General features: G+C 68.6%; 200 protein-coding genes, 1 tRNA gene and 1 pseudogene (2 of these 202 running past the window's edge). 83 read left to right on the forward strand and 119 right to left on the reverse strand.

The window, feature by feature from the left end:
* Positions 1-313, forward strand: the 3' portion of a protein-coding gene (locus AAN986_RS25115; protein WP_047218473.1) for a MarR family transcriptional regulator. It extends 158 nt beyond the left edge of the window; the window shows 313 of its 471 coding nt (coding positions 159-471); its start codon lies off the left edge, out of view; the stop codon is at positions 311-313.
* Positions 314-380: 67 nt separating this feature from the next.
* Entirely contained in the window at positions 381-797 is a 417-nt protein-coding gene (locus tag AAN986_RS25120) for an organic hydroperoxide resistance protein (RefSeq protein ID WP_016451896.1), read from the forward strand.
* Here the strand turns inward: AAN986_RS25120 and AAN986_RS25125 are convergent, their stop codons facing one another.
* Positions 798-1,550 (reverse strand): 2'-5' RNA ligase family protein, encoded by a 753-nt coding sequence (locus tag AAN986_RS25125; protein ID WP_047218474.1) that lies wholly within the window; start codon positions 1,548-1,550, stop codon positions 798-800. It lies immediately after the preceding gene.
* A 30-nt stretch (positions 1,551-1,580) separates the two neighbouring features.
* Here AAN986_RS25125 and AAN986_RS25130 point away from each other — a divergent pair, with 30 nt between their 5' ends.
* Both AAN986_RS25130 and AAN986_RS25135 read left to right on the forward strand, forming a co-directional pair.
* Entirely contained in the window at positions 1,581-2,645 is a 1,065-nt protein-coding gene (locus AAN986_RS25130; RefSeq protein ID WP_016446558.1) for a serine/threonine protein kinase, read from the forward strand.
* A 116-nt stretch (positions 2,646-2,761) separates the two neighbouring features.
* Positions 2,762-3,712 (forward strand): diguanylate cyclase, encoded by a 951-nt coding sequence (locus AAN986_RS25135; RefSeq protein WP_016446559.1) that lies wholly within the window; start codon positions 2,762-2,764, stop codon positions 3,710-3,712.
* Between the two features lie 74 nt (positions 3,713-3,786).
* Here AAN986_RS25135 and AAN986_RS25140 read toward each other — a convergent pair whose 3' ends face one another.
* Entirely contained in the window at positions 3,787-4,254 is a 468-nt protein-coding gene (locus tag AAN986_RS25140) for a hypothetical protein (protein ID WP_047218475.1), read from the reverse strand.
* Positions 4,255-4,567: 313 nt separating this feature from the next.
* On the opposite strand from AAN986_RS25140, the gene AAN986_RS25145 reads away from it, so the two are divergent.
* Positions 4,568-5,737 carry an MFS transporter gene (locus tag AAN986_RS25145; protein ID WP_047218476.1) on the forward strand — a complete coding sequence of 390 codons (1,170 nt, stop codon included), beginning with the start codon at positions 4,568-4,570 and terminating at the stop codon, positions 5,735-5,737.
* A 28-nt stretch (positions 5,738-5,765) separates the two neighbouring features.
* Here AAN986_RS25145 and soxR read toward each other — a convergent pair whose 3' ends face one another.
* The gene (gene soxR, locus AAN986_RS25150; protein WP_034400108.1) at positions 5,766-6,236 is read right to left on the reverse strand and encodes a redox-sensitive transcriptional activator SoxR; all 471 of its coding nucleotides are present in this window, start codon (positions 6,234-6,236) and stop codon (positions 5,766-5,768) included.
* A gap of 128 nt (positions 6,237-6,364) precedes the next feature.
* Here soxR and AAN986_RS25155 point away from each other — a divergent pair, with 128 nt between their 5' ends.
* The 10 genes from AAN986_RS25155 to ureG all read left to right on the forward strand — a co-directional run bounded on the left by AAN986_RS25155 (position 6,365) and on the right by ureG (position 14,467).
* On the forward strand, positions 6,365-6,892 hold the full coding sequence (locus AAN986_RS25155) for a RidA family protein (protein WP_047218477.1): 528 nt from the start codon (positions 6,365-6,367) through the stop codon (positions 6,890-6,892).
* 46 nt (positions 6,893-6,938) lie between these two features.
* The gene (locus tag AAN986_RS25160; protein WP_047218478.1) at positions 6,939-8,177 is read left to right on the forward strand and encodes an MFS transporter; all 1,239 of its coding nucleotides are present in this window, start codon (positions 6,939-6,941) and stop codon (positions 8,175-8,177) included.
* 201 nt (positions 8,178-8,378) lie between these two features.
* A complete protein-coding gene (locus tag AAN986_RS25165) occupies positions 8,379-9,287 on the forward strand; it encodes an urease accessory protein UreD (protein ID WP_047218479.1) in 909 nt (302 codons plus the stop codon).
* A gap of 17 nt (positions 9,288-9,304) precedes the next feature.
* Positions 9,305-9,607, forward strand: a complete 303-nt coding sequence (locus AAN986_RS25170; RefSeq protein ID WP_012203116.1) for an urease subunit gamma — start codon at positions 9,305-9,307, stop codon at positions 9,605-9,607.
* Between the two features lie 158 nt (positions 9,608-9,765).
* Complete coding sequence (locus AAN986_RS25175; protein WP_047218480.1) at positions 9,766-10,389, forward strand: HupE/UreJ family protein; 624 nt, start codon at positions 9,766-9,768, stop codon at positions 10,387-10,389.
* Positions 10,390-10,416: 27 nt separating this feature from the next.
* Positions 10,417-10,722, forward strand: coding sequence for an urease subunit beta (locus AAN986_RS25180; RefSeq protein WP_191625523.1), 306 nt, complete (start codon positions 10,417-10,419; stop codon positions 10,720-10,722).
* Positions 10,723-10,734: 12 nt separating this feature from the next.
* Positions 10,735-12,438, forward strand: coding sequence for an urease subunit alpha (gene ureC / locus AAN986_RS25185; RefSeq protein WP_047218481.1), 1,704 nt, complete (start codon positions 10,735-10,737; stop codon positions 12,436-12,438).
* A 7-nt stretch (positions 12,439-12,445) separates the two neighbouring features.
* Positions 12,446-13,096: an urease accessory protein UreE gene (ureE, locus tag AAN986_RS25190; RefSeq protein ID WP_047218482.1), complete on the forward strand. Its 651-nt coding sequence runs from the start codon at positions 12,446-12,448 to the stop codon at positions 13,094-13,096.
* Positions 13,089-13,805, forward strand: a complete 717-nt coding sequence (locus AAN986_RS25195) for an urease accessory UreF family protein (RefSeq protein ID WP_047218525.1) — start codon at positions 13,089-13,091, stop codon at positions 13,803-13,805. The genes ureE and AAN986_RS25195 overlap by 8 nt, the downstream gene beginning before the upstream one ends.
* Before the next feature lie 20 nt (positions 13,806-13,825).
* A complete protein-coding gene (gene ureG, locus AAN986_RS25200) occupies positions 13,826-14,467 on the forward strand; it encodes an urease accessory protein UreG (protein WP_016446573.1) in 642 nt (213 codons plus the stop codon).
* A gap of 19 nt (positions 14,468-14,486) precedes the next feature.
* Here ureG and AAN986_RS25205 read toward each other — a convergent pair whose 3' ends face one another.
* The 4 genes from AAN986_RS25205 to htpG all read right to left on the reverse strand — a co-directional run bounded on the left by AAN986_RS25205 (position 14,487) and on the right by htpG (position 21,874).
* Entirely contained in the window at positions 14,487-15,242 is a 756-nt protein-coding gene (locus AAN986_RS25205; protein ID WP_012203109.1) for an exosortase H-associated membrane protein, read from the reverse strand.
* A 10-nt stretch (positions 15,243-15,252) separates the two neighbouring features.
* Positions 15,253-15,804 (reverse strand): exosortase H, encoded by a 552-nt coding sequence (gene xrtH, locus AAN986_RS25210; RefSeq protein ID WP_034366861.1) that lies wholly within the window; start codon positions 15,802-15,804, stop codon positions 15,253-15,255.
* Between the two features lie 149 nt (positions 15,805-15,953).
* The gene (locus AAN986_RS25215) at positions 15,954-19,562 is read right to left on the reverse strand and encodes an IPTL-CTERM sorting domain-containing protein (protein WP_047218483.1); all 3,609 of its coding nucleotides are present in this window, start codon (positions 19,560-19,562) and stop codon (positions 15,954-15,956) included.
* A 365-nt stretch (positions 19,563-19,927) separates the two neighbouring features.
* On the reverse strand, positions 19,928-21,874 hold the full coding sequence (gene htpG, locus AAN986_RS25220; protein WP_017407192.1) for a molecular chaperone HtpG: 1,947 nt from the start codon (positions 21,872-21,874) through the stop codon (positions 19,928-19,930).
* A 243-nt stretch (positions 21,875-22,117) separates the two neighbouring features.
* Here htpG and aqpZ point away from each other — a divergent pair, with 243 nt between their 5' ends.
* The 3 genes from aqpZ (at position 22,118) to AAN986_RS25235 (ending at position 26,100) form a co-directional block, all read left to right on the forward strand.
* Complete coding sequence (aqpZ, locus tag AAN986_RS25225; RefSeq protein ID WP_016446578.1) at positions 22,118-22,822, forward strand: aquaporin Z; 705 nt, start codon at positions 22,118-22,120, stop codon at positions 22,820-22,822.
* A gap of 238 nt (positions 22,823-23,060) precedes the next feature.
* Positions 23,061-25,286 (forward strand): TonB-dependent siderophore receptor, encoded by a 2,226-nt coding sequence (locus tag AAN986_RS25230; protein WP_046239192.1) that lies wholly within the window; start codon positions 23,061-23,063, stop codon positions 25,284-25,286.
* A gap of 133 nt (positions 25,287-25,419) precedes the next feature.
* Positions 25,420-26,100 carry a Fe2+-dependent dioxygenase gene (locus AAN986_RS25235; protein ID WP_046986753.1) on the forward strand — a complete coding sequence of 227 codons (681 nt, stop codon included), beginning with the start codon at positions 25,420-25,422 and terminating at the stop codon, positions 26,098-26,100.
* Between the two features lie 24 nt (positions 26,101-26,124).
* Here the strand turns inward: AAN986_RS25235 and AAN986_RS25240 are convergent, their stop codons facing one another.
* The 7 genes from AAN986_RS25240 to AAN986_RS25270 form a co-directional block, all read right to left on the reverse strand.
* Positions 26,125-28,488 (reverse strand): TonB-dependent siderophore receptor, encoded by a 2,364-nt coding sequence (locus AAN986_RS25240; RefSeq protein ID WP_047218526.1) that lies wholly within the window; start codon positions 28,486-28,488, stop codon positions 26,125-26,127.
* 274 nt (positions 28,489-28,762) lie between these two features.
* On the reverse strand, positions 28,763-29,752 hold the full coding sequence (locus AAN986_RS25245; RefSeq protein WP_047218484.1) for a FecR domain-containing protein: 990 nt from the start codon (positions 29,750-29,752) through the stop codon (positions 28,763-28,765).
* Positions 29,749-30,261: a sigma-70 family RNA polymerase sigma factor gene (locus tag AAN986_RS25250; RefSeq protein ID WP_047218485.1), complete on the reverse strand. Its 513-nt coding sequence runs from the start codon at positions 30,259-30,261 to the stop codon at positions 29,749-29,751. Before AAN986_RS25250 ends, AAN986_RS25245 begins: the two co-directional genes overlap by 4 nt.
* 92 nt (positions 30,262-30,353) lie before the next feature.
* Entirely contained in the window at positions 30,354-32,768 is a 2,415-nt protein-coding gene (locus AAN986_RS25255; RefSeq protein WP_206424531.1) for a TonB-dependent siderophore receptor, read from the reverse strand.
* 119 nt (positions 32,769-32,887) lie between these two features.
* Positions 32,888-33,958: a FecR domain-containing protein gene (locus tag AAN986_RS25260; RefSeq protein ID WP_047218487.1), complete on the reverse strand. Its 1,071-nt coding sequence runs from the start codon at positions 33,956-33,958 to the stop codon at positions 32,888-32,890.
* Entirely contained in the window at positions 33,958-34,455 is a 498-nt protein-coding gene (locus AAN986_RS25265; RefSeq protein WP_047218488.1) for a sigma-70 family RNA polymerase sigma factor, read from the reverse strand. The genes AAN986_RS25260 and AAN986_RS25265 overlap by 1 nt, the downstream gene beginning before the upstream one ends.
* A 195-nt stretch (positions 34,456-34,650) precedes the next feature.
* Positions 34,651-36,573, reverse strand: a complete 1,923-nt coding sequence (locus tag AAN986_RS25270) for a pseudouridine synthase (RefSeq protein WP_206424532.1) — start codon at positions 36,571-36,573, stop codon at positions 34,651-34,653.
* Positions 36,574-36,749: 176 nt separating this feature from the next.
* On the opposite strand from AAN986_RS25270, the gene AAN986_RS25275 reads away from it, so the two are divergent.
* Positions 36,750-37,289 (forward strand): hypothetical protein, encoded by a 540-nt coding sequence (locus AAN986_RS25275; RefSeq protein WP_047218489.1) that lies wholly within the window; start codon positions 36,750-36,752, stop codon positions 37,287-37,289.
* Between the two features lie 17 nt (positions 37,290-37,306).
* On the opposite strand, the gene AAN986_RS25280 is transcribed toward AAN986_RS25275, so the two are convergent.
* A complete protein-coding gene (locus tag AAN986_RS25280; RefSeq protein WP_016446586.1) occupies positions 37,307-38,173 on the reverse strand; it encodes a helix-turn-helix domain-containing protein in 867 nt (288 codons plus the stop codon).
* A 57-nt stretch (positions 38,174-38,230) separates the two neighbouring features.
* On the opposite strand from AAN986_RS25280, the gene AAN986_RS25285 reads away from it, so the two are divergent.
* From AAN986_RS25285 to AAN986_RS25295, 3 genes are read left to right on the forward strand one after another with little or no spacing between them, the layout of a single operon-like run.
* Positions 38,231-39,400 (forward strand): acyl-CoA dehydrogenase family protein, encoded by a 1,170-nt coding sequence (locus AAN986_RS25285; RefSeq protein ID WP_047218490.1) that lies wholly within the window; start codon positions 38,231-38,233, stop codon positions 39,398-39,400.
* Positions 39,401-39,414: 14 nt separating this feature from the next.
* On the forward strand, positions 39,415-40,422 hold the full coding sequence (locus AAN986_RS25290; protein WP_047218491.1) for a tripartite tricarboxylate transporter substrate binding protein: 1,008 nt from the start codon (positions 39,415-39,417) through the stop codon (positions 40,420-40,422).
* Positions 40,422-41,630: a CoA transferase gene (locus tag AAN986_RS25295; RefSeq protein ID WP_016451920.1), complete on the forward strand. Its 1,209-nt coding sequence runs from the start codon at positions 40,422-40,424 to the stop codon at positions 41,628-41,630. Before AAN986_RS25290 ends, AAN986_RS25295 begins: the two co-directional genes overlap by 1 nt.
* Positions 41,631-41,648: 18 nt before the next feature.
* Here AAN986_RS25295 and AAN986_RS25300 read toward each other — a convergent pair whose 3' ends face one another.
* The 3 genes from AAN986_RS25300 to AAN986_RS25310 form a co-directional block, all read right to left on the reverse strand.
* Positions 41,649-42,563, reverse strand: a complete 915-nt coding sequence (locus AAN986_RS25300) for a nucleotidyl transferase AbiEii/AbiGii toxin family protein (RefSeq protein ID WP_047218492.1) — start codon at positions 42,561-42,563, stop codon at positions 41,649-41,651.
* Positions 42,560-43,297 (reverse strand): type IV toxin-antitoxin system AbiEi family antitoxin, encoded by a 738-nt coding sequence (locus tag AAN986_RS25305; protein WP_047218493.1) that lies wholly within the window; start codon positions 43,295-43,297, stop codon positions 42,560-42,562. The genes AAN986_RS25300 and AAN986_RS25305 overlap by 4 nt, the downstream gene beginning before the upstream one ends.
* Before the next feature lie 160 nt (positions 43,298-43,457).
* Entirely contained in the window at positions 43,458-44,186 is a 729-nt protein-coding gene (locus AAN986_RS25310) for a Crp/Fnr family transcriptional regulator (protein ID WP_016446592.1), read from the reverse strand.
* 320 nt (positions 44,187-44,506) lie between these two features.
* Between AAN986_RS25310 and AAN986_RS25315 the strand changes: the two genes are divergently transcribed.
* The 8 genes from AAN986_RS25315 to AAN986_RS25350 all read left to right on the forward strand — a co-directional run bounded on the left by AAN986_RS25315 (position 44,507) and on the right by AAN986_RS25350 (position 54,504).
* Complete coding sequence (locus AAN986_RS25315) at positions 44,507-46,444, forward strand: AMP-binding protein (RefSeq protein WP_047218494.1); 1,938 nt, start codon at positions 44,507-44,509, stop codon at positions 46,442-46,444.
* 14 nt (positions 46,445-46,458) lie between these two features.
* Complete coding sequence (locus AAN986_RS25320) at positions 46,459-47,244, forward strand: ABC transporter ATP-binding protein (RefSeq protein WP_012203089.1); 786 nt, start codon at positions 46,459-46,461, stop codon at positions 47,242-47,244.
* A 10-nt stretch (positions 47,245-47,254) separates the two neighbouring features.
* A complete protein-coding gene (locus AAN986_RS25325; protein WP_016446594.1) occupies positions 47,255-48,184 on the forward strand; it encodes a branched-chain amino acid ABC transporter permease in 930 nt (309 codons plus the stop codon).
* A 24-nt stretch (positions 48,185-48,208) separates the two neighbouring features.
* Positions 48,209-49,273: a branched-chain amino acid ABC transporter permease gene (locus AAN986_RS25330; protein WP_016446595.1), complete on the forward strand. Its 1,065-nt coding sequence runs from the start codon at positions 48,209-48,211 to the stop codon at positions 49,271-49,273.
* A gap of 230 nt (positions 49,274-49,503) precedes the next feature.
* A complete protein-coding gene (locus AAN986_RS25335; protein ID WP_047218495.1) occupies positions 49,504-50,820 on the forward strand; it encodes an ABC transporter substrate-binding protein in 1,317 nt (438 codons plus the stop codon).
* Between the two features lie 173 nt (positions 50,821-50,993).
* Positions 50,994-51,827 (forward strand): ABC transporter ATP-binding protein, encoded by an 834-nt coding sequence (locus tag AAN986_RS25340; protein ID WP_013804352.1) that lies wholly within the window; start codon positions 50,994-50,996, stop codon positions 51,825-51,827.
* Between the two features lie 198 nt (positions 51,828-52,025).
* Positions 52,026-53,273, forward strand: coding sequence for an AMP-binding protein (locus AAN986_RS25345; RefSeq protein ID WP_047218496.1), 1,248 nt, complete (start codon positions 52,026-52,028; stop codon positions 53,271-53,273).
* A 241-nt stretch (positions 53,274-53,514) separates the two neighbouring features.
* Positions 53,515-54,504 (forward strand): tripartite tricarboxylate transporter substrate-binding protein, encoded by a 990-nt coding sequence (locus AAN986_RS25350; RefSeq protein WP_016446599.1) that lies wholly within the window; start codon positions 53,515-53,517, stop codon positions 54,502-54,504.
* 109 nt (positions 54,505-54,613) lie between these two features.
* Here the strand turns inward: AAN986_RS25350 and AAN986_RS25355 are convergent, their stop codons facing one another.
* Both AAN986_RS25355 and AAN986_RS25360 read right to left on the reverse strand, forming a co-directional pair.
* Positions 54,614-55,129 (reverse strand): hypothetical protein, encoded by a 516-nt coding sequence (locus AAN986_RS25355; protein ID WP_016446600.1) that lies wholly within the window; start codon positions 55,127-55,129, stop codon positions 54,614-54,616.
* Between the two features lie 64 nt (positions 55,130-55,193).
* Complete coding sequence (locus AAN986_RS25360) at positions 55,194-56,078, reverse strand: LysR family transcriptional regulator (protein ID WP_047218497.1); 885 nt, start codon at positions 56,076-56,078, stop codon at positions 55,194-55,196.
* A gap of 151 nt (positions 56,079-56,229) precedes the next feature.
* On the opposite strand from AAN986_RS25360, the gene AAN986_RS25365 reads away from it, so the two are divergent.
* Positions 56,230-57,213 carry an aldo/keto reductase gene (locus AAN986_RS25365; protein WP_047218498.1) on the forward strand — a complete coding sequence of 328 codons (984 nt, stop codon included), beginning with the start codon at positions 56,230-56,232 and terminating at the stop codon, positions 57,211-57,213.
* A 22-nt stretch (positions 57,214-57,235) separates the two neighbouring features.
* Here AAN986_RS25365 and AAN986_RS25370 read toward each other — a convergent pair whose 3' ends face one another.
* Genes AAN986_RS25370 through AAN986_RS25380 form a run of 3 tightly spaced genes read right to left on the reverse strand, consistent with a single transcriptional unit; the run spans position 57,236 to position 59,560 of the window.
* A complete protein-coding gene (locus AAN986_RS25370; protein WP_016446603.1) occupies positions 57,236-57,565 on the reverse strand; it encodes a DUF1840 domain-containing protein in 330 nt (109 codons plus the stop codon).
* Between the two features lie 33 nt (positions 57,566-57,598).
* Entirely contained in the window at positions 57,599-58,927 is a 1,329-nt protein-coding gene (locus AAN986_RS25375) for a class I SAM-dependent methyltransferase (RefSeq protein ID WP_047218499.1), read from the reverse strand.
* Positions 58,928-58,951: 24 nt separating this feature from the next.
* Positions 58,952-59,560 carry a hypothetical protein gene (locus tag AAN986_RS25380; RefSeq protein ID WP_016446605.1) on the reverse strand — a complete coding sequence of 203 codons (609 nt, stop codon included), beginning with the start codon at positions 59,558-59,560 and terminating at the stop codon, positions 58,952-58,954.
* A gap of 22 nt (positions 59,561-59,582) precedes the next feature.
* Between AAN986_RS25380 and AAN986_RS25385 the strand changes: the two genes are divergently transcribed.
* Positions 59,583-60,872, forward strand: coding sequence for an aminopeptidase (locus tag AAN986_RS25385; RefSeq protein ID WP_047218500.1), 1,290 nt, complete (start codon positions 59,583-59,585; stop codon positions 60,870-60,872).
* Here the strand turns inward: AAN986_RS25385 and AAN986_RS25390 are convergent.
* Positions 60,824-62,251 carry an ATP-binding protein gene (locus tag AAN986_RS25390; protein WP_043789275.1) on the reverse strand — a complete coding sequence of 476 codons (1,428 nt, stop codon included), beginning with the start codon at positions 62,249-62,251 and terminating at the stop codon, positions 60,824-60,826. The genes AAN986_RS25385 and AAN986_RS25390 overlap by 49 nt on opposite strands.
* Positions 62,244-62,918, reverse strand: coding sequence for a response regulator transcription factor (locus tag AAN986_RS25395; protein ID WP_047218501.1), 675 nt, complete (start codon positions 62,916-62,918; stop codon positions 62,244-62,246). The genes AAN986_RS25390 and AAN986_RS25395 overlap by 8 nt, the downstream gene beginning before the upstream one ends.
* A gap of 150 nt (positions 62,919-63,068) precedes the next feature.
* Between AAN986_RS25395 and AAN986_RS25400 the strand changes: the two genes are divergently transcribed.
* Positions 63,069-64,835, forward strand: coding sequence for a phosphoethanolamine--lipid A transferase (locus AAN986_RS25400; RefSeq protein WP_047218502.1), 1,767 nt, complete (start codon positions 63,069-63,071; stop codon positions 64,833-64,835).
* A gap of 18 nt (positions 64,836-64,853) precedes the next feature.
* Here AAN986_RS25400 and AAN986_RS25405 read toward each other — a convergent pair whose 3' ends face one another.
* The 6 genes from AAN986_RS25405 to AAN986_RS25430 form a co-directional block, all read right to left on the reverse strand.
* Positions 64,854-65,378, reverse strand: coding sequence for a nucleoside deaminase (locus AAN986_RS25405; protein WP_082138095.1), 525 nt, complete (start codon positions 65,376-65,378; stop codon positions 64,854-64,856).
* A gap of 10 nt (positions 65,379-65,388) precedes the next feature.
* Positions 65,389-66,156: an ABC transporter permease gene (locus AAN986_RS25410; protein ID WP_012203071.1), complete on the reverse strand. Its 768-nt coding sequence runs from the start codon at positions 66,154-66,156 to the stop codon at positions 65,389-65,391.
* 16 nt (positions 66,157-66,172) lie between these two features.
* Positions 66,173-67,015 carry an ABC transporter ATP-binding protein gene (locus AAN986_RS25415; protein WP_017406667.1) on the reverse strand — a complete coding sequence of 281 codons (843 nt, stop codon included), beginning with the start codon at positions 67,013-67,015 and terminating at the stop codon, positions 66,173-66,175.
* Between the two features lie 68 nt (positions 67,016-67,083).
* Entirely contained in the window at positions 67,084-68,121 is a 1,038-nt protein-coding gene (locus tag AAN986_RS25420; RefSeq protein WP_047218503.1) for an ABC transporter substrate-binding protein, read from the reverse strand.
* Between the two features lie 55 nt (positions 68,122-68,176).
* Positions 68,177-68,692 carry a nucleoside deaminase gene (locus AAN986_RS25425; protein WP_012203068.1) on the reverse strand — a complete coding sequence of 172 codons (516 nt, stop codon included), beginning with the start codon at positions 68,690-68,692 and terminating at the stop codon, positions 68,177-68,179.
* A gap of 10 nt (positions 68,693-68,702) precedes the next feature.
* A complete protein-coding gene (locus tag AAN986_RS25430) occupies positions 68,703-69,731 on the reverse strand; it encodes an ABC transporter substrate-binding protein (protein WP_043780730.1) in 1,029 nt (342 codons plus the stop codon).
* A 597-nt stretch (positions 69,732-70,328) separates the two neighbouring features.
* Between AAN986_RS25430 and AAN986_RS25435 the strand changes: the two genes are divergently transcribed.
* Positions 70,329-71,351 (forward strand): 2OG-Fe(II) oxygenase family protein, encoded by a 1,023-nt coding sequence (locus AAN986_RS25435; RefSeq protein WP_016451933.1) that lies wholly within the window; start codon positions 70,329-70,331, stop codon positions 71,349-71,351.
* A gap of 201 nt (positions 71,352-71,552) precedes the next feature.
* Here the strand turns inward: AAN986_RS25435 and AAN986_RS25440 are convergent, their stop codons facing one another.
* From AAN986_RS25440 to AAN986_RS25455, 4 genes are all read right to left on the reverse strand, one after another.
* A complete protein-coding gene (locus tag AAN986_RS25440; protein ID WP_012203065.1) occupies positions 71,553-71,807 on the reverse strand; it encodes an acyl-CoA-binding protein in 255 nt (84 codons plus the stop codon).
* 115 nt (positions 71,808-71,922) lie between these two features.
* Positions 71,923-72,702 carry an ABC transporter ATP-binding protein gene (locus AAN986_RS25445; RefSeq protein WP_047218504.1) on the reverse strand — a complete coding sequence of 260 codons (780 nt, stop codon included), beginning with the start codon at positions 72,700-72,702 and terminating at the stop codon, positions 71,923-71,925.
* A gap of 61 nt (positions 72,703-72,763) precedes the next feature.
* Positions 72,764-73,972, reverse strand: coding sequence for a M20 aminoacylase family protein (locus AAN986_RS25450; RefSeq protein ID WP_046988835.1), 1,209 nt, complete (start codon positions 73,970-73,972; stop codon positions 72,764-72,766).
* A 194-nt stretch (positions 73,973-74,166) separates the two neighbouring features.
* A complete protein-coding gene (locus tag AAN986_RS25455) occupies positions 74,167-75,324 on the reverse strand; it encodes an ABC transporter substrate-binding protein (protein ID WP_016446617.1) in 1,158 nt (385 codons plus the stop codon).
* A 197-nt stretch (positions 75,325-75,521) separates the two neighbouring features.
* Between AAN986_RS25455 and AAN986_RS25460 the strand changes: the two genes are divergently transcribed.
* Complete coding sequence (locus AAN986_RS25460; protein ID WP_047218505.1) at positions 75,522-77,600, forward strand: molybdopterin oxidoreductase family protein; 2,079 nt, start codon at positions 75,522-75,524, stop codon at positions 77,598-77,600.
* 90 nt (positions 77,601-77,690) lie between these two features.
* The gene (locus tag AAN986_RS25465) at positions 77,691-79,439 is read left to right on the forward strand and encodes an AarF/UbiB family protein (RefSeq protein ID WP_349335524.1); all 1,749 of its coding nucleotides are present in this window, start codon (positions 77,691-77,693) and stop codon (positions 79,437-79,439) included.
* 268 nt (positions 79,440-79,707) lie between these two features.
* On the opposite strand, the gene AAN986_RS25470 is transcribed toward AAN986_RS25465, so the two are convergent.
* From AAN986_RS25470 to AAN986_RS25480, 3 genes are all read right to left on the reverse strand, one after another.
* Positions 79,708-80,682, reverse strand: coding sequence for a tripartite tricarboxylate transporter substrate binding protein (locus tag AAN986_RS25470; protein ID WP_016446620.1), 975 nt, complete (start codon positions 80,680-80,682; stop codon positions 79,708-79,710).
* Between the two features lie 81 nt (positions 80,683-80,763).
* On the reverse strand, positions 80,764-81,777 hold the full coding sequence (locus tag AAN986_RS25475; RefSeq protein ID WP_047218506.1) for a TraB/GumN family protein: 1,014 nt from the start codon (positions 81,775-81,777) through the stop codon (positions 80,764-80,766).
* On the reverse strand, positions 81,774-82,796 hold the full coding sequence (locus AAN986_RS25480; protein ID WP_026062874.1) for a fumarylacetoacetate hydrolase family protein: 1,023 nt from the start codon (positions 82,794-82,796) through the stop codon (positions 81,774-81,776). Before AAN986_RS25480 ends, AAN986_RS25475 begins: the two co-directional genes overlap by 4 nt.
* 126 nt (positions 82,797-82,922) lie before the next feature.
* Here AAN986_RS25480 and AAN986_RS25485 point away from each other — a divergent pair, with 126 nt between their 5' ends.
* The 3 genes from AAN986_RS25485 (at position 82,923) to AAN986_RS25495 (ending at position 85,550) form a co-directional block, all read left to right on the forward strand.
* Positions 82,923-83,702 carry an IclR family transcriptional regulator gene (locus AAN986_RS25485; protein WP_047218507.1) on the forward strand — a complete coding sequence of 260 codons (780 nt, stop codon included), beginning with the start codon at positions 82,923-82,925 and terminating at the stop codon, positions 83,700-83,702.
* A 167-nt stretch (positions 83,703-83,869) separates the two neighbouring features.
* Complete coding sequence (locus AAN986_RS25490; RefSeq protein ID WP_349335525.1) at positions 83,870-85,021, forward strand: DUF3108 domain-containing protein; 1,152 nt, start codon at positions 83,870-83,872, stop codon at positions 85,019-85,021.
* 235 nt (positions 85,022-85,256) lie between these two features.
* A complete protein-coding gene (locus AAN986_RS25495; RefSeq protein ID WP_034363542.1) occupies positions 85,257-85,550 on the forward strand; it encodes a DUF3567 domain-containing protein in 294 nt (97 codons plus the stop codon).
* Positions 85,551-85,659: 109 nt separating this feature from the next.
* Here AAN986_RS25495 and AAN986_RS25500 read toward each other — a convergent pair whose 3' ends face one another.
* Entirely contained in the window at positions 85,660-87,885 is a 2,226-nt protein-coding gene (locus AAN986_RS25500; RefSeq protein ID WP_162233975.1) for an IPTL-CTERM sorting domain-containing protein, read from the reverse strand.
* Positions 87,886-88,293: 408 nt separating this feature from the next.
* On the opposite strand from AAN986_RS25500, the gene AAN986_RS25505 reads away from it, so the two are divergent.
* Genes AAN986_RS25505 through AAN986_RS25525 form a run of 5 tightly spaced genes read left to right on the forward strand, consistent with a single transcriptional unit; the run spans position 88,294 to position 95,097 of the window.
* Positions 88,294-89,751, forward strand: a complete 1,458-nt coding sequence (locus AAN986_RS25505; protein WP_016451943.1) for an MFS transporter — start codon at positions 88,294-88,296, stop codon at positions 89,749-89,751.
* 13 nt (positions 89,752-89,764) lie between these two features.
* A complete protein-coding gene (locus tag AAN986_RS25510) occupies positions 89,765-91,306 on the forward strand; it encodes an FGGY family carbohydrate kinase (RefSeq protein WP_047218509.1) in 1,542 nt (513 codons plus the stop codon).
* Complete coding sequence (locus AAN986_RS25515) at positions 91,303-92,985, forward strand: glycerol-3-phosphate dehydrogenase/oxidase (protein ID WP_047218510.1); 1,683 nt, start codon at positions 91,303-91,305, stop codon at positions 92,983-92,985. Before AAN986_RS25510 ends, AAN986_RS25515 begins: the two co-directional genes overlap by 4 nt.
* Positions 92,979-94,529 (forward strand): FAD-binding oxidoreductase, encoded by a 1,551-nt coding sequence (locus AAN986_RS25520; protein ID WP_047218511.1) that lies wholly within the window; start codon positions 92,979-92,981, stop codon positions 94,527-94,529. Before AAN986_RS25515 ends, AAN986_RS25520 begins: the two co-directional genes overlap by 7 nt.
* 1 nt (position 94,530) lies before the next feature.
* Positions 94,531-95,097, forward strand: a complete 567-nt coding sequence (locus AAN986_RS25525) for a glycerol-3-phosphate responsive antiterminator (protein ID WP_012203049.1) — start codon at positions 94,531-94,533, stop codon at positions 95,095-95,097.
* A gap of 8 nt (positions 95,098-95,105) precedes the next feature.
* Here the strand turns inward: AAN986_RS25525 and AAN986_RS25530 are convergent, their stop codons facing one another.
* The 14 genes from AAN986_RS25530 to AAN986_RS25595 all read right to left on the reverse strand — a co-directional run bounded on the left by AAN986_RS25530 (position 95,106) and on the right by AAN986_RS25595 (position 115,099).
* Positions 95,106-96,200: an AbrB family transcriptional regulator gene (locus AAN986_RS25530; RefSeq protein WP_047218512.1), complete on the reverse strand. Its 1,095-nt coding sequence runs from the start codon at positions 96,198-96,200 to the stop codon at positions 95,106-95,108.
* Between the two features lie 72 nt (positions 96,201-96,272).
* Positions 96,273-96,848: a hemerythrin domain-containing protein gene (locus tag AAN986_RS25535; RefSeq protein ID WP_082138097.1), complete on the reverse strand. Its 576-nt coding sequence runs from the start codon at positions 96,846-96,848 to the stop codon at positions 96,273-96,275.
* 92 nt (positions 96,849-96,940) lie between these two features.
* A complete protein-coding gene (locus tag AAN986_RS25540) occupies positions 96,941-97,804 on the reverse strand; it encodes a nucleotidyl transferase AbiEii/AbiGii toxin family protein (protein ID WP_047218513.1) in 864 nt (287 codons plus the stop codon).
* Complete coding sequence (locus AAN986_RS25545; protein WP_047218514.1) at positions 97,792-98,877, reverse strand: type IV toxin-antitoxin system AbiEi family antitoxin; 1,086 nt, start codon at positions 98,875-98,877, stop codon at positions 97,792-97,794. The genes AAN986_RS25540 and AAN986_RS25545 overlap by 13 nt, the downstream gene beginning before the upstream one ends.
* A gap of 125 nt (positions 98,878-99,002) precedes the next feature.
* Entirely contained in the window at positions 99,003-102,596 is a 3,594-nt protein-coding gene (locus AAN986_RS25550) for an LAGLIDADG family homing endonuclease (protein ID WP_047218515.1), read from the reverse strand.
* Positions 102,597-102,651: 55 nt separating this feature from the next.
* Entirely contained in the window at positions 102,652-103,329 is a 678-nt protein-coding gene (locus tag AAN986_RS25555; RefSeq protein ID WP_047218516.1) for a carbonic anhydrase, read from the reverse strand.
* A 14-nt stretch (positions 103,330-103,343) separates the two neighbouring features.
* Entirely contained in the window at positions 103,344-104,165 is an 822-nt protein-coding gene (locus tag AAN986_RS25560) for a peptidylprolyl isomerase (protein ID WP_043780720.1), read from the reverse strand.
* Positions 104,166-104,259: 94 nt separating this feature from the next.
* Complete coding sequence (gene narI / locus AAN986_RS25565) at positions 104,260-104,997, reverse strand: respiratory nitrate reductase subunit gamma (protein WP_047218517.1); 738 nt, start codon at positions 104,995-104,997, stop codon at positions 104,260-104,262.
* A complete protein-coding gene (gene narJ / locus AAN986_RS25570; RefSeq protein ID WP_016446634.1) occupies positions 104,994-105,707 on the reverse strand; it encodes a nitrate reductase molybdenum cofactor assembly chaperone in 714 nt (237 codons plus the stop codon). The genes narI and narJ overlap by 4 nt, the downstream gene beginning before the upstream one ends.
* An 11-nt stretch (positions 105,708-105,718) precedes the next feature.
* The gene (narH, locus tag AAN986_RS25575; protein WP_047218518.1) at positions 105,719-107,260 is read right to left on the reverse strand and encodes a nitrate reductase subunit beta; all 1,542 of its coding nucleotides are present in this window, start codon (positions 107,258-107,260) and stop codon (positions 105,719-105,721) included.
* A gap of 18 nt (positions 107,261-107,278) precedes the next feature.
* Positions 107,279-111,133 (reverse strand): nitrate reductase subunit alpha, encoded by a 3,855-nt coding sequence (locus AAN986_RS25580; protein ID WP_047218519.1) that lies wholly within the window; start codon positions 111,131-111,133, stop codon positions 107,279-107,281.
* Positions 111,134-111,180: 47 nt separating this feature from the next.
* Complete coding sequence (locus AAN986_RS25585) at positions 111,181-112,641, reverse strand: MFS transporter (protein ID WP_047218530.1); 1,461 nt, start codon at positions 112,639-112,641, stop codon at positions 111,181-111,183.
* Between the two features lie 16 nt (positions 112,642-112,657).
* Entirely contained in the window at positions 112,658-113,980 is a 1,323-nt protein-coding gene (locus tag AAN986_RS25590; RefSeq protein ID WP_047218520.1) for a nitrate/nitrite transporter, read from the reverse strand.
* Positions 113,981-114,136: 156 nt separating this feature from the next.
* Positions 114,137-115,099 (reverse strand): AraC family transcriptional regulator, encoded by a 963-nt coding sequence (locus AAN986_RS25595; protein WP_047218521.1) that lies wholly within the window; start codon positions 115,097-115,099, stop codon positions 114,137-114,139.
* Between the two features lie 130 nt (positions 115,100-115,229).
* On the opposite strand from AAN986_RS25595, the gene AAN986_RS25600 reads away from it, so the two are divergent.
* From AAN986_RS25600 to AAN986_RS25610, 3 genes are read left to right on the forward strand one after another with little or no spacing between them, the layout of a single operon-like run.
* Positions 115,230-117,224, forward strand: a complete 1,995-nt coding sequence (locus tag AAN986_RS25600) for a TonB-dependent receptor (RefSeq protein WP_047218522.1) — start codon at positions 115,230-115,232, stop codon at positions 117,222-117,224.
* 26 nt (positions 117,225-117,250) lie between these two features.
* Complete coding sequence (locus AAN986_RS25605; protein WP_047218523.1) at positions 117,251-118,318, forward strand: methyltransferase; 1,068 nt, start codon at positions 117,251-117,253, stop codon at positions 118,316-118,318.
* On the forward strand, positions 118,315-119,556 hold the full coding sequence (locus tag AAN986_RS25610) for an MFS transporter (RefSeq protein WP_349335526.1): 1,242 nt from the start codon (positions 118,315-118,317) through the stop codon (positions 119,554-119,556). The genes AAN986_RS25605 and AAN986_RS25610 overlap by 4 nt, the downstream gene beginning before the upstream one ends.
* 4 nt (positions 119,557-119,560) lie before the next feature.
* Here AAN986_RS25610 and AAN986_RS25615 read toward each other — a convergent pair whose 3' ends face one another.
* Together AAN986_RS25615 and AAN986_RS25620 are read right to left on the reverse strand one after the other, a co-directional pair.
* Complete coding sequence (locus AAN986_RS25615; protein ID WP_012203037.1) at positions 119,561-120,232, reverse strand: response regulator; 672 nt, start codon at positions 120,230-120,232, stop codon at positions 119,561-119,563.
* A gap of 28 nt (positions 120,233-120,260) precedes the next feature.
* Positions 120,261-122,159 (reverse strand): type IV pili methyl-accepting chemotaxis transducer N-terminal domain-containing protein, encoded by a 1,899-nt coding sequence (locus tag AAN986_RS25620; RefSeq protein ID WP_047219784.1) that lies wholly within the window; start codon positions 122,157-122,159, stop codon positions 120,261-120,263.
* 162 nt (positions 122,160-122,321) lie between these two features.
* Here AAN986_RS25620 and AAN986_RS25625 point away from each other — a divergent pair, with 162 nt between their 5' ends.
* Positions 122,322-123,206, forward strand: coding sequence for a ChaN family lipoprotein (locus AAN986_RS25625; RefSeq protein WP_047219785.1), 885 nt, complete (start codon positions 122,322-122,324; stop codon positions 123,204-123,206).
* Between the two features lie 3 nt (positions 123,207-123,209).
* Here AAN986_RS25625 and AAN986_RS25630 read toward each other — a convergent pair whose 3' ends face one another.
* Positions 123,210-125,165: an EAL domain-containing protein gene (locus AAN986_RS25630; protein WP_016451962.1), complete on the reverse strand. Its 1,956-nt coding sequence runs from the start codon at positions 125,163-125,165 to the stop codon at positions 123,210-123,212.
* Between the two features lie 73 nt (positions 125,166-125,238).
* Here AAN986_RS25630 and purU point away from each other — a divergent pair, with 73 nt between their 5' ends.
* The 3 genes from purU (at position 125,239) to AAN986_RS25645 (ending at position 128,693) form a co-directional block, all read left to right on the forward strand.
* The gene (gene purU / locus AAN986_RS25635) at positions 125,239-126,087 is read left to right on the forward strand and encodes a formyltetrahydrofolate deformylase (RefSeq protein WP_013804418.1); all 849 of its coding nucleotides are present in this window, start codon (positions 125,239-125,241) and stop codon (positions 126,085-126,087) included.
* A gap of 19 nt (positions 126,088-126,106) precedes the next feature.
* Positions 126,107-127,030 carry a LysR substrate-binding domain-containing protein gene (locus tag AAN986_RS25640; RefSeq protein ID WP_017405258.1) on the forward strand — a complete coding sequence of 308 codons (924 nt, stop codon included), beginning with the start codon at positions 126,107-126,109 and terminating at the stop codon, positions 127,028-127,030.
* Positions 127,031-127,181: 151 nt separating this feature from the next.
* Positions 127,182-128,693, forward strand: a complete 1,512-nt coding sequence (locus tag AAN986_RS25645) for an FAD-linked oxidase C-terminal domain-containing protein (protein WP_016446647.1) — start codon at positions 127,182-127,184, stop codon at positions 128,691-128,693.
* A gap of 73 nt (positions 128,694-128,766) precedes the next feature.
* Here the strand turns inward: AAN986_RS25645 and AAN986_RS25650 are convergent, their stop codons facing one another.
* A complete protein-coding gene (locus AAN986_RS25650) occupies positions 128,767-129,789 on the reverse strand; it encodes a hypothetical protein (protein ID WP_047219786.1) in 1,023 nt (340 codons plus the stop codon).
* Positions 129,790-129,908: 119 nt separating this feature from the next.
* On the opposite strand from AAN986_RS25650, the gene AAN986_RS25655 reads away from it, so the two are divergent.
* Entirely contained in the window at positions 129,909-130,331 is a 423-nt protein-coding gene (locus AAN986_RS25655; protein WP_016446649.1) for a hypothetical protein, read from the forward strand.
* A 69-nt stretch (positions 130,332-130,400) separates the two neighbouring features.
* Here the strand turns inward: AAN986_RS25655 and AAN986_RS25660 are convergent, their stop codons facing one another.
* The 7 genes from AAN986_RS25660 to AAN986_RS25690 all read right to left on the reverse strand — a co-directional run bounded on the left by AAN986_RS25660 (position 130,401) and on the right by AAN986_RS25690 (position 139,861).
* Entirely contained in the window at positions 130,401-130,751 is a 351-nt protein-coding gene (locus AAN986_RS25660; RefSeq protein ID WP_016446650.1) for a DUF4148 domain-containing protein, read from the reverse strand.
* A gap of 186 nt (positions 130,752-130,937) precedes the next feature.
* Positions 130,938-131,690 (reverse strand): carbon-nitrogen hydrolase family protein, encoded by a 753-nt coding sequence (locus AAN986_RS25665; protein ID WP_016451966.1) that lies wholly within the window; start codon positions 131,688-131,690, stop codon positions 130,938-130,940.
* Positions 131,687-133,174, reverse strand: a complete 1,488-nt coding sequence (locus tag AAN986_RS25670; RefSeq protein WP_047219787.1) for a cytosine permease — start codon at positions 133,172-133,174, stop codon at positions 131,687-131,689. Before AAN986_RS25670 ends, AAN986_RS25665 begins: the two co-directional genes overlap by 4 nt.
* 200 nt (positions 133,175-133,374) lie before the next feature.
* Positions 133,375-136,548 (reverse strand): CusA/CzcA family heavy metal efflux RND transporter, encoded by a 3,174-nt coding sequence (locus AAN986_RS25675; RefSeq protein ID WP_047219788.1) that lies wholly within the window; start codon positions 136,546-136,548, stop codon positions 133,375-133,377.
* A 23-nt stretch (positions 136,549-136,571) separates the two neighbouring features.
* On the reverse strand, positions 136,572-137,942 hold the full coding sequence (locus AAN986_RS25680) for an efflux RND transporter periplasmic adaptor subunit (RefSeq protein WP_047219789.1): 1,371 nt from the start codon (positions 137,940-137,942) through the stop codon (positions 136,572-136,574).
* Positions 137,943-137,972: 30 nt separating this feature from the next.
* Positions 137,973-139,274, reverse strand: coding sequence for a TolC family protein (locus tag AAN986_RS25685; RefSeq protein ID WP_154835959.1), 1,302 nt, complete (start codon positions 139,272-139,274; stop codon positions 137,973-137,975).
* Positions 139,275-139,450: 176 nt separating this feature from the next.
* Positions 139,451-139,861: a hypothetical protein gene (locus tag AAN986_RS25690; RefSeq protein WP_223275155.1), complete on the reverse strand. Its 411-nt coding sequence runs from the start codon at positions 139,859-139,861 to the stop codon at positions 139,451-139,453.
* A 153-nt stretch (positions 139,862-140,014) separates the two neighbouring features.
* On the opposite strand from AAN986_RS25690, the gene AAN986_RS25695 reads away from it, so the two are divergent.
* From AAN986_RS25695 to AAN986_RS25705, 3 genes are read left to right on the forward strand one after another with little or no spacing between them, the layout of a single operon-like run.
* Positions 140,015-140,704 (forward strand): heavy metal response regulator transcription factor, encoded by a 690-nt coding sequence (locus AAN986_RS25695; protein WP_070081018.1) that lies wholly within the window; start codon positions 140,015-140,017, stop codon positions 140,702-140,704.
* Complete coding sequence (locus AAN986_RS25700) at positions 140,701-142,080, forward strand: heavy metal sensor histidine kinase (RefSeq protein ID WP_047219575.1); 1,380 nt, start codon at positions 140,701-140,703, stop codon at positions 142,078-142,080. The genes AAN986_RS25695 and AAN986_RS25700 overlap by 4 nt, the downstream gene beginning before the upstream one ends.
* Positions 142,081-142,115: 35 nt before the next feature.
* Positions 142,116-142,544: a hypothetical protein gene (locus tag AAN986_RS25705; protein ID WP_013804407.1), complete on the forward strand. Its 429-nt coding sequence runs from the start codon at positions 142,116-142,118 to the stop codon at positions 142,542-142,544.
* 7 nt (positions 142,545-142,551) lie between these two features.
* On the opposite strand, the gene AAN986_RS25710 is transcribed toward AAN986_RS25705, so the two are convergent.
* Genes AAN986_RS25710 through AAN986_RS25735 form a run of 6 tightly spaced genes read right to left on the reverse strand, consistent with a single transcriptional unit; the run spans position 142,552 to position 149,304 of the window.
* Complete coding sequence (locus AAN986_RS25710; protein WP_016451973.1) at positions 142,552-142,989, reverse strand: PaaI family thioesterase; 438 nt, start codon at positions 142,987-142,989, stop codon at positions 142,552-142,554.
* Positions 142,986-143,210 carry an acetyl-CoA carboxylase biotin carboxyl carrier protein subunit gene (locus tag AAN986_RS25715; protein ID WP_047219577.1) on the reverse strand — a complete coding sequence of 75 codons (225 nt, stop codon included), beginning with the start codon at positions 143,208-143,210 and terminating at the stop codon, positions 142,986-142,988. The genes AAN986_RS25710 and AAN986_RS25715 overlap by 4 nt, the downstream gene beginning before the upstream one ends.
* 11 nt (positions 143,211-143,221) lie before the next feature.
* On the reverse strand, positions 143,222-144,583 hold the full coding sequence (locus AAN986_RS25720; RefSeq protein ID WP_047219578.1) for a biotin carboxylase N-terminal domain-containing protein: 1,362 nt from the start codon (positions 144,581-144,583) through the stop codon (positions 143,222-143,224).
* Positions 144,580-146,697, reverse strand: a complete 2,118-nt coding sequence (locus AAN986_RS25725) for an acetate--CoA ligase family protein (RefSeq protein WP_047219579.1) — start codon at positions 146,695-146,697, stop codon at positions 144,580-144,582. The genes AAN986_RS25720 and AAN986_RS25725 overlap by 4 nt, the downstream gene beginning before the upstream one ends.
* 10 nt (positions 146,698-146,707) lie before the next feature.
* Positions 146,708-147,727 carry a tripartite tricarboxylate transporter substrate binding protein gene (locus AAN986_RS25730; protein ID WP_016451976.1) on the reverse strand — a complete coding sequence of 340 codons (1,020 nt, stop codon included), beginning with the start codon at positions 147,725-147,727 and terminating at the stop codon, positions 146,708-146,710.
* A 29-nt stretch (positions 147,728-147,756) separates the two neighbouring features.
* Complete coding sequence (locus AAN986_RS25735) at positions 147,757-149,304, reverse strand: carboxyl transferase domain-containing protein (protein WP_016451977.1); 1,548 nt, start codon at positions 149,302-149,304, stop codon at positions 147,757-147,759.
* Between the two features lie 223 nt (positions 149,305-149,527).
* Here AAN986_RS25735 and AAN986_RS25740 point away from each other — a divergent pair, with 223 nt between their 5' ends.
* Positions 149,528-151,210: a sigma-54-dependent Fis family transcriptional regulator gene (locus tag AAN986_RS25740; RefSeq protein WP_047219591.1), complete on the forward strand. Its 1,683-nt coding sequence runs from the start codon at positions 149,528-149,530 to the stop codon at positions 151,208-151,210.
* A 123-nt stretch (positions 151,211-151,333) separates the two neighbouring features.
* Complete coding sequence (locus AAN986_RS25745) at positions 151,334-152,341, forward strand: arsenic resistance protein (protein ID WP_349335527.1); 1,008 nt, start codon at positions 151,334-151,336, stop codon at positions 152,339-152,341.
* On the opposite strand, the gene AAN986_RS25750 is transcribed toward AAN986_RS25745, so the two are convergent.
* Positions 152,317-153,261 (reverse strand): ABC transporter substrate-binding protein, encoded by a 945-nt coding sequence (locus AAN986_RS25750; protein WP_047219581.1) that lies wholly within the window; start codon positions 153,259-153,261, stop codon positions 152,317-152,319. The genes AAN986_RS25745 and AAN986_RS25750 overlap by 25 nt on opposite strands.
* Positions 153,262-153,382: 121 nt before the next feature.
* Positions 153,383-155,410: a ligand-gated channel protein gene (locus tag AAN986_RS25755; RefSeq protein ID WP_047219582.1), complete on the reverse strand. Its 2,028-nt coding sequence runs from the start codon at positions 155,408-155,410 to the stop codon at positions 153,383-153,385.
* Between AAN986_RS25755 and AAN986_RS25760 the strand changes: the two genes are divergently transcribed.
* On the forward strand, positions 155,409-155,576 hold the full coding sequence (locus AAN986_RS25760) for a hypothetical protein (protein ID WP_156180070.1): 168 nt from the start codon (positions 155,409-155,411) through the stop codon (positions 155,574-155,576). The genes AAN986_RS25755 and AAN986_RS25760 overlap by 2 nt on opposite strands.
* 166 nt (positions 155,577-155,742) lie before the next feature.
* Here AAN986_RS25760 and AAN986_RS25765 read toward each other — a convergent pair whose 3' ends face one another.
* A complete protein-coding gene (locus AAN986_RS25765) occupies positions 155,743-157,047 on the reverse strand; it encodes a DUF445 domain-containing protein (RefSeq protein ID WP_080736788.1) in 1,305 nt (434 codons plus the stop codon).
* Between the two features lie 121 nt (positions 157,048-157,168).
* Here AAN986_RS25765 and AAN986_RS25770 point away from each other — a divergent pair, with 121 nt between their 5' ends.
* Positions 157,169-157,426 (forward strand): DUF3297 family protein, encoded by a 258-nt coding sequence (locus tag AAN986_RS25770; protein ID WP_047219583.1) that lies wholly within the window; start codon positions 157,169-157,171, stop codon positions 157,424-157,426.
* A 123-nt stretch (positions 157,427-157,549) separates the two neighbouring features.
* Here the strand turns inward: AAN986_RS25770 and hmpA are convergent, their stop codons facing one another.
* Positions 157,550-158,776, reverse strand: a complete 1,227-nt coding sequence (gene hmpA, locus AAN986_RS25775) for an NO-inducible flavohemoprotein (RefSeq protein WP_017407870.1) — start codon at positions 158,774-158,776, stop codon at positions 157,550-157,552.
* Positions 158,777-158,896: 120 nt separating this feature from the next.
* Between hmpA and norR the strand changes: the two genes are divergently transcribed.
* Both norR and AAN986_RS25785 read left to right on the forward strand, forming a co-directional pair.
* Positions 158,897-160,468, forward strand: a complete 1,572-nt coding sequence (gene norR / locus AAN986_RS25780) for a nitric oxide reductase transcriptional regulator NorR (RefSeq protein WP_047219584.1) — start codon at positions 158,897-158,899, stop codon at positions 160,466-160,468.
* Between the two features lie 124 nt (positions 160,469-160,592).
* Complete coding sequence (locus tag AAN986_RS25785; RefSeq protein ID WP_016446673.1) at positions 160,593-161,774, forward strand: Fic family protein; 1,182 nt, start codon at positions 160,593-160,595, stop codon at positions 161,772-161,774.
* Positions 161,775-161,783: 9 nt separating this feature from the next.
* On the opposite strand, the gene AAN986_RS25790 is transcribed toward AAN986_RS25785, so the two are convergent.
* From AAN986_RS25790 to AAN986_RS25810, 5 genes are all read right to left on the reverse strand, one after another.
* The gene (locus AAN986_RS25790) at positions 161,784-162,698 is read right to left on the reverse strand and encodes a DMT family transporter (protein ID WP_047219585.1); all 915 of its coding nucleotides are present in this window, start codon (positions 162,696-162,698) and stop codon (positions 161,784-161,786) included.
* Positions 162,699-162,786: 88 nt separating this feature from the next.
* A complete protein-coding gene (locus AAN986_RS25795) occupies positions 162,787-163,206 on the reverse strand; it encodes an FKBP-type peptidyl-prolyl cis-trans isomerase (protein ID WP_047219586.1) in 420 nt (139 codons plus the stop codon).
* A gap of 145 nt (positions 163,207-163,351) precedes the next feature.
* Complete coding sequence (locus AAN986_RS25800) at positions 163,352-164,494, reverse strand: aminotransferase class V-fold PLP-dependent enzyme (RefSeq protein WP_016451985.1); 1,143 nt, start codon at positions 164,492-164,494, stop codon at positions 163,352-163,354.
* 102 nt (positions 164,495-164,596) lie between these two features.
* Positions 164,597-167,890 (reverse strand): carboxyl transferase domain-containing protein, encoded by a 3,294-nt coding sequence (locus tag AAN986_RS25805; RefSeq protein ID WP_047219587.1) that lies wholly within the window; start codon positions 167,888-167,890, stop codon positions 164,597-164,599.
* Between the two features lie 16 nt (positions 167,891-167,906).
* The gene (locus AAN986_RS25810) at positions 167,907-169,502 is read right to left on the reverse strand and encodes an AMP-binding protein (RefSeq protein WP_047219588.1); all 1,596 of its coding nucleotides are present in this window, start codon (positions 169,500-169,502) and stop codon (positions 167,907-167,909) included.
* Positions 169,503-169,661: 159 nt separating this feature from the next.
* Between AAN986_RS25810 and AAN986_RS25815 the strand changes: the two genes are divergently transcribed.
* Both AAN986_RS25815 and AAN986_RS25820 read left to right on the forward strand, forming a co-directional pair.
* Entirely contained in the window at positions 169,662-170,384 is a 723-nt protein-coding gene (locus AAN986_RS25815) for a TetR/AcrR family transcriptional regulator (RefSeq protein WP_016446678.1), read from the forward strand.
* A gap of 71 nt (positions 170,385-170,455) precedes the next feature.
* On the forward strand, positions 170,456-171,694 hold the full coding sequence (locus AAN986_RS25820; RefSeq protein WP_349335528.1) for a branched-chain amino acid ABC transporter substrate-binding protein: 1,239 nt from the start codon (positions 170,456-170,458) through the stop codon (positions 171,692-171,694).
* 38 nt (positions 171,695-171,732) lie between these two features.
* On the opposite strand, the gene AAN986_RS25825 is transcribed toward AAN986_RS25820, so the two are convergent.
* Complete coding sequence (locus AAN986_RS25825; protein WP_047217926.1) at positions 171,733-172,458, reverse strand: YggS family pyridoxal phosphate-dependent enzyme; 726 nt, start codon at positions 172,456-172,458, stop codon at positions 171,733-171,735.
* A gap of 37 nt (positions 172,459-172,495) precedes the next feature.
* On the opposite strand from AAN986_RS25825, the gene AAN986_RS25830 reads away from it, so the two are divergent.
* From AAN986_RS25830 to AAN986_RS25845, 4 genes are all read left to right on the forward strand, one after another.
* Positions 172,496-173,539: a type IV pilus twitching motility protein PilT gene (locus AAN986_RS25830; RefSeq protein ID WP_016450723.1), complete on the forward strand. Its 1,044-nt coding sequence runs from the start codon at positions 172,496-172,498 to the stop codon at positions 173,537-173,539.
* 31 nt (positions 173,540-173,570) lie between these two features.
* On the forward strand, positions 173,571-174,203 hold the full coding sequence (locus AAN986_RS25835; RefSeq protein WP_016450724.1) for a cyclic nucleotide-binding domain-containing protein: 633 nt from the start codon (positions 173,571-173,573) through the stop codon (positions 174,201-174,203).
* Between the two features lie 129 nt (positions 174,204-174,332).
* The gene (locus tag AAN986_RS25840) at positions 174,333-175,469 is read left to right on the forward strand and encodes a PilT/PilU family type 4a pilus ATPase (RefSeq protein WP_016450725.1); all 1,137 of its coding nucleotides are present in this window, start codon (positions 174,333-174,335) and stop codon (positions 175,467-175,469) included.
* A gap of 100 nt (positions 175,470-175,569) precedes the next feature.
* Positions 175,570-176,481 carry an NAD(P)-dependent oxidoreductase gene (locus AAN986_RS25845; protein WP_047217925.1) on the forward strand — a complete coding sequence of 304 codons (912 nt, stop codon included), beginning with the start codon at positions 175,570-175,572 and terminating at the stop codon, positions 176,479-176,481.
* Between the two features lie 199 nt (positions 176,482-176,680).
* Here AAN986_RS25845 and AAN986_RS25850 read toward each other — a convergent pair whose 3' ends face one another.
* The 3 genes from AAN986_RS25850 to AAN986_RS25860 form a co-directional block, all read right to left on the reverse strand.
* The gene (locus AAN986_RS25850; RefSeq protein WP_047217924.1) at positions 176,681-177,412 is read right to left on the reverse strand and encodes a BON domain-containing protein; all 732 of its coding nucleotides are present in this window, start codon (positions 177,410-177,412) and stop codon (positions 176,681-176,683) included.
* Entirely contained in the window at positions 177,409-178,017 is a 609-nt protein-coding gene (locus tag AAN986_RS25855) for an SIS domain-containing protein (RefSeq protein WP_016451992.1), read from the reverse strand. Before AAN986_RS25855 ends, AAN986_RS25850 begins: the two co-directional genes overlap by 4 nt.
* 73 nt (positions 178,018-178,090) lie before the next feature.
* Positions 178,091-178,507 carry a YraN family protein gene (locus tag AAN986_RS25860; protein ID WP_017406037.1) on the reverse strand — a complete coding sequence of 139 codons (417 nt, stop codon included), beginning with the start codon at positions 178,505-178,507 and terminating at the stop codon, positions 178,091-178,093.
* Here AAN986_RS25860 and rsmI point away from each other — a divergent pair.
* A complete protein-coding gene (gene rsmI, locus AAN986_RS25865; protein WP_012202992.1) occupies positions 178,507-179,448 on the forward strand; it encodes a 16S rRNA (cytidine(1402)-2'-O)-methyltransferase in 942 nt (313 codons plus the stop codon). The two genes, AAN986_RS25860 and rsmI, sit on opposite strands and share 1 nt — an antisense overlap.
* Positions 179,449-179,574: 126 nt before the next feature.
* Here rsmI and AAN986_RS25870 read toward each other — a convergent pair whose 3' ends face one another.
* The 3 genes from AAN986_RS25870 to AAN986_RS25880 form a co-directional block, all read right to left on the reverse strand.
* On the reverse strand, positions 179,575-180,831 hold the full coding sequence (locus tag AAN986_RS25870) for an Hsp70 family protein (protein ID WP_016450731.1): 1,257 nt from the start codon (positions 180,829-180,831) through the stop codon (positions 179,575-179,577).
* Positions 180,832-180,947: 116 nt separating this feature from the next.
* Positions 180,948-181,787, reverse strand: coding sequence for a VOC family protein (locus tag AAN986_RS25875; protein WP_047217923.1), 840 nt, complete (start codon positions 181,785-181,787; stop codon positions 180,948-180,950).
* Positions 181,788-181,810: 23 nt separating this feature from the next.
* Positions 181,811-182,362, reverse strand: a complete 552-nt coding sequence (locus AAN986_RS25880; RefSeq protein WP_034400151.1) for an OsmC family protein — start codon at positions 182,360-182,362, stop codon at positions 181,811-181,813.
* Between the two features lie 251 nt (positions 182,363-182,613).
* Between AAN986_RS25880 and AAN986_RS25885 the strand changes: the two genes are divergently transcribed.
* The 7 genes and pseudogenes from AAN986_RS25885 (at position 182,614) to AAN986_RS25915 (ending at position 190,257) form a co-directional block, all read left to right on the forward strand.
* Complete coding sequence (locus tag AAN986_RS25885; protein ID WP_047217922.1) at positions 182,614-184,287, forward strand: TIGR04028 family ABC transporter substrate-binding protein; 1,674 nt, start codon at positions 182,614-182,616, stop codon at positions 184,285-184,287.
* A 28-nt stretch (positions 184,288-184,315) separates the two neighbouring features.
* Complete coding sequence (locus AAN986_RS25890) at positions 184,316-185,263, forward strand: ABC transporter permease (protein WP_047217921.1); 948 nt, start codon at positions 184,316-184,318, stop codon at positions 185,261-185,263.
* Entirely contained in the window at positions 185,260-186,216 is a 957-nt protein-coding gene (locus tag AAN986_RS25895) for an ABC transporter permease (RefSeq protein ID WP_047217920.1), read from the forward strand. The genes AAN986_RS25890 and AAN986_RS25895 overlap by 4 nt, the downstream gene beginning before the upstream one ends.
* Positions 186,213-187,904 carry an ABC transporter ATP-binding protein gene (locus tag AAN986_RS25900; RefSeq protein ID WP_047217919.1) on the forward strand — a complete coding sequence of 564 codons (1,692 nt, stop codon included), beginning with the start codon at positions 186,213-186,215 and terminating at the stop codon, positions 187,902-187,904. The genes AAN986_RS25895 and AAN986_RS25900 overlap by 4 nt, the downstream gene beginning before the upstream one ends.
* Entirely contained in the window at positions 187,885-188,997 is a 1,113-nt protein-coding gene (locus AAN986_RS25905; RefSeq protein ID WP_047217918.1) for a putative FMN-dependent luciferase-like monooxygenase, read from the forward strand. The genes AAN986_RS25900 and AAN986_RS25905 overlap by 20 nt, the downstream gene beginning before the upstream one ends.
* Complete coding sequence (locus AAN986_RS25910) at positions 188,994-189,689, forward strand: CMD domain protein (protein ID WP_016452001.1); 696 nt, start codon at positions 188,994-188,996, stop codon at positions 189,687-189,689. The genes AAN986_RS25905 and AAN986_RS25910 overlap by 4 nt, the downstream gene beginning before the upstream one ends.
* A pseudogene (locus AAN986_RS25915) lies at positions 189,686-190,257 on the forward strand (alkylhydroperoxidase domain protein). Before AAN986_RS25910 ends, AAN986_RS25915 begins: the two are co-directional and overlap by 4 nt.
* 12 nt (positions 190,258-190,269) lie before the next feature.
* Here the strand turns inward: AAN986_RS25915 and AAN986_RS25920 are convergent.
* Entirely contained in the window at positions 190,270-191,775 is a 1,506-nt protein-coding gene (locus AAN986_RS25920) for a DASS family sodium-coupled anion symporter (protein WP_017407734.1), read from the reverse strand.
* A 294-nt stretch (positions 191,776-192,069) separates the two neighbouring features.
* On the opposite strand from AAN986_RS25920, the gene AAN986_RS25925 reads away from it, so the two are divergent.
* Positions 192,070-192,387, forward strand: coding sequence for a hypothetical protein (locus AAN986_RS25925; RefSeq protein WP_016449180.1), 318 nt, complete (start codon positions 192,070-192,072; stop codon positions 192,385-192,387).
* 82 nt (positions 192,388-192,469) lie between these two features.
* Here the strand turns inward: AAN986_RS25925 and AAN986_RS25930 are convergent.
* The 25 genes from AAN986_RS25930 to AAN986_RS26050 all read right to left on the reverse strand — a co-directional run bounded on the left by AAN986_RS25930 (position 192,470) and on the right by AAN986_RS26050 (position 210,354).
* Positions 192,470-192,546, reverse strand: a tRNA-Met gene (locus AAN986_RS25930).
* A 21-nt stretch (positions 192,547-192,567) separates the two neighbouring features.
* Positions 192,568-192,960, reverse strand: a complete 393-nt coding sequence (gene rplQ / locus AAN986_RS25935) for a 50S ribosomal protein L17 (RefSeq protein WP_012202979.1) — start codon at positions 192,958-192,960, stop codon at positions 192,568-192,570.
* 186 nt (positions 192,961-193,146) lie between these two features.
* Positions 193,147-194,145 (reverse strand): DNA-directed RNA polymerase subunit alpha, encoded by a 999-nt coding sequence (gene rpoA / locus AAN986_RS25940; protein ID WP_012202978.1) that lies wholly within the window; start codon positions 194,143-194,145, stop codon positions 193,147-193,149.
* 112 nt (positions 194,146-194,257) lie between these two features.
* The gene (rpsD, locus tag AAN986_RS25945; protein ID WP_012202977.1) at positions 194,258-194,881 is read right to left on the reverse strand and encodes a 30S ribosomal protein S4; all 624 of its coding nucleotides are present in this window, start codon (positions 194,879-194,881) and stop codon (positions 194,258-194,260) included.
* Between the two features lie 90 nt (positions 194,882-194,971).
* Positions 194,972-195,376, reverse strand: a complete 405-nt coding sequence (gene rpsK / locus AAN986_RS25950; RefSeq protein WP_012202976.1) for a 30S ribosomal protein S11 — start codon at positions 195,374-195,376, stop codon at positions 194,972-194,974.
* Positions 195,377-195,394: 18 nt separating this feature from the next.
* Positions 195,395-195,760, reverse strand: coding sequence for a 30S ribosomal protein S13 (rpsM, locus tag AAN986_RS25955; protein ID WP_012202975.1), 366 nt, complete (start codon positions 195,758-195,760; stop codon positions 195,395-195,397).
* A 22-nt stretch (positions 195,761-195,782) separates the two neighbouring features.
* Positions 195,783-195,896: a 50S ribosomal protein L36 gene (rpmJ, locus tag AAN986_RS25960; RefSeq protein WP_003050535.1), complete on the reverse strand. Its 114-nt coding sequence runs from the start codon at positions 195,894-195,896 to the stop codon at positions 195,783-195,785.
* A gap of 132 nt (positions 195,897-196,028) precedes the next feature.
* On the reverse strand, positions 196,029-197,348 hold the full coding sequence (gene secY / locus AAN986_RS25965; protein ID WP_012202974.1) for a preprotein translocase subunit SecY: 1,320 nt from the start codon (positions 197,346-197,348) through the stop codon (positions 196,029-196,031).
* Positions 197,349-197,372: 24 nt separating this feature from the next.
* Positions 197,373-197,804 carry a 50S ribosomal protein L15 gene (rplO, locus tag AAN986_RS25970; protein WP_016449179.1) on the reverse strand — a complete coding sequence of 144 codons (432 nt, stop codon included), beginning with the start codon at positions 197,802-197,804 and terminating at the stop codon, positions 197,373-197,375.
* Positions 197,805-197,815: 11 nt separating this feature from the next.
* Positions 197,816-197,998 carry a 50S ribosomal protein L30 gene (gene rpmD, locus AAN986_RS25975; protein WP_012202972.1) on the reverse strand — a complete coding sequence of 61 codons (183 nt, stop codon included), beginning with the start codon at positions 197,996-197,998 and terminating at the stop codon, positions 197,816-197,818.
* Between the two features lie 14 nt (positions 197,999-198,012).
* On the reverse strand, positions 198,013-198,534 hold the full coding sequence (gene rpsE, locus AAN986_RS25980; RefSeq protein WP_016449178.1) for a 30S ribosomal protein S5: 522 nt from the start codon (positions 198,532-198,534) through the stop codon (positions 198,013-198,015).
* Positions 198,535-198,549: 15 nt separating this feature from the next.
* The gene (gene rplR, locus AAN986_RS25985) at positions 198,550-198,915 is read right to left on the reverse strand and encodes a 50S ribosomal protein L18 (protein ID WP_012202970.1); all 366 of its coding nucleotides are present in this window, start codon (positions 198,913-198,915) and stop codon (positions 198,550-198,552) included.
* An 11-nt stretch (positions 198,916-198,926) separates the two neighbouring features.
* Positions 198,927-199,460 (reverse strand): 50S ribosomal protein L6, encoded by a 534-nt coding sequence (gene rplF, locus AAN986_RS25990; RefSeq protein WP_016449177.1) that lies wholly within the window; start codon positions 199,458-199,460, stop codon positions 198,927-198,929.
* Positions 199,461-199,484: 24 nt separating this feature from the next.
* Positions 199,485-199,880, reverse strand: a complete 396-nt coding sequence (gene rpsH / locus AAN986_RS25995) for a 30S ribosomal protein S8 (RefSeq protein ID WP_016449176.1) — start codon at positions 199,878-199,880, stop codon at positions 199,485-199,487.
* A 20-nt stretch (positions 199,881-199,900) separates the two neighbouring features.
* The gene (gene rpsN, locus AAN986_RS26000; RefSeq protein WP_012202967.1) at positions 199,901-200,206 is read right to left on the reverse strand and encodes a 30S ribosomal protein S14; all 306 of its coding nucleotides are present in this window, start codon (positions 200,204-200,206) and stop codon (positions 199,901-199,903) included.
* A gap of 8 nt (positions 200,207-200,214) precedes the next feature.
* Positions 200,215-200,754: a 50S ribosomal protein L5 gene (gene rplE, locus AAN986_RS26005; protein ID WP_016449175.1), complete on the reverse strand. Its 540-nt coding sequence runs from the start codon at positions 200,752-200,754 to the stop codon at positions 200,215-200,217.
* A 10-nt stretch (positions 200,755-200,764) separates the two neighbouring features.
* Positions 200,765-201,085 (reverse strand): 50S ribosomal protein L24, encoded by a 321-nt coding sequence (rplX, locus tag AAN986_RS26010; protein WP_016449174.1) that lies wholly within the window; start codon positions 201,083-201,085, stop codon positions 200,765-200,767.
* Positions 201,086-201,095: 10 nt separating this feature from the next.
* Entirely contained in the window at positions 201,096-201,464 is a 369-nt protein-coding gene (gene rplN / locus AAN986_RS26015; RefSeq protein WP_016449173.1) for a 50S ribosomal protein L14, read from the reverse strand.
* Positions 201,465-202,142: 678 nt separating this feature from the next.
* The gene (locus tag AAN986_RS26020; RefSeq protein WP_047217917.1) at positions 202,143-203,732 is read right to left on the reverse strand and encodes a glycerol-3-phosphate dehydrogenase/oxidase; all 1,590 of its coding nucleotides are present in this window, start codon (positions 203,730-203,732) and stop codon (positions 202,143-202,145) included.
* Positions 203,733-204,092: 360 nt separating this feature from the next.
* On the reverse strand, positions 204,093-205,826 hold the full coding sequence (locus AAN986_RS26025) for an ABC transporter substrate-binding protein (RefSeq protein WP_012202962.1): 1,734 nt from the start codon (positions 205,824-205,826) through the stop codon (positions 204,093-204,095).
* A 100-nt stretch (positions 205,827-205,926) separates the two neighbouring features.
* Positions 205,927-206,235: a DUF2160 domain-containing protein gene (locus AAN986_RS26030; protein ID WP_043820414.1), complete on the reverse strand. Its 309-nt coding sequence runs from the start codon at positions 206,233-206,235 to the stop codon at positions 205,927-205,929.
* A gap of 174 nt (positions 206,236-206,409) precedes the next feature.
* Positions 206,410-207,225, reverse strand: coding sequence for a carbohydrate ABC transporter permease (locus AAN986_RS26035; RefSeq protein WP_013804448.1), 816 nt, complete (start codon positions 207,223-207,225; stop codon positions 206,410-206,412).
* Positions 207,226-207,300: 75 nt separating this feature from the next.
* Positions 207,301-208,194: a sugar ABC transporter permease gene (locus tag AAN986_RS26040; protein ID WP_047217916.1), complete on the reverse strand. Its 894-nt coding sequence runs from the start codon at positions 208,192-208,194 to the stop codon at positions 207,301-207,303.
* On the reverse strand, positions 208,191-209,273 hold the full coding sequence (locus tag AAN986_RS26045) for an ABC transporter ATP-binding protein (RefSeq protein ID WP_349335529.1): 1,083 nt from the start codon (positions 209,271-209,273) through the stop codon (positions 208,191-208,193). The genes AAN986_RS26040 and AAN986_RS26045 overlap by 4 nt, the downstream gene beginning before the upstream one ends.
* A gap of 1 nt (position 209,274) precedes the next feature.
* On the reverse strand, positions 209,275-210,354 hold the full coding sequence (locus AAN986_RS26050; RefSeq protein WP_047217914.1) for an ABC transporter ATP-binding protein: 1,080 nt from the start codon (positions 210,352-210,354) through the stop codon (positions 209,275-209,277).
* Positions 210,355-210,624: 270 nt separating this feature from the next.
* On the opposite strand from AAN986_RS26050, the gene AAN986_RS26055 reads away from it, so the two are divergent.
* From AAN986_RS26055 to AAN986_RS26065, 3 genes are all read left to right on the forward strand, one after another.
* A complete protein-coding gene (locus AAN986_RS26055) occupies positions 210,625-211,389 on the forward strand; it encodes a DeoR/GlpR family DNA-binding transcription regulator (RefSeq protein ID WP_047217913.1) in 765 nt (254 codons plus the stop codon).
* A gap of 73 nt (positions 211,390-211,462) precedes the next feature.
* The gene (glpK, locus tag AAN986_RS26060; protein WP_047217912.1) at positions 211,463-212,959 is read left to right on the forward strand and encodes a glycerol kinase GlpK; all 1,497 of its coding nucleotides are present in this window, start codon (positions 211,463-211,465) and stop codon (positions 212,957-212,959) included.
* Positions 212,928-214,124 carry an esterase-like activity of phytase family protein gene (locus AAN986_RS26065; RefSeq protein WP_047217911.1) on the forward strand — a complete coding sequence of 399 codons (1,197 nt, stop codon included), beginning with the start codon at positions 212,928-212,930 and terminating at the stop codon, positions 214,122-214,124. Before glpK ends, AAN986_RS26065 begins: the two co-directional genes overlap by 32 nt.
* 7 nt (positions 214,125-214,131) lie before the next feature.
* Here the strand turns inward: AAN986_RS26065 and AAN986_RS26070 are convergent, their stop codons facing one another.
* Positions 214,132-214,827: a GntR family transcriptional regulator gene (locus AAN986_RS26070; RefSeq protein ID WP_047217936.1), complete on the reverse strand. Its 696-nt coding sequence runs from the start codon at positions 214,825-214,827 to the stop codon at positions 214,132-214,134.
* A gap of 96 nt (positions 214,828-214,923) precedes the next feature.
* On the opposite strand from AAN986_RS26070, the gene AAN986_RS26075 reads away from it, so the two are divergent.
* The 4 genes from AAN986_RS26075 (at position 214,924) to proC (ending at position 219,370) form a co-directional block, all read left to right on the forward strand.
* Complete coding sequence (locus AAN986_RS26075) at positions 214,924-216,621, forward strand: thiamine pyrophosphate-binding protein (protein WP_047217910.1); 1,698 nt, start codon at positions 214,924-214,926, stop codon at positions 216,619-216,621.
* Positions 216,622-216,685: 64 nt separating this feature from the next.
* Positions 216,686-217,666: a tripartite tricarboxylate transporter substrate binding protein gene (locus AAN986_RS26080; protein WP_206424519.1), complete on the forward strand. Its 981-nt coding sequence runs from the start codon at positions 216,686-216,688 to the stop codon at positions 217,664-217,666.
* A 40-nt stretch (positions 217,667-217,706) separates the two neighbouring features.
* On the forward strand, positions 217,707-218,498 hold the full coding sequence (locus tag AAN986_RS26085) for a VOC family protein (protein WP_047217908.1): 792 nt from the start codon (positions 217,707-217,709) through the stop codon (positions 218,496-218,498).
* A 32-nt stretch (positions 218,499-218,530) separates the two neighbouring features.
* A complete protein-coding gene (gene proC / locus AAN986_RS26090) occupies positions 218,531-219,370 on the forward strand; it encodes a pyrroline-5-carboxylate reductase (RefSeq protein ID WP_016449158.1) in 840 nt (279 codons plus the stop codon).
* Positions 219,371-219,444: 74 nt separating this feature from the next.
* On the opposite strand, the gene ubiA is transcribed toward proC, so the two are convergent.
* The 6 genes from ubiA to recG form a co-directional block, all read right to left on the reverse strand.
* Positions 219,445-220,314 (reverse strand): 4-hydroxybenzoate octaprenyltransferase, encoded by an 870-nt coding sequence (ubiA, locus tag AAN986_RS26095; RefSeq protein WP_016449157.1) that lies wholly within the window; start codon positions 220,312-220,314, stop codon positions 219,445-219,447.
* A 126-nt stretch (positions 220,315-220,440) separates the two neighbouring features.
* Positions 220,441-221,238 carry a phosphatase PAP2 family protein gene (locus AAN986_RS26100; protein ID WP_016449156.1) on the reverse strand — a complete coding sequence of 266 codons (798 nt, stop codon included), beginning with the start codon at positions 221,236-221,238 and terminating at the stop codon, positions 220,441-220,443.
* Between the two features lie 50 nt (positions 221,239-221,288).
* Positions 221,289-221,876 carry a Dps family protein gene (locus tag AAN986_RS26105; RefSeq protein ID WP_016449155.1) on the reverse strand — a complete coding sequence of 196 codons (588 nt, stop codon included), beginning with the start codon at positions 221,874-221,876 and terminating at the stop codon, positions 221,289-221,291.
* Between the two features lie 120 nt (positions 221,877-221,996).
* On the reverse strand, positions 221,997-222,962 hold the full coding sequence (locus tag AAN986_RS26110; protein ID WP_016449154.1) for a LysR substrate-binding domain-containing protein: 966 nt from the start codon (positions 222,960-222,962) through the stop codon (positions 221,997-221,999).
* Positions 222,963-223,188: 226 nt separating this feature from the next.
* Positions 223,189-223,962, reverse strand: a complete 774-nt coding sequence (locus tag AAN986_RS26115) for an MHYT domain-containing protein (RefSeq protein ID WP_047217907.1) — start codon at positions 223,960-223,962, stop codon at positions 223,189-223,191.
* Between the two features lie 343 nt (positions 223,963-224,305).
* On the reverse strand, positions 224,306-226,212 hold the 3' portion of the coding sequence (recG, locus tag AAN986_RS26120) for an ATP-dependent DNA helicase RecG (protein WP_047217906.1). 358 nt of this gene lie beyond the right edge of the window; the window shows 1,907 of its 2,265 coding nt (coding positions 359-2,265); its start codon lies beyond the right edge, outside the window; the stop codon is at positions 224,306-224,308.

The raw sequence follows: 226,212 nt of genomic DNA on the forward strand, positions 1-226,212 counted from the left end.
GCTGGTGCTGTGGGAGCGCGACGGCCTGACCGTGTCCGAGATCGGCGAACAGCTGTATCTGGATTCGGGCACGCTGACCCCGTTGCTCAAGCGCCTGGAAGGCGCGGGCCTGCTGGAGCGGGTGCGCGATGCGCAGGACGAGAGGCGCGTGCGCATCACGCTCACCCCGCAAGGCCGGGCACTGCGCGATGCGGCTGAAAAGATTCCCGCCTGCGTGCTGCAGAGCACGCAGTGCACGCTGCCCGAGTTGCAGGCGCTGACGCAGCAACTGGGCGCACTGCGCCAGCGGCTGGTGCCGCGCCGCAGCGATTGACGACCACCCACAGACGATTTCCTCCACCCGTCCGCACCGCCGGACAACTTTGCAAAAGGAAGACACCATGGCCCAGCTCGAAAAAGTCCTCTACACCGCACGTGCCCACACCACCGGCGGCCGCGACGGCGCCTCGCGCACCGATGACGGACGCCTGGATGTGACCCTGTCCTCGCCGGGCACCAGCGGCACGGGCACCAACCCCGAGCAACTGTTCGCCGCCGGCTACTCGGCCTGCTTCATCGGCGCCATCAAGGCCGTGGCCGGCAAGCAGAAGATCAGCCTGCCCCAGGACCTGGCCATCGACGCCGAAGTGGACCTGGGCACCATCCCCAACGCCTACGGCATCGCCGCGCGCCTGAAGGTCAGCCTGCCCGGCATGGACAGGGCCGCCGCCCAGGCCCTGGTGGACGCGGCCCACCAGGTCTGCCCCTACTCCAACGCCACGCGCGGCAACATCGACGTGCAGATCACCCTGGCCTGATCAGGCCCAGTCCGGCCTCTGCAGCCAGTGCAACCTGCGGCCCAGGAGGTCGTAGCGGGCGTGACAGGTCAACGGCCCGTGCAGCACATCGGCTGCATAGCTGACCAGCGCGATCTCGCCCACGGCGGCCTGCCAGTGCTCCTGCATTGGCAGGCCGCTCATCCATTGCAGCACCTGGTCACGGGGCCAGGCAGCGCTCCAGGCGCCCAGCGTCACATGGGGCACGTAGGGGCGCATCGCCTCGGTCAGCGCCAGCCCTGGCCCTGTCTGCGCGAGCACGCCATGCAGTCCGTGCAGCGTGCAGCCTTCCGGCCTGCCGTCGCGCACCTGAAGGTAGGGCGCCATCTCGAAACTTCCCCAGCCACCGAACTCCAGCTGCAGCGGCGCGGCCGGCAGGTGCTGCAGCGCGAGCAGGTCGCGCGACAGTTGCGCCGCGCCGTAGGCCTGAGGCAGTTGCGCACCGCCATCCAGAAAGCCCGCGGTGGCCAGGGTCACGTGCAGTTGCCGCTGGCAGTGCGGGACCAGCGCCGCGCCCAGCCAGCGGCGTGCCTGCGCACAGGCGGCTTGCACTGCGTCGCGCACAGGCGGGGCCAGCGCCTGCATCGTCACCACCCAGACCGCATAGCGGCCACGGCCGAGGTGCCAGGCGCTCCAGTCGTCGGATGGCCCGGCCGCACTGGCGATGGCATGGGATTGCAGGAAGTGGGGCAGCAGCGGCACGGCGGACGGATCGGCGTTGTCGGGCGGACGCAAAGCTTAAGCCAGCCCGGCGACAATCTCCCCATGTCTGCCACACCATACGATCCTGATCTGAGTGCCGTCCCCGATGCCGGTTCGCACGCCTATGCCCGGCTCACGCCCGACGCCGTGCTCGACGCACTGGCCTCGGTCGGCCTGTGGGGCGATGGCCGGCTCACGGCCCTGGCCTCCTACGAAAACCGCGTCTACCAGGCCGTGCTGGAGGACGGCGAACGCGTGGTGCTGAAGTTCTACCGCCCGGGCCGCTGGAGCCGCGATCAGATCCTGGAGGAGCACGCCTTCAGCGCCGAGCTGACGGCCGCCGAAGTGCCTGCCGTGCCCCCGCTGGTGCTGGCAGGTGCCACGCTGCACAGCTACGCGGGCTTTGATTTCTCGGTCAGCCCCTGGCGCGGTGGCCGCCCGCCCGAGCTGGACGATTTCGAGGTGCTGGAGTGGACCGGGCGCTTCCTGGCCCGCATCCACACCGTGGGCGAAGCGCGCCCGTTTGTGCACCGGCCCGCGCTGGACCTGGCCACCTTCGGCCACGACTCCATGCAATGGCTGCTGGACCGGAAAATGATTCCGCTGGAGGTGGAGTCCACCTGGAAAGCCGCCTGCCAGCGCGCCCTTGAGCTGATGGCACCCGCTGCCGACGGCCTGAGCGCAGCCGGCCACTTCGGCCTGCACAGCGCGCGCACGCTGCGCCTGCACGGCGACTGCCATCCCGGCAACGTGCTGTGGACGCCGCTGGACGACGAAGGCCATGGCGGCCCGCATTTCGTGGACCTGGACGATGCGCGCACGGGCCCGGCCGTGCAGGACCTGTGGATGCTGCTGTCGGGCGACCGAAGCCAGCGCACGCGCCAGCTGGGGGCCCTGCTGGATGGCTATGAGCAGTTCCGCCCCTTCGACCGCCGCGAGCTGGCCCTGATCGAGCCGCTGCGCACGCTGCGCCTCATCCACTACAGCGCCTGGCTGGCGCGGCGCCAGGACGACCCGATCTTTGCCATCAACTTCCCGTGGTTCGGCACACCCGACTACTGGCGCGGACAGGTGGACATGCTCAACGAGCAGATCGAGGCGATGCAGGAAGAGCCTCTATACGCCTGAGGCCACCGGGCCGCCTGCCTGCCGAAGACAGAGATCTTTACAAATTGTCCAGACCCCCTGCGCCCTATCCAGGGCTGCGGGTTCCGGGGTATTCTCGGCCCGAAATCCCACCGGCCATGCCCTACTCCGCCTTCCCCCCTACGCTGCCCAACCCGCTACAGCCCTTGCCTGCCGGGCAGAAGGTGCTTGTGGTGGACGACGTCCCGGACAACGCCGCCATCATCTGCCAGGTGATCAAGGATCTGTGCAGCGTGCTCATGGCCCACACGGGCGAGGACGCGCTGACCCTGGCCCGCCAGTACCTGCCCGACCTCATCCTGCTGGACATCCGCATGCCCGAGATGGACGGCTTCGAGGTCTGCCGGCGCCTGAAGGCGGACCTGGAAACCGCCCACATCCCCGTCATCTTTCTCACGGCGCTGACCGAGCCCCATTGCGAGGAACTGGGACTGAACCTGGGCGCGGTGGATTTCGTGACCAAGCCCTTTCGCCCGCCCGTGCTCAAGGCGCGTGTGCGCACGCATCTGGAGATTGCACAGCAGCGCAAGATGCTGCAGCTGCTCTCGCACAGCGACGGGCTGACGGGCACGGCCAACCGGCGCTTTTTCGGCGCCCAGCTGGAGCGCGAGTTCATGCGCCTGCAGCGGCTGGGCGAGCCGCTGTCGCTGGTGATGATCGATGTGGACCACTTCAAGGCCTACAACGACCACTACGGCCATCTGGTCGGCGATGAATGCCTGAGCCAGCTGTCCCAGGCCATACAGGGCGCGCTGCACCGGCCTGGCGACCTGCTGGCGCGCTATGGCGGCGAGGAATTCGTCTGCCTGCTGCCCCATACGGCGCTGGACGGCGCGGTGCTGGTTGCGCAGGGCATCGTCGATGCGCTCAGGGCGCTGGACCTGCCCCACGCCGCCTCGCCCCTGGGCCATGCGCTGACCGTCAGCCTGGGTGTGGCCAGCATGGCGCCTTCGCCCGACAACAGCGCCGACCAATTGCTGGCCGATGCCGACCGGCGCCTGTACCTCGCCAAGAACGCGGGCCGGGACCGTATCGTCTGGGCGGGGTGAACCGAAGTACCCCCTTAGCGGCTGCGCTAGGCTGGGCCAGGCGCACCTTCCAGGGCGACGCATACCCTTAAGCGTTAGCAACGCCCGTCGACGCGGCAGGCCGGTACGACCTGACCGCTGGCGTCGCGCCATTGCAACTGGCTGGCGGGTGTCTGGGAGGGCGCTGCAGGTGCGGGCTCCTGCGGTGTTTGGGTGGCGGAGCGCTGCGGGTCGTGCAGCACGGTGGACGAGCCCACGCCCACACCCACCCGCGCGCCGCCCACGCCCGTGGAGGCGCCCACGCCGGCGCTGCCCAGGACCTGGCCACTCTGGTTGACGCCCACGCCAACGCCCAGCGGCCCCACGCCCGTGCCGACACCGGCGCTCAGCCCGCCGCTGCCCAGCCCGACGCCTACCGATACCGGGCCGACGGGAATGCCTATGCCCACGCCGCCGCCTACCGAGCCGCAACCGGCCAGCAGCAGCGCGCAGGCGGCAAGCGCGGCACCAGCCGCCTTGCGCGATGGCGGGCAGGTGATGAAGGCGGTGGGTGGAACTGGCATGCCGGACTCTCTGGACAAGGGAAAACACAGGGACGGCCACAGGGTACACCCGCCCGCCTAGCGCACGATGCCAGCGGTATGCCCGGGTGCATGCCAGGGGCTCGGAGGCGGCGAAACACCCAGGACACGCGGGTTTCTTAGAATTCACCCATTGGCCTGCGGGTCATTCCAGATTCCATGCGCTCCCGGACAGTGCCGCGGCGCCTCGGGGCGCAAGGCCTGCGCGGCGCCTCTTTCCCTCGCTTTCGTCTTCTTCGCGTTCCCTTTTTCTATGCAAACCCGTTGGCCGCCCTATGCGTGGGTGTGTTTTTCCATGTGCGTGGGTGTCATGGGCACGGCCCTGGCCAGCCCGCTGTACCCGCTGTACCAGCAGGCCTGGGGGCTGCAGCCCAGCCACATCACGCAGATCTTCGTGGCGTACATGTTCGGCGCGCTGGCCAGCCTGCTGTTCCTGGGCCGGCTGACCGACCGCTTCGGCTTTGTCGCCGTGCTGCGCGCAGGCCTGATCCTGATGACGCTGGGCGTGCTGGCCTCCACCGTGGCCTGGAACGTGCCCAGCTTTGCGCTGGGGCGCGTGGTGATCGGCGTGGCTTCGGGGCTGATCACCACCTCGGCCTCGGTGGGCATGACCCGGCTCAACAACCGGGGCGACCTGCAGCGCGCCGCGGCCACGACCAGCCTGACCATTGCCTTCGGCTTCGGGCTGGGCCCCGTGGTGGGCGGGCTGATCGCGCAGTGGCTGCCCTGGCCGCTGGTCACGGCCTATATCCCCTCGCTGGGGCTGGGCCTGCTGGCCATCTATGCGCTGTACCAGGTGCGCATTGCCGAGCCGGCGGAGCTGGCCTCCACCCAGGCACGCGCGCTGCACTGGCGTGATTTCATGCCCACCATCACCCTGCCCGAGCGCCGCTTTGCGCGCCACTACGCGCTGGGCGGCATGTGTGCGTTCTGCGCCTTCGGCATGTTCAGCCTGTTCGCATCGCTGGCGCCCAGCTTCATGCAGCGCATGGTGCCCTGGCATGGGCCGGCCGTTTCTGGCCTGTCCATCGGCGTGATCCTGTTCCTCTCGGCGGGCTTCCAGTACCTGGCGCGCCCGCGCCCGACCAAGGGCTCGGCCATTCTGGGCTTTGCCTGCCTGGTGGCCTGCAACCTCCTGCTGCTGGTCAACAGCTTTGCGGGCTCGGCCCTGCTGTTCGCGCTCAGCGTGATCGCCACGGCGGCGGGCCACGGCCTGTGCAATCTGGCGGGCATGTCCATCGTCAACAAGGTCTCGACACCGGCCACGCGCACGGGCCTGCTGTCCACCTACCTGGTGGTCGGCTACCTGGGCACCATCGTGCCCATCCTGGGCCTGGGCTGGCTTTCGGACCACATCGGCATCACCGAGGCCCTGGTCGCCTACTGCATCGTCATGGGCGCGCTGGCCGGCTGGCTGTGCTGGATGTGCACGCGCACGCCCACGCTGCCCATGCCCAAGCACTAGGGCCTGTTCGCGCCCACGCGCATGCTATTCAGCGAAAGTGCGGCCCCGGCCCGTCCTTGGCCAGGCAATCGCCGTCATTGCGCAGCGGGCAGACCTTGAGGGACAGGCAGCCGCAGCCAATGCAGCCGTCGATCTGGTCGCGCAGCTGGGTCAGCCCCTGGATGCGCGCATCCAGCGCATGGCGCCAGCGCGCGGACAGCGCGCTCCAGTCGGCCTGCGTGGGCGTGCGGCCGCTGGGCAGCTCCTGCAGCGCCTCGGCAATCTCGGCCAGCGGCACGCCCATGCGCTGGGCCACCCTGATGACGGCCACGCGCCGCAGCACGGCACGCGCATAGCGGCGCTGGTTGCCGGGCGTGCGCAGGCTCTCGATCAGCCCCTGGCGCTCGTAGAAATGCAGGGCCGAGACGGTGATGCCACTGCGCCGGGCCACTTCGCCCACGGAGAGGATGGCCGGCCCGTCATGGTCGGACGCGGTGACACCGGCAGAAGACAGATTCATGGCAGCAGAAAATAGGCGCAGGAAAAATAGGTCCAAGCAGGCCTGCATTTGACCTCAACTTTGGTTGAGGTTTCACACTGGCAAGCCTCGCCGGTCCAGCCGGCGCACTTTCGGACTCCAGGCCCACCATGCAACACGACGCACTTCCAGCCGCCTCGGCACAGCCCGCCGCTTCCACGGCCCCGCAACTGCACCATCTGCAGCCCGCCGGTCTCTACGACGCCACGCCCAACGGCTACACCCATGTGGTCACCGTGCACGGGCCGGCGCAATGGGCCTTCGTCTCGGGCCAGGGCGGCGAGAACCAGGCGGGCGACTTGCCCGACAGCTTCGCGGCCCAGGCGCAGCAGGCCCTGTCCAACCTCAAGCTGGCGCTGCAGGCGGCGGGCGCGGACATGGGCCAGGTGGTCAAGCTGACCCTGCTCCTCGTGGACCACTCGGAGGCCCGCTTCAACGACTGGCAGGCCGCCGTGCGCCTGCATTGGAGCGACGGTGCCCCCGGCGATGGCGCCCCCAGCAATACCCTGCCGCGCTTTCCGGCCTGCACCCTGATCCCCGTGCCCCGGCTGGCCCTGCCCGGAATGCTGATCGAGGTCGATGCCGTGGCCGCACTGCCCGCCACCGCCCAGCCGGCGCGGCCGCCGCTGTGGGTCTGAGCCATCCGCTTGCCACCCATCAGCAGATACCACAGGCATTCGTCCGATGAACAGATCCTCCCCGGCCCCCGCCCTGCCCTCGCCGCCCATGCAGGCCACCGCCGCGCCCGTGCTGCCCCAGAGCACCCTGCTGCTCATGGCCACGGCCTGCGGCCTGTGCGCGGGCGCCAACTACTTCAACCAGCCGCTGCTGCACTCCATCGCCATGGACCTGGGCATCAGCGAGGCGCGTGCCTCGCTGACGGTGACCATGGCCCAGGTCTCCTATGCGCTGGGACTGCTGCTGCTCGTGCCCCTGGGCGACATGCTGGAACGCCGCCGCCTGGTGCTGGGCCTGATGCTGCTGGCCGCGCTGGGCATGCTGGCCAGCGGCATGGCGCACAGCTTTGCGCTGCTGGCGGCGGGCACGCTGATGACGGGGCTGTTCTCGGTCGCGGCCCAGGTGCTGGTGCCCATGGCGGCCAGCTTTGCGGCGCCCGGCGCCAGCGGGCGCGCCGTGGGCCTGGTCATGAGCGGGCTGCTGATCGGCATCCTGGCCTCGCGCAGCGTGGCCGGCGTGCTCTCGGACCTGGGCGGCTGGAATGCCGTGTACTGGGTCGGTGCCCTGGCCACGGCCGGCGTGGCCCTGCTGCTGCGGCGCGCGCTGCCGCTGGCGCAGCCGGCCCAGCGCATGGGCTATGGCGCGGTGATGCGCTCCCTGCTCACGCTGGCGCGCGAGCAGCCGCGCCTGCGCAGCCGGGCGCTGATCGGCGGCATGGGCTTTGCCACGGTGAGCGTGCTGTTCTCGACCATGGCACTGCTGCTGGCCGGGCCGGGCTACGGGTTCGGCGATGCGCAGATCGGCCTCATCGGCCTGGTCGGCGTGGCCGGCGCCCTCATGGCCAACATGGCCGGCCGGCTGGCCGACCGGGGGCTGGAGCAGCGCACCACGCTGGCCGGCGGCCTGCTCATGCTGGCGGGCTGGGGGGCGCTGTGGCTGGGCGGCACCAGCCTGTGGTGGTTCCTGGCGGGGCTGCTCATCGTCGATGCTGCGCTGCAGGCCCTGCACATCAGCAACCAAAACGTGATCTACGCGCTGGCGCCTTCGGCGCGATCGCGCATCAATGCGGTCTACATGACGGGGTACTTCATCGGCGCCTCGCTGGGCTCGGCCGTGGGCTCGACGGTGTGGCTGCACTGGGGATGGACGGGTGCTAGCGTTGCAGGCCTGGCCCTGAGCCTGTGCACGCTGGCCGTGGTCGCCTGGGACAGAAGCCTGGCGCGCCAGGCCAAGGCACGGGCGTAGGGCATCGCACCAACCTGCGGCACGGCGGCGCAGGAATGCACCGCAAGCGTGCCGCATTCCGCCCCACGCATGGCAGCGCACGCACCAATCCGATGCGCCAGCGCACCAGCAGGGCGCAGCCGCCACTGCACCGGATTGGCACGCTAAATGCATGACGGAAGGCCGTTACCACCCACACGCCCTGTACCGTCCGCCCCGCCCATGTCCGCAGCGCTACCGATCACCGCCGTGCCCACGTCCGCCTCGGGCTGGCAGGCCATGCTGGAGCTGCGCTTCGGGCACCGCGCCGGCCAGGGCAGCGTGCTTTCCCACGCACGCCACAGCGGCCCGCTGCGCGTGCAAAAACCGCTGCACCCCGAAGGCCCCGGCATCTGCCATGCCGTGCTGCTGCACCCGCCCGGCGGCGTGGCTGGCGGCGACCAGTTGCAGATCGATGTGACCGTGGAGCCCGGCGCCCACGCCCTGCTGACCACGCCAGGCGCCACGCGCTGGTACAAGTCCCAGGGCCGCCCGGCCGCGCAGCGCGTGCGGCTGCGCGTGGAAGAAGGCGCCATCCTGGAATGGCTGCCGCAGGAAAACATGCTGTTTGCCGGTGCCGACGCCACCATGGCGCTGGACCTGGAGCTTGCGCCGGGCGCGCGCGCCATCGGCTGGGACGCCACGGTGCTGGGCCGCTATGGCGCAGGCGAGCACTGGAACCATGCCGACGCACCGCCTGCGCGGCTGCAGCTTCACAACCGGCTGACCCATGCGGGCCTGCCACTGTGGCTGGAACAGGGCGAGCTGCACTGCGGCCATGCCCTGCTGTCCAGCCCGGTTGCCTGGGCAGGCTTGCCCATACAGGCCAGCCTCTGGGCCGTGGCCCCGGAACCCCTGGCGGCCATGGAGCCATTGAGCGAGCAACTGGCCGCCAGCCTGCCCTGGAGCGACGAAGTGCGCGCCGGCGCCAGCCTGCTGGCCGGCCAGGGCGGCGCGCCCTCGGTGCTGCTGCTGCGCGTGCTGGCCCGCCGCATGGAGGCGGCACGGGCCGTGCTGCATGAAGGCTGGCGCCTGCTGCGCCCCGCACTGCTGGACATGCCTGCCCGCCCTCCCCGCCTCTGGGCCACCTGATCAACGGAGACTCATCCATGGAACTCACCCCGCGTGAAAAAGACAAGCTGCTGTTGTTCACCGCAGCCCTGGTGGCCGAGCGGCGCAAGGCGCGCGGCCTGAAGCTCAACTACCCCGAGGCCGTGGCGCTGATCAGCGCTGCCGTGCTGGAGTGGGCGCGCGACGGCAGGACCGTGGCCGAGCTCATGCACCTGGGCACCACGGTGCTGACGCGCGCCGATGTGATGGAGGGCATTCCAGAAATGATCCCGGACATCCAGGTCGAAGCCACTTTCCCGGACGGCACCAAGCTGGTCACCGTTCATCACCCAATAGTTTGACCCCCTGAGCGGCTACGCCGCTTCCCCCAAGGGGGACGGCGCCATCGCTGCGGGGCGGCGCGGCCAGCTTAGGCCCTTGCTGGGCACCCCCAACCAGCCCGCTGCATCCGCTTGTGCCGTGGGCAGATCCAGTCTCGATAGCGATCAAGGAGATCTCCATGTTCAGATTCCGCAACACTTTCAACTACCTGCTCGCCCCGGCCCTGCTGGCCGCCGCCACGGCTGCCAGCGCCCATACGGGGGCCGGCGCCCACCTGCATGCCGGCGACGGCGCCATGCAGGCCCTGATGGCCGGGCTGTCCCATCCCATCGCGGGCCTGGACCATCTGCTGGCCATGGTGGCGCTGGGCCTGTGGTGCGGGCTGATGCTCAAGCGCCAGTGGCTGCCGCCCGTGGCCTTTGCCGCATGCATGGCGCTGGGCCTGGCGCTGACGCAGACCCCGCTGGAACTGCCGGCCGTGGAGCCCATGGTGGCCGCCTCGCTGCTGGCCTTCGGCCTGCTGCTGGTGGCCCAGCGCCGCCTGCCCGTGGCCCTGGCCATGGTGCTGGCCGGCGCCTTCGCGCTGTTCCACGGATACGCGCATGGCGAGGTCTTCCCCCACGCGCTGACCGCAGCCGTGTTCTGGGCCTACATGGCGGGCATGGTCGCCACCACGCTGGTGCTGCATGCCCTGGGCGTGGCCTTTGGCCGGGCCATGCGCGGCGGCACGGCTTCGGCCTGGGCCGCACGCCTGGCAGGTGTGGCCGCCATGGGCTACGGTGCCGTGGCGCTGGCAGGCTGAGCGCGGGAGCCGCACATGACCGAGCGCATCACCCCCGGCGAGCTGCTGGCCGAGCCCGGCGAGATCCTGCTGAACGCAGGCCGGCCCGTGCAGACCCTCACGGTCACCAACACCGGCGACCGGCCCGTGCAGGTGGGCTCGCACTTTCACTTCTTCGAGGTCAACGAGGCCCTGCACTTCGACCGCGCCGCCGCACGCGGCTGGCGGCTGAACATCGCGGCCGGCACGGCCGTGCGCTTCGAGCCCGGGCAGGAGCGCACCGTGGAACTCGTGGAAATCTCCGGCGACCGCATCATCTTCGGCTTCAACGCCAAGGTGATGGGGCCTCTCTGAAAGGGAACATTCATGGCAAGCATCACGCGCCAGGCCTATGCCGAGATGTTCGGCCCCACCGTGGGCGACCGCCTGCGGCTGGCCGACACGGCCCTGGTCATCGAGATCGAGAAGGACCACACGATCTACGGCGAAGAGGTCAAGTTCGGCGGCGGCAAGGTCATCCGCGACGGCATGGGCCAGAGCCAGCGCATGGCCGCCGACTGCGCCGACACCGTCATCACCAATGCCGTGATCATCGACCACTGGGGCATCGTCAAGGCCGACATCGCCATCAAGAACGGGCTGATCGCAGGCATAGGCAAGGCCGGCAACCCGGACATGCAGCCGGGCGTGACCATCGTCATCGGCCCCGGCACGGAAATCATTGCGGGCGAGGGCTTGATCGTCACGGCCGGCGGCATCGACACGCACATCCACTTCATCTGCCCGCAGCAGATCGACGAGGCGCTGACCAGCGGCGTGACCACCATGATCGGCGGCGGCACGGGCCCGGCCACAGGCACCTTCGCCACCACGGTCACGCCCGGCCCCTGGCACATGGAGCGCATGCTGCAGGCCGTGGACGGCTACCCCATGAACATCGGACTGCTGGGCAAGGGCAACGCCAGCCAGGCCGCGCCGCTGCGCGAGCAGATCGCGGCAGGCGCCATCGGCCTGAAGCTGCATGAGGACTGGGGATCGACGCCCGCCGCCATCGACTGCTGCCTGGGCGTGGCCGACGAGACCGACACCCAGGTCGCCATCCACACCGACACGCTCAACGAGGGCGGCTTCGTCGAGGCCACGGTGGCCGCCTTCAAGGGCCGCACCATCCACACCTACCACACCGAAGGCGCGGGCGGCGGCCACGCGCCCGACATCATCAAGGTCTGCGGCGAGGCCAACGTGCTGCCCTCGTCCACCAACCCCACGCGGCCCTACACGGTGAACACGCTGGACGAGCACCTGGACATGCTCATGGTCTGCCACCACCTGGACGCCTCCATTGCCGAGGACATCGCCTTCGCCGAAAGCCGCATCCGCCGCGAAACCATCGCGGCCGAGGACGTGCTGCACGACCTGGGCGCCTTCTCCATGATCTCCAGCGACAGCCAGGCCATGGGCCGCGTGGGCGAGGTCGTGCTGCGCACCTGGCAGACCGCGCACAAGATGAAGGTCCAGCGCGGCAGCCTGCCGGGCGACAACGCGCGCCACGATAACTTCCGCGTCAAGCGCTACGTGGCCAAGTACACCATCAACCCCGCACGCACGCATGGCATCGCCCATGTCGTGGGCTCGGTCGAGGTCGGCAAGCTGGCCGACCTGGTGCTGTGGCGGCCTGCGTTCTTCGGCGTCAAGCCCAGCCTCATCCTCAAGGGCGGCAGCATCGCCAGCGCCGCCATGGGCGACCCCAACGCCAGCATCCCCACGCCCCAGCCCGTGCACTACCGCCCCATGTTCGCGGGCCAGGGCAGCGGCGTGGCGGCGGCCAGCCTCACCTTCGTCTCGCAGGCCGCCCAGCAGGCCGGCGTGGCCGACCGCTACGGCCTGCGCAAGCGCACCGTGGCCGTGGAAAACTGCCGCAGCGTCAGCAAGCGCGACATGGTGCACAACGACTGGCAGCCCGACATCAGCGTCGATCCCGAGACCTACCAGGTCGTGGCCGACGGCCAGCTGCTGACCTGCGAGCCCGCCACCGAGCTGCCGATGGCGCAGAGGTATTTTCTATTCTGATCACCCCATGCTCACCGTCAACAAACACATGCCCCAGGGCGGCGGCCTTGCCGCCGTGCTGGTCAGGCGCGCCGCCACGCTGGAACTGAACTGGGACATGCGCCAGAAGAGCCGCTTTGCGGTAACGGACTCCACGGGACGCGAGCTGGCCGTGGTGCTGGCGCGCGGCAGCGTGCTGCGCGGCGGCGATGTGCTGGTGGCCGAGGATGGCAGCCTGGTCGCCGTGCGCGCCGCGCCCCAGGCGGTGTTGCGCGTGACGGCGGCCACGCCGCTGGGCCTGCTGCGTGCGGCCTACCACCTGGGCAACCGGCATATCCCGGTGGAGGTCACGCCCACGCACCTGCACCTGGAACACGACCCCGTGCTGCACGACATGCTGCTGCGCCTGGGCGCGCAGGTGGCCCTGGTGGATGCGCCCTTCGAGCCCGAGGCCGGCGCCTATGGCGGCGGCCACCGCCACGGCCATGACGCCAGCTTTGCCGAAGACCAGGCGCTGGCGCAGAGCGTGTATGCGCTGCATGACCATGGGCACGCACACGGCCATTCCCACGACCATTCACACGATCATTCCCACGGGCATGAACATGGCCACGACCACAGCCATGACCATGATCACAAAGGCTGCTGCGGACACGGGCACGGCCATCCGCATGGCTGACCTGTCGATACAGGGGCTGTGCGCCCTGCTGCACCTGGCATCGCCCCAGCTGCCCGTGGGCGGCTTCAGCTATTCGCAGGGGCTGGAGGCCGCCATCGAGCACGGCCTGGTCACGGACGCTGGCACGGCGCGCACCTGGATTGCCGATGCGCTGGCCCACGGCTTTGCACGCTGCGAGGCGCCGCTGTGGCTGCTGCTGCGCCGGGCCTGGAGCGCAGGCGACGAGGGGGCGGTGCGCGAATGGAACCAGTGGTTCATCGCCAGCCGCGACAGCCGCGAGGCCCGTGCCGAGACGCTGCAGATGGGCTGGTCGCTGCACAGCCTGCTGCGCTCCGTGCCCTGGGGCGGCGAGGCCTTTGCGCCCCGCATCGCACAACTGGGCGCCCTTGTGGAGGGACCGGGCCTGGCCTATCCCACGGCCTTTGCCTGTGCCTGCGCCGCCGTGGATGCCGACGAGGACCATGCCCTGCTGGCCTATGGCTTTGCCTGGCTGGAGAACCAGGTGGCCGCCGCCATCAAGGCCGTGCCGCTGGGCCAGGTGGCGGGCCAGAGCCTGCTGCTGGCCCTGCATCCGCTGCTGGAGGAGGCCGTGGGCGAGGCACGCCGCCGCGCCAGCGAGGCGTCGCCCCGGCTGGACACCATGCTGCCCCAATGGAGCGTGCTGCAGGCGCGGCACGAACACCAGTACTCCCGGCTCTTCCGGTCCTGATCACTCACCCCAAGTCCACCATGAACACCCGCACCAAGAAACTCCCCCCGCTGCGCGTCGGCATCGGCGGCCCGGTCGGCTCCGGCAAGACCACGCTGCTGGAGATGCTGTGCAAGGCCATGCGCGCCCACTACGACCTGGTGGTCATCACCAACGACATCTACACCAAGGAAGACCAGCGCCTGCTGACGGTGGCCGAGGCCCTGCCGCCCGAGCGCATCATGGGCGTGGAGACCGGCGGCTGCCCGCACACGGCCATCCGCGAGGACGCCTCCATCAACCTCGAGGCCGTGGACCGCATGCTGCGCCAGTTCCCCGAGGCGGACATCGTCTTCATCGAAAGCGGGGGCGACAACCTGGCCGCCACCTTCAGCCCCGAGCTGTCGGACCTGACCATCTACGTGATCGACGTGGCCGGCGGCGAGAAAATTCCGCGCAAGGGCGGCCCCGGCATCACCAAGAGCGATCTGCTGGTGGTCAACAAGACCGACCTGGCGCCCTACGTGGGCGCCAACCTGTCCATCATGGAAGCCGACACGCAGCGCATGCGCGCCCACAAGCCCTATGTGATGGGCAGCGTGAAAAGCGGCAAGGGCCTGCGCGAGGTGATCGACTTCATCACCGAGCGCGGCCTGCTGCCGCCCATGCCCGCTCAGGCCTGAAGTCGGCCGCGCATAACCTTCAGCGCTGCGGCGTGCCGCTGGTGGCCTTGGCCTTGGGCAGGGTGGCCGCGCTGCTGGAGGACACCAGCGGGTGGCCGGTGGAGGTGGCGGCGCCATCGGTCTGGCGCCAGGCCGAGGGCTTGGGCGCCACCATGGGCTGGGGCGCGGCGGCAGGCGCCCGGCTGCGGTTCCAGGCCGGCAGCAGCACGCGGCGCACAAACCCCATGTCCAGCGCCAGCCACAGCAGCACCGGGCACAGCGTGGGCACCATCAGCCCGCCCATCTGGTAGGCGTAGACGATGGCCTCCAGCTGCCATGTCTGTATGCCCAGCACGTTGAGGTCAAGCCGCGCCGCAAGGCACAGCTGCATCAGCACCTGCGAGACCACGCTGAAGGTCTGCAAGGGCAGCAGCGCCACATAGCCCACCAGGATGCGCCACCACCGGCCCGGCCCCCAGGCCGCCAGCAGCATGGCCACCAGCACGGGCAGGCCGTAGCCGTAGCGGGCGGGATCGACCTCGACGATGGCCTCGGCGCGGCGCCAGCCGGTCTGCTCGTTGGAGACCTGGACCGAGGAATTGACGACCAGGTTGCGGGGCGTCTCCAGGTCCACGCGCTGCACCCAGCCGTTGGCCGCGTTCTCCAGCACCCACTTGCTCATGCCGGACACCGGCACGGCCAGCCAGCCGGCCGCCAGCGTCCAGGCCAGGGTCAGCACCACGATGCCGCCCATGGCCAGGGCCGCGAAGCGCGAGATGGGATTGCGTCCGATCATGGCCTGCTCCTCAGGCGGCCACGGCGGCGGAAGCTGCAGCGGCAGGCGGCAGCGGCGGCTGGCCGCCGTCATCGTGCGACGGCGCCTTGCGCCCGCTCCAGCGCACCCACAGCAGCCAGAACACCAGCACGTCCAGCATGATCAGCGCCTGCCAGAGGTACTCATGCGCGAAGTTGAAGGCCGTGGTGCTCCACTGGCCCAGGTAGAACAGGCTGATGACGCGCAGCACGTTGATGGCCTGCACGGCCACGAAGCCGGCCAGCAGGCCCACCAGCTTCTGGCGCCATGAAGAGGGGAAGGCCATCACGGCGGCAAACAACACGATGTAGGCCTCCAGGCCGTTGCAGCCGGCCTCGATGGAGACGCCGAAGCCCGTGGCCGTGTTCCACAGCACCTTGCCCGTGGCCGAGGCCGTGCTGTCGAACCAGGTCACCAGCGAGGCGCAGATGTGCGCCAGGAAGGCCGTCCAGGGCAGCACGATGTGCTGCTGCACCCAACTGAGCAGGTTCAGCCCGAACATCGTCAGCTGGATGGCCAGAAAGATCAGAAAGAAACGCAGCATGGCAGGTCTTGGAGTGTTGGTTGCCGGGCTTGCGACCTGGCGGTTGCGAAACAGTGTCCCTCTATAGGCTCGCATTATCTTCGGACCGCTCAAAGACGACAAAGGCCGGTGCGTGAATCACGCCACCGGCCCTTGCCGTCACGGGCGCATCACCGACGCTCGCGCCTGCGCATGGTCCCCAGCGCCATCAGCGCCAGCAGGGACGACATCAGCATCAGGCCCCACTGCGACAGCGTGGGAATGCTGGCCGTGCCGCCCGGCCCCGGCTTGAGCGGCGTGGTGGTCGTGCTCTTGTCGTTGTCGGGATTGCCGTCACCGGGCACCGAGACCGTTGCCGAGTTGACCAGCGGGCGGGCGCCCTTGTAGGGCTTGTCCAGCTTGGTCTCCAGCGTGAAGACGGCCGTGCCGCCCTGGGCCAGCTGCGGCACGCTGCAGGTCACGGTGCGCGTGCCGCTGGCATAGCTGCAGCCTGCCGAGGCCGAGACGAACTCCAGCCCTGCGGGCAGCACGTCGGTCACCGAGCCGCCCGCGGGCGACTGCGGATCGCGGCCGTAGTTGGTGACGGTCAGCGTGTAGCTGGCCGTGTCGCCATCGTCCAGCGGGCCGGCGGGGCCCTGCTTGCCGATCCCCAGGTCCACGGCATTGCCCTGGCGGCTGGTGGAGGTCCGGTCGGTGGTGGTGTTGTTGACGATCACATCGCCGCCATTGCTCAGCCATTCCGTCTCGAAGGGCTTGACCGAGGCCTCGTGGTAGATGGTGCCGCCCGAAGCCTTGTCGGGCAGGGTCTGTGCACGCATCTTGAACTTGATGGTCATGCTCTGGCCCGGCGCCAGCGAGGGGATGGTGCACTGCAGAGGCCCGCTGGTCGCGTTCAGCGCCGGCTGCACGCCGCACCAGGATGCGGAGGCGCCGGGAATGCCGGCCAGCGCCAGGCCGTTCTGGTAGCTGAAGGTGGCCGTGGAGCCCGATGCGGGGAACTTGTCGGTCACGACCACCTGGGTGGCGTAGGAGGGGCCGGAGTTGGTCACCGTGATGGTGTATTCGGTGTCCTCACCCAGCACCAGGCCGTCCGCCGTGTGGCGCATGCTGATGTTCACATCCAGCTCGGCACGCTTGAGCCGGGCCTTGGCCTCGGCCTGGTTGTTGGCCTTGGTCAGTTCCTCGGTGGTGGTGTCGACGGCGACCGTGTTGAGGATCTCCGTGTCAGCCGCCAGATCGCCGCGCGAGCGCATCTTGTAGGTCACGGTGTACTGCGCGCCTGTGGGCAGCGGATTGGCCCAGGCGCACTCCAGCGTTCCGCCCTGCACGCCATCGGTGGCAGCCGGAGTGCAGGTGCCGCCGCCGGAGACCGTGGGCGTGCCGATGAAGATGGCGTCTGCAGGCAGCACGTCCTTGAGCGTGACATTGGTGGCCGACGAGGGGCCGTAGTTGGGCACCGTGACCGTATAGGTCAGCGGCTCGCCCGCAGCCGCCACCTTGGGCGAGACCTGCTTTTGCGCCGCAATTTCCGCGATGGCCTGCACGGTGATGCTGGCCGTCGAGGAATCGTTGCCGGGATCGGCGTCATGGATGTCCAGGGACTGGGCCGAGGCCGCGTTGGCATAGGTGCCGGTGGTGGCGCGCTTGGGGCGGATCTTGACCTCGATCACCACCTCGGCCTCCGGGGCCATGGAGGTGATGTCGCAGGTCAGATCGCGCGTCTCGCTGTTGACGCCGCCCGAAGGAGTGCCGCAGCTGGCGTTGGCCCCGGAGACGATGCGGCTGGAGACAAAGCCGCCGCCCGGGTAGGTGTACGGCACGGGATTGCCGGCCTCGTCCACCGGGTTGCCGCCCACGATGCGCACGCCGTCGGTCTGCTTGACCAGGGACTGCAGCGCGTCGCGCACGCGGACATTCGTCACCGTCGTGCTGGCCGAGTGGTTCTTCACCACCAGCTGGTAGGTGACCTCCTCACCGCTCTTGATGGCAGCCGGCGGCACGGGGCTGACCACGCTCTTGACGATGCCCACATCCACCTTGTCGGCAGACACGGTGACGGTCGCGGAGGTGGTGGCCGATGCATTGTCCCGGCCGATCACGCCAGCGGAGGCGTTGTTGGTGAAGTCCAGATGGCCCGAAGCCAGCGTGACCTTGGCCCTGACCTTGATCTGGCGGCTGGCGCCCACGGCCAGGCCCGCGGTCGAGGTGCAGCTCGGGGTGGTGCAGGTCCATTCCCCCGCGCCGGTGCCCGCACCGGACATGCTGACGATGGCCATGCGGCCGTCTGCGGGGTTGTCGGTCACGGTGATCTGCTGATTCGGCAGCACGGGCATGGGGCCGGTGTTGGTCACCGTGATCGTGTACTCGAACTCCTGGCCTGCCAGCACCGGGCGGCCAGGGCCGGCCTTGGCCAGCCTCAGCCGCGCATCGTTGCTGAAGTCCACGGCCGCGCTGGCCGTGTTGTTGGTCGTATTGGGCTCGTTGAGGCCGGGTGCCACACCGATCACGCCCTGGTTCACCAGCTGCGTGCCGGGTGTCCCGCCCGCAGCCACGCTGGCCTTGAAGCGGATGGCCTGCATGTTGGCGTAGCCGGCCACCGGGTACTCGCCCGCGTGGGTGCAGGTGATGGTGCCGCTGTTGTGGCCGCAGAGCCAGGGCGCCGTGCTGCCGTCGAAGCCCGTGAAGGTCACGCCGGCCGGCAGGGTGTCGGTGACGGTGAGATCGCGCGGCACGAGGGAGCCGCCTTCGCGGCGCGGCTGCAGCGTGTAGGTCACCTCGGTCGCCTGCAGCGCATCCAGCACCGTGGGCGCCACCTGCTTGCGCAGCGAGACATCCACGAACTCGCTGCCGCTGGAGACCACGGCGGCGCTGGCGGTGTTGTTGCCGGACTGGCCGTCGGGCATCTCCGTGCTGGCGTCCTTGTAGCCCTTGACGCTGGCAGCGCCGGCAATGGTGCCGCTCATGTTGGCGATGGCCGGCACGGTGATGGCTGGCAGCACGGCGCCTGGCAGCACCGGGCCGCCGCGCGTGCAGCTGAGCTCGCCCGAGATCAGCGGATTGCCCGAGGCCGGCGTGCAGCTCCAGCCGCTGCCTGAGGGCACGCCCGTGACCACGGCGCCGTTGGGCACGGGGAAACGCACCACGGTACGGCCACCGGCGGGGACCTCGGACGGGCCCTTGTTCTGCACGTCGATGACGTACTGGAAGGCGCCGCCGTTGGCGACGCTGGCGGGAGCCGCCATCGCGATGGCCAGATCGGCGGCCTCGGTGGTGGTGAAGTTGCGGTCCAGCTGCGTGTTGTTCTGGTCGTTGTCGTAGTCGGGCGATGCCATGCGCGCGCTGGCCACGGCGCGCCAGTTGGTGCCGACGGTCGGCAGGATGACCTCGAAGCCCACGGACTTGAAGCCATCGGCGGGCGCAAGGTTGCCGATGTTGCAGACCAGCGTGTTGTTGCCTGCGGTGAGCACCGTGCCGGCAGCCGGTGCCGTGCAGGTGATGCCGCCCGGGCTGCTGCTGTAGCCCTGGAACACGGCGCCCACGGGCAGCACCTCGGTCAGGGTGACGCCTACGGCGTCGGGACCGATGTTGTTGTGCCTGACCTTGGCCACATAGGTGAAGGTGCCGCCGGCAGGCCCTGCCGATGCGTCCTGTCCGTCATAGAGACCATCCTGGTTGACCAGGATGTCGGTATCGGCCGGCGCCGCCACGGCAGCCGCTGTTGCCAGCAAGCCGCCGGACAGCAGCGCACGCGCCAGCCAGCCCTTTCTCGTGAAAGCCATACAAACCTCTCTTTTGCTTCGTTGACAGCGCCGAATGCCGCAGGCACGGACGCACGGGGTGCCCGGCTGAAACAGCTCTGTCAAAAAGCCGACAACCGGACGCACCAAAGGGAGGCATGATGGTTCTTTATTACCAAAAGTAAATATGATCTGGAATTTTTGACAAAAGTGAGTATTTAGAAGAATTTGTGAGTTTTCCGTGAGTCCACCGACGACTACCGGTTTTCCTCACGGATTGCAGACGTGAAAAAGCCGGTGGCAGCTTGGCTGGCACCGGCTTGGAAGGCTTGTCTGCCGTGCGCTGGCACGACAGTGAGCAGGCACTGAGGCCTATGGAATGCGCCTGGGCGATCCTTGTGAGGAACTCACGCGAGAAGAGCGTTCACGCGCTTGACGTAGGCGGCCGGGTCCTCGGGCATGCCGCCTTCGGCCAGCACGGCCTGGTCGAAAAGGATGTTGGCCAGGTCATGGAAATGCACCGATCCGTCCAGCTTCTTGACCAGCGGATGCTCGGGGTTGACCTCCAGCACGGGGCGGGCGTCCGGCGCCTGCTGGCCGGCCTGCTTGAGCAGGCGCGCCAGCTGCAGGCTCATGCCGCCGTCCTGCACCACCAGGCAGGCCGGCGAGTCGACCAGACGCGTGGACACGCGCACGTCCTCGGCCTTGTCCTTGAGCGCCTCCTTGAGCTTGGCCAGCAGGGGCTTGAAGGCTTCGGCCGCTTCCTCGGCGGCCTTCTTTTCCTCTTCGTCCTGCAGCTTGCCCAGGTCCACGGCGCCCTTGGCCACGGACTGCAGCGGCGTGCCGTCGAAGTCGGTCAGGTAGCCCATGGCCCATTCGTCCACGCGGTCGGCCATCAGCAGCACTTCGATGCCCTTCTTGCGGAAGACTTCGAGCTGCGGGCTGTTGCGCGCTGCCGTCAGGGAGTCGGCCGTGATGTAGTAGATCGCGTCCTGGCCTTCCTTCATGCGGGCCTTGTAGTCGGCCAGCGAGACCATGGCGTCTTCCTGGCTGGTGGAGGCAAAGCGCAGCAGCTTGGCGATGCGTTCCTTGTTGGCGAAGTCCTCGCCCAGGCCTTCCTTGAGCACGGCGCCGAACTCGGCGTAGAACTGGCTGTACTTGCCTTCCTTGGCCTTGTCCTCTTCGCTGACCACGTCGGTGACGCCGTCCGTGCCTTCGCCGGCCTCGTGGCGATCGTGCTTGGCCAGGTCTTCCAGCATGGACAGCACGCGCTTGGTGGAGCCGTCGCGGATCAGGCGCACGTCGCGACTTTCCTGCAGCAGCTCGCGGCTGACGTTCAGCGGCAGGTCGGCCGAGTCGATCACGCCCTTGACGAAGCGCAGGTAGCCGGGCATCAGCGCCTCGGCGTCATCCATGATGAAGACGCGCTTGACGTAGAGCTTGACGCCGGCCTTCTTGTCGCGGTTGTAGAGATCGAACGGTGCCTTGGCCGGAATGAACAGCAGCTGCGTGTACTCGGTGTTGCCCTCCACGCGGTTGTGGCTCCAGGTCAGCGGGTTCTCGAAGTCGTGGCTGATGGCCTTGTAGAAGTCCTGGTACTGCTCGGCCGTGATGTCCTTCTTGGGACGCGTCCACAGCGCGCTGGCCTTGTTGATGGTCTCCCACTCGCCGGTCTTGACCATGGCGCCGGGCTGGTCGTTCTCGCCGTCCTTCCATTCCTCCTTTTCCATGAGGATGGGCAGGCTGATGTGGTCGGAGTACTTGCCGATGACCTGCTTGATCTTCCAGGCATTGAGGAACTCCTCGGCCTCGGGGCGCAGGTGCAGCGTGATGCTGGTGCCGCGCTGGGGGCGCTCGATCTGCTCGACCTCGAACTCGCCCGTGCCGCCGCTGGTCCAGCGCACGCCTTCGGCGGCCGGCAGGCCCGCGCGGCGTGTCTCCACGGTGATCTTGTCGGCCACGATGTAGCCCGAGTAAAAGCCCACGCCGAACTGGCCGATCAGTTGCGAGTCCGACTTCTGGTCGCCCGACAGCTTTTCCATGAAGGCCTTGGTGCCGCTCTTGGCGATGGTGCCCAGGTTGTCGATGGCTTCCTGCTCGCTCATGCCGATGCCGGTGTCGGCAATGGTCAGCGTCTTGGCGGCGGCGTCGAAGGACACGCGCACTTCCAGGTTGGGCTGGTCTTCATACAGCGCGGCATTGTTCAGCGCCTCGAAGCGCAGCTTGTCGCAGGCGTCCGATGCGTTGGAGACCAGCTCGCGCAGGAAGATCTCGGGGTTGGAATACAGCGAATGCGTGACCAGGTGCAGCAGCTGTGCAACTTCGGCCTGAAAAGAATGGGTTTGCTTGCTCATGCAGACAGTGTCCTATGTCCTATGGGTTCACAACAGGGAAAAAATCAGCCCTCATCTCGGGTCGGCGGATGCAATTTCAAGAGCCCGCCGCCCCTGTGGCAACGCAGGCTCTGGACGATTGTTCACTTTCTTGCCCTCTCGGCAGGCCAGGCGCAGCGCTATAACTGCGCCACTTTCCGCCATTCGGCGGGCAGTGCGCGCAGGGCCCGGGCGCAGCGGCGGGCCTGTTTCAGGAGATTTCCCATGCACAGCTCTGTTCAAAAATGGTCCGCAGAATTCCTCGGAACCCTGTGGCTGACCCTGGGCGGCTGCGGTGCGGCCGTGCTGGCCGCTGCCTTCCCGCAGGTGGGCATCGGCCTGGTCGGCGTCTCGCTGGCCTTCGGCCTGACGGTGGTCACCGGCGCTTATGCCTTCGGTCCCATCTCGGGCGGGCACTTCAACCCTGCCGTCTCCGTGGGCCTGGCCATGGGCGGGCGCTTTGCCTGGAGCGAGCTGCCGGGCTACGTCGTGTCCCAGGTGCTGGGCGCCATCACGGGCGCAGGCATTCTCTACGTGATCGCCACGGGCAAGGCCGGTGCCGACATCGGCGGCTTTGCCACCAACGGCTTCGGCACGCATTCGCCGGGCGGCTACGGCATGACGGCTGCCCTGGTCACCGAGGTGGTGATGACGGCCTTCTTCATCCTGGTCATCCTGGGCGCCACGGCCAAGCGCGCGGCAGCCGGCTTTGGCGGGCTGGCCATCGGCCTGTGCCTGACGCTGATCCACCTGATCTCGATTCCCGTGACCAACACCTCGGTCAATCCCGCGCGCAGCACGGGCCCGGCCCTGTTCGGTCCCGAGATCGCCGTCTCGCAACTGTGGCTGTTCTGGGTGGCCCCCATCGTGGGCGCGCTGATCGGCGCCGTGATCTACAAGGCCCTGCTGTCCAATCCGGCCGACGAGTAAGGCCAGGCACAGGCGCAGCAGGCGCCCCGCAGCAAACCGCGGCGGCTGGCGACAGCCGCTTTTTTTCGTCCGGCAGCAGCCGCGTTTTCATTGGACCTGTGGTGAAACACGGTTTTCGTTTGTTGCATGGCGGCAACGCGAAGGACTTTTACCCAGGGCAAACAGGCCAACTTTACGAAGCAGAAACCGAACACTAGTGATTCGCAATAACAATCCGCGGGCTTTCATCGGAGTGAACATGAGCAAAATCCAACAAATCCTCCCCCCCGCGAACCTCACCCAGCTGGCCCTTGCCGCTGCCCTGTGCCTTGCTGGCACCCCGGCCTTTGCGCAGGCCAGCACCACGCTGGGCACCGTGAACGTGACGTCTTCGACCGAAGCGCCCGTGAAGACCGACAACGCCTCCTCGGCCAAGTTCACGGCCCCGCTGGTGGACACGCCCAAGACGGTGCAGGTCATCAACGAGGAAATCATCAAGCAGACCGGCGCGACCAGCCTGCAGGAAGCCCTGCGGTCCACGCCCGGCATCACCTTCGGCAACGGCGAAGGCGGCAACCCCTCGGGTGACCAGCCCTTCATCCGCGGCATGGATGCCCAGGCCAGCACCTTCGTGGACGGCATGCGCGACATCGCGGCCGGTACGCGCGAAGTGTTCAACCTGGAATCGGTGGAGGTCATCAAGGGTGCCGATTCGGCCTATGCCGGCCGCGGCGGCGCTGGCGGCTCCATCAACCTGGTGACCAAGAAGGCCAGGAACGAGAACTTCATCAGCGGCGACGTGGGCCTGGGCACGGACAGCTACCGGCGCGCCACCATCGACGCCAACCGCGTGCTGGGCGAAGGCGTGGGCCTGCGCCTGAACGCCATGGTGCACGACGCCGACGTTCCCGGCCGCAGCGGCCCCGAGAACAAGCGCTGGGGCATCGCCCCCACGGTGACCTTCGGCATGGGCACGCCCACCGAGGTATCGCTGTCCTGGCAGCACCTGCAGACCGACAACATTCCCGATGGCGGCGTGCCCTACCTGTACACCAGCACGGCGGCCGCCGGCCTGCCCGGCGGCAGCGTGGTGCGTCCCACCTACGGCAGCAACCGCGACAACTGGTACGGCCTGACCAGCCGCGACTACGAAAAGGAAAAGAGCGACCTGTTCACGGCCACCGTCGAGCACAAGTTCACCGACACGAACAAGTTCCGCAACAGCCTGCGCTACAGCAAGTCCGAACAGGACTACCTGTGGACCCAGCCCGACGACAGCAAGGGCAATGTCGTCAATGGCTATGTGTTCCGCCGCGGCAATGCGCGCGTGGCCGACATCAAGACGCTGCAGAACCTGTCGGAATTCACGGGCAAGGCACAGACCGGCAGCGTGGGCCACAGCTACGCCTTCGGCCTGGAGCTGTCCAAGGAAAAGGCCGAGTCCCGCACCGCCGCGCTGCAGACCACCAACACCACCTGCACGGCCGCCAGCCTGTGGTGCGCCTCGCTGAACAACCCGGACAGCAGCCCGCTGTGGAACCTGCCCGTGACCCTGGGCGACCCCAGCCACAACAAGATCGACACCGTGGCGCTGTACGGTTTCGACACGCTCAAGTTCAACGACCGGTGGCTGCTCAACGCCGGCCTGCGCCTGGACCACTACAAGCTCAGCGCCTCCGGCCCCGCCGGCCGCAACACGCCGGCCTATGACCTGAGCCGTTCGGACACGCTTTTCAACTACCAGCTGGGCCTGGTCTACAAGCCGGCCACCAACGGCAGCATCTACGCCAGCCTCGGCACCTCCTCGCGCCCCGGCGGCTCCATGCTGGGCAACGGCAACGAGGACCTAGGCATCTCCACCGACCAGCTGGCCAACCTCGCGCCCGAGAAGACCCGCTCGCTCGAGCTGGGCACCAAGTGGGACCTGATGGAAAAGCGCCTGGCGCTGACCGCCGCGCTGTTCCGCAACGACGTGACCAATGCGCGCATCACCGAAAACGGCGTCACCTACATGGGCGGCAACAAGGTGGTCAACGGCGTGGAGCTGGGCTTCACGGGCAGCGTGCTGCCGGGCCTGAGCGTCTTCGGCGGCTACACCTACATGGACAGCGAGCAGAAGAACGCAGGCGCAGGCAACGTGGCCAACGGCCAGCCCTTCCCCAACACGCCCAAGCACAGCTTCAGCCTGTGGACCAGCTACAAGCCCATGGCCAAGCTGACCGTGGGCCTGGGCATCTACGCCCAGAGCAGCGTGAACCAGAGCTACATCCGCTCCACCGTGGATGGCGGCATCGTCACCAAGGGCGCCAGCGGCTATGCACGCTACGACGCCATGGTGGCCTACCAGATCGACCGCAACCTGACCGTGCAGCTGAACCTGTACAACCTGGGCGACAAGGTCTACTACAGCGGCGTGCGTTCGCCCCACTACGCGACCATGGCGGCAGGCCGCTCGGCCGTGGCATCGCTCAAGTGGACGTACTGATCTGCTGATCGCCCCGGGCGAACGCGCAGCGGCTTGACGCTGCGCAGATCACCGCAAAGCCCCGCAGGCCATCGCCGCCTGCGGGGCTTTTTTGCGGGACACTCATTGATTCCGCCCTTGAGGACCGCCTGCCATGATGCTCCGCATACCCGCCCTGCTCAGCCCCGACGAAGTGCGCCAGTGCCGCCAGGCGCTGGAGCAGGCCCCCTGGCAGGACGGCCGCGCCACGGCCGGCCCCCTGGCGGCCCAGGTCAAGGCCAACCTGCAGCTGCCGCTGGACAGCCAGGCCGGCCAGGCGATAGGCAACCTCATCCTCGACAGGCTGGGGGCCAGCGCGCTGTTCATGTCGGCCACGCTGCCGCTGAAGGTGCTGCCGCCGCGCTTCAACCGCTACGAAGGCGGCGGCACCTACGGCAACCACATAGACAATGCCATCTTCACCATCCCCGGCACGGCCATCAAGGTGCGCAGCGATGTCTCCACCACCGTATTCCTCAGCGAGCCCGATGAATACGAAGGCGGCGAGCTGGTCGTGGAAGACACCTTCGGCCACCAGAGCGTGAAGCTGGCCGCAGGCGACGCCATCGTCTACCCCGGCACCAGCCTGCACCGCGTCAACCCCGTCACGCGCGGCACGCGCTACGCCAGCTTCTTCTGGACCCACAGCCTCGTGGCCTCGGACGAGAAGCGCCGCCTCCTGTTCGACCTGGACCAGCAGATCCAGCAGTTGACGCTGCGCCACCCGGGCGACCCCGCCCTATCCGCGCTGTCCGGCACGTACCACAACCTGTTGCGGATGTGGTCGCAGGCCTAGTGGAACAGCCGCCAGACAGCCGCATCAGAACCTGTAGCGGGCCGTGACCAGCACATTGCGCGGATCGCCATACACGCCCGTGCCATAGGAGCCCAGGCCCGGCATATAGATCTTGTCGAACAGGTTGTTGACGTTCAGCGTCACCGACCACTGGCGGTCCACGTCGTAGCGCGCCATCAGGCCCACCAGCGCATAGGCGCGCTGGTCGGCGCGCGCGTAGGGGGCGGCGGACTGCTGGTAGTAGGTCAGGCTCTGCCAGGCCAGCGAGCCGCCCACGGTCCACTGCGGGTTGAGACGGTAGCTGGTGCTGAGCTTGAACAGGTGGCGCGGCTGGTTGGTGTTGACCGCGCTGAGGATCACGTCGGGCTGGGCCGGCGCACGCGAAGTGCGGTAGGTGTAGCCGCCGTAGATGTTCCAGGCCGGCGTGATACTGCCCGACACCTCCATCTCCACGCCCTTGCTGGCCACGCCGTCGATGGCCGCATAGACCTCTTCCCCGGATTGCGGGTTGGCGCTGACGTACTGCGCGGCATTGCGCTGCTGGATGTGGAACAGCGCCAGCGAGGCGTTGAGCCGGCCGTCCAGGAACTCGCCCTTGACGCCCACTTCGCGGCTGCGGCCCGTGAGCGGCGGCAGCGGGCTGCCGGCAGCGTCCTTGTAGTAGGTCTGCGGATTGAAGATATCGGTCTGGCTGGCGTACAGCGACAGCTGGCGGTTCAGGTCATACACCACGCCCGCATAGGGCACGGTCTTGTGCGCCACGCGCAGCGCGTTGTTCACGACGTAGCTGCCGTTCAGGCCCGTGGTGTCGTCCAGCATGTCGTACCAGCTCACGCGCGCACCCAGGATCACCGACAGATCGTCCGTGGGCCGCAGGCGCGCGGCGCCGAAGACACCCTTTTCCACGATGCGCGTCATGCGGTGGTTGCGCAGCTGGAAATCGGGCCGGGGCACCTGGCCGTCCCACTCGAAGTAGTTGCCCACGGGGCCGTAGGCATTGCTGTAGCCGGGCGCATGGCGGCGCTGGCGCGACCAGCTGGCGCCGAACGACAGCTCATGCTCGCGCCCGAACAGCTGCAACGGCCCGGACAGCGCCGCATTCACGGCCTGCGTGGTGGCATCGGTGGGAATCTTGTTGGACAGCATGTTGATGCCCAGGCCGCTGACCGGGTCCACCATGCCGTGGGCTGCCACGCCGACCTCCACGTCGCGCGACTGGCGCAGCCGGCTGGCAGACAGGTCCATCTTCCAGCCATTGCCGAAGCTGTGCTTGAGTTCGGCAAACACGTTGGTGCTGTCGTTGTCCCAGTACGACCAGCGCGCCGCAGGGTTGAGCGAGGTGGGGAAGTGCGTGCGGCTGCCATCCTTGAAGAACAGCGGGATGTGGCCGAAGCTGGCCCCGTCGGCGCGCGTCTGCATGTGGTCAATGCCCAGGCTGGCCACGGTGCCCGGGCCCAGGTCGGCCTCGATGATGCCGTACAGGCTGCGCACGTTGCGGCTGTAGTCGTCCACATGGGACCTGGCGTTCTGCGCCACGGCCACCACGCGGGCGCGCACGCGGCCGTCTTCGGTCAACGGCGCGGAGATGTCGCCCACGCCGCGCAACCGGTCATGGCTGCCGATGGCCGCCTCGGCCGAGGCCTGGAAGGTCTTGGTGGGCCGCTTGCGCACCAGATTGACCACGGCCGACGGATAGCCCGCGCCCGTGAGCAGGCCTGTGGCGCCCTTGACCACTTCCACGCGGTCATAGATGGCGCTGTCGGCCAGCGAGGTCGTGTACTGGTTGGCCGAATCCATGGTGTTGGGCACGCCGTCGAACTGGAAATTCTCGATGGCATAGCCGCGCGAGTAGAAGGTGGTGCGCTCGCTGTCGTTGCGGCCCACGGTGATGCCGGGCGTCTTCTCCAGCACCTCCGGCAGGCTGGTCAGGCCCTGGTCGTCCATGAGCTGGCGCGTGACCACGCTGACCGACTGCGGCGTCTCGCGCTGCGACAGGCCCAGCCGTGTGGCCGTGCTGGACTGGCGCGTGGCGTAGGAGCCCGTGCCTTCGGAGACCGCGCTGCGCTCGGCAGCGGCCGTCACGTTGACCGTGGCCAGCGCCGTGCCCTCGGCAGCGGAGACCGGCGCCGTCGGCACCGCCGCGCGCCGCAGCGCGTAGCCCCCGCCCTGCCCCGCCTGGGGCACGGCTTCCAGGCCGCTGCCCGCCAGCAGGGCGGCCAGGCCCTCGCGCACCGAATAGCTGCCATGCAGGGCCGCGCCGGTCTTGCCTGCCGTCAGGCTGCCATCGGCGGTCAGCAGAATACCGGCCTGGGTGGCAAAAGCGTTAAGGGCACGGTCCAGCGGCGCGGCAGGCAGATCGAAGCGCTGGGCGGCAGCCGGCGCGGCCATGGTTTGCGCGTGGGCGGCAGTGGCGCTCAGGCCACCGACAGCGCAGGCCTGCAGGGCCATGGCGAGCACGGTTCTGGCGAAGGCAGGCGCCAGCGCGGGAGCCTGTGCAGGAGGTCGGAAGCGGACAAGAGCGCCGGGCACGGGGTGCGGCATGGAGGATTCCTTTCGATGGATGGCGGACATAGCCATTCACTGCAGAAAATGGCTGTTGTCTCTATCCCGAACGAGATCCGGAAAGCGGCACGCCCTGCCGCAAATATTTTTTTGCCGGATCTCAGGCCGGTCCCACCGTGACCCAGAAACGCGTGGTCCGGCGCACGCGCACCGGCAGCGCGCCCTGCAGCGCGGCCAGCGTGGCATCGCTGTCGTCCAGCGAGAACACGCCCGAGACGATCTGCCCGGCCACGGCCGGGTCGCAGCGCAGCACGCCACGGCGGTAGCGCGACAGCTCGGCCAGAAAGTCTTCGAGGCGCATGCGCTCGGCCACCAGCAGGCCGCGTGTCCAGGCGGCATCGCCCTGCGGCGGCAAGACGCCGGCCTGCACCGTCTCGGCGCCGAAGTCTGCCCACTCGCCGGCCTCCACGCGGCGCGACGGCCCCTGCAGCGGAGCGACGGCCACCGCCCCCTCGAATACTTCGACCCGGTCCCGCCCCGCTGCGCCGCCACCGTCCAGACGCACGGAAAACCGTGTCCCCAGCGCCTGCAGCGTGCCCCGGGGAGTCTCCACTATGAAGGGGAGATGCGCGCCGGCCGGATCCGACGCCGTGCGCACATGGATGGCACCCGCTCGCAGCAGCAGGCGGCGTTCCGTGGCCGTGTAGCGCAGGTCCAGCGCGCTGCCTGTGTCCAGCGTGACCACGGAGCCGTCGGCCAGTCGGTGCTCGCGCCGCTCGCCCGTGCCCGTGTGCAGCGCGGCCAGCTGACCGCTGCGCTCCAGTGCGCCATGACCGGCATAGAGCGCCACGCCCGTGCCCGCGCCCCAGGCCAGCACGCGCAGCGCCTTGCGCCTCCCGGCCGCGGGCGCACGCGCCGTGCGCAGCGTGCGCGAGGCCAGCTGCGGCGGCACGGCCTGCAAGCGCTGCTGCATTTGCATCAGCTGCTGCCAGGCCTCCTCGTGACGGGCATCGGCCGCGCGCCACGCGGCCAGGGCCTGGTGTTCGGCCTCGGTGGCGCTGCCCGACAGCAGCACGGCCATCCAGTCGAAGGCCTGGTCCAGGGCCTCGGTCGGATCGGCGGCAAGGAGTCCGGTGGCGGTGTGCGTCATTCCATCAGCGCCTGGAAACATGCCTGCAGCGCATCGCGCATGTGCTTGCGCACCGTGCGCTCGGCCGTGCCCACGCGCGGGGCGATCTCGGCATAGGTCAGGCCCTCGAACTGCGAGAGCATGAACACCTCGCGCACGCGCGGCGGCAGCGCATCCAGCATGGCGTCCACGCGCACCAGGGTCTGCAGCGCAATCGCCCGCTCTTGGGGCGAAGGCGCAAACGATTCGGGCAGCAGCGCCAGCGCCTCCAGATAGGCGGCCTCCAGCCTGCGCCGGCGCAGCAGGTCCACCACCAGTCCCTTGGCGATCTGCACCAGGTAGGCGCGCGGCTCCTCTTCCTGCCGGGGCAGGCGGCGCGAGACGATCAGGCGCACCCAGGTGTCCTGCGACAGGTCCGCAGCGTCGCAGGCGTTGCCCATGCGGCGCCGCAGCCAGCCCAGCAGCCAGGGCTGGTGGGCGACATAGAGCGATTGGATGGGGTCGGGAGCGGAGGGTGATGAGTGAGGCATCGGGGCAAGGCGCCATGGAGTGCCACGGCGCCAAAGACGAATGGTTCTTATTATCCATTCATCCCGGCGCCCTCCGCCCGCGCCGCAGTCGCCTACCAGCGATAGGTCACGCCTGCGGACACGGTGCGCGCCCTGCCGTAGTAGCAGCCAAAGGCGTAGTTGCAGCTGGAGACATAGTTCTTGTCGAACAGGTTCTGGACGTTGATGGTGCCCTCCAGCCCGCGCAGGCTGGCGTCGATCAGGCCTAGGTCATAGCGCAGCGCGGCATCGAAGACCAGGTAGGCCGGCGTGCGGAAGCTGTTGGCGGAGTCGCCGAAGGCGCTGCCCGACCAGCGCGCGCCTGCTCCCACGCTCAGGCCCGCATGCAGGTGGTGGTTGACCCACAGCGAGGCACGCCAGCGCGGCGTCGAGGCCCATTGCTTGCCGATTTCTTCGGCATCGTTGGACCGCAGGGTGCGCATGTCGGCGTAGCTGAAGCCGCCGGCAATGTCCCAGGCCGCGCCCAGGCTGGCCTTGATCTCCATTTCCGCGCCCCGGGACTGCACCTCCCCGGTTTGCACCGAGTAGCCGGGGTGCTCGCGGTCCGTGGTGGTGAGATTGCGCTGGCGTATGTCGAACATCGCCAGGCTCAGCAACAGGTTCTTGCCGGGTGGCTGGTACTTCACGCCCGCCTCGATCTGCTTGCCCGTGGTGGGATCGAAAGGCCGGCCATGGAAGTCCGTGCCCACGATGGGCACGAAGGACTCGGAATAGCTCAGGTAGGGCGCCACGCCGTTGCCGGCCAGCCAGGTCACCCCCGCACGGCCCGTGAAGGCCTTGTGGTCCTGGCGGGTGCGCGTGGCCTCCATGAGGTCCTTGTTGTCGATGCCGGCCCAGTCATGGCGTCCGCCCACGGTCAGCACCAGATCGCGCCAGCGCATCTGGTCCTGCAGGTAGACCCCGGTCTGATCCACGGTGTTGTCCCAGCGTGTGGTCAGTGTGGGCGCAGCCGTGGGCAGGCCGTAGCCGGGCGCATACAGGTCGATGGGGGCAGAGGCGTAGTCGTTGTAGCCCTCGTACTTGCGCGAGAAGCGGCGGTAATCCACCCCGCCCAGCAGCGTGTGGCTCACGGGGCCGGTGCTGGCCTTGACCTCCAGGTGGTTGTCCAGGCTCAGCACGCTGTTGTGCTGCGCCCAGTCCAGCTTGGTGCGGGTGGCGCGGCCGTAGTCGATGGCTCCCCCGGCGTCGCGCGCAAAGGCGCGCAGGTAAAAGCCCTTCCAGCGGTCCCGCACGTCGGTGAAAAGCAGCTTTTGCCGCCAAAGCACACTGTCGTTGAAGCGGTGCGCGAAGTCGGCGCCCAGCACGGCCTGGTTGCGCCAGAAGTCGTTGTAGCCAGGCTGGCCGTTGAAGAAGCTGCGGCTGATCCTTTTGCCGTCAGGTCCCTCGAACAGGCTGCCCACGGCCGGCATGGCCTGGTAATCCCACACGCCCTGGTCGCGCTGCAGTTGCGCATACAGGGTCAGCGAGGTGCGAGCATCGGGCCGCCAGGTCAGGCTGGGGGCCACGAACAGGCGGCTGCTGCGCGTGTGGTCGGCCTGCTGGCCGCCGCCATTGGCCACAGCCACCAGGCGGTAGAGCAGACCGCGCTCGGCATCCAGGGTGCCGGAGAGGTCCAGCGCCGCATCAGCGCGCCCGTGGCTGCCCACGCCCAGCCGCACCTCGCGCAAGGGTTCGGCCATGGGCCGCTTGCTGACCAGATTGATCACGCCGCCGGGCTGGTTCTGCCCGTAGAGCACCGAGGCCGGGCCCTTGAACACCTCGATGCGCTCCAGGCTGTAGGGCTCGATCTGGGCGGCACCTCCCAGGCTGCCCGCATACGGCAGGTAGGCGCCATCGAGGTACAGCGATGCCGGAGAGAAGCCGCGCGAGGCGGTTTCGTCGGCCTGCATGTAGTTCTCGGTATAGCCCGAGGAATCCACGCCCGGCGTATAGCGCAGCGCCTGGGAAACGCTGATGGCGCCCCGCGCGGCGATCTCGTCGGCGGTGACCACGTTGATGGTCTGGGGCACCTCGACGATGGCCGTATCGGTCTTGGAGCCTGCCGTGCTGCGCCGCGCCACGTAACCGGCCACCGGGCCTTCGCCGCCCACCTCCTCGGCGCGCGCGGTGACGATGACGGGCGCCAGCTCCATCCCGCTGCCGGCCGGCAGCTGCCGGACCTGCTCCACGCGCCGCAGCGCATAGCCGCCGCCGGCCTGGCGCACGGCCTGCCAGGCGGTGCCGGCCAGCAGGGCCTCGAAGGCAGCCTCCACCGTGTAGCTGCCGCGCAGGCCCGCGCTGCGCTGTCCGGCCGTCTGATCGGCCGTGAAGATCAGAGCCACGCCGGCCTGGGCGGCCGTGCTGCGCAAGGCGGCATCCAGCGGGCCGGCAGCGACGTCATAGCTGCGCTGGGCCTGGGCCAGCACGGCGGCGGGCATGAGCGCGATGGCCAGCGCCAGCGCGGGGCGGGGCATGAAAAGGGGTTGCATGGTCCTGGGTTCTCCCTGTGTTCCGATATCGAAAATCAAAGCTCTCGGAAACAAGGAAGCGCGGCTCGGGAAATCGGGTCACCCCCGGCGCAAAAAAAGCGAAAAGGAAGAAAAAAGCCTCAGCCGCGCACCTGCGCAGGCTCCACCACCACCCACCAGCGCGTGCGCCAGCGCAGCTGCACGGGCAGCGCACCGGGCAGCATGGCCAGCACGGCGTCCGTGCCATCGATGCCGCCTTCGTCCAGCGGGAACACGCCAGAGAACCGCAGCCCGGCCACGGCCGGATCGGCGTGCAGCCAGCCGGGGCGGTAGCGGTTGAGCTCGGCCAGGAAGTCGTCCAGGCGCTGGTTGTCCACCCACAATTGGCCCCGGCTCCAGGCGTCGTCCGCGGGGCCTGCCGGCTGCACCGTGCCCCAGCCCGTGCGCGTGAAGTCCATGGCCTCGCCCGCCTGCAGGCGCCGTGCGGATGCGCCTGTGCCGGCCGGGCGCAGCTCCACGGCGCCCTCGAACACCGCCACGCGCGCACCTGCCTGGCTGCTGCGCACCATGAAGCGCGTGCCCAGGGCGCGCACGCGGCCGTGGGCGGTCTCCACCACAAAGGGCAGATCGCCCAGCGCACCTGCGGGATGACCGGTGGTGAACAGCGCCTCGCCGGCCAGCAGGCGCAGCCGGCGCTCGCTGCCGTCGAACTGCAAGGCCACGGCGCTGCCGGGGCCCAGCAGCATGTCCGTGCCGTCGGGCAGGCTCCAGCGGCGGCGCTGCGTGCCGGTGGAGTAGTCGGCCGCCATCTGCTGCCACTGCGGCGTGCGGCTGGCCAGCCAGCCCGCGCCCGCCGCCGTGCCCAGGCCCGCGAACAGGCCCAGCAGGCGCCGCCGCGCAGCCCGGGGAGCAGCGGACAGGCCGCGATAGCCCGCGCCACCGGCGTTGAGCCCCGTCAGCGCGCCCGTGACGGCCTGCAGATGGGCCCAGGCGCGGCCATGGTCGGCGTCTTCATCGAGCCAGCGCTGCCAGCGCGCCCGGTCGGCGGCCGAGGCCTGGCCCGATTGCAGCAGCGCAAACCAGCCGGCAGCCGCCCGCGCCACGCCGGCCGGCAAGGGCCGGCCCAGCGCCTGGGGCGCCTGGATACTGCTGCCGGGTAGCGGCGTGGCGCTGGACAGGCGCCGAGGATCGGAAGGAGGCACCGGCGCCATCAGGACAGCGCCAGCACGAAGCAGCGCTCGTAGCCCTGGGCCAGGTAGCGCTTGACGCTGGTCATGGACACGCCCAGGCGCTCGGCGATCTGCGCATAACTCAGGCCTTCAAGATGGGCCAGCAAAAAGGCATCGCGCACCTTGGGCGCCAGCGCGTCCAGCGCCTGGTCCACGGCCTGCAGTGATTCGAGCGCGATCAGCCGCTCCTCGGGCGAGGGAGCCAGCTCGGCCGGCAGCAGGGCCAGGGTGTCGAGATAGGCGCGCTCCAGCAGCCGGCGCCGGTGCTGGCGAATCACAAGATGGCGGGCCACGGTGGCCAGGAAGGGGCGCGGCTGCTCGATGCGGCCGGCCATGCCCGAGGTGATCACGTTGACGAAAGTGTCGTGCGCGATATCGGAAGCCTCGAACACATTGCCCAGCTTGCGGCGCAGCCAGCCTTGCAGCCAGCCGTGGTGTTCGACATAGAGGGTGTGTACAGGATCGGCCGGTGCGCGCATGAAAAGACGGACGCGCCCCGGACTGGCGTGCCGCAGCGCTGAAGCTCGTTTGAGAATGGTTCGCATTCTAAACACGAGCTCAAAACCGTCGCTGCCCAAATCAGGGGCACCGAGGAAGGGCCGTCCCGCACCGAGGGTGCCGTCCCCCTCCCGCGAAGCGAGAGAGGGGGAAGCGGCGCAGCCGCTCAGGGGGTGCTAAAAATTCTCGTGTGCACCCAAATAGCGCCACTGGCCCACAGGCAGGTTGCCCAGCGTCACGCGGCCGATGCGGATGCGCTTGAGGCCCACCACGCGCAGGCCCACCAGTTCGCACATGCGGCGGATCTGGCGCTTCTTGCCTTCGGTCAGCACGAAGCGCAGCTGCTCGGGGTTCTGCCAGTCCACCTTGGCGGGCTTGAGTTCCTCGCCGTCCAGCGACAGGCCATGGCACAGGCGTGCCAGCTGCTCGGCCGGGAACACGGATTGCACGTCGATGTCGCGGTCGCCGTAGGTCACGCGTACCAGGTACTCCTTGTCCATCTCAGAGTCTTCGCCAATGATCTGGCGCGCCACGCGGCCATCCTGGGTCATGACCAGCAGGCCCACGGAGTCGATGTCCAGCCGGCCGCAGGGCGCCAGGCCCTTGAGCTGCGCGAAGTTGAAGCGCGTGCGGCTGGTGTCCTGGTTCCAGTGGTTCTGGGGAGTGACCAGGACCACGGCGGGCTCGTGGCCATCCTCGGCCTGTCCGCTGACGTAGCCCATGGGCTTGTGGATCAGGATGGTGACCTGCTGGTCCTGGCGGTCACGTGCCTCGCGCTCGACCGTGATGCGGTCGGCGGCCACCACGTTCTGGCCCATGACGGCGAGTTCGCCGTTGACGCGGACCCAGCCCTTGTCCACCCACTCGTCGGCCTCGCGGCGCGAGCACAGGCCCATGTCGGCCAGGCGCTTGTTGATGCGCACGGCGCCCGGAACCTGCTCCTGCACGGGCGCGGGGGCACGCTTGACGGGAATCTCGCGGCTGGCGCCACCATCAGCGGGACGGTAGGTGCGGATGCCGCTGAGCGGACGGTAGGCGGGTTCGGCCTGGGCCGGCGCATCGCGGCGCGGGCCGCGGGCGTCATCACGGCGGGGACCGCGCGCATCGTCGCGGCGGGGGCCCCGGGCGTCGTCACGGGGGCGATCACGGAAGCCGCCTTCCCGGGGGCCGTCACGGGGGCCGTCACGTTGCCCATCACGCGGACGCTCGTCGCGCTGGCCATAGGGCCGGTCGCGGCGATCATCCGGACGGGGCGGACGCGGGGGACGGGAGTCGCGCATGTCGCCCGCATGGCGCGTGTCACGCGCATCACGGGGATCGCGCTGCTCGCGCGGGGCACGGTTTTCGCCGCCGCCCTGGCCACGCCAGTCGCCACGCGGCTGGGAACGGTCCAGGTCCTCGGCACGGCCGAAACCGCTGCTGCGCGGGCGCTGATCACGGGCGTCGCCGCGGGGTGCCGCATCACGGGCATCGCCGCGAGGGCCTGCGTCACGGCGGTCGGAGCGCTCGTAGCGTTCATTGCGCCCGCCGCGGTCATTGCGGTCGTTGCGGTCATTGCGCGGGCCGCGTGCGCCCGCAGATCTGCCTGCGCCACCAGAGGGGCGGCGGGCATCGCCAGCCGGCTCGGCCTGTGGCTTTTCGGGGCGGCGCAGCACAGGGCGCGCGGAGGGCGCTGCCGCCTCGTCGGCGCCGGGCCGGGACGGTTTGGAAGAAGTAGGGGATGACATTAGGCCGCCATTGTCGCGCGGCACGGCCTGCAGCGGCAGCGCCCTGCGGCCAATACGGGCATTGCGCTCGGCTATCGGCCCCGCGCTGCCCCGGCCCGCCGGGACCCCTGCGCGGTCCCGCAGCGAAGCGCCTGCACGAAGGACGGCACACCCGTTGTGCGAGCCCGATTCCCGTCCATGGCAATGCACCTGGCCCCCAGGCCCATCCCATTCGCTGTATCCGTCGCGATATGCATATTCATATGAATCCCCTATGAAAGATGGATCAGGATGAATCAACTCGCCACGAAAATTCGCCATCCGGCCAATGAGGGAATAACAGTCCATGGCATTTGATATGTAAAAAACTGTATTTCTCACGAGCGCATTCATTCATTTTCCATTGCAAACCAATCCATTGGGCTTGCCATTTCCCATGTATCTCCCCATAGAATGGCGCCCGTCCAGAGACAGGGGCCCTCTTTCGAGACAACAGCCCTGCGCGCAGCGCCCGCTGCGGCATCCAGACCATCACGCCCGGAATCCCGCCTCATTCAACAAGGAAAACCATGAGCGATACACCCAACCTATTGAATTCCATGCCCTTGAAAGAACAATTCAAGGCGCTGCTCATCACCAAAATGGACTTGACGGGAATCGAGTGGTCCGATATGGAGACCGCCATCGGCCCGAATGCCGACAAATACCGTCCGCTGTGGGAGCGCATGGTCGGCGGGAAAAAGGGATTCTTCGCCGCACTCAGTCCCTGCTGGACGGCCATTCCCTTCATGGGCGTGTCCTGGGCCATTGCCCGCCGCGTCTACGCCTATGCCGTGGTGGCCTTCATCACCCTGTTGATCATCAACCTGCTGATGCCCGGCACGGGCGGCGCGGGCCGCGTGCTCGGCATCGCGGTGGCGATTTCCTTCACTGTCAAGCGCACCTACCTGCAGTGGCTGGTCACGCGCGTACAGCAGATCAACCAGATGGGCCTGGCGGGCGCTGCGCGTGAAGAGGCGCTGCGCCAGATCGGCGGCCTGGACCAGAAGAACGGCTGGATCTCCTTCGGCGTGCTGCTGGCCATCGGCATCGTGCTGGCCGCCTTCTGAAGCGCCAGGCCCGCAGATCAGCGGTCCACGGGCAGCCGGTCGCACAGGGCCACCAACTGCGCCAACTGGGGGCCCACATCCCGGATCAGCGTGCGGGCCGGCATGCGCAGGCCCGGCACGGCGCAGTTGAACAGCAGCCGGCGCGACCCGTAGCGGATGCGCGAGGCCGCACCCACGGCGCACACGCCCAGGCCGGAGTCGCCCATGTTGACCGCGAAGCCCCGGGCGGCATAGTGCGCCAGGCTTTCGCTGGCGTTGTCCCTGCAGCGCGCATATTCCTCGGGCCGCTGGCTGCGTACGCGGTCCAGGAAGCGCTGAAGTTCCCCGGCATCGAGCTGGGCCAGCCCTGCCCGGCCCATGGCCGTTTCCAGCACGCCGCGCACGGCGCCCACGCCGGGTCGCTTGAGCGTGCCGCCCTCCCAGGCGCAGGTATCCAGATAGACCACATCCAGGTCCATGACCACGCCCACCGACACCGCCCCCTTCACACGGTCGGCCAGCGCCTGCATGGGCAGGCGCAGCGGGCCGAGCAAGGGCGTATTGATCACATAGGGGTAGCCCAGGGCGACGGCGGCCGGGCCGACGAAGTAGCGGTCCAGCCGCTCGTCATGGTCCAGGTAGCCCATGGTCTGCAGGCTGCGGCACAGCCTGGACACGGTGGGGCGCGGCAGGCCCAGGCGGCGGGCCAGCTCGCTGTTGGCATGCGGACGCGGGTCGCTGACGAAGCACTGCAGGATCATCAGCCCCTTGGCCAGCGTGCCCGCGAAATACGGGTCCTGCTCGCGGATGCGGCAGACATCCTGCGAGTCCCTGGGTTGGTGGGCAATGGGGGTGTGGGGCACGTGGCGATTGTGCGGACCACCGCCGCAAAGCCGCAACTGCATTTCAATATTTGAAACTGCATTGCAGCCCTGGTGCCCGCGCTTCCTACAGTGCGGCCCATGAGCCAAGCCCCCACCCCCCATCCCGCCGACGCCCGCCTGCAGGCGTTGATTGCAGACATCCGCCATTTCGTGCGCCACCGCTGGCATCCGCTCGAAGAGCAGATCGAGCGCGACGACAGCATTCCGCCCGCCGTGGTCCAGGAGCTGCGCGACAAGGGCTATTTCGGCTGGAGCATTCCCCAGGCCTACGGCGGCCTGGGCCTGAGCACCGAGGAGCTGGTGCGCTGCGCCTTCGAGCTGTCCCAGGCCTCGGTGGCGCTGCGGGCCCGCGTGGGCACCAACACCGGCATTGGCTCCGAAGCCCTCGTGGCCGACGGCACCGAGGCGCAAAAGCAGCGCTGGCTGCCGCGCATGGCGCGCGGCGAGCTCACGGGTTGCCTGGCGCTGACCGAGCCGGACGCGGGCTCGGAGGCGAGCAACATCCAGACCACGGCGCGCCGCGAGGGCGACCACTATGTGCTCAACGGCAGCAAGCGCTTCATCACCAATGCGCCGCTGGCCGATGTGTTCACCGTCATCGCCCGCACCGGCGAAGGCAGCACGGGCAGCGAGGGGCTGACGGCCTTCTTCGTGGAGCGCTCGCCGGGCCTGGTGACAGGCCGGCCCTATCGCAAGATGGGCCAGGCGGGCTCGCCCGTGTCGGACGTGCATTTCCAGGACTGCCGCGTGCCGGCGGACCAGATCATCGGCGGGCGCGAGGGCCAGGGCTTCAAGACCGTGATGAAGGTGCTCAACAAGCAGCGCCTGCACCTGGCCGCGCTGTGCACGGGGCCGGCGATCCGCATGCTGGACCTGGCGCTGGCCCATGTGCGCCAGCGCGAGCAGTTCGGCCAGCCGGTGGCGAACTTCCAGCTGGTGCAGGCCATGCTGGCCGACAGCCGCACCGAGATCTTCGCGGCGCAATCCATGATCCTGGAGGCCGCCCGCGCCCGCGACCGGGGCGAGGACGTGGCGCTGTCCGCCTCCATGTGCAAGTACTTCGCCTCCGAGATGTGCGGCCGCGTGGCCGACCGCGCCGTGCAGATGTTCGGCGGCGCGGGCTATGTGGCCGACTTCAGCCCCATCGAGCGCTACTTCCGCGACGTGCGCCTGTTCCGCCTCTACGAAGGCACCAGCCAGATCCACCAGCTCAACATCGCCAAGCTCATGCTGCGCGAGAGCGCCTGACACCGGAGGCCCCCATGACACGCCCCCTCACCTCGAAGCACCTGGCCACCCTGGGCCTGCTGGCCGCGCTGTGTGCCTGCGCGCAGGCTACCCAGGCGGCCCAAGCGGCACAGACGGCCCAAGCGGCTTTTCCCGATCGGCCCGTGCGCGTGATCGTTCCCTTTCCCGCAGGCGGCAGCACCGACCTCGTGGCCCGTGCCCTTTCGGTGGAACTGGGCAAGGCCCTGGGACAGCCCGTGGTGGTGGAGAACAAGCCGGGCGCGGGCAGCCTGGTCGGCTCGGAACTCGTGGCCCGCGCCGCGCCCGACGGCTACACCCTGCTCATGGCAGGCCTGAGCAATGTCTTCCTGCCCCATGTGCACGCCAACCTCAAGTGGAATCCGCTGACCGACTACGAGTACATCGGCCTGGTGGCCGACCTGCCCAACGTCATCGCCGTCAACGCCAAGACCCCCTACCGCACGCTGGCCGAACTGGTGGCGGCCGACAAGGCCAGGCCCGGCACGCTGTCCTTCGGCTCGGCCGGCACGGCCACGCCCTCGCACCTGGTCTGCGAGATGGTCAACCACCGGCTCGGCACCAAGATGCAGCACCTGCCCTACAAGGGCAACGCCCCGGCCGTCAACGACCTCATGGCCGGCCACATCCCGGTGATGTGCAACAACCTGGGCGGCACCCTGCCCTACATGCAGGGCGGGCAGATCCGCATCCTGGCGCAGACCGGCAAGAGCCGCTCGCCCGCCGCGCCCGACATTCCCACCTTTGCCGAGCTGGGCGTGGCCGGGCTGGACACCGGCCTGTGGGTGGGCCTGGCCGCGCCCAAGGGCACGCCGCAGCAGATCGTGGCCACGCTCAACCAGGCGCTGGCCAAGGCCATGGCCTTGCCCGAGACACGCGACAAGCTGGCGCGCCTGGGCGCCACGCCGCTGCCCACGCAGGCGGCGGACTTCCACCAGCGCGTGGCCGAAGACCGCCGCGCCTGGGAGCCCGTGCTGAAGAACGTGGACCTGAAAGGCAACTGATGCAGCGCCAAGGCTATCCGCTGGAGGGTGTGCGCATCCTCGACATGGCCACGGTGCTGGCCGCCCCCTTCTCGGCCACCCTGTGCGGCGACCTGGGCGCCGACGTCGTCAAGCTGGAGCTGCCCGGCGGCGGCGACACGCTGCGCAGCCTGGCCCCCGTGCACGACGGCCACGCCGTGTTCTGGAAAACCGCCAACCGGGGCAAGCAGGGCATCTCGCTGGACGTGCGCAAGGCCGAGGGCCGCATGCTGTTCCTGCGGCTGATCGAGGATTTCGACGTGCTCGTGGAAAACTTCCGCACCGGCACGCTGGACCGCTGGGGGCTGGACCTGGCCACCTTGCATGCCCGCAACCCGCGCCTCATCGTGCTGCGCCTGACGGGCTTCGGCCAGACCGGCCCCTATGCGCGCCGGCCGGGCTTTGCGCGCATCTTCGAGGCCATGAGCGGCTTCGCCCACCTCACGGGCGAGGCGGGCGGCCCGCCCCAGCACATGAACTACCCGCTGGGCGATGCCGTGGCCGGGCTGTTCGGCGCCTTCTCCATCGCGGCCGCACTGGCCGAGCGCAATGCACAGCCTCCAGGCGAACGGCGCGGCCTGGAGATCGACCTGTCGGCCACCGAAGCCATGCTGCGCCTGCTGGACCCGCTGGCGGCCGAGTACCAGCTGGGCGGACAGGCACGCAGCCGCACGGGATCGTGCGCGGGCTACACGGCGCCCTCCAACGTCTACCGCACGCGCGACGGCGCCTGGCTCACCGTGGTCGCCACGGGCGATGCCATCTTCGCGCGCCTGTGCCAGGCCATGGACCGCGCCGACCTGGCCGCCGACCCGCGCTTTGCGGACAACGCCGCGCGCATCCGCCACCTGCAGGCACTGGATGCGCTGATCGTTCAATGGTGCGCAGGCCTGGACTGCGCCCAGGCCACGGCCGCGCTGGCCGCGCACGACATCCCGTTCAGCAAGGTCTGTTCGGCCGAGGACGTGCTGCAGGACCCGCATTTCGCGGAACGCGGCAGCTTCATCGCGCTGCCCGACCCCGACCTGGGCCCCCTCGCCGCCCCCGCCCCCGTGCCACGCTTCACGGGCCGCCAGGCCCCTTCGCCCCGCAGCGGCCCGGCCACAGGCCAGGACAATGCATGCATCTATGCGGCGTTGGGGCTGGATGCGCAGCAGCAGGAGAGGCTGCGGCGCGAGGGCGTGATCTGAAAATGTGCAGTGCTGGCGTCAGATGGCCAGCCGTGCGGCCAGCAGGTCCGCCTGCTCGGCGAACTTGCGGGGATGGGACGTGCGCAGCTGCGCCAGGTTCTGCACCTTCCATCGCACGCCGGGCAGGTGTTCGAGATGGGCGATGTCCAGCGCCGGCCAATCGGGGACTCCTGCGGCCAGCGACAGCAAAAAGCGCCGCTCACCGGCATCCAGCCCTTGCTGAAGCTCCCGCAGCAACCGCTCGCGTGCTGCGAGCAGAGATTCCAGCGACACAGGCTCGGCCGTCATGCCCCGGAAGTTGTTCTCGAAATCGTGCCGGACATCACGCAAGGGAGGAAACAGCACTTCGTGCAACGGCCGGTTGCTACAGGCCAGATAGACCACGAACGCGCGCCGGATGCCAGGAGTGATGCCGCCGTGCGCGAACAGCTGCATCACATCGAACAGATCGCGCGGATGCTGCCGGTCCAGCGCGGCCACGAGCTTGCCGCCGTACACGTCCTCTGCCGAGACCACGGGAATCTCCAGGTCGGCCATCAGCACATCGCGCGCAGCGGGCGTAAGCGATGCCCGCCGTACCGGCAGCACCGTGCCCCGCATGACATAGTTCACTTCGATCTTGACCTGCACGGAACCACGGCGCACCAGCAGCTTGGTCTGGCCCGCTGCAGCCACCGGCGCATGGGTCTGGAAGCCCCGCTTCGTCAGACGTTCTGCCGCTTGCCGGATGGCCTCATTGATCCGTTGCAGCGCCTCGTCGCGCGACGGCCTGTGGTCGGGAAACACCAAGTCCAGATCAACGGACAGGCGCGGCATATCGCGCACGAACAGGTTGATCGCGGTTCCGCCCTTCAGCGCGAACGTGTCATCCACAAACACCAGCGGCGCGACCTGTGTCAACAGGCGCGCGGTATCGAGATAGGTCTGGTTCATGCCTTGAGCACCAACAGACCATCGGCTGATCGGGACACCCAGGGCCGGCCGCTGCCCGTGGGCAGCATGGCCGGATCGAGCCTTGCAGCCCAGGGCAGCGCCCCCTCGCGCCCGAGTTGAAGGCACAGGCGCACGGTCTTGACGCTGGTGCAGCACTGCAGAAGTTCACGCAGCACCTCGGCGCGCAGGCTGTACGCGCTTTCCACCAGCTCCCTGGCTTCCTGCAGCGGCTGGCGCACGCCCACATCGCTCAGAAGCTCCAGCAGCGCACGCTCCGGCGCCGACACCTGTGCGGCCCCGCTGCGTTGCTCGAAGGGCCCGACATGCAGCAAGGCACCGGGTTGCTCGTCGAACAGCCTCTTGCGGTGGTATTCAGCGGGAAAACGCTCGGTGAACCATGGCGGCAGTTGCCCGGCGGCCCAGCCATACAGCTGCAGCACCGGCTGCTGCGCCACATACTGGCGCATGCCGTACCAGTCCAGCGCCGACTTGCCCCCCACATGCAGGCCCTCCAGGCGGCGCTGCAGCACGCCCAGGCTCGGATGCAGGGCCAGGCTGTCGTTGGGCCGGCAGAAGACCCCCCGCATCAGGCGCTTCAGCCAGCCCGCGCGCACGTAATGGACAGCCAGGTCTGCGGAGATGCCCAGCCCTGCCAGATCCTGCGAGGTGATGGGTGTGCCCGCAGGCAGCTGCGTGTAGAGCGCGTTTAATTTGCTTGCCCCGGTCGTAGTCATGCTGCGATTCAAGCACTTATTCCAAACACGGGCAACTTTGATATTTCCTTCCAATCGTAGTTCTACTACGATTTTCAATACTTTTCAAAACTTCATGGTGACAGGCATCGGTGCTGGTCCATGCCGATGGGTACGGCGCCAAAGCGGACGCCGCGCATGCTCAGGCCGCCCGCCGCGCCGTCGCAAACAGCCCGCTGCGCAGCGCTTCCAGGTCGAGCACGCGCAGGCCGCCGTACTCCACGACGATGGCGTTTTCGCGCTGCAGCACGGACAGCGCCTCGTTGACGCGCTGGCGTGACAGGCCCACCAGGTAGGCCAGCTCCTGCTGGGTGATGCGCAGCACCTCGCCGACGCCGGGATACAGCAGCGGATGAAAGAGCGCCGCCAGGCTGCGGGCCACGCGCAGGTCGGGGTTGGTGAGGCGGTCGATTTCGCGGGCCGAGATGAACTGGCCCAGGCGCTCGTTGAGCTGGCTCATGACGAAGCGGTTGAAGCCGATGGAGTGGTCCAGCAGCCAGTGGAAGGTGTCGATGGGCAGGCCGGCGACCACGCTTTTGCGGATGGCCTGCACGTTGTAGCGGTAGGGCTCGCGCTTGACGGCCGTGCCCTCGCCGAACCAGCCGCCCGGAGGCAGGCCGGCCAGCGTCATGCTGGCGCCATCGGCGCCATCGGTGTTCATCTTGAGCAGGCCTTCGACCACGCCGAACCAGTAGGTGGGCGCGCGGCCGGTGCGGCAGACGTAGTCGCCGGACTGTGCGTCGCCGACGACCAGCGCCTTGTGCGCGCGCTCGCGCTCGGCGGGCTGGAGCAGGGCCAGCCAGGGAATGCCATCGAGTTCCTCGGGTCGGGGCGCACGGCGGCGCTGGTGCAGTGACAGTTCTTGGCTCATGGAGTCGCGGCGAGGGTGCGCGGATGAATCAACAAAACCACCCAAGCATTGCCCGAGGCCAGTGGCTGGCGTGAGCGGGATTTCCAGAAGGACGGCGACCCGCTGCGAACGGGCTGGAGCGCAAGCCCCCCAACGGGCAATGAGACCGTTTTGGCACCATTTGTTACGGCGCGTTTTCCCGATGATGAGTTTCCCGAAGATTGTCGTCAAACAGACACCACGGCGTCAAAGCCAGTCCTACGATGCAGTCCAAGCCGGTGGGTCTCAGCCTGGGCATTTGCACCACGCGGCCACCATCCACGAACAACCAAGGACATGGAATGACGACCACGTTCCCGCACCTGCTGCTCCAGCATGCTGCCCAGCGCCCACAGGCACCGGCGCTGCGCGAGAAGGAATACGGCATCTGGCAGACCTGGAGCTGGAGCGAGGCCGCGCAGACCGTGCGCCACATGGCCTGCGGCCTGGCGGCGCTGGGCCTGGCACGCGGCCAGAATCTGGCCTTCATCAGCGACAACCGGCCCCATGTCTACATGGGCTTCCTGGCCGTGCAGGCGCTGGGCGCCGTGCCGATCCCGCTGTACCAGGACGCGGTGGCGGCCGAGATGCGCTTCGTCATCGAGGATGCCGAGATCGACTTCGCCTTCGCCGAGAACCAGGAGCAGGTGGACAAGCTGCTGGAGGTGCGCGAGAGCGTCCGCGGCCTGGGCCACATCATCTATGACGACCCGCGCGGCCTGCGCCACTACGACCAGCCGGGGCTGATCAGCACCGAGGCGCTGCTGCAAAAGGGCAAGGAATGGGAGGCCGCCCACCCGGGCGCCTGGGATGCCATGCTGGCGGCGCTGTCGCCCGACGACGTGTCCGTCATCCTCTACACCTCGGGCACGACGGGCAAGCCCAAGGGCGTGTGCCAGACCCACCGCAGCTTTGGCGAGTCGGCACGCGGCGGTGTGCAGGTGGACCGCCTGGGCCCTGGCGACAACGTGATCTCCTACCTGCCTCCGGCCTGGGTGGGCGACCACCTGTTTTCCTTCGCGCAGTGGCTGGTGGCGGGCTTCACCATCAACTGCCCGGAGTCGGCCTCGACCGTGTCCATCGACCTGCGCGAGATCGGCCCCAGCTACTACTTCGCGCCGCCGCGCATCTTCGAGGGCATGCTGACCTCGGTGTCCATCCGCATGGAGGATGCCGCGCCGTTCAAGCAGTGGATGTACGGCCGCGCCATGGCCGTGGCGCGGCGCGTGGGATCGGACATCCTGGACGGCAAGACGGTGGGCACGCTGGACCGCCTGAAGTACGCGCTGGGCGACCTGTGCATCTACGGGCCGCTGCGCAATGCCATGGGCCTGTCGCGCATCCGCGTGGCGTATACGGCGGGTGCGGCCATCGGGCCCGAGCTGTTCCGCTTCTTCCGCTCCATCGGCATCAATCTCAAGCAGCTCTACGGCCAGACCGAGACCTGCGCCTATGTGTGCATACAGCGCGACGGGCAGGTGGAACTGAGCAGCGTGGGCCAGGCCGCACCGGGCATCGAGCTGAAGATCGCCGACAACGGCGAGGTGCTGCTCAAGGGCGTGTCCGTGCTCAAGGAGTACTACAAGCGCCCCGACGCCACGGCCGAGGTGGTGGATGCCGACGGCTGGTTCCACACGGGCGATGCCGGCGTGATCGACGCCAGCGGGCAGCTGCGCATCATCGACCGCGCCAAGGACGTGGGCAAGACCAGCCGGGGCGCCATGTTCGCGCCCAACTACATCGAGAACAAGCTCAAGTTCTTCCCCCAGATCAAGGAGGCCGTGTGCTTCGGCCACGGTCGCGACCAGGTCTGCGCCTTCATCAACATCGACTACGAGGCCGTGGGCAACTGGGCCGAGCGCCAGGGCCTGCCCTACGGCGGCTATGTGGACCTGGCATCGAAGGCCAAGGTGCTGGAGATGGTGGCCGACTGCGTGGCCCAGGTGAACGCCGACCTGGCCGCCGAAGCCGGCATGGCCGACACGCAGGTGGCGCGCTTCCTGGTGCTGCACAAGGAGCTGGACCCCGACGACGACGAGCTGACCCGCACGCGCAAGGTGCGCCGAGGCTTCATTGCCGACAAGTACGGCGTGCTGGTCGATGCGCTGTACACGGGCAAGCGCGAGCAGTTCATCGAGACCCAGGTCAAGTTCGAGGACGGCCGCACCGGCAGCGTCAGCGCCACGCTGTCCATCATCGATGCCAAAACCCATTCGGTGGCTGCCACCGCCAGGGCCTGACCGGAGCCGCTGACATGACCCACAAGAAGATCGGCGATGTCATCCTCGACATCAAGAACATCAGCCTGCGCTTCGGCGGGGTGAAGGCGCTGACGGACATCTCGTTCGATGTGCGCGAGCACGAGATCCGCTCCATCATCGGCCCCAACGGCGCGGGCAAGAGCTCCATGCTCAACTGCATCAACGGCGTGTACACCCCGTCCGAGGGATCGATCACCTTCCGGGGCAAGACCTTCAGCCACATGAACAGCCGCCAGGTGGCCGAGATGGGCGTGGCGCGCACGTTCCAGAACCTGGCGCTGTTCAAGGGCATGAGCGTGATCGACAACATCATGACCGGCCGCAACCTGCAGATCAAAAGCGGCATCCTGATGCAGGCCCTGCGCCTGGGCCCGGCCCAGCGCGAGGAGATCCGCCACCGCGAGTTCGTCGAGCACATCATCGACTTCCTGGAGATCCAGGCCTACCGCAAGACCCCCGTGGGCCAGCTGCCCTACGGCCTGCAAAAGCGCGTGGACCTGGGCCGCGCCCTGGCCATGCAGCCGCAGGTGCTGCTGCTGGACGAGCCCATGGCCGGCATGAACGTGGAGGAAAAGCAGGACATGTGCCGCTTCATCCTCGATGTCAACGACGAGTTCGGCTCCACCATCGTGCTGATCGAGCACGACATGGGCGTGGTCATGGACATCAGCGACCGCGTCGTGGTGCTGGACTACGGCAAGAAGATCGGCGACGGCGCACCCGACGAGGTGCGCCAGAACGAAGACGTGATCCGCGCTTACCTTGGCACAGGCCATTGAGGGGACTGACATGGGATTTTTTCTGGAAACCTTGTTCGGCGGCCTCATGGTGGGCACGCTGTACGCGCTGATCGCCATCGGCTTCGTGCTGATCTTCAAGGCCTCGGGCGTGTTCAACTTCGCCCAGGGCGCGATGGTGCTGTTCTCGGCCCTGGCCATGGCGCGCTTTTCCGAGTGGATCCCGAAGTGGATCGGCATGGAGCCGGGCTGGTTCACCAACCTGCTGGCCATCTGCGTGTCGCTGGCCATCATGGTGGTCGTGGCCTGGGTGATCGAGCGGCTGGCGCTGCGCCACCTGGTCAACCAGGAGCCCATCACGCTCTTGATGGCCACGCTGGGCATCGCCTACCTGCTCGACGGCCTGGGCCCGATGATCTTCGGCAGCGCCGTCTACAGCATCAACGTGGGCATGCCCAAGGACCCCATGTTCATCCTCGACGGCCTGTTCGAGGGCGGCGTGCTGCTGAGCCAGGAAGACCTGTATGCGGCCTGCATCGCCGCGCTGCTGGTGGCCGCGCTCAGCGTGTTCTTCCAGAAGACCAAGACCGGCCGCGCGCTGCGCGCCGTGGCCGACGACCACCAGGCGGCGCAGTCCATCGGCATCCCGCTGTCGCGCATCTGGGTCATCGTCTGGTCGGTGGCCGGCGGCGTGGCCCTGGTGGTGGGCATCATCTGGGGCTCCAAGCTGGGCGTGCAGTACTCGCTGTCGCTGGTGGCCCTGAAGGCCCTGCCCGTGGTGATCCTGGGCGGCCTGACCTCGCTGCCCGGCGCCATCATCGGCGGCCTGATCATCGGCGTGGGCGAGAAGCTCTCCGAGGTCTACCTGGGCCCCATGGTCGGCGGCGGCATCGAGACCTGGTTCGCCTACGGCCTGGCCCTGTGCTTCCTGCTCGTGCGGCCCCAGGGGCTGTTCGGCGACAAGATCATCGACCGCGTCTGAGACCGTATACGGAGAACTTGCACCATGTTTTATCGTGAGAACGGTCAATTCAAGACGACCTACGCATCCGACCAGCAGATCTTCGGCGTCGCCCAGGACCGCTGGGCCATCGTGGCGCTGCTGGCCGTCGCCTTCCTGGTGATTCCCTTCAGCGTCAGCGACTACACCTTCCAGGCCGTGCTGATCCCCTTCCTGATCATGTCGCTGGCGGCGCTGGGGCTGAACATCCTGGTCGGCTACTGCGGCCAGATCTCTCTGGGAACGGGCGCCTTCATGGCCGTGGGCGCCTACGCGGCCTACAACCTGCAGGTGCGCTTCGAGGGCATGCCGCTGCTGGTGGCCCTGATCGGCGGCGGCGTGCTGGCCATGGTCTTCGGCGTGATCTTCGGCCTGCCCAGCCTGCGCATCCGCGGCCTGTACCTGGCCGTGGCCACGCTGGCCGCCCAGTTCTTCGTGGACTGGCTGACCAGCCGCGCCGCCTGGGTGACGAACAACTCCTCCTCGGGCTCGGTGAGCGCAGGTCCGCTGTCCATCATGGGCTGGAAGATCGACACGCCCATGGAGAAGTACCTGCTGTGCCTGGGCATCCTGTGCCTGCTGGGCCTGGCCGCCAAGAACCTGGTGCGCGGCGCCATCGGCCGCGAATGGATGGCCATGCGCGACATGGACGTGGCCGCCAGCGTGATCGGCATCCGCCCGACCTACGCCAAGCTCAGCGCCTTTGCCGTGAGCAGCTTCATCGTCGGCGTGGCCGGCGCGCTGTGGGGCTTCGTACACCTGGGTGCCTGGGAGCCTGCGGCCTTCAGCCTGGACCGCTCGCTGCAGCTGCTGTTCATGATCATCATCGGCGGCCTGGGTTCGGTGGTCGGCAGCATCTTCGGCGCGGCCTTCTTCGTGCTGCTGCCGCTGCTGCTCACCCAGGTGCCTCACTGGCTGGGCCTGCCGCTGTCCACGGCCACGGCGACCTACCTGGAGCACATGATCTTCGGTGCGCTGATCGTGTTCTTCCTGATCGTGGAGCCGCACGGACTCGCGAAGCTGTGGGCAACGGCAAGGCAAAAGCTTCGCGTCTGGCCCTTCCCGCATTGATATGACACCCCCTGAGTCGCTTCGCGCCTTCCCCCTCTCTACTCGCTACGCGAGGGAGGGGGACGACACCCTCGGTGCGGGGCGGCCCTTCCTCGGTGTCCCTGACCTGGGGCTCGCCAGTTCCACAGATGGCGCCAGGAAACATGGAATGTTTGATTCTGATCGAGACAGGGCGCCACAGAGTGCCGGATAACCGGGGAATCTTCCCCAGCCAACTAGGAGACAACGTCATGATGTTCAAGAAAGTCGCCATCGCCGCCGCCACCGTCGCAGCCGGAATCGGCGGCCTCGTGGCCGCCCCCGCCGTCCAGGCCCAGGACCAGTTCGTGCCGCTGCTGGTCTACCGCACGGGCCAGTTCGCTCCGCTGGGCATTCCATGGGCCGATGGCAAGCAGGACTACATCAAGCTGGTCAACGCCAAGGGCGGCATCAATGGCGTGAAGATCGCCTACGAGGAGTGCGAGACGGCCTACGACACGGCCAAGGGCGTGGAGTGCTATGAGCGCCTGAAGGGCAAGGGCGGCGGCGCGGCGGGCTTCGATCCGCAGTCCACCGGCATCACGTTCGCCGTGACGGACAAGGCGCCCGGCGACAAGATGCCCATCATCACCACGGGCTACGGCCTGTCGCAGTCGGCCGACGGCAAGGTCTTCGAGTGGAACTTCCCGCTGCTGGGCAACTACTGGACGGCGGCCGACTCCATCATCCAGGACATCCTCAAGAAGGAAAAGGGCAGCCTCAAGGGCAAGAAGATCGCCCTGGTCTACCACGACTCGCCCTATGGCAAGGAACCCATTCCGCTGCTGCAAAAGCGCGCCGCCAAGGAAGGCTTCGACCTGACGCTGCTGCCCGTGACGGCGCCCGGCGTGGAGCAGAAGTCCACCTGGCTGCAGATCCGCCAGCAGCGCCCCGACTACGTGCTGCTGTGGTCGGCCGGCGTGATGACGCCCACGGCCGTGCGCGAGGCGCAGGCCACCGGCTACCCGCGCGAGAAGATGTACGCCATCTGGTGGGCCGGCTCGGACCATGACGTGAAGGACATCGGCGCCGGCGCCAAGGGCTACAACACCGTGACCATCCACAACACGGCCGAGCACGACAAGGTGCACGACGAGGTCAAGGCCATGGTCTACGACAAGGGCCAGGGCTCGGCCACCGACGCCAAGGAACTGGGCGCCATGGCCCACACGCGCGGCATGGTGATCTCCATGCTGCAGGTGGAGGCCATCCGCACGGCACAGGAAAAGTACGGCAAGGGCAAGGTCATGACCTCCGAGCAGGTGCGCTGGGGCCTGGAGAACCTGAACCTCACGCAGGAGCGCCTCAACGAGCTGGGCTTCGGCAAGATCATCCGCCCCGTCAAGACCAGCTGCGACAACCACCTGGGCACCGACTGGTCGCGCATTGCCCAGTGGGATGGCGCCAAGTGGAAGGTGGTCTCCGACTGGTACCAGGCCGACAAGTCCATGGTCGAACCGCTGGTCAAGGAGTACGCGGACAAGTACGCCAAGGAAAAGAACGTAAAAGCTAGAACTTGCACCCCCTGAGGCGCTTGCGCGCCTTCCCCCTCTCTACCCGCTTCGCGGGGGAGGGGGACGACACCCTCGGTGCGGGGCGGCCCTTCCTCGGTGTCCCTGAGTTGGGGCATGCCCCGCGCAGAGATGCTTCGAGAGTTGCGGCCCCGCACTCCGCTTTCGTATCAACGCCCATGGACGACGCCATGACCACCGCACCCACCTCCGCCCCGGCCCCCAGCGATCCGCTGCTCGTGGTCAATGGCATCGAAGTCATCTACAACCATGTGATCCTGGTGCTCAAGGGCGTTTCGCTCCAGGTGCCGCGCGAGAGCATCGTGGCCATTCTGGGCGGCAACGGCGCGGGCAAGACCACGACGCTGCGCGCCATCTCCAACCTGCTCAAGGGCGAGCGTGGCGAGGTGACCAAGGGCACGATCGAGCTGGAGGGCGAGCGCATCGAAAGCCTCACGCCCTCCGAGCTGGTGCAGCGCGGCGTGGTCCAGGTCATGGAGGGGCGGCACTGCTTCGCCCACCTGACCATCGAGGAAAACCTCATGACCGGCAGCTACACGCGCACTGACAAGGGCGAGATAGCAGCCAACCTCGAGAAGGTCTACAACTACTTTCCGCGCCTGAAGACGCGCCGCACCTCGCAGGCGGCCTACACCTCGGGCGGCGAGCAGCAGATGTGCGCCATCGGCCGCGCGCTGATGGCCAATCCGCGCATGGTGCTCCTGGACGAACCCTCGATGGGCCTGGCCCCGCAGATCGTCGAGGAGGTGTTCAACATCGTCCGCGACCTCAACAGCAAGGAGAAGGTCACCTTCCTGCTGGCCGAGCAGAACACCAACATGGCGCTCAAATATTCGGACTACGGCTACATCATGGAAAGCGGCCGCATCGTCATGGACGGCGCGGCCTCGGACCTGGCCAGCAACGAGGACGTCAAGGAGTTCTACCTGGGCGTGGGCGGCGGCGAGCGCAAGAGCTTCAAGGACGTCAAGAGCTACAAGCGCAGAAAACGTTGGCTTGCATGAATACCCCCTGAGTCGCTTCGCGCCTTCCCCCTCTCGCGTCGCGGGGGGGACGACACCCTCGGTGCGGGGCGGCCCTTCCTCGGTGTCTCTCGCCTGGGGCCGCGCCGGTTTCGCAGGCAACGGCGTTGCTGAATTTCTGGAATAAACCACTATCACTGGCCGGACTCCATCTGCCCTTTTCCACATACAGGACTAGCCATGAGTGCCTTCTACGACGCGCTGGAGACGCGCACCCCTGACGAACGCGAAGCGGCGCTGCTGTCCGCCCTGCCCCGGCAGATCGCCCATGCGCAGCAACAGTCGGCTGCCTTCGCCCGGATCCTGGCCGGCGTCGATGCCGCGCAGATCACCAGCCGCGAGGCCCTGGCCCGCCTGCCGGTGACGCGCAAATACGAGCTGCTGCAGCGCCAGGCCGAGCAGCGGCCCGCGCAGATCTTCGGCGGCTTCAACGCCATCGGCCTGGGCCAGCCCATGCCGCGCCTGTTCTGCAGCCCCGGCCCCATCTACGAGCCCGAAAGCCGCCGCCCCGACTACTGGCGCATGGCGCGCGCGCTGCATGCCTCGGGCTTTCGGCCCGGCGAACTGGTGCACAACTGCTTCAGCTACCACTTCGTGCCCGCGGGCTCGATGATGGAAAGCGGCGCCCATGCGCTGGGCTGCACGGTGTTCGCAGGCGGCACGGGCCAGACCGAGCAGCAGGTGCAGGCCATGGCCGACCTGCGGCCCGCCGGCTACGTGGGCACGCCCAGCTTCCTCAAGATCATTGTGGAAAAGTCCCTGGAGATGGGCCTGCCCATCCCCTCCGTGACCAAGGCCATGGTCTCGGGCGAGGCCTTCCCGCCCTCGCTGCGCGACTGGCTGGCCGAGCGCGGCATCGCGGGCTACCAGTGCTATGCCACGGCCGACCTGGGCCTGATCGCCTACGAGACCGAAGCGCGCGAAGGCCTGGTGCTGGACGAGCAGGTCATCGTCGAGATCGTGCGCCCCGGCACGGGCGACCCCGTGGCGCCCGGCGAGGTGGGCGAACTGGTGATCACCACCTTCAACCCCGACTACCCGCTGATCCGCTTCGGCACGGGCGACCTCTCTGCCGTGCTGCCCGGCCAGTGCCCCACGGGCCGCACCAATGCGCGCATCAAGGGCTGGATGGGACGCGCCGACCAGACCACCAAGGTGCGCGGCATGTTCGTGCACCCGGGCCAGATTGCCGACGTCGTGCGCCGCTTTCCGCAGGTGGGGCGCGCAAGGCTGGTGGTCACGGGCGAGATGGCCAATGACCAGATGCAGTTGCTGGTCGAAACCCGCGAGACCTCGCCGGGCCTGGCCCAGCAGCTGTCCGACGCGGTGCGCGAAGTGACCAAGCTGCGCGGCGACGTGCAGATGGTGCTGCCGGGCACGCTGCCCAATGACGGCAAGGTGATCGAAGACGCGAGGTCTTACAAGTAGCCACCGAGGCGCGGGGACGGTGGCCGCGCAGCCGCGCAGCCGGTGCAATCCCTGAAAACATGACGCCTGTCAAGCCTCCAAGGGTTTGCACTAGATCAATGGCAAGGGAATCTGCTGCGGCGCAATAGAAACAATTCTTAAAATTCGTCTCCTCGTGCATTCGGTTTCTTTTGCGTGTTTGCCCTTTAGGGCGAAAACGCATCGCCCCCTATCATTTGCACGCCATTCACCTGGAGACACTATGAAAGCATTGTTCAAGATCGCAGCCATCGCCCTGGCAGCCGGCGCAGCCATTGGCGCTCATGCGCAGGACTATCCTGCCGCAGGCAAGACGATCACCCTCATCGTGCCGTTCACCGCAGGCGGCCCGACCGACAAGGTGGCCCGCGATCTGGCCGAGTCCATGCGCAAGCATCTGAACAATGCCACCATCGTGGTGGACAACGCCGACGGCGCCGGCAGCACCATCGGCACGGCCAAGGCTGCACGTGCCCGCCCTGACGGCTACACGCTGCTGATCAACCACATCGGCATGTCCACGATCCCGTCGCTGTACCGCAAGCTGTCGTTCAACGTGCTCAACGACTTCGAGTACGCCGGCATCATCAACGACGTGCCCATGACCCTGATCGGCCGCCCCAGCCTGCCGGCCAAGAACTTCGCCGAGGTCAAGGACTGGATCGGCAAGAACCAGGGCAAGGTCAACCTGGCCAATGCCGGCATCGGTTCCGCCTCCCACCTGTGCGGCCTGATGCTGCAGGCGGCCATGAAGACCGAAATGACGCCCGTGCCCTACAAGGGCGCCGCGCCGGCCATCGCCGACCTGATCGGCAACCAGGTCGACCTGCTGTGCGACCAGACCACCAACACCACGGGCCAGATCACGGCCAAGAAGGTCCAGGCCTATGCCGTGACCACGCCCAAGCGCCTGGTCATGCCCGCACTGAAGGACCTGCCGACGCTGGCCGAAGTGGGCGTGCCCGACTTCCAGGTCACCATCTGGCACGGCCTGTACGCGCCCAAGGGCACGCCGGCCGACGTCGTCAAGAAGGTCAACGAGGCCATGAAGGCCGCCCTCAAGGACCCCGAGTTCATCAAGCGCCAGGAAGCCCTGGGCGCCGTGATCGCCAGCGACGGCCGCATCGAACCCGAAGGCCACAAGAAGTTCGTCCAGGCCGAGATCGAGAAGTGGGGCAAGGTCATCAAGGCAGCCGGCACCTACGCCGACTGATCCCGAGGACCACCACCGCGACGGATCGCCCAGTTGCAACCACGATCAAGCCCGGCTTCGGCCGGGCTTTTTCGTTGACGGGGACGGCGCGACAGCGGCGATGCAGGGTTCAGGGCGCCGGCCCGCGCAGCGCCATCACGGCCTGCCAGCTGCCGCCGCGCTGGCTTGCGTTGTAGAGGTTGCTCTGCGTGTTGCCGGGACCTTCGTAGTAGCTGCCGCGCATCAGGCATTGCGATCCCGAGGCCGTGCAGTGCACCAGTTCGACGCCGAACATCAGCGCCGGCCGGCCGCTGGCCCGGTCCAGCACCTGCTCGCCGCCCTTGCCCACGTCGCAGGCCGAAGCCGGCCGCACCTGGCTCTGGCCGCTGAGCAGGGCCAGCGTGCCGGCATCGGGGTCCAGCAGCGCCCATCCCCGGCCGTTGCCTATGCAGTAGGCCGCCGCCTTGGGGCCGAGGTTGGAGGCGTTGTCCAGAAACAGCAGCGAATACACGGCCGCCGCCGCTCCCGGGGGCGCCTGCGGGCCGGTGGGCGCCTTGGGCCTGTCGGCGCAGGCGGCCAGCGCCAGCGTGGCGGCCAGCGCGCCCAGCCAGGGCAGGAATCGGGAGGAATGACGGAGGCGGTGCATGGAAGTCCTTTCTTTCTCGCAATCTGCGTGCGTGTTTAACACGGCGCGCGGCCCCTGCTGCGGCTCAGGCCGGGCCTTCGAGTTCGGCATGCCGCCGCTCGAACAGTTCAATGAGGTGGTCCGCCACGGCCCGCACCCGCCGCGAATGGGCAAGGTCGGCATGCATGGCAAGCCAGATCGGCTGGTCGGCGCCCAGCTGCGGCTCCACGCAGACCAGCCCCGCCTGCCGCGCCAGGAAATGCGGCAGCACGGCCAGGCCCAGGCCCGCCTGGGCCGCGGCCAGCTGCGCGGACAGGGTGTTGGTCTCCAGCCGGCAGGGACGCCCGCGCAGGGCGCGCGCCATCCAGCGTGCGGCGGGCAGGTGGGCATGGCTGTCGTCCCAGCCGATGAAGGCGTCGCCTTCGAAGGGGTCCGAGCCGCTCCGGCCAGCGCGGCCAGCAACATGGCCGGCCGATCCGTACAAGCCGAAACCCAGCGTTCCCAGGCGCCGGATCGTGACGTGGCCGGCCTCGGGCTGGGTCATGCGCACGGCCAGGTCGGCATCGCGCCGGTGCAGGTTCAGCGTCTGCACGCCGCTGACCAGTTGCACGCGCAGCCCCGGATGGCGCGCGAACAACTGCGCCAGCGAGGGCACGATCAGCGGGTTGGCCAGGTTCTCCGCCGTGGCCAGCCGCACCACGCCCGCGACCTGCGCCTGGCTGTGCGCGGCATCGCCCAGGGCCTGGGCCGCCTGCTCCAGCGTCTCGGCCGGGGCCAGCAGCGCCTGGCCGTCGGCCGTGAGCCGATAGCCGCTCTGGTGGCGGCTGAACAGCGGCATGGCCAGCGCGGACTCCAGCCGGTCCAGCCGGCGCGAGACCGTGGCCACGCCCAGCCCCAGCGCGGCCGAGGCGCCGCTCAGGCTGCCGGCGCGGGCAATGGCCAGGAAGATGCGGGCGTCGTCCCACTGCAATGAAGTGCTCCTTGGTTTTCCTGGAAAGCCCTTGCGGAGAGCCTTTGCGGAAATGTTTTCCGGAAATGGAAGATCGAAGCGCGATTTTCTCAGTAGGCAAGCCCACCCCGGAAAACCATACTGGCCCCTTGTTTCAGCAAGAGGATATGCAATGCAACAACGCACACTTGGCCACGATCTGCAGGTATCCGCCCTGGGCCTGGGCTGCATGGGCATGAGCGAGTTCTATGGCCCGCGCGACGACGCCCTGGCGCTGCAGGCACTGGACCATGCCGTGGAGGCCGGCATCGACTTCCTGGACACGGCCGATGTCTACGGGCCGCACCACAACGAGGAGCTGATCGGCCGCTTCCTGGCCACGCGCCGCCCGCGCGTGAAGATCGCCACCAAGTTCGGCATCGTGCGCAAGGCCGGGGAGTACCGGCGCAGCATCGACAACAGCGCACAGTACGCACGGCAAAGCTGCGAGGATTCGCTGCGCCGCCTGGGCGTGGAGCGCATCGACCTGTACTACGTGCACCGCGTCGATGCCACGCGCCCCATCGAAGAGACCATGCAAGGCCTGGCGCAGCTGGTGCAGGAGGGCAAGATCGCCCGCATCGGTCTGTGCGAAGTCAGCGCGGCCACGCTGCGCCGCGCCCATGCCGTGCACCCGGTGGCGGCGGTGCAGACCGAGTATTCGCTGTGGACGCGCGAGGTGGAGGACGAGGTGCTGCCCGCCTGCCGCGAGCTGGGCGTGGGGCTGGTGGCCTATTCGCCGCTGGGGCGCGGCTTTCTCACGGGACGCTTTCATGGCGGCACGGCCTTCGAGCAGGGCGATTTCCGCGCCAGCCTGCCGCGCTTTCAGCCCGGCAACATCGACACCAACCAGGCCCTGGTGGGTGCCGTATCGGCCCTGGCGCAGCGCAAGGGCAGCACGCCTGCGCAGATCGCCCTGGCCTGGCTGCTGGCCCAGGGGCCGGACGTGGTGCCCATTCCGGGCACCCGGCGCATCGCCCATCTGCAGGACAACCTGGGCGCGCTGTCTGTGGCACTGACGCCCGGCGAGCTGGACGAGCTGCGGCGCGCCAGCGACGAACTGCCCGTGGCCGGGCAGCGCTATACGGAGGAAGGCATGAAGGGCATCAACGCCTGACGGGCCAGCGAGGGCCTCCGGCTTACCAGGTGACGTCGCTGTTCTCGGCGGCGCTGCGGCGCAGCATGTCGATCATGGGCGCAGCACGCTGGCGCAGGCTGACGGCATCGCGTGCGCCCGGTGCGGCATTGTCCTGGTCGCCATCCTGCGCATCCTCTTCCTGGTTGGCCTTGCGGCGGGCATCGTCATCGGCCACGGCGGCTTCCAGCGCATCGATGGCGGCCGGGATCTGCTGGACGGTGATGATGCCGCTGGCGCCGGGCGTCTTGCCGACGATCTCCAGGACCTGGCGGCCGTTGGATTCGAGCATGATGACGTCGGCCGTGGCACGGGACTTGAACTTGTAGAGCATGGCTATCCTTTTTCTGTGTGGCGTGTCATGCACTCAGCGGTACATGTACTCGCGGTTGAAAGCATAGTCCGATTGGGCTCCCACCATGGACCCCGACTGCAGCCGTCCGTCGGGATGCGTGCACAGCATCTGGTGCAGGGCGATCCAGCCGCGCTCGAAGCCCATGGCGCAACCCGCCAGATAGAGCCGGTAGGCGCGCAGCACCTTGGCGGCACCTTCGGCATCGGCATGCTGCTCAAGGATACGCTGCGCCTGCGGCAGCTGGGCTTCCAGTGCGTCGGACCAGTTCCACAGCGTGCGTGCGTAGTGGGGCCGCAGGTTCTCCGTGTCCACCATTTCCAGCCCGCTGTGGCCCATGTCGTGCAGCACGCGGCTCACATGCATCAGCTCGCCGCCGGGGAAGATGTAGCGGTCGATGAACTCGCCCATGCCCGCGCCCAGCTGGGTGTTGTCCACGCCGCCTGCGGTGATGCCGTGGATCAGCGCCATGCCGCCCGGGCGCAGCAGGCGGTGCACGGTCTGGAAGTACTCGGGCAGCTGGGCCTGGCCCACATGCTCGAACATGCCCACCGAGCCTATCTTGTCGAAGGGCTGGCCGGGCGCCAGCGCGCGGTAGTCCAGCAGTTGCATGTCCACCCTGCCCTGCAGGCCGCGCTCGGCAATCAGCTGCTGCACATGGCGGTGCTGGTTGTGCGAGAGCGTGATGCCCGTGGCCGTGACGCCGTAATGCTCGGCCGCCCACAGCAGCAGCGCGCCCCAGCCCGCGCCGATGTCCAGGAAACGCTCGCCGGGCCGCAGGTTCAGCTTGCGGCAGATGTGGTCGAGCTTGGCCTCCTGGGCCTGGGCCAGCGTCATCTGCGGATCGCGGAAGTAGGCGCAGGAATAGACGCGGCGCGGGTCCAGCCACAGGCCGTAGAAGTCGTCGGAGATGTCGTAGTGGAACTGGATCTGCTGGGCGTCGCGCGCCAGCGTGTGCGCGGCCATGGAGCGCATGCGGGCCATGGCATGCACCCACCAGTGCGATGTGCCGCGCACCGGATCGGATTGCAGCAGGCTGGCGGCCACCGCCATCACGTCGCGCATGCGGCCATCGATGCGTACCAGCCCCTCCACGATGGCACTGCCCAGTGTCCCTATCTGCCCGGCCGCCAGGCTGGCCATGGCCGCCATGGACTGGAAATGCAGCACCACCTGCGCATCCGCAGGACCGGCGCGCTGGCCGGACGGCAGGATCACGGCCACGGGAACAGGGAGAGACGCCAGCCGCGCCTCGATGGAGCTCAGCACTTGTGTCATGGCGTTCATTTTTGACAGCAAGCCGCACTGCGTCAATCGCAGCCTGGGCTGTGCATGGCGGGGCATGGCGCCCCGCCACAGAAGGGGCGATCAGGCGATCAGCTGCCTGTAGTCGCGCCGTGTCTGGTCACTCACCGAAGCAAGCACTTGCTCGAAGGGCGTCTTGTGCCGTGCGACCAGCCGCAGGGATGCCACGGCGCGCGATTTGCAAAACCAATGACAGGTGTACTGCATGAGCAACAGCTCGGCCGTCATCATGAAGGCGCGCGCACGGCGTTCTTCCTCGGTGGCGCTGTCGGCCACGCGCACGGAGGCAATGCCGCGCGCATGCAGCTGCATGGCTTCGCGCAGATCGAAGCCGGACGACGGGAACAGCCGGTCCAGATAGGGCAGCGCCACGGGCAGCGTGCTCACGCGCGTGAGCTGCGGATCGGCCGAGGCCATTTCCTTGGCAAAGCGCTGGAACTGCTCGACCAGGCTGGTTTCGGTGTTGTCCAGCACGGTCCAGATCTGGGCGCGGCGCTGCTCGTCGTTCTCGCCCAGGGCGCGCAGATAGCCTTCGATCAGGCCTCCCATCAGCTTCTCTATCTGGAAACGCCCCAGATACTGGGCCAGCAGCAGGGTATGCCGGCGCTGCTCCTGCGTCTTGAGAAGGTAGATTGCGATGAAGACAATGATCGCCAGCGTGAAGAAGTCCATGAAAGCAGCAAGGGGGCCAAGGGTGCGTGAAGGCTTGAGTGTAGTCAGGCGCGGCCTGCCCGCGATTTTGGCGGGCATAGGCCTGCTGCTGGGCGGCTGTGCCAGCACGGGGGCCGGCGGCGACGGCCTGGGCTATTACTGGCAGAGCCTGCGCGGCCAGATACACCTGCTGCAGGCCAGCCGCCCCATTGACGACTGGCTGCAGGACGACAACCTGGCACCCGCGCTGCGCGAGCGCCTGCTTGCGGCCCAGCGCATGCGCAGCTTCGCCGTGCAACGGCTGGGCCTGCCCGACAACGCCAGCTACCGCCGCTACGCCGATCTGCAGCGGCCCTTTGCCGTGTGGAACGTGGTGGCCGCGCCGCCCGACAGCCTGGAGCTGCACCGCTGGTGCTTTCCCGTGGCCGGCTGCGTGGGCTACCGGGGCTACTTTTCCGAGGCAGACGCCGTGGCCCAGGCCCGGCTGCTGGCCGACCAGGGCCTGGAGTCCGGCAGCTACGGCGTGCCCGCCTATTCCACGCTGGGCTACCTGAACTGGCTGGGGGGCGATCCGCTGCTCAACACCTTCGTGGGCTGGGGCGAGGGCGAGTTCGCCGGCCTGCTGTTCCATGAGCTGGCCCACCAGGTGGTCTACGTGGCCGGCGATACCGCCTTCAACGAATCCTTTGCCACCACCGTGGAGCGCCTGGGCGCAACGCTGTGGCTGGCCACCGAGGCCGGCCCAGCCGCCCGCGCGCGCTGGGAGTCCAGCCAGCTGCGGCGTACGCAGTGGCGGGCACTGACCGGGCGCACGCGCCAGGCGCTGCAGCAGCTGTACCAGGACCCGCAGCAGCGCGGCCCCGCCATGCAGCAGGCCAAGGCGCAGATCTACCAGCAGCTGCGCAGCGACTACGCTGCGCTGCGTGCGCAATGGCGCAGCGCCGATGCAGCCTTGCTGACCACCGACGCGCAGCGCCAGTTCTACGAACGCCACCAGGCCCGGCTGGACCAATGGGTGGCCGATGCCAACAACGCCAGCTTCGGCGCGCTGGCCGCCTATGACGACTGGGTGCCGGCCTTCACCGCGCTGTGGCACCAGGCCCAGGCCCAAGCAAAGACCCAAGCTCCGGCCCAGGCCCAGCCCGGCAACGAGGCAATCCAGGGCTGGCAGCGTTTCTATGCCGAGGTGCGGCAGCTGGCCGCCCTGCCCGCAGCGCAGCGCAACGCCAGGCTGTGCAGGCACATGCCGGCCGATGCGCCCCTGCCGTCTGCCTGCGACCCGGCTCAGGCCGGGGCGTCGGGATCCGCGGACGGATCGCGCCCCGGCAACTGAATGCGTGCCAGCAGGCCGCTGGAGCTGCCAGGCGGTGGCGACTGCAGCTGCAGGCTGCCGCCGTGCTGGGCCACGATCATGGACACGATGGACAGGCCCAGGCCATAGCCCGGCGATGCCAGTTCGCGCACGGCGCCCTGGGGCAGGCGCAGATCGTCCACATGGCGCACATGGCGCTCGCGCGCGGTGCCCAGCGCCACGGCGTCCATGCCCGGCCCCTCGTCGCGCACCTGGACGGTATGGCTGTCGCAGACTTCGAGCAGCACCTCCGAGCCATCGCTGTAGCGCAGCGCGTTCTCCACCAGGTTGCGCAAGGCAATGGCCAGCGTGTCCACGTCGCCCGCCACCGGACCGCAGGGCTGCTCGGGCAGCACCACATCCAGCCGCAGCTGGGTGGATTCGTCCTGCTGCCAGAACTCGGAGGCCACCATGCTGGCCAGCGTATCCAGCCGCACATCGTCCTGCGCCAGCGCCGAGCCCGAGGCCGCGCGCGACAGCTGCAGCAGCTTTTCCGTGCGCTGGCTCAGCCGCTCCAGCGCCTCGTGCGCGGCCCGCACGTCGGCGTTGTCCACGCCACGGTCCAGGGCCGTCTGCAGGCGCAGCGTGGCCACGGCCAGCGGCGTGCGCAGCTCGTGGGCCGCATTGGCGGCCATGGAGCGCTCCACCTGCAGCGCATGCGACAGGCGCTGCATCAGGTGGTTGATGCCCCGGCCCAGCCGCCACAGCTCGCGCGGCATGGCGTCCAGGTCCAGCGGCTCCAGGTTGGAGCCGCCGCGCTCGCTCAGCTGCAGCTGCATGTCGCGCAGCACGCGCAGGCGCCGCCGCGCGGTCACGCGCAGCGCCCAGCCCATGAGGGCGAGCATGACCAGCATCACCGAGCCCAGCGCCAGCAGCGCCCGCTGCAGCGCCTCGCTGCGCTCGACCATGGGATCGGCCAGCATCAGGAACAGCGGCTGCCGGGGATGGGCCACCACATAGATGCGCCAGCCCTCGCGCTCGTAGAAGCCCTCGCGCATGGGCACGGCAAAGGCCGCCACGGGGGCGGCCTGGGTGCGCAGCAGCACGTTGCCGCGGCCGTCCTGCAGCTGGTAGACCAGATCCTCGGCCTCGTCGCCCGGCTGCGAGGCCACATGCGGGCGCTGCACGCCCTCGCGCGAGTGGTCTTCCTGTTCCAGCTGGTGCACGGCCACCTCCAGCAGGCGGTGGCCGCTGTCGATCATTTCCTGGTCGAAGTTGTGGTGCACGATGTGGCTGACATACCAGGCCAGCGCCAGCACGCAGGCCAGCCAGACGGCGGCCAGGGCCAGTGTCAGCTCGCGGGCCAGCTGGTCGGCCAGACGGGGCGGCAGCGCCAGGCTGTAGCGCTGCGGCTCATCCATGCTCGATGGCCAGGCGGTAGCCGGTGCCGCGCACGGTCAGGATGCGGTCGCGCCCGAGCTTGCGGCGCAGCCGGCTGATGAACACTTCCAGCGTGTTGCTGTCGGCCTCGGCATCGAAGCCGTAGAGCGCATCGAGCAGATGCTCGCGCGCGTGCACACGCTGCGGCTGGGCCGTGAGCACGCGCAGCAGCGCCCATTCCTTGGGCGTGAGCAGCAGGGTGCGGCCGGCATCGCGCACCATTTCGCGGGCCAGGTCGATCTCCAGCGTGCCCATGCGCAGCACGGCGTCCTGCCCGGCCTGCATGCCGCCGCCGCGCCGGCTCACGGCGCGCAGGCGGGCCAGCAGTTCCTCGGGGTCGTAGGGCTTGACCAGATAGTCGTCGGCCCCCGCATCCAGCCCGCGGATGCGATCGCTGACCTGGTCGCGGGCCGTCAGCACGATGGTGACGGGAGGCTGCGCCAGCCGGCGCAGCGTGGGCATGAGCGCCAGGCCGTCACCGTCGGCCAGGTGCAGGTCCAGCAGCACGGCCGCGTAGCTGGCACCGGCCAGGCAGGCGCGCGCCTGGGCCAGCGAGGGCACGCTGTCGATCAGAAAGGCCTTGGAGCGCAGATAGCTGCCCACCGCCTGGGCCAGGGCCTCATCGTCTTCGACCAGCAGGATTCGCATGGGAGGTTGGGCCTTCGCACATCAGGATGCGCACCGGATACGGACTGAACAAGCGTGGCGCAAGGGGGGGGGGCGGCAGGGGTTCAAGCTGAACGGAGTCTGAACGCGGGGTTCAGATGTTCTTAAGCTGCGAATTCTACGCTCGCGGCCATGTCAGAACGCCTGCTCGCCCGCCCCCCCTTTGCCGGCTCCTCCGGCACCGGCCAAGCCCCGGCCCCATCTTCTGCCCAGCCTGCCCAGGCGGCCCCCGCCAGCCTCGCGGCACGGCTGCGCATGGCCTGGACCGCACCGCGCTCGCCCCAGGCCGTGGCCCTGGTGCTGGCGCTGTGGCTGCTGGCCACCGCCAACTGGGCGCTGTGGCGGCGCCTGCCCCACCTGGAAGGCTATGACGGCAGCCTGGCCGCCCTGGTGCTGCGGCTGCTGCCCCTGGGCCTGGGCGGCCTGCTGCTGCTGCTGTCGCTGACGGCCTGGCCGCGCGGCATGAAGCCGCTGTGGATTGCCCTGCCCTGGATTGCCGGCGCGGCCCAGTACTTCATGACCGCCTACGGCACGGTGATGGACGGCGGCATGATCAACAACATCCTGCAGACCGACCTGCGCGAGAGCAGCGACCTGTTCAACCCCCAGCTGCTGCTGCAGCTGCTGCTGGTGGCCGGACTGCCCACGGCCTGGCTGCTGCGGCTGCGCGTCATCCGCCCGCGCCGCAGCATGCAGACCGTGCTGCGCACGCTGGCGCTGCTGGCCGCCTCGGTGCTGCTGCTGGCGGCCTCGGTCTTTGTCTCGTACCGCGAGCTGGCGCCCGTGGTCCGCAACAACCTGTGGATGCGCCACATGCTCAATCCGGTCAGCCCGGTGCTGGCCTCGCTGGACGCGGTGCTCAAGCCCATCCTGCGGCCCAAGCGCCCGTTCGCCAGCATCGCGGCCGGCGCCACGCTGGGGGCCACCTATGCGGCCGAGCGCAAGCCGCCGCTGTTCGTCATCGTCGTGGGCGAGACGGCGCGCGCCGCCAACTGGGGACTGAACGGCTATGCCCGCGACACCACGCCCGAGCTGGCCAGGCGCAAGGTGCTCAACTGGAGCAACGTGACGTCCTGCGGCACCAGCACGCGCGAATCCGTGCCCTGCATGTTCTCGCACCTGGGCCGCACCGGCTTCTACAAGAGCAAGGTGGACTACGACAACCTCGTGGACGTGCTGTACAGCGCCGGCCTGGCCGTGCTGTGGCTGGACAACCAGGCCGGCTGCAAGGGCGTGTGCGACCGCATTCCCAACGCCAGCACCGCCGACCGCCTGGACACGCCCGACGGCAAGGCGCTGTGTTCCAGCGATGGAGAATGCCTGGACGGCATCCTGCTCAGCGGCATCGACGAACGCATCGCCGCGCTGCCGCGCGAGCGCCGCGAGCGCGGCGTGGTGCTGGTCATGCACCAGATGGGCAGCCACGGGCCGGCCTACTACAAGCGCTCCACGCCGGAGACCAAGGTCTTCCAGCCCGAATGCCTGACCAATGCGCTGTCCAGCTGCACGCGCGAGCAGGTGGTCAATGTCTACGACAACTCCATCCGCTACAACGACCATTTCCTGTCGCAGACCATCGACTGGCTGACGCGCCAGCAATCGCGCTACCAGACCGGCATGGTCTACATGTCCGACCACGGCGAGTCGCTGGGCGAGATGGGCATCTACCTGCACGGCATGCCCTACGCCATGGCGCCCGACGAGCAAAAGCACATTCCCATGATCGCCTGGCTGGGCAACCTGGGCCAGCGCACCGGCGTGTCCGAACGCTGCGTGCGCGGCCAGCTGGACGCGCCGCTGTCGCACGACAACCTCTACCACACCACCCTGGGCCTGCTGGACGTGACCAGCCCCACCTACCAGAAGCCCCTGGACGCGCTGGCCGGCTGCCGCAGTTGAGCCGCCCGCGCAGGCGGCTCAGCCCTGTTGCCAGAAGCCCCGGTGCGGCGCCAGCATCTCCTCCTGCAGCGCAGGCACGGGCCCCACGACCTGCACGCTGCGCTGCCCGCGCGCGAAGACCTCGCGGCAAGGCAGGGACAGCGTGGGATTTTCGGGATGGTCGCCCGTCAGCGCCAGCAGCGCCGTTTCCTCGGCGCCGTAGAGCACGCGGCCTATGCCGGCCCAGTAGATGGTTCCGGCGCACATGGCGCAGGGCTCGAAGGTGGTGACCAGGGTGCACTGCGCCAGGTAGGCGCCCGGATAGTTGGCGGCCGCCGTGCGCGCCAGCGTGGACTCGGCATGGTTCACCGTGTCGATGTTGCCCTGCTCGGCCAGCACGGTCTCGCCGTCGGGCGCCAGCAGCAGCGCGCCAAAGGGATGGCGGCCCATGGCCATGGCCCGCCCGGCCACGGCGCCTGCGCGGCGCAGCTGGCGGGCCGCCTGTTCGTCGGTCAGGGGCGTCATGGGCGTCATGTGCGGGGTCGTCGTGGGTGCGGGCATCATGGCCGGATTCTCACTCACCCTGCGAGCCGCGCCGGGCCCAGCCCGTGGTGCGCTTTTCGATGGCGCTGAACAACTCGTACATCACCATGGCCATGGCGCCCACCACGATCAGGCCGGCAAAGGCCAGGCCCATCTGCATGGACGAGCCGGCCGACACCAGCAGGTAGCCGATGCCTTCGTTGGCCGCCGTCATCTCGCTGACCGTGGTGCCCACGAAGGCCAGGGTGATCGCCACCTTCAGCGAGCCGTAGAAGTAGGGCATGGAGCGCGGCAGGCCGACCTTGATCAGTACGTCCCAGCGCCGGGCGCCCAGCACGCGCAGCACATCCTCCAGCTCGGGCTCCAGCGTGGCCAGGCCCGTGGCGATGTTGACCATGATGGGAAAGAAGCTGATCAGGAAGGCCGTGAGGATGGCCGGCCCCGCGCCGATGCCGAACCAGACCACCAGGATGGGCACGAAGGCCGCCTTGGGCAGCGCGTTGAAGGCCGTCATCAGCGGATAGAACGCCGCATAGGCCAGGCGCGAGGAGCCGATCAGAAAGCCCAGCAGCACGCCCACCACGATGGCGATGCCAAAGCCCGCCATGGTCACCCAGTAGGTGCGCCAGGCGTGGGCGGCGATGATGCCGCTGAACTCGGCCAGCTGCCGGCCGATGGCCCAGGGGCTGGGGAAGATGAATTCCGAGACCTCGAAGGCCGAGCAGATGACCTGCCACAGCAGGATGACCGCCAGCAGCAGCACCCAGGGCGCCCAGCGTTCCGCGTATTTCTTGTGCATGTGAATCTCCCCCGTTCTATTGTTGGATGGCCGCGCCGGTCTTGCGCATGGCGCCGATGTGGCCGCGCAGCTCGTGCACGATGTCGGTGAATTCGCGCGTGTAGGTCAGCTCCAGCTCGCGCGGGCGCGGCAGCTCGATGTCGCGGCGCACCACGAAGCGGCCCGGGCTCTTGCTCATCACGTACACGGTGTCGGCCAGAAAGACGCTTTCGCGCAGGTCGTGCGTGACCAGGATGACGTTGAAGCGCTGCTCGGCCTGCAGGTCGCGCAGCACGCACCACAGCTCCTCGCGCGTGAAGGCGTCCAGCGCGCCGAAGGGTTCGTCCAGCAGCAGCATCTGGGGCTCGTGGATCAGCGCGCGGCAGATGCTGGCGCGCTGCTGCATGCCGCCCGACAGCTGCCAGGGGTACTTGTCCTCGTAGCCGCCCAGGCCCACCTTCTGCAGCAGGGCGCGCGCACGCGCCTCGTACTCCTTGCGCTTTTGGCGGAACTGCGAGCGGTGCGGCTCCACGATCTCCAGCGGCAGCAGCACGTTGTCCACCGTGGTGCGCCAAGGCAGCAGCGACGGCGCCTGGAAGGCCATGCCCGAGATCTTCAGCGGCCCGGTCACGCGCTCGCCGTTGACCATGACGCGGCCCATGGAGGGCATCTTCAGCCCCGTGGTCAGCTTCATGAAGGTGGACTTGCCGCAGCCCGATGGGCCGACGATGGCGATGAACTCGCCGCGCCGCACCTGCAGGTCGATGGCCTCGACCGCGAAGTGGTTGGCGCGCAGCAGCTCCTCGTTGTAGGCAAGCCAGACGTCGCGGAACTCGACGAAGAAGGCGTCGTCATCGCCGTGGGATGTGGAGGAATTCATGTCAGGCAGCAGGCAAGGGCCGGCGCGTCGCCCGCTGGCGCACGCGCACGGTGTCAATCACTTTGTCGTTACTTCTTGGGCAGGATGTTCAGCTCGGCCGCAGACGGCAGGAAGCTGCCGTTCCAGACCTCGGCCGGGTTCACGCGCGTCTTGGTGGCGTAGACATCGGAGACCTGCGACGCCATCAGCGACAGCCGCGTGGGCACGACCTGGCCAAAGCCCTCGGCACGCGCGTCGGCGCTGTTGACCACGGTGTCGATGGCCAGTTGCAGGCGGCGCGTCTCCAGCTGGGTGTTGACGATGCCGTCGCGCTCCTTCACGTAGGCAATGGCCGCGCCCGGGTTGGCGATGACTTCCTTGGCCCCCTTGGCGAAGGCCTGCAGGAAGGCCCTGATGGCGGCCGGGTTCTCCTTGATCAGCTTCGGGCTGGCGATGATGGCGTTGCCGTACAGCTTCACGCCGAAGTCCGCATACGGCATGACCACCACGTCGGCGGCCTTGATGCCGCGCGCCTCCAGGTTCAGCAGCGAGGTGAAGGTGAAGCCCGTGATGGCATCCACGTCGCCGCGCACCAGCATGGTCTCGCGCAGCGGCGGGTCCATGGCCGTCCACTGCACGGTGCCGACCTGGTTGGCCTTGGCGAACAGCGGGAAGGCGCGGCGGCCCGCATCGAACACGGGCGCGCCCAGCTTCTTGCCGGTGAGGTCGGCCGTCTTGGCGATGCCGCTTTTCTTGAGCGCCATCACCGAGGCCGGCGTGTTGTTGTAGACCATCATCACGGCCACGGGCTTGTTGGGCATGTCCGGGTTGTTGGCCTGGAACTCCATCAGCGCCGCGATGTCGGCAAAGCCCAGGTCATAGGCGCCCGAGGCCACGCGCTGCACCACGCCGCCCGAGCCGCTGCCGGCATCGACCGTGACATCCAGGCCCGCGTCCTTGAAGTAGCCCTTGGCCACCGGCTGCAGGAAGAAGGCAGCCGGCCCCTCGAAGCGCCAGTCCAGCTGGAACTTCAGCGGCGTGGCCGCGTGGGCCTGTGTATGGGCCGTTGCCAGGCCCGCGCTGGCGGACAGGGCCAGGACGGTGTGCAGGAACAGTCGTTTTTGCATGGTGGGCTTCCTCTCTGGTGGTCAAAAGAAACGGTGGGGACGGAACGGGGCCGGGTCAGCTTTTCCAGGCGCCCTGGTGCGAAGCGGCGGCCTCGCCGATCAGCGCCGGGCCTATGCATTCGATGGCGTGGGACGAGGCGGCGAACACATCGCGGCAGGACAGCTCGGCATCCTTCTGGTCCAGGCGCTCGCCGCGGAATTCGCGCAGGCGCACGGCGTCTATGCCGTAGACCACGCGGCCTATGGCCGACCAGAAGATGGCGCCCGCGCACATCACGCAGGGCTCGGCCGATGAATACAAGGTGGCTGCGGACAGCGCCTCGCGGTCATGCAGGGGGCTAGCCAGGCGGATGGCCGACAGCTCGGCATGGGCCGTGCAGTCGCCGCTCTCGCCATTGGCGTTGGAGGCCTCGGCCAGCACGCGGCCATCGGCGGCCACGATGAGTGCGCCGAAAGGGCGGTTGCCGCGCTGGCGCGCGCGGTCGGCCATGGCGATGGCGCGGCGCAGGTACAGGCCGTCGCGCTCGTCGAGCGAGGCCTCAAGGGGCAGTGAAACGGTGGCGTGGTCCATGTGCACTCCCTCAGGCCTTGGCCATGCGCGCGGCCAGCGGCGGCAGCAGGCTGCGGTTGAACAGCGCATCGGCCGACACGGGTGCCTTCAGGCCGAAGGCCTGGCTGACCTGCTCGGCCTGGCGGGCCAGCAGCTGCGGGTCGATGTCGCCCAGGCCGTGGCGCTGCGTATCGGGCGCGGCCAGGTACTGCGAGGTGATGGCCCAGCGCGCAAGTTCCAGCTTTTCATCCAGGATGGGCTCGCGCTGGCGCACGGCGGCCACGGCCAGTGCGGGCTGGGCCAGGCATTCGATGAGGGCACGGTTGCTGGCGCGCAGGAATCCCGCCACCAGCGCCGGCTGCTCGGCCACCAGCGCGCTGGAAGCCAGGATGGCATTGCCGTACAGCTGCACGCCCGCATCGGTGTAGCGCAGCACCGACAGCTCCTCGGGCTTGATGCGTGCGAACAGCGACACGGCCGAGTCATGGAAATAGGTGGCCGCATCCACATCGCCGCGCACCACCACGTTGTCGCGCGCCGAGAACTCCGTCGTGGTCCAGGCGAACAGGTCGGCCGGCAGGTTCTGGCGCTGCGCGACCAGGGGCCAGACGCGGCGCGTGGACTCCACGGCGGCGGCGGCCACCTTCTTGCCCTTGAGGCTGGCGAACTCGCCCGTGATGCCCCGGTCCTTGCGGCCGATGATGGCGAACGGCGCGCGGTTGTAGTACTGGTAGACGGCCTGCACGCGCGCCGCGCCCGCGTTCTGCGCCTGGAACTCGATCAGCGAGCTGATGTCGCCCAGGCCCAGCTGGTAGGCGCCGCTGGCCACCCGCGTGATGGATGCCACCGAGCCCGAGCCCACGTCGATGCTCACGTCCAGCCCCTCGTCGCGGTAGTAGCCCTTTTGCAGCGCCACGAAAAAGGGCGCGGTCTGCGAGGTCACGCGAAAGTCCAGCGTGAACTTCAGCGGTGTCAGCGCCTTGCCCTGGGCGAAGGCACCGGGCATCACGGCACTGGCAGCGGGAAGGGCGGCGGCGGCAAGGAAATGGCGGCGTTGCATGGTGGAACTCTCAGTCGCTATCAACATGGGGACCGGCCGCTGGCATGGGGCCGGGCGGCTGGCGTGACATGAGCAATTTCCGGGCAACGCGCACTGGGCGCGTGCTGAACGCTTCTACTCGTTCGTCCTTGTATGCAAAGTGCGTACCACCCCCTGAGTCGCTTCGCGCCTTCCCCCTCTCTCGCTGCGCGGGAGGGGGACGACACCCTCGGTGCGGGGCGGCCCTTCCTCGGCGTCACTGGGCTGGGCCGCGCCGGTTTTCGACGCGGCGGGCATGCATCAGATTGGTGCCAGACGGTTCCGATGCGGCGCGTGCACCAAGCTGCCCGGCCCTCTTGCACCACGATGGAACGCAGGCGGCCATGAACCGGCCTTCGCGGGCTGGCGCGCTGTTTGCTTGGGTGGTTGGCAAGAGTAGAAGCGTTCAGCTTGCCGGTCTGTGCCGGCGCGGGTCATTGCTCTTGAAGCGGGTGCGGGAGCGGCGTGGCTGCGACCTGTGCCCTGTCAGCCACTTCAAGAGCGACGGGCGGGATCGGTGTCTTTTTGCGCCGGCCGCCGCGTGCCTTGCCACTGCCTTTGCGGCAAAGGAAACAGACCATGAACATGCTTGCCAACCCCACCCTGCCTTCGGCACCGGCGTCAGATTACGCGCTGGGTGAACTCGCCAAGGAGGCCCGCATGGGCGGCCAGGGGCAGGAGACGCGCGCACGGGAGGTGCGGGTGATCGACATCTCCGACTTCGACCGCCGCAAGGCCGAGATCGCCGATGCGATCTGGCAGGCCTCGGTGGAGATCGGCTTCTTCCAGGTGTCGGGCCACGGCATTCCCCAGCCCGATATCGATGCGGCCTTCGGGCGTGCCGAGCAGTTGTTCGCGCTGCCGCGCGAGGTGAAGGCGCAGTGGCCGCTGTCGCGCAATGCGGGCTGGGAGCACAAGGCGCAGATCCGGCCTTCCACGCGCACGCCCGACCAGAAGGAGTCCTACCAGGTGACGCGCCCGCGCATGGCCGGCCTGTGGCCCACGCAGCAGGAGCTGCCGGGCTTTCAGCAGGCCACGCTGGACTTTGAGCGCCAGTGCTGGCAGGTGGGCATGCAGCTGCTGTCGTGCTTTGCGCACAAGCTGGGCTTCGATGCGGACTTCTTCACGCGCGCCCACGACCCTTCGGTGCCCGCCTACCAGAGCACGCTGCGCATGCTGCATTACTTCGCGGTCGATCCCGCGCTCAAGGATGAGCTGGGCCTGTGGCGCGCAGGCGCCCACACCGACTTCGACTGCCTGACCCTGCTGTTCCAGCGCGCGGGCCAGGGCGGCCTGCAGGTGCTGCCGGGCAAGGAGATGGAGGGCCAGCAATGGACGCCCGTGGACCCCGTGGAGGGCGTGATCACCTGCAACATCGGCGACATGCTCACGCGCTGGAGCGACGACCAGCTGCCCAGCAACTTCCACCGCGTGCGCAATCCCCTGCCCCATGAATACCAGGGCGCGCGCTACAGCCTGGCCTTCTTCTGCCAGGCCAACGAGGACGCGGTGATCGAGGGCCCGCAAAAGAAGTACCCGCCCATCACGGGCGCGGAGTACCTGCGCCAGCGCATCAGCGCGAACTTTTCCAACAAATATTGATCCCCCTGAGCGGCTGCGCCGCTTCCCCCTGAGGGGGACGACACCCTCGGTGCGGGGCTGCCCTTCCTCGGTGTCCCTGGGGTGGGCCGCGCCAGTTTCCAGCGCTCCACTCTTTGACATAGTGTGGTGTGGCCTGGCCGGAAACGACAAGGCCCCGGAGTCCGGGGCCTTGCCTGTGTCTGCGATCGGTGGTGGTGTTGATCAGCGCAGCGATTCGATCAGGTCGATGTACTGCTGCTTGGCATCGTCGGCCGAGGTGTCCTTGAGCTTTTCCCAGGCGTCCCACTTGGCGCGGCCGACCATGTCGGTGAAGCTGGGCTTCTTGGCCTCGTTGTCGCCTTCGGTGGCCTGCTTGTACAGCGCGTAGAGCTTGAGCAGCGTGGCGTTGTCGGGGCGCTCGCTGATCGAGGTGGAGTTCTTGACGGCGGCCTCGAAGGCGGCGTTCAGATCGGACATGGCGGGTCTCCTGGTGGGCGGTTCGTGTAGCGGCACAGTGTAGCCAAAAAAGCAGGAATTTAGAACGACCGTGCTTTTTTCACCGTCATCCGAACCGAGACCGGCCATGCCCCTCCTATGCTGCGCTGCACAGGTGCCCGGCCATGGGCCATAGGTCTGCCTCGCAAGGCACGGGGGCCGGCGCCTGGCCCCGGGCGCTGCCCGGTTGCAGGATGCGGCCGTGCTCCATCACGACCACGCGGTCGGCGACGGCGAAGGCCTGCTGGCGGTCTTGCGTCGCATAGACGGCCGTACAACCCAGGCTGCGCAGCAGCCGGGGAATTTCCTCGCACAGGCGCTCGCGCAGGTTGCCGTCGAGGCCGGACAGGGGTTCGTCCAGCAGCACCAGGCGCGGGCGCTCCACCACGGCGCAGGCCAGCGCCGCACGCTGCTGCTGGCCGCCCGACAGGCTGCCGGGAAGGCGCTCGCCCATGCCCTGCAGCCCGACCAGGCCCAGGGTCTGCTGCACCCGCTCGTGGATCTGCGCGCGAGGCAGGCCGCGCATTTCCAGCGCGAAGGCCACGTTGGCCTGCAGGCTCATACGGGGCCTGAGCGCATGGTCCTGGAGCACCAGGCCCAGCTCGCGCCGCTCGGGCGGCAGGGACTGCGAGGCGCTGGCCGCGCACTGCCCGCCCATCCAGACTTCGCCGCGGCTGGGCTGCTCCAGCCCGGCCAGGATCTTGAGCAGGGTGGTCTTGCCGCAGCCCGAAGGACCCAGCAGGGCCAGCACCTCGCCGGGCACGATCTGCAGGCTGATGTCCTGGAGCACGGCGCGCTCGCCGTGGATGCGCTTGAGCTGCCGGGCTTGGACGGCCACGCCCTGCGCGGCGGCCGTGGAGGATTCGATGGAGGTCACAGGGACCGCATGCTAGGTGCGGTGTGTGACATGCCGGTGTCGGCCGGACCCCGCAAGGGCCTCAGCGCGTGGGCTCGCTCAGCCAGCGCTGGGCCAGCTTCACCCAGAACGTGGCGCCCTGCGGAATCAGCTGGTCGTTGAAGTCGTAGCTGGGGTTGTGCAGCGTGCAGGGACCGCCGCCGTGGCCGATGGCGCGGTGGTCGCCGTCGCCATTGGCGATGAAGCAGTAGGCGCCGGGCTTTTCCAGCAGCATGAAGGCGAAGTCCTCGGCGCCCATGGACGGCTCCTGGGGCAGCACGTTGGCCTCGCCCACGACCTCGGCCATGACGCGGCGCGCGAACTCGGCCTCGGGCGCGGAGTTGATGGTGGGCGGGTAGTTGCGCACGAACTCGAACTCGCAGCGCGTGTCATGCGCCGCGCAGATGCTCTCGGCCAGGGTCTTCATGCGCCGCTCGATCAGGTCCAGCACCTCCAGCGTGAAGGTGCGCACCGTGCCCTGCAGCTCCACGCTGTCGGGCACCACGTTCGTGGCCTCGCCCGCATGGACCATGGTGACCGAGACCACGCCCGCCTCGATGGGCTTGACGTTGCGGCTGACGATGGTCTGCAGGCCCAGGATGAGCTGGGCCGCCACGGGCAGCGGGTCAATCACCATGTGCGGCATGGCCGCGTGGCCGCCCTTGCCGCGCACGACGATGCGGAACTCGTTGCTGGACGCCATGGCCGGGCCCGGGCCCACGGCCATGGTGCCGGCCTTCATGCCCGGCCAGTTGTGCATGCCGAACACGGCCTGCATGGGGAACTGGGTGAACAGGCCGTCCTCGACCATCTCGCGCGCCCCGCCGCCGCCCTCTTCGGCCGGCTGGAAGATCAGGTGCACCGTGCCCTCGAAGCTGTCGCGGTGCGCGGCCAGGTACTGCGCGGCGGCCAGCAGCATGGCCACGTGGCCGTCATGCCCGCAGGCATGCATTTTTCCGGCGTGGCGGCTGGTGTGCTCGAAGGTGTTGAACTCCTGCATGGGCAGGGCGTCCATGTCGGCGCGCAGGCCGACGGCGCGGCCGCTGGCGCCGCCGTCACGGCCGTGGATGGTGCCCACCACGCCCGTGCGGCCCAGGCCGCGGTGCACGGCAATGCCCCAGCCTTCGAGCTGCCGGGCCACCAGGTCGGCGGTGCGCAGTTCCTCGAAACACAGTTCGGGATGGGCATGTATGTCGCGGCGCAGCGCGGTGATCTCGGGTGCGCTGTCCAGCAGCTCCTGCAGCAAGGCCATGGGGTTCTCCTTCTAGAGCGTGTTATGCACTTTTAAGTACCCGCGTTGGCTCTGCGCGCTGGTGATCGCAAGGCGCAGTGCGCCGCCAAGGCTGAAGCCTTGGCAAGCGCTGCAACGCCGCGAGCGCCTGCGCGCAGAGCCAACCCGAAGGGAAAGCCGGGAAAGGGGCCCGGCCCTTCTCCAATGCTGCAAGCCTACACCCGGACCTTGCCGTCGCCGGTCAGCATGGACAACTCCACGAAGCGCGGCTTGGCCGATTGCGGCTTGAAGGCCAGCGGGAAGCCGGCCACCTGCTGGCCGTGCATGGCGTCGAGCGCGGCCACCAGGCCGTCGCGCGTGGGCTTGCCCGAGGCCGAGGCCTGGCGCAGCGCATCGGCGAACACGCGTGCCGCCAGATAGCCTTCCATGCTGGAGTAGTTGGGCGTCAGCTTGCCGCCGCCCTTCTGGATGGCCGCCAGGAAATCGCGCGTGATCTGGCGCGAGGTCTGGAAGGGCGAGGGCACGACCTGGGTGACGACCACCCCTTCGGCATCTTTGCCCAGCGTCTGCGCCAGTGCCTGCGAGCCGACGAAGGAGACGTTGTAGAACTGCCCGCCAAAGCCCGCCTGGCGCGCCGCGCGCACAAAGGCCGCGCTGGCCGAGTAGGTGACGATCTGCACGATCACATCGGCGCCCAGCGGCACCAGCGTCTTGACGGCCGCCGCCACATTGTTCGAGTTGCGCTCCACCGTGGCCGCGCCCACGGGCTCCAGCCCCTTGGCGGCCAGCGCCGCCTTGACGCCGGCCAGGCCCGATTCGCCATAGGCATCGTTCTGGTGCAGCACGGCCACCTTCTTCAGGCCCAGGCCCGTGAGGTGCCGCACCATCAGCGCCGTCTCGTCGGCATAGGAGGCGCGCACGTTGAAGACCAGTTGGGCCAGCTGGGGCTGGCGCAGCGCGTCGGCGCCCGTCAGCGGCGCGAACAGGGGCACGCGCGCCTTTTGCAGCAGCGGCAGCGCGGCCATGCTGGTGGACGTGCCCACGTAGCCGAACAGCGCGAACACGTCGTCGGACAGGAAGCGCTGGGTATTGGCCGCGCAGCGCTCGGGCTCGTAGCCGTCGTCCATCACGCGCAGTTCGATGTTGCGCCGGGCAATGCCCCCCTGCGCGTTGAGCTGTTCGAAGTACAGCTTGGCGCCTTCATGGAAGGGCTGGCCGATCTGTGCCGCGGGGCCCGTCATCGGGCAGGACTGGCCCAGCACGATGGTGCCTCCCGCGTCCTGGGCGCGCACTGCGCCGGTCCAGGTGGCGGCAGCCGCCGTGCTGGCTGCGATGAACTGTCTGCGGCTGAACGCCGTCTTGGGTCGGAGCATGAACTTGCCTGTTTTTGTCACTGGAATCGGCGCCGTTGCTGCGTGCAGCCGGCTGCAAGGGTCCGCATAATAAAGACAAGCGGCGATTGCGGCATGCAAGACCGGCACCGCCCCTTGCCCGTGACGGCCTTTTCCTGTTTTTCCGGCTTTCACGGTTCTTTCGCAAAGTCCCCACCCTGTCCGAGACCGCTGCCACCATGTCCTCCGCCACGCCCCCACTCCAGGCCACCTCACAGGTGCTGGGCGCCTGCCCCCATGACTGCCCCGATACCTGCTCGCTGGTGACCACGGTCGAAGACGGCATCGCCAAAAGAGTCCAGGGCAACCCCGACCATCCGCACACGGGCGGCGTGCTCTGCGCCAAGGTCAGCAAATACACCGAGCGCAGCTACCACCCCGAGCGCGTGCTCACCCCGCTGCGCCGCGTGGGCCCCAAGGGCTCCGGGCAGTTCGAGCCCGTGGGCTGGGACCAGGCGCTGGCCGACATCGCCGCCCGGCTGCACGCGCTGGCGGCGCGCGATCCCGAAACCATCCTGCCCTACAGCTACGCAGGCACCATGGGCCTGGTGCAGGGCGAGAGCATGGACCGGCGCTTCTTCCACCAGCTCGGCGCCTCGCTGCTGGACCGCACCATCTGCTCCAGCGCCGGGGGCGAGGCCCTGAACCTGACCTATGGCGGCAAGCTGGGCATGCGCGTGGAGCATTTCACCGAAAGCCGGCTCATCCTCATCTGGGGCAGCAACAGCATCGGCAGCAGCCTGCATTTCTGGCGCTATGCGCTGGAGGCCAAGCGCAACGGCGCACGCCTGGTGTGCATAGACCCGCGCAAGACCGAGACCGCCGACAAATGCCACGAGCACCTGCAGCTGCTGCCCGGCACCGATGCCGCCCTGGCACTGGCCCTGATGCACGAGCTGATCACGCACGGCTGGCTGGACCATGACTACATCGCGCGCCACACGCTGGGCTGGGAGGAACTCAAGGCCCGCGCCCTGCAGTGGCCGCCCGAGCGCGCGGCCCAGGTCTGCGGCCTGCCCGTGGAGCAGATCCGCCAGCTGGCGCGCGACTACGGCACCACCACGCCCGCCGCCATCCGGCTGAACTACGGCGTGCAGCGCGCGCGCGGCGGCGGCAATGCCGTGCGCGCCATCGCCTGCCTGCCGGCCCTGGTGGGCGCCTGGCGCCACCGTGCCGGCGGCCTGCTGCTGTCCGCCTCCGGCGCCCTGCCCGCGCAGCGCGCCCGACTGCAGATGCCGCACCTGCTGGGCGAGCGCCGCCCGCGCACCATCAACATGAGCACCATCGGCGACGCCTTGCTGCACGAAGGCGGCAATGGCTTCGGCCCGCGCGTGGACGCCATCGTGGTCTACAACAGCAATCCCGTGGCCGTGGCGCCCGAGTCGGCCAAGGTCGTGGCAGGCTTTGCGCGCGAGGACCTGTTCACCGTGGTGCTGGAGCATTTCATGACCGACACGGCCGACCTGGCCGACTACGTGCTGCCGGCCACCACGCAGATCGAGCACTGGGACATCCACGGCAGCTACGGCCATACCGACGTGCTGCTCAACCGCCCCGCCATCGCGCCGCTGGGCCAGGCGCGCAGCAACGGCCAGATCTTCCGCGACCTGGCCGCGCACATGGCGCGGCATGACGACGCCTTTGCCGCTGCCCATTTCCAGACGGGAGACGAGCAACTGTGCCGCGAGGCGTTCGAGGGCCGCGGCGTGGACTTCGACGAGCTGCTGGACAAGGGCTTTGCCACCCTGGCCCTGCCCGAGGCCCCCTTTGCCGAGGGCGGCTTCGCCACGCCCTCGGGCCGCTGCGAATTCACCAGCGCCGAGCTGGCGCGGCGCGGCATGGACCCGCTGCCCGACTACCTGCCCAACTACGAAACCGCCGAAACGGATGCGCGCTACCCGCTGGCCATGATCTCGCCGCCGGCACGCAACTTTCTCAACAGCAGCTTCGTCAACGTCAAGAGCCTGCGCACCATGGAAGGCCGCCCGCTGGTGGAGCTGCACCCCGACGACGCCGCCACGCGCGGCGTGGCCGAGGGCGACCGGGTGCGCGTCTTCAACGACCGGGGCAGCTACGAATGCCACGCCACCCTCAACGGCCGCGCGCGCCGTGGCGTGGTCAACGGCCTGGGCATCTGGTGGCGCAAGCACGGCGACAACGGCACCAATGTCAACGAGCTCACCCACCAGCGCCTGACCGACCTGGGCCGCGCGCCCAGCTTCTACGACTGCGCGGTACAGGTGCAGCGGCTGGCCTGAGCCCCGCCCCGGAGACGGGCGATTCCTGCGCAATGGCGTCTGGCGCATCGGCACAATGGACCGCATTGCCACCACCGACAGGAGATGCCCATGCTGCAAACCGCCGTGGTCGCCGTGCGCGACCGTGCCCGGCTGCAGGAAATCGTCGGCGTGCTGCTGCGCTTCGGGCTGGCCGACCTGGTCGACACGCTGGGCCTGGCCCGCTTCGCGCCGCGCGGCAGCCAGCCCCATCCCGAGCATCCGCTGGATGCCAGCCGCCCCGAGCGCCTGCGCATGGCCCTCGAACACCTGGGCCCCAGCTTCGTCAAGCTGGGCCAGATCATGGCCACGCGCTCGGACCTGCTCGCGCCCGAATGGACGGCCGCCCTGCAGCAACTGCACAGCCACGCCGCCCCGCTGCCCTGGGAGACGGCCCAGCCATTGATCGAGCAGTCGCTGGGCCTGCCCGTGGAGCAGGTGTTCACGCATTTCGATCCCGTGCCGCTGGCCTCGGCCTCCATGGCCCAGGTTTACCGTGCGCGGCTGCCTGCGGCTGAAGACCGGGAGGACCAGGAAGACGGCAGCGGCAGCGACAGCCCCCCTGCGGCCCGCGCTGCCGACATCGAAGTCGTGGTCAAGGTCCAGCGCCCCGGCCTGCGCCCCCAGATCGAGGCCGACCTGCGCCTGCTCAAGCACCTGGCGCTGCTGGCCCAGGAACAATGGCCGCAGCTGGCACGCTACCGCCCGCGCGAGGTCACGCGCCAGTTGGGACAGGCGCTGCGCGAGGAACTGGATTTCACCGTCGAAGCCCACAACGGCGACGCCGTGGCGCGGCACTTCGCGGCCCAGCCCGAGATTGTCGTGCCGGCCATCCACTGGGCATTGAGCGGGCCGCGCCTGCTGGTGCAGGACTTCGTGCCGGGCGTGCCGGCCTCGGCCGTGGGCGCGGACCCCGCGCTGGACGGCCCGCTGCTGGCGCGCCGTGGCGCCTGCGCGTTTTTGCAGATGGTGCTGCGCGACGGCCTGTTCCACGCCGACCCGCACCCCGGCAACCTGCTGGCCCTGCCCGGCAACCGCGTGGGCTTCATCGACTTCGGCATGGTCGGGCGGCTGTCGCCCCAGCGCCGCCGCCAGGTGCTGGGCCTGATGCGCGCCCTGGTCGAGGGCCAGGGCCGCAGCCTCTCGGGCGTGCTGCTGGACTGGGCCGCCGAAAGCGAAATGCCCGGCCGCGCCCCGCCCTCGGCCGCGCGCATCGAGGCTGCCGTGGACCGCTTCGTGACCCGCCATGGCCCCGGCGCCAGCAACGGCCGCCTGGTCATGTCCCGCGCCCTGCAGGACTTCATGGCCCTGGCCCGCGAAACCGGCGTGGCCCTGCCCGCCGACATGGCGCTGCTGCTCAAGGCCCTGATCACGGCCGACCAGGTGCTGCTGCAGCTGGACCCGCAATTCGACGTGGTGCAGACGGCCACGCCCCTGGTCAAGGCCCAGCTGCTGCAGCGCTACTCCCTGCGCAGCCTGGCGCGCCAGCGCCGCGCCGCCATGGCGCAATGGATGGACCTGGCCGACGACGCGCCGCACACCCTGCGGCTGGTGATGCAAAGACTGCGCTCGGGCCGGCTGCAGGCCGACCTGGACATACGCCACATCGACCGCCTCTCCCAGGCCCTGGAACGCGCCGCCACCCGCCTGGCCCTGGCCGTGGTCTCCGGCGCCTTCATCCTGGGCCTGGCCCCCGGCCTGCTGACCATGGGCCCGCGCCTGTGGGGCATCCCCCTCTTCGCCGCCCTGGGCGTGGCCGGCGCCGCCGCCAGCCTGGCTGTTCTTTTCACCACCATGCGCAGGCAGAAGGCGCTGGATTGATGGCTGGATTGATCGCTGGATTGGCGATCAGGAACGCCCAAAAAAAAAGCAGCACCAGCGCATCAGATCAAAGCCGGGCGCCGCCCCCAAAACCGCCACGGCCCAACCCAGAGACACCGAGGAAGGGCCTACGCCGGCCGCGCCGCCCCGCACCGAGGGTGTCGCCGGCTGCCCGTACGCCCCCTCCGCGAAGCGAGAAGGGGCGACGTGCAACGGGCGCCGTGCAACGGGCGACGTGCAACGGGAAGCGGCGCAGCCGCTCAGGGGGTCAGTCCAATTTGACGCCCGCGCTCTTGATGATGGCCCCCCAGCGCTTGGATTCCGCGCGCGACATGGCCAGGAACTGCTCGGGCGTGCCGGGCAGCGCCTCCATGCCGAAGTCCTGCATGCGCTTGACCACGGCGGGGTTGGCCAGGGCCTTGTTGAGCTCGGCGTTCAGGCGCTGCACCACGGCGGGGGGCATCTTGGCCGGGCCCAGGATGCCCTGGAAGGCATAGACCTCGGTATCGGGCACGCCGACCTCGGCCAGCGTGGGCAGCTCGGGCAGGCTGGGCACGCGCTTGCCCGTGCCAATGGCCAGGGCGCGCACCTTGCCCGACTGGATCACGGGCAGGCCCGAGGCCAGGTCCAGGAACATGCAGGGCACCTGGCCGCCCATCACGTCGGCCAGCGCGGGCGCCGCGCCGCGATAGGGGATGTGCGTCAGGAAGGTGCCCGTGCGGTTCTTGAACATCTCCATGGCCAGGTGGTGGGGCGAGCCGTTGCCTGGAGAGGCGTAGTTGACCTGGCCCGGATGCGCCTTCACGTAGGCCAGGAATTCCTTGAAGGTCTTGGCCTCGAAGTTCGGGTTCACCACCAGCGCCATCGGGAAGCGGCTGATGCCGCCGATGTAGGTGAAGTCCTTTTCAGGATTGAAGGACAGCTTGCTGAACAGGTGCTCGTTGTAGGCCAGCACGGCGTTGTCGGCCGACATGATGGTGTAGCCGTCGGGCTTGGCCGTGGCCACGATCTGGGCGCCGATGTTGGTGGAGGCGCCGGGGCGGTTGTCCACCACGATGGTCTGGTTCAGCGTCTGGCGCATGGCCTCGGCCACGGTGCGCGCCAGCACGTCGGTGCCGCCGCCGGGCGGATAGGGCACGACCCAGCGGATGTTGCTGGCGGGCCAGTCCTGCGCCTGTGCAAAAGGCGCGGCCATGCCGGCGGATGAGGCCGCCACGGCGGCCAGGAATTGTCTACGGTCCATTGTTGTCTCCTGTGGGATGGGTGTGGATGGGTCCTGGCCGCGCCCTGTTGCTCTTGTTCATGGAGGCGGCGGCCGTGTGTTTCAGGGCGGGCTGGCTGCGGGGAACTCCACGCGCTGCACCTTGAAGCCCTGGGCCGCCAGCAGCGCCGGCAGGCCGCGCGTGCCCACCATGTGCAGGGCGCCCACGGCGGCGAACACGCTGCGGCCGGAACGGATCTGCCGCGCCACTTCGCGCGCCAGGCCGGGGTTGCGGCCATAGACCATGCGGTCGTAGTCGGCACGCTCGGCGGCATTGGCCATGCAGTCGCACCAGTCGGGCAGGCTCTCCAGCAGGTGGATGCGGCCATCGGCCCAGACGCCTGCGATCAGGCCCAGCTTCTGGGAGGCGATGCCGCTTTCCAGCTGGCGCAGGCCGGACGCCACCGTCTCGGCCACGCGCGCGGGGTCGTCCGAGACCAGTTCGCGCAGTTGCAGCTCGGGCGTCTCCAGCGACAGCACGGGCTTGCCCAGGGCCAGCGCCACGCCGGCCAGCGAGAAATCGATGCCATAGGACGCGTCCAGCCCCTCGCTGCGGCCGGCCAGCGACAACAGGGAGATCACCTGGGCGTCGGGGCGCAGCAGGGCCAGTTCGGGGCCGGCGCAGGCCAGGCGCCTTTGCTCCTCAAGCCGGCGCTGGAGATCGCCGCGCAGCGGCGGCGCATCGGGCCGCGCCTGCATGCCTGCGAACAAGACCTTCATGACCTCGGGATCGAGGATGTTCAGCTCCAGCGCCAGGCTGTCGGAGGCGCGCAGCGCGTCCGCCACCGTGGGGCCGGGCACGCTCCAGTCAAGCTTGGCCGCGTGCATGGTTCCGTACAGCCAGCTGGTGCGGCCCTGGTGCTCGATGCGCCACAGCAGCCCGCGGTCCTGCGCCTTGCGCTGCATGGCGCGGATCTCGTCCGGGCCGGGCATGCGCGCCTCGGGCGGGCAGGTGACAGGGTCCGCGGCCGGGGGCGCCGCGAATGCCGCGGCCAGCGGCGACAGCGCCAGCGCGGCCAGGCCGGCGCGCAGCGACCTGCCCGCCAGGCGCCACCAGGGTGCGCAGACGCGGCTCATTCGGCAGGCTCGACGATGTTCTGGTCGATGGCGCCGAAGATGCTCTGGCCGTCCTTGCCCTTCATCTCGATGCGGATGGTGTCGCCGAAGCGCATGAACTCGGTCTTGGGCGCGCCGTCCTGGATGGTCTCTATGCAGCGCTTCTCTGCGATGCAGCTGTAGCCCTTGGGCCACTCCATGCGGCGGTTCTTGCCCTTGCCGCTTTCCACGCCCTTGTTGCTCACGGTGCCGCTGCCCACGATGGAGCCGGCGCGCACATTGCGCGTCTTGCAGATATGGGCGATGAGCTGGCCGAAGTGAAAGCTCATGTCCTCGCCCGCATCGCACATGCCGACCTTGCGGCCGTTCCAGGTGGACTGCAGCGTCAGGTGCAGGCGGCCGCCCTTCCAGGCGTCGCCCAGCTCGTCCAGCGTCACGGCCACCGGGCTGAAGGAGGTGGCGGGCTTGGACTGGAAGAAGCCGAAGCCCTTGGACAGCTCATTGGGGATCAGGTTGCGCAGGCTCACGTCGTTGGCCAGCATGACCAGGCGCACGCCGCCCAGCGCACGCTCGGGCGTGGCGCCCATGGGCACGTCGGCGGTGATGACGGCGATCTCGGCCTCGAAGTCGATGCCCATGGACTCGCTGGGCACCACCACGTCGTCGCAGGGGCCCAGGAAATCGTCGCTGCCGCCCTGGTACATCAGCGGGTCGGTGTAGAAATTGGCGGGCACCTCGGCGCCGCGCGCCTGGCGCACCAGCTCCACATGGTTGATGTAGGCCGAGCCGTCGGCCCACTGGTAGGCGCGCGGCAGCGGCGCCATGCACTGGCGCGGATCGAAGGCAAAGGCATGGACCGCCTTGCCGCTGTTGAGCAGGTGGTAAAGGTCCTGCAGCTGGGGCGCCATGTAGCTCCAGTCGTCGAGCACCTGCTGCATGCGGCTCGCTATGCCGGTCGCATAATGGGCCTGGCTCAGGTCGCGTGACACCACGACCAGTTGCCCGTCCCGCGATCCGTCCTTGTATGTGGCAAGTTTCATGCTGCTCCCCCGTGCCGCCGCCGCGCGCCACGGCATCCGGGCAGCGGCCTGGATACCCATGGCGACGCAGCCACGAATTACGATAAGTTAAATTGATTTAACTAAACAAAACCAAATTCTATTGCAATGGACAAGGAACGCGCAGGGATTCAATCGGTCGAGGTGGGCTTTGCATTGCTGGAGGCGCTGACGCGCGCCCGGGGCCCGCAGATGCTCAAGGACCTGGCGTCCGACGCCGGCATGAGCGCCGCCAAGGCGCACCGCTACCTCGTGAGCTTCCAGCGCATCGGCCTGGTTAGCCAGGACGCGCGCACCTCCCGCTACGACCTGGGCCCGGCCTCGCTCAAGCTGGGCTTGGCATCGCTGGCGCGGCTGGACCCCGTGCGACTGGCGCGCGAACGCATGCCCGCGCTCATGGAACGCATCCACCACACGGCGGCCATCGCCGTCTGGGGCAACCACGGGCCGACCATCGTGCACTGGGAGGAAAGCGCGCAGTCGGTCACCGCCAATCTGCGCCTGGGCGACGTCATGCCCATGCTGGCCTCGGCCACCGGGCGCTGCTTCGCGGCCTGGCTGCCGCGCGAGGTCACGGCCCCGCTGCTGGAGCCAGAAGTGGACAAGGCCCGCCGCATCCAGCGCAAGGACCTGCCGCTCACCCCCGAGGCCATAGACGCCATGCTGGCCGAGGTGCGCGAGCGCGGCACCGCCCGCGTGGTCGATACCGTGCTGCCCGGCATCGTGGCCTTTTGCACGCCGGTCTTCGACTCCTCGGGCCATATCGTGCTGGGCCTGACCACGCTGGGCTCGATTGCCACCTTCGACCCCGAATACGGCGGCGCCATCGATGCGCCCCTGCGCGAAGCCTGCGTGCAGCTGTCCCAGGACCTGGGCTGGAATGCCTGAGATGAAGCTACACCCCCTGAGTCGCTTCGCGCCTTCCCCCTGGAAGGGGGACGACAGCCTCGCTGCGGGGCGGCGCGGCCGGCGTAGGCCCTTGCTCGCTGTCCCTGGCATTGGGCCGCGCCGGTTTCATGGGCTGTGGGTGGCGCGCAGCACTATGGATAATTGACATGAGCCTGCGCCAGCGCGCCCTGCCCGCCCTCACCGCCGTGGTGCTGGGCGTGCACGCCCTGGCCCTGCTGGGCCTGCCGCTGTGGAGCCAGGTATCGGCGCCGCACACCGAGGTGGCAGCCATGCAGACGCGGGCGCTGTCCCTGCCCGAGCCACCCGCCCCCCCGCCTGCAGCGCCCGCACCCGCACCGAAGGCGCCTGCGCCCAAGCCGCAGCAGCCTCGCCCCAAGGTCCAGCGCCCGGCACCCGCCGCGCCCACGCCCGAGCCGCTGGACACGCCCACCCGCGAAACCGTCGAACCCTTGCCGATGGCCGCAGCGCCGGAGCCTGCCGCATCGGAAGCCTCTGAAACCGCCGATGCCGGCAGCGGAGCAACCCCGGCCACACCGCCGGCGCCGCCCGCTCCCAAGCCCGAACCCGAAACACCGCCCACGCCCTCGGCCGGCCCGGCCCAGGGCATGGCCATCACCTCGCCCGACGGCACGCCGCTGGCCTCCGACGCCCCCGTTCCCGTGCAACTGCCCGATCCCGCGCGGCTGTCGTTCGCCGTCACCGGCCAGGCCAAGCGCTTCAACTATTCGGCCAATGCCGAGCTGGTCTGGCGCCATGCCAACGGCCAGTACCAGGCCAGCCAGGAAGTCAGCCTGTTCCTGCTGGGCTCGCGCTCGCAGACCAGCGAGGGCCGCATCACCGACAGGGGCCTGGAGCCCAGCCGCTTCAACGACAAGGCACGCAAGGAGCAATCGGCGCAGCTGGCGTTCGACCGGAACCTGGCGCACTTCAGCACGGGTGCGCCCGATGCCGCCATCGCGCCCGGTGCGCAGGACCGGCTCAGCGTGTTCCTGCAACTGTCGGCCCTGCTGGCGGCGGCGCCGCAGCGCTACCCGGCGGGCACGCAGATCAGCTTCATCACCGTCAGCGCACGGCGCGCCGACCGCTGGACCTTCCGCGTGGGCGAGACCGAGACGCTGGACCTGCCCTCGGGCAGCACGCAGGCGCTGCGGCTGGACAAGATCGCGGCGGCCGGCGATGACCAGCAGGCCTCGCTGTGGCTGGCGCCATCCATGCAATACCTGCCCGTGCGCATCCGGCTGGCGCAGGACAACGGCGACTTCGCCGACCTGCAGCTCAAGGGCCGCCAGGCGCCATGACACACGGGACACCGGTGGGACACCGGTGATTTCCCGGTAGTCCTGCACTTGCAGCCAACGCCACCGCCCGCCTACCACAGCGCGGCCTGCGGCACACGCCGCAGCGCATGCCAATCCGTGGAATACTGCATGCAAGTGCCTGCGATAGATCGGGACCCCCACGGTCCTTGAAATCCGGCGCTTCGCAGCCATGTAGGCTGTGCGACGCCCGGCAACGGGCCAGAAAGGGAACACCATGCAAATGCTTTACGACTCCGAATCTTTTGTGGTGCTCCATCTGCGTCCCGACATGGATCCGGATGCAGCGGCCGGCGAAGCTGCGGTCGATGCCGCCCGCCAACTGCCACGCCACGGCTTCGAAATCGTGGACAAGCGCTCGGGCAAGGAGGTCTATCTGGATGGATCCTGGGCCGAGATGTTCCAGAAGCAGATCATCGCCTGGCAGCAGGACGCCCCCACCGAGGAAGAGGTCGAGGACGCCCTGGAGCGCTACGCCGGCCTGGCCCAGCAGCCTGTCGTGGTCCACTGACGCCGCGCTTTTCACCTCCCTCCAACCCATAAGAAAGCCGGGAATGCGATGAGCATTTCCGGCTTTTTCATTGGGCTTTGGGCTGGGCGGACCCAGCCCCATTCCACCGTCAATCCCTGGACGCAGCCCTGATCGAAAGTGCCGCCATCCCGGCCAGCATCAGGGCCAGCATCATCAGCGCCCACTGGCTCAACGTGGGGATGGCTGCCACATTGCCAGCCGCCGCCGTCAGCTCGTTGGTGAAAGCCGCTGCGTTGCCCGTGGCCGCCACCGTCAGCGTGACGGCCGCCGGCATCCTGCCCCACGCCAGGCCTGCGGGTGCCGAGGGTAGCGTGGTGCTTTCGCTGACCGAGCAACTCACGCCTTGGGGCACGTTGGTGATGGTGCCTGTGCCCGTGGTCGCATTGGCCAGCACCACGGTCCCCGTGAAACTGCCACTCGCGCCACAGCTGGCCGTGAAGGCAAAGCTGCCGCTCACGCCGCCTGCAGGCGCGCCCGTGACGTTCTTGGTCAGGCTGATGGCAGCGGTGCTGCGCACCAGGGTATTGGTGAAAGCGGCCGCATTGCCGGAAGCCACCACCGTCACCGGCACGGCAGCGGGCATGACGCCCCAGCTGTAGTTGACCGGCGCGGTAGGCAAAGGCGTGTTCTCGGTGACCACGCAGCTCGCGCCTTGCGGAACACCGGCGATGCCGCCCGTTCCCGACGAGGCATTGCTCAGCGCCACGGCGCCGGTGTAGTTGCCGTCCACGCCGCAGCTCGCAGTGAAGTCGAAGTTGCCGGTTACGCCCGCTGCAGGGCCGCCCGCCACGGTCTTGGTGAGCGCAATCGATGCGGCGCTGCGCGCCAGCGTGTTGGTCAAGGCCACGGCAGGACTGCCAGGTGGCGCCAGCAAGGCCACGGTGCCGCTGGGCGGGCTGACCTCCACCCACTGGTGATTGGCCGGTGCCGCTGGGCGGGAGGTTTCGGTCACCGTGCAGCTGCCGCTGGAGATGACGGGCGTGACAGAGACGGCGCCCGCCGTGGGCGTGCTCAGCGTCACGCTGGTGGCAATGCTCGGCACCACAACGCCGTCCGTTCCCGTGCAGGAAACGCTGACGGGGAAGCTGCTGCCCGTCAGATCCGTGGCCTGACTGCCTGCGGCCCAGGCCACCGTCTTGCCCACGGCCAGCGTGCCGGGCTGGCAGGTCAGCGTGGCCGTGGCGTTGTTGCCCGAACTTGCGGGTGTGAAGTCCACGCCGGGCCGGATGATGTTGGTCACGGTGCGTGCCACAGGGTCCGCGCAGGCTGAGCGGCCTGCCGCGTCATTGGGCCAGACCACGGGCACGGTGATGGAGCAGCCCGTGGTGTGGGGAATACCGAAGTCATCCAGATTGACCGTGCTGGAGCCCTCAGTCGCGGTCAGCGTGCCGCCCGTGCAGGTATGGGTGACGGGACCGCTGCCGATCAGCAGGGGGCTGGGCAGGGCATCGGTGACCTTGGCATGGGCCACGTCCTGCAGCGTGTCATTCTGAAATTCGATGGTCAGCTGCGCCGTGTTGCCGGCGCCGCCCAGCAGCACATCGGTCTTGTCAAAGCGCTTGGTCACCGTGGGCAGGCCGCAGGCACCACCCGGATCAGTCACGGCGCGCACAAAGGCCTGCGCGATCTTGCCGCCGTTGCGGGTGGGGGTCATGTCCGTATCTCGGAAGCTGGACACATCCACGGTGGCAAAGACGCAGGCGCCCTGGCCATTGTTGGACTGGGCGACGGGCACCAGCAAGGCGTAGACGCCATTGACCAGGGCGGTGGAGCCCGCAGGCGGGAAGCCGGCAACGGGTGTGCCGTTCGCCAGGTACAGCACGTTTTCTCCGGGGACGTTGTTGATGTAGTCGAAAAATCCACCGTAGACCGGGTCGAGACTGGTGAACGAGCCCGAATAGGCAGAGTTGGCATTCAGCGGATAGCTCTGAAAGACTCCCACCTTCGTGCCCAATGTGAAATTCCGCCCGGTATTGGCATTGAGCAGCTCCAGCATCTGCACGTCGTTGGTCAGCGTGTCGTCATAGCCATCGACGAAGAGCAGCACGCTGTTGGCCCAGCGATTGGCCACGGCCTGTGACAGGACTGCCCAGTTCGTGGGATGGATGGCCCGATAGTGGCTGGCGACCACCACCATGTCGTAGGGCCCGCCGGGCGGGTTGAAGGTGGCTGCGCTGATGCCATTGGCTGTGAACAGAGTGGACACCCGTGTCACGTTGGCTGCGCCCACCACGTTGGAGAATTCCGTTCTCATATTGGTGAACTCGGACTCCTCGACGGAAGAGTTCACCCCGCCCGCGTCCGTGGTCAGCATCAACATCTTCTGCGCCATTGCCTGACTGCCCAGCAAAAGCATGCTGGCACACAGCAACAGCCTTGCCCATCGTCTGATTGACATCATGGGTTCCCTCCCTCTATTTCATCTGTTTAGACAATTAATCGAAAAATCCTATTGCCTTTTTCTATCGCTCGAGAAACAGAGTGAAACACGCGCAGCGTTCGCGCCACAGGAAAAACCAATGCTTGCCGGCCCTGCCTGCTGCCTGCTATTAGCGCGCCGGATAGCCCGGCGCCTTCGCCCTGGTGCTTCTACCGATACTGCGCAACCCCTGCTATTTCCTAGAATCCCGGGCACAGGTTCAAGATTTGAAGACCATCTGTGAGATGGTCTTGTCACGCCTGTGTGGTTTGCCGGCCTCTTGCAGAAACACAGGAGGCCAGCATGCAGACCAGCATCCACAGGGTTCGCGGCGTTCAGGATGTCATCGCCTACATCGACGCACGCCAGGGCATTTCAGGCCGCGCCGGCACCATCTGGTGGCTGGCCCTCGGCGGACTTTTCCTCGACGCATTCTCCAACTCCGCACTCAGCGTGGGCCTGGGCCCCATGACGCGCGACCAGCAGCTCACGCCGGCCGAAGTGGCCTGGATGACGTCGCTGGCCTCCTGGGTGTCCATCGCCTTCAATCCCATCGGCGGCTGGATGGCCGACCGCTGGGGCCGCATGCGCCCGCTGGTCATCGCCAAGGTGCTGGCCGTGGCCGGCGCGCTGCTGGTCAGCATGGCGCCCGACTACGCCACCATCCTCTTCGGCCGCTTCTTCGTGGGCGCGGCCTATGGCATCGACTTCGCCATCGCCATGGCGGTGCTGGCCGAATTCACGCCCGCCCGCCTCAAGAGCCGGCTCAATGTCTGGCAGGGCATGTGGTACATGGCCGTGTGCAGCAACCTGGTGCTGGCGCTGTGGTTCCATTCCTGGGATGTGGGCGATTCGCTGTGGCGCTATTCGGTGGCCGCCACGGCGGTGTTCGGCCTGTTCATCCTGGGCATGCAGGCCGCGCTGCTGGTGGAAAGCCCGACCTGGCTGGCACGCAAGGAGCGGCTGGATGACGCCGCCCGCGCCATGACGCGCATCTACGGCGCACACGGCCAGCGCTTCGAGGCCGCGCCGCCCGCCGAACGCCTTCCCGTGCTCAACCCGGCGCGGCGCGGGCTGGCCAATGTGCTGCTGATCTTTCGCGGCATCTACCTGCCGCGCACGCTGCTGGCGGCCACGGTGCAGATAGGCCAGTCCATCCAGTACTTCGCGGTGGGCTGGTACCTGCCGCTGATCAGCGCCTCGCTGTTCGGCAAGGACTTCCGCGAGGCCACGCTGGGCGCGCTGGTGTTCAACGTGTTCGGCATCGTCGGCGGCTTCCTGTCGCCCGTCATCGGGCGCAGGCTGGGCCTGCGGCGGGCCTCGGCCTTCGGCTTTGCGCTGGTGTTCCTGATGCTGCTGGTGCTGGGCCTGTTCAACGGCCGCATGCCGATCTGGCTGGCCGTGGCCGTGCCCTCGCTGTTCATCCTCTTTCATTCGGGCGGGCCCGGCGCCAACGGCAAGAGCCTGTCCACGCTGTCGTTCCGCAGCGAGCTGCGCGCGGGCGCCAACGGCGTGATCGGCGCGCTGGGCGCCATGGGCGCGGCGCTGGGGCTGCTGGTGTTCCCGCTGTTCCGCCAGCAGTACGGGCTGGAGAACACCTTCCTCATCCTGTCCGTGGTGCCGCTGCTGGCCAGCATCGTCTGCTTTTCCATCCGCTGGGACCCCACGCGCACCACGGTGAACCCCGACGACGAGCCCGGCGCGCCCCAGTTCGCGGACGACGCCGCCCCGCCCGCCAAGATCGCTCAAACCACCGCCTGAAAGAGAACACCCCATGCACCATGAAGCCGTGATCCTTTGCATCGACGAAGGCACCTCGGGCACGCGCGCCGCCGTCGTGGGGCGCGACGGGCAGGTGTCCGCCCAGGACTATCTGCCGCTGGAAATCCACTGCCCGCGCCCCGGCGTGGTCGAGCAGGACGCCGACCTGCTGCTGGAGCGCACGCTGGACGTGTGCCGCCGCGCCATCGCCCGCGCCCAGGGCAGCGGCCAGCAGATCGTGGCCCTGGCCATTGCCAACCAGCGCTGCTCGGCCGTGCTCTGGGACACGGCCACGGGCCGTTCGCTGGCGCCCATCATGGTCTGGCAGGACTCGCGCCACCGCGACGAACTGGCCGTGCTGGCCGGCGACTGGGATGCGCGGCTGATCCGTCACGCGGGCCGGCCCGTGGGCGTGCGTTCGCCCTACCTGTGGGCCGCGCACAAGCTGCGCGAATGCCCGGCCGTGGCCCAGGCCTGGCAGCAGCGCCGCCTGGCCTTCGGTACCATCGACTCCTGGCTGCTGTGGCATCTGTCGGATGCGCGCGCCGTGGTCACCACGCCCACCAATGTGACCTCGGGCAACGCCTATGCGCTGGGCGATCACCGTTATCTGCAGGACTGGCTGGACGCGCTGGAGTTTCCCGCCGAACTGCTGCCCCGCCTGTGCGAGGACGTGCAGGACTTCGGCCGCACGCGCACCGAGCTGCTGGGCCTGGCCGTGCCCATCCTGGCCTGCGCGGGCGACCAGCATGCGGCCGCCGTGGGCCTGGGCTGCCTGGAGCGGGGCCAGGCGCTGTGCGTGCATGGAACGGGCAGCTTCGTCGATGTGCTCACGGGAACAAAGCTGCCCGCGCATGACGCGGCCCATGAAAGCTCGCTGACCATGACCGCGCGGCGCATGGGCGGTGTCTCGCGCTATGCCATCGAGACCTATGTGCCCACCACGGGCTCGGCGCTCAACTGGATCTGCGAGAAGCTGCAGTGGTTCGACAACCCGCAGCAGATCAGCGCCCTGGCCCGCGAGGCCGAGACGCCGGCCGACCTGGTCTTCATCCCCGCGCTCACGGGCCTGCGCCTGCCGGCCATGGAGCCGGGCGCGCGGGCCTCGATCTCGGGCGTGTCCATGGCCACCTCGCGGCCGCAGCTGGCGCGCTCCATCCTCGAAGGCATTGCGCATTCCGTGGCCTCCTGCGTGCAGGCCGACGAGGCGGCCGCAAACACCGAGGTGGGCGAGCTGCTGGTGGGCGGCGGCCTGTCGGGCAGCGATGCGCTGCTGCAGATCCAGGCTGACCTGGGCGGCCTGCCCGTGCGACGCCTGGCCGATACCGACAAGGCCAGCCTGCGCGGCATCGCCTTCATGGCCGGCAGCGCAGGCCTGCTGTGGGACGGGCTGGAGCAGGCCTGCGCCACGCTGCGCACCGAAGCGGTCTTCACCCCGCGCATGGCCGCCGACGAGCGCGGCGAGCGCCGCCGCATCTGGCGCGCCCGCGTGGGCGACGAACTGGCCCGCGCCCGGGCCCCCGGGCGCAGCGCCGCCCTGGAGGGCTGCGCATGATGCAATGGCCCTTTGGCAAGGAGCGCAGGGACAGCGCCGCACTGACCCAGACCGCGCCGCTGCAGCTACAGCGCGCGGACCAGCTCGCGCGGCTGGGTGACGAGGCCTTCGACCTGCTGGTCATCGGCGGCGGCATCACCGGCGCCTATGCGGCGCTGGACGCCAGCCTGCGCGGCCTGCGCGTGGCGCTGGTGGAGAAGGACGACTTCGCCTCGGGCACCTCGTCCAAGTCCTCCAAGATGGTGCACGGCGGCCTGCGCTACATCGAGCAGGGCAACCTGGGACTGGTGCGGCACTCGCTGCTGGAGCGCCAGCGCCTGCGCCGCAATGCGCGGCACCTGGTGCAGCGCCTGCCCTTCCTGTTTCCCGTGATGGAGCGCGACGGCGTCTTCGACGCCCGCCTGGCCAAGGCCTTCGGCAGCCTGCTGTGGACCTACGACCTGGCCGGCGGCTGGCGCGAAGGCATCCTGCACCGCAAGCTCGGCAAGGCCGAGGTGCTGTCGCACTGCCCGACCTTCCGCGAAGAGCAGCTCCTGGGCGGCTACATGTACTTCGATGCGCGCGTGGACGATGCGCGGCTCACGCTGGCCGTGGCGCGCACGGCGGCCTTCCATGGCGCGGCCGTGCTCAACCATGCCCGGGCCACCGCCATCACGCGCAACGCCCACGGCGGCGTGGACGGCGCCATCGTCCAGGCCGATGGCCGCGAGATCACGGTGCGCGCACGCAGCGTGGTCATGGCCACGGGCGTCTGGCTGCGCGACTGGGATGGCCGCAGGCCCGACCAGCAAGCGCAGCTGCACGTGCGCCCCGCCAAGGGCGTGCACGTGGCCATTCCCTGGCTGCGCATACGCAACGACTGCACCGTCACCATCCCCGTGCCGGGCCGCAGCCGGCGCGCCACCATCACGCGCTGGGGCGATGTCTCCTACCTGGGCACCACCGACGAGGACTACGCGGGCGGCCTGGACGATGTGCACTGCACGCGCACCGAGCTGGACTTCCTGCTGGAAGGCGCGCGCTCCGCACTCAAGGTGGACCTGTCGCCCGAGGACGTGGTCGGCTCCATCGCCGGCTGCCGCCCCCTGGTCGGCCCGCCCGGCGGCAAGACCGTGGAGATGAAGCGCAACCACGAAATCCATGTGGCAGCCGACGGCCTGGTCACCATCGTCGGCGGCAAGCTCACCACCTCGCGCCACATGGCCGAGCAGACCGTGGACGCCGTGGAGAAACTGCTGGGCCGGCGCACGCGCTGCACCACCACCTCGGCCTTTGTGCTGGGCGCGGCCGGCTACGACGCCCAGGCCATCACGGCCACGGGCGGCCTCTCGGCCCACCTGGGCGAGCGCTACGGCACGGAGGCGCGCTTCGTCAGCGACCTGCTGGCCGCACGCCCCGAACTGGCCCGGCCCATCGTGCAGGGCCTGCCCCATACCGAGGCCGAGGTCCTCTACGCCGTGCGCCACGAAATGGCGGCCAGCGTGGACGACGTGCTCTCGCGCCGCCTGCGCGCCCGCCTCATGGCGCGCGATGCCTCGGCCCACGCCGCGCAGCGCGTGGGCGACATCCTGGCCGATGAACTGGGACTGACACCCGCGCAGGTAGCGCAACAGGTCCACGACTACCGCCGCGCCGTGGAGCGCGAAAAACAGATTTTGATGGGAGACATCCAATGCTGAGCAAAGACGCAATCGCCCGCGGCTACAACCGCCGCAACTACGTGGTGGGCGCCCCCACGACACCGGGCTGGGCGGCGCAGGCCGCACCCGCAGCCGACCGCCCTGCCTCCGAAGGTCCTGCCTGCGGCCTGCAGCACGAACCCGTGGCCGTGCCCGAGGCCGCGCTCGCCGCGCTACGCGCCGCCTGCGACCGCGTGCAGACCGAGCGCGCCGACATCATTGCCGGCACGCGCGACTGGTGGGCGCGCACCATGGTGGCCGAGACCTCGGGCCACCCGGCCACGCCGCAGGCCGTCATCGCCCATGCATCCACCGTGGAGCAGGTGCAGGCCGTGATGCGCATTGCCGACGCGCACGCCATTCCCGTCACCGTCTCGGCCGGGCGCAGCAACGTCACGGGCGCGGCCCTGCCCCTGCGCGGCGGCATCGTGCTGGACCTGTGCGAACTCAACCGCTTCATCGCCATGGACGAGCAAAGCCAGATCGTCGAGGTCGAAGCCGGCATGTTCGGCGACGTGTTCGAGGAAACCATCCAGCGCCGCCACGGCATGACCATGGGCCACTGGCCCTCGTCCTTCGGCATCAGCACCGTGGGCGGCTGGGTGGCCTGCCGGGGCGCGGGCCAGCTGTCCACGCGCTACGGAAAGATCGAGGACATGGTCCACGGCATGGACGTGGTGCTGGCCGATGGCCGCCTCGTCACCGTGGGCGGCTACGCGCGCGCGGCCATCGGGCCGGACCTGCAGCAGCTGTTCATCGGCTCGGAAGGCACGCTGGGCGTGATCGTGCGCATCCGCTTCAAGCTGCACCGCCTGCCCGACCACGGCCGCGCCATCGCCTATGGCTTCGCCAGCTTTGCCCAGGGCCTGGAGGCCTGCCGCCAGATCCTGCAGCAAGGCGCCAACCCCGCCGCGCTGCGGCTGTATGACGCGCTGGAAAGCGGCGTGCAATTCGGCCGCAGCGACCTCAACGTGCTGCTGATCGCCGACGAAGGCGCGCCCGAGATCGTCGATGCCGTCATGGCCATCTGCGAACGTGTGTGTGCACCCTTGGGTGAACGGCTGGACGGCGCCGCCACCCTGGAGCGCTGGCTGGACACGCGCTACCTGACCGGCAAGAGCGCCGAGGGCTTCAAGAAAAGCCCGGGCTTCGTCGCCGACACGCTGGAGATGTGCGGCCCCTGGAAAGACCTGCCGGCCATCTACGAGGAAGTGGTCGCCGCCCTGCAGGCCATCCCCGGCACCCTGGCCGGCTCGGCCCACCAGTCGCATGCCTATGTGGATGGCGCCTGCCTGTACTTTTCGCTGCGCGGCGAGGTGGCCGTGGACCAGCGCGCCCAGTGGTACCGCGCGGCCTGGGACGCGGCCAACGCCGTGCTGCTGCGCCACGGCGCCACGCTCAGCCACCACCACGGCGTGGGCCTGCTGCGCGCGCCCTACATGCGGCAATCGCTGGGCCCGGCCTTTGCCCTGCTGGAGGCCACCAAGCGCATGCTGGACCCCAAGAACCTGCTCAACCCCGGCAAGCTGGGGCTGGACCTCTGACATGGGCCGCCCGGACAACTCCCTGGGCGCGCGGCTGGCGCGCCGCCCCGTCATCGCTACCCTGTACGGGGCCGAGCAGATGGACGCGCTGCTGGCCAGCCAGGCCGAAGTCGCCATCGTCGCCAACATCGAACTGCGCCGCCTGCGCTCGGTGATCTCCACCATCACCGGGGCGGGCAAGATCGCCATCGTCAACATCGACAGCTGCGACGGCATCTCGCCCGACAAGGGCGGCGTGGACTACCTTGTGGACCTGGGCGCCAGCAGCCTGCTGTCCACGCGCGTGGCCACCATCCAGCGCGCCAACAAGGCCGGGCTGCTGACCATGCAAAAGGTCTTCGTCACCGACCGATCCACCTGGCCGCGCAGCATCAAGGCCGTGGAGCAGAGCGACCCCAACCTCGTGCAGATCATGCCCGCCCCCATGCTGGCCCACATCACCGAGGCCGAGCGCCGCATCTTGCCGCCGCTAGTGGCCTCGGGCTTCGTCTGCAGCCAGGAGCAGGTCCAGCAGGCGCTGGCCGGTGGTGCGATTGCGGTGTCTACCAGCGACAGTGGGCTGTGGTGAGGTGGGCCCTAGGCCGTGCGCGACGCGGCCGGCCCGCGCGCCTCCACCCAGCGGAACAGCGGCGCCACCAGCAGCAGCACGGCGATCAGCCGGCAGACCTGGAAGGCCGTGACCACGGGCACGCCCAGCTGCAGCACCTTGGCGGTGATGGCCATCTCGGTGATGCCGCCCGGCGAGGTGCCCAGCAGCAGCGTGACCCAGGGCAGGTCCACGGCCAGGTGCAGCAGCCAGGCAAAGCCCGCGCAGATCGCCATGAGCCCCACGGTGCCCACGGCCACGGAGCCCAGCCAGCGCGGCGCGGTGTGCAGGAATTCGCGCTTGAAGCGCACGCCCAGGCTGATGCCGATCACCAGCTGCGCCGCATTGACCAGGGCCTGGGGCACGGCTGACAGTTCCTGGCCGCACATGGTCAGCAGCATGGACACCAGCAGCGCGCCCAGGAACCAGGGGTTGGCCCGCTTGAGCCGGTCCATGGCCCAGGCGCCCAGGCCCGTGAGCACGGCCAGCAGCGCCAGCCCCGGCCATTCGACGATGCGGATGCTGGGCGGCGTCAGCCCCTCCAGCCCGTGCAGGCCGCTCCACTGCAGCGCAAACGGAATGCTCACGGTGACGATGACCAGGCGCAGGCTGTGGCTGGCCGCCACCAGGTCGGTGCGCGCGTTCTCGCGCTCGGCCAGCAGCGTCATTTCAGAGGCCGCGCCAATGGCGCCCGCGAAGTAGGTGGTGGCGCGCATCTCGCCAGTCGGTATCTGCGGCATGCGCGGCGCATGTACGCGGTACAGCCAGGCGCCGAAGCCCCAGCCCAGCAGCAGCGCCCAGACGATGGCCACGGCAATCGCCCACCACAGCCCCGCGATCAACTGCACCACGGCCGGCGTGAAATACAGGCCCAGCGAGGCGCCGATGATCCACTGCCCGCCGTTGCGCAGCCGGCCCGCACTGGCCGTGGGCGCGCCCAGGATGGAGGCCAGCGAGGTGGCGATCAGCGGCCCCAGCATCCAGGGCAGCGGCGTGCGCAGCCACAGGCACAGCTGGGCGGCGGCAAAGGCGCCCAGCAGGGTCAGTGCGATGCGAAGCAGGAAAATGGGGCGGCGCTCGGGCATGGCAGGCGAGGCGGGGGCAGGTCCAAAGCCTGCGAGTATCGCCGCGCCGGCTCCCGCGCGCTGCCGGCGGCGCTATCTCCGTGACAGGTCCGCGCCGCGCCGCACGGCCATCTCACGGCCCATGGCCGCCTGCGTTGCCTCTGGCAGCAGGCCGCGCGCCTGGGGGTAGGCCAGCTGCTCTTCATTCTCGACATGGCTGGCATAGCAGGCCGCGAAGCGTTCGAACACCGCCTCGTCAGCCGCGCCAAAGCCCTGGGACCGCCCCTCGGCCATATCCAGCAGCGGCTGGCGCGCCAGCGCCCAGTCGGCGCTCATCAGGCCGTGCTCGCGCTGCAGGCGCTGCACCAGGGCCACGGTCTGCGCATCGCCCTGCTCCAGCAGCGGCGGGAAGACATGCAGCTCCTCATCCTCATGGTGCAGCGGCGCCGCCTGGTCGAAGTAGCGCAGGATGTCGCGCGCCGCCTGGCGTGCGCTGTCGTCGCAACCTTTGGTCTGGAGATGCACGCGCAGCCGGTCCAGCAGCGCCAGCATGCGCAGCACGCGCTCATGGCAGGCTTCGAGCATCTCGAAGGGCTGGTCGAAGCCCGTGCCGGGCGCGCGCCAGCCGGGCACGGCATCGCCCTGCGGGCGTTGACTCATCAGCTGCATATGCAAGTCCTTGGATGAAAAACTCTTGGCTTCCATTGCTCACCATAAGTCGCAAGCGGGCACTGAATGAATGGCGGCTGCGGGCGTCTTGCTCATAGACCTAGCGCGCGCAACCATGCATGCACCTGTCCAAAGGCGTCAAGCTGCCACTGGTCCGCAGAGCGTTCCCCCAGCGTCCTGCTTTCCTCAACGAACCGCCGGACGCAGGTGGGTCCGAATCCATCGGGAGAATCAAACTTCCCGGCAATGAATCGGTATCCGGCGAGGCCCTCCGGGTGATCAAGCAATGGCCGGCAGGCTGCAGCCAGCGCGTCAATGCCGCCAGGGTAGTTACGGACGCAGTAGTAGATGTCGTAGGCGTCCTTGTGCTTGTAGCGGCCATGGATTGCATGACCTTTCATTGCCAGCAGTGCCGGGATGGAGCAGACGGCCACCTCGACCCGGTTCGTCCCGCCGTTGGGCATCGCTCCAGAGATCGGAATGAACTCGCAGAATCTCAGCGCCAACTCGGCGCCGCTGGCCCGCTGCACAGCAAAGTTGTCCACCAGCGGTGGATCGTTCTTCGCGGTCACAGCGTCTCGCGGCCTCAGAAAGTCCACGATGACGTCGATCAGCGGGCCTCCATCGCGGGCATCGATCTGCCGCACGAGTTGAAAGCGCCGCAGGCTCTCGCGCTGCTCGTAACCATGACTTTTCAGTGACTCTATGAGGTGGGCATACTCGCCGCCCCCCAATGCTGCGGCGTCCAGGCTCAGATCGACGTCCAGCGTCCCCACATGGCGCATGTCATTCTGATTCAGGAGCAGCCAAGGCACCGCACCACCCACGACGGCATACCTGCCTTTGTAGCTGCCCAGGATTTGGCCGATCTCGATCAGGACGGATTTGACGGCCGCCGTCGTACGGTCGTCGTAGTCATTTGCGGATTGAGGCTCGCCAGCGGTCATCCCTGCCATTGCAGCCTTTCCCGACGCAGATGCTCAGCCGCTTCGCGGCCACGCTCACCCGACACGTACAGATCCAGATAGGTCTGGACTGGACTCGTGCAATGAATACCGCCTGCTGCTTCGACCGAGTCATTGAACAGGGCAAGGTCGTCAAGGACGGTGACCACCACGTTCTCACCCCGGCCTGCTGGCGAAAGACTCAGGAACTGGCGCAGTCGGTCTGCCCCTTCTTCGTCGGCATAGAAGTAATGCGTCCCGGCGCGTGCATAGGGCGCCAGCCAGTTGGCCGCCGAGAACGAGGAAAGAATGGCGAGCCCGTCATCCGCCAATGTCGGTCCCAACTTCCGAACCGCGTCCTCGAACAAGGCCCCATGCAGGGTCGTGTAGAAAGCTCGGCGGTCCGCGCCAGGGGGCGCATAGTCGTCGCGCCATGCATCAAGCAGCCCGTCGGGATTGGAGAGGAAGACCCCCTCTTCGGACACTTCAGCCCATCCCCTGTCCAGCAGGCTATTGCGCACATTGCTGACATGTCCGACGCTGACAAGCGATGCCTCGGCCAAATCCGCTACCCGCCAACTCTTCGATGGATCTCGCAGCATGGTACGAAGCACCGAAGCGGACTTGGGCTTGAACAGCGAGCGCAACTGTCGCCGCTCCGCTGGCGGCTTGCCTGCCACACTGCGCGACATGAAGAAGCCGGGAAACACGATGCGCGCGTTTCCCTCGAAGTCAAGGTAGCCGACCCCGTTTTCCGTGCACAGCGCGCGGGCGTCTTCGGAGAGATAGGGCGCAATGAAAACAGGCGTGACCAAGTCCGAGCCCTGCTGTCTGCCAACGTACGTCTTGAGCTGCAGCAACGCCTTCGGCACATACCGGGGCTGCCCGCTTGACTTCACTTCGCCCACAAGAACGTGGCGTCGCCCCCCGAAATCGACATGGCAGACCAGGTCCACCGACACGTCCTGGATATCGTTGCCGGCCTCGATATCGAGCACCGTGAGCCCGGGCGCTTCTCCCAAGGCTGCTCGCAGCGCATCCACGGCGCGTTGCTCGATATTCACTGGATCAGCAGTTTTCAACATTCGCTGAAAATAGCACTTTTGGTGAAAATTTCAACCGAATTTCAATGAAATGGCTGCATTCAGCAATTGCTGAACACAGCAAAACTACTGAACGCCATTTTTTGAAAACCACAGCGAACTGCCCTTCACCCGCAACTCCCCAGATGGCCGCAGGCCGTGCAGTACTCGCAGCCGTCCTTGCGGATCACGGCATGGGCGCCGCATTCCTCGCATTTGCGGCCGGCCATGACCATGGGGTCGGTGGCCAGGGCCTCGGGCTCGGGCAGCGGCGATGGGGCGGGCGGCGCGCCGCTGCCGCGCCGGGCCAGGATGTTCTGCACCGCATAGGCGATGGCGGCCACCTCGGAGTCGTGCCACATGGGCACGCGTGTGCCGTCGTCGCGCTGGTGGGTGCCCAGGCGCACGGGGCCCCGGTCCCAGGCCACCTTGCGCATGTCGCTGAGGGCGCGCTCCAGGAAGCCGCCGCGCGCGGCCAGTGACAGCAGGCGCATGCTGGAGGTCACCCACTGCTGGGATTCGCCGCTCTGGCCCACGGGCATGAAGAATTCGATGGCGCGGTCCACCGTGCGGCCATCGGGCAGCACCACGGGCAGGAAGGAGACGACCAGGTACAGGCGCTTGGGGCCTTGCTGGGTCCAGTACTCGATCTTCTCGGCCACGGCGTCCAGCGCGCCCTGCGGGCGGCTTTCTATCACGGTGCGCAGCGGGTCGGGTGCGGAAGCCCCGGCCCCTGCCGGCGCGGGGGAGGCCGGCTTTTCAGCAGATTCGGGCGCATGGGTTTCGAGCACGGCGCCCAGGATGGTGTTGGGCCGGTAGGTGGCCAGGCCCTTGAGGCCGGCCTTCCAGGCCTGGCGGTACAGGTCCTTGAAGTCCTCGTAGGGATAGTCGGCGGCCACGTTGACGGTCTTGGAGATCGCCGTGTCCACGAAGGGCTGCACGGCCTGCATCATGGCGATGTGGCCGGCCGCAGGCATCTGCAGCGCGCTGACGAAGTAGTCGGGCAGCTGCTGCACGTCGCCGCCCAGCGAGCGGTACAGGCGCCAGGCATGGTCCTCGACCGCGTACTCGGCGCTGCCGCCATCGGCCGTGCGTTTCTTGCGCTTGTAGGTCCAGGAGAACGGCGGCTCTATGCCGTTGGAGGCGTTGTCGGCAAAGGCCAGGCTGACCGTGCCCGTGGGCGCGATGGACAGCAGGTGGCTGTTGCGTATGCCGTGCGTGCGTATGCGCTGGCGCAGCGCATCGGGCAGGCGGCTGGCGAATGTGCCTTCGGCCAGGTAGCCATCGGCGTCGAACTTGGGGAAGGCCCCCTTCTCGCGCGCCAGCTCCACCGAGGCGCCATAGGCCGCATCGCGCATGCGCTCGGCAATGCGCGCGGCCATGGCACGGCCCTCGGGCGCGTCGTAGCGCAGGCGCAGCATGGCCAGCGCATTGCCCATGCCGGTGAAGCCCACGCCGATGCGCCGCTTGGCCTCGCTTTCCTCGCGCTGCTGCGGCAGCGGCCACCAGGTCAGCTCCAGCACGTTGTCCAGCGCACGCACCTGCACGCCCACGGCGCGCTCGAAGGCCTCGAAGTCGAACACAGGCTCGCCCGCGAAGCCGAACGGATGGCGCACGAAGCGCGTGAGGATGACGGGGCCGAGGTCGCAGCATCCGTAGGAGGGAAGCGGCTGTTCGCCGCAGTTGTGCACATACAGGCCATTGGCGTCGAAGGCGTGGCAGTCTGCCACCGTGACGTCATAGACCATTTCCTCGCCGTCGCTCTCCAACGCCTGGACGGTGGCAGTGAAGCGCTCACGGTTCGGGGTGCGCCGGTACTGGGCCAGGGCCTGCTCCAGCCGTTCGGCCTTGTCGGTATCCGCAAGGCCTATGCGGTCGGCAAAGATGCCAAGATTGTCGCCGCTGATGACCAGTTCATGCTGTGCCTGGGTTGCATAGTCGCGCTGGCCGCCTTTGCCGTCGGGCATGGCGCGCAGTTGGGCTGGCCGACGGTTCTCATAAATCGTCGACGCCATGCCCTGGCGCAGCAGCATGCGCTGCACGGTACGCAGCAACTCAGAATCGCTCTGGGACAGGCGCAGGCTCACGCCCTTGTCCTGTGTGCCCTGGACCGATCCATCGGCATCAAACAGGCCGCGCAGCAGCCCTGCGGAAAATGCAGAAGAGGCCGCTTCCATGGACTTGGTGATGCACTTGCACCCTGGCTCCATCCCCATGCCAAGCGCCAGATCGCGCAATGCGGCACTGGCCATGCGCGCCTCGCCACGTCCCGCCACTGGCCGCTGGAATCCACGGAAATCCGCACGGTGGCGCAAGCTGGCTGCTGCAGCCTCAGCGGCCTGCATGATGCCTGCCGCGCCCGTGGCGGCATAGGCCACCGCACTGCTGGCGTTGCCTGCGACCTGGCGCAGCTCGGGCGCCCATACGCTGATCACGGCCTTGTCGGCCTTGAGGGTTCCATCGCCTATCAGCAGGCCCAGCAGGTAGCCTTCGGCCTCGGTGCCCTGCCCATCCCAGCCTTGAAACGCACGGTGGTTATGAAGCAGTACCTCGTCGCCTGCCTGCAGTTGGGCGGCCGGAGTCCATTCGGCCTGCAACGCATAGCGCGTGCGGCGAGCGACACGCCGCACCAGATGGTCTGCGGTCAGGCGCAGCACCTGGCCCTCGCGTGTAGTCAGCCGCAGCACCGGCTTGCGGCCGGTGGCAAAGAAGCCCGCGCTTTCGGTGGCGTAAACCTGGCCGTCGACCACGGCGCCAAATGTCTTTCCGACGAGGTCTGCAACCTGGGCTGGTCCCGACTCGGTGAGTACCCAGGTATCTGCCGTGACGCAAGGATTCGTCGCCGCGATCTCCTCGCAGTAGCGCAGGTTGTTGTCGTCGTTGATGTGGTCCAGGAAGAGGATGCCGGGCTCGGCGAAGTCGTAGGCCGAGCGCATGATGGTGTCCCACAGCGTGCGGGCGGGCAGGGTCTGGTAGACCCACTGGCCGTCGGCGCGCTGGTGGGCACCCTGCTCCAGCAGGGCGGCGCCGGGGCGGGCGCGGTGCACCAGGTGCCAGGGCTGGTCTTCGGCCACGGCCTGCATGAAGGCGTCGCTGACGCCGACCGAGACGTTGAAGTTGTTCCAGCGGCCCGGCGTGCGCTTGGCGGTGATGAATTCGAGCACGTCGGGGTGGTCGATGCGCAGTACGCCCATCTGGGCGCCGCGCCGCGCGCCCGCGCTTTCCACGGTGGCGCAGGACTGGTCGAAGACGTTGATGTAGCTGCACGGGCCCGAGGCCAGCGAGGCGGTGGCGCGCACCTCGGCGCCACGGGGGCGGATGCGCGAGAAGTCGTAGCCCACGCCGCCGCCACGGCGCATGGTTTCGGCGGCTTCGCGCAGGGCTTCGTAGATGCCGGGGTAGCCGCCGTCGTCCACGCCCTGGATGCAGTCGCCCACGGGCTGCACGAAGCAGTTGATCAGCGTGGCCTGCAAGTCGGTGCCGGCCGCGCTCATGATGCGCCCCGCGCCTATGGCGCCGGCCTGCAGGTTGGCCAGGAACAGGGCCTCGCATTCGGCGCGGCGCGCCTCGGGCTCGACCGAGGCCAGGGCGCGGGCCACGCGGGCGTAGAGCTCGCCCACGCCGGTCTCGCCGTTCTTGAGGTATTTCTCGCGCAGCACATCGAGGCTGATGGGCTGCAGATCCGCCGCGTCCTGCGCGCGGCCCAGGTTTTCGCGATGCATTGGCATGGCTCCCGTGTTGACTTGCCTGCCGCCGTCCCTGGCACTTGCTCGGGCCTCAGTCGACAAGCACTTGTCCATCATGCTCCACGTAGGGCGGGTACGGCCCGGTGCCGCTGTGCGGAGCTTGAGATGCCGCAACAAAGCGGCCGGTCTGGACATCGAAGACATGGACTTCGCCGTCTTCGATGACATAGTGCCACCCGTGCAGGCTGAGCTGCCCGGCCTCTACCCGCGATCGCACCATGGGATAGGCCATCAGCCGTTCGAGCTGCAGCACGACGGCGCGCTGCTCGGTGCGGCGCAGCGCCTCGGGGCCGGCCTGCACGGGCAGCACGGCCTCGCGGCCCAGGTCCAGCCAGCGCTGCAGGTTGCGTGCCTCGGGCGAGACTTCTCCATACAGGGCCTTGATGGCCCCGCAGTGGCTGTGGCCGCAGACCACGATGCGGCTGACCTGCAGGTTGAGCACGGCGAATTCGATGGCCGCCGCCGTGCCGTGGTGGCCGTGCGATCCGTCGTACGGCGGCACGAAGGCGCCCACGTTGCGCACCAGGAACAGCTCGCCCGGCGGCGCCCCCGTGAGCAGGTAGGGAACCAGGCGCGAGTCCGAGCAGCCGATGAACAGCGTGGTCGGATGCTGGCCCTCGTCGACCAGGGTGCGGAACTGCGCGCGGTACTGCGGGAAGGCGTGCTCGTGGAAGCGCCGCAGGCGCAGCAGCAGCTCGTCGTCGGGCATGGGCACTTCCCCGGCTATTGCACCAGCGGCGAGTCGGCCGCAGCGATGCGCACGCCCACCACTTCGGACTGGCCGGCCAGCAGTTGCAGGTACTGGTGGAGCGCGCTCACCCAGGTCTGCTGGTGCAGGGCCTGGGCGACGGCCGGGCGCGCCTGCTGCCAGTCGGGCAGAACGCCCGCCTCGCGCGCGCAGACCTCGACCACGTGCAGGCCGAAGCGGCTGTGCACCAGGCGCGGCAGCACGCCGATTTCCTGGGAGGCAAAGACATCGCGCGCGAATTCGGGTGCGCAGTCGCTGCGGCCCAGCCAGCCCAGTTCGCCGCCGTGCTGGCCGCTGGGGCAGTTGGACCATTGGCGCGCGGCCTCGGCAAAGCGCAGGCCGGCGTCGTCGGCGCAGCGCAGCTCGATCAGCAGGGCCTCGGCCCGCTGGGTGAGGGCGCGCACGTCCACGCCGGGCGTGACGGCAAACAGCACGTGGCGCAGGCGCACGCGCTCGCCCTGGGCGAAGCGCGCGGGGTTGGCATCGAAGTGGCGGCGGCAGGCGTCCTCGCCGGGCTCGGGCAGATGCAGCGATTGCTCCAGCAGCTGCTCTATGGCCTGGGAGGCGCGCTCGCTGATGACGCCGTCGTCGCCGGCCGCATCATCGGCGCCCAGCAGGCCTTCGCGCTGGGCCGCCTGGCGCAGCAGCTCGGTGCAGGCGCGCTGGCGCAGTTCGCGCTCGGGCGGGCGCTGTCCGGGTGCGTGCAGCGGCGTGTTGTTAATGCGGGCCACCTCGGCCCCGGCCTCGCCCACGGGCTGGAAGGCGGGCACTTCGGGAATCGCCGGGAGATCCCCCATCGGGGCAGAAGAAGTAGAAGAAGAAGGGGTTGAAGACGCGCAGCCGCAGTGGCCGCCGCCCGATCCGTTGCATCCATGTTCCATGTCGATCTCCTCAATGGCCGGGCTTGGCGTCACGGCGTGCCGACGATGCGGGCAGGCCCAGGCGGCGCGAGCGCACCAGCTGGTAGGGGCGCAGCAGGTAGACCAGGGTGCCGAAGCCGCTCCAGACGTGGACCAGGCGCGTGAAGGGGAAGACCAGGAAGATGCTCATGCCCAGGAACATGTGGGCCTTGAACACCCAGCCGGCATCGGCCAGCAGTTCGGCCGCGCCGCCACGGAAGGTGACGATGCGCTGCGCCCATTCGGCCAGGGCCATCATCATGGAGCCGTCCATGTGCTTTGCCGACAGCGGTATGGTGGCCAGGCCCAGCAGCAGCTGCAGCCACAGCAGCCAGAGGATGGCGATGTCGCTGAACCTGGAGTTGGCGCGGATGCGCACGTCCGACAGCCGGCGGTGCAGCAAGATGGTGAGTCCGATGAAGCCCAGCGTGCCCGCGATGCCGCCGCTGACCATGGCCAGCAGCTGCTTGGCGCCTGCGGCCATGAAGGGCTCGTAGACGAAGTGCGGCGTGAGCATGCCCACGGTGTGGCCGAAGAACAGGAACAGCACACCGATGTGGAACAGGTTGCTGCCCCAGCGCAGGCTGCCGCTGCGCAGCAGCTGCGATGAGTCGCTCTTCCAGGTGTACTGGTCGCGGTCGAAGCGCAGCCAGCTGCCGATGAAGAACACGGCCAGGCAGATGTAGGGGTAGAGGCCGAAGAGCAGGTGGTCTATCCAGGAGGGGGTCATGTCAGGCTCCTTTGGCGGGGTCCTTGGGCTTGGGGCGCCGCCGTGCGGCGCACGAAATGCACGGGCTGCTCGGCGCCGGGGCGCGATTGGCCCTGGCTGCTGCAGCCGTCGAAGGCGGCGGGTTCGGCCCAGGCCTCGTCCATGGCGGGCTCGGGGCGGATTTCCACGCGCTCGGCCCTGTGGCCGGTGATCTCCAGCACGGCCGCGATCACGCTGGCGTAGGGGCTGTCGCGCCGCGCCAGCGCCGTGAACAGGGCGTTGAGGATGTGGGCCATCTCGCCCAGGAATTCACGGGCGATGGCCGGCGGCTGGGTGGAGGCGAACTCCAGCACCACGGCCAGGTGGTCGGGCAGTTCGTCGGCCTCGAAGGCCAGGCCCGCGCGCTCGTAGGTCTGCTGCAGGTCGATCAGCGCCGGGCCCCGGTCGGCCGAGTCGCCGTGCACATGCTCGAACAGGTGCAGCGAGGTCTGGTGGCCCCGGTCGAAGGTGTCCACGTAGCGGGCCTCGGCCTCGAAGGGGTCCATGGCCTGCAGCTGCTCGGCCAGCTGCTGCAACTCGCGCAGCCGCGCGGGCGCCACGGATTGCTCCAGGCGCAGGGCGTCGATCAGGCCCGGCAGCAGGGCGCGCAGCTCGGCGCCGGGGTAGCCGATGAGGCAGGCCAGCGCGCGCAGCGTCAGGCGCACGGGGGAGGAGGTGTTGTGATTGAACATGGCGGCAGTCCTCACATTTGCGCGCGGATGGGGATGGTGCGCGGCTTCTTGCCGCCGAACAGGCTGGCGTCGGTGCTGCCGTCGGAGCAGCCGTTGCCGAACGAGAAGCCGCAGCCGCCGCGCAAATCGAACGCGCTTTCGGCGTATTCGCGGTGGGCCGAGGGGATGACGAAGCGGTCCTCGTAGTTGGCGATCGCCATGGTCTGGTACATGTCCTCGACCTCGTGCACCGTCAGTCCCGCGTACTGGAGCACGGACAGGTTCTGTTCCTGGTCCACGTGCTTGCTGCGCTGGTACGCGCGCATGGCCAGCATGCGCTCCAGCGCGCGCACCACGGGCGTGGTGTCGCCGGCGGTGAGCAGGTTGGCCAGGTACTGCACGGGGATGCGCAGCTGCGAGACATCGGGCAGGTCGCCATTGATGGGGCTGCGGCCGACACTGTCGAGATGCCCGGCGTTCGCCGCCGAGGTGATGGGCGACAGCGGCGGCACATACCAGACCATGGGCAGGGTGCGGTACTCGGGGTGCAGCGGCAGGGCCACCTTCCAGTCCACGGCCATCTTGTAGACGGGGCTGGACTGGGCGGCCTCGATCCAGGCGTCGGGGATGCCGTCGATGCGGGCCTGGCGGATGACCTCGGGGTCATTGGGGTCCAGGAAGATGTCCAGCTGCGCCTGGTAGAGGTCGCGGTCGCGCTCCACGCTGGCCGCCTCCTCGATGCGGTCGGCGTCGTACAGCAGCACGCCCAGGTAGCGGATGCGGCCCACGCAGGTTTCGGAGCAGACGGTGGGCTGGCCGGCCTCGATGCGCGGGTAGCAGAAGATGCATTTTTCGGCCTTGCCGCTTTGCCAGTTGTAGTAGATCTTCTTGTAGGGGCAGCCGGAGACGCACATGCGCCAGCCGCGGCACTTGTCCTGGTCGATGAGGACGATGCCGTCCTCCTCGCGCTTGTAGATCGAGCCCGAGGGGCAGGACGCCACGCAGGCCGGGTTCAGGCAGTGCTCGCACAGGCGCGGCAGGTACATCATGAAGGTGTTCTCGAACTGGCCGTAGATGTCCTTCTGGATCTGCTCGAAGTTCACGTCATGGCTGCGCTTGCTGAATTCGCCGCCCAGGATTTCCTCCCAGTTCGGACCCCATTCGATCTTCTCCATGCGCTGGCCCGAGATCAGGCTGCGCGCGCGCGCCGTGGGCGCGGCCTTGCTTTCCCTGGCCGACTGCAGGTGCTCGTAGTCGTAGGTGAAGGGTTCGTAGTAGTCGTCGATCTGGGGCAGGTTGGGGTTGGCGAAGATGCGCATCAACAGGCTCCACTTGCCGCCCTGGCGGGGCGCGATGGAGCCGTCCGTGCGGCGCATCCAGCCGCCGTTCCACTTGGCCTGGTTTTCCCACTCGCGCGGGTAGCCGATGCCGGGCTTGGTCTCGACGTTGTTGAACCAGGCGTATTCGACGCCGGGGCGGCTGGTCCAGACGTTCTTGCAGGTGACGGAGCAGGTGTGGCAGCCGATGCACTTGTCCAGGTTCAGCACCATGCCGATCTGTGCGCGGATTTTCATCGTGTTTCTCCTTGTTGTTCAGGCATGGGCGGCTGCGCCGGCCTCGGCTTCGTCGTCAAGCCAATCTATGCGGCGCATCTTGCGCACCAGGACAAATTCGTCACGGTTGGTGCCGATGGTTCCGTAGTAGTTGAAGCCGTAGCTGTACTGCGCGTAGCCGCCGATCATGTGGGTGGGCTTGAGCACGATGCGCGTGACCGAGTTGTGGATGCCGCCGCGCGTGCCGGTGATCTCCGAGCCCGGCGTGTTGATGGTCTTCTCCTGCGCGTGGTACATCATCACCATGCCCGGCTTGACGCGCTGGCTGACCACGGCCCGCGCCGCGATGGCGCCGTTGGCGTTGTACAGCTCCACCCAGTCGTTGTCGGCGATGCCGGCGCTCTTGGCGTCGTCCTCGCTGAGCCAGACGATGGGGCCGCCACGCGCCAGCGTGAGCATCATCAGGTTGTCGCCATAGGTGGAGTGGATGCCCCACTTCTGGTGCGGCGTGATGAAGTTCAGCGCGATCTCGGGGTGGCCGTTGGGCTTTTGGCCCTGCACTTCCTGCAGCGCCTTCATGTGCACGGGCGGGCGGTAGCTGACGAAGCCTTCGCCGAAGTCGCGCATCCACGGATGGTCCTGGTAGAACTGCTGGCGGCCGGTGAGGGTGCGCCATGGGATCAGCTCATGCACGTTGGTGTAGCAGGCGTTGTAGCTGACCTTCTCGCTTTCCAGGCCCGACCAGGTGGGCGAGCTGATGATCTTGCGCGGCTGGGCCTGGATGTCGCGAAAGCGGATCTTCTCGTCCTCGCGGTGCAGGGCCAGGTGGGCGTGCTCGCGCCCCGTCTGCTTCGACAGCGCCTCCCACGCCTTGACGGCCACGTGGCCGTTGGTCTCGGGCGCCAGCATCATCACCACCTCGGTGGCGTCGATGTCGGTGACGATGCGCGGGCGGCCCTGGCTCACGCCTTCCTCGCGCACCAGGCCGTTGAGCTCGCCCAGCTGCTCCACCTCGGTCTCGGTGTTCCAGCCGATGCCCTTGCCGCCGTTGCCCAGCCTGTCCATCAGCGGGCCCAGGGCCGTGAAGCGCTTGTAGAGGTTGGGATAGTCGCGCTCGACCACGGCAATCTGCGGCGCGGTCTTGCCGGGGATCAGGGCGCACTCGCCCTTCTTCCAGTCGCGCACGCCATCGGGCTGGGCCAGCTCGGCGGGGGTGTCGTGCATCAGCGGCGTGAGCACCACGTCCTTTTCCACGCCCAGGTGGCCCACGCAGACCTCGCTGAAGGACTTGGCGAAGCCCTTGTAGATCTCCCAGTCGCTCCTGGCCTGCCAGGCCGGGTCCACGGCCGCCGACAGCGGATGGATGAAGGGGTGCATGTCGCTGGTGTTGAGGTCGTTCTTCTCATACCAGGTGGCCGTGGGCAGGACGATGTCCGAGTACAGGCAGGTGGTGCTCATGCGGAAGTCCAGCGTGACCAGCAGGTCCAGCTTGCCTTCGGGCGCCTTGTCGTGCCAGCGCACTTCCTGCGGCTTGGCCGAATGGCCGGCGCCGGGCCGCCCCAAGCCGGCCGCCCCCTGGGGGGAGGCGCGCAGCGCATCGGGGGGGTCTTGTTCTCCAAGATCTTTTCCTTGCACGCCATGGGTGGTGCCCAGCAGGTGCTTGAGGAAGTACTCATGGCCCTTGCCCGAGCTGCCCAGGATGTTGGAGCGCCACACGAACATGTTGCGCGGCCAGTTGGCCGGGTGGTCGGGGTCCTCGCAACTCATGGACAGCGAGCCGTCCTGCAGGGACTGCACCACGTGGTCCTTCACGTCCAGGCCCTGGGCCTGGGCGTCGCGCACCAGCTGCAGCGGGTTGGCCTGCAGCTGCGGGGCGCTGGGCAGCCAGCCCATGCGCTCGGCGCGCACGTTGTAGTCGATCATGGCGCCGCCGTACTGGCTGCGGTCGGCCAGCGGGGACAGCACCTCTTCCACGCCCAGCTTCTCGTAGCGCCACTGGTCGGTGTGGGCGTAGAAGAAGCTGGTGGAGTTCATCTGGCGCGGCGGGCGCAGCCAGTCCAGCGCAAAGGCCAGCGCGGTCCAGCCGGTCTGCGGGCGCAGCTTTTCCTGGCCCACGTAGTGCGCCCAGCCGCCGCCGCTCTGGCCGATGCAGCCGCACAGCATCAGCATGTTGATGATGCCGCGGTAGTTCATGTCGCAGTGGTACCAGTGGTTCATGGCCGCGCCGATGATGACCATGGACTTGCCGCGCGTCTTCTCGGCGTTGTCGGCGAACTGGCGCGCAATGGCGATCACCTGGTCACGCGGCACGCCGGTGATCTTTTCCTGCCAGGCCGGGGTGTAGGGCGCATCGGCGTCATAGCCGCCATCAGCGCCCTCGCCGTCCAGACCGCGGTGGATGCCGTAGTTGCCCGCCAGCAGGTCGAACACGGTGGCCACGATGGCCTCCTCGCCGTCCAGCACCATGCGCGAGACAGGCACGCGGCGCAGCAGCACGTCCGTGCCCTGCTCGTTGGCGTCGAAGCCCGGCGACTGCAGGCCGCCGAAGTAGGGGAAGGCCACGTCGGCCACTTCACTTTCCACGCCCTGGCCGTCCAGCACCGAGAGCTTGAGCTGCACGTCATTGCCCGTGCGCGCCTCCTTGGATTCGAGGTTCCACAGGCCCTCGTCGGCACGGCCGGCCTCGCCCCAGCGAAAGCCGATGGAGCCGTTGGGCAGGGCCACGCCGCCGTCCTCGCCGTAGGCCACGGTCTTCCACTCGGGGTTGCTGTCCTGGCCCAGGTGGCCGTCGAAGTCGCTGGCGCGCACATAGCGCTCGGGAACCAGGGCCGTGCGGCCGTCGGGCAGTTGCTGGCGCTTGAGGCGGATCAGCAGCGGCAGGTCGGTGTAGCGGCGCGCATAGTCCTCGAAATAGGCCGGGCGGCCGCGCTCGCCGAAGTAGAACTCCTTGAGGATGACGTGGCCCATGGCCATGGCCACGGCCGCGTCCGTGCCCTGCTTGGGGTGCATCCACAGGTCGGCCAGCTTGGCGACCTCGGAGTAGTCGGGCGTGACGGCCACGACCTTGGCGCCCTTGTAGCGGACCTCGGTGAAGAAGTGGGCGTCGGGGGTGCGCGTCTGGGGCACGTTGGAGCCCCAGGCGATGATGAAGTTGGAGTTGTACCAGTCCGCGCTCTCTGGCACGTCGGTCTGCTCGCCCCAGGTCTGGGGGCTGGCCGGCGGCAGGTCGCAGTACCAGTCGTAGAAGCTCATGCACACGCCGCCGATCAGGCTCAGGTAGCGGCTGCCTGCGGCATACGAGATCATGGACATGGCCGGAATCGGCGAGAAGCCGATGATGCGGTCCGGCCCGTGCTTCTTGATGGTGTAGACGTTGGCCGCCGCGATCATGCGGTTGACCTCGTCCCAGCTGCTGCGCACGAAGCCGCCCAGGCCGCGCTGCTTTTGCCACTCGCTGCGCGCATCCGCGTTCTCGACGATGGCGGCCCAGGCATCGACCGGGCTCCTGGCCACGGCCAGTGCAGCGCGCCAGTGCTTGAGCAGCCGGCCGCGCACCATGGGGTATTTGACGCGGTTGGCGCTGTACAGGTACCAGCTGTAGCTGGCGCCGCGCGCGCAGCCGCGCGGCTCGTGGTTGGGCAGGTCGGCGCGCGTGCGCGGGTAGTCGGTCTGCTGGGTCTCCCAGGTCACGATGCCGCCCTTGACGTAGATCTTCCACGAGCACGAGCCCGTGCAGTTCACGCCGTGCGTGGAGCGCACCACCTTGTCATGCGCCCAGCGGTCGCGGTAGGCGTCTTCCCAGGTGCGGTCCTCGCCCGTCACCTGGCCATGGCCGTTGGAGAATTCCTGCCGGGGCAGGGAGAAGTAGGAAAGCTTGTCCAGAAAATGGCTCATCGCGGGACTCCTTGTTGTTCGTTGCGGTGCGGTCTGCGGCCCAGGGCTCAGCAGGGCATCTCGGCGTTCCTGCGCGCGTAGTACCACCAGGTCACGCCCACGCACAGCACATAGAAGGCGGCAAACACCCACAGCGCCAGCTCGGGCCCGCCCGTGGCGGCGATGGAGCTGCCGTAGCTCTTGGGGATGAAGAAGCCGCCGTAGGCTCCCAGCGCGCCCGCAAAGCCCAGGGCGGCCGCGCCTTCGGTATTGCCCTCCTTGAGGGCATGGGCCTGGGCTTCCTCGCTGGGATGGGCGCCCAGTTCGCGCTGCTTGAGGGCCAGGAAAATCGCCGGGATCATGCTGAAGGTCGATCCGTTGCCGATGCCCGTGGTCAGGAACAGCACCAGGAACATCAGGAAGAAGCCCATGAAGCTGCCCTCGGCGGGACCGAAGCCCAGCGCGTAGCCGCCGCTGCCCTTGGGCAGGAAATACAGCACGCCCACCACGGCCACGGCCATGACGAGGAAGTTCCAGAACGTCACGCGCGCGCCGCCCGCCTTGTCGGCCAGCCAGCCGCCAAAGGGCCGCGACAGCGCGCCCAGCAGCGGGCCCAGCCAGGCATAGGCCAGCGGATTGACCGCCGGGAACTGGCTCTTGATCAGCAGCGGAAAGCCGGCGGCAAAGCCGATGAACGAGCCGAAGGTGCCCAGGTACAGCAGGCACATCACCCAGTTGTGCTTGCGCCGGAAGATGGCGGCCTGGGCCGCGAAGCTGGCCTTGGCGTCGGCGATGTCGTTCATGCCGAACCAGGCGGCCAGCGAGGCGATGGCGATCCACGGCACCCAGATGAAGGCCGCGTTCTGCCCCCAGACCCGGGTGGTCTCGCCGGCCTTGGTGATGGTCTGCGCATCGCCGCCGAAGACGCCGAAGATGCCGGCCGTGATCACCAGCGGGCTCAGGAACTGCACCACCGACACGCCCAGGTTGCCCAGGCCCGCGTTCACGCCCAGGGCCGAGCCCTTGCGCTCCTTGGGAAAGAAGAAGCTGATGTTGGCCATGCTGGAGCTGAAGTTGCCCCCGCCCAGGCCGCACAGCAGGGCCAGAATCAGCATGGTCGGATAGCCGGTGCTGGCGTCCTGCACGGCGTAGCCGATGCCGATGGCCGGGATCAGCAGCGAGGCCGTGGACAGCGCCGTCCAGCGGCGCCCGCCCATCAGCGGCACCATGAAGGAATAGAAGATGCGCAGCGTGGCGCCCGACAGCGCGGGCGCCGCCGCCAGCCAGAAAAGCTGGTTGGTGGAGTAGGTGAAGCCCAGCGCGGGCAGGTTCACGGCCACCACGCTCCAGACCTGCCAGATGGCAAAGGCCAGGAACAGGGCGGGCACCGAGATCCAGAGATTGATCCTGGCGATGGCCTCGCCCTCGCGCTCCCAGAACTGCCTGTCCTCGGGGCGCCAGAGGGTCAGCACGCTGCCGGGGCGGCTGCGCGCGGATGCCTTTGCGGCGGTCTTGGTGTTCGCATGCATGTGCAGCTCCTGCGGTTCAGCGCGCGGCCGGCTGCACATCGCTGTGGCCGCCGTGGCTGTTGAGCACGTCGGTGCGGCGCACCTCGGTGAAATACATCCAGATCAGCGACACCCAGACCACGCCGTACAGCAGCATGAAGGCGCTGGAGCGGATGCCCGTCCAGTCCAGCAGCACGCCGAACAGGATGGGCAGGATGAAGCCGCCCATGCCGCCGGCCAGGCCCACGATGCCGCTGATGGCGCCGATGTTTCCGGGGTAGTCGTCGCTGATGTACTTGAAGACGCTGGCCTTGCCGAAGGCCATGGCAATGCCCAGCACGAACATCAGCGCGGTGAAGGCATGGACGTTCAGGCCCAGGTGAAAGCGGGTGCTGCCCTCGGTGGTGAGCACCGTGAAATCGGTCTGCGGATAGGACAGCAGGAACAGGCAGATCCAGCACACCCACAGCACCCACCAGGTCACGCTGTGTGCGCCGTACTTGTCCGACAGCCAGCCGCCGATGGCGCGCAGCACGCCGCCCGGCAGCGAAAAGCAGGCCGCCAGCAGGGCCGCCACGCGGATGTCCAGGCCGTACTCGCCCACGTAGTACTGCACCATCCACAGGCTCAGCGCCACATAGCCGCCGAAGACGATGCTGTAGTACTGGCAGTACTTGAGCACGCGCGGGTCCTTGAGCGCCTTCAACTGGTCGCTGAAGCGCACGTTGCTGGGCACCAGGTGGGCCGGGTCGCTGTGGCTGAACAGCCAGAACAGCACCAGCGCGCCCAGCATGATGGCCGCATAGGCATGCGGCACGGCGGCCCAGCCGAGGGCCACCAGGATCACCGGCGCCACGAACTTGTTGACCGCCGCGCCCGAGTTGCCCGCGCCGTAGATGCCCATGGCCATGCCCTGGCGCTCCTTGGGAAACCAGCGCGCCACATAGGGCGTGCCCACCGAGAACGAGCCGCCCGCCAGGCCCACGAACAGGCCGATGGTCAGGAAGTGCCAGTACTCGGTGGCATAGCCCATCACCCAGATCGCGGGCACGGTGACGGCCATCAGCACCGCCATCACGATGCGCCCGCCGAAGCGGTCGGTCCAGATGCCCAGCGGCACGCGCACCAGCGAGCCCGTGAGCACGGGCATGGCCGTGAGCAGGCCGAACTGCGTGGCGTTCAGATCCAGCATCTTCTTGATGGGGATGCCGATGATGCCGAACATCATCCAGACCATGAAGCAGACCGTGAAGGCCAGGGTGCTGACGGCCAGGACCGACCAGGCCTGGCGGTCGTGGCGCGTGCCTGTGCTGGTGCTCTTGCGGGGGTCGCCCTGTGCGGTGGGCGCTGTGTTTGCCATTTTGTTTTCCTCGTGGGGGCTATGGCTTCCATGGTCCCGCGCGAGGGCCGCGCCGCACATCCGCCAGCCGTACGCTCGGACAAGGCGGAAGAACTAGGAGCGCGCAGGCGGGCCTAGTTCCAAAGAACTATCGAGGACAAAAAGGCTTGACGCAGATCAGGAGCGGCGGCCAAAAACGGACTTCGGGCTGCGCCCGTAGAACCGCGTGAACGCGGCACTGAAGTTCGACGGATGGGCATAGCCCACCTGCCAGCCGGCCTGGGCGACCTGGCAGCCGGTCTCCAGCAGCGCCCAGGCGCGGCGCATGCGCAGCTCCAGCAGCAGGGCCTGGGGCGTGGTGCCGAAGACGGCGCGAAAGCCCTGCTTGAGCCGGTGCTCGCCCAGGCCAACGGCGGCGCTCAGGTAGGCCAGGGTCAGCGCGCGGTCCATCTGGGTGGACAGCAGTTCGCGCGCCTGTTCCAGCCGGGCCAGTTCGTCGGCCGACCAGCGCGGTGCCGCCTTGGCCGGCTGCGACGCAGGCGCAAGATGCCGCAGCTCCAGCGCGGCCAGGCTCAGCATGGCGATGTGGCGGTCCAGCGCATCGTTGGGCTGGTGCCCGGGCGGCTGGGCCAGGCGCCGCGCCAGCGCCAGGCTGGCCGGCAGGCTGGCACGGTGGTCCAAGGGCCGCACGCCGGCCGCGCCGTCCACCTGGGTCAGCCGCCGCGAAAGCTCGGCCCCCAGGTAGCGGTCCAGCGCCGCGCCCGACAACAGCAGGCGCAGCTGGCGCACGGTCTGGCCGGCCGCATAGCGGCGCTCGCCCTGGCTGCCGCGAAAGGCTGCCAGCGTGGTCTGCCCTGCGCCGAAGCGCAGCGCCGCGCCCGTGCGCGCCACAAAGCCCGATTGCCCGGCCAGCCCCAGCGTGATGACCAGGGTGCGGCCCTGGTCCGAGGCATCGGCCTGCACGCTGTCCTCCACCAGGTCGCGCAGCGGGCAGTAGTGCGAGCGCGCCAGCACGATGCCGTCGCCCAGCGTGAAGCGCTCCGCATGGCAGTCGCCCAGCTCGGCGGGCAGGGCATGCCGCGTCCAGCCCGGCGCACAGGGCTGGGGCAAGGCAAGCGAGGAAGGGATGCGGGAGGTCATGTGAGAGGGATGGATGCGCGCTTCGCATAGGAAACGCTCCGGCGCGCATACGTTTTCAAATGATAGCGATTCTCATCTTCCATAGCATCGGTCTCCAACGAGATTCCCTTTTGGAGAGGACGAGAAAACCATGGCATTCCCCCTTCGCTGGCCGGCCGCGCTGGCCCTGGTCCCCTTCACGGTGGCGGCCCAGGGCCAGGCGCCCGAAGCGGCCCTGCCCGAGATCACGGTCACGGTGAACAAGCAGGCCGAGAGCCTGGACGCCGTGCCCGCCAGCGTCTCCGTCTTCGACGGCGCGGCGCTGGAGGCGGCCGGCGTGCGCGGGCTGGACGCGCTGTCCGCCCAGGTGCCGGGCTTTGTGTTCCAGGCCTTCGGCCAGTCGGGCGTGCAGCCGCCCGTGATGCGCGGACTGACGGCCAACTTCGTGTCGTTCTCCTCGTCCACACTGCTGCTGGTCGATGGCGTGCCCACGCTGATGGCCCAGGGCTTCGAGCACAACCTGCAGGGCGTGGACCGCGTGGAGGTGCTGCGCGGCCCGCAATCGACCTTGTACGGCCGCAATGCCGAAGCGGGCGTGGTCAGCATCGTCACGCGCCAGCCCGGCGACACGCCCTATGCATCGATCAGCGCCGAGGCCGGCAACCACGGCCAGCGCGCGGGCAGCTTCGAGCTGGGCCGCGCCCTGGTGCCGGGCCAGCTCTACATCGGACTGTCGGGCGAGTGGCGCGCGCAGGACGGCTTCATACGCCAGCAGGCGACGGGAGCGCGCGTGGACGACCGCGAGCGCGCCAGCGGCCGCCTGGCCCTGCGCTGGACGCCCACGGCCGAGACCGAGGCCACGCTGCGCTACGCCCAGCAGCGCTGGGACGACGGCGCCGCGCAATGGGGCAGCATTGCCGCGCCGCGCGCCACGGTGAACTCGGGCACGGACAGCTGGAACCGCTCGCGCGGGCAGACGCTGTCGCTCGATGTCTCGCACCGCTTTGCCTCGGGCCTGCGGCTGCGCTCCATCACCGCGCGCAATGTCTTCGACGACCGCGTGCTGCAGGACACGGACTTCCAGCGCGCCGACCTGCTCCATGTACGGCGCGACTACCGCCTGGCCACGACCTCGCAGGAACTGCGCCTGGAAGGCGAGGCCGCAGGCCTGTGGAACGCGCGCTGGCTGGCCGGCCTGTACCTGGACCGCGACGACCATGACCTGCGCTACGAGCAAAAGCTGCCCGCCGCGCTGATGCGGCCCACGGCCGGGCTCAAGGGCAGCACGGCGGCGCTGTTCACGCACTGGACCGTCCCGCTGTCCGAGCGCTGGACGCTGGCGGCCGGCGCGCGCGTGGAGCGCAACCGCGTGGAACTGGCCCCCGTGGGCGCGGCGGCGCGCAGCGACGACTGGTCGCGCTTGAGCCCCAAGCTCTCGCTGCAATACCAGTGGTCGCCCCAGGGCCAGGTCTACACCAGCCTCAGCGAGGGCTACCGCGCGGGCGGCTTCAACGTGTTCTCTCCGGCCATGGGCTATGCGGCCTACGAGCCAGAGACCGTGCGCGCCTGGGAGATCGGCACCAAGGGCCGGCTGCTGGGGCAGCGCCTGCGCTATGCGGCCTCGGTCTACACCCAGCAGGTGCGCGACATGCAGGTGCAGCAGATGGGCCTGCCGGGCGTGGTCTACATCACCAATGCGGCGCGGGCGCGCTCCACGGGTGCGGACTTCGAGCTGGACTATGTGTTCGGCGGCGGCTGGCAGCTGCAGGCCGCCCTGGGCCTGAACCGCACGCGCTTCGGCAGCTTCCGCGACGGCGGCGCCGTCTACGACGGCCACCGCAACCCGTTTGCGCCCGACATGACGGCCCATGTGGCGCTGCGCTACGACGCGCCCGGCCGCTGGTGGGCGCAGGCCGCCGTGCAGGGCACGGGCAAGGTCTACCTGGACGCCGCCAACGCCTACCGCCGCCCCGGCTACGGGCTGCTCAACCTGTCGGCCGGCTATGCCCAGGGGTCCTGGGAAATCGCCGCCTACCTGCGCAATGCCGCCAACCGCCGCTACGACGCCGTGGGCTACCTGAATGGCCAGGTCGTGGTCTACAGCCCGCCGCGCGAGTTCGGCGTGCGGCTGACCTGGCGCATGTGACTCCCTTTCGTGAAAAGGACCTTCCGATGAATACACCCCGCTGTGAATCCCCTACCCACGCCCCCTCTCACGCCCTGCAGCCGCTGTGGGACCTGGCCGCCGCCCCGATCCAGGCCGAGGCCCTGGTGCTGGCCCTCGAATCGGGGGCGCTGGACCGGCTGGCCACGCCCCAGACGCCGGCCGAGCTGGCCCTGGCCCAGGGCTGGAACGAGGCCAATACCTCCCATTGGCTGGAATTGCTGTGGAGCATGGGCCTCCTGCGGCGCGGCCAGCACGAGCCCGTGAGCTACCTGCTGGCCACCGATGCGCTGCGCTACCTGCACAGCGCATCGCCCGAGTCCTGCGGCGCGGCCTGGCTGTTCCGCCTGCGCTCGCTGCGCCACTCCGCCACGCTGCTGCGCGGCCTGGTCGAGCACGGCCCTGCCGGGGACGGCTCGGCCTGCAGCGCCCCCTTGGCCACGGGCAATGCAGAAGGCTGGGCCGCCGCCGCGCGCGCCCAGATCGGCCAGGAGCAGCGCGCCGTCAGCGTGCCTGCCGCGCTGAACCTGCTGCAGCAGGTTCCCGAGGCAGGCGCCGCGCGCCGCATGCTGGACCTGGGCGGCGGCCCCGGCTGGATCGCGCTGGCCCTGCTGCGCCAGCAGCCCGCGCTGCAGGCCAGCGTCTTCGACTGGCCCGAGGCCGTGGCCGTGGCGGCGGACAACGCCCGCCAGTCCCGCCTGTCCGACCGCTTCACCGCCCTGGGCGGCAACCTGGCCACGGACAGCATAGGCAGCGGCTACGACCTGGTCTGGTGCTCGTCCGTGCTGCACTTCGTGCCCGATGCGGCAGCCGTGGTCGCCAAGGTGTTCGACGCGCTGGCGCCCGGCGGCGTCTTCGTCTGCGCCCATGCCGAGGTGGATGAGACGCCCGAAGCAGCCCTGCGCACCCTGCCCTACTACCTGCCCATGCGCCTGCTGGGCCGCAGCGTGACCCGGCGCGGCGAGCTGCAGGCGCTGCTGGCGCAGGCGGGCTTCGAGCGCCTCGAACGCATCGAGTCGCGCGAGTTTCCGATGGCGCCGCTGGCCGTGCTCATTGCCCGCAAGGCCGCGCCATGAAGGCCGCAGCTCCCCGCCCTGTCTGGCTGCTCCAGGCCCTGTTCGGCTGGCTGCACCTGGCGCTCACCGCCCCCAGCGTCTACCTCTGGCTGGGCCTGCCCCTGGTCATGCGCCAGCATGGCTGGTCGGGCACGGCCATCGGCCTGTTCCAGCTGGCGGGGCTGCCCGCGCTCATCAAGTTCGCGCTGGCCGCGCCCGTGGAAGCGCGCAGCGCGAACGGCCAGCCGCGCTACCGCGCCTGGGCGCTGGCCCTGTGCCTGGCTTATGCGGCCGTGCTGCTGGCCCTGGGCTGGCAGCAGTTGCTGGCCGAGCGCCTGTGGCTGTTCGGCCTGGCCTTCGCGGCCGCGCTGGCCGCCACCTGGGCCGACATTCCCGTCAGCGCCCTGGCCATCCGCCTGCTGCCCGCGTCCGAGCGCATGCGCGCCGGGGGCGTGCGCGCATCGGCGCTGTCGCTGGGCGCCATCGTGGGCGGCGGGATGATGCTGCTCATGCAGGCGAAATGGGGCTGGCGCGCGCCCTTCCTCTGCCTGGCCGGCGCGCTGGCCCTGGGCGCCCTGCTGCTGGCCTGGGTGGTGCGCCATGAGCCCGGGGATGCGCCCTCGCCTGTGCTGCTGCCTGCGCCCAAAGCTGGACTGGCCGCCATGGTCCGCGGCTATGGCGCCCAGCCCGGCGCCTGGCGCTGGACCCTGGTGCTGGTCAGCTACTTCCCCTTCATCGGCGCGGCCTGGTTCTACCTGAAGCCGCTGATGCTGGACCACGGCTTCGCGCCCGCCCAGGCCGCCCTGCTGGCCGGCATGGGCGGCGGCGTGGTGGCCGCGCTGGCGGGCGCGGCCTCGCCCCTGCTCACGCGCCGCCTGGGCACCCGGCGCGCCCTGCCCCTGTATGCGGGCTGCAACGTGGCCGCGCTGGCCCTGCTGGCCGCCGTCATCGCAGCCGGCGCCCCGCCCCCGGGCCTGGTCGCGGCCGTGGCCTGCGTGGCAGCAGCCATGGGCGCCTCCTCGGCCTGCGTCTTCGGACTGATGATGCAATTCGCCCGCCCGCGCTGGCAGGCCTTCGACTACGGCCTGCAGGCCAGCCTCTTCGCCGCCAGCCGCATGCTGGTGCCGCTGGCCGCCGGCGTGGCGCTGGACGCCATGGGCGCGGCGGCCATGCTCACCGGGCTGACCGTGGCGGCCGCGCTGGCGTGGGTGTGGGCGCTGCGGTGTGCTGGGGATGGTTGGGCTTCGGCCACAGCGTAGGCCGCTAATCCCGCTGCCGCTCCGACGCATACACCGCCGCCTGCACGCGCGAGCTCAGGCCCAGCTTGCGCAGGATGTGCTGGACGTGGATCTTGACCGTGGTCTCGGCAATGTCCAGCGTGCGGGCGATTTCCTTGTTGCTGGCGCCCCGGGCGATCTGGACCAGCACCTCTTCCTCGCGCGGGGACAGCGGCGAGGCCGGGGCCTCGTCCGGCTCGGGCGCCTGGGGCTCGGGCGCGCCCTGGGACTGGAAGGCCGCCACCAGCTTGCCCATCATCTCGGGGCTGACCACGGGCTCGCCGCGCGCGGCGCGGCGCAGGGCCTCGGACAGCAGGTCGCCGTCGATGGTCTTGAGCAGATAGCCCTGGGCGCCGTTGCGCAGCGCGGCCGCCAGGTCCTGGCCGTCCTCGCTCACGGTGAGCATGACGACGCGGCTGCCGGGCGATGCGGCCCGCAGGCCCGCGATGGCATCGACACCCAGCACGCCGGGCAGGTGGTTGTCCAGCAGGATGACCTGGGGCGCCAGCGCGGGCACCAGGCGCAGGGCCTCGCCCGCGTCGCCGGCCTCGCCGACCACGCGCAGGCCTGCGTCCTGGGCGATGAGGGCGATCAGGCCGCGCCGGAACAGCGTGTGGTCGTCGATGACGAAGACGGAGATGGGGCTGGAGAAGGACATGGGGCGGTCTTTTTCTTGCGGGAGCGTGTCACGCGTTCGAGGGGAGGGCCTGCGCTGGCGCGCCGGCCGAGGCCGACGGCGGCAGCTCGATCAGCACGCGCGTGCCCTCGCCGGGGCGGGAGTGGACATGGACCAGCGCCTGGGCCAGCAGGGCGCGCTCGCGCATGATGCCCAGGCCCACATGCAGCGAGTCCGGCGCAACGTCGGCGGGGACGAAGCCGCAGCCGTCGTCGCAGACTTCGAAGCGCCAGGGGTGGCGCCCCACGCGCAGCTCCACATGCCTGGCACCCGCGTGCTTGCGCACGTTGGACAGCGCCTCCTGCACCATGTGCAGCACCTGGATCTGCACGTCGGGCGCCAGCGGCAGGCCCTGGCCCGACATGCTCAGCGAGGTGGCAATGCCCGTCTGGTGCTCGAACTTGGACAGCGTGGCGCGCAGCGCGGCCTCGATGTCCTCGGCGCTGGTGCGCGTGCGGAAATGCACCAGCAGCTCGCGCACGTCGGCATAGCATTCGCGCACGCCCACTTCCAGCTCGCCCAGGCTGCGGTCGCGCGCCTCGTCGCGGCCCTTGGCCACGGCGTCGCGCAGCAGCTGGGTCTGTATCTTGAGAAAGGCCAGCGACTGGGCAATGGAGTCATGCAGCTCGCGTGCGATCAGGCCGCGCTCCTCGGCCACGGCGGCTTCGCGCTCCAGCGCCGTGGCGCGCAGGCTTTCCATGGCGCTGGCCAGGTGGCGCGCCATGGCGGACAGCAGGTCGCGCATGTCGTCCGTGAGCACCACGGTGGAGCGAAAGAACAGGTTGACCTCGCCCAGCAGGCGCTGCTGCAGTTGCACGGGGATGCTGACCACGGTCTCGAAGCCGGCCTCGCGGCAGTGCGGCAGCTGCAGGTCGCTGGCCGGCGTGATGGGGATCACGCGCAGCCGCGCCTGCTCGCGCGGCTGGCCGCACAGGCAGGCGCCCGTGTGCAGGCAGTGCTCCTGCACCGACATGGACTGGGGCAGGCCGTCGCCGGCCAGCAGCACGTAGCGCTCGTTGGCCTCGTCGGACCAGCGCACCGTGGCCGCATCGGCCTGGGCCGCCAGGCGGACCTGGCGCACAAAGCCTTCGGCCAGGGACTGCAGGCTGGCGGCCTCCGACGCCTGCACGCTGACCGCGTACAGCGCCTGCAGCTGCTGGTGCTGCACGTTGAGGCTGGCAGTCTTCTCGCGCACCTTGTCCTCCAGCTCGGCGTGAGAGCTCTGCAGCGACTGGGCCATCAGGTTGAAGCCGGCCGCCAGCTGGCCGAACTCGTCGTCCACCTCCACGCTCATGCGCGTGTCCAGGTGTCCGCGGCGCATGCGCTCCAGCGCCGAGCGCAGCTGGCCCACGGGATGCAGCACCAGCCAGTAGCTGGTGGCCATGAAACTCACGGCCGCGATGATGGCCAGCGCCATCAGACACATCTGAAACAGGTGCAGGATGGCCGTCCAGCGCGAGAGCCGGTCCTCGATGGCCTCGACGAAGCCGTCCACCTCGCGCACGAAGGCATCGGCGCTGCCCATGATGGCCTGCGCATCGACATGGTCCTCGGCCTGCCACTGCGTGCGCAGCGCACTCCAGTCGCCGCGTATGCGCTCGTAGCGCGCGCTGACCGCATCGCTCCAGGGCACGAACAGCGGGCGCGACATGTCGCCGCTGCGCAGCAGGTCCAGGCTGGCGTCGAACTGCTGCGCGCGCGCCTGCCACTGCGCAGGCGCCTCGTTCTGGCGCGCCATGGCCATGCGCACCATGCTCATGCGCAGCCGCCCGGCCTCGTTCACGGCGGCCGCGCCGCCCTCCAGCTGCCAGGCCACCCACAGCGTGAAGCCGATCGATGCCACGGCCGCCAGCAGGCAGGCCGCGCCCATGAGCAGCAGCTTGGTCGAAAGCGAGGGCTTGCCATGCATGGTCGCACTGTAGCCACGGCACATTTGCGCGTCTTGACCTGAATCAAGCGCCACCCGTTTGCGCCGTGCCCCCGCCCCGATTCCTAGGATCCTTTCCAACTGCCCCCAATGCCCACAGGGCCTATGGGGGCCCCGGGCAAGGCCAGTGTTTAGCATGGGGCCATGCAAGTCCGCTCCATCCCCCGCCCCTTCATCCGCACCCCGCGCCTTGCCGGCCTGGCTGCGGCCGCATGGCTGGCGGCAGCCCTTGCCGGCTGCGCCAGCTCCTCCACACCGGCGCGGGACTGGACGCAGCAGCTGCAGCGCTGGTCCGACGCACCTCTGGTGCTGCTGGGCGAGCAGCACGATGCGGCGGCCCACCAGGCCTGGCAACAGGCCACGGTGCAGCAGCTGGCCACGCAGGAGCGCCTGGCCGCGCTGGTGATCGAGATGGCGCCGCGCACGGGCTCCACGGCCAGCCTGGCGCGCGATGCCTCCGAGGACGCTGTGCAGCAGGCCTTGCAATGGCAGGACGCCGCCTGGCCCTGGCCGCGCTACCGCGGCGTGGTCATGGCCGCCGTGCGCGCAGGCGTGCCCGTGCTGGGCGGCAACCTGCCCCGCGCCGACATGAAGCAGGCCATGCGCAACCAGAATCTGGACACCCACCTGCCGCCCGAAGCCTGGCAGCGCCAGCTCGACGCCATCCGCGAAGGCCACTGCGGCCTGCTGCCCGACACACAGCTGCCGCCCATGGCCCGCATCCAGCTGGCCCGCGACGCCAGCATGGCCGAGGTGGCCAGGGCCGCAGTCAAGCCCGGCAAGACCGTGCTGTTGGTGGCCGGGCGCGGCCACGTGCTGCGCGGCGTGGGCATTCCCACCTGGCTGCCCGAGGCCGCAGGCGCCAAGGTGGCCGTGGCGCAGGCGGGGGAGACATCGGTGGCGCAGGCCTCGGATGTGGATTGGCTGCAGAAGACGGATGCCCTGCCCGCCAAGGACCACTGCGCCGAGCTGCGGGAGAAGTTCAGGAATCCGCCGGCGCCGCGGGCGGATGCGGGTCGGGTGGACTGAGCTTCACCCCTGCACGGCCCACATTCCCTCGTTGCCCGAGACCCACTCGCCGAACGCCTGCGCAGGCATGGGCTTGCTGCACAGATAGCCCTGGAAGAAGTCGCACCCCTTGCCGCGCAGGAATGCCAGCTGCTCGGCCGTCTCCACGCCCTCGGCCAGCACCTTCAGCCCCATGGCATGCCCCAGCGCGATCACCGACCCGCTGATGGCCATGTCGTCGGCGCTGTGCGGGATGTCGCGGATGAAGCCCTGGTCGATCTTGAGCAGGTCCAGCGGGAAGCGCTTGAGGTGGGCCAGCGAGGAATAACCGGTGCCGAAGTCGTCGATGGCCAGCCGCAGGCCCTGGGCGCGCAGACGGCGCATGACGGCCAGGGCCTCCTCGGGGCGCTCGGCCAGGGCACTTTCGGTGATCTCCAGCTCCAGGCAGTGCGGGGCGAAGCCCGTGGCGGCCAGCGCGTCGGCGGTGGCACCGGCGATGTCGGTCAGCAGGAACTGGTGCAGCGAGACATTGACCGCGATGGTCATCTCGGGCAGGCCCTGATCGCGCCAGCGCTGGCCCTGGGCGCAGGCCTCGCGCAGCACCCACAGGCCCAGCGCGCCGATGACGCCCGAGCTTTCGGCCACGGGGATGAAGCGGGCCGGGGAGATGAGGCCCTCGTCCGGGTCCAGCCAGCGCACCAGGGCCTCGGCGCCCACCAGGCGGCCCGTGGCCAGGTCGATCTGGGGCTGGAAGTACAGGCGCAGGTGGCCCAGGTCTATGGCCTGCCGCAGCCGTGCCTCCATGGCCAGCCGCTCGCGCGCGGCCGAGGTCATGTCTTCCTCGAAGAAGCACCAGGCACGGCCGCTGCGCGACTTGGCGCCGTAGACGGCGGCATGCGCGCCCTGCAGCAGGTCCTGGGCATTGCCGGCGTGGGAGGGATACATGCAGATGCCCACGCTGACGCCAGCCATGACGGACAGGCCGTCCGGCGAGCTCCAGGGCTGGCCGGCCGCCGCGATCAGTTGCCGTGCGCGGGCGATGGCGTCGCCGCGCTCGCTCATGCCCTTGCACAGCACGGCCAGTTCGTCACCGGCCATGCGCCCTATGAGGTCCTGGGGTCCCAGGGAGTCGTGCACACGGGCGGCGATGTGGCGCAGCACCTGGTCGCCAATGGCGTGGCCGTAGCTGTCGTTGACGTCCTTGAAGCGATCGATGTTCAGCAGCATCACGGCCAGCGTGCCCTGCTCGGCGGCCGCCTCGGCCACGGCGTCTTCCAGCAGCGCTGTGAAGCGCACGCTGTTGGGCAGGCCGGTGAGCATGTCGCGGTGGGCCAGGAATTCGAGCTGGGCCTCGCGCGCCTTCTCGGCCGAGATGTCGGTGAACATGCACACGTAGTGCGTGACCTTGCCCTGTGCGTCCTTGACGGCGCTGAGCGACATGCGCTCGGGAAAGACCTCGCCGTTCTTGCGGCGGTTCCAGATTTCGCCCTGCCAGTGGCCCGTGGCCTGCATGCTGTCCCACATGGCCTCGTAGAAGGCCTTGTCGTGGCGGCCGGACTTGAACATGCGCGGGGTCTTGCCCAGCATCTCCTGCTCGGTGTAGCCCAGCAGCCGCGTGAAGGCGCTGTTGACCGAGAGGATGCGGCTGCGCGCATCTGTGACGACCACGCCCTCCATGGTGTTGTCCACCACGGCGGCGGCCAGGCGCTGGCGTTCGTCGGCCTCCCGCCCGGCGGCCATCGCGGCATGGGCAGTGCGCTCTCCACGGCGCATGCGCCACAGCAGCCAGCCGCCGCCCACGGCCGTGACCAGCACCAGGGCCACCGAGGACAGCATGCGCCGCTGCGCTGCCGGCCCCGGCGGTATCTGCAGGTGCGCCAGCAGCCATTCCACGCCCCAGAGCCACAGCAGACCTGCGCACACATACAGGGTCAATGCGCCCCAGAGCGGTATTCGGGGCTGCTCTCCCTGATCTTGCATGTGGTTCCTCAGAACGTTCCCAGAACGTGTGACTTGCGCAGGGTCGTGTGCATGCTGCGACAATTGCGCCGCTATGACCCAAGCCTATATTCTTACCCTTTCGTGCCCCGACCGGCTCGGTCTGGTACATGCCGTCTCGGGCTTCCTGCTCGAGCAAGGCGGCAACATCGAAGAGGCCGCGCAGTATAACGACCCGGCCACCGGACTGTTCTTCATGCGCGTGCAATTTGCCTGCAACGGCTGCGATCCCGCGGCTCTGAGGGCGGCCCTAGCCGACCTGGGCGGCCAGTACCAGATGAAGTGGCGCCTGCACACCAAGGCCGAAGCCATGAAGACCGTGCTCATGGTCAGCAAGGAAGGCCACTGCCTCAACGACCTGCTGTTTCGCTGGAAGAGCGGCCTGCTGCCGGTGGACATCCGCGCCATCATCAGCAACCACCGCGAGTTCTACCAGCTGGCGGCCAGCTACAACATCCCCTTCCACCACATCCCCGTCACGGCTGCCACCAAGGCCCAGGCCGAGGCAAAGCAGTTCGAGATCATCGAGGCCGAAGGCGCCGAACTCGTGGTGCTGGCGCGCTACATGCAGGTGCTGTCCAACGACCTGTGCACCAAGCTGGCCGGCCGCGCGATCAACATCCACCACAGCTTCCTGCCCAGCTTCAAGGGCGCCAAGCCCTACTACCAGGCCCATGACCGCGGCGTGAAGCTGATCGGCGCCACGGCCCACTATGTGACGGCCGACCTGGACGAAGGCCCGATCATCGAGCAGGACGTGGCCCGCGCCGACCACACCGACACCGTGGAAGACCTCACGGCCCGCGGCCGCGACACCGAGAGCCAGGTGCTGGCCCGCGCCGTCAAGTGGCACAGCGAGCACCGCGTCATCCTCAACGGCCACAAGACCGTGGTCTTCCGCTGAAGCCGGCTCCCGGCCGCCCATGGCGAACGTGACCCTTGCCGCCGGCAGCGGCTTTGCCCCGCCCGGCAGCGGCGCCCGCCGCATCCCGCCCATACAGTGCCTGCTCACTTTCGAGGCGCTGGCGCGGCTGCGCAGCGTGACGCAGACGGCCGAGGAGCTGTGCGTCACGCCCAGCGCCGTCAGCCACCGCGTGCGCCAGCTCGAGCAGATCCTGGGCACGCGGCTGTTCGGCCGCTCGGACTTTTCGCTCACCACCGAAGGCAGCGCCTACCTGTCCCACGTGCGCGAGGGCCTGGGCGCGCTGCAGCGCTTCCCGGGCGAGGTGACGGCGCCGGGCCGCCGCAGGCTCAAGCTTGCGGTCACGCCCACCTTTGCGCGCGTGATCCTGATCCCGCGCCTGCGCCAGTTCACGGAAACCTATCCCGAGATCGACATCGCCCTGCAGGTCTCCATCCCGCTGCTGGACGTGGTGGCCGAGGATGCCGACCTGATGGTGCGCTTCGGCCCCGGCCACTATGCCGACGTGGAGCACATCGAGCTGGCGCGCGACGTGGTCACGCCGCTGGCCTCGCCGGCCTTCATCCGCGAGCATGGCCCCTTCGAGCAGCCCCAGGACCTGGAAGGCATGCCCCTGCTGCGCAGCCCGCTGGAGCCCTGGCGCACCTGGTTCGGCGCCACCGGCCTGGACTGGCCCGAGCCGCACGAGGGCTCGCAGTTCAACGACATCGGCCTGATGTGCGATGCGGCCTCGGCCGGCATGGGCATTGCCCTGGTGCGCCACAAGCTGGGCGCACCCTGGATGGACAACGGCACCCTGGTGCGCCTGTTCGACATGGACACGGCCAGCCCCCACGCCCACTACCTGTGCTGGCGCACCGGCACCATGGACCGCTGGGAATGCGCGGCCTTTGCTGAATGGTTGAAGAGGGCGATGGCCTGCTGAGGCGCCCATAACTGATTTCGCGGATTTCACGGATTTCACGCGCCGTTGCAATAAACATCAGCGCAGTCCCGCTGCACAAAGACGGCGGCATCGCCTAAAGTCAGGCCCCATGACTTCCGCCAGCTCCCCAGCCAGCCCTGCCCCCGGCGCCATGGCGTCGGCCGCCGCCGATGCCGCCCACCAGCAGCCCACGGCCTCCGAACGCGCACGGCGCCAGGCCGAGGTCGTGGCCGCGCTGGCCCGCCATGTGCCCGCGCATGCCCTGCTGTGGAACGCCGAGGACACCACCCCCTATGAATGCGACGGACTCACGGCCTACCGCCAGCGCCCCCTGGTGGTCTGCCTTCCCGAGACCGAGGCCCAGGTCCAGGCCGTGCTGCGCGCCTGCCACGCCATCCAGGTGCCCGTGATCGCACGCGGCGCAGGCACCGGGCTGTCGGGCGGCGCCCTGCCCCATCCCATGGGCGTGACGCTGTCGCTGGCCAAGTTCAACAAGATCCTCCAGGTCGATGCCGCCAGCCGCACGGCCGTGGTGCAGTGCGGCGTGCGCAACCTGGCCATCAGCGAGGCCGCCGCGCCCCTGGGCCTGTACTACGCGCCCGATCCCAGCAGCCAGATCGCCTGCACCATCGGCGGCAACGTGGCCGAGAACTCGGGCGGCGTGCACTGCCTCAAGTACGGGCTGACCGTACACAACGTGCTGAAGGTGCGCGGCTTCACGGTGGAGGGCGAGCCGGTGGAGTTCGGCTCCACGGCGCTGGATACGCCGGGCTTCGACCTGCTGGCCATCCTGGTCGGCAGCGAAGGCATGCTGGCCGTGACCACCGAAGTCACCGTGCGCCTGATCCCCAAGCCCCAGCTGGCGCGCTGCATCATGGCCAGCTTCGACGACGTGCGCAAGGCCGGCGACGCCGTGGCCGCCGTGATCGCGGCGGGCATCATCCCGGCCGGGCTGGAGATGATGGACAAGCCCATGACGGCCGCCGTCGAGGACTTCGTCAAGGCCGGCTACGACCTCACGGCCGAGGCCATCCTGCTGTGCGAGAGCGACGGCACGCCCGAGGAAGTCGAGGAAGAGATCGCCCACATGAGCGAAGTGCTGCGCGGCGCCGGCGCCACGGCCATCACGGTGAGCGAAAGCGAGGCCGAGCGCCTGCGCTTCTGGAGCGGGCGCAAGAACGCCTTTCCCGCCAGCGGGCGCATCAGCCCCGACTACATGTGCATGGACTCCACCATCCCGCGCAAGCGCCTGGCCGACATCCTGCTGGCCATCCAGGAGATGGAAAAGAAATACGGCCTGCGCTGCGCCAACGTCTTCCACGCGGGCGACGGCAACCTGCACCCGCTGATCCTGTTCGATGCCAACGACCCCGACGAGCTGCACCGCTGCGAGCTGTTCGGCGCCGACATCCTGGAGACCAGCGTGGCCATGGGCGGAACGGTCACGGGCGAGCATGGCGTGGGCGTGGAAAAGCTCAACTCCATGTGCACCCAGTTCACCACGGCCGAGAACGACCAGATGTTCGCGCTCAAGGCCGCCTTCGACCCGCAGGCCCTGCTCAACCCCGGCAAGGTGATTCCCACGCTCAACCGCTGTGCCGAATACGGAAAGATGCTGGTGCGCGGCGGCCAGATCTCACACCCGGACCTGCCGAGATTCTGAGGCGTGGTGCAACGGGCGCGGTGCAACCGGCGACGTGCGGCGTGCAACAGGCGCCGTGCAGTCCTTCCCGCCCTCAGGGCTGCTGCAGGCAGCGCGCCCACAGTCCGTCAAGCGCCCGGGCCAATGCGCCTCCCTGGCGGGGCACGGCCTGGCCCTCGCCCAGGTCTTCGACCAGGGTGTCCAGCGGCATGGCTTCGGTCAGCGTGCGCACGCCGCACTCCATGGCCAGGGCCGTGTCCAGGTAGACCACGCGTGCGCCGGCCACGCTCCAGCGCGTGAGCTCGCGCACGCGGCCCACCTGGCCCAGCCGCAGGCGCATGGCCTCCATGCGCGCGGCCAATAAGCGGCGTATGCGCTCGCCCGCCTCGGGGCGGTCTTCCTCCAGCCGGCGCAGCGCCGCCTCCTGCTGCTCCAGGGTGCGGTCCATCGCCTGCAAGGCCGCCTCGCGGCCCAGCCGGGCCTCGTCGTAGCGCGGCAGGGCCGCGCGCAGCCGCACCAGCGTCCGCTCCCGCTCGCGCGCATAGACATGCCCGGCCGCGCGCCCGGCCTGTGCACAGGCCTGGGCTGCCAGCACCAGGCGCTGCGGCGCGGCCTCGGCACTGAGGCTTTGCGGACGGAAGCTGCCGCACTCCTTCATGTCCCCCAGCACACGCAGATCCTCCAGGTGCCGCTGCCTGTGGTCGGCATCCCTTTGCGCCTCCTGCGCGTGGCGCCGCAGCATCTCCTGCCGCTGCCGCTCCAGCACGAGCAGCTCACGCCATTCGCCACGCAACCGCGCCTCGAACCGGGCCTGTTCGCTTTCGGCGGCGCGCTGCAGTGGCCCGACCTCCTGGCGCAGACTGGCCTGCAGGTAGTCACGCACGCCTGCGCGCTCGCAGGCGTACTCGACGATGCGCCCGCCGCTGCCGTCTCCCACGCTGCGCCAGCTGCTGCGCGCGCAGGCCGACCTGGCCTGCAGCACCTGCCCTATCGACACGCCCGAGGCGGCGCCCCAGGGCGCAGCCCGCACGGTCAGCACCTCGCCATCGTCACCGCCGCAACCGCCCAGCAGCAGGGCCAGGCCCGCAGGCAGCAGCCACACTCCTTGCCAGCGCATGGGCCCTCCTGTGCTTGTGATTTCTGGTTGAGTCTTTGATGTTAACTATCAATCACACCGGATATGTGATTTTTCACAATACTCACTGCACAATCAGACTTATCCCATAGCGTGCCCGCATGCAGGATGCGAAGCAGCGGTTTGCGCAGAAATTACGTGATTCCCTGGAGGCCCGTGGCTATGAAGCCAAGCCCTCGGTGCTGGAGCGCGAATTCAACACACGCTTCTGGGGCAAGCCCATGTCGCAGCACGGCGTGCGTCTGTGGCTGCTGGGCAAGACCATGCCCAACACCAAGAAACTTGCTGCGCTGGCCGACTGGCTGCAGGTGCCGCTGGAGGAGTTCCTGCGCGCGCCGCAGCCGGCGCGCGAGGTGCGTGAGCCCAAGGGCAGCTGGTCCGCCGGCCTGGGCTACGAGGACAACGAGCTGTTCAAGATCTACCTGCGCCTTCCCGTACCCAAGCGCCGCCTGGCGCGCGACGTGATCCTGGCCATCGCACGCGCCCATGAGGCCGAGGAAGCGGAACGCGCCGCAGGCTCGTAGCCGCGCGGCGCGTCGGTCATCCCTTGATACGACTGCCGCGGGGCAGCACTGCATCGCCCCGCACGTGCATCAACCACCCATGGCACGCTGGCGTGCATCGCGCTGGGCAGGCGTTTCGTTGATCAGTTCATTGATCACTTCCTGCCGCGTCTTGCCGCCACCGGTCTGCGGTGCAGGCGCCGGGTAGACGCCGGCATTGAAGCGCGAGGTGCCGCCCTGGCGCACGGCCGCCTCGGCCTCGGCCGTCACCTGGGCGCGCGTCTTGCTGCTCTTGAAATGTTCGGGATGGACGACGGCACCCGCCTCGTTGTTGGCCGGGTGGATGTACCCGGCCGCCGATGCCATGCCCGGCAGCAGCAGCGCTGCCGATGCGACCAGGCCGGCGATCAGGGTAGCGGGGGTGAAACGGCGTTGCGACATGGTGTGTCCCTTTCAAAGAACGTTGTTGATTCGTTCTCCCCACGCCCCGCAAGGCGGAACGCCGGGGAGAGGACTCCAATGTAGAAATCGCCCCCCCACGCCACCCCCACAGGATGGTGACATTGCTGTCATACAACCGACACAGATGACCGCGATGACCGAGACACGGCGGCGCCTCGGCGCTAGTCAGCCCCGGTACTGCGCACGCGCGCGGCCGGGCGCCAGAGGGTCCAGGCGCACGTCCAGCAGGCCCTCTGCATCGCCCGCGATGCGCGCCAGCGTCTGGCCGAAGGGATCGGCGAACTGGCTGCCTCCGCTGAAAGCGTAGCTGTCGCCAGGGCCCACGCGGTTGGCCATGGCGATGTAGCACTGGTTGTCCATCGCACGCACGGGCACGGCATGGCGATGGATGTGGCCGTGGGGGTGCATCATCCCGTCCATCAGCACGATCAGGTCCACGCCCTGCGCACCCAGCGCGCGGGCCGGTGCCGCAAACTCGATGTCGAAGCAGATCAGCATTCCCAGCCGCAGGCCGCGCCATTCGCATGTGGGCCAGCGCTCACCTGCCTCGAACACGCCCTGGTCCGAGTCGTAGAGCATGGTCTTGCGGTAGTGCAGCAGCACCTGCCCGTCGGCATCGATCAGCAGGCCGGCATTGAAGCGGCGGCCCTGGTCTGCTTCGGCCAGGCCGATGGCGACGGCCACGCCGGCTTGCCGCGCGGCCTCGCGCAGCGCGGTGGCCGAGGGGCCGTCCAGCGGCTCGGCCAGCTGCGCCACGTTGTCGGGCCGGGGAAATCCGCTGATGCAGGTTTCGGGAAAGACCAGCAGGTCGGCCTGACCCGCGCTGGCCCTGATCGTCTTCAGCGTCATCGCCAGGTTGCCGGCAATGTCGCCATCACGCAGACGGGGCTGGATGATGCGGATGCGGTGCTCCGTCATGGTGTGCGCTCCTTGGGATGCAAAAGGTGGCTGTCCTGCCGCGGCTGGCAACGGGCGGCCTCCTCGGCCTGCAGATCCAGGTTGCGGGCCAGCACCCAGTAAAGGCTGCCGGCGACGAGAATGCCCGGCAGCCAGGCGAAGTCCACGCCGCCCAGCCGCTGCGCAGCCCAGCCGATGAAGACCGCATGGCCATCGGTGGCGTCGTGGATGTGCATGAACGGCACCATGGCTGCAAAGCCGCCCAGATAGGCGCAGATGCCGCGCCAGCCCCAGGCGCCGTAGATGCCCTGTGGCGTGAAGAAATCGGCGATGGCGTAGCGGCCCTTGCGCACCAGGAAGTAGTCCACGAGGTTGACCGCCGTCCATGGCACCAGGAAGTACAGCAGCAGCGCCAGGAAGGAGTGCAGCAGTGCCACGCCGCTGCCCTGGATGGACAGCACGCACGCGAGGATGCCGACGCTGATCGCCGCGATGGCAAAAATACGGGCGGCGCGCGTGGGCCGCATGCCGCCCAGCGAATCCGCCGCCGTGAGCACGGTCAGCGCCGCGCTGTACGTGTTCAACGCGATGATGGGCAGGAAGGCCACGACGGCCAGGGCAGGCAGCAGCCGGTCCGCGCCCGGGAACAGGCCGGAGCCGATCCGTCCCAGCGCCGCCAGCGCGTCCCCGGCCTGCAGCCGCTGCGCCATCCAGGCGCCCAGCCCGATCATCCAGGCCCCGGACAGCGAGGCGCCCAGGAAGATGGCCGCGATCAGGCGCCGGGGTGCAGTGTGGCGCGGCAGGTAGCGCGAATAGTCGGACACATAGGGCGCATAGGAGATGTTGTAGCTGGCCGCGATGGTGAACTGCGCGGCAAAGGCGCTCCATGCGAATCCTGGCAATGGCTCCGGCCGAACGTGCAAGGCGGGCTCGCCCACGCCTGCCAGCAACGCCAGCGTGGCCAGCGCATACAGGGGCAGTGCCAGCACCAGTGCATGGCGAAAGGCCTTGTGCATCACATCGTGGCCGCAGACCGCCAGCAAGGCGCCTGCCGCCACGGCCACGCAGGCCGTGGGCGCTGGCGGCAGGCCGAACACGGCCTGCATGCCCTGCATGATGAGCGAGACGTTGACGACGTTGAACCCCGTGAACACCAGCAGCGTGGCGCAAAGGGCCAGGGTGACGCCACGAAAGCCGAACTGGGCGCGCGACTGGATCATCTGTGGCAGCCCCAGCTGCGGCCCCTGCGCGCCGTGCAACGCCATGAACAGCGTGCCGAACATGATGCCCAGCGTCCCGGCCAGGGCGCTCCAGGGCGCCGAAAGCCCCAGCGACGGGCCGACGAAGCCGATGGAAAGCGTGAAGAAGTGGAAGTTGCCAAGGAACCAGAACGGGCCCTGGTCGGCGAGCCGCGCGTGGCGCTCGCTGTCGGGAATGCAGTCGATGGACCGGCTCTCCACGGCGATGCGGGCACGGCCGTGCTGTCCGCTGGCGGGGCTGTTCATGGCCTTGTCCCTCCCGTTGTCCTTGCTGTTGTGGGACGAATTCTAGGCAGGGGTTCGCAGCCGCTCCATGCCAAATGCGCGAGGTTCACATCGATGGGCAAAGATGTGTGGCCCGGGATATCCCGGGCATGAAGAAACCCGCTGCAGCCAGGCTGCAGCGGGTTCCAAAGTGGCCGCCCGGGTGCTGCCCGGGCGCCGCGTCACACGGCAGGTGCCGGCGCGGCGGGCACGGGGTCTGTGCCGCTGGCCTCCGACGGATCGTTGCGATGCACCAGCCGGTACAGCAGCGGCAGCACCAGCAGGGTCAGCAGCGTGGACGACAGGATGCCGCCGATCACCACCGTGGCAAGCGGCCGCTGCACCTCGGCACCCGTGCCCGTGGCAATGGCCATGGGCACGAAGCCTAGCGAGGCCACCAGGGCCGTCATCAGCACGGGGCGCAGCCGGGTGAGCGCGCCTTCGGTCACGGCGTCGGGCACGCTGGCGCCCTGCTCTCGCAGGCTCCTGATCCAGGAGATCATGACCAGGCCGTTGAGCACGGCCACGCCCGACAGCGCGATGAAGCCCACCGCCGCCGAGATGGACAGCGGTATGTCGCGCAGCCACAGCGCCAGGATGCCGCCCGTGAGCGCGAACGGAATGCCCGTGAAGACCACCAGCCCGTCGCGCACATTGCCGAACATGGCGAACAGCAGCACGAAGACCATGAGCAGGGCCACGGGCACGACGATCTGCAGGCGGCGCGTGGCCGACTCCAGGTTCTCGAAGGTGCCGCCCCAGCGCGTCCAGTAGCCGGGCGGCAGCGACAGGCCTTGCAGCTTCTGCTGCGCCTCGCCCACGAAGGAGCCGATGTCGCGCCCGCGCACATTGGCGCTGACCACGATGCGGCGCTTGCCGTCCTCGCGGCTGACCTGGTTGGGGCCGGGCGCGGTCTCGAACGTGGCCACGGCCGACAGCGGCACGAAGCCGATGCGCCCGTCCGCCCCGCGCGGCAGGGCGATGGGCAGGCGGCTCAGGGCCTGCAGGTCGTTGCGCACGGCGTCCGGCAGGCGCACCTGGATGTCGAAGCGCTTGTCGCCCTCGAACACCGTGCCGGCCTCGGTGCCGCCCATGGCGGTGCTGATGGCGTCCTGCACATCGCCCATGTTCAGGCCGTAGCGCGAGGCCTTTTCGCGGTCGATCTGCACGGTGAGCATGGGCAGGCCCGTGGTCTGCTCGACCTTGACCTCGGAGGCGCCCGCGATCTGCTGCAGCATGCCGGCCACGGTCTGGGCGCTTTTCTCCAGCACGGCCATGTCGTCGCCGAAGATCTTCACGGCCACGTCGCTGCGCACGCCCGAGATCAGCTCGTTGAAGCGCAGCTGGATGGGTTGGGAGAACTCGTAGTTGTTGCCCGGGATGCGGTCCACCGACGCCTGCACGGCGGCCAGCAGCTCATCGCGCGGGCGCGCCGGGTCGGGCCACTCGCTGCGGGCTTTCAGCATGATGTAGCCGTCGGAGATGTTGGGCGGCATGGGGTCGGAGGCGATCTCGGCCGTGCCGGTGCGCGCGAACACGCGGTCGATCTCGGGGAACTCCTTCTTGAGCGCCTTCTCGATCTGCATCTGCATTTGCAGCGACTGCGTGAGGCTGGTGCCGGGGATGCGCAGCGCCTGGATGGCGAAGTCCCCCTCGTTGAGGTTGGGCGCGAACTCGCTGCCCAGGCGCGTGGCCAGCAGCAGGCTCAGCGCCACGGCCACGGCGGCGGCCGTGAGCACCACGGCGGGCGCGGCCATGACGCGCGCCAGCACGGGCGCATAGCCGCGGCGTGCCCAGCCCATGAGGCGGTTTTCCTTCTCGGCCACCTTGTCGCCCATGAACAGCGCAATCGCCGCCGGGATGAAGGTGATGGACAGCAGCATGGCGCCGGCCAGCGCAATGACCACCGTGAGCGCCATGGGGTGGAACATCTTGCCCTCCACACCCGTGAGCGCGAAGATGGGCAGGTAGACCACCATGATGATGAGCTGGCCGAACAGCAGCGGGCGGCGCGCCTCCTTCGCGGCGGCGAAGACTTCATGGAAGCGTTCGCTGCGCGTCAGCGACCGTCCTCGCGCCTCCTGCGCATGCGCCAGGCGGCGCACGCAGTTCTCCACGATGACCACGGCGCCGTCGATGATGATGCCGAAGTCCAGCGCCCCCAGGCTCATGAGGTTGGCGCTGACCTTGTAGTGCACCATGCCCGTGAAGGTGAACAGCATGGACAGCGGGATGATCAGCGCCGTGATCAGCGCCGCGCGCAGGTTGCCCAGGAACAGGAAGAGGATGACCACCACCAGGGCCGCGCCCTCCACCAGGTTCTTCTTGACCGTGGCGATGGCCTTGTCCACCAGGTTGGTGCGGTCGTAGACGGTGATGGCCTTGACGCCCGGGGGCAGGCCCCGGTTGATCTCGGCCATGCGCTGGTCCACGGCGCGCGAGACGGTGCGGCTGTTCTCGCCGATCAGCATGAACACCGTGCCCAGCACCACCTCGCGGCCGTTGTCGGTGGCCGCGCCCGTGCGCAGCTCCTGGCCCAGCCCCACCTCGGCCAGGTCGCGGATGCGGATGGGCTGGCCCTGGGCCGAGCCCACGATGACCTCGCGGATGTCGGCGATGCCGCCGACCTGGCCCGGCGCGCGGATCAGGTACTGCTCGCCCTGGCGCTCGATGTAGCCGGCGCCCACGTTGGCGTTGTTGCGCTGCAGGGCGGTGACGATGTCGGCCAGCGTGAAGCCGTAGGCGGCCAGCTTCTCGGGCGCGGGCGCCACCAGGTACTCCTTGGCGTAGCCGCCGATGGAGTTGATCTCGGTGACGCCGGGCACGTTGCGCAGCTGCGGCTTGATGACCCAGTCCTGGATCTCGCGCAGGTCCATGGGCGTGTAGGGCGTGCCGTCGGGCTTTTTCGCACCGTCCTCGGCCTCCACGGTCCACAGGTAGATCTCGCCCAGGCCCGTGGAGATGGGGCCCAGCGTGGGCGTGATGCCCGCAGGCAGGCTGTCGCGCGCCTGCTGTATGCGCTCGCCCACCAGCTGCCGCGCGAAGTAGATGTCCGTGCCGTCCTTGAACACCACGGTGACCTGGGACAGGCCGTAGCGCGACAGCGAGCGCGTCTGCTCCAGGTGGGGCAGGCCGGCCATCACCGTCTCTATGGGATAGGTGACGCGCTGCTCGGTCTCCAGCGGCGAGTAGCCGCTGGCCTGGGTGTTGATCTGCACCTGGACATTGGTGATGTCGGGCACGGCGTCGATGGGCAGGCGCTGGTAGTTGTAGATGCCCAGGCCCGCCATGGCCAGCACGGCCAGCAGGACCAGCCAGCGCTGCTCTATGGCGAATCGGATGATGCGTTCAAACATGGAGTTCTCCGTTCATGCCCGCATCAATGGGAGTGCTCGGCCGTGGCCTTGCCCAGCTCGGCCTTGAGCATGAAGCTGCCCTCGGCCACGTAGGATTGGCCGGGTTTCAGGCCTTCCAGCACCTCGGTGGTCTTGCCGTCGGCGCGGCCCACGCGTACCGGCTGGGCGCGAAAGCCCCCCTGCACGGGCACGAAGACCACGGTCTGCTGCTCCATCTTCTGCAGTGCCTGCGTGGCCACGGCCAGCGGCGCCTGCCGGGACGATGCCGTCAGCTCCACATTCACGAACAGGCCCGGGCGCCACACGCCGTCGGGGTTGGGCAGGGTGATGCGCGCGGGGGCCGTGCGCGTGTCCTGGCCGATCAGTGCGCCCACATAGGCCACCTCGCCCGTGGCCGAGGAGTCGAAGGCCGTGGCGCGCACCGTGGCCTTCTCGCCCACGCGCACGGCGGGCAGGTCGGGCGCGGCCACGCGCATCTCGGCCCAGACGCTGCGCAGGTCGGAGATGGTGAAGACCTGGGTGGTGTCCTGCACGGCCTCGCCCACGGACAGGTGCTTTTCCACGATCACGCCGTCAAACGGCGCGCGCAGCTCGAAGCGGTTGAGCCCGCCCGCACCACCGCCGGCACCGGCGCCCGTGGCGGCCAGCTTCTGCTGGGCGTTGGAGACGGCGATCTCGGCCTCGCGCAGCGCCTGGCGCGCCTGCAGGTAGTCCTGCTCGGCCGAGACCTTTTCCTCCCACAGCTGCTTTTCACGCGCATAGGTGGTGCGGGCCAGCTCCAGGCGCTTGCTGGCGGCCAGCAGTTCGCTGCGCTGCTCGGAGACGGCGGCGCTGCTGAGCACGGCCAGCAGCTGGCCCTTCTTCACGTTCTGGCCCAGGTTGGCGGGAACACTCTCGGCAATTCCGGCCACGCGCGGCACGACGTGGGCCGTGCGGTCTTCGTTGAAGCGGATCTCCCCGGGCAGCTGCAGCACGGAGCGCACGGTGGCCGGGCCGGCCTCGGCCAGGCGCACGCCGGCCGCCTGCATGCGCTGGGCGTCCATGGCGATCAGGCCTTCGTCGTCGCCATGGCCGGCTTCTGCAGCCGGTTTGGCGGCAGGTTGGGCGGCAGGCTTGGCCTCGGCTTTTTCCGCCTTGGAATCTTCATGGTGTTCATCGTCGGCATGGCCTTCATCGTGCTTGTGGCCATCTCCGGCTGCAGCGCCGTGGTGCTCGCCATCGGCATGGCCTGCGGCCTCGCTGTGGCCGTGGCCATGGCTGTCGGCCTTGGCGGCACCCGGCGGGCCGCTGCGCAGGATCAGCGTGGCGGCCAGCGCACCCACGGCCAGGATGACGGCAATGGCCACAAGGGTGCGGCGCGGTGCCAGGGGGGAGGAGGAGGGCTTGTTGTTCATGGTCTGGATGCAATCAGGTCGCTATCGGGGTCAGAGGCCGGCTTCTGTGCCGAGCAGGCGGTCGATGTCGGCGGCGGCGCGGTGCGTGGCCAGCAGCTGGTCCAGGTACTGGCTGCGCGCCTCGGACCAGGTGCGCTGCGCGTCCAGCACGTCCAGGTAGGCGAACTTGCCCAGCGCAAAGCCGCGCGAAGCCAGCTCGTAGGCCGTGCGCGCCGTGGGCAGCACCTCCTCGGCCAGCTGGCGCGCTTGCTCGCGGCTGGACTGCAGCAGCTCGCGCGCCTCGAACAGCTGGGCCTGCAGCTGAACGCGCGTGGCCAGCAATTGCTCCTCGGCCTGGTCGGCCAGGCGCAGGGCCTGCAGCTGGTTGCCCCGGTTGCTGTCGAGCACGGGCAGGGGCACGGAGACGCCGACCACGAGCTGGTTGCGCCCGACCTCGGTGGCGCGCTTGACGCCCAGGCTGACGGTGGGATCGGGCAGGCGGCGCGCACGCTCCAGCTCGGCCGTGGCGCGGCTTTGCTCCAGCGCCTGGCGCGCACGCAGCACGGCGGGAGCCTGTTCGATGCGCTGCTGCAGGGCTGCCAGTTCCGGCAGCTGGGGCAGCGCGTCCACGGCGCCCTCGGCCTGGCCGAAGGGGCGCACGCTCTCGCCCCACAGCGCCTGCAGCTGGCCGCGCGCCACGCGCAGGGCAGAGCGGGCCCGGGCCTGCTCCAGCAGGGCGCCGGACTCGGCCACGCGGGCCCGGGTCTCCTCCAGCGGCGCCACCTTGCCGGCCGCCACGCGCCGGGCCGCCGCCTCGCGCGCGCTGCTGGCGATCTCCAGCGTCTGCCCGGCCAGGACCACGCGCTGCTGCGCGGCCAGCACGCCGAAAAAGGCCGCGCCCACATCGGCGCGCAGCGCGGCCTCGGTCCCTGCCAGTTCGGCGCGGGCCAGGTCGCGGCCGCGCTCGGCCACGCGCATGCGGGCCTCGCGCTTGCCGCCCACTTCCAGGGTCTGGTTCAGCTGCACGGTCAGCGTGCGGGTGCTGCGGCGCGTGTCCTCCTGCGACCAGGCCAGCTCGGGATTGGGCCGGGCCTGGCTTTGCAGCACGGCCCCCTCCGTGGCGGCCAGCGCCTGGCGGGCCGCGCGCAGGCCGGGATTGCCGTCCAGCGCCAGGGCCAGTGCCTGCTGCAGGTCCAGCGGCGGGCCATCAGGAAGGGATGCGCCTGCAAAGGCGGGTGGCGCCACGGAATCGGCCGGTGGCTCGGCGGCCTGCACGACGCCGCAGGCGGCCAGCGCCGCCAGCACCCACGGTGCGAAGGCTGTCCTCGACGGAAAGGACGAAGGAAAAGACATACACGGGCTCCTTGCCCGCAGCGCGGATCAGGCGTGATCGCTTGGTCGATCAGGCCCCACGCCACAGGGCGCGCACGGACGAGGGCCGCTGCGCGCGAAGGGATTTCTGGAAAATGCCGGTCCGGGGCGAAACAGGGCGATCAACGCCGAATGCCTGGCCGGCGGCTGCAGGAGCGTCAGCCCTGCCAGCGGGGCCGGTCGGGACGCAGCAGCACGGCCGAGGCATGCCGGCGCAGCGGCTCGGCGAATTGCGCGGGCGGCGGGGCCACCGGCGCCGCCTGCCAGTGCTGTGTGGCAGCGGCCACCCAGGCGTGGCACATGGAGCAGTCCACGCTGAGCGAGGACTGCAGGCCCTGGTCGGCCTTTTGCGCAGGCGGGCCGGACTCGGCATCCGTGCCCGTGCCCGCATGGCGCTCGGCACCCATGCCGTGCAGGCTCACGCCATGGACATGGTGGCCGAAGTGCCGGGTCTCATGCCCGTCGTGGCGGCACAGCGCAGCGGCCGCCATCCAGGTCCACTGGAACAGCAGCGCGATCACGAGGATGGCAAGGGCGGCAAGACGGGGCCGGGTCATGGAAGAGGGCATGGCAGAAGTGCGGGATTGTCGGGCATGGCGTTTGACCCCAATCGCGACTGCCCCATGCCGGCGAGTCTAGGGCGGCGCAGCGACCCGGCGCTGTCGGGCACATGACAAATTTGTCATCTCCGAAAACCCTTGCCTGCCCCGACAATGCTCGGCATGAAAGTCCTGGTCATCGAAGACGAAACCAAGCTGGCCGACTACCTCCGCAAGGGCCTGACCGAGGAGGGGTTCGTGGTCGATGTCGCGCACAACGGCATCGACGGACTGCACCTGGCCACCGAGCTGGCCTACGACCTCATCGTGCTCGACGGCATGCTGCCCGGCATCGACGGCCTGGCCGTGCTGGCGGCGCTGCGCCAGTCGCGCCAGACACCGGTGCTGATGCTGACGGCGCGCGGCCAGGTGGAGGACCGCGTGCGCGGCCTGCAGGGCGGCGCCGACGACTACCTGGTCAAGCCCTTCGCGTTCTCCGAACTGGTGGCGCGCATGCATGTGCTGCTGCGCCGCAGTGTCGGCACGGCGCATCCGGCGGCCGAGGCCACCATGCTGCGCATGGCCGACCTGGAGCTGGACCTGATACGCCGCCGCGCCACGCGCGCCGGCCAGCGCCTGGACCTGACGGCCAAGGAATTCAACCTGCTGAGCCTGCTGCTGCGCCGCCAGGGCGAGGTGCTGTCGCGCACCGAGCTGGCCTCCCAGGTCTGGGACATGAATTTCGACAGCGAGACCAATGTGGTCGAGGTGGCCGTGCGCCGCCTGCGCCTGAAGCTGGACCAGCCCTTCGCGCAGCCCCTGCTGCACACGGTGCGCGGCATGGGCTATGTGCTGGAGTCGCGCGCACCGTGAGCGTTGCCCCTGCCGACATTCCCCACCTGGGCCGGCGCCTGTCGCGCTGGCTGGCCCTGCAGACCATGCTGGGCCTGGGCCTGGTGTGCGCGGCCGTCTACGGGGTGGCATCGATGACGCTGGAGCAGCACCAGCACGAGACGCTGGACCTCAAGCAGCAGGCCGTGCTGCACCTGATGACCGAAAGCCGCAGCGCCCACAACGAAGCCGGGCTGGCCCACATGCTGGACGACTTTCTCACGGGCCTGGACGAGATGTCGCTGCGCATCACCGACCTGCAGGGCCGCGTGCTCTACGAACGCCTGCGCACGCCCAAGAATCCCGGCCGCACGCTGCAGCGCAGCTTCGAGGTCGTGCTGGCCGACTCCGGCCAGCAGGCCCGTGCCCAGCTCACGCTGGACCGGGCCGAAGACGACCGGCAACTGTCCCTGCTGGCCTGGACGCTGGCCCTGGCTGCCGTGGGCGGCGCGCTGCTGGTGTCGCTGACCGGCATCTGGCTGGTGCGCCTGGGCCTGGCGCCGCTGCGACAGCTGACCGAGCAGACGCGCCAGCTGTCGGCCCAGGACCTGCAGCGGCGCCTGGACGACAGCGGGCAGCCGCAGGAGCTGCGGCCGCTGATCGCACAGTTCAACGCCCTGCTGGAGCGGCTGTCCGTGGCCTACCGGCAGATGGAGGCCTTCAACGCCGACGTGGCCCATGAGCTGAACACGCCGCTGACCACGCTGATCAGCAGCTGCGAGCTGGCCCTGCGCAAGCCGCGCAGCGAGGCCGAGCTGCGCGAGGTGCTGGCTTCCAACCTGGAGGACCTGCGGCGCATGGCCGGCATCGTGGCCGACATGCTGTTTCTCTCCCAGGCCGACCGGGGCCAGGGCGCGCGCCTGGCGCCCTGGGCCAGCCTGGCCGCGCTGGCCCACGAGGTCATCGACTTCCACGAGGCCGCGCTGCAGGAGGCCGACCTGCAGGTCGTCGTCCAGGGCGACGCGGCCGCCGAGGTCGATGCGCGGCTGCTGCGCCGGGCGCTGTCCAACCTGCTGGGCAATGCCACACGCTATGCACAGCGCGGCTCCACCATCACCGTGCAGATAGGCGCACGGCCCTGTGCCCACCACGGCGGCGCCGGTGATGTGGCGCTGGCGGTGCTCAACCGGGGCCCGGCCATCGATCCCGCCCACCTGCCCCGCCTGTTCGACCGCTTCTACCGGGCCGACGCCGCGCGCAGCCAGGCCGACCGCAACCATGGCCTGGGCCTGGCCATCGTGGCCGCCATCGCGCGCATGCACGGCGGGCGCTGCTTTGCCGAGTCCGAAGGCGGCTTCACGCGCATCGGCCTGGAACTGCCCGACAGCCCGAGCCCGCCGCGCGATTCCCCGGCCTGAACACAGGCACCGGAGCGGCGGCACAATGGCGCCCCATGACGCAAGACGCCCCCTCCTCCTACGCAACGCTGCTGGCCGAAGGCAATGCCCTGGTGGCCCAGGCACAGCGGGCCGCCACCCAGGATTTCGCCCAGGCCCGGGCGCTGTGGCAGCAGGCCGGCAAGCAGTTCTACCTGGCCCACAAGGCCGACCCCGACCAGGCCGAGGGCGCGTTTCGCCTGGCCCAGGCCTGGATGGCCGAAGCCCATGCGCTGCAAAAGGAAGAATCGCCAGACGCCGTGGTGATGTGGCGCAACGCCGCCGCGCAATGCGAGCTGGCGTTCGACCTGGAACCCGAAAACGGCCGCCTGGCCATGACGGCGGCCAGCTGCCACATGTTCGGCGGCCAGCATGACGCGGCCAAGGCCTGGCAGCAGATCGGCCAGCACCTGCTGCCGCCGGCGCCCGAAGGCGACGGCGCCTGAAGCCAGGCTACAGCGCGATCAGCTTGAACACGGCCCGCGCCGTGCACACGGCCTGGCCTGCGCTGTCCAGCACATTGCCCTCGCAGAACACGGTGCGCGCGCCTGCGCGCAGCACGCGTGCCTCGATCAGCAGGTCGGTGGTGGCCGAGGCGAGGAAATGCGTGCTCATCTCGATGGTCACCACGCCCAGCCCCAGCGGGTTGGACGAGCGCGCGGCCGCGCTCAGCGTGAAGTCCAGCGCGCTCATCAGCGCGCCGCCATGGCCATGCCCCCGGCTGTTGGCCAGGTGCGGGCGCATGGGCAGGCGCGTGCGGGCCAGACCGGGCGCCAGGCTCACGGGCTCCAGGCCGATATGGGACATGAAGGGCACGTCGATGCCGAAGTAGCCGCGCGCCAGCGCGGCGGCCTCCAGGTCCGGGGTGGTGGAGATTCCAACGGCGTTCATCCGATCTCCGCAATCGCCTGGCCTTCGGCCACCGGCTCGCCCACGGCCACGAGCATGCGGCGCACGACGCCTGCCACCTCGCTTTCCACGGGAATCTCCATCTTCATGGACTCCACGATGATGAGGGTGTCGCCCAGGGCGACGGTGCCGCCTTCGGCGACTTCCACAGCGGCCACGAGGCCGGCGATGGGGCTTGTGATCATGTTCGGGGTGGTGGTCATGGGTAGGGCTTTCAAAGGGGGGCCAGCACGCGCTGGGCGATGCCGGTGTCGATGCGCAGGTCCAGGAAATCGGCGTGGCCCAGGATGCGTTCGATGAAGGGGATGTTGGTCTTCACGCCCTCGATGCGGGTCTGCGCCAGTGCCTGGCGCAGCCGTGCGATGGCCTGGGCGCGGTCGCTGCCATGGGCCACGAGCTTGGCGACCATGGGGTCGTAGAAGGGCGTGACGCTGCAGCCCTGGGCATAGCCGGTCTCCACGCGCAGGCCTTCGCCCTGGGGCATCTCGAAGCGGTCCAGGCGCCCCGGCGAGGGCAGGAAGCGCACGGGGTCTTCGGCATAGATGCGCGCCTCGATGGCATGGCCGCTGGCCACGGGCTCGGCGGGCAGCACCTCCCGCATGCGCTCGCCGGCGGCCAGGCGGATCTGGGCCTCGACGATGTCGATGCCCGTGATCTCCTCGGTCACCGCATGCTCGACCTGCAGCCGCGTGTTCATCTCCAGGAAGACAAAGCCGTGCTGCGGCGTGTAGAGCATCTCCACGGTGCCGATCACGTCATAGCCCGTGCGCGCCAGCAGGCCGGCCAGCAGTTGCCGCATGTCGGCCAGGGCCTGCGCGGGAATGCCTGCGGGGCGGGCCTCTTCCACCACCTTCTGGTGGCGGCGCTGCACCGAGCAGTCGCGCTCGAACAGCACGCGCACCTCGCCATGGCGGTCGGCCAGCACCTGGAACTCGATGTGGCGCGGCGCCTCGATCAGCTTTTCCAGGTACAGCTCGGCCGTGCCGAAATACTTGGCGGCCATGCCGCTGGCCTTGGACCAGGCGGCCTCCAGCTGCGGTGCATCGTGCGCGGGCAGCATGCCGATGCCGCCGCCCCCGCCTGCGGGCTTGACCAGCACGGGAAAGCCGATGCGCGCCGCCTCCGCCTGCGCCTCCTGCACGCTGTGCAGCACGGCCGAGCTGGCCGCCTGCGGCATGCCCTGGGCGGCCATGAAGGCCCGCGCCTGGGTCTTGTGGCCCAGCGTGCGTATCCAGTGCGGCGAGGGGCCGATGAAGCACAGGCCCTGGCGCTGCACGGCCTCGGCGAACTCCGCGTTCTCGGAGAGAAAGCCGTAGCCCGGGTGCACGGCATCGGCGCCGGTCTCGCGCGCCACCTGCAGCAGCCGCGCCTGGTCCAGATAGCTTTGCGCGGCGGGCGCAGGGCCTATGCACACGGACTGGTCGGCCGCGCGCACATAGGGCAGGCCGGCATCGGCCTCGGAGTACACGGCCACGGATTCAAGGCCCATGCGCCGCAGCGTGCGGATCACGCGCGCGGCCACGGCGCCCCGGTTGGCGACCAGCACGCGGCGGATGGGGTGCGGGGCGCCGCTCATGCCGCCTCCGAGGACACAGCTGGCGCGGCGGCCACGGCCACCACCGCATCGACGATCACCGGCGCCTGCGCGCCGCGCGCCACGAGCACGGGATTGGCATCGACCGACTGCACGCGCCCGCCCTGGGCCAGCATCCAGTCGCCCAGCCGCACCATCATGGCGGCCACGGCGTCCAGCTCCACGGCAGGCATGCCGCGCACGGCCGCAAAGGCCGGGGCGATGGACAGGCGCGCAAGGGCATCCAGCGCCTGCCGCGCACTGAAGGGGGCGACAAGGAACTGCACGTCCCTGAGCGCCTCCACCAGCACGCCGCCCTGGCCGACCATGACCACCACGCCGAACTCGGCATCGACATGGGCACCCAGCGCCAGCTCGAAGTCGGCCCTGTGCTGGGCTCCCAGCAGCAGGCCGCCATCGGCCACGCCCAGGCGGGCCAGCGTGGCGGCGAAGTCGCCAAAGGCCTGCAGCGCCTGCTCCGCCTCGCGGATGTTGAGCCGCACCAGGCCATGCTCGGACTTGTGCGAGAGATCGGCGGACACGCCCTTGGCCACCAGGGGCAGCGGCAGGGATTCGAGGGCGGCGCGCACCTCGTCCTCGCTCCTGCAGACCAGATGGCGCATCACCGGCAGGCCGGCGCGGGCCAGCTCGGACAGGCTGGAGGGCTCGTCCAGCGTAACCAGCGTGATGGAGCGGGAGGCCGCCACCGGCACCGATGCCTCGGCAGACGGCGCCTGTGCCTGCCTGCCGCCGGCCTGCTCGGCCAGCAGCGCCAGGCCGCGCATGGCGGCGCGTTCGCTCCAGAAGGTGGGCACGCCCTGGTCCTGGAAGGCCTGGGCCACCCAGTCCTGGTTGACGCTGACCGCAATGGGCACGCCGGTGTCGCGCGCAAAGCGGCTGGCCTGGCCCGCGAAGTCGGCAAAGTCATAGCCCTCGCCGCCGATCGGGAAGCCAACGTGCACCAGATCGGCGGCACCGCTGCCCGACAAGGCCCGCAGCGTGTCGCCAAAGGTCTGCGGCCTGCCCAGCAGGGCCGTGGTCATGTCGATGGGATTGCGCGCCGTGACATAGGACGGCAGGGCCTGGGACAGGCTGTCCAGCGTGGCAGCATCGAACGGCTCCAGGGCCAGGCCGTATTCCTCGGCCGCGTCGGCCGACAGCACGCAGGTGGCGCCCGAATTGCTGATGCTGACCACGCGGCGACCGCGCGGCGCGGGCTGGGACAGGAACAGCGGCGCGTAGTCGATCAGCTCGCGGAAGTCGGCCAGGCGCGGTATGCCGTGCTGGCGCAGGAAGGCATCGGCCAGCGCGTCCTCGGCCGCCAGCGCGCCCGTGTGCGAGCTGGCCGTGGCCTGGCCTGCGCGCGTGCGGCCGGCCTTCACGGCCAGGATGGTGACGCCGCGCGCATGCGCCAGGCGCGCGGCCTCGGCCAGCCAGGCGCTTTGCCTGAGCGTCTCGATGTAGAGCACGACCAGGCGGATGCCTTCGTCCTCGACCACGGCGCGCACGGCTTCGGCTGCGCAGACATCGGCCTCGTTGCCCGTGGACAGCATGTAGCGCACGCCGATGCCCGCGCGGCGCAGGCCGCCGTAGAGAATGGCCGCGCCCGCGCCGCTCTGGCTGACGATGGCCACGGGGCCGTCGGCCGGCGCGTTCTCGTTGATCATGGTCGAGAAGTTGAGGATGGCGCCCGTGGCGAAGTTGGCCACACCCTGGCAGTTGGGGCCGAACAGTCGCAGCCCGCCGCCTGGCGCCCGGCGCGCCCGCGCCACCAGGTCGGCCTGCTGCCGGCGGCCTTCCTCGCCCAGCTCCGCAAAGCCCGAGGAATAGATCACGGCCAGGCGCGCGCCCACGGCCACGCAGTCGTCGATGGCGGCGGCCACGTCCTCGCCGGGCAGGCTGATGACCACGGCATCGGGCGCCTCGGGCAGCGCGCGCAGCGAGGGGTAGGCGGCCAGGCCCTGGACCTCGGCGCGCTTGGGATTGACGGGCAGGATGCGGCCCGCGAAACCATGGCGCCGCAGGTAGTCGATGGGCCGGCCACCGGCCTTGATGGGATTGTCGGAGGCGCCAAGGATGGCGACGGAGCGGGGGTTCAGTGCTTGCAACAGAGACATGCGTACCTCATCAATCCAAAGACAAGGCTTCGCGCTGGATGACTTGGCCCCAGTCGGCCACTTCCTTGGCGATGCGCTGGCCGAACGGCGCGGGCGGCATCATCACGGGCTCGCCCTGGCTGCTGAGCACGGCGCGGATGCGTGCGTCCTGCAGCACGCCCCTGGAGGCCTCGTAGAGCCGGTTGACGATGGCCGGCGGCGTGCCCGCGGGCGCCAGCAGGCCGGCCCAGAAGGTGACGTCGAAATCGGCATAGCCGGCCTCGGCCATGGTGGGCACCTCGGGCAGCTGCTGCATGCGCCGGGGCGCGGTGACGGCCAGCGCCACGAGCTTGCCGCTGGCGATGTGGGGCAGCGCGCTCCAGGTGTCGAACTGCGTGTCCAGCTCGCCGCTGAGCACGGCCATCTGCGCCTGCGATGCGCTCTTGTAGGGCACATGCGTGGTCTTCACGCCCGTGCGGTTGCTCCAGGCCGCATAGGCCAGGTGGGCGATGTTGCCGGGGCCGGCAGAGCCGTAGCTGAGCTTGTCGGGATGGCCCTTGGCGAAGGCGATCACGTCCTTGGCCGAGCGGATCTGGTGCTTCTGCGCCCACTCGGGGTTGACGGTGAGGATGAAGGGCGCATCCAGCACCATGGTGATGGGCGCGAAGTCCTTGGCGCGGTAGGTGATCTTCTTGTAGATCTGGGGGTTGATGGTGATGCTGCTGGAGTTGGTGACCAGCAGGGTGTAGCCGTCGGGCGCGGCGCGCGCCACCTCGCCCACGCCGATGGCGCCGTTGGCGCCGGGCTTGTTCTCCACCACCACGGGCTGGCCCAGCGACTTGCTCAGCGGCTCGGACAGCGCGCGTGCAATGGTGTCGGTGAACGAGCCTGCAGGGAAGCCGACCACGATGCGCACGGGGCGCGTGGGCCACTTGTCCTCCTGGGGGGCCTGGGCCTGGGCCGCCGTCGCGGCGCAGATGGTCAGGCACGGCGCCAGGCACAGGGCCAGGGCGGTGCGGCGCGAGGGCGCGCGCGGTTGTCTGGTTGCCATTGCTTTGTCTCCTTGGGTTTTTTATGCGTTCAGGGCCGCAGGCCGAACTGCGGCGCTCCGGCCTCGCGCAGCGGCGCGGCCAGTTCCACGAATTCGCTGAGCAGGGCGCGCGTGTCGCGCGGATCGATCACCTCGTCGATGCCGAAGGCCTCGGCCGTGCGGAAGGGCGAGGTCAGGCTGCGCACGCGCTGCTCGATCTCGGCGCGCTTTTGCACGGGGTCGTCGGCGCCTTCGATCTCGGCCTTGTAGGCCACCTCCAGCCCGCCCTCGATGGGCAGCGAGCCCCAGTTGGCCGAGGGCCAGGCATAGCGGAAGTTGAAGCGGCCCATGTGCTGGTGGCCGGCCGCCGCCACGCCGTAGGCGCGGCGGATAAGGATGCTGCACCAGGGCACGGTGGCCTGGTAGACGGCGGCCAGGGCGCGCACGCCGTAGCGCATGACGCCGGCCTTCTCGGCCTCCACGCCGATCTGGAAGCCCGCGATGTCCACCAGGTTGACCACGGGCAGGTGGAAGGTCTGGGCCATGTCCACGAAGCGCGTGAACTTCTCGGCCGAGGGACCGTCCCAGCCGCCGCCGTAGAAGTACGGGTCGCTGGCCACCACGGCCACGGGCCAGCCGTCGATGCGCGCCAGCCCGGTGACGATGGCCCGGCCCCAGTGGCGGCCCGTCTCCAGGAAGGAGCCCTCATCGACCAGGCATTCGACGATGGGCCGGATCTTGTAGACCTTGCGGCCATCACGCGGAATGGCCGACAGCAGCCATTCGTCGCGCCGCCGCGGATCGTCCTGCGCCGCGGTGCGCGCAGGCAGCTCGTACACCGACGATGGCAGGTAGGACAGGAAGCGGCGCACGCGCTCGAAGGCCTCCTGCTCGGTGGCCACCTCGTCATCGACCACGCCGTTGCGCGTGTGCACCTGGCTGCCGCCCAGCTCGTTCTTGGTCACGTTCTGGCCGATGCGCGCCACCACGGGCGGGCCGGCATTGAACAGCTGGGCCGTCTCCCTGACCATCACCGAGTAATGGCTGGAGGCCACGCGCGCCGCGCCCATGCCGGCCACCGAGCCCAGGGCCAGCGAGACCACGGGCACGGTGGACAGGTTCTGCACCACCTGGCTCCAGACCTTCATGGTGGGCACGCTGGTGTAGCCCTTGGTCTCGATGTTGCGCACCGAGCCGCCGCCGCCCGTGCCGTCCACCAGGCGCACCATGGGCAGGCGCAGGTCGTGCGCCATCTTCTCGGCAAAGATCAGCTTGTCGCCCACGGCGCCGTCGTTGGCGCCGCCGCGCACCGTGAAATCGTCGCCCACCACGACCACGGGCCGCCCGCCCACGCGTGCCCGGCCCATGATGAGGTTGGAGGGCGTGAAGTCCGTCAGCCGGCCCAGGCCGTCGTACTGGCCCGAGCCGGTGAGCGAGCCCACCTCCACGAAGGACTGCGCGTCCGTGCAGGCATCGATGCGCTCGCGCACCGTGAGCTTGCCGGCGGCCTTGTGCCGCGCCACCTTGTCCTCTCCGCCCAGTTTGGCCGCCAGTGCGCGGCGGTATGCGATCTCGTCCACTTCGGGTTGCCAGCTCATGTCGTCGTGTCTCCTTTTGCCTGTGGAGATGCACAAGGCGTGCCAGAACGCAGTGCGTTGAATTCAAAGGATTTTTTCCACAGTCGATCTCCGTGTGTCCACATCAAGGACAACCTCGAAGACACGGGTTGAGCGCTGTCTTCAATGGAGACACCACGGGGACAGACCCGTGGCCTGCGCGCCGCTAGAGTGCGTTCAATCCCAGCCACTGCCCGCCATGCCCATGCCCAGCTCCCCCGACCACCGATTCGGCGTTCTCGTCTGGCGGCGCGACTCGCCCGAGCCCGTGGCGCGGCTGGGCCTGGCGCAGGAGCCGCTGCTGCATGCAGCCGTCACCGAGGCCCTGGCCCGCGCGCACGGCGACGGGCACAACCCCATCGGCCATGGCCAGTTGCTGCACGTGGAAACACCGGGCCCGCGCGGCACGGTGGCCCGCCATGTGGCCGTGGTGCTGGCCGATGCCGAGGGCGAGGTCGCCCTGCTGCGCCCGGCCGACGAGGCGGCGGCGCTGTTCGACATGGTGGCCAGCGTGCCCTTCGCCTTCGCCATCCTCAACATGTTCCTGACCAACCCGTACCAGGCGATCACGGTGGCCGACCATGAAGGGCTGATGCGCTACATCAGCCCCGTGCACGAGAAGTTCTTCGGCCTGGCGCCAGGCACGGCCGCAGGCCGGCGCGCGGAGGACGTGATCCCCAACTCGCGCCTGCCCCATGTGGCACGCAGCGGCCGCGCCGAGATCGGCGACCTGCAGCAGCTGGGGCCGGGCGTGAGCCGCATCGTCAACCGCATGCCGGTCTACGAGGGCGGCGCCGTGGTGGGCGCCGTGGGCCAGGTCAGCTTCAGCGGCGTGGAGGCACTCAACCGCATGCAGCAGCGGCTGAACCAGCTGCATGACGAGGTGCAGCACTACAAGCGCGAACTGAGCCAGTTGCGCGGCGGCACGCCCACGGCGCAGATGGTGGGCGCCAGTGCCCCCATGCAAAGGCTGGCACGCGAGATCGACGCCGTGGCGCGGCTGGACGTGCCCGTGCTCATCCTGGGCGAGAGCGGCAGCGGCAAGGAACTGGTGGCCCAGGCCCTGCATGCGCGCGGGCGCGATGCCGACGCGCCCCTGGTCAGCCTCAACCTCGCGGCCCTGCCGGCCACGCTGATCGAGTCCGAGCTGTTCGGCTACGAGGCCGGCGCCTTCACGGGCGGGCGCCGGCAGGGCCAGCCCGGCAAGCTGGAGCAGGCCGAGGGCGGCACGCTCTTCCTCGACGAAGTGGCCGACATTCCCATGGAGATCCAGGTCAAGCTGCTGCGCGTGCTGGAGGACCGCCAGGTGCAGCGCCTGGGCGCGCGCAGCGGCCGGCAGGTGAACTTCCGCATCGTGGCCGCCACGCACCGCGACCTGCGCGGCCTCATCGACAGCGGCCGCTTCCGGCTGGACCTGTTCTACCGCCTCAGCGGCGTGGTGCTGCATGTGCCCGCCCTGCGCCAGCGCCTGGAGGACATCCCGGCCCTGGTGCAGCGCTTTGCCCAGTCGTTCTGCGAGCGCAACGGCATTGCGCTGCCGCGCATCGCGCCCGGTGTCATGCCCTACCTGGCCCGCCAGGCCTGGCCCGGCAATGTGCGCCAGCTGCGACAGCGCGTGGAAGAGGCCCTGGTGTTCTGCGACGGCCACCTGCTGGGCGTGGACAACTTCGCGCGCCACGAGGACCCGCTGGCCGGCGCACGACCTTCGCCCGTCGCCGAGCCTGGCATGCCCTCCACCGGCGCCGTGGCCCCGCTCAAGGACCAGGAGCGCAACGCCATCCTCGACGCCATCGCACGCTGCGGCGGCAACAAGAAGCTGGCCGCGCAGGAGCTGGGCATCTCGCGCTCCTACCTCTACAAGGTGCTGGGCGCGGCATCGCCCGGCTGAGCCTGTCGGACCGAGTGCAGGGAATTCGAGACAGCGGCTGGCCGCACCGTTGCCATACTAGGCACCCCGTACCCCCTGCCGTCCCTGCCGCACCTGCCGCACCTGCCGCACCCGGCGCCCCGAATGCAAGACACCCGAGACGCGCTCGAACAGCGCCAGATCCCCATCTACTTCGCCGCCGTGGCCCTGGCCGCGGCCGCCGCCTGGGCGCTGCCCGGCACGGGCGTGCTGGAGCGCGCCATCAACCCCGCGCTGGCGCTGATGCTCTATGTGACCTTTTTGCAGGTGCCCGTGGCCGAGCTGCGGCGCGCCTTTGGCCAGGTGCGCTTCCTGGCAGCGCTGATGGTGGCCAACTTCATCATGGTGCCGGTGCTGGTCTGGGCCCTGCTGCAGTTCCTGCCTGCCGACCCCCTGCTGCGCCTGGGCGCGCTGCTGGTGCTGCTGGCGCCCTGCATCGACTACGTGGTCACCTTCTCCCACCTGGGACGCGCCGATGCGCGCCTGCTGCTGGCGGCCACGCCGGCCCTGCTGATCGCGCAGATGCTGGCCCTGCCCGGCTACCTGGGCCTGTTCCTTGGTGACGATGCGGCGCGGCTGGTGCAGGCGGGGCCTTTCCTGCATGCGTTCGTGTGGCTGATCGCCGTGCCGCTGGCCTTGGCCGTTGCCACCCAGTGGTGGGCGGCCTGCAGCCGGCGCGGCGCCAGCGCCTCGGCATGGCTGGGCCTGCTGCCCGTGCCGGCCACCGCGCTGGTGCTGTTCGTGGTGATCGCCTCCGTGCTGCCCCAGCTGGGCCCGGCCACGCACGCGGCCTGGAGCATGGTGCCCGTCTATGCGGCCTTTGCGGTGGCGGCGCCCGCACTGGGCTGGCTGGTGGCGCGTGCCTTCCGGCTACCGGCAGCCTCGGGCCGCGCCGTCGCGTTCAGCGCGGGCACGCGCAATTCGCTGGTCGTGCTGCCGCTGGCCCTGGCCGTGCCCGGCGCCATTCCCGTGCTGCCGGCCGTCATCGTCACGCAGACGCTGGTGGAGCTGCTGGCCGAACTGGCCTATGTGCGCGTGATTGCGCTGTGGGGCCGGGGCCGGGGCCGGGAGCCGGCCCTGGCCCGCGGTCAACACGATGACACCGCGCCATAGGCCTGGCGCAGCTGCGCCATGTTGTCCAGCAGTGCTGTCGGCCCGGCGCTGCCCATCAGGTACCAGCCCTTGGGATCGAGGAAGACGACCTGCCCCTTGCGGCCGGCCGCCGTGGCGTGGATCCGCGCGTTGTCGAACACCTTGCGCGAAGCCAAGATCTCGCCGCCGCCTGCCGCCTGGCCCGTGGCCGTGTTGCGGTCGATGACGTAGATCCACTCGGGGTCCAGCCGCGCCACATCATCGAAGCCGTAGGCGGTGCCGCGGGCTGGCAGTTGCGCAGCCGATAGCGCCGAGCGCGCGCCGAACACATCGAACAGAAAGCCGAAACGCGATCCCGGCGCCTGCGGCAGGAGCTTGTCGTTCACGGCCATGAGCAGCAGGCCCGGCGCGGCCTGCGAGGCCTGGGCACGCAGGCCCTGCAGCTCGGCCTGGATGCGCTGCACCAGCGCACGGCCCTGCGCCTGGCGGCCGAACAGCAGCGCCAGCGTGGCGATGTTGCGTTCGATATCGGCCAGCATGTGCTTGCCGCTGACGCTCAGGTCCAGCGTGGGCGCGATGCGTCCCAGCACCTCGGCCTTGCCGGCCGAGCGCCCGCCCACGATGATCAGGTCGGGCGCCAGGCGGCTCAGCGCCTCGTAGTCGGGCTCGAACAGCCCGCCCGCCGCAGGCCGCTGCGCGAAGCTGTCCAGATACCGGGGCAGCTGCGCCCGGGGCACGCCTGCGACCGCCGACGCGGGCACGCCCAGCGCATGCAGTGCATCCAGCGCCCCCAGGTCATAAACCACCGCGCGCCGGGGTGCGCCGGGCAGGCTGGCCGCTCCCCCGGCATGCCGCACGGACAGCGGGGCCGCCACCGCAGTCCCCAGGAACAAGGCCGGCAAGGCCAGCGCCGCCGCGCGGCGCGTGATATCGAAGGTCATGGCAAAGAATCCCAGGAAAAAATGAATGGAGTTCCGGCCTCCGGAGGCGGGTGCCGCGCCGGGAAGCGGCGCGGCCCGATCCGCAGGCCACGGGCAGCGGCCGCCCTTGCGGCCGGGATGCCTAGAACTTCACGTTCATGCCGATCCAGTAGCGCCGGCCGTCCTGCACCGTGGCGTAGTCCTCGTAGTACACGTCCTTGTCGAACAGGTTGTAGATGCCTGCGTAGAAGGTCACGTCCTTGCTGTAGTTGTAGGAGCCGCCCATGTCGAACATGGCATAGCTGCCAGCCACCCAGGTGCGCGCCGAACGGCCGCCCGTGGGCTGGCTTTCCTTGCCCCGGTAGGACAGCTTGGCCCAGCCCGCCCATTGCTGCGAAGGCTTCCAGTTCAGCGCCAGGTTGAGCATGTGGCGCGGCAGCTGGCTCAGCGGCTGCCCCGCGAACTCGCCGCTCTTTTGCTCGGACTTGGTGAAGGTGTAGCTGCTGCTCAGGTCCAGCGTGCGCGCCAGCGGGGCCTTGAACGTGGCTTCGATGCCGCGCGTGATGGCCTTGTCGATATTGACGTTGGTGGTGGGCGTGTTGCCCGAGGAATTGGCCGGCCCGCACTCGGGACAGGCGATGCGCGTGATCTTGTCGTTGAACTCGTTGTCGAACACCGTCAGGCCTGCCGACAGGCCGGCGCCGTTGTTGTAGAGCACGCCCAGTTCCTTGCTCAGCGAGGTTTCGGGCTTCAGGTCGGGGTTGCCGTAGATGTTGCCGCCGCGGCTGGACTGGCCCCAGTCGTCCAGGGTCTGGCGCAACGAGGGCGCGCGAAAGCCGGTGGACACGCCGCCCTTGACGGTCCATTGCGCGTCGAGGTTCCACACGCCATACAGGCGCGGGCTCCATTGCGATCCGCCCTTGCTGTCGTGGTCGTAGCGCAGGCCGCCGGTCAGGGCGAAGTTCTCGCGCAGGCGCCACTCGTCCTCGGCGAACCAGGCGTACTGCGTGCGATCGGCCGTGGTGCGCGCCGAGCCCGGCAGCGTATTGGTCGTCGTGTCGCGCAGGTCCTGCTGGTTGTAGTACACGCCCGTGGTCAGCAGGTGCTGGCGGCCCAGCGGCGCTACCCAGCTGCTGTTGAACACCGTGTTCCTGATGGTCATGTCGCGCGACAGGTTGCGCGTTTCCTCGCGCTGCAGATAGGTGTCGGAGGAAGCCCAGCCCCAGCGGCCCTTGTGCTGCAGCGAGTAGTTCTCGCGCTCGAACTTGCGGTCGCTGGGCGCATCGGTGGGCAGCAGGGTCATGCCAGGCGACGAAACGAAGTGCTGGCGCGAAGTGCCGATCTCGGCGATCAGGTCGTGGTCCTTGCTGGGGGTCAGCGCCAGGCGCAGGTTCAGCGAACGGTTGTCGCTCTTGTTGTAGCCCTGGTAGATGCGGTCCTGGTCGCGCTTGCTGTAGTTGCCGTACAGGCTCAGGCCCAGCAGGTCGGTCTTGATCGGGCCTGACAGGTAGAAGTTGGTCTGGTAGGCATCGCCCGAGGTGGAGCGCTCCTGCAGCGTGGCGTCGGCGCGCACCGAGCCATGCCAGTTCTTCGCCACCTTGCGCGTGATGACGTTGATCACGCCGCCCATGGCGTCCGAGCCGTACAGCGAGGACATGGGGCCGCGCACCACCTCGATGCGCTCGATGGCCTCCAGCGGCGGAATCCAGCTCTGGTCCGTGCCGGTGCTGCCGTTGGTCTGGGTCTCGCGCGTGCTCATCCGCTTGCCGTCCACCAGGATCAGGGTGTAGTTGGCGCCCATGCCGCGCAACGAGATGTCGTTGGAGTTGTTGTCCGAGGGCGTGAGGATCACGCCGGGCACATCGCGCAGGGCATCGTGCAGGTTGCGGTAGGCGCCCTGCTCCAGTTCCTGGCGCGTGATCACCGAGATTGAGGCCGGCGCCTGGCTGATCTCCTGCTCGAAGCCGCTGGCCGTCACGACCAGGGTTTCCAGCGTCGCCCCGCCTGCTGCCTGGGCCAGCGCGCTGCCCGAGGCCAGCAGGCCCAGGCAGGCGCCCAGCGCGGTGCGGCGCAGGGGAACGACGGTGGAGGGAAACGAAGCACGCAGGGAGGTGCAAAGGGCGGACAGGGCAAAGCCACGGCCCGCCGCGGGGGCTGTGCAGTTGTGCATGGGAAAGCTCGCAAGAAGAATCACGGACGGTCGAACGACCGGGGTGCGCATCCGCTCTGTTGTTTTTGATGAGTGCGAATCGTTCTTATTTTATTTTCCCGCCGACAACGGCTTGGCCGACGGTAGCGCAGCTGCTGTTTTTCTTTACAAGCGGACCGATCTGTGAGCAATTCATTCAGGATGCTGAATGTTGCCTTGTTCATCAATGACATGCAGGGCCGCCAGTGCCCGGGCGCGTGCAGCGCCCGGCCCGATTCACGGCGTTCCGGCGAACACGGCAGCTTTGTAAAGTTGGCCCGATGTGGCCCTCAGGCAACATCCTGATACGAAGATCAGGCCCACAGCCGCCCCGCATTGGAGACCAGGAACAGCACCAGCCCCACGGCACCGCCGACCACGGTGCCGTTGATGCGGATGTACTGCAGGTCCTTGCCGATGTGCAGCTCGATCAGCTCGGACAGCTCGCGCGCATCCCAGCGCCGCACGGTATCGGCGATGTGCTGGGCCAGGAACTGCGAGACATCGGGCGCCAGCGCCTGGGCCCAGCGCTTGAGGCGCTCGTTCATGGAACTGCGCAGCGCCTCGTCGTGCGCCAGCGACTGGCCCAGCCAGCGGCCCATGGCGGCGGTCTTGCGCGCCACCTGCGAATGCTCGTTGGCCAGGTCCGCCTGCAGCTTGGCGCGCAGGCCCAGCCACAGCGCACGCAGGTAGCCGGCCAGCTTCTCGTCGTGCAGCAGGTAGTGGCGCAGCCGCTCGGCGCGCTCGGACATGGCGGGGTCGGACTGCAGCCGCGTGACCAGCCGGTCCACGGAGGCGTCGAAGGCCTTGCGCATGTGGTGCTCGGGATTGCTGGCAATGTCCTGCAGCAGGCTGTCGAGCGCGCCCGCAATGGCGCTGGCGCCCTTGTCGCTGAGCCAGTCCGTGGGCAGCATCTTTTCCTTGAGCGGATGCTCGCGCTTGAGCCACAGCACGATGGTCTGGGCGATCAGCACATGGGTCTCGGCCTCGCGCAGCACGCCGCTGACGCGGGCCAGCACATCGTCCAGCACGGCCTGGTGGCGGCCGTCCTTGGTCAGGCCCGACAACAGATCCGCCGCCGCGCGGGGCAGGTCCACCTGGGCCAGCAAGGCCTTGAATGCCTGTGTCAGAAAGCGCTCCACCTGCCGGTCCTGCACCATCTCCAGCGCCGCCAGCGCCAGTCGCGCCACCTGCCGTCCCAGTAGGGTGCTGTTGGCTGGCGTGGTCAGCCAGCCGGCCAGCACGCGCGCAGGATCATGGCGCTCGATCAGTGCCACCAGCGAAGGACCGTCCAGGAACTTGTCGCGCACGAAATTCGCCAGGTTCTCGCCGATGCGGTCCTTGTTGCGCGGGATGATGGCCGTATGGCGCCCGACCAGGGGCAGCGGAATGCGCCGGAACAGCGCCGACACCGCAAACCAGTCGGCCAGAGCGCCGACCAGCGAGGCCTCGGTCACGGCCTTGATGCAGGCCAGCCACAGAGGCACCTGCTGCCAGTGCCCCGCCGCCACGGACGAGGCCACGAAGCCCAGCGCCACGAACAGCAGCAGCGCCAGCGGCAGGCGCTTGGCCGACTTCAGTGTTTGACGTTGCTCTGGCGACAGCATGGAGCGCAGCATACGACGCCCGTCCGCCATCCGCATGACGATGCCTGCCGCCAAAGCCTGTCAGCCAGCGCCTGCCTGCGAATTGCGCGGACAATACCGGCTTTCTTCAGAACCCTCTTGCGAGAACAAGACCATGACCGACGCCAACGCACCCGCCGATCGCCCCGCACTGCCCGACCATCTGTCCATCGACCCGCGCAGCCCGCACCACGTGGCGGCCGTGTTCGAGCACGACATCGGCATCCGCTTCAACGGCAAGGAGCGGTTCGACGTGGAGGAGTATTGCGTGAGCGAGGGATGGATCAAGGTGCCCGCGGGCAAGACGGTGGATCGCAAGGGCAGGCCCTTGCTGATCAAGCTCAAGGGCACCGTGCAAGCCTTCTACCGCTGAGCCTTCGGACCTTGTCGCGCCTCTTGCCACATAGGTGCTACAAGGGGCGCGACAAGGGCGCGACAAAGGCATGCCAGGGGTGCGGCAGAGCCAGGAACCACCCAGGGCAGGCTCCGGCAAAGCCTACTGGAGCGCCTCGGCCGGCCCAAAAAACTCATACCGCACCTGCTCCTGCGGCACCCCCAGGGCCTTCAACGATTCCTTCACCGACCGCATGAACGGCCGAGGCCCCAGGAAATAGACATCGGCATCCACGGCGGGCAGCCATTCACCCAGCTGGCGGGCGGTCAGCAGGCCCTGCGCATCGACCCCATCGCCCTCCTCCGCCCGGTCATAGCAGTAGTAACGGGTGAGCTGCGGATGCACGGCAGCCAGCGCATCCACATGCTCGCGGAAGGCATGCACCCCGCGCTCGCGTGCGCAGTGGATGAAGACCACGGGCCGCCGGGTCGGCAAGGCCGCGTCCAGCATGGGCAGGGTCGGCGTGATGCCCACGCCGCCGCTGATCAGCACCAGCGGGCGCTCGCCGGGCTGCAGCGTGAAGTGGCCTGCGGGCGGGAACAGCTGCAGCGTGTCGCCGACCCGGACCCGGTCGTGCAGGAAGTTGGAGACCTTGCCACCCGCCTCGCGCTTGACGCTGATGCGCAGGCTGCGCCCGTCTGCGGGTGCGGACAGGGAGTAGTTGCGCCGCTGCTCCTGGCCGTCCACCACCAGGCGCAGGCCGATGTACTGGCCGGGCTGGTGGGCGATCACGGGGCCGCCGTCGGCGGGCACCAGGTAGAAGGACGTGATCTCGGCGCTTTCCTGCACCTTGTCCTCGACCACGAAGGCGCGCTCGCCGCGCCAGCCGCCTTCGGCCGCCGCCGTGCGGTCATAGGCCTGGCGCTCGGCGCCGATCAGGATGTCGGCCAGCTGCTGGTAGGCGGCGCCCCAGGCGGCTATGACCTCGTCGGTGGCGATCTCGGCGCCCAGCACTTCGCGGATGGCGCGCAGCAGGCAGGTGCCGACGATGGGGTAGTGCTCGGGCTGCACCTGCAGCGCAACGTGCTTGTTGATGATCTGCGCGGGCAGGTCGCCCAGGGCGTCCAGCCGGTCGATGTGCCTGGCGTACATGAGCACGCTGTAGGCCAGGGCACGCGGCTGGGCGCCGCTTTGCTGGTGGGCCATGTTGAACAGGGCGCGCACCTCGGGGTACTCGCCCAGCATGGTTTGGTAGAAATGCGTGATCAGCGCTTCGCCGCCGGTTTCAAGCAGCGGAACGGTGGATTGGACGATGGCACGTTGGCGGTCGGTCAGCACGGGAAACTCCTTGGGTACGGGGACGGACATGCCCGGTGCGATGCCGGACATGCCTTGGCAAAGGCAAGGGCCGTGCCAGTCCCGCGACCCTTGAAGAACAAGGGCTTGGCGTTTCATGCGTCAATATGACTCCCGTCAAATCGAGTCCTTTTGACAGCCATCGCAGTCTTTATGACCACATCCACCGCCCTGCACGCCCTCACCCCCCTGGTGGCCGACCTGGCCCAGGACCTGCCCGAGCGCGAGCGCTTTCGCCGCCTGCTGGCAGCCCTGCGCGCCGTGCTGCCGGCCGATGCCGCCGCCCTGCTGCGCCTGGAAGGCGAGTGGCTGCGGCCCGTGGCCATCGATGGCCTGGTGCCCGATGCGCTGGGCCGGCGCTTTCGCATTGCCGAGCACCCGCGCTTCGCCCAGCTGCTGGCCGCGGGCCAGGCCATGCGCTTTGCGCCCGACAGTCCGCTGCCCGATCCCTATGACGGCCTGGTGGCCCAGGGCCACGGGCCGCTGGAGGTGCACGACTGCATGGGCTGCGTGCTGCAGACCGGCGGCCTGCCCTGGGGCCTTCTCACGCTGGACGCGCTGGACCCGGGGCGCTTTGCCGACCCGGCCGCGCTGGCGGCGCTGCAGGCCTTCAGCAACCTGGCGGCGGCCACCGTGACCACGGCCGAGCGGCTGCGCCGGTTGGCGCGCAGTGCGCGCGCCCTGCCCGCACCCGGCGCCGCCCCGGGGGGCGATTCATCGCGTCCGCTGATCGGGCAGAGCCCGGCCATGCGCGCGCTGCAAAAGGACATCGCCCTGGTCGCGGCCAGCGACCTCAACGTGCTGATCACGGGCGAGACCGGCACGGGCAAGGAACTGGTGGCCCAGGCCGTGCATGCGCAGTCGGCGCGTGCAGGCCGGGCGCTGGTCAGCATCAACTGCGCGGCCCTGCCCGACAACCTGGTCGAAAGCGAGCTGTTCGGCCATGTGCGCGGCGCCTTCACGGGCGCGCTGTCCGAGCGCAGCGGCAAGTTCGAGCAGGCCGACCAGGGCACGCTGTTCCTGGACGAAGTGGGCGAGCTGTCCCTGCCCGTGCAGGCCAAGCTGCTGCGCGTGCTGCAAAGCGGCCAGCTGCAGCGCCTGGGTTCGGACCGCGAGCACCATGTGGACGTGCGCGTGATCGCCGCCACCAACCGTGACCTGGCCGCCGAAGTGGCGGCCGGCCGCATGCGCGCCGATTTCTTCCACCGCCTGAGCGTCTACCCGCTGCGCGTGCCCGCGCTGCGCGAGCGCGACAGCGACGTGCTGATGCTGGCCGGCTTCTTCCTCGAGGAAAACCGTTCCCGCCTGGGCCTGGGCGGACTGCGCCTGCACCCCGCTGCGCAATCGGCCTTGCTCGCCCAGGACTGGCCCGGCAATGTGCGGGAGCTGGAGCACCTCATCAGCCGCGGCGTGCTGCGGGCGCTGAGCCGTGCGCCCTTTGCCGCTCCAGCCGGTGGCCGGGCTCGCATGGTCACGCTGGGCCAGGCCGATCTCCGGGATGACGCGCAGCCCCCGGCGACGGCCACCCCGTCCCTGCCCCTCCCACAGGCCGCATCGCCCGGCGCCAGCCCCCAAGGCCTGCGCGAAGCCGTGGAGAGCTACGAGCGCCATCTGATCGACACCAGCCTGCAGCGCCACCACGGCAGCTGGGCCGCCGCCGCACGCGAGCTGCAGATGGACCGCGCCAACCTGCAGCGGCTGGCGCGGCGGCTGGGACTGGCATGAGGGGTCATGCGGCCGGCCCGCCGCCTTGAGACGAAGGCTTATTTAAGTCTGCTTAACTTGGCGCTCTCGTTATTTAAGAAAAACCGCATTTGCTTAAATAAGCGTCCGAAGCCATAGTCAGCCCATGCCCGATTCCCCTACCAGCCAGCGGCTTGGCCGCTTCATCGAGACATCCGCAGCAGGCGAGAAGGTACGCGCCTTCGTGCCGCCACCGCTGCCGCCGGAGCCGGCCATCGATGTGCTCGTCCTCCTGGAAAAGCTCAGCCTTGCCGAGCGTGCGCTGGGACGGCTCGATGGCATCACCATGCTGCTGCCCCGCCAGGAGCTGTTCCTCTACATGTACGTGCGCAAGGAGGCCGTGCTTTCTTCGCAGATCGAGGGCACGCAATCGACGCTGTCGGACCTGCTGCGCTTCGAAGCCGAGGCCCAGGCGGGCCAGCCCATTGACGACATCCGCGAAGTTTCGAACTATGTGGACGCGATGATGTACGGACTGGAGCGCCTGCGGGACCTGCCGCTGTCACTGCGCCTGATCCGCGAGATGCATGGCCGGCTGCTGCAAAGCGGACGCGGCGGCACCAAGAGCCCCGGCGAGTTCCGGCGCTCGCAGAACTGGATTGGCGGCACGCGTCCAGGCAATGCCTTGTTCGTGCCGCCGCCCGTCAACGAGCTCGGCCCCTGCCTCGACGCCTTTGAACGCTTCATGCACGAAGATGCTTCCCGCCTGCCCGCCCTCATCAAGGCCGGCCTGCTGCACGTGCAATTCGAGACACTGCATCCGTTCCTCGATGGCAATGGCCGCATCGGCCGCCTGCTGGTCACGCTGTACCTCTGCATCAACGGCGTGCTGAACAAGCCGCTGCTCTACCTCAGCCTATTTCTCAAGACGCACCGGGCCGAGTACTACCGGCTGCTGCAGGAAGTGCGCGAGAACGGCAATTGGGAAGCCTGGCTCGACTTCTTTCTCACCGGCGTGGCACAGACCGCGAACCAGGCCTTCGAGGCCGCCACGCATATCGTCGATCTGTTCAGGCAGGACCGCGAACGCATCGCGACCGAAGGCGAACGCGCCAGCTCCACGCTGCGCATCCACGACCTGTTCCAGCTCAACCCCTTCCTGACGTCCAACCAGCTGGTCCGGCAGACGGGACTGTCCTCGCCCACCGTCAACACGGCGCTCGCCGACTTGCAGCGCCTGGGCATCATCGAGGAAGTGACCGGCCGCAAGCGAGGCCGGGTCTTCAGCTATCAGCGCTATCTTTCCGTGCTCAACGAGGGCACGGATCCGCTACCCCGGCCGGCCTGATCCCTGGCCTCACCGCCTGAGCGACTTCAGCCACCCATACCCGCTCACCAGCAGCACCCCTGCCAGCACCATCAGTGCCCCGGCCAGGAAGTTGGGCTCGATGGGCTCGCTCAGCAGCCAGGCACCGAAGACCACGCCGAAGATGGGCGTCATGAACGAGAACACGCCCAGGCGCGAGGCCAGGTATTGCGTGAGCAGCCAGAACCAGACCAGGAAGCTCACGAAGCAGACCAGCACGGACTGGAAGGCCAGGCCCGCCCAGGCCAGGGGCGTGGGCTCGAAGCGGGTCTGGCCCAGCAGGAAGGCGGCGGGCAGCAGCAGCGCAAAGCCGGTGGCCAGCTGGTAGAGCAGGGTCTGCGCGGCGGGCAGCGATGCCAGCCGCGTGGTGCGGATGGCCACCGTGGTGGCGCCCCAGGCCACGCCGGCGGCCAGCGCCAGCAGGTCGCCCAGCAGCATGGCGGCGCCGGCTGCCTTCGAAGGCTTGCCGCCGCCCAGGAAGGCCAGCGCAATGCCGGCAAAGGCCAGCACGATGCCCAGCCATTGCAGCGGCGCCAGGCGCTCCGAGGGCAGCTTCCAGTGCAGGCCCAGCGCCGCGAACACGGGAGCGGAATACAGGAAGACCACCACATGGGCGGCCGAGGTGTGGTTGATGCTCTCGCCCACCAGCAGGAATTCCAGCGCAAACAGCGTGCCCACGGCCAGGCCCGGGCGCCAGCTGCCGTCGCCCCACTGCACGCGCATGCCGCGCCAGCGCATGAACAGCCACACCAGCACGGCGCCCGCGCCCGAGCGCAGCGCGATCTGCAGCGTGGGCGCAATGGCATCGGCCGTGGCCTTGAGCAGGATCTGCTGCAGGCTCCAGATCAGGCACAGCATGAGCATCAGCGCGGCGGCGCGCGCGTCCAGCGGTTTGCGTGGGTCCACGACGTCTTCCTTTCAGCGACCGTGAAAAAGCCGGCCCGCAGGCCGGCTTCGCATCAGGCGGGGGATGGCCCGGCCAGCGGGCCGGCCATCACTTGATGCCCAGCAGTTCCACCTCGAAGTTCAGCGTGGCGTTGGGCGGGATCACGCTGCCCGCGCCACGGCTGCCGTAGGCGATGGAGGGCGGGCAGGTCAGCTTGGCCTTGCCGCCGACCTTCATCTTCTGCACGCCTTCGGTCCAGCAGGGAATCACGCCGGTCAGGGGGAACTCGATGGGCTGGCCGCGCGTGATGGAGCTGTCGAAGTCCTTGCCCGTGTCGGGGAAGTAGCCGCGGTAGTGCACGCGCACCGTGTCGCTGGCCTTGGGGCTGGCGCCTGTGCCTTCCTTGAGGCTTTCATAGACCAGGCCGCTGGCCGTGGTGACGGGCTGGGCCGCATGGGCCGCCACGCCGGTCAGTGCGGCGAGCATCAGGCCGCAGGAGGCGGCCAGGGTGGTGAGGGTCTTGTTCATGAGGGTTCTTTCAAATCAAAAAATGCATTCAACAGCAATGCCATGCCGTGCGGCCTCAAGCGCTGACACTGCCTGAAGGCGAGACGCCGAGCAAGAGCCGCCTCGCAGCGAGGGCGTCGTCCCCTGGGGGAAGCGGCGCAGCCGCTCAGGGGGTGCCATTTACACCGATGTCGTCCAGCGCTTTGGCGATGTGGCCGACGGTGCGGTCCACGTTGTGCCATTTTTCCAGGCCGAACAGGCCGATGCGGAAGGTCTTGAAGTCCGGGCCTTCGTCGCACTGCAGGGGCACGCCCGAGGCGGTCTGCAGGCCGGCTTCCATGAACTTCTTGCCGCTCTGGATGCCGGGGTCGGTGGTGTAGCTGACGACCACGCCGGGGGCCTTCCAGCCTTCGGCCGCCACGCTGGGAAAGCCGCGCGACTCCAGCAGGGCGCGCACCTTGGCGCCCAGGGCGATCTGCTCGTCGCGCACCTTGGCGAAGCCGTAGGCGCGCGTCTCCAGCATCACGTCGCGCAGGCGGACCAGGGCGTCGGTGGGCATGGTGGTGTGGTAGGCGTGCTGGCCTTTTTCGTAGCCCTCGGCGATCTGCATCCACTTCTTGAGGTCGCAGGAGAAGCTGGAGCTTTGCGTGTGCTCGATGGCTTCGCGCGCGCGCTGCGAGAGCATGACCATGGCGCAGCACGGCGAGCTGCTCCAGCCCTTTTGCGGCGCACTGATCAGCACGTCCACGCCGGTCTTTTCCATGTCCACCCACATGGCGCCCGAGGCCACGCAGTCCAGCACGAAGAGCGCACCCACCTCGTGCGCGGCATCGGCCACGGCGCGCAGGTAGCTGTCGCTGAGGATGATGCCGCTGGCCGTCTCCACATGGGGCGCGAACACGACCTTGGGCTTCTCGGTGCGGATGGCGGCGGCCACGTCCTCGGCCGCGCAAGGCGCCCAGGGGTCCTGGCTGCCCGGGCCCTGGCGGCGGGCCTTGCAGACCACAGCGCCACCGCCCAGGCCGCCTTCCTCGAAGATCTGCGTCCAGCGGTAGCTGAACCAGCCGTTGCGCACGATGAGCACCTTTTCGCGATTGGCGAACTGGCGCGCCACGGCCTCCATGCCGAAGGTGCCGCTGCCCGGCACCAGCACGGCCGTGTGGGCGTGGTAGACCTCCTGCAGCGTGGTGAGGATGTCCTGCATCACGCCCGCGAAGCGCTTGGACATGTGGTTGAGCGCGCGGTCGGTGTAGACCACCGAGAATTCGAGCAGGCCGTCGGGATCGATATCGGGCAGAAGTCCGGGCATGGGAAGGTCTCCAGAGGCAGCGGGGCCCGCTTGAGCGGGCCCGCCATCGTGTTCGTCGAAAAGAGGATCAGCTTAGCACGCCGCCTGCAGCGTTTTCAGGGCCTACCAGGTGTCCACGAAGCCCGCCTGGGCGGGTGCCACGCGCGCCCCCGCCAGGCCGCGCGACAGCCAGGCGCGCGTGTCGGCGGGGTCGATGACGGCGTCGATCTCCAGCGTGCCGGCCATGTGCATGGCCTCGCCGTGGGCGTACTGCTGGGCCAGCAGCCGGTCGAACAGAGCGTTGCGTTCGGCGCCCTCGGGCAGGGCCTGCAGTTCCTTGCGAAAGCCCAGGCGCACGGCGCCTTCCAGACCCATGGCGCCGAACTCGCCCGTGGGCCAGGCCACGTTGAACACCGGCGCATGGAAGCTGCCCGCCGTCATGCCCATGGCCCCCAGGCCGTAGCCCTTGCGCAGCACCACGCTGAAATACGGCACGCGCAGCTTGGCCGCCGTGACGAACAGGCGGCTGACATGGCGCACCTGGGCGGTCTTCTCGATCTCGGGGCCGACCATGAAGCCCGGCGTGTCCACCAGGCTCACGATGGGCAGGCCATGGGCGTTGCACAGCTGCATGAAGCGCGCGGCCTTGTCGGCCGCATCGGCGTCGATGGCGCCGCCCAGGTGGGAGGGGTTGTTGGCCATCAGCCCCACGGGCCGGCCTTCGATGCGCGCCAGCGCCGTGTGGATGCCTGCGCCAAAGCCCGTGCGCAGCGGCAGCAGGCTGCCTTCGTCCACCAGATGCGCCATGGCCGCACGCGTGTCATAGGCACGCAGCCGGTTCTCGGGCACCACATGGCGCAGGGCGCGCGTGTCGGGCGCGGTCCACTCCGTGGTGCGGCCCTGGAAGAACGAAAGATAGTGGCGCGCTGCAGCCACGGCCTGGGCCTCGTCCTCGACCAGCACGTCGATCACGCCATTGGCATGCTGGATGCCGCTGGGTCCTATCTCTTCAGGGCGGAACACGCCCAGGCCACCGCCCTCGATCATGGCTGGCCCGCCCATGCCGATGGTGCTGGCGCGCGTGGCGATGATGACGTCGCTGCAGCCCAGCAGGGCTGCATTGCCCGCAAAGCAGCGGCCGTGTGCAATGCCGATCACCGGCACCTGGCCCGACAGCGCCGCATAGGCCGCGAAGGTGTGCACATGCAGGCCGGCGACCACGGGCGTGTCGGTATCGCCGGGTCGCCCGCCCCCGCCTTCGGCGAACAGCACCACGGGCAGCTTCTGCGCCAGCGCAATGCCCAGCATGCGGTCGGTCTTGGCATGGTTGCGCGCGCCCTGGGTGCCGGCCAGCACGGTGGCGTCATAGGCCATGACGACGGCGCGCGAGCGCTCCTGGCCGAACTGCGCGCCGTTGATGGAGCCCATGCCCGTGACCATGCCGTCGGCCGGCGTGTTGGCGATCAGGTCGTCCATGCTGCGCCGGCGCGTCTGCGCGGCAATGGCCAGCGCGCCGTACTCGATGAAGCTGCCCTCATCGCAAAGATCGGCGATGTTCTCGCGCGCGCTGCGGCCGCCCTGGGCATGGCGTTTGGCCATGGCCTCGGGGCGGGCGGTGTCCAGCGTGAAGGCATGGCGGTCGATGACGCGGCGCAGGTCGGCGCGGATGTGGTCCGGGTCCCGGGCGATCTGCTGCGCGCGTGCGTCGGCCTGCACGCCTTCGGCGGCGGCCAGCACCAGCAGGGGCTGGTCCTGGGCCACATAGGCACCGGCCTCGGCCAGCAGTTGCGTGATGGCGCCGGCCTGCGGCGCCAGCAGCACATGCTCCATCTTCATGGCTTCGAGCACGCCCAGCTCGGCGCCGGCGGACACGGCATCGCCCACGGCCACGCTCCACTGGACAATGCGCGCCGGCATGGGCGCCGTGAGGGCGCCTTCGGGGACCGGCGCGCCAGCAGCCTCGGCAGTCATCGCAACATCGGCGGCCACGGCCGTGCGGCGCGCGCCTTCGGCCAGCGCCTGGGCGTCCGCCACCAATTCTGGAAGGGCCTCTTCAAGCCAGCGTGTGTGCACGGCCTGCGACGCCATCTCGGGCCGGCCGGCCAGCGCCTGCAGCAGCGGCAGGTTGGTGGCCAGCCCGTCGATGCGGCATTCGTCCAGCGCGCGGCGTGCGCGGCGCAGCACGTCTTCGAAGCGCGGCCCGCTGCTGTGCACGATGAGCTTGGCCAGCAGCGTGTCGTAGTGCGGCGAGGGGCTGGCGCCCGCCACCGCATGCGTGTCGATGCGGATGCCGGGCCCGGCCGGCCACTGCAGTGTGCCTATGCGCCCGCTGCCCGGGCGCGACTGGCCTGCGGCATCCAGCGTCTCGGCATTGATGCGCCACTGCATGGCATAGCCGCGCGGCGCGGGCGGTGTCCTGGCATCCAGGCCCAGCTCTCCAAGGTGATCGCCGGCCGCCACGCGGATCTGGGCCTGCACCAGGTCGATGCCGAAGACCTCCTCGGTGATGGTGTGCTCCACCTGCAGGCGCGGGTTGGCCTCGATGAAGACATAGGGCAGGGAGTCGGAGGCGGCATCGACCAGGAATTCGAAGGTGCCCAGGCTCTCGTAGCCGATCTCGGCGGCCATGCGCAGCGCGTCGCGCGTGATGCGCTCGCGCAGCGGCTGCGCCAGGCTGGGGCTGGGCGCGATCTCCACCAGCTTCTGGAAGCGCCGCTGCAGCGTGCATTCGCGCTCGCCCAGCGCGATGGGGGCGGCGCCGCCATCGCCCAGGATCTGTACCTCGATATGGCGCGCGCCCGTCATCAGACGCTCCACATAGACACCGTCCACGCCGAAGGCGGCGCGCGCCTCGCTGCGGCAGCGCTCGTAGGCAGCGGGCAGGTCCTCGGCACGCGCCACGGCGCGCATGCCGCGCCCGCCGCCGCCGCCGATGGCCTTGACCATGATGCCGCTGGCGCCCCCGGCCTGCTGCGCCTCGAAGAAGGCCTGAGCCTGTTCCAGCGTGACGGCCTCGCTGCTGCCCGGCATCAGCGGCACGCCGCAGCGGCGCGCCAGATCGCGTGCGCGGGCCTTGTCGCCCAGCAGCGCCAGATGGGCGGGTGCAGGGCCGATGAAGCGCAGTCCCGCGTCGGCGCAGGCCTGGGCAAAGCCGGCGTTCTCGCTGAGAAAGCCGTAGCCCGGATGGATGCCGTCGCAGCCGTGCTCGCGCGCAATGCGCAGCAGGTGGGCGCCGTCCAGGTAGGCCGAGGGGCCGCTGGCGTCCAGGGGCACGGCTGCATCGGCAGCGGATACATGCGGCGCCTGCGCATCGTCTGCGGCATGGACGGCCAGGCTCGGCACACCCAGCTCGCGCAGCGCGCGCACGATGCGCAGCGCGATCTCGCCGCGGTTGGCAATCAGGATCTTCTGGAACATGGGACTTCGGTCTTTCTCATTGATCGCGCAGCAAGCGACGCAGCACCTTGCCTGCGCCGGTGGCGGGCAGCGCCTCGATGAAACGCACCTCGCGCGGCGCCTTGTAGCTGGCCATGTTCTCGCGCGACCACTGCACCAGGTCCTCGGCCGCGATCTGCTGGCCCGGCCGCGTGACGATGAAGGCGCGCACGACCTCGCCCTTTTGCGGGTCGGGCACGCCGATCACGGCGGCCTGGGCCACGGCCGGATGCTTGATGAGGATGGCCTCCACCTCCTCGGGGAAGACGCTGTAGCCCGAGACCTTGATCATTTCCTTGAAGCGGCCGATGAAGGTCAGGTAGCCCTCGGCGTCCAAGCGGCCCATGTCGCCCGTGTGGACCCAGCCGTTCTTCAGGGTCCTGGCCGTGGCCTCGGGCTTGTTCCAGTAGCCCTTGAAGTTGCCGGGGCCGCGGATGGTGATCTCGCCCACTTCGCCGGCCGGCAGCGGCTCGCCGGTCTCGGGATCGATGATGCGCACCTCGTTGCCGGGCAGCGGCTTGCCGTGCGTGCCCCAGCGGATGGCATCGCCGGGCATGGTGGTGTCCATGGTGTGGGTCTCGCTGAGGCCGTAGGCCGCCTCGCTGGAGATGCAGTTCGGGGTGAAGCGCCTCCACTGCCGCGCCAGCTCCTCGGTGTAGGCAATCCCGAAGCTGGTCACCGTGTTGCGGCGCAGCGCGGAAAAGTCCATGGCCTCCACGCCCGGCAGCTGCATCACGGCCACGTTCATGGGCGCGATGCTGTACCACCAGGTCACGCGGTAGCGCTCCAGCGCCTGGGCCACGGCCAGCGGGTCGAAGCGGTGCAGCAGCACGCAGGCGGCGCCGCTGTGCACGGGCATGTTCACGCCCATGGACATGCCGGCAATGTGATAGAGCGGCGCCACGGCCAGCAGCATGTCGCCGGCGTTCACGCCCGTGGCGCTGGAGGCGCCGGCCGTCTTGCTGGCCGCGTTGCCGTAGCTGAGCATGGCGCCCTTGGGCAGGCCCGTGGTGCCCGAGGTATAGGTCATCAGCGAGACATCGTCCATGGCGACATCGACGGGCACGGGCTTGGCGCCGCTGTGCATGACATCCCAGAACGATTCCACGCCCTCGGGCAGCGGCTGCACGGGGACCTGCAGTTCGGGCGGCAGCGCCAGCGTGGCCGATTCAGGAAGCCAGTCGCCATAGCGCACGGCCAGCACATGCCTGAGCGCCGTGCTGGCGCGCACCTTGTCCACCACGGGCAGCAGCACATCGGCCGCGACGATGACGCGGGCCTGGAGGTCATCGAGCTGGTACTGCAGCTCATGCTCCTTGTTCAGCGGCCCGCAGGGGCAGACGATGGCGCCGACCTTCTGGATGCCGTAGTGCGCCACGATGTACTGCGGGCAGTTGTTCATGAACAGCGCCACGGGCTCGCCCCGGCCCACGCCCAGCGCCTGCAGCCGCGCGGCAAAGGCGTCGCTGGCCGCATCCATCTCGGCCCAGCTGATGTGGCGGCCATACCAGATGTAGGCGTCGCGGCCGGGGTGGTTGCGCGCATTGCGGCGCAGGGCCTCATGCAGGGGAATGAGGGTCTCGGAATCCGCCATGCTTGTCTCCTGGGTGTCTGGCCACCCCGGAACCAGTCCTAAGGGATAGCCTTGATCTGATTTTTGGATCGGCGTCTTGCCAATATATACCCGCTGGTAGAACATTGCTACCCACCGGTATAACCATCGCAGCCACCGACGCGACACGAGATTTCCCGCATGCCCAAGCCCCCTGTCACCCCGCGCGGCCGCCAGCGCCTTCCCACGGCCGGCTCCGATGAAAAGCGCGAACGCATCCTCAAGGCGGCCGAGGCCCTGTTCGACCGCAACGGCTACGCCAACACCACGATGGAGCAGATCGTCCAGGCCCTGGGCGTGACCAAGCCCTTCGTCTACTACTACTTCCGCAACAAGCAGGAGATCTTCGAGACCCTGTGCTGGGCACCCACCGAGGCCTGCTTCACTGTGCTGGACTTCGCGGCCGACGATCCGCGCGCCGCGCACGAGAAGGCCGTGGACGGCCTGCAGCGCCTGATCGCGGCCACCATTGCCCACTATCCGGCGGCCTTCTTTCCCTACCGCGAGCCCCAGGCCTTCAGTCCGGCGTACATGAAGGCCTCGCGCACGCTGGCGCGCCAGTTCTACCGCCAGTTCTGCGCGCTGCTCGAAGAAGGCCGCGCCAGCGGCCACCTGGACTTTCGCGAGACACGCATCACCGCCCAGGCCGCCTGCAGCCTGCCGGGCTTTCTCTACAACTGGTACCGCCCCGGCGGCCGCCTGGGCACGGCCGAGATGGTGGCCGAGCTGACCGAGCTGGCCAGCCGCGTGCTCGGCCTGCGCACGGCGCCAGCCACCGCGCCCGAAGCCATTGCCGCATCCCCCGCGAAAAAGACGCCTGCACGGCGCAGCCGGCCCCGGGCCGAGCCGCCCGGCAAGGACTGACGACCATTCCTTCGAGGAGACAAGACATGCCGATCCGCCGCCATTGCATCCGACGATATTGCCAGCCATCCATGGCACTCGCCGCCGCCCTGCTGTGCAGCACGGCCGCCCACGCCCAGGGAACCGACAGCTTCAAGATCGCCTTCATCGATCCGCTGTCCGGCCCCTTCGTCAGCACGGGCGAGCTGATGCGCGACCACGTGCAGTACGCGGTCGAGGACGTGAACGCCAAGGGCGGTCTGTTCAACGGGGCGAAGCTGCAGCTGCTGCAGTTCGACAGCAAGCTCTCGGCCCAGGAAAGCCAGGCCGCGCTGCAGGCAGCCCTAGACCAGGGAGCGCGCGTGGTGGTGACCGGGGGATCGGGCTCGTCGGTGGTGGCAGCCCTGGTGCAGGCGGCATCGCGCCACAACCAGCGCAATCCGGGCAAGGAGGTGCTGGTGCTCAACCACTCCTCCATCGACCCCGAGCTGACGGGCAAGGCCTGCAGCTTCTGGCACTTCATGTTCGATGCCAACACCGCCATGCGCATGCAGGCGATTGCCAGCTACATCAAGACCCAGCCCGGCATCCGCAAGGTCTACCTGCTCAACCAGGACTACGCCCACGGCAAGCAGTGGGCGGCCTACGGGCGCCAGATGGTGAGCGCGGCCCGGCCCGACATCCAGTTCACGGGCGAGATGCTCCACCCCATAGGCCGGGTCAAGGACTTCGCGCCCTATGTGGCCAAGATCAAGGAAACGGGTGCGGACTCGGTGATCACGGGCAACTGGGGCCAGGACCTGACCCTGCTGCTCAAGTCCGCCGCCGACTCGGGCTATGACCTGCGCTACTTCAACCACAGCGCGGGCGGCATGCCGGGCACGGTGACATCCTTCGCCCAGACCCGCATCGGCCAGCTGACCTGGGTGGCCGAATGGCACCCGGGCCAGGCCGGCCGCCCGCTGGCCGACGCCCGCGCCCAGGAATACAAGGCCCGCATGGGCAAGGACTTCCTGGCCCCGCGCATGGACCTGGTGCCGCGCATGCTGGCCGCCGCCATGGCCAAGGCACAGTCCACCGAACCTGTGAAGATCGCGCTGGCCCTGGAGGGCCTGCAGATGGACACCGTGGTCGGCCCCGTGCGCATGCGCGGCAAGGACCACCAGCTGCTGCTGCCCCAGGTGGTCAACACCATCGCGCCCGTGGATGGCAAGCTGGTCAAGACCGGCTGGGAAGGCACGAACTACGGCTTTCGCACCGACGCCGTCTACACGCCCGAGCAGGTGGAGCTGCCCACGGACTGCCAGATGAAGCGGCCAGGCGGGCGCTGAGGCGGCCTGCCCCGCCAGCCAAGCCAGCTACGCCCCGCTCAATGCGGGGCGTAGTTTCGTTGGCCGAAGATGCCGCTGCCCACGCGCACCATGGTCGATCCGGCGGCCACGGCCGCTTCCAGATCGCCCGTCATCCCCATGGATACCGTGTCGAAGCGCTCCAGCCCCGGCAGGCCGCTGGCGCGGATCTTCGCGAACACGGCCGTGGCGCGGGCATGCACCTCGCGCTGGGCCTCGAAGCCCGGCACATCGTCGGGAATGCTCATCACGCCGCGCAGCACCAGGCGCGGCAGCTGCACGATGGCGGCGGCCAGCTCCAGCGCCTGCTGGGGCGCCACGCCGGCCTTGGTCTCGCCGCCATCCACGTTCAGCTGGATGCAGACCTGCAGCGGCGCCAGGCCTTCGGGGCGCTGGGCCGACAGGCGTTCGGCGATCTTCAGGCGGTCCACGGTCTGGGCCCAGTCGAAATGCTCGGCCACCAGGCGCGTCTTGTTGCTCTGGATGGGGCCTATGCAATGCCATTGCAGGGCCTCGCCGCCCGGCAGGCCCATGGCGCGCACGGCGGCGATCTTGTCCACGCCTTCCTGGATGTAGTTCTCGCCGAAGCTGCGCTCGCCGGCCAGCACGGCCTGGCGCACGGCGTCGGCGCCGAAGGTCTTGGAGACGGACAGCAACTGCACCGAGCCGGCCGCCCGGCCCGCCTGCGCGCAGGCCGAGGCAATCCGTTCGTGAATCTGTTGAAGCTTGTTTTCAATCGTCGTCATAATTGCCGCCAGCGTACCAAACGAGGGAGCGAACTCCGTGGACATCACCCAATTGCTGGCTTTCAGCGTCAAGAACAAGGCCTCCGACCTGCACCTGTCCGCGGGGCTTCCGCCGATGATCCGCGTGCACGGCGATGTGCGCCGCATCAATGTCGATCCGCTGGACCACAAGACTGTCCACGCCATGGTCTACGACATCATGAGCGACTCCCAGCGCAAGGCCTACGAGGAGTTCCTGGAGGTGGACTTCTCGTTCGAGATCGAGGGCCTGGCGCGCTTTCGTGTCAACGCCTTCAACCAGTACCGGGGCGCGGCCGCCGTCTTCCGTACCATTCCCAGCAAGATCCTGACGCTGGAGCAGCTCAACGCGCCGCGCATCTTCGCCGACCTGGCCCTGAAGCCGCGCGGCCTGGTGCTGGTGACCGGCCCCACGGGCTCGGGCAAGTCCACCACGCTGGCCGGCATGGTCAACCACCTCAACGAGACCGAGTACGGCCACATCCTGACGGTGGAGGACCCCATCGAATTCGTGCACGACTCCAAGAAGTGCCTGATCAACCAGCGCGAGGTCGGGCCGATGACGCAGTCGTTCTCGGCCGCCCTGCGCTCGGCGCTGCGCGAGGACCCGGACGCCATCCTGGTGGGCGAAATGCGTGACCTCGAAACCATCCGCCTGGCCATGACCGCGGCCGAGACGGGCCACCTGGTCTTCGGCACCCTGCACACCTCCAGCGCCGCCAAGACCATCGACCGCATCATCGACGTCTTCCCGGCCGAGGAAAAGGAGATGGTGCGCGCCATGCTTTCCGAATCGCTGCAGGCCGTGATCTCGCAGACGCTGTGCAAGACCAAGGACGGCCAGGGCCGCATCGCCGCCCACGAAATCATGCTGGGCACCAGCGCCATCCGCAACCTGATCCGCGAGGCCAAGGTGGCCCAGATGTACTCCACCATCCAGACGAGTCAGAATGTGGGCATGCAGACGCTGGACCAGAACCTGACCGATCTGGTGCGGCGCAACCTGATCAGCCCGGCCGAAGCGCGCGCCAAGGCCAAGATACCGGACAACTTCCCGGGCTGACCGCCACCGGCCCAGCCTCTCGCCACGCGCCATGAAAAGCATTTTCCGCAAGCTGCGAAGCGGCCAGGACCCTTCGGCCCCGGCCTCCGAGTCGGCCTTCTTCACGACCACGCTGGCGGCGCATGGCTTCATGGACCCGCACACGCCTCCCGTTCCCTGGGAGGCGCGCGCCATCGAGGTGGGCGCCACGCGGCTGCCGCGCGGCAGCGTCACCCAGCTGGAGCAGCTGTGGTCGCGCGACCGCTACCTGGGCCAGCTTGACGCCGCCAGCCTGCACCGGCTGAGCGAATACTTCATCTACGCGGCCGTGGCGCCGCAGCGCGACGTGATCCGCCAGGAGGAGAACGGCAGCTTCATGGCGGTGGTGCTGTCCGGCCAGATCGCCGTGGAGCGCCAGCAGCCCTGGGGCGAGCGCATGCGCCTGGCGCAGACACGGCCCGGCGACATCCTCGGCGAGATGTCGCTGCTCGACGGCGGGCCGCGCTTTTCCAGCTGCACCACGCTGACCGACTGCGAGATCGGCGTGCTCAGCGCAGAGGCGCTGGACGAAATGATGGTCAAGGATGCCGCGCTGGCCGCCAAGCTGATGGCGCTGCTGGCGCGCAAGCTCTCGTTCCGGCTGCGTGCCATCAGCGTGCGCCTGGGCGAGGAGCAGCACACTTAGATGGCGAATGAGTCGGCGAATGAGTCGAATATGAGGACGCCTGGCCCATCCGGGCCGGACCGGACCACCTGCACATAACAAAACAACCTGCGCGCCACGACGGTGCGCAATGCCCGGGGGAATACGGCAATGGAAAGAGATCAGGCCACCAAGTTCATCAACGACCTGCTCAAGCTCATGGTCAGCCGCAACGGCAGCGACTTGTTCATCACGGCGGAATTCCCGCCTGCGATCAAGATCGACGGGCGCATCACCAAGGTGTCGCCGCAGCCGCTGTCGCCGGTGCACACGCTGACGCTGGCGCGCTCCGTCATGAGCGACAAGCAGATCGCCGATTTCGAGCGCACCAAGGAGTGCAACTTCGCCATCTCGCCGCCGGGCATCGGGCGCTTTCGCGTCAACGCCTTCATCCAGCAGGGCCGCGTGGGCATGGTGATGCGGACGATTCCGCTGGCCCTGCCCACCATCGACAGCCTGGGCGTGCCCCAGGTGCTCAAGGAAGTGACCATGACCAAGCGCGGCCTGTGCATCCTGGTCGGCGCCACGGGCTCGGGCAAGTCCACCACGCTGGCCGCCATGGTGGACTGGCGCAACGAGAATTCCTACGGCCACATCGTGACCATCGAGGACCCCATCGAATTCGTGCACCCGCACAAGAACTGCGTGGTCACGCAGCGCGAGGTGGGCCTGGACACGGACAGCTGGGAAGCAGCGCTCAAGAACTCCCTGCGCCAGGCACCGGACGTGATCCTCATGGGCGAAATCCGGGACCGCGAGACCATGGAGCACGCCATCGCCTTCTCGGAAACCGGCCACCTGTGCCTGGCCACGCTGCACGCCAACAGCGCCAACCAGGCGCTGGACCGCATCGTCAACTTCTTCCCCGAAGAGCGCCGCCCGCAACTGCTGATGGACCTGTCGCTGAACCTGCGCGCCATGGTCTCCCAGCGCCTGCTGCCCAAGCAGGACAGCAAGGGGCGCGTGGCCGCCATCGAGGTGATGCTCAACTCGCCGCTGATCTCCGACCTGATCTTCAAGGGCGAAGTCACCGAGATCAAGGAGATCATGAAGAAAAGCCGCAACCTGGGCATGCAGACCTTCGACCAGGCGCTGTTCGACCTGTTCGAGTCCAACCTCATCACCTACGAGGATGCCCTGCGCAATGCGGACTCGGTCAACGACCTGCGGCTGCAGATCAAGCTGGGCAGCCAGCGCGCCAAGTCGCTGGACCTGGCGGCGGGCACCGAGCATTTCGCCATCGTCTGAACGCGCCTTCAGCGCGCCGAGCCGGGACACCGGCTCCTTCCAGGGCCGCACACCGCGCGCCCCTGCGCCACCCGCTCCCACCACCTCTCAGGAATCCCCCATGTCCGACTCCTCCATCGCCGCCCGCAGCTATGCGGCCATCGCTCCCCTCTCCGTAGCCTTCCTGGGACTGGGCGTCATGGGCTATCCCATGGCCGGCCACCTGGCCACGGCAGGCCACCGCGTCACGGTCTACAACCGCACGCAGGCCAAGGCCCGCGCCTGGTGCGAGGAGTTCAACGGCGGCCATGCGGCCACGCCGCGCGAGGCCGTGGCCGACGCCGACATCGTGTTCAGCTGCGTGGGCAATGACGATGACCTGCGCTCGGTCGTGCTGGGGCCGGACGGCGCCTTCGCGGGCATGCGCCGCGGCGCCATCTTTGCCGACCACACGACGGCATCGGCCGAAGTGGCGCGCGAGCTGCATGCGGCCGGGCTGGAGCTGGGCCTGCAGTTCATCGACGCGCCCGTCTCGGGCGGCCAGGCGGGCGCCCAGAACGGCCAGCTCACCGTGATGTGCGGCGGTGACGAGGCCTCCTTCGCCACCATGCAGCCCGTGGCCATGGCCTTCTCGCGCGCCTGCACGCTGATGGGCGACAGCGGCGCCGGCCAGCTCACCAAGATGGTCAACCAGATCTGCATCGCCGGCCTGGTCCAGGGCCTGTCCGAGGCCATCGCCTTCGGCCAGCACGCGGGCCTGGACATTCCCGCCGTGCTCGACGTCATCGGCAAGGGCGCAGCCCAGAGCTGGCAGATGGACAATCGCGGCCGCACCATGGCCGAGGGCAAGTTCGACTTCGGCTTTGCCGTGGACTGGATGCGCAAGGACCTGGGCCTGGTGCTGGCCGAGGCCCAGCGCAACGGCGCCCGCCTGCCCGTCACGGCCCTGGTGGACCAGTTCTATGCCGATGTGCAGCAGATGGGGGGCAGGCGCTGGGATACCTCCAGCCTCATCAAGAGGCTCACCCCCTGAGCGGCTTACGCCGCTTCCCCCTCTCTACTTGCTTCGCAAGGGAGGGGGACGACACCATCGCTGCGGGGCGGCCCTTGCTTGGTGTCCCTGGCTTTAGGCCCTGCCAGATTCAAGTGCTATGCCCTGAGGAACGAGATCTTCCTATGTCCAAAACAAAAAGCCGGAACATGTTCCGGCTTTTGCTTTCAGGCGGCGGTGATCACTTCACCGGGGTGGCGGTGGCGCCTGCGGGGGTGGACAGGCTGCTTTCCGTGGGGCTGGAGGGGGCGCTGGCTGCGGCGGCCTTGCCGGAGTCGTCGGTGACCACGGGGGCGGACTGCGGCTGCATGCGGGCCAGTTCGTCCTCGGAGATGACTTCCACCACGCGCACGACCTTGGTCACGTCGTTGATGCCGCGGGCGATCTCGGCGCCGCGCTTGGCTTCGCGCGGGGTGACGATGCCCATCAGGAAGACGACCTTGTTCTCGGTCACGACCTTGAAGGCCGAGGCCTGGATGTCCTTGGCGTCCAGCAGGCTGGCCTTGACCTGGGTGGTGATCAGGGTGTCCTTGGAGCGCTGGCTCAGCGTGGAGGTGAAGGGCGCCACCACCACTTCGTTGAAGACATTGCGCACCGTGGGCTGCTCGCGCACGAGCTTCTCGATGGTCTGGCGGTCGGCCTCGTTGCCGGCCTCGCCGGTCAGCAGCACCTGGCGGTTGTAGCTGGTGACGTTGACATGGGCCTTGTCGCCCAGCACTTCGGAGATGCGGTTGTTGGCGCGCAGCTCGATGCCCTGGTCTTCCACCTGGGTGCCGGTGGTGCGGCGGTCCGCCACCGACATGCCGGCCATCACGGCGCTGCCGCCCACCAGGGCGACGCAGCCCGACAGGGCGGCGCCCAGGGACGCAACGGCGAGCACACCACAGACGGCGCGGGACCAACGGAACTTCATAGAGGCATCTCCTGTTCACCAAGTAACTGAGCATCCACGCCGTCGCACAGGCAGTGCAGCACCAGCGTATGGGTTTCGCGCACGCGCGCCGCACGGTCGTGCGGCACGCAGATCAGAACATCGGTCTCGCGCACGCGGCCAGCCAGGGAGCCGCCCGTGCGGCCGGTCAGCACCACGGCCATCATGTCGCGCTCATGGGCGGCATCCAGGGCCTCCAGCACGGCCACGTCGTTGCCCGTGGCGGACAGCACCAGCAGCAGGTCGCCGGGCTGGCCCAGGGCGCGTATCTGGCGCGCCAGGTACTGGGTGGCGTTGCCGCCCGAGCCCGTGGCGCCCACGGTGCCCAGCAGGCCGCCGTCGGACACCAGGGCCACGGCGGCCAGCTCGGGCCGGTCACGCTCGAAACCGGCCACGCACAGGGCGGCGAAGAGCTGGGCGTCGCTGGCCGAGGCGCCAGCGCCGCAGGCCAGGACCTTGCCGCCGCTGGTCACGCAGGCCAGCATGGCCTGTACCGCTGACGCAATGGGCTGGCTCAGCGCCTGGGCGGCCTGGTATTTCAGGTCGGCGCTGTCGATGAAATGCTGTTGGATACGTTGCTCAAGCATGGAGGCCCGATGATAACTGCCGCCCCTGAAGTCTTTCGTAGCCAGGCGTTATTTGTGCTGCAGCGGTAACGGATCAGGCGCCTTCGGCATCAAAGGCGGCCTGCAGCCACTGCACGGCAGGCCCGGCGCCAGGCTCGACCAGCACCACGTCGAAGCGGCACGGCGGCGGCGCGGTCCATCGCATCAGGTAGTGGCGCGCGGCAAACACGATGCGCCGCTGCTTGGTGGCGCCTATGCTGGCGCCGGCACCGCCGAAGGCGCGCGTGCCACGGCTGCGCACCTCGACGAAGACCACGGTGCCGTCGCGCGCCTGCACTATGAGGTCGATCTCGCCGCCGCCGCGCCCCGGCGTCCGATAATTGCGCTCGACCAGACGCAGGCCGGCCGCCTGCAGATGGGCCAGCGCCGCATCCTCGGCCTGCTGGCCCCGGTGCCGGGTCGTGAGGGCAGACGGCCCCGCGCCTGCCGGCTTTTTCGCAAGGAAACCCATTGACTACCTCTTTCGCCACCGCGCTGGGCGCAGCCAAGGATGCTGCGGCATCCCAGCATTATCCGCAGGGCGCCCTCTACGTGGTGGCCACTCCCATAGGCAACCTGGCCGACATCAGCCTGCGCGCCCTGCATGTGCTGCAGCTGGTGGACTGCGTGGCCTGCGAGGACACGCGCCACACCCAGGGCCTGCTGCGCTCCTATGGACTGGACCGCCCCGGCAGCCAGCTGCTGGCCGTGCACCAGCACAACGAGGCCGAGGCGGCCCAGCAGATCGTGGCCCGGCTGCAGCAGGGCCAGCGCATCGCCTATGTCAGCGATGCGGGCACGCCCGGCGTCAGCGACCCCGGCGCACGCCTGTGCGCCGCCGTGCAGGCCGCGGGCCTGCGCTGCATTCCGCTGCCCGGCGCCAGCAGCATCACGGCGGCCATCAGCGTGGCCGGCGCGGTCACGCCTTCGCAGGGCGAGGGAGGTTTCGTCTTCGCGGGCTTTCTGCCCACCAAGTCGGCCGAGCGCCTGGCCGCCGTGCAGCAACTGGCGCTGCAGCCGCGCTGCACCGTGCTGCTGGAGGCGCCGCACCGCATTGCCGACCTGGCCGCAGCCCTGGCCACGCTGGGCGAGCGCCCGGTGACGCTGGCGCGCGAGATCACCAAGCAGTTCGAGGACATTGCCACCATGCCCGCCAGCGCGCTGCCGGCCTGGCTGCAGGCCGTGCCCCAGCGCAGCAAGGGCGAGTTCGCCGTGGTGCTGCACCCGGTGGCCCTGGGTGGCGATGAGGCCGACGCCGACGCCCTGCGCGTGCTGCGCCTGCTGCTGGCCGAGCTGCCCACCAAGACGGCCGTGCGCCTGGCCGCCGAGATCACGGGCGCACCGCGCAACCGCCTCTATGACGCCGCGCTGGCGATCAAGCAGGCCGCCGAGGAGGACCCGATAGAGGATTAAGCCCAAGGCGGCAGCACCACAATGGCCTTCACCCTCAGGGACACCGAGCAAGGGCCACCCCGCCGCGAGGGTGTCGTCCCCCCCCGCGTAGCGAGAGGGGGAAGCGGCGCAGCCGCTCAGGGGGACTTATGCGTACGCCAGGCCGGTGGCCACGCCACCGAACAGGTCGCCCTCGACCTGCGGCACGCCGGGGAAGGCCTCGCGCAGCGCATCGCGCAGCGTGCGCAGGGCCGATGAGCCGCCCGTGAGGTAGATGGCGTCCAGCGCCTGGGGCGCCACGCCGGCCAGGCGCAGGCAATCCTGGGCACAGGCCACGACCTGCTGCAGCGGGCCTTGCAGCTGCTCGTGCAGCACCTCGGGCGAGATGGCGGCGGACAGGCCCGATTCCAGCCAGCCCAGCTCGATGGGCGACTCGGCATGGCGCGTGGAAGCCTCGATCTTGGCCTGCTCCACCACGGCGGCCAGGCGGTGGCCTTCGCGCAGTTCCAGCACGTCCATCAGGCGCTTGTGCAGGCGCTGGTCGCTGTAGTCGGTGCGCAGGTTGCGCGCCTCGGCCAGGGCCTTGGGCGAGTACAGCCACTGGATCAGGTGCCAGGTCGAGAGGTCGAAGAACACGCGGCTGGGCACTTCGCGGCCGCTGGGGCCGGTGTGGCGGTAGCCCAGCAGCGGCATGATCTGGGCCAGGTTGAGCCGGTGGTCGAAGTCCGTGCCGCCGATGTGCACGCCGCTGGTGGCCAGGATGTCGTCGCGGCGGTCGCGGCGGCCGGCCTGCTCGGGCCCCAGGCGCACGACGGTGAAGTCGGAGGTACCGCCGCCGATGTCCACCACCAGCACCACGGATTCCTGCGTGAGGCGCTGCTCGTAGTCCAGCGCGGCGGCGATGGGCTCCATCTGGAAATCCACTTCGCCCAGGCCGGCGGCGCGCGCGGCGTCGGCCAGGGCCTGCTGGGCCTGGCGGTCGCGCTCGGGATGGTCATCCACGAAGTGCACGGGCCGGCCCAGCACCACGCGCTCGGGCAGGCGCCCGTCCAGCGAGGCACGCGCCCGGTCGGCCACGCGGCGAAGGAACAGTCCGATCACATCCTGGTAGCTGACCAGCTGGTCGTGCACGGCCGTCTTTTCCTGCAGCAGCGCGCTGCCCAGCAGGCTCTTGAGCGAGCGCATGAGCCGGCCCGGCTCGCCATCCAGGTACTGGGCCATGGCGTCGCGCCCGAAATGCGTGCTGTGCTCATCCGTATGGAAGAACAGCGCCGTGGGCATGCCGCAGGCATCGCCTTCCAGCGGCAGCAGGCGTGCGGGCTGGCCGGGCGCGCGCCAGGCCATGGCGGAGTTGGAGGTACCGAAATCTATGCCCAGCGTGGCAGGAGAGGAAGCAGTCGTCATGGCAAGCGGCGCCGCGCCACGGCAGCCTGCGAAGGCTGCAGCGGCTGCAACGAAAACGCCCACCGGAGTGGGCATGGGTGTCAGCGGGGCGCCATTCTATCGCCCGCGCATTGCGCCTAGGCGGCAGCGGTTTCCCGGGGCAGGGAATCCTGGGCGAGCACGATGCGCACGCCATGCGTGGCGGCCTCGTCCAGTGCCCGTGCAGGCGCGGGCCGCCGCACGTCCAGCCCGATCGCATAAGGGCCTTCGCCGCGCGTGGCCAGCCGGTGGCCCAGGGCGCCCGTGGCCACGCCCTGGGCTGGGGCAGACAGCACCAGCTCGGTGGCGCCCGGCCCCGTGCCCCCCAGCTTCAGCGAGGCGCGGTAGGCGCCGCCATCGGCCGACAGGCGGGCCTCGCCGATGTCGGCGCCCTCGCCCAGCAGCGCGCGCCAGCGCGCCAGGCTGGCCCGCAGGTCATGCACGGCCACGTGCAGCCGGGCCACGCCGGTGGCGCCGTTGGCATGCACGCGCGCATCGCCCTCAGGCACGCGCAGGGTGCGCGGCGTGAGGTCGCCGCAGAGAAAGGGCAGGTCCTGGCTGCGGGCGCGTGCGTTGCGCCAGCGCAGCTGCGCGCCGTCGGGGCGCAGGCGGCCGCCTTCGTAGGGTGCCTCGTAGTCCAGCCCGCGCGCCTGGGCGGCGGAAACCACGGCGCCGGTCTCGGTGGGCAGCAGCGCGAAATCGACAATGCCCTCGCCATGGCGCTGCAGCTGCTGCCACCAGCGTTCCTCGGGCGCGGGCGCGCGCCAGGCGATGAGTTCGAAGTAGGCGCCGTCGGCAAACACCACCAGGGCGTTGTGCGTGGAGCGGCCCGGATGCTCGCCGCCGCGCAGCACGTTGAAGCCCAGCGCGGTGTAGTCGGCAATGGTGCGTTCCAGGTCCTGGACCGCGATGACGATGTGGTCGAGTGGCAAGGTCATGGCAGGGGTGCTTCGCACGGTGTTCAGGCCGCCAGGCGCGCGGCGGCGCTGGAGTCGGTGTGGCGCACTTCGGCGCGGATGTTCTGCGGATTGCGCAGCAGGTTGAGGATGGGGCAGGTGCGCTCCACGGCCTCGAACAGCGCATCGATCTCGGCGCGGCTGGCCGGCGAGTCGATGTGCACGGTGTAGCCGATCTCGTGCGGCCAGATGGGCGTGGCCTCGTGGCCGGGCCTGCCGCCGCGCGGGTCGATGATGCCCGTGACCTCGACCTCCAGGCTCTCCACCGGCACCTGTCGCTCGGCCGCCTGGATCAGAAAGATGTGGGTGACGCAGGTGCCCAGCACGCCCAGCTGCAGCTCGGGCGAGCTGGGGCCGAGGTTGTAGCCCGCGAAGTCGGGTGGGCTGTCGCTGATGACCTGGTGCTCGCGTATGCGCAGGCGGCGCACGCCGCTGCGGCCCTCGGCACGCACATGGGCCTTGAGGTGGGCGGGCTGGGCCGTGCCGGCCGCGACGGCGGCGCTGCGGGCGAGCACGGCGGCGCGCTTTTCGGCGAGGTATTCGTTGAGATGGCTCATGGACGGGCTTTCGGTGAAGGAAGTACCAGCCCATTGTTGGGACCGCCGCATGCGCGGCAAACAAACGAATCCGTCTGCGCTTATGCACTGGACAGATATGCGGGGCGCCCATCCCTTAGTCGTTTTCCAAATAACGATGCAACTCGATATATGAGCGCAAATATTTGCCATCGATAGCATGAAAAACATGGAGCCGGTCCTGTGGCCGGCAGTCTTGTTTTTCAGCGCCCCAGCGGCGGCGAGGTACGAACGTGTTTTCCCAATCGAAGGCGGGTCAGGCGGCATGGAAGGCCGCGATAGCGGTATTGGCGGGCAGCAGCCTGCTGCTGGCGGCGTGCTCCAGGCAGGCCGATACGGCCCAGGCAGGCGCGGCTGCTGGCCCCGTGGAAGGTGGCACCCTGGTCTACCTGGAGCAGCAGGCCCATACCAACCTCTATCCGCCGGCCGGGGGCTTCTATCCCAACGGCGGCGTGCTCAACCAGATCACCGACAAGCTGACCTACCAGGACCCGAAGACGCTGGAGATCCAGCCCTGGATCGCCGAATCCTGGACCGTGAATGCCGACGCCACCGAGTACCGCTTCAAGCTGCGGCCCGGCGTCACCTTCTCCGACGGCACGCCGCTGGACGCAGCGGCCGTGGCGCGCAACTTCGACACCTACGGCCTGGGCAACAAGGCGCTCAAGCAGCCCGTGTCCGAGGTGATCAACAACTACGAGCGCAGCGAAGTGGTCGACCCACTGACGGTGAAGTTCTTCTTCAGGAAGCCTTCGCCGGGCTTCCTGCAGGGCACCTCGGTGATCGGCTCGGGCCTGGTCTCGCCGGCCACGCTGGACCGCCCCTTCGAGGAGCTGGGCGACGCCACGCGCATCATCGGCTCCGGCCCCTTCGTGGTGGCCAGCGAGACGCTGGGCAAGGAGCTGGTGCTCAAGGTGCGCAAGGACTACGCCTGGGGTCCCGCCAAGCTGGCCCACCAGGGCCGCGCGCGGCTGGACGAGGTGAAGTTCATCGTCACGCCCGAGGACAGCGTGCGCATCGGCGCGCTGCTGGCCGGCCAGGCCGGGCTGATCCGCCAGATCCAGGCCTACGACGAAAAGCGCGTCGAGGACCAGAAGTTCAGCATCTACGCCCCGCCTACGCGCGGCGTGAACAACAGCGTGGCCATCCGCCCCGACAACGCCCTGGTGGCCGATCTGAAGGTACGCCAGGCCCTGCTGCACGGCACCAATGCCAAGGAGATCGTGGAGACGCTGTTCTCGCCGCGCTATCCGCAGGCGCGCTCGGTGATTGCCTCCACTGCGGCCGGCTTCGTGGACCTGTCGGCCAAGCTGGCCTATGACGAGGCCAAGGCGAAACAGCTGCTGGACGAGGCCGGCTGGACGCTGGGCGCCAACGGCCTGCGCCAGAAGGACGGCCGCGATTTCGTGCTGTCCACCTACGAGTCCCTGCCCCAGCCGCAGAACAAGGAGACGCTGCAGCTCGTGGCCCAGCAGTGGGCGCGCATCGGCGTCAAGCTCAACGTGCTGTCGGGCGACGCGGGCAGCCGCGCCGTGGACACGCTGGACCCCGACAAGACCGGCGTGCTGCCCGGCATGGTGGGCCGCGCCGATCCCGACGTGATCAAGAGCAACTACTACCCGACCAACCGCAACGTGCTGCTGCAAAAGGGCGGCGTGAGCCAGAAGGTCAAGTCCTTCGAGGACACCAGGCTCAACGGCCTGTTCGACGCCATCGCGGCCGAGACCGATGCCGCCAGGCGCCTGGCGCTGGCCGGCGAGGTGCAGAACTACCTGATCGACCAGGCCTATGTGATCCCCATCTTCGAGGAACCCCAGGCCTTTGCGGGCGCAGGCTGGGTGCGCGACGTGGGCTTCGAGGCCGTGGGCCGGCCCAGCTTCTACAGCACCTGGCTGGCCAGGCGCTGACCGGATCGCTCCCTGAGGAACCGCTCCCATGCCGCGCCGCTATCTGCTCAGCCGCATCGCCCAGGCCGCCCTGGTGCTGTGGGCGGCCTTCACGGTCTCGTTCATCCTGCTGCAGCTGCTGCCGGGCGACGCCGTGCTGATCAAGTTCCTGAACCCCGAGCTGGGCCTGGGCCCGCAGGAGATCGCCGACATCCGCGCCGCCTACGGCTCGGACCAGCCCGTGTGGCAGCAGTACCTGCACACGCTGGGCCAGTTCCTCACGGGCCATTTCGGCTATTCGCTGCAGGCCGGCGTGCCGGTGAGCCAGGGCCTGGCCACCAGCCTGCCGCCCACGCTCAAGCTCGCGGCCCTGGGCTTTGCCGCAGCCGTGCTGCTGGCCGTTGCGCTGGCGGCGGCTGCCAGCCTGGCGCCCCTGTCCTGGCTGCGCAACGCGCTGTATGCACTGCCCTCGGTCTTTGTCTCGGTGCCCGTGTTCTGGCTGGGGATCATGCTGATCCAGGTGGTGTCGTTCCGCCTGGGCTGGATCGCCGTGATCAATCCCGGCCCCTGGGAAGGACTGGTGCTGCCCACGCTGACCCTGGCCGTGCCGATCTCGGCGCCGCTGGCCCAGGTGCTGCTGCGCAATATCGACGCCGTGCTGGCCCAGACCTTCGTGGCCGTGGCGCGGGCCAAGGGCGCCTCGCGCCGCTGGGTGCTGCTGCGCCATGTGGCACGCAATGCCCTGCTGCCCACGCTGACCATTGCCGGCGTGCTGTTCGGCGAGCTGCTGGCCGGCGCCGTGGTGACGGAGGCCGTGTTCGGCCTCAACGGCCTGGGCACGCTGACCCAGCAGGCCGTGGGCAACCAGGACACGGCCGTGCTCCAGGCCGTGGTGGTCGTCTCGGCCGCCGCCTTCGTCCTCATCAACCTCGCCGTGGATCTGCTGTACCCGCTGCTTGATCCGCGCCTGCGCCATTCCGTGGAGAACCGGCCATGAACACTGCCGTCCCCAGCGCTCTTTCCCCGGCCCTGGATGCCCAGGCCGCGCCCCCCACTCCTACTCCCATTCCCACGGCGCTGCCAGCGTCGTCCCTGGCCCCTGCGCCAGCCGCCCCGCACCGCAGCTTCGCCTTGCCGGCCCGCCTGCAATCCCTGAAGCGCCTGCCACCCACGCTGGCCCTGGCCTGGCTGGTGATTGCCGTGGCCGCGCTGTGGGCGCTGGCGCCCGGCTGGTTTGCCCACCAGAACCCGGTCGCGGGCCAGGCCGGCCAGCAGTTGCTGGCGCCCAGCGCCGCGCACTGGCTGGGCACGGACGCGCTGGGGCGCGACCTGTGGGCGCGCGTGGTGCATGGCGCCGTGCATTCGCTGTCGGGCGCCTTCGTGGCCGTGGGCGTGGGACTGGCCGTGGGCACGCTGATCGGCCTGCTGGCCGGGGCCACGGGCGGGCGCACGGAAGATGCGCTGATGCGCCTGGTCGATGTGCTGCTGGCCGTGCCTTCGCTGCTGCTGTCGCTGACCATCATCATCGTGCTGGGCTTTGGCACCATCAACGCGGCCATTGCCGTGGGCGTGGTCTCGGTGGCCAGCTTCGCGCGCCTGGTGCGCTCGGAGGTGGTGCGCGTGCGCCGCTCCGACTATGTGGAGGCCGCCTTTGGCAGCGGCGGGCGCTTTGCCGCCGTGCTGTGGCGCCATGTGCTGCCCAACTCGCTGACGTCGGTCATCGCCATGGCGGCGCTGCAGTTCGGCTCGGCGATCCTTGCGATTTCCACGCTGGGTTTTCTGGGCTACGGCGCGCCGCCGCCCACGCCCGAATGGGGGCTGCTGATCGCCGAAGGCCGCAACTACATCGCCACCGCCTGGTGGCTGACCACGGCGCCGGGCCTGATCGTGGTGGCCGTGGTGCTGGCGGCCAACCGCATCGCCACGGCCTTCGCACGGAGGCCTGCATGAGCGCCGCCATCGAGGAACGCATCCACGCCGCACCAGCGGTGGCAACCACCGCCCCCGTGCTCGAAGTGCAGGACCTGGCCGTGGCCTACCGCGATGCCGCAGGCCAGGCACAGCGCGTGGTGCACGGCGTGTCGTTTTCCGTGGCGCCGGGCGAGGTGGTGGCCCTGGTCGGCCAATCGGGCTCGGGCAAGACCACCACGGCCCAGGCCGTGATCGGCCTTTTGGCCGACAACGGCCGGCGCGAGCACGGCAGCATCCGCCTGCAGGGCACCGAGGTCTCGGGCTGGCCGGCCGCACGCTGGAACGCCATCCGCGGCCGCGTGGTCAGCCTGGTGCCGCAGGACCCCACCATGTCGCTGAACCCCGTGCGCACGGTGGGAGACCAGGTGGGCGAGATCCTGCGCATCCACGGACTGCGCGACCGCACGGCCGTGCAGGCGCGCGTGCTGGAGCTGCTGGCCCGCGTGGGCCTGTCCCAGCCCGCGCTGCGCGCACGCCAGTATCCGCACGAGCTGTCGGGCGGCATGCGCCAGCGCGTGCTGATCGCCATTGCGATTGCGCTGCGGCCCGCCCTCATCATTGCCGACGAGCCCACCAGCGCGCTGGACGTGACCGTGCAGCGGCGCATCCTGGACCTGATCGACGCGCTGCGCCGCGAGACCGGCACGGCCGTGCTGCTGGTCACGCATGACCTGGGCGTGGCTGCCGACCGTTCGCACCGCCTGGTCGTCATGCAGGGCGGCCGCATCCAGGAGCAGGGCCCCACGCTGGAGCTGCTGCGCAATCCGCAAAGCGCCTATACGCGGCGGCTGCTGGCCGATGCGCCTTCGCTGGCGCCCGCGCCGCGCCGCACGCCCAGGCCTGCCACGGCCGATGACTGGGCCATCGAGGTCGAGGACCTGGTGCACGAATTCGCGGCGCCCGGCCATGCCTCGGCCCACGGGCGCGGCATCTTCCGTGCCGTGGACGGCGTGTCGCTGCGCGTGCGCCGGGGCAGCACGCATGCCATCGTGGGCGAGTCGGGCTCGGGCAAGACCACCACCATCCGCGCCATCGTGGGCCTGGGCCGGCCCACGGCGGGCCGCATCCGCATCGAAGGCACCGAGGTCACGGGCCTGCGCGGCGAGGCCCTGCGCCAGCTGCGCCGCCGCGTGCAGCTGGTCTACCAGAATCCGTTCAGTTCGCTGGACCCGCGCCAGAGCGTGTTCGACATCATCGAGGAGCCCCTGCTGAACTTCGACCCGCTGCCGGCCGATGAGCGCCGCCGGCGCGTGCACGACATGCTGGAGCGCGTGGGCCTGCCGGCCGCCGTGCTGCAGCGGCGCCCGCATGCGCTGTCGGGCGGCCAGCGCCAGCGCGTGGCGATTGCGCGCGCCCTGGTGCTGCAGCCGCAGGTGCTGGTGCTGGACGAGGCCGTATCGGCCCTGGACGTGACGGTGCAGGCGCAGATCCTGGCCCTGCTCGCCCAGCTGCAGCAGGACCTGGGGCTGACCTATCTCTTCATCTCGCACGACCTTGCCGTGGTGCGCCAGATCGCCGACACGGTATCGGTGCTGCGCGCGGGCTGGGTGGTGGACGCGGGCAGCGTGGAGGAGGTGTTCCAGCGCCCCACCAGCGACTACACACGCGAACTCATGGACGCCATTCCCGGCAAAAGGAGCATTGATTTTGTCCCTCACCCCGCCTGATACCAACCGTGGCCACGGCTCCCGCACCGGCCCGCGCCTGGGCTTCTTCAGCCGCCTGCTCGACGATGTGCCGGCCGGCGAGCGCTACCGCCTGGTGGCCGAGCAGATCGCCCATGCCGAGGCCCAGGGCTTCGACTCGGCCTGGGTAGCCCAGCACCATTTCCATGAAAGCGAGGGCGGCCTGCCCTCGCCCTTCGTCTTTCTCGCCCATGTGGCGGCGCGCACGCGGCGCATCCGCATCGGAACGGGCGTGATCACGCTGCCGCTGGAAAACGCGCTGCGCGTGGCCGAGGATGCGGCCGTGCTGGACCTGCTGACCGGCGGCCGCCTGGAAGTGGGCCTGGGCACGGGCGGCACGGCCGAATCCTTCGAGGCCTTTGGCGTGCAGGGCGCCGAGCGCGGCGCCGTCTTCGCACGCAACTTCGGCGTGCTGCAGGACGCCTGGGCCGGGCGCGCGCTGGCCGGTGGCGTGCACCTGTACCCGGCCGCGCCGCAGCTGCTGGAGCGCGTCTGGCAGGCCACGTTCTCGGCCGAGGGCGGCGCGCGGGCCGGGGCCAACGGCGACGGCCTGATGCTGTCGCGCACCCAGCCACGGCCCGAAGGCGCGCCGCAGGCCACGCTGTCCGAGATCCAGAACCCCATCATCGACGCCTACCTCGCCCGCCTGCCCGCAGGGCGGGCGCCGCGCATCCTGGGCTCGCGCACGCTGTTCGTTGCCGACCGCCGAGACGAGGCGCTGCGCTGGGCCGAGGCCGGCCTGCGCCGCGTGGCCCGGCGCCATGCCGCCCAGCCCTCGCAGTGGGCGGCCCGCGTCGATCCACAGGCGCCGCTGGCCGATCTCATCGCCGCCTACGACGTGCATGTGGGCACGCCCGACGAGGTCATCGCCTCGCTGCGCGCCGACACGGCGCTGGCGCGCGTGAGCGACATCGTCTTCCAGGTGCATTCCATCGACCCGCCGCACGACGCCATCCTGCGCTCCATCGAGCTGACGGCCGCCCATGTGGCACCAGCCCTGGGCTGGCGCCGTGCAGATCTGCAGGCACCCTCTTCCCTCCCCGCAGCCCGGGCCGGACTGCTGCAAGCCGCATGACCATGAACACCACCGTACAGCCCCGTTTTCCGGACGACGTCATCGACCACCTCGCCGGCATCACCCCCGGCAGCGCCCTGGACCGCGTGCGCCGCCACCGCACCGAGGCGCGCACGCAGGCCCAGCAGAGTTTTGCCGCCCTGTTCACGCCCGCCGAGCCCGTGCCCGGCACGGTCTCGCTGCGCGAGCGGCTGGCCCTGGCCGCCTTCACGGCCGGGCTGCATGGCGAGCCGCGCAGCGCCGCCTTCTATGCGAAGGCACTGGCGGCCGAAGATGCGGAACTGGCTGCCGCCGTGGCATCCGAAGTCGTGCGGGGCCGTGCACAAAGCCTTCAGCCCGGCAGCGGCCCGCACGGGCCGTACGGCCGCTACCCGGCAGGCCCGCTGAGCCGCGAAGACCAGAGCGGCCCCGCCTATGCCGTGGACCCGGCCCATGCCGCGCTGCTGGGCGCGCGCCTGGCCGCGGCGCTGGCCCATGCGCACCTGCTGGCCTACCACCCGCGCGACGCCAGCGCCGGGGCCCTGCAGGCGCTGCAACAGGCGGGCTGGAGCGAGACGGACATCGTCATCGTGTCCCAGCTGGCGTCCTTCCTGTCCTTCCAGATCCGCGTGGTGGCGGGGCTGCGCGTGCTGGCTGCACGCCCCGCGCCCCCGGCCGCCCATCAACCCACCACCCTGCAAGCCCAGCCATGACCTCAACGAACTCCGCCGCTCCCCAGGTCTTCACCCAGGAACAGCTCGACTGGCTGCCATGGATTGAGCCGCTGGACGAAAGCGAGCTGACCGAACGCCACCATGCAGGCCTGGTCGATGCCTCACGCGCGCAGTCGCCCTACTTCCGCCTGCTGGCGCGCGACCCCGACACGCTGGGCGCACGCACGCGCACCGACAAGGACATCTTCTACAACCCCGACGCCGGCCTGCCGCGTGCCGAGCGGGAGCTGGCGGCCGCTGCCACCTCGCGCGCCAATGGCTGCATCTACTGCGCCTCGGTCCATGCGCGCTTTGCCACGCACTTCTCGCGCCGGGGCGGCGACGTGCAGCGCCTGCTCGACGAAGGCCCGGGCACGGACCTGGGACCGCGCTGGAACGCCATCGTCACGGCGGCCGTGGCGCTGACCCAGACGCCGCCCACATCGATGCGCTGCGCGCCGCCGGCCTGGACGATGCCGCCATCTCCGATGTGCTGCACGGCACGGCCTTCTTCAACTGGGCCAACCGGCTCATGCTGTCGCTGGGCGAGCCACGGACCACCGCATGAGGGCTTTCGCCCTCACCACAGGCCCAGCAGCTTCCACCAGGCGCTGCCGACCACGGCAAAGACCAGCAGCTCGATCACGCACATGGCCGCGCCCACGCGCCACCAGTTGCCCAGCGTGACATAGCCGCTTCCGAAGATGATGGGCGAAGTGCCGGTGGCGTAGTGGGTCAGCGTCATCATGACGGCCGAGCCGGCCGTCATCATCAGCATGAAGGGCACGACATAGTCGGCAGGAATCAGCTGGGCGCCCACGGTCAGGAACGCCAGCATCATGGCGCTGATGTGGGCCGTGGTGCTGGCGAACAGGTAATGCGAGAACACGAACACGCCCACCAGGATGGCCGCCACCGGCAGCCAGTCCAGGCCGCTGGCGACGATGGCGTTCTTCATACCCACGGCAAACCAGGACACCACGCCCAGCTTGTTGAGCTGCTCGGCCAGCATGACCAGGGCGCCGAACCACACCAGCGTGTCCCAGGCGCTTTTCTCGGACAGCACGTCATCCCAGTCGATGGTGCCCGTGATGATCAGCACGAACAGGCCCAGGAAGGCGACCACCGTCGGGTCCAGCGTGAAGGCAGGCCCGAACAGCATCTGCGGCACGTTGGCCCACAGCAGCAGCATCAGGCCGAAGGTGCCCAGCATCACGCGCTCCTTGCCCGACAGCGGCCCCATGCGTGCCATCTCGCTGCGCGCGTACTCCACGGCATTGGGCGTGGCCTTGAGTTCGGGAGGCGACAGCAGGTAGATCACCAGCGGCATCAGCAGCAGGCACAGCAGGCCCGGCAGCAGCATGTACAGCGCCCAGGTGGTCCAGCTCAGGTGCAGGGCCTGGCCCGTGGCCTTGGCCACGAAGTCCACCACCAGCGGATTGGGCGCCGTGGCGGTCAGGAACATGGCCGAGGTGATGGGATTGGCGTGGTAGTTGACCAGGGCCAGATAGGTGCCCACCTTGCCCTGCGTACCCTTGGCCGGGTCCGACTCGAAGGCATTGGCGATGGACTTCATGATCGGGTGCACGATACCGCCGCCGCGCGCCGTGTTGCTGGGCGTGAACGGTGCCAGCACCAGCTCGCAGATCGCCAGGCCGTAGCCGATGCCGATGGTCCGCTTGCCCAGCAGCGCGATGAACATCAGTCCGATGCGGTTGCCCAGCCCCGTCTTCTTGAGGCCGCGCGAGATCAGGATGGCCACCACGATCAACCATATCAGCGGGCTGGAAAAGCTGCTCAGCGCATCGGTGACTGCGCCCTTGGACGAGCCTGACGTGACCTGGGACAGCGAGACGATCACGATGGCCATCAAGGCCATCACGCCAATGGGCATGACCTTGAGGATGATGGCCACGATGGTGGTCAGGAAAATGGCCACCAGCTGCCAGGCCTTGGGCGTCAGCCCCTCGGGCACGGGCACCAGCAGCAGCCCGAACAGCACGGCGGTGGCGATCAGCGCCGGCACCAGCCGGAACGGCACGGCCGACTTGAAGTAGCGGAACAGCGAGGCAATCTTCTCGAGCATGTGGATCCTTTGCGTTGCCGGAGCGGCGCCGAGAGAGCATGGCCTGCCGGGAGCAAAAGCCCACCAGCCTGCACGGGCACTGGCGGCCGCGCCGCATGACTGACATCATGATGCAGTGCAGCATGAGCCCGGCTTCCAGCGGGCGCCTGCGCCACCGAAGTTTGACAGGCATCAAGGCCGGGCCAGTAAACCTGGCGACCCAGGCCACCGAGCCCCGCTCACATGACAGCATCCCCAGACCGGGTGCCTTTCGCCCCGGTGTACCCATGCAGTGAAAAAAGGAGAAAAGCCGACATGCCAGCCAATCGATTCTTGCCCGAGGAATGGGAATGCCGGCTCCAGGAGATCGACCTGGAGATCGCCCGCCACGCCGTCATCTGCAAGATCCCGCTGCTGCAGGCCGGCGTGGTGGAGCGCGTGCTGGCCGATGACGCCAGCGTCTGCGGCGGCGACCACGAGGCCGCTTTCAAGACCCTGCGCGGCCTCTTGTACATGCACTACACCGAGCTGCTGCACATCAGCGAGGTGCTCAGCCCCGATGCCGCCCAGGAAATCGCCCACCGCGTGCGCCTGCGGCTGGGCCAGCGCATCGGCAACCAGCTGGGCGGCTGATGCCGGGCTGTCTGCCTGGCCTTTGCCCTGGCGCGAGGGCATGAAAAAAGGGCTACGACAGTTGTCGTAGCCCTTTTCAATTTGGTTGCGCGAGAAGGATTTGAACCTCCGACCTTTGGGTTATGAGCCCAACGAGCTACCAGACTGCTCCATCGCGCGGTATTCCAAAATTATAGCAGATTATTCAGCTGCCTTGGCTTCGGCGGCGCCTTCTTCAGCGCGCTCGACCAGTTCCACGAAGGCCATGGGGGCGTTGTCGCCCACGCGGAAGCCCATCTTCAGGATACGGGTGTAGCCACCAGGACGCTTTGCGAAGCGGGGGCCCAGCTCGTTGAAGAGCTTGGTCACGCTGTCGCGGTCGCGCAGGCGGTCGAATGCCAGGCGGCGGTTGGCAACGGTGTCGACCTTGGCCAGGGTGATCATGGGCTCGATCACGCGGCGCAGTTCCTTGGCCTTGGGAACGGTGGTCTTGATGGCTTCGTGCTCGATGAGCGAATTCATCATGTTCTTCAGCATCGCCAGGCGGTGCGAAGAGGTGCGATTGAGTTTGCGGAGGCCGTGACCGTGACGCATGGTGCTTTATTCCTAAAATATGTAATTAGGGCTTGCGCAAACAAGGATGCAAGCCTGGACCCGTTACCGGATCTGCAGCTTGCCTCAACCGAATTTGCGCAAGTTGTTGATTAATTCGGGCAGCCGTATCAGGTACTGCCCGAGGCACTGAGGCTCTCCAAAAAGGAGAGCCCGCAATTATAGTGCTTAGCGCTTTTCCAGGCCAGCAGGCGGCCAGTTCTCCAGCTTCATGCCCAGCGTCAGACCGCGGGAAGCCAGGACTTCCTTGATCTCGTTGAGCGACTTGCGACCCAGGTTGGGGGTCTTGAGCAGCTCGTTTTCGGTACGCTGGATCAGGTCGCCGATGTAGTAGATGTTCTCTGCCTTGAGGCAGTTGGCCGAACGCACGGTGAGTTCCAGCTCGTCCACGGGACGCAGCAAGATGGGATCAAAGGCGGTTGCGGCACCACGGCCACCGGCCGGAGCATCGAAGACGCTGGCGATATCGCCGCCGTCCAGCTGAGCGAACACGGCGAGCTGTTCCACCAGGATCTTGGCGGAGGCGCGCACGGCGTCCTCGGCAGTGATCGCACCATTGGTTTCGATCTCCACCACCAGCTTGTCGAGGTCGGTGCGTTGTTCAACGCGGGCCGATTCGACGGCGTAGCTCACGCGCTTGACGGGCGAGAACGAAGCGTCCAGCACGATACGGCCGATCGACTTCGTGGACTCGTCGCCATAGCGGCGCACATTGCCGGGCACATAGCCGCGGCCCTTCTCGACCTTGATCTGCATGTCCAGCTTGCCGCCTTGCGACAGGTTGGCGATGACATGATCAGGGTTGATGATTTCCACGTCGTGGGGCGTCTGGATGTCGCGCGCCGTCACGACGCCTTCGCCATCCTTGCGCAGGGAGAGCGTGACCTCGTCGCGGTTGTGCAGCTTGAACACCACACCCTTGAGGTTCAGCAGGATGTTGACCACATCTTCCTGGACACCGTCAATGGACGAGTACTCGTGCAACACACCAGCAATCGTCACTTCCGTCGCTGCGTAACCCACCATGGACGAGAGCAGGACACGGCGCAGGGCATTGCCCAGCGTATGGCCGTAGCCACGCTCAAACGGCTCCAGAACAACTTTGGCGCGATTGTGGCCAAGCTGCTCGACATTGATCGTCTTGGGCTTCAGCAAATTGGTTTGCATGCAGACTTCCTCTCAATACCCCCGGCTCGTTACACCGGTAAGGCTGGTGAAGCACCCCAGCGCGATGCCTCGCGGCTGGGGGACGGTTTTACAGAAATGTCGCTGCGCGGAATTAACGCGAGTACAACTCAACGATCAGGGATTCGTTGATGTCTGCACCGAACTCGTCGCGGTCAGGCGACTTCTTGAACGTGCCTTCAGCCTTGTCGGCCGACACTTCCACCCATGCGGGGAAACCGACTTGACCAGCCAGTTGCAGGGCTTCGACGATGCGGGCCTGCTTCTTGGACTTTTCACGCACGGCGACCACGTCACCCACCTTCACCATGTAGGAAGGGATGTTGACGGATTGGCCGTTGACCGTGATGGCCTTGTGCGACACCAGCTGACGCGCTTCCGAGCGGGTCGAGCCGAAGCCCATGCGGTACACCACGTTGTCCAGACGCGACTCCAGCAGCGACAGCAGATTGGCACCGGTGTTGCCCTTCTTCTTGTCGGCGGCTTCGAAGTAGCGGCGGAATTGCTTTTCCAGCACGCCGTACATGCGCTTGACCTTCTGCTTTTCACGCAGCTGCAGGCCGAAGTCGGAAGTACGCTGACCGGAAGTGCGGCCGTGCTGACCGGGCTTGGTGTCGAACTTGGACTTGTCGGCGATCGAGCGACGTGCGCTCTTCAGGAACAGGTCAGTGCCTTCACGGCGGGAGAGTTTGGCCTTGGGGCCGATATAGCGTGCCACTTGATTTCCTTTGTGTCATCTGCCGTGCACAAGCACGGGAGCCGCCCGCGATGTTACACATCTGGGCGGCGGTGGGCTTGGTGAAAAAGCTTAGATACGACGGCGCTTTTGAGGGCGGCAGCCGTTGTGGGGAACCGGCGTCACGTCCGCGATGGAAGTGATGCGGATGCCCAGGGCGCCCAGGGCGCGAACCGAGGATTCACGGCCGGGACCGGGACCCTTGATTTCGACGTCCAGGTTCTTGATGCCCTGTTCGATGGCAGCACGACCAGCCACTTCCGAAGCCACCTGGGCAGCGAAGGGAGTCGACTTGCGCGAACCCTTGAAGCCCTGGCCACCCGACGAGGCCCACGACAGAGCGTTGCCTTGGCGGTCGGTGATGGTGATGATCGTGTTGTTGAACGAAGCGTGCACGTGGGCAATGCCGTCCGAAATGTTCTTACGGACTTTCTTGCGAACGCGCTGTGCAGCGTTGTTTGCGGGAGACTTAGCCATAGTGATCTTTCAATCTCTTTATTTCTTCAAAGCCGCGGCACCCTTGCGCGGACCCTTGCGGGTACGTGCATTCGTGCGGGTACGCTGACCACGCATGGGCAGGCCACGACGATGACGGAAACCGCGATAGCAACCGATGTCCATCAAACGCTTGATGTTCATCGTTGTTTCGCGACGCAGATCACCTTCCAGCGTCAGGGAAGTCAGCTGATCGCGGATCTTTTCCAGATCGCCGTCAGTCAGTTCCTTGATTTTCTTGGAATATGCGATGCCAGCGGCTTCGCAGATCTTGCGTGCAGTGGTGCGACCGATCCCATAGATAGCGGTCAGGCCGATTTCAGCGTGCTGATGCGGCGGGATGTTAATGCCAGCGATACGTGCCATTATTCGTCCTCAAACTTTCCTATCAACCCTGGCGCTGCTTGTGGCGCTGGTCCGTGCAGATCACTCGCACCACACCCTTGCGGCGGATGATCTTGCAGTTACGGCAGATTTTTTTGACCGAAGCCGAAACTCTCATTTCATTCTCCTAAAACTCTACATCCGTTACGGCCTATCGACCGGGAAACATGCCCGCGATGGATAGATCGAATGGGCGTCTACTAACTCTTACTGGACCCGCCGGCACCGCCGGCCAGGCCCATCACTTAGTTCAATTGCCAAGTGTCGCTTTGAAGTTCGCCTTTTTGAGGAGCGATTCGTACTGTTGCGACATCATGTAGTTCTGCACCTGGGCCATGAAGTCCATGGTCACCACCACAATAATCAGCAGTGATGTACCACCGAAGTAGAACGGGACGTTGTACTTCAGGATCAGGAACTCGGGCAACAAGCACACGAATGTGATGTACACCGCACCAGCCAGGGTCAGGCGAACCAGGATCTTGTCAATGTAGCGGGCCGTCTGGTCACCGGGACGGATCCCGGGGATGAAGGCACCACTCTTCTTCAGGTTGTCGGCGGTTTCCCGGCTGTTGAACACCAGGGCCGTGTAGAAGAAGCAGAAGAAGATGATGGCGGTGGCGTAGAGCATCACATAGATCGGCTGACCGGGGGTCAGCGTGCTAGCAATGTCCTTCAGCCAGCGCATGGATTCCCCTGCACTGAACCAGTTCACAACGGTCGCCGGCAGCAAGATGATCGAGGAAGCGAAGATGGGAGGAATGACCCCCGCCATGTTCAGCTTCAGCGGCAAGTGCGAAGACTGACCGCCATACACCTTGTTACCCACCTGACGACGCGCATAGTTCACCAGGATCTTGCGCTGTCCCCGCTCGACAAACACGACGAAGTACGTCACGGCTGCCACCACGAGAACGATGAAGATCGCGGCCAGGATGCTCATGGCACCGGTGCGCACCAGCTCCAGCAGACCACCGATGGAGCTCGGCAGACCTGCGGCGATACCTCCAAAGATGAGGATCGAGATGCCGTTGCCCAGACCACGTTCCGTGATCTGTTCACCGAGCCACATCAGGAACATGGTGCCGGCCGTCAGGCTGACCACCGCCGTGAGGCGGAAGCCGAAACCGGGGCTCAGAACCAGACCTGCGGAGCTTTCCAGAGCCACGGCAATTCCCAGGGACTGAAAAATCGCCAGGCCCAGAGTGCCATAGCGGGTGTACTGGGTGATCTTGCGACGACCCGATTCACCTTCCTTTTTCAGCTGCTCGAATGTAGGGACCACGTAGGTCATGAGCTGCATGATGATCGATGCCGAGATGTACGGCATGATCCCCAGTGCGAACACCGTGAAGCGCGACAGCGCCCCACCCGAGAACATGTTGAACAGATTGAGAATGCCGCCCTGCTGGCCATTGAACAGCTGCTGCAGCTGCGCTGGATCGATGCCCGGCACGGGGATATGAGCCCCGATGCGGTAAACGACCAGCGCGAGCAACAGAAAAACCAGACGGCGGCGAAGATCGCCGAATTTTCCGGTTTTTGCAATTTGAGCTGCGCTAGTAGCCACGGATGTCTTCTTTCAGATCATTAATCAGGCGATGCTGCCGCCGGCAGCTTCGATGGCAGCCTTGGCGCCGGCGGTAGCGCCGATGCCGTTGAGCTTGACAGCCTTGCTGATTTCACCGCTCTTGATGATCTTGACCACCTTTGCGATTTCACCAACCAGACCGGCTTGCTTCAGAGCTGCCAGATCGACTTCGGCCAGGCCCAGCTGTTCCAGAGCGGACAGGGTCACTTCTGCGTTGAACTTCAGCAGATGCGACTTGAAGCCACGCTTGGGCAGACGGCGCTGCAGAGGCATTTGACCGCCTTCGAAGCCCACCTTGTGGTAGCCACCCGAACGCGACTTCTGGCCCTTGTGACCACGGCCGGCAGTCTTGCCCAGGCCGGAGCCGATGCCGCGGCCGACACGGCGCTTGGCATGCTTGGCACCTGCTGCAGGCTTGATGCTATTGAGTTCCATCATCAATCCTTTCAGAGGACTTTGACCAGATAGCTGATCTTGTTGATCATGCCGCGCACAGCAGGCGTGTCCTGCAGTTCGCTGATGCTATTCAGCTTGCGCAGGCCCAGGCCACGGACGGTGGCGCGGTGCGATTCCTTGGTGCCAATGGGGCTGCGCACCAGTTGCACCTTCACGGTTTGTTGCGTTGTCATGTGATTGACTCCGATCAGGCGGTGAAGATGTCTTCAACCGACTTGCCGCGCTTGGCTGCCACTTCCGAAGGGGTCGTGGAGTTCTTCAGAGCGTCAAAAGTCGCGCGGACCATGTTGTAGGGATTCGACGAGCCATGGCTCTTGGCCACGATGTCGGTGATGCCCAGCACTTCGAAGACGGCGCGCATCGGGCCGCCGGCGATGATGCCGGTACCCTTGGGAGCGGGGTTCAGCATCACGGATGCTGCGCCATGCTGACCCATCACGGTGTGATGGATCGAGCCGTTCTTCAGGGACACCTTGATCATGTTGCGACGGGATTCTTCCATCGCCTTTTGCACGGCTGCAGGCACTTCCTTGGACTTGCCCTTGCCCATGCCAACACGGCCATCACCGTCGCCAACCACGGTCAGTGCAGCGAAGCCGAGGATACGACCGCCCTTCACAACCTTGGTGACGCGGTTCACCGCGATCATTTTTTCGCGCAGACCGTCGTCACGACCTTCGTCTTGCACCTTGGGAGAAAACTTTGCCATTTCTATCCGCTCCGCTTAGAACTGCAGGCCGGCTTCACGAGCGGCTTCTGCCAAAGCCTTCACGCGGCCGTGGTATGCGAAACCAGCGCGATCGAAAGCCACTTTCTCCACGCCTGCAGCCTTGGCCTTCTCGGCAATGCGCTTGCCGATCAGCGTAGCGGCAGCCACGTTGCCACCCTTGCCGATGGCGCCCAGTTGGGTGCGCACTTCGGCTTCGGCAGTCGAGGCCGAAGCCAGCACCTTGGTGCCGTCTTCCGACACCACGCTTGCGTAGATGTGGAGGTTCGTACGGTTCACGCTCAGACGTGCCACGCCTTGCTGTGCAATGCGGATGCGGGTCTGGCGGGCACGACGGAGACGCTGCTCTTTCTTGGTCAACATAATGCAGCTCCTTACTTCTTCTTGGTCTCTTTGATCACGACCTTCTCATCCGAGTAACGGATGCCCTTGCCCTTGTAGGGCTCGGGAGGACGAACGGCACGGATCTCAGCAGCCAGTTGGCCAACGGCCTGGCGGTCAGCACCCTTGACCACGATTTCCGTGGGCGTGGGGGTGGCAACAGTGATGCCGGCCGGCATTTCGAAGTTCACCGGGTGCGAATAGCCGATCGCGAGGTTCAGCTTGGCGCCAGAGGCCGAAGCCTTGAAGCCCACGCCGACCAGCGACAGCTTCTTCTCGAAGCCCTTGCTCACGCCCACCACCATGTTGTTCACCAGCTGACGCATGGTGCCGCTCATGGCGTTGGCTTCGCGCGAGTCGTTGACGGGCTCGAAAGACAGCTTGCCTTCGTTGTTGGAGATCTTCACCAGAACGTTCTGGGCCAGCGACAGCGTGCCGCCGGTGCCCTTCACATTGATCTGGTCAGCCTTGATGGACACATCCACGCCTGCGGGGATGGCCACGGGAGTCTTTGCTACGCGAGACATTTCAGTATTTCTCCTTAATGTCCGTTAGGCCACGTAGCACAGCACTTCGCCGCCCACGCCGGTGGCGCGTGCCTTGCGATCCGTCATCACGCCCTTGGGAGTGGTGACGATGGCCACGCCCAGACCGTTCATGACCTGGGGGATTGCGTCGCGGCCCTTGTACACGCGCAGGCCGGGACGGCTCACGCGCTCGATGCGCTCGATCACCGGACGGCCGGCGTAGTACTTCAGGGTAATTTCGAGTTCGGACTTGCCAGCGTCGGTCTTCACTTGGAAGCCGTCGATGTAGCCTTCATCCTTCAGCACCTGGGCGATGGCAACCTTGACCTTGGAGGAAGGAGCCGTCACGGTGGTCTTGGAGACCATTTGTGCATTGCGGATGCGGGTCAGCAAGTCAGCGATGGGATCACTCATGCTCATGTTTAATCTCTCCTGCTTGCTTACCAGCTGGCCTTGGTGACACCGGGGATGTCGCCAGCGAAGGCCAGTTCACGGATCTTGGCGCGGCCCAGACCGAATTGACGGAAGGTGCCACGGGGACGACCCGTGATCTCGCAGCGGTTGCGCTGGCGAGTGGGGTTCGCGTTACGGGGCAGCTTCTGCAGGCCCAGGCGAGCGGCGTCGCGCTCTTCGTCGCTGCGCTTTGCGTCAGCGGCGATTGCCTTCAGTTCTGCGTACTTGGCAGCGTACTTGGCCGCCAGCTTTTCGCGCTTGAGTTCGCGCTGAATCAATGCAACTTTAGCCATGCGCCACCTCAGTTCTTGAAGGGGAAACGGAAAGCGGCGAGCAGTGCCTTGCACTCGTCGTCGGTCTTTGCCGTAGTCGTGATGCTGATGTTCAGACCACGCAGAGCGTCCACCTTGTCGTACTCGATTTCGGGGAAGATGATCTGTTCCTTGACGCCGACGTTGTAGTTGCCGCGACCGTCGAACGAACGGCCGGAGATACCACGGAAGTCACGCACGCGGGGCAGAGCCACGGTGACGAAACGATCCAGGAATTCATACATCTGAACGCCACGCAGGGTCACCATGCAGCCGATGGCCTGGCCTTCGCGGATCTTGAAGCCGGCGATAGCCTTCTTGGCCTTGGTCACCACGGGCTTCTGACCAGCAATCTTGGTCAGGTCGGCCACGGCGTTGTCCATCACCTTCTTGTCGGCCACGGCTTCGCTCACACCCATGTTCAGGGTGATCTTGGTCAGGCGGGGCACTTCCATGGTGGAGGTGTAGCCGAACTTTTCCTTCAGTTCAGCCGCGATCTTTTCGCGATACAGTTTTTGCAGTCGTGCCATGTGTTACCCCTTAGGCCGCCTTGATTTCGGCGCCGTTGGACTTGAACACGCGAACGCGCGTGCCGTCGGCTTGCACCTTGATGCCCACGCGATCGGCCTTGCCGGTCGCTGCATTGAAGATGGCCACGTTGGATTGGTGGATAGGCATGGCCTTTTCCACGATGCCGCCGGTGGTGCCCTTCATGGGGTTCGGCTTGACGTGCTTCTTCACCAGGTTGATGCCGTCGATCAGCAGGTGGGAGTCGTCCTTGCGAGCCGAGACCACGCCTTGCTTGCCCTTGTCACGGCCGGTCAGCACGATGACTTGGTCGCCCTTGCGAATCTTGTTCATGGTGCTTCCTTTAGAGAACTTCAGGTGCCAGGGACACGATCTTCATGAACTTTTCGTTGCGCAGTTCACGAGTCACGGGGCCAAAGATGCGGGTGCCGATAGGCTCCAGCTTGGCGTTCAGCAGCACGGCGGCATTGCCGTCGAACTTGACGAGCGAGCCATCAGCGCGGCGAATACCCTTCGCCGTGCGCACCACGACCGCGCTGTAGACCTCGCCTTTTTTGACGCGTCCACGCGGTGCAGCTTCCTTGATGCTCACCTTGATGATGTCACCAACACTCGCATAGCGACGATGAGAACCGCCCAGCACCTTGATGCACTGAACAGACTTCGCGCCGGTGTTGTCGGCAACCTCTAACCGAGATTCTGTTTGGATCATTTCAATATTCCCAACTTGCTCCAGCAAACACCCGACAGCCCCAGAGTCTTCTCAAGGGCCGCGAGCAGCCAGTCAGTCTTGGGCCCGTCGTCCACGCCGAAAACCATTTCTCGGCGCTTCCACTGGGCAGATAACTTCACGATTTTCACGTGAAGCATGGGATTGTCCCAGAAATTCCTTTGCGCGTCAAACCCTTAGCGACTTTTCCCGCCCCTGCCCGGCAGCGTTGCGCAACGCCCACAAGGGCGCCGGCAACCGAGGGGCCGCCCGGGCCTCCCGATCGGCCCATGCCACCGGAGACGCCCATAAAAAAGCCGAGCCACGCGGGCTCGGCAAAGGGTGGCAGACTCAACGCAATTGTTGGCTGCGGACGGACCGCGCCGACGACGGCACAGACCGCGCAGCGGCTTTGGGGCCACCGCGTCGGGCTTGGGCGCGGCCCTTGCCCTGCGGAAAACGCACTTTCAAGCGCTTTCTTTTTGCTTCCCTCCCTCGTCAGCCTTGTGCTGGCTGCTGTTCACTGGCACTGAAGCTGGGCGCCATGAACCGCATTCTCATTCATAAAACCAATCGAGTACATATATTCATCAATTTTGACAATCATTCGTGGCGCAAGCGTCTTACGCAGAAAGCACAACGCCCTGCGCTGCAGGGCGTTGTGCATGGAGATGGACAGGATCAGGCAGGCAGGTACTGCGCCGCCAGCGGCATGAAGTCCGCCAGGCCGGCGTCGTGTCCCAGCTCCTCCTGGAGGATGGCCGCCACGCGCGGGGCCACTTCGGCGGCCTTGCGCGCGTCGAGGAACAGCAGGCGGCTGCGGCGCGCCAGCACGTCTTCCACGGTGCGCGCGTATTCGAAGCGCGCGGCAAAGCGCACCATGGCTTCGTTCAGGCCGTCGGCCAGCCATTCGTCGTTGCCCGGCAACGCCTGCACCGCCGAGGCTTCCGTGCCGTAGGAATGCAGGCCCTGGATCTGGTTCATGCGGTGGTGCACGGCGGACTCGGCCGGGGCGCCGGCCAGCGGCAGGCGGGCCGTGACACCACCGGGGCGGTGCGGCAGGCGGCCGATGGCAAAGCATTCGGAGAGCACGTCTTCGGCCATGGCGCGGTAGGTGGTCCACTTGCCGCCCGTGACGGTCACCAGGCCGGTGCGGCTGGACATGACGGTGTGCTCGCGGCTGATCTTCTTGGTGTTTTCGCCATCGTCGTCCTGGGGCTTGACCAGCGGGCGCAGGCCCACCCACATGCTGCGCACGTCGGCCAGCGTGGGCTGGCGCGTGAGGTAGCGGCCTGCCTCGGTGAGGATGAAGTCCAGTTCTTCGGGGAAAGGCAGGGGTTCGCGCGCCAGGTCGTTGCGCGGCGTGTCGGTGGTGCCCAGGATGACCTTGCCCAGCCAGGGCACGGCAAAGAGCACGCGGCCGTCGGCCGTCTTGGGCACGAGCAGGGCATGGTCGCTGGGCAGGAAGTCGCGGTCCACGACCACGTGCACGCCCTGGCTGGGCGCGACCATGGGCTTGACGGGACGGCCCTGGGCCTCGGCGTCCTGCTGGCGAAACAGGTCCACCCAGGGGCCGGTGGCGTTGACCACGCACTTGGCGCGAAGCGTGAAGCGCTGGCAGGATTCCGAGTCTTCGCAGATCAGGCCGGCGACCTTGCCGCCTTCGTGCAGCAGTTCACGTGCGGGGCAGTAGTTGACCAGCAGCGCGCCTTTGGCAGCGGCCGTGCGGGCCAGCGCCAGCGCCAGGCGGGCATCGTCGAACTGGCCGTCCCAGTATTTGACGCCGCCCTTGAGGCCCTGCTGCCGCACGGTGGGCAGGCACTTCACGGTGCTGGAGCGCGAGAGGAATTCCGTGGCGCCCAGGCCGGCCTTGCCGGCCAGCGCGTCATACATCTTGAGGCCGATGCCATAGAACGGCGTGTCCAGCAGCTTGTAGGACGGCATGACGAAGGCCAGCGGCTGCGCCAGGTGGGGCGCGTTGTGCAGCAGCGTGGTGCGCTCGTGCAGGGCTTCGCGCACCAGGGCGATGTTGCCCTGCGCCAGGTAGCGCACGCCACCATGGACCAGCTTGGTGGCACGCGAGGACGTGCCCTTGGCGAAGTCGTGCGATTCGACCAGCACGACCTTGAACCCGCGCGCCGCCGCGTCCAGGGCCACGCCCAGGCCGGTGGCGCCGCCGCCGATGATGGCCAGATCGTAGGTTTCAGGCTGGGCCAGGCGTTCCAGCAGGGCGGCGCGGCCGGTGGGCAGAGGGGAAGCAGCGAGGGACATGGATCTTCGACGAAGGGATGTGGGGGCAAGTTAACAGGGCGCCATGTAGCCGCCATGTCAGCACCCGGGACGCCACGCCTGCGCCCAATGCGAAGGGGACGGAATCGGGTTTTCCGCTATTTTCGCTCGTTTTTGTATTTTTTTCTTCGCTATCTTTCGTTTCGTGTTTTTGGCGACCCAGGAAGCCCCAGCGATGGACTGCGATGCCAGCACAGCGCATGCCGTCCAAAACCGGCGCGGCCCAACTCAGGGACACCGAGCAAGGGCCGCCTCGCGGCGAGGGTGTCGCCCCCCTCCCCCGCGAAGCGGGTAGAGAGGCGCCGTGCCACGGGGGGAAGCCGCGCAGCGGCTCAGGGGGTGTCACCTCACCTTGCCGTTTTTCCAGGCATTGAGCAGCGTGTCATACGCAATCGTCTCGCCCTTGGGCTTTTCGTTGGCCAGCTTCTTCCACGGCGCCTGCTTGTCGCTGAGCCACTTGGCCGGATCGCCCTTGGGGTTGAGCTTGGGCGCGCAGTGCGCCATGCCGGCACGCTGCAGGCGGGACATGACCTGGTCCATTTCCTCGGCCAGGTTGTCCATGGCGCCCTGGGGAGTTTTCTCGCCGGTGACGGCCTGGGCCACGTTCTTCCACCACAGCTGGGCCAGCTTGGGGTAGTCGGGCACGTTGTTGCCGGTGGGCGTCCAGGCCACGCGGGCGGGGCTGCGGTAGAACTCGACCAGGCCGCCGAGCTTGGGCGCCATGTCGGTCATGGCCTTGGAACGGATGTCGCTTTCGCGGATGGGCGTCAGGCCGACGATGGTCTTCTTGAGGCTGGTGGTCTTGGCGGTGACGAACTGCGCGTAGAGCCAGGCGGCGGCCGTGCGGTTGGCGTCATGGTCCTTGAAGAAGGTCCAGCTGCCCACGTCCTGGTAGCCGTTTTGCATGCCGTCCTTCCAGTACGGACCGTTGGGGCCGGGCGCCATGCGCCATTTGGGCGTGCCGTCGGCATTGACCACGGGCAGGCCGGGCTTGGTCATGTCCGCCGTGAAGGCCGTGTACCAGAAGATCTGCTGCGCGATATGGCCCTGGGCCGGCACCGGGCCGGACTCGCCGAAGGTCATGCCCATGGCTTCCTTGGGCGCGTATTTCTTCATCCAGTCCACGTACTTGGTGAGCGCGAACACGGCGGCCGGCGAGTTGGTGGCGCCCCCGCGCGAGACCGAGGCGCCCACGGGCGTGCACTTGTCGTCAGCCACGCGGATGCCCCATTCGTCCACGGGCATGCCGTTGGGAATGCCCTTGTCGGCCGCGCCGGCCATGGAAAGCCAGGCGTCGGTGAAGCGCCAGCCCAGCGACGGGTCCTTCTTGCCGTAGTCCATGTGGCCGTAGATGGGCTTGCCGTCGATCTGCTTGACGTCGTTGGTGAAGAACTCGGCGATGTCCTCGTAGGCGCTCCAGTTCAGCGGCACGCCCAGCTCGTAGCCGTACTTGGCCTTGAACTTGTCCTTGAGGTCCTTGCGCTCGAAGAGGTCGGCGCGGAACCAGTAGAGGTTGGCGAACTGCTGGTCGGGCAGCTGGTAGAGCTTGCCGTCGGGCGCGGTGGTGAAGCTGGTGCCGATGAAGTCCTTGATATCCAGGCCCGGATTGGTGAAGTCCTTGCCCGCGCCGGCCATGTAGTCGGTCAGGCTCATGATGCGGCCGTAGCGGTAGTGCGTGCCGATCAGGTCGGAGTCGGAGATCCAGCCGTCATAGATGGACTTGCCCGACTGCATCGAGGTCTGCAGCTTCTCGACCACGTCGCCTTCCTGGATCAGGTCGTGCTTGACGGTGATGCCCGTGATCTCGGTGAAGGCCTTGGCCAGCGTCTTGCTCTCGTACTCGTGCGTGGTGATGGTCTCGGACACCACGGCGATCTCCTTGACGCCCTTGGCCTGCAGCTTCTTGGCCGCCTCGATGAACCACTTCATCTCGGCCATCTGCTGGTCCTTGGACAGCGTGCTGGGCTGGAACTCCGCGTCGATCCACTTCTTGGCTTCCGCCTCTCCGGCCCAGGACGCCTGCCCCGCCGCCAGCAGGGCCGCCGCGAGGGCGATGGTATGAAGTCGTTGTTTCATCTGCCGTCTCCTAGATTCTTGCTGTCTCCCCGACATGCACATGCACCAGCGGGCCCCGGGGGAGCTTCGGACCCGGCTGTCGATAAATGGAATGAAGTGATCAGCCTTTGCGCATGACCACGGCCAGCACGAGCATGGACAGCACCAGGCTGATCCACACCGAAGGCTCGGCCTCCAGCGAGAACCACTGCACCATCCTCTCGCCCAGGCCCACCCAGGCCAGATTGACATAGGCCGCCAGCAGCAGCCCGATGAACAGCCGGTCCCCGCGCGTCGTCGCCATCGGCAGCCAGCCCTTGCGCATCACGGTCGGGCTGCGCAACTCCCACAGCGTCATGCCCACCAGCATCAGCACGATGCAACTGAAGAACACCGCCACCGGCAGCGTCCAGGCCATCCAGGAAAACATTGACGAGTCCTTTCAGAAACAAAAACCACTGCCCGTCGAAACTGGCGCGACCCCAAGCGAGGGACAGCAAGCAAGGGCCGCCCCGCCGCGAGGCTGTCGTCCCCCTCCCCCGCGAAGCGGGTAGAGAGGCGCCGTGCCACGGGGGGAAGGCGCGCAAGCGCCTCAGGGGGTGCCTCACACTCTTCCCATTGCGAAACCCTTGGCGATGTAATGCCGCACAAACCAGATCACGATGGCGCCCGGCACGATGGTCAGCACGCCGGCCGCAGCCAGCGTCGCCCAGTCCATGCCCGAGGCCGAGACGGTGCGCGTCATGGTCGCCACGATGGGCTTGGCGTTCACGCTGGTCAGCGTGCGCGCCAGCAGCAGCTCCACCCAGCTGAACATGAAGCAGAAGAAGGCCGCCACGCCCACGCCGGCCTTGATCAGCGGCAGGAAGATGGTGAGGAAAAAGCGCGGGAAGGAGTAGCCGTCGATATAGGCTGTCTCGTCGATCTCGCGCGGAATGCCGCTCATGAAGCCCTCCAGGATCCAGACGGCCAGCGGCACGTTGAACAGCAGGTGGGCCAGGGCCACGGCGATGTGCGTGTCCATCAGGCCCACCGTGGTGTAGAGCTGGAAGAAGGGCAGCAGGAAGACGGCCGGCGGCGTCATGCGGTTGGTCAGCAGCCAGAAGAACACATGTTTGTCGCCCAGGAACTGGTAGCGCGAGAACGCATAGGCCGCCGGCAGCGCCACCGTCAGCGAGATCACGGTGTTGATGGCCACGTAGATCAGGCTGTTGATGTAGCCCGAGTACCAGGAGGCGTCGGTGAAGATGGTTTGGTAGTTGGCCCAGGTGAAATGCTGGGGCCACAGCGAGAAGCTCGACAGGATCTCCTCGTTGGTCTTGAAGCTCATGTTGACCATCCAGTAGATGGGCAGCACGGCGAACAGCAGGTAGGCGACGAGGAACAGCGTGCGCTTGTGGAAACGGCGGTCTTCAGTCATGTCCGGCCTCCCGCAGGGCCACCCCAAGGGAGGCCGAGCCCCCTCGGGGGGCAGTGAACGAAGGGAGCGTGGGGGTCATTCTCTTGCCCCTTCCTTGTCTGCCGTGCCCACACGCTGCATCCAGTTGTAGAGGATGAAGCACAGCAGCAAGATGATGAGGAAATAGATCAGCGAGAAGGCAGCCGCCGGCCCGAGATCGAACTGGCCCACGGCCTTTTGCGTCAGGTACTGCGACAGGAAGGTGGTCGCATTGCCGGGCCCGCCGCCCGTGAGCACGAAGGGCTCGGTGTAGATCATGAAGCTGTCCATGAAGCGCAGCAGCACGGCGATCATCAGCACGCCGCGCATCTTGGGCAGCTGGATGTAGCGGAACACCGCGAACTTGCTGGCGCCGTCGATGCGCGCGGCCTGGTAGTAGGCGTCGGGAATGGAGCGCAGGCCCGCGTAGCACAGCAGGGCCACCAGCGGCGTCCAGTGCCAGACATCCATCACCAGCACGGTGAGCCAGGCATGGGTGGCATTGCCCGTGTAGTTGTAGTCCACGCCCAGCGCGTTGAGCGCCGCGCCCAGCAGTCCGATATCGGCGCGGCCGTAGATCTGCCAGATGGTGCCGACCACGTTCCACGGAATCAGCAGCGACAGCGAGACCACGACCAGCACGACCGAGGCCTTCCAGCCCTGGGCCGGCATGGACAGGGCCAGGGCGATGCCCAGCGGGATCTCCACCAGCAGCACGGCCAGCGAAAAGCCGATCTGGCGCAGCAGGGCCGAGTGCAGTTCCTCGTCGCGCATGACCTGGGCAAACCACTCCGTGCCCACGAACACGCGCCGGTCGGGACTGATGATGTCCTGCACCGAGTAGTTCACCACCGTCATCAGCGGGATGATGGCCGAGAAGGCCACGCAGATGATGACCGGCAGGATCAGCAGCCAGGCCTTCTGGTTGACGGGCTTGACGGTCTGGCTCATGCCTGCAGCTCCTCGTTGACGTAGTAGCAGGTGTGGGGGCCCTGCAGCTGTACCCATACCGTTTCACCCACGGCGGGCAGGAAGGCATCGGCGCCGCAGCGCAGCTTGAGCAGCCGCTCGCCCAGGCGCGCCACCAGCAACTGGTGCGTGCCCACGTCCTGCACGCGCTCCACCGAACAGGCCACGGCGCCGGGCGCGTCGGCCGAGGCCAGTGCCAGGTACTCGGGGCGTATACCCAGGCTCAGCGGCAGGCCGGGCGCCACGCTGGCCAGTGCGGCGGGCAGGGACAGGTACTGGCCCTCGGCCAGCAGCCGGCCGCCGTCCTGCTGCAACGGTACGAAGTTCATGCCCGGCGAGCCGATGAAGTGGCCGACAAAGGCGTGGCTGGGCCGCTCGAAAAGCTGGGCGGGCGTGCCCACCTGCACGGCGCGCCCGCGCGTCATGACCACAACGTGCTCGGCAAAGGTCAGGGCCTCCACCTGGTCGTGCGTCACATAGATCAGCGTGAGCCGCAGCTCATGGTGGATCTGCTTGAGCTTGCGGCGCAGCTGCCACTTGAGCTGGGGGTCGATCACCGTGAGCGGCTCGTCGAACAGCACGGCCGACACATCGGGCCGCACCAGGCCCCGGCCCAGCGAGATCTTCTGCTTGGCATCGGCCGACAGGCCGGCCGCGCGCTGGTCGAGCTGGCCGCTCATCTCCAGCATCTCGGCGATCTGGCCGACCCGCGCGCGGATGCGCTCCTCGGGCATGCGGCGGTTCTTCAGCGGAAAGGCCAGGTTCTCGGCCAAGGTCATGGTGTCGTAGATCACCGGGAACTGGAACACCTGGGCGATGTTGCGTTCCTGGGGCGTGGCGCGCGTCATGTCGCGGCCGTCGAACAGCACCTTGCCCTGCGAGGGGACCAGCAGACCCGACATGATGTTGAGCATGGTGGTCTTGCCGCAGCCCGAGGGGCCGAGCAGCGCATAGGCGCCGCCGTCCTCGAAGACCATGCTCAGCGGCAGCAGCGCGTAGTCGCTGTCCTGCTGCGGGTCCGGCTTGTAGGAGTGGGCCAGATCGAGTTCTATGCGGGCCATCTCATCGTCCTCCGGGCCGCGCCGGCGCCAGCAGCAGCGCGCCGTCCGTGCCGAACACGTAGGCATGGGCCGGGTCCAGGTGCAGCGTGACCGCGCTGCCCAGATCCAGGTGGTGCACGCCCGTGACCTGGGCCACCAGCTCGCCCCAGGGCGTGGTGGCATGCACGAAGGTGTCGGAGCCCGAAATCTCGGCCAGTTCCACCACGCCCTGCAGTGCCAGATCGCCGGGCCGGGACTGCAGGCGCAGGGCGCTGGCGCGCAGGCCCAGGGTCAGTTGGCCGGACACGGCCAGGTCCGCAGGCAGCGCCACGGGCAGCCGCGCGCCGCCCGGCAGTTGCAGCCCGCCTTCCACGGCACTGGCCGCGATCAGGTTCATGGGCGGATCGCTGAAGGCGCGCGCCACGCGCAGCGAATTCGGCTGATGGAAGACCTCGGCCGTGGGGCCGTACTGCAGCAGTTCGCCCTCATGCAGCACCGCCGTGTAGCCACCCAGCAGCAGGGCCTCGCCGGGCTCGGTGGTGGCATAGACCACGGTGGAGTCGCCCGTGGCGAACAGCTGGGTCAGCTCCTCGCGCAGTTCCTCGCGCAGCTTGTAGTCGAGGTTGACCAGGGGCTCGTCCAGCAGCATCAGCGGAGCGCCCTTGGCCAGGGCGCGCGCCAGCGCCACCCGCTGCTGCTGGCCGCCCGACAGCTCCGCCGGGTAGCGGTCCAGGAACATCTCTATGTGCAACCGCTCGGCCAGGGCGCGCACGCGCTGCGCCACGTCGCGGTCGCCGCGCAGCTTGAGCGGCGAGGCGATGTTGTCCGCCACCGTGAGCGAGGGATAGTTGATGAACTGCTGGTAGACCATGGCCACGTTGCGCTCGCGCACGGGCATGCCGGTCACATCGACGCCATCGGCGCGCACACGGCCTTCGGTAGGCACGTCCAGGCCGGCCATGATGCGCATCAGACTGGTCTTGCCGGCCTGCGTGGCACCCAGCAGCACGGTCACCGCGCCGCTTTCCAGTTCAAGGTGCATGGGATGCAGCCAGGTCTGGCCGCCCACGCGTTTGCTGATTCTCTCCAACACCAGTTCCACGACCGCCCTCACTGACGAGGCCGCCTCGGGGGCAGCGATTGAACAAGGAGAAACATCTCGCTCAAGGCGGCGATTGCGCGCCATCCGAAAGCAAGAACGTGATCATTTTTGTTCTTTCCAGATCGCAGCCCATCAACACATACCCTAGGTGCTGTTCTTTTTTCTTCGTTTTAAAGTTCCCCAACCCACGGCCGGCCAGGGGCAAATGCGCTATAAACCGGTCGCCCCGCCTTGTTTGCCTGAGAACGCACCAGATCTGGAATCGCCGCCGTGAACACCAATCCCCGACAACTACAGCTGCTCGACGAAGTGCGCAGCCGCCAGTCCACTTCGGTGGAGCAGCTGGCCGAGATCCTGGGCGTGACCCTGCAGACCGTGCGCCGCGACATACAGAAGCTGGCCGATGCGGGCCTGATGGTGCGCTTTCACGGCGGCGTGCGCGTGCCCAGCGCCACGGTCGAGAACCTGGGCCACCCCCAGCGCCAGGTGCTGCATGCCGAAGGCAAGTCGCGCATTGCGCGCGCCGTGGCCGAGGCCATTCCCAACGGCTGCTCGCTGATCCTGAACATCGGCACCACCACCGAGGCCGTGGCCCAGGCCCTGCTCAAGCACCGGGGCCTGCGCGTGATCACCAACAACCTCAACGTGGCGGCCATCCTCAGCTCCAACGCCGACTGCGAAGTCATCGTGGCCGGCGGCGTGGTGCGCACGCGCGACCGGGGCATCGTGGGCGAGGCCGCCGTGGATTTCATACGCCAGTTCAAGGTGGACATCGCCCTGATCGGCATCTCGGCCATCGAGCCCGATGGCAGCCTGCGCGACTTCGACATGCGCGAGGTCAAGGTGGCCCAGACCATCATTGCCCAGTCGCGCGAGGTCTGGCTGGCCGCCGACCACAGCAAGTTTCACCGCCAGGCCATGGTGGAGCTGGCCCGCCTGGACCAGATCGACCGCCTGTTCACCGATACCGCGCCCCCTGCGCCCTTCGACGCACTGCTTCGCGAAGCCGAGGTGCAATGCGTGGTGGCGCAATAAGTTTTCCGCAGCCGCTGCGCCACCGCCCGCACAGGACACGCGCACCGGCCCTGCTTTTCCTGGATACCGCACCATGACCTATCTGCTTGCCCTGGACCAGGGCACCTCCAGCTCGCGCAGCATCGTCTTCGACACCCAGGGCCGCATCGTGGCCTCTGCCCAACTGGAGCTGCCGCAGATCTATCCCCGCCCCGGCTGGGTGGAGCACGATCCGCGCGAGATCTGGCGCACCCAGCTGGCCACGGCGCGCGAGGCCCTGGCCAAGGCCGGGCTGGCGGCAGCCGACATCCGCGCCCTGGGCATCACCAACCAGCGCGAGACCACCGTGGTCTGGAACCGCGCCACGGGCCAGCCCCTGCACCACGCCATCGTCTGGCAGGACCGTCGCGCCGAGCCGCTGTGCGCCCAACTGCGCGAGGCCGGCCATGCCGACACCATCCAGGGCAAGACCGGCCTGCTGATCGACGCCTATTTCTCGGGCACCAAGCTGCGCTGGATCCTGGACAACGTCAACGGCGCGCGCACCGCCGCCGAGCGCGGCGAACTGGCCTTCGGCACCGTGGACAGCTGGCTGATCTGGCAGCTCACGGGCGGACGCCGCCATGTGACCGATGTCTCCAACGCCAGCCGCACCATGCTGTTCAACGTCCACACCAACCAGTGGGACGACGATCTGCTGGCGCTGCTGGAGATTCCGCGCGCGCTGATGCCCGAGGTGCTGCCTTCCGCCGCCGATTTCGGCCGCACGGCAGCCGAGGTGCTGGGCGGCGAGATCGCCATCGGCGGCGTGGCCGGCGACCAGCAAAGCGCCCTCTTCGGCCAGGCCTGCTTTTCCGCCGGCATGGCCAAGAACACCTATGGCACGGGCTGCTTCATGCTCATGCACACAGGCGGCGTGTTCCAGACCTCTGCCAACGGCCTGCTGACCACCGCTGCGGCACAGCCCACCGCTGCGCCGGCCTATGCGCTGGAAGGCAGCGTCTTCGTGGGCGGCGCCGTGGTCCAGTGGCTGCGCGACGGGCTGCGCGCCATCGAGCACAGCGGCCAGGTACAGCAACTGGCCGAGAGCGTGCCCGACTCGGGCGGCGTGATGATGGTGCCGGCCTTCACGGGCCTGGGCGCCCCCTACTGGAAGCCCGATGCGCGCGGCACCATCACGGGCCTGACGCGCGGCACCACCATCGCCCACATCGCGCGGGCCGCGCTTGAATCCATCGCCTTCCAGAGCGCCGCCCTGCTGCTGGCCATGAGCCGCGACGCGGTGGCCAGCGGCGGCGCGCCGGTCAGCGAACTGCGCGTGGACGGCGGCGCCTGCGTCAACAACCTGCTCATGCAGTTCCAGGCCGACCTGCTGGGCATTCCCGTCGTGCGCCCGGCCTGCGTGGAGACCACGGCCCTGGGCGCTGCCTACCTGGCGGGCCTGTCCTCGGGCGTGTACCAGAGCACCGAGGAACTGTCGGCGCTGTGGAAGGCCGAGCGCCGCTTCGTTCCCACGCTGGACAAGCACCGCGCCGACGAGCTGATGGCGCGCTGGGAGCATGCGGTGGCCCAGACAGCGCTGGCGGCCTGACAACGGGCTCACGGCCTTGTTCAAGGCGGCCAGCCTGGTGCTTTCCGGCCTGCTGCTGGCCGGCTGCGCCGCGCCGCCCCAGGCCCTGCCGGCCCCGGCATGCGCGCGCCTGCAATGGCTGGGCAGCACCACGATTGCGCGCGAGGAGCCCATCCATGGCGCCACCACCGGCGGCATCTCGGGCCTGGACTACGACGCGCGGCGCGGCGACTACGTGGCCATCAGCGATGACCGCTCGGCGCGCGGCCCCGCGCGCTGGATGCGCCTGCGCATAGAGCCGCTGGACGCGGGCCAGCGCGCCGGCCCCAACCCCTGGCAGGCGCAGGTCACCGAAGTGCACCCGCTGCTGGATGCCGAGGGCCGCTGGCTGCGCCCGCGCCATGCCGCGCCCGCCACCCAGCCCGTGCCCGACCCCGAAGCCGTCCGCCTGCTGCCGGACGGCGGCCTGCTGTGGACCGATGAAGGCGACCCGGGCCGGGGCTTTGGCACCTCGCTGGTGAAAGCCGATGCGCAGGGCCGCCAGCTTGCGCGCTGGTTCCATCCCTTCAAGGACGAGGCCGGCGTGCCGGGCCTGCGCGCGAATTTCGGCTTCGAAGGGCTGGCCGTGACGCCGGACGGCCAACAGGCCTGGCTGGCCCTGGAAGCGCCGCTGCGCCAGGATGGGCCGCGCGCCAGCGCCGCCACGGCAGGCGCGCCCGTGCGCATCAGCCTGGTCAGCCTGGACGATGGCCGGCTGCTGCGCCAGATCGCCTACCAGCCCGATGCCGTGCCGGCCGCCAGCTGGGCCCTGCCCCAGCGCGAGGTCAACGGCATCAGCGAGATCCTGCCGGACGGTCCCGACCATCTGCTGGTGCTGGAGCGCTCCTACAGCCCGGGCCACGGTTTTGGCGCGCGGCTGTACCGCATCGGCCTGGATGCGCCTGATACGCTGGCCCTGGCCAGCTTCGCGCAAACGCCGCCACAGGTGGCGGTCAAGCAACTGGTGGCCGATCTGTCCACCGTGCAGCCCGGCCGGCTGGACAACATGGAAGCCATGTCCTGGGGCCCGCCGCTGCCCGATGGCACCCGCGTGCTGGTGTTCGCCAGCGACGACAACTTCAACCCGGCGCAGGCCAACCAGATCCTGATCACCGCCTACCGGCCCTCGCCGCCCTGCGCACCCTGAAGGCGCTTCAGGGCGTGGCCTGCACCTGCTCCTTCGGCAGGTAGATGCGCGTCAGCCCGCGCGCAATGGCCTCCACGATCTGCTCGCGCCGCAGGCCGATGTGCTCGGCCATCAGGCGCTCGCTGGCCTGGGCGTCGCGCGCGCGCAGGGCCTGCAGGATTTCCAGGTGCTCTTGCTGGGTGGAGGCGCGCCCCACGTTCTCCATGTCGATCCAGCGGATGAAGCGGATGCGCTCGTTCAGGCTCGCCAGCATGCGCCGCAGCTCGGCGTTGCCGGCCATGTCGGCAATGCGCAGGTGGAATCCCTCGTCCAGGTCCACCAGTTGCCGGATCGGCGTATCGGAGGCCACGCGCTGGCTCTGCTCCAGGTAGGCCAGGGCCTCGTCGAGCTGGGCATCGGTGGCACGCTCCACGGCCAGCCGCACGCATTCGCGCTCCACGGCCACGCGGGCCTCGTACAGGTCCAGCGACTCCTTCACGTCCAGCTCGCGCCGCATGTAGCCGCGGCTGGCCGGCAGCAAAAAGCCATCGGCCACCAGCCGCGTCAGCGCCTCGCGCACGGGCGTGCGGCTCACGCCCAGGCGCAGCGCCAGTTCGCTCTCGCTCAGGCGCTCGCCTGGCTTGAACTCGTAGGAGATGGCCATGTCACGCAGCGTGCTGTAGACGCTGGAGCCCCGTTCATGGCGGATGTTGGAGATTTTCATGGCGCCATTGTGCCCTTTGGCGCTGCGCATTCTTTTAAGTATACTGAAATGGATTCTTAAAAATCCCGTCACCCAACCTGCCTGGAGACTCCCGACATGACCACCGCTTTCAATGGCGCCGACGCCATGGTCCGCATGCTGCAGCTCAATGGCGTCAAGCACATCTTCGGCCTGTGCGGCGACACCAGCCTGCCCTTCTACGACGCCATGGCGCGGCTGGACCACGGCATGGACCACATCCTCACGCGGGACGAGCGCAGCGCCGGCTACATGGCCGACGCCTATGCGCGCGTCACAGGCAAGGTGGGCGTGTGCGAAGGCCCCAGCGGAGGCGGCGCCACCTACCTGCTGCCCGGCCTGGCCGAGGCCAATGAGTCCTCAGTGCCCGTGCTGGGCATCACCTCGGACGTTTCCGTGGGTGCGCGCGGCAAGTTCCCGCTGACCGAACTCGACCAGCAGGCGCTGTACAGGCCCCTGACCAAGTGGAATACCACCATCGACCGCGTGGACCAGATTCCGCACGCCGTGCGCAGCGCCTTTCGCGCCATGACCACGGGCCGGCCCGGCGCCACCCATATCTGCCTGCCCTATGACGTGCAAAAGCACACGCTGGATCCGGCCGATGTCTGGGCCCAGCCAGGGCATGACCACTATCCGGCCTACCGGTCCGCGCCCGATCCGGCGGCCGTGGCCGAGGCTGCCGACCGCCTGGTGGCGGCCCGCTGCCCCGTGCTGATCTGCGGCGGCGGCGTGCTGATCGCAGGCGCCAGCGCCGCACTGGATGCGCTGGCCACCCTGCTCAACGCGCCCGTGTGTTCCAGCGTCAGCGGCCAGGGCAGCCTGGCGGGCAGCCATCCGCTCAATGCCGGCGTGGTGGGCACCAATGGCGGCGTCGAGGCCACGCGCGCCGTGGTGGCGCAGGCGGACCTGGTGATGTTCATCGGCGCCCGTGCCGGCTCCACCACCACCGAGCACTGGCAGATGCCCTCGCGCAAGGTCACCATCGTCCACCTGGACGTGGACGCCATGACCATAGGCACCAACTACCGCACCGACGTGGCCCTGGTGGGCGACGCCCTGCTGGGCCTGCAGGCGCTGCACGCGGCCGTGCAGCAACGCATCTCCCGCCGCCCCGCCGATGCCGCGGACGGCGCCACGCTGGCGGCCACCGCGCGCGCCGCCAAGCAGGCCTTCTTCGCGCCGCTGGCCGCCTCGCTGGACCGGCCCATCAAGCCCGAGCGCGTGGTGGACACGCTCAACCGCCTGCTGCCCGCGCGCGCCATCGTGGTGGCCGACCCCGGCACGCCCTGCCCCTACTTCACGGCCTATTTCGACGCGCCCCAGGCCGGCCGGCACTTCATCACCAATCGTGCGCACGGGGCGCTGGGCTTTGCCATGTCCGCCGGCTTTGGCGCCGCCATCGGCCAGCCCGGTTCCGTGGTGGTCGCGGTCATGGGCGACGGCAGCTTCGGCTTCACCTGCGGCGAGCTGGAAACCATCGTGCGCCGCAACGTGCCGCTGAAGATGATCGTGTTCTCCAACAGCGTGTTCGGCTGGATCAAGGCCAGCCAGAAGTCCGGCTACGATGAACGCTACTTCTCCGTCGACTTCAACCGCACCCACCATGCCCGCGTGGCCGAGGCCTTCGGTGTCAAGGCATGGCGCGTGGAGGACCCGGCAGACCTCGAAGCCGCGCTCAAGGCCGCGCTGATGCACGACGGCCCGGCGCTGGTGGATGTGATCTCGCAAGAGCTCCAGGACACGGCCGTGCCGGTGAGCCAGTGGATGGGTTGACGCCAGCCCCACGCATAGATTCCCGATTTCCTGCCCGCCAATGCGCTTGAAAAGGAGCCTTCCCATGCCCCATCCACCCTCACGCCGCCAGCTGCTGCTGGCCACGGCCGCCGCATGCCTGCTGGGGCCGGCCGGCACGGCATCCGCGCAGGGCGCCGCCCCGCTCAAGCTGGTCATCACCTTCCCGCCGGGGGGCAGCACCGACATCGCCGCCCGCATACTGCAGCCGCGCCTGGGCGAGGTGGCCGGGCGCCCGGTGATCGTGGAGAACCGCCCCGGCGCCGCCAGCCAGATCGCCACCCAGTACGTGGCCAAGTCCGCCCCGGACGGCAACACCCTGCTGTTCAGCTTCGACACCCATGCCATCAATCCCATCGCCAAGTCCCGGCTGCCCTACGACACCTTCAAGGACTTCACGGGCGTGTCGCTGGCGCTGCGCTTTCCGCTGGTGATCGGTGCCTCGGCCTCGGTGCCCGCCAAGGACCTGGCCAGCTTCCTGGAGCTGGCGCGGCGCAACCCGGGCAAATACAGCTACGCATCGACCGGCCTGGGGTCCATGAACCACCTGGTGATGGAAGACATCAAGCGCCGCTCGGGCACCTACGTGCTGCACGTGCCCTACGGCGGCGGCGGCCCGGCCGTGCAGGCCGTGCTCGGCAATGTGTCCGACCTCACCCTGCTCAGCTATGCGGCGCTGCGCGGCCAGATTTCGGCGGGCAAGATCAAGCCGCTGGCGGTGACCGGCCTCAAGCGCCTGCCCGAGCTGCCCGACGTGCCCACCGTGGCCGAGTCCGGCTTCCCGGGCTTCGAGGCCTACTCGTGGATCGGCGTTTTCGCACCTTCCGCCACGCCGGCAGCCACGGTGCACAAGCTCACCGAAGACTTCCAGGCCACGCTGAACACGCCCGACATCCGCAGCAAGCTCGTGCAGTCGGGCTTTGAAGTCATGGCCACGGACGGACCCGCCCTCGACCGCTGGGTGCGCCAGGAATATGAGCGCTGGGGCCGCTTCGTGCGCGACAACAAGGTCCAGCTCGAAGACTGAGAATCCGGACGGCACCCCCTTACACCACACAGGAGCATTCATGGCACTTCCGCTGGACCACATCGTCATCGCCGTGCAGGACCTCGAGGCCGCCGTGGCGGACTACCGCGCGCTGGGCTTCCAGGTCGTCATCGGCGGCCGCCATCCGGGCCGCACCTCGCACAACGCACTGGTCGTCTTTGCCGATGGCGCCTACCTGGAGATCATTGCCTGGACCTCCCCGGCGCCCGAAGAGCGCTGGTACCGCACGCTGCGCGACCATGGCGAAGGGCTGGTGGACTTCGCCCTGCTGCCCCAAAGCACCTCCCAGGCCCTGGCCGAGGCGCGCGGGCGGGGGCTGGATACCCTGATCGGCCCCGTGGACGGAGGCCGCGTGCGCCCCGATGGCGCGCAACTGCTGTGGCAGACGGCGCGCCACGCCACGCCCGACCTGCCCTTCCTGTGCGGCGACGTCACGCCGCGCGCGCTGCGCGTGCCCGAGGGCAGCGTGCGCGAGCATCCCAACGGCGCGCTGGGTGTGGCCTCGCTGACCGTCGCCGTGCACGACCTGGACGCCAGCCTGGACCGCTACCGGGCGCTGCTGGGCCCGGGCCTGCCGCTGGAGAAGCTGGACAACCAGGGCGCGCGGCTGGCATTGCCGGGGTTCGACCTGCTGCTGCAAGGCGCGCAGGCACTGGCGGCCTGCGACGCACTGCGCCAGCGCCTTGCCACCCGCGGAGAGGGCCCTTGCGCGCTCACCCTGCGCCAGCGGCCCGGCGCCCCGGCACAGCCCCTGGACCTGGCCGCCAGCCATGGCGTGGACATGCGCTGGCACGGTGGGAACACGCTCTAAACTCTTCGTTTTCCTTCTCCACCGCCACCAGCATGAACACCGTTTCCACAGCCTCCCCTGTCATCGCCTTCATCGGTGGCGGCAACATGGCCAGCGCCATCATCGGCGGACTGATCGGCCAGGGCCAATCCGCAGACCGCATCGTCGTCGTCGAACCCTTCGAGGCTGCACGCGATGCGCTGCGCACGAACTTCGGCATCACGGCCCATGCCGATGCCGCGGCCGCCGCCAGCGCGCTGGACGGTGCCGGCATCGTGGTCTGGGCCGTCAAGCCCCAGACCTTCAAGGAAGCCGCCCAGGCCGTGGCGCCGCACACCGCCCAGGCCCTGCACCTGAGCGTGGCCGCCGGCATTCCCACGGACGCCATCGCCCAGTGGCTGGGCACGGGCCGCATCGTGCGCGCCATGCCCAACACGCCGGCCCTGGTGGGCAAGGGCATGACGGGCCTGTTCGCCCGCGCCCAGGTCGATGCCGCGGGCAAGAGCGCCATCGAGCAGGTGGTGGCCACCACGGGCCAGTTCGTCTGGGTCGACCAGGAAGCGCACCTGGACGCCGTGACCGCCCTGTCGGGCTCGGGCCCGGCCTATGTCTTCCTGTTCCTCGAAGCCATGACACAGGCTGGCGTGGACATGGGCCTCACGGCCGAGCAGTCCTACCGCCTGGGCGTGGCCACCTTCCAGGGCGCGTCGGAGCTGGCCGCCCGCTCCAGCGAAAGCGCCGAGGTGCTGCGCCAGCGCGTCACCAGCAAGGGAGGCACCACCCACGCCGCCATCACGCACCTGCAGGCGCAGCAGGTGCCCGAGCATTTCGTGGCCGCCATGCGGGCGGCGGAAACACGGGCCAAGGAGCTGGCCGCCGAATTCGGCCGCTGAGCCCGGCGCAACGCGCCCCAGGCTCCATGCAAAAGGGAGGCACCGGCCTCCCTTGTTTTTTCAGCGCTGAGCCCTCAGCGCAGCGCAAACCCCAGCGCCACGCCCGCGAACAGGCTGGCACCGATCCAGTGGCTCTTGCTGAAGGCGACGAAGCAGCCCTCGCGCGTGCGGTGGCGGATCAGGGTGAAGTGCCAGATCACCTGGGCCGCGGCCACGGCCAGGCCCAGCCAGAAAGGCCAGGCCAGGCCGAAGGGTGCCAACGCCCAGACCGTGAGCAGGCCGCAGAGCACGAAGAAACCCATGACGGCCACCACGTCGAAGCGGCCCAGGGTGATGGCCGAGGTCTTCATTCCGATCTTGAGGTCATCGTCGCGGTCCACCATGGCGTATTCGGTGTCATAGGCCAGCACCAGGAACATGTTGGCCAACCACAGAATCCAGGCCGTGGCGGGCACCTGCCCCTGCACGGCGGCGAAGGCGATGACGATGCCGAAGTTGAAGGCAATGCCCAGGAAGGCCTGGGGCATGGCGAAGAAGCGCTTGGTGAACGGGTAGAGGATGGTGAACAGCACGGCGGGCACGGACCAGGCCACGGCCTCCCAGCGGGTGGTCAGCACCAGGCCCAGCGAAACCAGGGCCAGGGCCGCGCCCAGCAGCGCGGCCTCCTTCACCGAGACCAGTCCCGAGGTGATGGGGCGCTGCGTGGTGCGCTTGACGTGGCGGTCGAAGTCGCGGTCGGCGATGTCATTGATGCAGCAGCCGGCGCTGCGCATCAGCACCGTGCCCAGCACGAAGACCACCAGCAGATGCCAGCCCGGAAACCCGCCCGCCGCCACCCACAGTGCGGCCAGCGTGGGCCAGACCAGGACCAGCCAGCCGGCCGGCCGGTTGAAGCGGACCAGGTCCAGGTAGAGCGACAGTTTGCTGCGCCGGGGCGCAGGCATGGGCGTAGAGGAGGAGGTAGGCATGGCGTCTGGGCGCCGATGGCGGCCGTGGGCCGACCATCGCACGCATCACATTCGAAAATGCCCGCATTGTCGCCGCTGGGCGGGCGGGCTCGGCGGCGCGCCTCAGCCGCGCCTGCCGGCAACGCGGGTTTGCGCCCACTCCACGGCACAGATCACCAGCGCCATCCAGGCCAGGCCCAGCAGCCAGCCAGCCAGCACATCGCTGGCATAGTGCACGCGCAGCACGACGCGGCTGGCCCCCACGCCCAGGGCAACGGCCAGGGCCGCCAGGCCCACGCACCAGCGCCAGGCAGGCCGCAGGTACGGCAGCAGCAGCCAGGCCAGCATCAGATAGAGCACGAAGGTGCCGGCGCTGTGGCCGCTGGGGAAGCTGAAGCCGCCCTCGGGCACCCAGCCGCCCACGGGGCGCGGGCGGCCCACGCTGGTCTTGATGGCGCGTATCCACAGACCGACTCCCGCCGTGGCCACCACCCAGGCGGCCGCATGCAGCCAGTCGCGGCGCCACAGCAGCAGCGCCAGCACGGCAACAGACAGCGACACCATCCAGCCCACATGGCCCAGCTGGGTGAAGGCGACCACGGGGCGCACCCAGGCATCGGTGGCATGGCCAGCAAGCCACTGGTGCAGGGCATCATCCAGCACCGGCCAGTCGGTGCAGGAGTCGCAGCCTGCGGGCTGGCCCAGGCCCAGCATGTCGCGCACCATCACGCCCAGGGCCAGCGCGGCCAGCAGGCCCGCCGCAACCAGGCCCTGCCATGCGGCGCGTGGCATCGGCAGGCCTGCATGGCGCAGCCGCGCGGCGGCGGGCAGGCGCAGGTAGAAAAAAAGGCCGCCCAAGGCGGCCAGTACCAGGCACAGGCCGCTCGTGGCGGCGTGTGCGTCAATCCAGGTCCGGAGCATGCGCGGTCATCACTCCCGGGCCGTGGCAGGTGCTTGGGACATGTGCAGCATCACTCTTCAAGCAGGGCACGCAGCATCCAGGCGGTCTGCTCATGCACGGTCAGGCGCTGGGTCAGCAGGTCGGCCGTGGGCTCGTCGCTGGCTTTGTCGGCCAGCGGGAAGAGGCTGCGCGCCGTGCGTGCCACGGCTTCATGGCCTGCCACCAGGATGCGCACCATCTCCAGGGCCTTGGGCGGATCGTGGGGCACGTCGGCCAGGCTGGTGAGCTTGCCGAAGTCGGCATAAGAGCCCGGTGCGAAATGGCCCAGGGCGCGGATGCGCTCGGCGATGGGATCAACGGCGTTCCACAGTTCCGTGTACTGCCCCATGAACATGGTGTGCAGTGTGTTGAACATCGGGCCCGTGACGTTCCAGTGGAAGTTGTGCGTTGTCAGATAGAGCGTGTAGGTGTCGGCCAGCAGGGCCGACAGGCCCTTGGAGATGGCGGCACGGTCCTTGTCGCTGATGCCGATGTGGATGGCGCTGGAGCGCACGGACACCGGTGCGACATCGGCCGTCGCTGCCTGCACGGTCTTGGCGGCCTGCACGGCCTCTGGCTTCTTTGCACCGGACTTGTCTTTGCTGGCATTTTTGGCCATGGGATCCCTTTCAACTTCGTACGGATGGAATATGCCCCGGGCAGACCGCCCGGAGACCGAAAGCAACGATAACGCAAGCGCGGTGGCCCTGGAGGCACGGCCCGCGCAGCGGTGCAGTCATCAGGACAGGCGTTTGACGCCGGGCAAGGCGCAGGCGTAGACCGCGTTGCGCAGGGCGGCGATGGCCTCGTAGCGCGTGAAGCTGCGGCGCCAGGCCAGGACCACGCGGCGCGTGGGCGGGGCCGAGCCGTCGTCCTCGAGGATGGGCAGGTAGCGGATGTGCGGCTCGTCGGTCTTGCGGCGGCGCGCCGTGGTCTCCAGCGCATCGGCGGGCACGGACAGGCGCGGCACCAGGGTCACGCCCATGCCGGCGGCCACCATGTGCTTGATGGTCTCCAGCGACGAACCTTCGAAGGTGCGGCGAATGCCTTCGGCATTGCTGGCATAGCGTGCGAACTCGGGGCAGACCTGGAGCACATGGTCGCGGAAGCAGTGGCCCGAGCCCAGCAGCAGCATGGTCTCGTTCTTGAGATCGCTGGTGGAGACATGGTCCTTCTGGGCCAGCGCATGGGTGCTGGGCACGGCAGCCATGAAGGGCTCGTCATACAGCGGCGCCAGCGCCAGGCCGGTGTCGGGGAAGGGCTCGGCGACGATGGCGCAGTCGATCTCGCCCGTGCGCAGCATCTCCAGCAGCTTGATGGTGTAGTTCTCCTGCAGCATCAGCGGCATCTGCGGCGTGCGCAGGATGGAGTTGCGCACCAGGTCCGGCAGCAGGTAGGGGCCGATGGTGTAGATCACACCCAGGGTGAGCACGCCGGACAGCGGGTCCTTGCCGCGCTTGGCGATTTCCTTGATCTCGGCGGCCTGCTCCAGCACGCTTTGCGCCTGACGGATGATCTCCTCGCCCAGCGACGTGACCGACACTTCGCCGGCACTGCGCTCGAAGAGCTTGACATCGAGCTCCTCCTCCAGCTTCTTGATCGCCACGGACAACGTGGGCTGGGACACATAACAGGCTTCGGCGGCGCGGCCAAAATGCTTTTCACGTGCCACGGCCACGATGTATTTGAGTTCGGTAAGTGTCATTGGCGAGCTGTGTCTGGGAGGGAGCCTCGGAAAATACGATGGTCTTAGACCTGGAACCTGGGCCGAAACCTTTGTGCAACCAGGCCTTGCGGCCCGGTTGCCGGGGTGCTCCCCTCAAAAGTTCCTGTGCAGACTCTAGGATTTGTCCTATTTCGATTGTGCCAGTCCTCGTCCACGCATGACCACTGCGCGCTCCCCGACCTGCCGGCTTTTTGCATTTATCCACCTAGTGCAGGGGCCGGCGCATCCGGTCGCGCTGCTGCATGAGCTGGTCCATGCCTATCAATGCTGCCAGGCCTATGGCCACGATCACGGTAAAGACGGGAAGGTCCAAAGCGCTGATCACGGCAAAACCTTGCGGCCGAGCATACCGCTGTGTCTCGGAAATGCATACAAAGTCTGCTGCGGCCATGCCCGTGTAATGCATGGAGCATACTGCCGCCCCCATCACGACAGCCGCCAGCGCCCGCATGCCCAGCGAGCCGGTGCGAAACGACAGCCAAAGAGCGGCGCTGGCCGCCACCACGGCAATGGCCACGGACAGCACCACGGTGGGAACGGACCAGACGATGAAGCCGGGAAAGCGCATGCCGTACATGCCCAGGTAATGCATGAAGGCCACGCCCAGGCCCAGCAGGGTGCCGGCGCCCAGCACGCGCAACCCGCTTTCGGGCCGCCGCGCGACAAACGCCAGCGCCACCGAGGTCGCAGCGACGGCAGCCACCAGGGACACCAGGGTTTCGACCATGGAGTAGCCCGAGCCCATGCCCAGGTTCAGCGCCAGCATGCCCGTGAAATGCATGGACCACACGCCTATGCCGCCCAGCGCCGTGCCGGCCGCCAGCAGATTCAGCCAGCTGATTCCCGTGCGCCCGCGAATGCGCTGTGCCGCCGTGAGGGCCACGAAGGAGCCCAGCACGGCAATGCCATAGGACAGGGCCACCAGGCCCATGCGCCAGGAGGTCTCGACGAGTTCATTCGCTTGAACGGCTTCATTCATGTGGACGGCTCCTCATTCTCAGAAAGATGGGACAACACAAGAGTGATCACGGCCGTCCTCCCCGTGGGGAAGCGTGGGGAGGAGTGGCAGGCCATCCCCTCCCGGATGGACCTACCCTGTTTTTTGCGACTCAATGTACCAAAATGTCACAAATACTCAATGCCGTCGCCGCGCGCAGATGTCACCGCCAGGACCGCATGAAGCGCTCCCTACCGACAGCTACAACGCACACGCAAACCTTGCCTGGCGCGGGCTGCAGGCCTGCGGAGCAGGCCGCCACCGGGCAGCGCCCGTGCGCGTAAAAATACGTAACAGAAACATCCCGCAAGCGGGGGCCGGCCCATCAGGCCTTGAGGAATTCGGCCTTGCCGCCCAACCAGCGGTCCACATGCCGCTGGGCCAGTTGCGGGTGCTGCTCCAGCATGCGAGGCGCCAGCTCGCGGGCCCAGTCGAGCAGCATCAGGTCCTGCTCCAGATCGGCAAAGCGCAGCATGGGAGCGCCTGATTGGCGCGCACCCAGGAATTCGCCCGGACCGCGAATCTCCAGGTCGCGCCGCGCGATCTCGAAGCCGTCGTTGGTTTCGGCCATGGCACGCAGCCGGTCCTTGGCCGTCTCGCCCAGGCGGCCGCTGTCTCCCACCGAATACAGCAGCACGCAGGCCGAAGCTGCAGCGCCCCGTCCCACGCGCCCGCGCAGCTGGTGCAGCTGCGACAGGCCAAAGCGCTCCGCATGCTCGATCACCATGAGCGAAGCGTTGGGCACATCCACGCCCACTTCGATCACCGTGGTGGAGACCAGCACGCCCATGACGCCGGCCGAGAACAGCTCCATCACCGCCTTCTTCTCGGCCGTGGGCATGCGCGAATGCAGCAGGCCGACCATGACATCGGGCAGCATCTCGCTGAGGTAGGCGTGGGTGGCCGTGGCGTTGGACAGGTCCAGCGCCTCGCTTTCCTCGATCAGCGGACACACCCAGTAGACCTGGCGCCCCTGGGTGACCTGGGCGCCGATGCGTTCGATGACTTCGTCCTTGCGGCTGTCGGCAATGAGCTTGGTGACGATGGGCGTACGCCCCGGCGGCAGCTCGTCGATGGTGGAGACATCCAGGTCGGCGTAGTAGCTCATGGCCAGGGTGCGCGGGATCGGGGTGGCGCTCATCATCAGCAGATGGGGCTCCATGCCCGAGGCTGCGAGTTTCTGGCGCAGCGCCAGCCGCTGGGCCACGCCGAAGCGGTGCTGCTCGTCGATGACGGCCAGCGCCAGGTTCTTGAACTCCACCTGGTCCTGGATGACGGCATGCGTGCCCACCACCAGGGCCGCCTCGCCGCTGCGGACCAGCTCCAGCATGGCGGTGCGCTCCTTCTTCTTCTGCGCGCCGGCCAGCCAGGCCACGCGCTTGCCCAGCGGAGCCAGCAGCGGCTCCAGCCAGCCGACCAGCTTGCCGAAATGCTGCTCGGCCAGGATTTCGGTGGGCGCCATCAGCGCGCACTGCCAGCCGGCCTCGATGCAGGCCACGGCCGACAGCGCCGCCACCACCGTCTTGCCCGATCCCACATCGCCCTGCAGCAGCCGGTGCATGGGCATGCGGCGCTCCATGTCGGCGAGGATCTCGCCCACCACGCGCTGCTGGGCACCGGTCAGGCCAAAGGGCAACTGGTCGAGAAACTGGCGCGCCAGTCCCTGGGCGCTGTCCATGGGCAATGCGCGCAGCACGGGCGCCCTGAGCCGCGCGCGCTCGCGCTTGGCCTCGTATTGCGACAGTTGCTGGGCCAGCAGTTCCTCGGCCTTCAGGCGCTGCCAGGCCGGATGCGAATGGTCTTCCAGCGTGGCCAGGGCCACATCGGGCGTGGGATGGTGCAGGAACTGCAGCGCGTCACGCAGGCTGAACAGCGGCGGCAGCCCGCCGTTGCCGTGGAAATGGGCCACGGGCGGGTGCTCTCCTGCGGGCAGCGTATCGGAGAGGTCGGCCCGCAGCATGGCCGTGGCCGCTGCGCGGCGGATATAGGCCTGGGGCAGTCCTGCCGCCACCGGATAGACGGGCGTGAGCGCCGTGGGCAGATCCCCCCCGGCCGCGCGGAACGCAGGGTGCAGCATCTGCCGTCCCCAGAAGCCGCCCTTGACCTCGCCGCGTATGCGCAGCCGCGCGCCCACGGACAGGGTTTTCTGGTGCGAAGGGTAGAAGCTGAAGAAGGTCAGCACGCATTCGGCCGTGCCGTCGTCCACCGTGACCTTGAGCATGCGGCGAGGGC

This window comes from Delftia sp. DS1230, assembly GCF_040112715.1.
GTDB lineage: Bacteria > Pseudomonadota > Gammaproteobacteria > Burkholderiales > Burkholderiaceae_C > Comamonas > Comamonas tsuruhatensis.

Bases quoted from the DNA above. Each gene is read 5' to 3' on its own strand.
- AAN986_RS25805 (WP_047219587.1), bottom strand. From the start codon at position 167,890: ATGTTCCAGAAGATCCTGATTGCCAACCGCGGCGAGATCGCGCTGCGC.
- AAN986_RS25595 (WP_047218521.1), bottom strand. From the start codon at position 115,099: ATGACCTCCCGCATCCCTTCCTCGCTTGCCTTGCCCCAGCCCTGTGCG.
- AAN986_RS26035 (WP_013804448.1), bottom strand. From the start codon at position 207,225: ATGACTGAAGACCGCCGTTTCCACAAGCGCACGCTGTTCCTCGTCGCC.
- AAN986_RS25580 (WP_047218519.1), bottom strand. From the start codon at position 111,133: ATGAGCCATTTTCTGGACAAGCTTTCCTACTTCTCCCTGCCCCGGCAG.
- AAN986_RS25590 (WP_047218520.1), bottom strand. From the start codon at position 113,980: ATGGCAAACACAGCGCCCACCGCACAGGGCGACCCCCGCAAGAGCACC.
- AAN986_RS25620 (WP_047219784.1), bottom strand. From the start codon at position 122,159: ATGCATGGCAAGCCCTCGCTTTCGACCAAGCTGCTGCTCATGGGCGCG.
- AAN986_RS25815 (WP_016446678.1), top strand. From the start codon at position 169,662: ATGCCCAAGCCCCCTGTCACCCCGCGCGGCCGCCAGCGCCTTCCCACG.
- rpmJ (WP_003050535.1), bottom strand. From the start codon at position 195,896: ATGAGAGTTTCGGCTTCGGTCAAAAAAATCTGCCGTAACTGCAAGATC.
- AAN986_RS25505 (WP_016451943.1), top strand. From the start codon at position 88,294: ATGCAGACCAGCATCCACAGGGTTCGCGGCGTTCAGGATGTCATCGCC.
- AAN986_RS25235 (WP_046986753.1), top strand. From the start codon at position 25,420: ATGATGCTCCGCATACCCGCCCTGCTCAGCCCCGACGAAGTGCGCCAG.
- rpoA (WP_012202978.1), bottom strand. From the start codon at position 194,145: ATGCAAACCAATTTGCTGAAGCCCAAGACGATCAATGTCGAGCAGCTT.
- AAN986_RS25870 (WP_016450731.1), bottom strand. From the start codon at position 180,831: ATGACGACTGCTTCCTCTCCTGCCACGCTGGGCATAGATTTCGGTACC.
- AAN986_RS25725 (WP_047219579.1), bottom strand. From the start codon at position 146,697: ATGTCTCTGTTGCAAGCACTGAACCCCCGCTCCGTCGCCATCCTTGGC.
- rplQ (WP_012202979.1), bottom strand. From the start codon at position 192,960: ATGCGTCACGGTCACGGCCTCCGCAAACTCAATCGCACCTCTTCGCAC.
- AAN986_RS25130 (WP_016446558.1), top strand. From the start codon at position 1,581: ATGTCTGCCACACCATACGATCCTGATCTGAGTGCCGTCCCCGATGCC.
- AAN986_RS25765 (WP_080736788.1), bottom strand. From the start codon at position 157,047: ATGCTGCGCTCCATGCTGTCGCCAGAGCAACGTCAAACACTGAAGTCG.
- AAN986_RS25860 (WP_017406037.1), bottom strand. From the start codon at position 178,507: ATGGGTTTCCTTGCGAAAAAGCCGGCAGGCGCGGGGCCGTCTGCCCTC.
- narH (WP_047218518.1), bottom strand. From the start codon at position 107,260: ATGAAAATCCGCGCACAGATCGGCATGGTGCTGAACCTGGACAAGTGC.
- AAN986_RS25135 (WP_016446559.1), top strand. From the start codon at position 2,762: ATGCCCTACTCCGCCTTCCCCCCTACGCTGCCCAACCCGCTACAGCCC.
- norR (WP_047219584.1), top strand. From the start codon at position 158,897: ATGACCACATCCACCGCCCTGCACGCCCTCACCCCCCTGGTGGCCGAC.
- AAN986_RS25315 (WP_047218494.1), top strand. From the start codon at position 44,507: ATGACGACCACGTTCCCGCACCTGCTGCTCCAGCATGCTGCCCAGCGC.
- purU (WP_013804418.1), top strand. From the start codon at position 125,239: ATGACCCAAGCCTATATTCTTACCCTTTCGTGCCCCGACCGGCTCGGT.
- AAN986_RS25695 (WP_070081018.1), top strand. From the start codon at position 140,015: ATGAAAGTCCTGGTCATCGAAGACGAAACCAAGCTGGCCGACTACCTC.
- AAN986_RS25490 (WP_349335525.1), top strand. From the start codon at position 83,870: ATGAGCCTGCGCCAGCGCGCCCTGCCCGCCCTCACCGCCGTGGTGCTG.
- AAN986_RS25845 (WP_047217925.1), top strand. From the start codon at position 175,570: ATGTCCGACTCCTCCATCGCCGCCCGCAGCTATGCGGCCATCGCTCCC.
- AAN986_RS25825 (WP_047217926.1), bottom strand. From the start codon at position 172,458: ATGACGACGATTGAAAACAAGCTTCAACAGATTCACGAACGGATTGCC.
- AAN986_RS25175 (WP_047218480.1), top strand. From the start codon at position 9,766: ATGTTCAGATTCCGCAACACTTTCAACTACCTGCTCGCCCCGGCCCTG.
- AAN986_RS25680 (WP_047219789.1), bottom strand. From the start codon at position 137,942: ATGAACAACAAGCCCTCCTCCTCCCCCCTGGCACCGCGCCGCACCCTT.
- AAN986_RS25525 (WP_012203049.1), top strand. From the start codon at position 94,531: ATGGGCCGCCCGGACAACTCCCTGGGCGCGCGGCTGGCGCGCCGCCCC.
- AAN986_RS25605 (WP_047218523.1), top strand. From the start codon at position 117,251: ATGAATACACCCCGCTGTGAATCCCCTACCCACGCCCCCTCTCACGCC.
- AAN986_RS25195 (WP_047218525.1), top strand. From the start codon at position 13,089: ATGGCTGACCTGTCGATACAGGGGCTGTGCGCCCTGCTGCACCTGGCA.
- AAN986_RS25920 (WP_017407734.1), bottom strand. From the start codon at position 191,775: ATGCTCGAGAAGATTGCCTCGCTGTTCCGCTACTTCAAGTCGGCCGTG.
- AAN986_RS25610 (WP_349335526.1), top strand. From the start codon at position 118,315: ATGAAGGCCGCAGCTCCCCGCCCTGTCTGGCTGCTCCAGGCCCTGTTC.
- AAN986_RS25155 (WP_047218477.1), top strand. From the start codon at position 6,365: ATGCAACACGACGCACTTCCAGCCGCCTCGGCACAGCCCGCCGCTTCC.
- AAN986_RS25755 (WP_047219582.1), bottom strand. From the start codon at position 155,410: ATGCACAACTGCACAGCCCCCGCGGCGGGCCGTGGCTTTGCCCTGTCC.
- AAN986_RS25690 (WP_223275155.1), bottom strand. From the start codon at position 139,861: ATGCCCTCTTCCATGACCCGGCCCCGTCTTGCCGCCCTTGCCATCCTC.
- rplR (WP_012202970.1), bottom strand. From the start codon at position 198,915: ATGTTGACCAAGAAAGAGCAGCGTCTCCGTCGTGCCCGCCAGACCCGC.
- rplN (WP_016449173.1), bottom strand. From the start codon at position 201,464: ATGATCCAAACAGAATCTCGGTTAGAGGTTGCCGACAACACCGGCGCG.
- AAN986_RS25430 (WP_043780730.1), bottom strand. From the start codon at position 69,731: ATGCAACGCCGCCATTTCCTTGCCGCCGCCGCCCTTCCCGCTGCCAGT.
- rpsK (WP_012202976.1), bottom strand. From the start codon at position 195,376: ATGGCTAAGTCTCCCGCAAACAACGCTGCACAGCGCGTTCGCAAGAAA.
- AAN986_RS25585 (WP_047218530.1), bottom strand. From the start codon at position 112,641: ATGCATGCGAACACCAAGACCGCCGCAAAGGCATCCGCGCGCAGCCGC.
- narJ (WP_016446634.1), bottom strand. From the start codon at position 105,707: ATGTTCAATCACAACACCTCCTCCCCCGTGCGCCTGACGCTGCGCGCG.
- AAN986_RS25510 (WP_047218509.1), top strand. From the start codon at position 89,765: ATGCACCATGAAGCCGTGATCCTTTGCATCGACGAAGGCACCTCGGGC.
- AAN986_RS25660 (WP_016446650.1), bottom strand. From the start codon at position 130,751: ATGTCGCAACGCCGTTTCACCCCCGCTACCCTGATCGCCGGCCTGGTC.
- AAN986_RS25835 (WP_016450724.1), top strand. From the start codon at position 173,571: ATGAAAAGCATTTTCCGCAAGCTGCGAAGCGGCCAGGACCCTTCGGCC.
- AAN986_RS26030 (WP_043820414.1), bottom strand. From the start codon at position 206,235: ATGTTTTCCTGGATGGCCTGGACGCTGCCGGTGGCGGTGTTCTTCAGT.
- AAN986_RS25335 (WP_047218495.1), top strand. From the start codon at position 49,504: ATGATGTTCAAGAAAGTCGCCATCGCCGCCGCCACCGTCGCAGCCGGA.
- AAN986_RS25650 (WP_047219786.1), bottom strand. From the start codon at position 129,789: ATGCGCTGGCAAGGAGTGTGGCTGCTGCCTGCGGGCCTGGCCCTGCTG.
- AAN986_RS25320 (WP_012203089.1), top strand. From the start codon at position 46,459: ATGACCCACAAGAAGATCGGCGATGTCATCCTCGACATCAAGAACATC.
- AAN986_RS25715 (WP_047219577.1), bottom strand. From the start codon at position 143,210: ATGACCACCACCCCGAACATGATCACAAGCCCCATCGCCGGCCTCGTG.
- AAN986_RS25365 (WP_047218498.1), top strand. From the start codon at position 56,230: ATGCAACAACGCACACTTGGCCACGATCTGCAGGTATCCGCCCTGGGC.
- AAN986_RS25415 (WP_017406667.1), bottom strand. From the start codon at position 67,015: ATGAATTCCTCCACATCCCACGGCGATGACGACGCCTTCTTCGTCGAG.
- AAN986_RS26065 (WP_047217911.1), top strand. From the start codon at position 212,928: ATGCGGTGGCCCAGACAGCGCTGGCGGCCTGACAACGGGCTCACGGCC.
- AAN986_RS25285 (WP_047218490.1), top strand. From the start codon at position 38,231: ATGAGCCAAGCCCCCACCCCCCATCCCGCCGACGCCCGCCTGCAGGCG.
- AAN986_RS25665 (WP_016451966.1), bottom strand. From the start codon at position 131,690: ATGACGGAGCACCGCATCCGCATCATCCAGCCCCGTCTGCGTGATGGC.
- AAN986_RS25875 (WP_047217923.1), bottom strand. From the start codon at position 181,787: ATGACCTTGCCACTCGACCACATCGTCATCGCGGTCCAGGACCTGGAA.
- AAN986_RS25325 (WP_016446594.1), top strand. From the start codon at position 47,255: ATGGGATTTTTTCTGGAAACCTTGTTCGGCGGCCTCATGGTGGGCACG.
- AAN986_RS25630 (WP_016451962.1), bottom strand. From the start codon at position 125,165: ATGCAAGATCAGGGAGAGCAGCCCCGAATACCGCTCTGGGGCGCATTG.
- AAN986_RS25355 (WP_016446600.1), bottom strand. From the start codon at position 55,129: ATGCACCGCCTCCGTCATTCCTCCCGATTCCTGCCCTGGCTGGGCGCG.
- AAN986_RS25910 (WP_016452001.1), top strand. From the start codon at position 188,994: ATGACCATGAACACCACCGTACAGCCCCGTTTTCCGGACGACGTCATC.
- hmpA (WP_017407870.1), bottom strand. From the start codon at position 158,776: ATGTCCGGCATCGCACCGGGCATGTCCGTCCCCGTACCCAAGGAGTTT.
- AAN986_RS25240 (WP_047218526.1), bottom strand. From the start codon at position 28,488: ATGGCCGCGCCGGCTGCCGCCCAGCGCTTCGATCTGCCTGCCGCGCCG.
- AAN986_RS25300 (WP_047218492.1), bottom strand. From the start codon at position 42,563: ATGAACCAGACCTATCTCGATACCGCGCGCCTGTTGACACAGGTCGCG.
- AAN986_RS25745 (WP_349335527.1), top strand. From the start codon at position 151,334: ATGCAAGACACCCGAGACGCGCTCGAACAGCGCCAGATCCCCATCTAC.
- AAN986_RS25400 (WP_047218502.1), top strand. From the start codon at position 63,069: ATGTCAGAACGCCTGCTCGCCCGCCCCCCCTTTGCCGGCTCCTCCGGC.
- AAN986_RS25820 (WP_349335528.1), top strand. From the start codon at position 170,456: ATGGCACTCGCCGCCGCCCTGCTGTGCAGCACGGCCGCCCACGCCCAG.
- AAN986_RS25290 (WP_047218491.1), top strand. From the start codon at position 39,415: ATGACACGCCCCCTCACCTCGAAGCACCTGGCCACCCTGGGCCTGCTG.
- AAN986_RS25530 (WP_047218512.1), bottom strand. From the start codon at position 96,200: ATGCCCGAGCGCCGCCCCATTTTCCTGCTTCGCATCGCACTGACCCTG.
- AAN986_RS25405 (WP_082138095.1), bottom strand. From the start codon at position 65,378: ATGATGCCCGCACCCACGACGACCCCGCACATGACGCCCATGACGCCC.
- AAN986_RS25760 (WP_156180070.1), top strand. From the start codon at position 155,409: ATGGGAAAGCTCGCAAGAAGAATCACGGACGGTCGAACGACCGGGGTG.
- AAN986_RS25705 (WP_013804407.1), top strand. From the start codon at position 142,116: ATGACGCAAGACGCCCCCTCCTCCTACGCAACGCTGCTGGCCGAAGGC.
- AAN986_RS25120 (WP_016451896.1), top strand. From the start codon at position 381: ATGGCCCAGCTCGAAAAAGTCCTCTACACCGCACGTGCCCACACCACC.
- AAN986_RS26020 (WP_047217917.1), bottom strand. From the start codon at position 203,732: ATGTCCCTCGCTGCTTCCCCTCTGCCCACCGGCCGCGCCGCCCTGCTG.
- AAN986_RS25785 (WP_016446673.1), top strand. From the start codon at position 160,593: ATGCCCGATTCCCCTACCAGCCAGCGGCTTGGCCGCTTCATCGAGACA.
- proC (WP_016449158.1), top strand. From the start codon at position 218,531: ATGAACACCGTTTCCACAGCCTCCCCTGTCATCGCCTTCATCGGTGGC.
- AAN986_RS25625 (WP_047219785.1), top strand. From the start codon at position 122,322: ATGCAAGTCCGCTCCATCCCCCGCCCCTTCATCCGCACCCCGCGCCTT.
- glpK (WP_047217912.1), top strand. From the start codon at position 211,463: ATGACCTATCTGCTTGCCCTGGACCAGGGCACCTCCAGCTCGCGCAGC.
- AAN986_RS25675 (WP_047219788.1), bottom strand. From the start codon at position 136,548: ATGTTTGAACGCATCATCCGATTCGCCATAGAGCAGCGCTGGCTGGTC.
- AAN986_RS25840 (WP_016450725.1), top strand. From the start codon at position 174,333: ATGGAAAGAGATCAGGCCACCAAGTTCATCAACGACCTGCTCAAGCTC.
- AAN986_RS25250 (WP_047218485.1), bottom strand. From the start codon at position 30,261: ATGCCTCACTCATCACCCTCCGCTCCCGACCCCATCCAATCGCTCTAT.
- AAN986_RS25260 (WP_047218487.1), bottom strand. From the start codon at position 33,958: ATGGCGCCGGTGCCTCCTTCCGATCCTCGGCGCCTGTCCAGCGCCACG.
- ureE (WP_047218482.1), top strand. From the start codon at position 12,446: ATGCTCACCGTCAACAAACACATGCCCCAGGGCGGCGGCCTTGCCGCC.
- AAN986_RS25645 (WP_016446647.1), top strand. From the start codon at position 127,182: ATGGCGTCGGCCGCCGCCGATGCCGCCCACCAGCAGCCCACGGCCTCC.
- AAN986_RS26100 (WP_016449156.1), bottom strand. From the start codon at position 221,238: ATGCTCCGGACCTGGATTGACGCACACGCCGCCACGAGCGGCCTGTGC.
- AAN986_RS25410 (WP_012203071.1), bottom strand. From the start codon at position 66,156: ATGCACAAGAAATACGCGGAACGCTGGGCGCCCTGGGTGCTGCTGCTG.
- AAN986_RS25520 (WP_047218511.1), top strand. From the start codon at position 92,979: ATGCTGAGCAAAGACGCAATCGCCCGCGGCTACAACCGCCGCAACTAC.
- AAN986_RS25895 (WP_047217920.1), top strand. From the start codon at position 185,260: ATGAACACTGCCGTCCCCAGCGCTCTTTCCCCGGCCCTGGATGCCCAG.
- AAN986_RS25890 (WP_047217921.1), top strand. From the start codon at position 184,316: ATGCCGCGCCGCTATCTGCTCAGCCGCATCGCCCAGGCCGCCCTGGTG.
- rplF (WP_016449177.1), bottom strand. From the start codon at position 199,460: ATGTCTCGCGTAGCAAAGACTCCCGTGGCCATCCCCGCAGGCGTGGAT.
- AAN986_RS25470 (WP_016446620.1), bottom strand. From the start codon at position 80,682: ATGGACCGTAGACAATTCCTGGCCGCCGTGGCGGCCTCATCCGCCGGC.
- AAN986_RS25600 (WP_047218522.1), top strand. From the start codon at position 115,230: ATGGCATTCCCCCTTCGCTGGCCGGCCGCGCTGGCCCTGGTCCCCTTC.
- AAN986_RS26070 (WP_047217936.1), bottom strand. From the start codon at position 214,827: ATGAAAATCTCCAACATCCGCCATGAACGGGGCTCCAGCGTCTACAGC.
- AAN986_RS25550 (WP_047218515.1), bottom strand. From the start codon at position 102,596: ATGCATCGCGAAAACCTGGGCCGCGCGCAGGACGCGGCGGATCTGCAG.
- AAN986_RS25165 (WP_047218479.1), top strand. From the start codon at position 8,379: ATGTCCGCAGCGCTACCGATCACCGCCGTGCCCACGTCCGCCTCGGGC.
- AAN986_RS25340 (WP_013804352.1), top strand. From the start codon at position 50,994: ATGACCACCGCACCCACCTCCGCCCCGGCCCCCAGCGATCCGCTGCTC.
- AAN986_RS26115 (WP_047217907.1), bottom strand. From the start codon at position 223,962: ATGAATGAAGCCGTTCAAGCGAATGAACTCGTCGAGACCTCCTGGCGC.
- AAN986_RS25710 (WP_016451973.1), bottom strand. From the start codon at position 142,989: ATGAACGCCGTTGGAATCTCCACCACCCCGGACCTGGAGGCCGCCGCG.
- AAN986_RS25800 (WP_016451985.1), bottom strand. From the start codon at position 164,494: ATGCCCGGACTTCTGCCCGATATCGATCCCGACGGCCTGCTCGAATTC.
- AAN986_RS25720 (WP_047219578.1), bottom strand. From the start codon at position 144,583: ATGAGCGGCGCCCCGCACCCCATCCGCCGCGTGCTGGTCGCCAACCGG.
- AAN986_RS25670 (WP_047219787.1), bottom strand. From the start codon at position 133,174: ATGAACAGCCCCGCCAGCGGACAGCACGGCCGTGCCCGCATCGCCGTG.
- AAN986_RS25345 (WP_047218496.1), top strand. From the start codon at position 52,026: ATGAGTGCCTTCTACGACGCGCTGGAGACGCGCACCCCTGACGAACGC.
- AAN986_RS25140 (WP_047218475.1), bottom strand. From the start codon at position 4,254: ATGCCAGTTCCACCCACCGCCTTCATCACCTGCCCGCCATCGCGCAAG.
- AAN986_RS25465 (WP_349335524.1), top strand. From the start codon at position 77,691: ATGCTGCAAACCGCCGTGGTCGCCGTGCGCGACCGTGCCCGGCTGCAG.
- AAN986_RS25330 (WP_016446595.1), top strand. From the start codon at position 48,209: ATGTTTTATCGTGAGAACGGTCAATTCAAGACGACCTACGCATCCGAC.
- ureG (WP_016446573.1), top strand. From the start codon at position 13,826: ATGAACACCCGCACCAAGAAACTCCCCCCGCTGCGCGTCGGCATCGGC.
- AAN986_RS25420 (WP_047218503.1), bottom strand. From the start codon at position 68,121: ATGCAAAAACGACTGTTCCTGCACACCGTCCTGGCCCTGTCCGCCAGC.
- AAN986_RS25205 (WP_012203109.1), bottom strand. From the start codon at position 15,242: ATGATCGGACGCAATCCCATCTCGCGCTTCGCGGCCCTGGCCATGGGC.
- AAN986_RS25255 (WP_206424531.1), bottom strand. From the start codon at position 32,768: ATGCAACCCCTTTTCATGCCCCGCCCCGCGCTGGCGCTGGCCATCGCG.
- AAN986_RS25390 (WP_043789275.1), bottom strand. From the start codon at position 62,251: ATGGATGAGCCGCAGCGCTACAGCCTGGCGCTGCCGCCCCGTCTGGCC.
- AAN986_RS25295 (WP_016451920.1), top strand. From the start codon at position 40,422: ATGCAGCGCCAAGGCTATCCGCTGGAGGGTGTGCGCATCCTCGACATG.
- rpsN (WP_012202967.1), bottom strand. From the start codon at position 200,206: ATGGCTAAAGTTGCATTGATTCAGCGCGAACTCAAGCGCGAAAAGCTG.
- AAN986_RS25375 (WP_047218499.1), bottom strand. From the start codon at position 58,927: ATGCCCCGCCATGCACAGCCCAGGCTGCGATTGACGCAGTGCGGCTTG.
- AAN986_RS26045 (WP_349335529.1), bottom strand. From the start codon at position 209,273: ATGGCCCGCATAGAACTCGATCTGGCCCACTCCTACAAGCCGGACCCG.
- AAN986_RS25925 (WP_016449180.1), top strand. From the start codon at position 192,070: ATGCCAGCCAATCGATTCTTGCCCGAGGAATGGGAATGCCGGCTCCAG.
- AAN986_RS25640 (WP_017405258.1), top strand. From the start codon at position 126,107: ATGGCGAACGTGACCCTTGCCGCCGGCAGCGGCTTTGCCCCGCCCGGC.
- AAN986_RS25770 (WP_047219583.1), top strand. From the start codon at position 157,169: ATGACCGACGCCAACGCACCCGCCGATCGCCCCGCACTGCCCGACCAT.
- AAN986_RS25265 (WP_047218488.1), bottom strand. From the start codon at position 34,455: ATGCGCGCACCGGCCGATCCTGTACACACCCTCTATGTCGAACACCAC.
- AAN986_RS26085 (WP_047217908.1), top strand. From the start codon at position 217,707: ATGGCACTTCCGCTGGACCACATCGTCATCGCCGTGCAGGACCTCGAG.
- AAN986_RS25810 (WP_047219588.1), bottom strand. From the start codon at position 169,502: ATGGCGGATTCCGAGACCCTCATTCCCCTGCATGAGGCCCTGCGCCGC.
- AAN986_RS25475 (WP_047218506.1), bottom strand. From the start codon at position 81,777: ATGAGCCGCGTCTGCGCACCCTGGTGGCGCCTGGCGGGCAGGTCGCTG.
- AAN986_RS25435 (WP_016451933.1), top strand. From the start codon at position 70,329: ATGAACATGCTTGCCAACCCCACCCTGCCTTCGGCACCGGCGTCAGAT.
- AAN986_RS25730 (WP_016451976.1), bottom strand. From the start codon at position 147,727: ATGGCAACCAGACAACCGCGCGCGCCCTCGCGCCGCACCGCCCTGGCC.
- ubiA (WP_016449157.1), bottom strand. From the start codon at position 220,314: ATGCCTGCGCCCCGGCGCAGCAAACTGTCGCTCTACCTGGACCTGGTC.
- AAN986_RS25395 (WP_047218501.1), bottom strand. From the start codon at position 62,918: ATGCGAATCCTGCTGGTCGAAGACGATGAGGCCCTGGCCCAGGCGGTG.
- AAN986_RS26025 (WP_012202962.1), bottom strand. From the start codon at position 205,826: ATGAAACAACGACTTCATACCATCGCCCTCGCGGCGGCCCTGCTGGCG.
- AAN986_RS25685 (WP_154835959.1), bottom strand. From the start codon at position 139,274: ATGTCTTTTCCTTCGTCCTTTCCGTCGAGGACAGCCTTCGCACCGTGG.
- AAN986_RS25280 (WP_016446586.1), bottom strand. From the start codon at position 38,173: ATGCAGTTGCGGCTTTGCGGCGGTGGTCCGCACAATCGCCACGTGCCC.
- AAN986_RS25170 (WP_012203116.1), top strand. From the start codon at position 9,305: ATGGAACTCACCCCGCGTGAAAAAGACAAGCTGCTGTTGTTCACCGCA.
- AAN986_RS25880 (WP_034400151.1), bottom strand. From the start codon at position 182,362: ATGAGCCATCTCAACGAATACCTCGCCGAAAAGCGCGCCGCCGTGCTC.
- AAN986_RS25450 (WP_046988835.1), bottom strand. From the start codon at position 73,972: ATGGCCTTGCTGCAGGAGCTGCTGGACAGCGCACCCGAGATCACCGCG.
- AAN986_RS25310 (WP_016446592.1), bottom strand. From the start codon at position 44,186: ATGAGCCAAGAACTGTCACTGCACCAGCGCCGCCGTGCGCCCCGACCC.
- AAN986_RS25425 (WP_012203068.1), bottom strand. From the start codon at position 68,692: ATGGACCACGCCACCGTTTCACTGCCCCTTGAGGCCTCGCTCGACGAG.
- ureC (WP_047218481.1), top strand. From the start codon at position 10,735: ATGGCAAGCATCACGCGCCAGGCCTATGCCGAGATGTTCGGCCCCACC.
- AAN986_RS25855 (WP_016451992.1), bottom strand. From the start codon at position 178,017: ATGCTTGAGCAACGTATCCAACAGCATTTCATCGACAGCGCCGACCTG.
- AAN986_RS25270 (WP_206424532.1), bottom strand. From the start codon at position 36,573: ATGAATGCGCTCGTGAGAAATACAGTTTTTTACATATCAAATGCCATG.
- soxR (WP_034400108.1), bottom strand. From the start codon at position 6,236: ATGAATCTGTCTTCTGCCGGTGTCACCGCGTCCGACCATGACGGGCCG.
- AAN986_RS25495 (WP_034363542.1), top strand. From the start codon at position 85,257: ATGCAAATGCTTTACGACTCCGAATCTTTTGTGGTGCTCCATCTGCGT.
- AAN986_RS25245 (WP_047218484.1), bottom strand. From the start codon at position 29,752: ATGACGCACACCGCCACCGGACTCCTTGCCGCCGATCCGACCGAGGCC.
- AAN986_RS26110 (WP_016449154.1), bottom strand. From the start codon at position 222,962: ATGACACTTACCGAACTCAAATACATCGTGGCCGTGGCACGTGAAAAG.
- AAN986_RS25540 (WP_047218513.1), bottom strand. From the start codon at position 97,804: ATGGCAGGGATGACCGCTGGCGAGCCTCAATCCGCAAATGACTACGAC.
- AAN986_RS25735 (WP_016451977.1), bottom strand. From the start codon at position 149,304: ATGAGCTGGCAACCCGAAGTGGACGAGATCGCATACCGCCGCGCACTG.
- AAN986_RS25160 (WP_047218478.1), top strand. From the start codon at position 6,939: ATGAACAGATCCTCCCCGGCCCCCGCCCTGCCCTCGCCGCCCATGCAG.
- AAN986_RS25850 (WP_047217924.1), bottom strand. From the start codon at position 177,412: ATGAAGTTCCGTTGGTCCCGCGCCGTCTGTGGTGTGCTCGCCGTTGCG.
- AAN986_RS25655 (WP_016446649.1), top strand. From the start codon at position 129,909: ATGCAGGATGCGAAGCAGCGGTTTGCGCAGAAATTACGTGATTCCCTG.
- AAN986_RS25750 (WP_047219581.1), bottom strand. From the start codon at position 153,261: ATGACCTTCGATATCACGCGCCGCGCGGCGGCGCTGGCCTTGCCGGCC.
- rpmD (WP_012202972.1), bottom strand. From the start codon at position 197,998: ATGACAACGCAACAAACCGTGAAGGTGCAACTGGTGCGCAGCCCCATT.
- rplE (WP_016449175.1), bottom strand. From the start codon at position 200,754: ATGGCACGACTGCAAAAACTGTATCGCGAAAAGATCGCGGCTGAACTG.
- AAN986_RS25215 (WP_047218483.1), bottom strand. From the start codon at position 19,562: ATGGCTTTCACGAGAAAGGGCTGGCTGGCGCGTGCGCTGCTGTCCGGC.
- AAN986_RS25545 (WP_047218514.1), bottom strand. From the start codon at position 98,877: ATGTTGAAAACTGCTGATCCAGTGAATATCGAGCAACGCGCCGTGGAT.
- rpsH (WP_016449176.1), bottom strand. From the start codon at position 199,880: ATGAGCATGAGTGATCCCATCGCTGACTTGCTGACCCGCATCCGCAAT.
- rplX (WP_016449174.1), bottom strand. From the start codon at position 201,085: ATGAACAAGATTCGCAAGGGCGACCAAGTCATCGTGCTGACCGGCCGT.
- AAN986_RS25795 (WP_047219586.1), bottom strand. From the start codon at position 163,206: ATGAACAAGACCCTCACCACCCTGGCCGCCTCCTGCGGCCTGATGCTC.
- AAN986_RS25145 (WP_047218476.1), top strand. From the start codon at position 4,568: ATGTGCGTGGGTGTCATGGGCACGGCCCTGGCCAGCCCGCTGTACCCG.
- narI (WP_047218517.1), bottom strand. From the start codon at position 104,997: ATGACCCCCTCCTGGATAGACCACCTGCTCTTCGGCCTCTACCCCTAC.
- AAN986_RS25440 (WP_012203065.1), bottom strand. From the start codon at position 71,807: ATGTCCGATCTGAACGCCGCCTTCGAGGCCGCCGTCAAGAACTCCACC.
- AAN986_RS25230 (WP_046239192.1), top strand. From the start codon at position 23,061: ATGAGCAAAATCCAACAAATCCTCCCCCCCGCGAACCTCACCCAGCTG.
- AAN986_RS25740 (WP_047219591.1), top strand. From the start codon at position 149,528: ATGCCCAGCTCCCCCGACCACCGATTCGGCGTTCTCGTCTGGCGGCGC.
- rpsM (WP_012202975.1), bottom strand. From the start codon at position 195,760: ATGGCACGTATCGCTGGCATTAACATCCCGCCGCATCAGCACGCTGAA.
- AAN986_RS25480 (WP_026062874.1), bottom strand. From the start codon at position 82,796: ATGAAACTTGCCACATACAAGGACGGATCGCGGGACGGGCAACTGGTC.
- AAN986_RS25460 (WP_047218505.1), top strand. From the start codon at position 75,522: ATGTCCTCCGCCACGCCCCCACTCCAGGCCACCTCACAGGTGCTGGGC.
- AAN986_RS25370 (WP_016446603.1), bottom strand. From the start codon at position 57,565: ATGCTCTACAAGTTCAAGTCCCGTGCCACGGCCGACGTCATCATGCTC.
- rplO (WP_016449179.1), bottom strand. From the start codon at position 197,804: ATGGAACTCAATAGCATCAAGCCTGCAGCAGGTGCCAAGCATGCCAAG.
- xrtH (WP_034366861.1), bottom strand. From the start codon at position 15,804: ATGCTGCGTTTCTTTCTGATCTTTCTGGCCATCCAGCTGACGATGTTC.
- AAN986_RS25380 (WP_016446605.1), bottom strand. From the start codon at position 59,560: ATGGACTTCTTCACGCTGGCGATCATTGTCTTCATCGCAATCTACCTT.
- rpsE (WP_016449178.1), bottom strand. From the start codon at position 198,534: ATGGCAAAGTTTTCTCCCAAGGTGCAAGACGAAGGTCGTGACGACGGT.
- AAN986_RS25305 (WP_047218493.1), bottom strand. From the start codon at position 43,297: ATGACTACGACCGGGGCAAGCAAATTAAACGCGCTCTACACGCAGCTG.
- htpG (WP_017407192.1), bottom strand. From the start codon at position 21,874: ATGAGCAAGCAAACCCATTCTTTTCAGGCCGAAGTTGCACAGCTGCTG.
- AAN986_RS25900 (WP_047217919.1), top strand. From the start codon at position 186,213: ATGAGCGCCGCCATCGAGGAACGCATCCACGCCGCACCAGCGGTGGCA.
- AAN986_RS25275 (WP_047218489.1), top strand. From the start codon at position 36,750: ATGAGCGATACACCCAACCTATTGAATTCCATGCCCTTGAAAGAACAA.
- AAN986_RS25535 (WP_082138097.1), bottom strand. From the start codon at position 96,848: ATGCAGCTGATGAGTCAACGCCCGCAGGGCGATGCCGTGCCCGGCTGG.
- aqpZ (WP_016446578.1), top strand. From the start codon at position 22,118: ATGCACAGCTCTGTTCAAAAATGGTCCGCAGAATTCCTCGGAACCCTG.
- AAN986_RS25500 (WP_162233975.1), bottom strand. From the start codon at position 87,885: ATGCTGACCACGGACGCGGGCGGGGTGAACTCTTCCGTCGAGGAGTCC.
- AAN986_RS25615 (WP_012203037.1), bottom strand. From the start codon at position 120,232: ATGTCCTTCTCCAGCCCCATCTCCGTCTTCGTCATCGACGACCACACG.
- AAN986_RS26080 (WP_206424519.1), top strand. From the start codon at position 216,686: ATGCCCCATCCACCCTCACGCCGCCAGCTGCTGCTGGCCACGGCCGCC.
- AAN986_RS26105 (WP_016449155.1), bottom strand. From the start codon at position 221,876: ATGGCCAAAAATGCCAGCAAAGACAAGTCCGGTGCAAAGAAGCCAGAG.
- AAN986_RS25555 (WP_047218516.1), bottom strand. From the start codon at position 103,329: ATGCCCGACGACGAGCTGCTGCTGCGCCTGCGGCGCTTCCACGAGCAC.
- AAN986_RS25350 (WP_016446599.1), top strand. From the start codon at position 53,515: ATGAAAGCATTGTTCAAGATCGCAGCCATCGCCCTGGCAGCCGGCGCA.
- AAN986_RS26040 (WP_047217916.1), bottom strand. From the start codon at position 208,194: ATGAGCCAGACCGTCAAGCCCGTCAACCAGAAGGCCTGGCTGCTGATC.
- AAN986_RS26075 (WP_047217910.1), top strand. From the start codon at position 214,924: ATGACCACCGCTTTCAATGGCGCCGACGCCATGGTCCGCATGCTGCAG.
- AAN986_RS25455 (WP_016446617.1), bottom strand. From the start codon at position 75,324: ATGCTCCGACCCAAGACGGCGTTCAGCCGCAGACAGTTCATCGCAGCC.
- AAN986_RS25515 (WP_047218510.1), top strand. From the start codon at position 91,303: ATGATGCAATGGCCCTTTGGCAAGGAGCGCAGGGACAGCGCCGCACTG.
- AAN986_RS25560 (WP_043780720.1), bottom strand. From the start codon at position 104,165: ATGGGGGATCTCCCGGCGATTCCCGAAGTGCCCGCCTTCCAGCCCGTG.
- AAN986_RS25485 (WP_047218507.1), top strand. From the start codon at position 82,923: ATGGACAAGGAACGCGCAGGGATTCAATCGGTCGAGGTGGGCTTTGCA.